The sequence below is a fragment of the Thermopirellula anaerolimosa genome (genome assembly GCF_054657335.1).
Map to the genome: position 1 here is coordinate 807,401 of NZ_BAAHYX010000006.1, position 230,686 is coordinate 1,038,086.

The following is a 230,686-nucleotide window of genomic DNA, read 5'->3' on the forward strand; positions in this document are numbered from 1 at the left end:
TGTCTGATCCCGTACAACTGCAAGTGTATTCCGGTGACGGCAGCATCTTCGAGATTCGCCCGCTTTGCATCGTCCGTCCACGGTCGATCGCCGACGTGACGGCCTGCGTGCAGTACTGCCGGGAGCATCAATTGCCGATTCACCCGCGCGGCGCGGGCTCCGGAAAGGCCGGCGAATCGCTTGGGCCGGGCGTGGTCATCGACTGCTCCACGCACCTCCGACGCGTGCTGGGGGTGGAGCAGGGCGGTCAATACGTCCGCGTTCAACCGGGGATCGTCCTCGAGCGTTTGAATGTGATGTTGGCCCGGCAAGGGCGGTTCCTCGATTGCGATCCCGCTTCCGCCCTGGTCTCCACCGTAGGCGGCCTGATCGGTCGCAACCCGATCGTGGCACGCGGCGTACGCCGGACCCGATTCGGCCGTCATGTGCGCGAAATTACCCTGGTACTCGACGACGGCACTCGTGTGCGTTTGGGGCGAGAGGATGTCGCCAAGCATCAGGCGACCGCCGCAAACTCGCGCAAGAGTCGATTGGTCGCGGAGGCGGCAGCCCTTCTCCGTCGCCATCAAGACACCTTGAACCGCGAACGGTCGCGGGCTCCCTTCTTAGGCGGCTACGGTGCGTGGGATGCCCTTCAAGACGAACGGCTGGACCTTGCGCAACTTGCTGCGGGCGCTGAAGGCACCTTGGGAGTGATCGTCGAAACCGTTCTGGAAACCGACTCGCTTCCAAGGAATGCCGCCGCTGCCCTGCTGCTTTTCGATTCCTTGGAGCGGGCGGCCATAACCGGAGAAGAGATTCTCCGCTACCATCCCGCCCTGTGCGAACTTCTGGATCGGCGGCACCTCAGCCTGGCTCGCCAATCCGATTCACGATTGGAGAGTTTGATTCCGGATCAGGTGGAAGCCGCGGTCGTCGTCGAAATCGTCGGCGAATCGGAACGCGTGGTCCGAAGCGAGCTTCAGGAGCTGGTGGAGGACGTTCGCGAAAGGAAAAAGCTCGCTATCGGTTCGCGATTGGCGTTCGACGAACCGGAAACGGCGTTATTACGGAGGCTTTGCAATCCTCACCAGTCGGCGTTCGTCAGGGGCGGTTCCACGCGGCCGATTCCGGTGCTGGATGATTTCGCTGTTCCGCCGGAGAATTTGCCGGCCTTCTTGGCATCCGTTCAAACGGAATTGCGTCGCCGCGGCGTCACGGCGGCCTTGCGTTGCCGATTAGGCTCCGGAATCGTGCTCTTGCATCCGTTCCTAGATATTCCCGATCGCCGGTCGCTCGAATCTCTGAAAGATTTGGCCGATTTCATGGCGTCCGCCGCGGTTCGATTGGGCGGCGGATTCGGGAGTTCCGAAGGGCTGGGAATTCCCCGGACCCGCCTCTTGCGGAGGCAGTTTCCAAAACTGCATCTGCTTTTCGCGGAGATCAAGCGCACCTTCGATGCGGGGTCGTTGTTCAATCCCGGCAAGGTCGTGGATGTGGATTCCACCTACGATTGGTGGCCTCATGTCCGTTCGCCGATCGTCGAGACGGCGACTCGAGAGCATGACGAGAATGCGGCAGGGGCCTGTGTTCGGCGACCGAACGGGAATCCGGATCCTGTCGGTCGTGATCCGATTCGCAATTCTGCGGACGGGGACTCCGTCGCGAAGGGTTCCCCGCCGGCGGTTGCAGCGGACGCAGCGACGCACGCCTTTCCCACGTCCGAGCAGAAGGAACACGCTCCCGGCGAAGAGTTGCCCTCGTTGCTGGTGACGCAGTTGGATTGGGAACCCCGGCGACTGATTGCGGATGTTCAAAAGTGCAATTTCTGCGGCCTGTGTCGCACGCAGTCGTCGCTGGAACGCATGTGCCCCATCTTTCGAGTCCTGCCTACCGAAGAAGCTTCTCCTCGCGCCAAGGTGCGAATGCTCCACGGCGTATTGTCGCACGACTTGCCGCTCGAAACCTTGACGGAAGAAACGGCCAAGGCGATTGCGGATTTGTGCGTCCATTGCCACATGTGCCGATCGGAGTGCCCCGCCGAGGTGGATGTTGCGCGTCTGATGTCGGAGGTCAAAGCGGCGTACGTCGCAGCGCACGGCATATCTACGTCCACGTGGCTGATGAATCGGATCGACCGGTGGGCGGCGTGGGCATCCGCGGTTTACCCGGTCGTCAATTGGGCGTTGGGCAACCGTCAAGCCCGCTGGCTCTTGGAAAGGTTTTGCGGGGTCGCCCACGGTCGCAAACTTCCTCGCGTCTATTCGCCGAGTTTCCTCCGCCGCGCGGCCCGTCGGCGATTGAATCAGGCGACCCGTCGCAACGGTCCTAAAGTGGTCTACTTCGTCGATACCTATGCCAACTGGTTCGACCCGGAATTGGCGGAAATGGCGGTTGCCGTCTTGGAGCACAACGGGGTGGCGGTGTACGTGCCGACCGACCAAGGATCGGCGGGGACGGCGGCTATCGCCTCCGGGGAACTGGACCTCGCGCGGCGACTGGCCCGCAACAACGCCGTGATCTTGGCGGAGGCGGTGCGACAAGGCTACCACGTGGTTACGACGGAACCCGCCGCCGCGGTGACCTTGACCCGAGAATACCCGCAACTGTTGGAGGATGAAGATAGCCGCCTGATTGCCAAGAATACCAGCGATTTGGGCGACTACCTGTGGCGTCTGCATCTGTCGGGCAGGCTACAGCTTGATTTCAAACCCATCACCCACGCCCTGGGGTACCATCAACCGTGCCGGTTGCGGGCGTTGGGCAAAGGATCACCGGGCGCCAAACTGATCCAACTGATCCCCGGACTGACCGTCGTTCGTACTCACGAGGCATGTTCGGGAATGGCGGGCACCTACGGGCTCATGCGCGACAACTTTCGAACCAGCCTGCGGGCGGGTTGGGGGTTGATCAACATGCTCAGGGATTCGGCCCTGGAAGGCGGAGCCACCGAGTGCAGCACCTGCAAGATCCAGATGGAGCAGGGCACGACGAAACCCACGCTGCACCCCGTCAAATTGCTGGCCGCGGCCTACGGACTATTCCCCGGCGGAACCTCTCGCCTGTTTCGCCCCAGCAAGGAATTGACTCTGACCTGACCGGCGACCCGGGGGCCCGACATACAATTCCGCGATGTCTTTTTTCCGGCGCGCGGAGCGACAGGGCAGTCGGCGGGATTACAGCAAACGTTCGCGCAGCAATCGCAGCGTCATCAACAGCAGCGTGAAGAGCACGACGCAGACGGCGGCGACGAGTATTAAGAGAGGGCCTAGGGCGAAGACCGGCAGCGTCCACGTCCACAGCGGCGACCAAAAGACCACGGTCGCCGAGGCAGCCAGGCAAAGGAACGGTCCGAACGGAATCTCGGTCCGACCGTGCAGCAGCAAGATCAGCAGCCCGACTCCGAGCGCGGCAAAAGGCGACAAAAAGAAGAGGATGATGCCGGGTTGCCATCCGAGGAAGGCCCCGAGCATCGCCATGAGCGTGACGTCTCCGAACCCCATCGCCTCGCGATCCAAGACCATGGATCCGACGATGCGGATGAGCCAGACCAAAGACGCGCTGGCCGCCATACCCACCAGGGAGGAAAGCAGCGATCGCCATGCAGCGCCGCCGAAGACCCAAACGAACAAGATCAGCGCCGATCCCGCGATTCCCATGACCAAAAGACCGCCGGTGACCCGGGAGCGGAATAACCTCGCCCAAAAATAGACGAATGCCTTGCGCCAGCCCTTGCGACCGTACCAGCGGCGCGGCAAGAGTGCGAATATCCAGAGCCACCAGCAGAACAATCCCACCAGCGCACCCCGTCCATGCGGTTGACCTTCCAGCGACTTGGGGAAGACGAACGGCGAACTCAACGTCAGAAATTCGCGCGCGTGTGTCGCATCCTTCCCTGCTTGTAAAGGGACGCTCCCGGCAAAGGTCGCCTCGAAGGGAGGCGGCGGTCCCGTCAAAGTTCGATTTTCGTCGACGATCAGCGAATGGGACGATAAGGCCGGACCCACGGGCAAGTGAGAAGTCGGCAGGATTGCCGCGAGCGTCAGTCCGATCAAGGTGCCGGGAATCGTCACCGAGTCCGGGATAATCTGCTCATCTACGTCGATTAAGGACGCCGTGAGCATGAACGCCATGAGAATGGCGTGTTTGAAGAAAACGTAGTGAAGCGTCATTGCGTCCGGGAGAGCAAGGTCTTCGCCCAGCAGTCCGCGCGACTCGACTTCCCACCAGTAGAGGAGAGGCAGGCCGGCCGCGCTCACAATCTCCACGAGCATCGGCCGAAGCCAGAAACCGCGCCCCAGCGTGGACTCTTTTCTGCGCAGAAACCACCAACCGAAGATCGGCAGAAAATCTCGTCGCAGCCTCGCGGATCGACCGTCTCCGATGCACCACGGGCTGAAGGGACGCGGGGTCCAAGCCAGTGCGTAGACGGCCCAGTTGACGACCGCTCCCAAGGCCGCTCCCAAGACGAAAAGCAGCCCCGCTCGGACGGGAAAAGGCAGATCCATGAGCCGATCCACGAGGTCTCAATTCCTTTCTTGGCCCAGTTCGATGCGGCTGAGAATCTCTTCCGCCAAACTTTCCGGCGACCGGTTTTCCGTGTCGATGATCAGATCCGCGGTTTGCCGGTAGATCGGCTCGCGTTGCGCCAGCAAACGAATGATTTCGTCCAATCCGCCCGTCGCAGTGAGGGCCGGCCGTCGGGCAGCGGTCGTGGCGTCCCCCTGCATCCTCGCGTGAATGGTCTGCGGGTTGGCTGTCAGCCAGATGACGACGCCCGACGCCTTCATGGCTCGACGGTTGTCCTCCCGCAGCGGAGCACCCCCGCCCGTGGCGATGACGACGAAGTCGCGTCCGCACCATTCCCGCACCGTTTTCGATTCGAGATCGCGGAAGGCCGGTTCGCCGTCTTCGGCGAAGATTCGAGCAATCGGCTTCCCCGCTTCCCGTTCGATCTCCTCGTCCAAATCGACCCAGGACCACCCCAGCCTTGCAGACAAAAGGCGTGCCAGCGTGGTCTTTCCCGTAGCCCGATATCCGATCAGGATCAGGTTCATGTCCGCTCCGCACGTTGTTGGGTCAAACGATCGAGCCTTCCGTGTATCAAATCATGGGAGCAAGGGGTGCGCGGCGAAGCCCGTCTTGCAACGGTTCGTTGCTCCATTTGCGGCACGCCGTTCACGGGACTCGCCGACTGCACACGCTACCATTTGGCCGCGGAAGTGGCGCGTTTCAACACTTCTCGCATGAGTTCGGCCGGTCCGTCTCTGCCGGTGAACAATTTGAACTGCATGCACGCCTGACGCACGAACATTTCCACACCGGTAACCACCTTGCAGTTGCGCGCCCGGGCGTCCTTGATTAGTAACGTATTCTCGGGGTTGTAAACGGCGTCGAAAACCAGCATGGAACCGCGCAGATACTGGGCTTCGAAGGGAGTTTCGTCGACATTGGGGTGCATCCCCACGGGCGTGCAGTTGGCGAGGACGTCCGGTTGGACGGAATGGCGATCGTCCCAGGGCACGTGCGAGCAGCTCAGTTTTTCCGCCAAAGAGCGGGCCTTTTCCTCGTCCCCGTCGCTCAATACCACTTCGCCGCCCGCCCGAAGGATGCCGAAGGCCACGGCCTTCCCCGCGCCGCCGGCGCCCAAGACCAAGGCCTTTTTGCCTTTGAGCGGGCTGACCCCGCCGACCGGACCACCCAAGGCGGCCTCGATGGCCTCCATCGCGGCGCGACAATCCGTGTTGTATCCCAGCCTTTCCTTATCTTGGAACACGATGGTGTTGGCGGCCCCGACCCCGCGCACCACCGAATCGGCCTTGGTCAACTTGGTAAGGACGGCCTCTTTATGCGGGATGGTGACGCTCAAACCCTTGATGTCCCAAACCGGGGCGTCTTCCAAAAAGGCGTATAGCTCTTCGCGCGGGACGCGGATGGGAATGTACACCTTTTTCATGCCGAAATGGCGGAATGCGGTGTTATGAATCAGAGGGCTGAGGCTGTGTCCCACCGGGTCGGCAATGACGCCATAGACCTCAGTCGCCCGTTCGATGTCGTCGTAGCTGTACACGTTCTTCATCTGCTCGAAACTTAGTTGTCCGGGCGCCAGGGCACGGTCCACATGGAACGTGGCGTAGGTGAATGGGGCACCGTATTTCCCAGCCAAAATCCGGGATGGAATTCCCATGTCTCCCATGCAGAAAGCCACGGTCGGAACGTTCACTTTCGAGAGCAATCGGAACATGCGGGTATTGTCTTGGGGACGGTTGGCCATGGTGCAAATCTTGACCACGTCCGCATCCAATTGCGCCAACCGTGCATGCAGCGACTCCAGATCGTTGGGAGTTTGTCGAAAGTCGTGATAGCTGATGATCCTCTTGGTAGCCCCATAGCGCGGTATCGAGGCCGCGACGTCCTCCTCGAGATCGACGTAATCGGCTCCCTCGGCGATGGCGGTGCGAAGCAGCAACTGCCGTTCCGCTTCCGTTCCGGCGAACCGCCCGCCGTCGCGCTCCCGGCGGCACGTCATGACGACGGGGCAGGGCCGGTCTTGAAGCAGACGCTTAATGTTGACCGACCCGCGAATGTAATCCAGACGAATTTCGACCAAGGAAGCGCCTTGTTCGGCCAGATGCCGATGCTCGGCGATGACGTGGCGATGACGACCGCGGGCGATACTGACGCAGATCATGAAGATGCCGTCCTCGAAGTTGTGGATGATCCGATAGGCGGAAGTGAAATGACCGACTTGAAGTGCCGCGGCACGGGGTCATGCCGCCGGTCGAGGCCTACCGTTTTCGATTATTCCTATCCTTTACACACGTTTGAAGTGTTTGTCGAGTTCTTCGCGACTGAAGATCAAGGCGGTCGGACGTCCGTGCGGGCAATGGTGGGCGTCTAGTACGTCCCGACTTTGCTCCAGGAGCGCGGTGATTTCCTCTTCGCTCAGCCGATCTCCCGCCTTGATCGCCGCCTTGCAAGCCATCGAATGCAAGATTCTGTCGATCAATTCGGCACGCCCCGGGGCGCGGTCCTTCGCCATCATGGGTTCCAACGCCATACGTAGCAATTCGCTCGGCGGAAGGCGACTCAGCATGGCGGGGCGACTCAGAACCAAGACGGTGCTGCCCCCGAACGGTTCGACGCGCATTCCCAGTTCCGCCAGCACTTCGGCCGACTCGAGTGCCGCGGTCGCCTCGGCGGGACTGAGGTCCACCGGTTCCGGCACCAGGAGCTGCTGAGACTCCAGGGGGCCTTCCTCCGCGCGGCGGCGGAGTTGCTCGTAGAGAATCCGCTCGTGCAGGGCATGTTGATCGATGACCACCACCCCCTCGTCGCTCTCGGCGATGAGATAGCGATTGTGGACCTGAATGGCCTTCGGTTGCCGGGGCGAACGGTCATGGACGCCGTCCAGGAAACTGGAAACCTCTCCGATCGCCGCATCCGCCGGGGCATCCGGCGACATATCTTCGGCGAAGCCGCCCGAATTCGTATCGCGCCCGGTTGTGAGTGGATCGTGCGCCGTCCTTGCCGCATCGTCCGAATTCGCCCCTTCAATCCAGACGCCAACGACGTCGGTTTCCGCCGGTCTGCCGAGGGATGTTCCCGCTTGTGCCGACGATTCGCCCGCGGCAAGCCAGGGCGCCGCGCCTTTCGCCCAATCGACAACCCGACGCCGCATTTCGAGAATCTTTTCGCGGTCGTGGGCTTCGTGAGGGTCGGCGATCTCCGGCATGGGGACTCGGGTGTTCAAATCACTCGTCAGGAACCGCGTCCTCAACGTGCCCAGCAATTGCCCGTAGAGCCTGCCGCCGTCCAAAAATCGCACTTCTTGCTTGGTGGGGTGAACGTTCACGTCGACCATGTCGGTCGGCATTTCCAAGTAAAGAAAGGCCACCGGTTGTCGTCCCACCGTCAAGAGTCCGCGATAGGCCTCGGACAACGCGTGCTGAAGGCTGCGATCGCGAATCGGTCGCCCATTGATGAACAAGAATTGTTGACGCGTGTTCGAGCGAGAAAGCTGGGGATGGCCCACGAAGCCATGAATCTTGACAGGCCCGTCCTCGCTTGCCACTTCGATCAAATAGTCCGCCAGTTCCCGGCCGAACATCGATGCGATGCGATCGACGGTCCGCTCCACGGGCGGCAATGCCCAGACCGATTTCTCGCCATGCCGCAGGGTGAAATGGATGTGCGGGTGCGCGAGCGCAATCTTGGCAACCGTTTCCGCCACGTGTGCCGCCTCGGTCGCCGTGGAACGAAGAAAACGACGTCGCACCGGCGTGTTGAAGAAAAGGTCGGCCACTTCGACGGTCGTTCCGACGGGGGCGCTACATGGGATGATCGTTCCGCGGACGCCGCCCTGCACGGTCATCTCGTGGCCCGCTTCTTCTTCGGCAGGGCGACTGCGGATCAACAAGCGACTCACTTCGGCGATGGAAGCCAATGCCTCGCCTCGAAACCCCAAGGTCTGCACGTGGAACAGATCATCGGCGTCGGCGATCTTGCTGGTGGCATGGCTGGTGACGGCAGCCTCGAGATCGTCCTCGGCGATGCCGCAACCGTTGTCGATGACGCGAATCACATCGATGCCGCCGCGTTCGATGACGACGTCGATCCGCGATGCTCCGGCGTCGATGGCGTTCTCGACCAATTCCTTGACGGCGCTGGCCGGGCGCTCGATCACCTCGCCCGCGGCGATCTTGTTCACGACGCTTTGAGGTAGACGATGAATTCGGCCCATGCTCGAAAGGAATCCGACTAGTGCAACATCACCCGATCCGACGAGCCTCCACCCAACATTCTAGACGAATCCGCACGATCGAAGGGCGGTTGGATGGTTCGCCGACCGATCCTCTCGGCACATCCCCGAAAACGTTTCGGCAAGTGCCGCGGACGGGCAGGTCTTAAAGCTGGTACTCCTTGATCTTGCGGTACAACGTTCGCTCGCCGATTCCGAGCAGACGAGCGGCCTCCTCGCGATTGCCGCCGGTGGCACGGAGGGTTTCGGCGATGAACATCCGCTCCAATTCCTCGAGCGGTCTGCCGACGAGGTTAGCCAGCGAAACCTGGTGATTCGCCGCGACGGGGGCCGAGCGATCGGCCAGTTCCTCCGGCAGATCGTCTACGTCCAAGATGCCGTCGAAATCCACTACGGCCATGCTCTCGATGACGTTGCGAAGTTGTCTTACGTTGCCCGGCCAGCGGTAGGTTTGCAAGATCCTCCGCGCCGCGGGGGAAACTCCGCGAATCTGTTTTCCGTGCTTTTTTGCGAACATCCGCACAAAGTGATCGGTCAAGACGGGAATGTCTTCGGGGCGCTCCGCCAGGCTGGGCAAGCGTATCGTCACCACCTTCAAGCGGTGGTAGAGGTCGGCTCGGAATCGCCCCGCCTGAACGGCCTCTTCGAGATTCTGGTTCGTGGCGGAAAGGACTCGCACATTGACCTTGATCGGCTCGTTGGAACCGACGCGCGTGATTTCTCCGTTTTCCAGCACGCGAAGCAGTTTGATCTGCGTCGCGATGGGCATGTCGCCCACTTCGTCGAGAAAGAGTGTGCCGCCGTGGGCGTACTCGAATTTGCCCACCCGGTCGCTGCACGCGTCGGTGAAGGCCCCTTTGACGTGTCCGAACAACTCGCTCTCGAGGATGTTCTCACTGAGGGCGGCGCAATTGAGGGCGACGAAGGGTTTGTTTTTCCGCGGGCTGTTTTGATGGATGGCCTGAGCGACCAGTTCCTTTCCCGTACCGGTTTCGCCCAGAATCAGAACCGTGGCGTTGGTCGGGGCGATCCGCTTGAGTTTTTCGATCACTTCGCGCATCTGCGGACTGTCGCCGACGACGCCCTCGAATCCGAATTTCTCATCCAATCGCCGATGCAGTTCCAGGTTGGCCCGGCGAAGCGCGACGTTTTCGGCGGCCTTTTCCGTAACCGCCCGAAGTTGCGCGAGATCCAGCGGCTTCAGAAGGTAATTGAACGCCCCCTCGCGCATGGCGGTGACGGCGGACTGGATCGTTCCATGTCCGGTGATCAAGATCACTTCCGATTCGGGTTGCTCTTGCTTGGCGAGGCTGAGAATCCCCAGACCGTCGATGTCGTTCATCACCAGGTCCGTAATGATGACGTCGAATTCTTTTTCGCGGATGAGCCGCGCACCCTCCGGTCCGGAAGTGGCGGTGGCACACGCGAATCCCGCCCGTTCCAAGACTTCCGCAACGGTCTCGGCATGAGCGCGATCATTGTCGATGATGAGAACTCGGGTCGGCGGCGGTCGATCGTTGCCGCGTCCCTTTTCGCCCGCGATCATGGCGTTCCTCCTCTAGGCGGCAGTCGACTCGTCCCGTTGGCGGCCCAAGTCGGCCGACAAACGCGGCGGCGTCGGGAGCGTGATGCTGACCTGCGTCCCCTTGCCCAACTCGCTTTGAATTCGCAGGCTGCCGCCGTGGGCCTCGATGATCTTACGCGCCGTCGGCAACCCCAGGCCGGTGCCGCCCTGTTTGGTGGTGAAGAAGGCCTCAAAAGCCCGCTCCACGGTTTCGGGCGACATGCCGCGACCGGAGTCGATCAGGTCCACCGTCACTCCGTCGGGACTGGGGAACGTTCGCACGACGAGTTGTCCGCCGTCGGGCATCGCTTGCTGGGCATTGATCAGCAGGTTGAGCAAAGCCGACTGAAACGCGTCAGGGTCTAACAGCACGCTGGGGATGTCGCCCGTCAAATACTCGATGATTTCCACGCCGGCCTCCTTCGCCCTAGGCGCGAAGAATTGCAAGGCTCGGCGAACCGCCTCGTTGAGGGCGGCGGGACGCAAGTTGAGCCGATCCGCCCGGGCAAACCGAAGAAAATCGTCCAGGATCATCTGGAGACGATCGCATTCTTGCTGAACCATTTTGACCTTGTTCAGCGTTCGGCGCTCCTTCGGCGTTTGGGGTTCCGCGAAATCCTCGGCCAAAAGCTCCATGTTGAGACGGATCGTGGAGAGAGGATTCTTGATTTCATGGGCCAAAGCCCCCGCCAATCGGGCAATTTCTTGATAGCGGTCGAGAAGTTCCCGTTGGGATGGCCGGTCCGACATGTCGCGACGTCCCTCCTGCCGGTTTCGATCTCCCCACACGAAGGTCGGGCATGCGGCGAAACCACAATCCGTTAGTGTATCGCTTTTTCGCGCCGGTGTCAGAATCCGGAGTCTCGAGTTGCGACAACATGCGCCGCATTTCCGAATCGCGGATCGATCGACGCAAGTTATAAAAAAATCGCCGCGCCAAAAGTGCGGCGATGCGGGCCGAGCGACCCCAATAACAACCGGCGGGACGAGGCCCCAAATCCGGTGCGGGCCGGAATATCCCCTATCTCCGGCGATTCGGTCCTGTAACGGCAAGCTTAGCGCCGACGGTGCCCCGGGCCTTGACGCCGATGCTGGTGCGAGGGAGGCGGCGGTGGAGCGGGGGCTTCGCCCTGTTCCCCGCCTCCTTCCTTTTGATTCAACTCTCGGAGCGCGATCTTGCGGCTCAGTTTTACGCGATCCTGATCGTCGATCGCGATGACCTTGACCGGCATGGCGTCGCCCACCTTGCAGATATCGGAAACGCTCGCCACGTATTCATCGGCCAATTCACTGATATGGCACAAACCGTCGCGACCGGGGAGGATTTCGACGAAGGCCCCGAAATCCTTGATGCTGGTGACACGACCGTCGTAGATCTTGCCGATCTCGATCGAAGCCGTCAAAGCCTCCACTTGCCGCATGGCGGCCTGAGCGTCTTCCGCCGACGCCGCCGAGATGGTCACGGTGCCGTCGTCTTCCACTTCGATGACCGACCGGGTCTTCTCTTGCAACGCACGGATGGTCTTTCCACCCGGCCCGATCAAGGCACCGATCTTGTCGACGTCGATCTTGGTTCGCAGCAATCGGGGAGCCCAGGGAGAAATGTCGTTGCGCGGACGCGGAATCACGGCCAGCATCTTGCGCAAGATTTCGATTCTGGCCTCTCGGGCCTGTTTCAGTGTAGCCCTGATGATGGCCTCATTGATGCTCTTGGCCTTCAAATCGAGCTGGATTCCCGTAATTCCATTCGGCGTACCCGCCACCTTGAAATCCATGTCGCCGAAATGGTCCTCGTCGCCGATGATATCGGTCAGCAGGGACCATTGATCTTCCGACTCCTTGACCAGGCCGATCGAGATGCCCGCCACGGGATTCACGATCGGCACGCCGGCGGCCATCAACCCCAGGGTCGCCCCGCAGACGGTCGCCATGCTGCTCGAACCGTTGGACTCCAAGATGTCGGAAATAATGCGGATGGTGTAGGGGAATTCGTCGGGGCTGGGCAGTACCGATTCCACGCTCCGCTCGGCCAGGGCGCCGTGGCCGATTTCGCGACGTCCCGGACCGCGGATCGGTCGGCACTCACCCACGCTGAACGGCGGGAAGTAGTAATCGAGCATAAACTTCTTACTGTATTCATCGATGATGCCGTCGACTCGCTGCTCGTCGCGAGGAGTTCCCAACGTCACGGTGATCATGGCCTGCGTTTCGCCGCGCTGGAAGAGAGCCGACCCGTGAACCCGCGGCAGGACGTCCACCTTGCAGGTGATGGGACGAATCTCGTGCAAGGCTCGACCGTCGGGACGGACGCCGTTCAAAAGGAGATCTCGCATGACGCGGCGTTCCAACTCGTGCCAAGCGGAGTCGAATTGCTCGACCGTGAAATCGGCCTCTTGCCCCTCGGCCGGCATCATCTCAGCCAAAGCCTGCTCTTTCAGCGCCGAGACCGCCGCCGCTCGCTCCATTTTTCCCGGCGTCGTCTTGGCCGTCCGGAAGGCGTCGTAATATCGCGACTTCAAGGCTTCGTAAAGCGGGCCGGGCTTGACCGGTTCGAATTCGATCTTCTTCGGCTGAATTTGTTCGACCAGCCTCTTTTGCAGCCCGATGACCTGCTTGATGAACTCGAAGGCCGCCGCAATGGCGTCGGCGACGACGTCCTCGGGCACTTCGCGGCCGAAACCTTCAATCATCAAAACGCCGGCCTCCGACCCCGACACGATCAGATCGAGATCGGCGCGGTCACACATTTCCTCGGTGGGGAACGGAACCACCAGACCGTCGATCAAGGCCACCCGAACGGAAGCCAGCGGCCCTTCGAAAGGTATCGGCGAGATCATCAGCGCCGTAGCGGAACCGATCATGGCGAGGACGTCGGGATCGTTCTGCCGATCCGCGGCCATGGTCATGGCCTGGACCTGCACCTCGTCACGATAGCCTTCCGGAAAGAGCGGCCGGATCGGCCGATCGATGAGTCGCGAGATCAGCACTTCACGCGTGCTGGGGCGGCCCTCGCGTTTGAGAAATCCGCCGGGAAACTTACCTGCTGCGGCGTACCTTTCGCGATAGTCGCAACTTAAGGGAAAGAAGTCGATTCCCGGCCGAGGCGGTCCGGCGGTGACGGCACACAACACCACCGTGTCGCCGTACCCGACTAAACAACAACCTGCCGCTTGTTTCCCCAGTTCTCCCGTTTCAATCCACAGAGACTGGCCGCCGATCTTTTCTTCTACCCGTGTCTTCAACTTTTCTTACCTTTGCAATCCGCGATGCGACGGCGATTGCAAGGGCACTTCCGGGTTTTCGTTGCAAAGGAACCGAATCGAGAAGGGTCAGCTTATTCCAGGTACCCAACCACGGAATTCGCGAACCATCGATCGACCGACGCTATTTCCGCAGTTCCAGTTTTTGTACGATTTCGACGTACCGCTCGGGCGCCGTGCGTTTCAGGTAGTCCAGCAAACGGCGTCGTTGCCCGACCAGCATCAGCATGCCTCTTCGCCCGGCGAAGTCCTTGCGGTGCACCTTCAGATGCTCGGTCAAAGACTTGATTCGCGAGGTCAATACGGCGATCTGTACCTCCGGCGAACCGACGTCGTTCGCTGACCGTCGATACTGCTCAATCAACTCCCGCTTTCGTTCCCTGGTGATCGTCATCTGAAACCCGCAAGTGCTGTCGACCGAAAAAATCGTTCCTTTGCAACGGTGTCCCGTGTGCCGATGCCGGATTCACCGTACCGCACCAACTCACTTCACCATAGCCTGACAAACGCGTCCAACCATCTTAATGTACTAGGAATCCCCCCATCTGAAAAGGGCGTCTGATGCTTCCGTCAAACCGAGGGAGCCTATTGCTAAACATTGGGGGGGTAGGTCAGCCCAACAGAGCCTTCGCCCTGGCTGTTTCCCGGCTATAACGACCGAATTTGTAAAGGAAGGTCTTGCGTTTTGTTGCGCTTTTGGCGACCTTTGCAAGTCGAGCGTACTTTTGTGCAAGGGCTTGCTTCACCTTTGCCAATCGTTCCAATTCCCGTTCTCTCGCGTTCATGGTCTTCTCCACATCGTCGTTCGCGGCTTCGATCTACTGAAATATTCAGGGCTGATGGACAAACATCTATCCTTTCAGGATTACTCTTCCGCGTCAAGGACGACGGGCACGTCGATCCGTTTTCCCGCTCGGATTACCGTGAAAACCGCCTTGTCGCCGGGTTGTTTCGCATCGAGGATGGTTAAGAGATCATCCACGGATCGAATCGGCGATCCATCGACGGCAACGATCAGGTCGGCAGCGGAGCGGTCGATCTGAGTGGACTCGAAGACCAGCGGTCCTTGCCGTCTGCGGGTGCGAACGACGCGAAATCCTTGAAGACCGGCGCGTTCTGCCGCTCCGCCGGGTCGCAGAACGGCGATCAGCAGGCCTTGTTCGGTCTGCAAGACCTGCACGATTCCAGCGTCCGCCCGCACGACGCGACCGTTGCGGATCAGTTGCTGCACGACGCGCCGGACGTTGTTGGCGGGGATGGCGAATCCGACCCCGGCGCTTTCTCCGGTCTTGCTGGCAATGGCCGTGTTCATGCCGATCATCATGCCGCGGCTATCGATCAAGGGACCGCCCGAGTTTCCCGGATTGATGGCGGCGTCGATCTGGATCATCTGTTTCAACGATCGACCGCTTCGCGGATTGGGCAGCGTCCGATTCAAACTGGAAATGATTCCGGTAGTGAGCGTGCGTTCCAGGCCGAACGGATTGCCGATAGCGAACACGCGCTGCCCGACCTTGAGGTCGGTGGAATCACCCAGGGCCACCGGGATCAGCTTGTCGGCGGGGGCATCGATTTGCAGGACGGCGACATCCGACGGCGGATCGACGCCGACCAGACGGGCATCATAGGACGTTCCGTCGAACAGCGTCACCGAAATCGCATTGGCGTCCTCGACGACGTGGTGATTGGTGACGATATGCCCTTGTCGATCGATGACCGCGCCGCTGCCTTCGCCTTCCGTGATGACGTCCAACAACGGAAAACCGCCCTCGCGAACTCCCCGCGTGCGGATGTTCACCACGGCCCGATTGGTCTTTTCGTAGACCGCGATATTGACCAATTCATCCGGCGTATAGCGACCCGGCGGCGGAAGGACGGCATCCCACGGGGAGGCTTCCGCGACGAAAAGCGGAGGGTCTTGAGCTTGAGCGCGGGCGGATGGCGAGGGCGGAGTCACCGGCACCAAGGGTACGCCGCCTGATTCGGCGAACAAGAAGAGGCAGGCTCCCACCGCCGCAAGCATGAAACTCCACGCGAAAACGGCCCAGATCCTATGTCGCCGCGACATTATTTTCGCTCCTATCCGCCGATGCCCAAGGGCAATATTCGCCCGCCTTTTCGACGCTCGTCTTCCCATCGAACTCTCTTGTTGTACGTTCCAAGCCGGCATTTGAAAAGTCTGCATTCCACCGCGAGAAGCGGGGCTTGAGCCGAGAGAAGAGGGATTTCGGCAGGAGGCGACCGGCGAGCGGCGGATACCCGACGAAATCCGGTCGCATCGGCTCGGAGTTGCCGCGCGGTGGGTCGACGCCGACGGACTACCAATAAGGTTTTTACTCTACGCATGTTCATTAGCTGTCACTGCCGGCACCACAACTTCTTGGGTTCGTCTCAAAAAAAGATCAAGATATTGTTTGTCGGCTTGACCTTTATCGCGACTACCGTAAACTGCGTTTTATGCTTCGTTCGGACTTCCGAACAAGACGGCCCAGGATCACGGATTGACTAGGACTTCTTCCTGAAGGAGCGGGGGATTCTCTCAATCGGCCGTTTCCGCCGGTACATGGATGGCTCCCCGGCTCTTCCCGCATCAAGGTTTGTCGATCCGCTTGACGCTTAGGCGTACGACCGGCGCTGGGGCGACTTGTCGGTATGTTTCAAGCGGGATTGCTTGGACCGGGGACCAGGGATGGACGAACCTACTTCTTGCAAGACGGCTCGGCGCCGCTTTCTCGTCCTCGCCGCCCTTCCGGGCTGCATCCCGTTCCGGACCGCTTGGAGCGGTTCGGAGTCTGTTTCAACCCATCTTCTTTTTTCTTTTGCGAGCGGTCGCAGGATGCGGCCGACAGGAGGACAAGATTATGGCCGTCAAGACGCAGGATCTGAATCGGGACTTCGCGGCGAGGGAGAGCGACAGGACCGGTAAGCCGCTGATCGGGCTGAACATGGATTATTGTGCGGCCACCCGACAGCGTCCCGCCATCGGATATCTAACAGCCGGCTATTTCGACTGTATCATGAAGGCGGGGGCGATTCCCGTCGTGATTCCTCCGCTCTATCAACGAGCCGACGTGGAGCGCGTTCTGGATCAACTGGACGGCTTTGTTTTGATCGGCGGCGCCGACTTGGATCCGCGCCGAGATCGGTGCCAACTCCACTCCACCACGCACCTCATGGATCCCCGCCGCGAGGATTTCGATCGCATGCTGGGCCGGGCGATCTGCGAACACCGCAAACCGGTCCTCGGCATCGGGGCGGGCATGCAACTTCTCAACGTGGTAATGAACGGCACCCTTTCGCTCCACATTCCGGACGATTTCGAGAATGCCATGCCGCATTTCGATCGCAACGACCCGGAGCACCGCCACACACTGACGGTCAAGCCGTCCTCGTTGATCGATCGCGTTTACGGCGAAGGCGAAATTCGCGTGGCCAGTCGCCATCACATGGCGATTCTCGAGCTGGCGGAACCCTTCCAGGCGACGGCCTGGGCGCCGGACGGCATCATCGAAGCCTTCGAGAGCGCGGATCCCGATTGGTTCGCGGTCGGCGTTCAATTCCATCCTGAGTGCGAAGCTGCATCCGCGCTGGACTTCGGGATCTTCGACGAATTCGTCACCGGCGTGCGCAACGGTTCGCGGCAACTGATGCGACTCGTCGCCTGAGAGTCCGTGCAGGCGGAGTTTCTTGATCTTCGGCGTTATTCGGTCAAGCCGATCATGCCGAGTAGCGGCCCACAGTCTCGCTGTAGCCCCGAGAAAAGGGAGGCTTCAGCGGCGGAAGCGCGCGGTTTCCGTTGTGGGCCGCGGCGTCCTTTGCGTGGCAACACCGCGGGCGGCGGTAATAGCCTCTCGCGAGATTACTAGCGCATGGGCCGGAAAACGATGCAGACCGGTGCCCCGACTTGCACGGAGACGCCGGTTGGCTGCAATCGACCGGTGGCCTGGTCGACGGCAAAGACGACCACGTTGTCGGTGTCCTGATTGGCCGCCAGCATAAATCGGCCCCCGGGTGCGAGGGCGAAATTGCGCGGTACCTTTCCGCCGCTCGGGAATCGGTCGATCTCGCTCAACTTGCCGGTCGCCGAGTCGACGGCAAAGGCCGCGATGCTGTCGTGACCGCGGTTGGAAGCATAGGCAAACCGGCCTGAGGGGTGAACCTCGATTTCAGCGGTGGTATTTTGCCCGTCGAATTCGGGAGGCAGCGTCGAGATTGTCTGTAGCAACCGGACGGGAGCCTCGTCCGCGCATGCAAACACCGAAACCGTCGAGGCCAATTCGTTGACGACGTAGAGAAACTTGCCGGTGGGGTGATACGCGCAGTGGCGCGGTCCCGAACCGGGCGGCACGGCGACGCCCGGCGGATTCCACGCCGAGAGCGTGCCCGTCGTCTCGTCCAGTCGATAGAGCAGGACTTGATCGATTCCCAGGTCGGGGACCAATAGGATTCCGCCGCCGGGCGAGAAGATGGTTTGATGAGCGTGCGGACCTTTTTGCCGAGATGCGTTCGGTCCGGAACCTTCGTGTTGAATCACGCAAGAGCGGGGAAGCAAGCGACCGTCGCCATCGAGGGGCAAGACGCTGGTGCTTCCGCTGCCGTAATTCGCCGTGACCAGGCAGCGTCCCCCGGGCGAGACCGCCAGATGGCACGGTCCGGCGCCTCCTACGGCCTCTTGATTCAATTCGCGTAGTTCGCCCGAGGCGTCGTCAATCGCGAACGCGGTGACGGCGCCCCGTTCCGGTCCCTCCGTCTGCCACAACTCGCTGACCGCGTAAAGGCGCGGCAACGTGGGGTGAAACGCTAGGAAAGATGGGTTGCGAACCTCGGCGACCAGCTTAGGGGCGGACAGCGTTCCCTGGACCGTATCCATGTCGCAGGTGTAAATGCCCCGGCTTTCTCCTCGAGTGTAAGTTCCGAAATAGATGCGATACACGGCGTTCCCTTCCGCTCGGCATGGTTGGATCGAAGGCACGGCAAGAGATAGGGCCGAACCCATCAGCAGAATTCGGAACACCGCCTGAAATCCTTGAAAACCATTCAGTTTCATGTTGCAGACTCCCGTTGTTCGGTGCTTGCGAAAACTTGGAAACACTGTGACCGATCACGCCAGCGTGAAATCGGGCAGGGGAACGATTCGACCGCCCTCCATGGCCGATTGGTGGGCACAGATTCCGACGCACGTCCAATTCGCGGACTGAACCGCGTTAGGCCACGGATCGCGATCTTCCACCAGCGCCGAAACGAATTCGTGAACCAAATGGGGATGGGAACCCCCGTGACCCGCCCCCTGGATGAAGGAACGGTGCTGCGGATCCTGAATCGCTTGGGTGAACGGTCGGATCGGTTCCGGCAAGAGGTGCGCGTAGTCGGGCACTTGAATCCTGCTTGGAATCTCCGGTTCCGGCTTCTTGGCCGTGTGCAGGATGTGCGGTTCCCCCTCGACCAAAGTCCACTCGAAACTCTGTTTGCTGCCGTATACGTCGAAACTTTCGCGATATTGCCGGGCCGTATCGTACAGAAAACGCCAGATATGGGCGGCGACGTCGGAGTCCTTGATTTTGATATGACACGATTCCACGGCGAAGGGATTTCCCGACTTCTCACGAATCGTGTCGCGAACCTTCCCCGATCCGAAGCAGGAGACGTATTCGGCGCGACTGTTCATCAAACCCAAACAAGGCCCCACGACATGGGTGGCGTAATGCATGGGGATCATGCGTTCCCAGTATTCGGGCCAACCGTCCATATCTTGGGTGTGGGATGCCTGAAGGTACTGAATTTCGCCCAATTCACCTTTTTCATACATTTCTTTGATGAATAGGAACTCCCGGGAATAGACGACCGTCTCGGCCATCATGTACTTCAGACCGGTTTCTTGTACCAAATCCACGATCCGCCGACAATCTTCGATCGTGGTGGCCATCGGCACGGTACACATGACGTGTTTACCCGCCTTGAGGGCCTCGACCGACATCCAGGCATGATCGGGAATCGGGGAGTTGATGTGGACGAAATCCACGTTCGGATCCGCGAGGACGTCCTCGAAGCGGTGGTATCGCACGGGCACGCCGAAAGTATCGCCGATCTGTTGCAGTCGTTCGGTGTTCCGTTGGCAGATCGCATACATTTCAGCTTGCGGGTGCTTTTGGTAGATGGGAATGAATTCCGCTCCAAAGCCCAGGCCGATGATTGCCACGCGGACGTTGTTCTTGGCCATCTGAGTTTCTCCCATTTCATGGATTCTCGCCTGCCGTCGCCGGAAATCCCCGTATTCCGCTGCCGCCGGCAAGAGACTCATCTTGCGGTCTTTGCCTCTTGCGCCCGGCTCGTCCCGCTCACGGCATTGCGTTCGCTTTCGCGAATTTATGGTCGCGCGATCGATGCCCGAGCCTTTTCTGCTTGCTTCTTCCATTGGGCGGCGGTGCCTAATAGATTAAAGGTTGAATCAACCCGCCGCAACTTTGAGCACGTCGCTAAGGGGGAGAGGTGCGGCGTCGCGTCGTCGTGATCGGTCGGACGTCGCTTCGGCGGTGGGCGGGTGCGCTCATCAACACGAGGAAAAGAACATCTGTCGGCATTCTAGGGAAGGCCAAGAGTTATGACGGGACGCATGCGAGGACGGCACGAGGCCGACCGCTCAACCGCGGCGGCGACGGTTTTTTCGGGCGTTTTGGGGATCGTTTTGGTGCTAGCGGCGACGGGTTCCCCGGCCTTGGGACAAAACTTTCGGCGGGGGGGGCAGGAATTCCTCTATCTTCGACCGATCGCATTGCCCGCGGACGCATCCGCCCCGATTGTCGTGGTCGAGTTCTATCATCACGGCGCCATTTCCAGCGACGGGAAGAACGTGATCGTGGCGACCGGCAACGAGTTGCCGCCTATGCGAGTGCTGCAACTGGGTCCGGGAGATTTCTGCCGTCTTGCGTTTCAGACCATATCTACTCGGGCGCCCTATGAGATTCTTTACGGAGGACCGGCGTTTCCTGACGACAGACGCCCGGCCTGGACCGCCGAGGACGGGCTGTTGCTGGAGACGCGGGAATATCGGGACTGCAACTTGAACAGTCTGGATTCGGTCCGTCAAGCCTTCGCAGCAGCCAAGCCCTTCGGAGCGGACTACGTGACCGGCATCCAACACGCGGGGAATCCGTTCACGCTGAGTCCTGCGCCCTATTTCAGCAGATACTCGGGCGTCTTGAACATCGCTCGCGGCGGCGTTTACGGTTTCTTCACATCCAGTCAGGATTGCAGTTTCTTGTTGATCGACGGCAAAGTAGTGGCCGAGGCCCCCGGACGCCATCCGCCGACCCGCTGGGCCACTCCGGACACGCGGCGTGATATTCGACTCGAGGCCGGGCGGCACCGTTTCGAGTACTACCACGCCTCCACGACTGAGGCCGGGATGGCGGTAGCCGCTTGGGAGGTCGATCCCAAGGCTCCTAAACCGGCGGCCCCGACGGCCATTCCGCCGGAAGTCTTTCGCGCCGACGTCATCGTTCGTCCGCAGGTCGGCCCGCCTTCCGCGCCGGATCAGCGATTTCTGCCGGACTTTAACTTCCGGATCGTCAGCGACGTGCCTTTGCCCGACAACGACGTCCCCATGATCGCCGTCGAGTTCGCGGAGGCGGGACCGAGTGCCCTGGCGGGATCGCCGCGCATTGTTTGGGACTTCGGGGATGGACAAACGGCGGAGGGCGCCAAGGTGGGCCACGTGTTCCTGCGACCGGGAATCTACTCGGTCCGATTGTCCTTGATTCGGGCGGGCCGCCCCTTCCAAATAACGAATCGCATCCAAGTCGACCGGCCGAGATTGAAGCCGCAAGACAAAGCCCTGACTTTGGACGACGTGACGGCCGTCCTGGAGGGTTATCAACCGGCGAAGTTGGACGCGCCCTCGCTGCTGCAATTGGTTTCCGCCTATTTAGCCAAAGCCGATCAGTATTTGCCGCCCCCGCCCCCCAACACGATTTTCGTTGATGAGGATCAGGCCGCGACGTCGAAGCCGCAAGACCTGAAGACCCTCGCGCAGCAGCGAATCAAGTACCAACAAGCCGCACTCGATGCCGTCAAGACGGTTTTTTCGGGACCGGCGGAGGGTACCGGCGAAGAGTCGGTTTGGCTGCAATTGGCGGCGCTGGGAGAGTCGTTGGCGAGGGAGGTTTTCGGGGATGCCGCAGCGGCGGTTGCAATTCGGCAGGGGTGCTTGGCACGAGTCCGTTCCCCCGGCGCCAAAGCCGAGTGCCTCGTGGCGGTAGCCGACATCATGATCAACGATTTGGCTGATCCCAATGCCGCCAAGCCGCAATTGGATGAAGCGGAAAGGCTCTTGTCCGGCAATGTGGGCAATTCCGCCGCGAACCGGGCTTATCAGCGAGTCCTCGGTGATTACTACGCCGCGGTGGGAAACTCCGAATCAGCCGTGGCCGCCTATCGCCGGGCCGAAGAATTGGCAAGCGGTCGACGGAACGATATTGAGCGGACCGCCTGGCGCGGCGCGCATAGTCGCTCCACCGAAGAGTTTTTACAGAATGCCGAATGGGAACGAGCCATCCATGAGATTCGGCTTTGGCAAGATGAATTTCCCGCCGATATGATCGAGGGCTATCTGCCCCTTTTGACGGCGAAGTATTGGGCCGGTCGCAAGCGTCACGACCTCGTGACGGCGCTGGCGGATCGCCTGCTTGCGGTCAATCCTTATTCGCCCTACATCGAAGAATTGTTGGTGCTGTCGGCGCAGAGCGACGTTGCGAGGGGGCAAGTCGATCGCGCCGTCGCAACGTTGGAGTCCCTGCTGAAAGACTACCCCGGCAGTCCTTTGGTAGGCGAAGCGCGGCAAATGTTGGAGAAACTGCGTCAATCACCCAGTCGGCTGCAATGAGCTTGCGGCGGAATTGTCGCGGCATTGGCGGAGAAACGAGACATGATCCCATCGACGGAACAAGTTCGAAATATGAGCCGCCGCTCACGGCATTACCGGCTTTTGGTGTTCGCGTTATTCCTGTGCGCATGCGTGCCGTTGTGGATTGAGGTCCCGGCCCGGGCCGCCGATCTCACGCTGCGAGTCGGCGGTGACTTGGCGATTCGCGCCGTGGGCGCCGTGCGACGCTGGGATCAGGACGGGAATCCCACCCGTGAGGTGGACCCCAAGGCGAAGATCGATGCCCCGGTGTTCGACGCGACGGGTGAAAAGTCGGGAAATGTCTGGGTGCTGCGGAACCTCAAGCCGGGCCGATACGATCTGATTCTGTTGGGCGAGGGGCGAGTGCGGATCGACGGGTTCGATTTCGCTCCCGTTCTAGAGTTCGACCCCTTCTTCAAGGGCGACAGCCAAGTGGACGAGGATGCGCGGGCATGGGTGGAGGAGGATATTCGGGCGTCGCGGCATTATGAGAATAAGGTCGAACCGCTCTATTTCGGCGGCGACGAAAAGACGATCCGCGTCCTGGTCATGCTGATTCGGGATTTGCCGACCAGTTACGAGGGGGATTTCCCCGGCGCGGCGACGATTCGCCACGAGATTTGGCAGTATTCCTGGGCCTACGGCGGTTGGAAGAAGGAAAAGCGGACGCGGGTGCTGGATCGCTGCATTCTCCACCGAGATGAATTACGGCAATGGACTTGGTTGTGGGACCCAGGTTTGGGCGGAATCGAAATCGGAAAGGAATCCGTCGAAATCGAGTATCGATTGCCGGACCTGCGGACTAAGTCTTTGAAGGGGCTGTACCCTTACTGATCGGGGCTTCCATTGTCTTCGATGGCCGTGGGCGACGATCCGCCCGCGGAGGGGTTCGGGTTTGTGTCCGCCGCGAAAAAATCGTCAAAAGCTTGCGTTTGCAGGTTATAATCTGAGGTAAATGCTTTGTCGCGATCGGCCGCGGCACGCCGCTTGGAGCGTCCTCCTTTCCCAGCGGTGATTCGGCCCCGGATTTGGCTCGAGATTGCATGGCGATTCACGGGGAAACCAGCTTCGAGATGTGTGCCTTGGCCAGTAGGCTGGTCACTCAAGCCCATCTGGATGAGGCCAAGGTTGCTCTGGGGGCGGGCCCCGGTTTCGCGGCGGGTTCGGCCGTTTACGAAGAGCGATTGGCCCAGAAGTTGGTCGAGTTGGGACACCTGAACGCCTGGCAGGCCAAACAACTCCTGGAAGGCCGCACCAAGTTCAATCTTGGCCCGTACCGAATCATCGATTCGATCGGGCGGGGCGGGATGGGCCAGGTCTTCAAGGGAGAGCATACGGTTCTGCATCGCGTCGTGGCGGTCAAGGTTTTGCCGCGGCACAAGTCCAACCCCGAGGCGGTCCAGAACTTCTTGCGCGAGATTCGCGCCCAGGCCATGCTGGACCATCCCAATTTGGTCCGTGCTCTGGATGCCGGGATGGACGGCAACGTGGTTTATCTGGTCACCGAATACGTGCCGGGCAATGATTTGCGGAAGTTGATTCGGCAGTTCGGTCCCTTGCGAATGCACGCCGCGGCGTCGATCATCTCTCAGGTTGCCGCCGGGTTGCACCATGCCCACCAAAAAGGCCTCGTCCACCGCGACGTCAAGCCGGGAAACATTCTGGTGACGGGGCAAGGCTTTGCGAAGCTTTCCGATCTCGGACTTGCCGGTCCCGCGGGACGCGACGCAGTCCACGATCCTCGGCACGGCAGGATCGTGGGGACCGTCGATTATCTTTCGCCGGACCACATCCGCCATCCGCACAATCCCACGCCCGCCTGGGACATCTACTCGCTCGGTTGCACGTTGTACTACGCGGTGACCGGGAAGGTGCCTTTTCCGGGAGGCGGTACGGCCGACAAGGTGCGAGCCCATTGCGAGTTGAAACCGCTCGACCCGCGACGACTCAATCCCGAACTGGACGCGGCCTTCGTGGACGTAATGGCGGATATGATGGCCAAGGATCCGAACGATCGGATCGGATCGGCGTCGGAGGTCATCGCGAGGCTGTCCCCGTGGGCGGATATCCCGTATCCTCTGGACGAATCGGCGTGGTTACGGTCGGCGGCCGACCGCCCTCGAAGAAGACGACTGCGCGTCGCCGTGCCTCTTTCTTGGGACAAGCTCCACCTGGCCGAGACCAAGCCGAACCTGCCGGCCATCAGCGGCGTCGTTCCTCTGGAAACGGAGACGAACGCCGATCCGAACACGACCGGCACTCTCATCGAACCGTCGGCACTCCCGATCGGACTATCCCGTACGCTGAAACCGGCGGGGGCAAAGGGGGTAGTCGGTCCGATGATATTCTTCGTTGTGTTGCCGGCACTGCTCATGACGGCGGTCTTCGTGTTCTGGAAGTTCTTTCTGCATCAACTCTGAATTGCCGTCGCTGAGCCTGATTTATTTCGCATCGCTCACCGAACCCCGGCTTCGGAACACAGCGCGATCGTTGTGAACCGACCCCCTAGAGGACTCTGCGCGGCAATTCAGTGCCGCGTGCCGTGGACAGGAGGGGAGCGACATCATAAGATGGCGTTTCGCCTCCATTCCGAAGTGAGGGGCGATCCGGAGAGAAACGCGGGGCTTCGTCGCGCGATTAAAAGTGGGTGCGTCCTGCTCGCATGGACCGTCACTTACCGCAAGGCCGGAGCGGGGCGTGTTCGAATGCCGCTTGTGATCGCACGGTTTGGGACGCTATGCTGCCGAGGGTTCTCGAGACGGCGAGAAGGGACCGCCGGGCTGATGCGTGAGTTCGCGAAAGACTTCCAGCGTCATCTGATCGGCATACTCGGCTTGGCTCTGATCGGATGCGCGGTCTACTATCTGATGGTTCCGCCTTCCAGCGAATTTCACCTCATGTCCGAGGCGGCGTGCCGTCGCATGGGCATATTGTGCATCTTGCTTTGGCTTGCCTACCCCGAGGTCAAAAGGCTTCCCGCCTGGTTGGCCCTTTCCGTCCCGTTTGTGACGGCGATCGTGGTGTTTCGCCCACGCTATGCGCTAGTGCTGGGGCCTCTGGTACTGTTGATCTTGTTTCTTCGGCCAAGAAAGAGCGGCAAGACGCCGCCCAAGGAAAAGGCGCGGCGGAAGACCGCCGATGACGGGTCGTAAAGTTCGTCGAAGCGGGTTTCAGTTCGGCGTGTCCAGATAAGGATCTTGCCCCATCTGCCGCTGCATCTTCTTTCGCTCGCGTTCGAAGTGCATAAGGGCCTGGCGATCCCGAAAATGGCGGCGCTCGATTTTGCGTTGGGCCTTTCGAAACAGGGACGCCAATTCGGGAAACAATCGTTGGGCGCGTCGCCCCAGCGCAGCGTATCGCTCAGCACGCTTCGGTCCGAGTCCTTTTTCCAAGAGTTCGTCTTCCAAAGACAGGAATTGGCGGAAAGAACCCGGGTCGCCTTGTCGTCCGCAACGCCCTCGCAACTGCCAATCGATGCGGGCGGCGTCGTGCATCTCGGTACAAATCACGTGAAGCCCGCCGAGTTCCGCCACACCGGGACCCAAACGGATATCCGTTCCGCGACCGGCCATGTTGGTGGAAACCGTCACACGGCGCATCTTGCCGGCCTCGGCGACGATGGCCGCTTCCTTTTCGACGTGATGCGCGTTCAATACTTCATGCTCGATCCCTCGCTGCTTCAGCAAACTGGAAAGGAATTCCGACTTCTCGATCGACCGCGTCCCAATCAGTACGGGACGTCCCAAGGCGTGCATTTCGCACGTCTCATCGACCACCGCCTTCCACTTTTCCTCTTCGGTGCCGAAGATCAAATCGGGCAGACGCTTGCGGATGCTGGGGCGATTGGTGGGAATGATGATGACCGGGCACTTGTAGATGCGGCGCAATTCTCGACTGGAGTCGCGACCGGTTCCCGTCATACCGGCCAGGTGGCGATAGCGAAGGAAGAAGTCCTGCACGGTCACGCGGGCGGCCTGTCCCGTGGCGACTGTGACCTCCACCCCTTCTTTGGCCTCCACCGCCTGATGGATGCCGTCTCGCCACTTTCTTCCTTCGGCCAAGCGGCCCGTGAACTCGTCCACGATCACGATCTCTCCGTCGCGTACTACATACTCGCGGTCGCGAATGAAGTCGCGCGCCACCTTAATCGCCCGCTCAAGGTATTCATAAACGTGGAACATACCGACCGCCGCCATGGCGTCGGGCTTGGGCAGTTGCCGCGCTTTGCGTCGCCCCGCCCGAGTCAGTTCCACCGACTTCTTCTCGTGATCGTACTCGTAGTCTTCATCTTCCAGGAACTGCTCGGCCACGCTCGCCGCCCATTTGTAACACTCCACCGCGATCTTTTCCTCTTCCGTCGGCAGGGCGCTGATGATGAGTGGCGTTCGGGCTTCGTCGATGAGGATGCTGTCCGCTTCGTCCACCAACGCGAAGAACGGTTCCCGTTGGACGGGTTGCTCTCCGCGCTCTCCGCTCTGATCGGCGAGCATGCCGCCGATGAGATCGCTTTGTCCCTCGCGGATCTTGCGCAGGAGCAAGCGGTCGCGCAAGAAGTCGAAACCGAACTCTTTGGCCGTTCCGTAGGTGACGTCGGCGGCGTACGCTTTTCTCCGCGCCTGTTGCGCCATATCGGTCTGGATTACCCCAACGGTGAGACCCAGGGCCTCGTAGATGGGGCCCATCCACTCGGCGTCGCGTTTGGCGAGGTAGTCGTTGACCGTGGCCAAATGGCAGCCCTGCCCGGCCAACGCGTACAGGTACATGGGCAGCGTGGCGGTGAGCGTCTTACCTTCACCCGTCTGCATTTCCACAATTGCGTGATGAAACAGGGCGATTCCGCCCAGGATTTGGACGTCGAAATGCCGCATGTTCAATCGGCGGCGCCCCGCCTCGCGGACCAAGGCGTAGGCTTCGGGGAGCAGACGACCGAGCGGTTCGCCGCTCCGAGCGCGGTAGCGCAGGGCCAGGCTCTGCTTGCGCAGGTCGGAGTCCGACAGGGATTGACATTGTGGTTCCAGTCCCTTGATTCGAGACACCAAGGGCTTCCAGTGCGATATCCACGCATGAGAGGGGATCGGAAGAACGGCGGCGAGATTCAGTCCGGCTGACGGCATGACAATTCTTTTCGTACCTGACGGATTCCTCGATGGTGGGGGGCCGCTTAGTGGCTTCATCGTGGATTATAGGGAGTCTCGCGGGAAACCGGGATGCGACTCGGTCGGCGACCGACGACGCCGGGGGCACGCGGTCCGATTCGCGACCGCCGCCGGTTTTCCCGATTGTCACGGCGATTCCTGAGCTACATTTCATTACCCAACCATACCTTTTTTCCCACCCTCGCGGAGGCTTTCCCGGCGTTCGGCCGACTGCCGCCGCTTTCGATCGCGATGGTGACACGACTATGGACAATTCTCGACAATTACGGCAGCGACTCTTTGTCGATCCGGAGGTGCAGGCGGCACTGATTCTCCGGGTCGTGACCTATTGGATGCTATGCCTGGCCGCCGTAGCCTTGATGTTGGTATGTTGGCAGATCATCGCGGGCCCACCGCGACCGATCTTCGCTCATTTGGAAGACTTGTGGTTTCGCTTTGGGCCGCCGTTTTTCGCTTCTCTCGTAGTATTGCCGTTGATCTTGATGGACATCATCCGACTGAGCAACCGGTTTTCGGGGCCTCTGATTCGCGTGCGGCGCTCCATGCGGGCTCTGGCACGGGGCGAAACGGTTCCGCTTTTGCGATTCCGGCAGGGCGACTTCTGGAAAGATTTCGCCGACGAGTTCAACGCAGTCGCGCAGCGCGTTGAGGAGTTGGAACGGATTCTCCAAGCGGGCGGTATGGTCCGCCGGGATTCCGAACGCAGCGACTCTCCCGCAGTCGCGGAGAAGCAGGCACGGTTGCCTCGAGAAGAATCCGGTTCGATCCGGCCCATGGTGTTATCAACGGGTGGAGCGGATTATCTGCCGCCCAGTTTGGTGGACCAAGGGTGATCGGGGCAGTCTCGGCCTGCATGGTCGGTGCACGTGCCAGGGAGCAACCAACGCCGGTCGTGCCGCCGGATCGCGCATGAACCCACCGAGTTTCCATGATTGCCGCCGCTTCTCAGCGGCGCTATACTCAAAGCAGTGAACAGTGGCGCGGCAACCCGGCGCTTACTCCCGCGATGTGCGGATGGCGATCGTTTGCCGATCACGGCGCAATGTCCGTTAAGGCCGTCTCGGCCCCGGTGGCGATCGCGAGTGCATCCGGTCTCGGATTCCGACGCTACCTGCGTAGTCCCGTCGCTTCATTCCAACTATTTGAGGGAGACTGCATCATGTTGAGTCGTCGAAGCTTCGTTGGTACGTCCGCCGCCGTGATCGGAACTCTGGCGGCGCCGCGTTGGCTGGTCGGCATCGCGTCGGCCCAGGATGCCAAGTTGGCCCAGGGTGCTCCGCACGCCGAAAAGCTGGGATGGCGGTTGGGCTGTCAGGCCTATAGCTTCAATCGTTTCAGCTTTTTTGAAGCCATCAAGAAGAACGCCCAGGTGGGTTTGCGCTATATCGAGGCGTATCCGGGCCAACGTTTGGCGCCGGAAGGCGACGCCAAGTTCGATGAATCCCTCTCCGCGGAGGGACGACGCGAGGTCAAGGCGCGACTCGCCGACGCGGGAATCAAGTTGGTGAATTACGGCGTGCGAGGACTGGGAGGCAACGCCGACGATAATCGCCGGGTCTTTGATTTCGCGAAGGATATGGGCATCGAGACGATCGTTTCCGAACCGCCCTTCGACGCGTTCGACGCCATTGAACCTTTGTGCAAAGAATACGAAATCAACGTCGCGCTCCACAACCATCCGAAGCCTTCCATCTACTGGAACCCGGATACCGTCCTGAAGGTCTGCGAAGGCCGGAGCAAACGCATCGGCGCCTGCGCCGATACCGGTCACTGGATGCGATCGGAAATCGTCCCCTTGGAAGCGGTCAAGAAGATGGAAGGACGCATCATCTGCTTCCATTTCAAGGACTTGAATCAATTCGGCGGCGGAGCGCACGACGTGCCGTGGGGAACCGGCAAGGCGGATGTGCCGGCACTGTTGCGGGAGATTCACCGCCAGGGTCTCAAGGCGGTGTTCTCCATCGAATACGAATACAACTGGGAAAACTCGCTCCCCGAAATCGCCGAGTGCGTCAAGTTCTTCGATCGCGTCGCCAAAGAAATTCTCGAAAGCTGAGCCTTGGCCGCGGCGTGGGCGTAAACGATCGGATCGCCGCTCGGCGATCCGTGGCGTGCCGCGATTCTTAGGGTGTCCCGATCCCGCTGCGACGCTTTCATGCGGCGCGGCGGGATCTTTTTGGGGGAGGGTTGCACGCCGACCTTGTACTACGGGGCCGGAATAAGCTCGACCTCGGCGATGGACGCGAACGGCTGGTTGCGGATTTCCCGGAGTGCAACGATTCGGAGGAATCGCGCCTTTTGCGGATCGGCGAAGATGATTTCCCTCTCCACCGCTCGGTTATCCCAGGACGGCTTTGCCACCGTAGTCCAAGTGGTGCCGTCATCGCTCACTTGGATTTCGCATTCCGCCAATTGTCCGTTAGGGTTCCCGTCTTGACGAGGCAAGAGGCGAAGACCTCGGAGCGAAACCGCTTGCCGCAATTCCAGCGTCCAATGATGGGGAAGCGGCGCGGGACTGGGATTCCAGGCGGTGTGCCACATGGTCTCGGTATTGCCGTCCACGGCACGCTCCGGTTCGAATCCCGGTTCGCTACTATCGGCGGTTGCCCGTGCTTCGAGTTGTTCCAACAGGCCCGGGGTACGCCATAATCCATCCCACGCGGTTCGTTCCAGCGAGACCGTTGGTGCGAATTCCGACGAGGCGACGTAGCGGAGTAGACAGGATAGCAATTGCCTCGCCGCAGGCCGTTCGTCCAGGTTCTTCGATAGATCGATACTGCACGCCAGCAAACGTCCTTTGCCCACGCGCGCTTCCCAAATCAATCCCAGTTTTCGAGCGTCGCACCAGTCATCAATCGGTTGGATGATGGGGCGCAATTCACGCGGCAGACCGTCCAGGACCATCGGCTTACAGAAGTCCAGCAACTCTTGCCACTGCCAATCGGCGTGGAAGGCCGTCGGGAAATCCTTCAGGGCCGGGTGCTCCGGACGGCAGACGATGCCCACCATATGAACCGTTTGCGTAGGAAACGTGATCCGATTCCAAAAGATGGGCTGGAACGTGCCTCGCGTTCGACCGGCGACACGCCCGGCGGGCACCATCAGGATCACCCGGTTGCCTTCGTTTGCCGATTGCCAAGCCGTCTCGGGGTCGTCGCTGAGCGTTACGCCGCTGGGAATCTCGATCGGCGGAGCCTTGGGATAGATCCAAATCTTCCAATCGTTTTCGATCGGTGTGCCTTCCAGTGTCGCGGTCAACGTCAATTCGGCGGGGGCTGGCAGATCGGCAGCCAAGACGCTCGATTCGCCGATCTTGCTAACGCGCCCCGTCGGGATGTCCGAGGCCGTCAACTCGCCCTCCACGAACACGCGTTCCTTATCGTGGAGTCGCCAGTTCACGACGACTTGGTCGAGCGGGCGAGGTCCGTAGTGGGCTGCGTCCAACTGAAACAGGATCGTTTCGTCCGCTGTGAATACCCGTTTTTTCATTCTGACCAGCAGCACCGTGGAGTAGCAGAACCGACGGTATTCCTCCGGCGAACAGTACCCTTTGGATTCCCAGAAGGCGTCCAGTACGCCCACGGGAGCGGTTCCCTGTCCGGGGAAATCATGAAGATCGAGCAGTTGGAAACCCGCCATGCCGGGCGTCCTCAAGGCCGTTTCGATCTCCTGTTTGTAAAGCGCCACTTGGAATCGTCCGGATGCCGCGAGGAATTCTTCGGCTTGCTCCCACAGACCCTTCCGCTGGAGAATTTCGCGAAAGACCTCGACGTTGGAACCACGGAAGAAGCCCGTATATTTTTCCGGTTCCGACACGACGTTGGGATAGGCGCACCACTGGCCGATCTCGTGACTGACGACGGGAATCCCTTGCTTTTCGATGTGCTCGCGGTAATCGTCCCAAGTTTGCGGCGCTTTATCCAACTGGAGCGGTCCCCAGGCCTGCAAACGGGGAGCGTGTTGCACGTGATACTGATTAGCCGGAATCGTGGGCCAACCGGATCCGGCGGTATAGGCGTGTCTCCCATCGCTCCGCCGTTGAGTTTCGACCCAACGGGTCAAGAACGCGTCGCGGTTGCGTCCTCCCGGTTCATTCGACGCGGCCATCAAGAGGAGGGAGGGGTGATTCCCGTAGTATTTCCGGATGCGGGCGGCCTCGCTGTACACGAAGGCGTCGACGGGCGTGCCGTCCCCGAACGCCGCCCAGCATGAGCATTCCACTTGGTAGTACATGCCCATCTCGTCGGCAGCTTGAAAAGCCGCCTCGGGCGGACACCACGAGTGGAACCGCAAGTGATTCAGGCCGTAGGACTTGGCCGTCGCCAAAATCCGACGCCACGACTCCACATCCATCGGCGGGTGTCCCGTGCGGGGGAATATGCAGCACTCCAAAGTTCCCCGCAGAAAGATCGGGCGCCCGTTGACGGTGAATTGCGTCCCCTGGATGGCGAGGTCGCGAAATCCGAACGCGGCGGAGACGGCGTCGGCGATTTCCGCGTCGGAGTTCGCATCCGCGGTAAGTCGCGCGGAAAGCTGATACAACGCGGGGTCGAATTCGTCCCATGGTTTGGCCGTTTCATCGAGACGATAGTCGAGCGTGACCTGCCCGCCGTCTTCATCCCACTGAACCGGGTATTCCCGAGCAGGATAAGTCTGTGCGCCGGCGTCGTTCGCGCCATTCCTGGAGACGGCTTGCAAGGTGATCGTCCCCCGACCTCGCGATCCGGTTCGGTTTCCCAGCGTGATTTTCGCCTCCACCGACTTCCTCGCATAACTGGGGAATATCTGGAGTTCCTCGATCCAGACGGGCGAACTACTCCGCAGTTCCAACCGCCCCACGATGCCGTTCCAATTCCCCTGCGTCTCGTCCGAAATACTATGGGCGCTGGTGCCCACGGGAATCAGGTAACTGTTATCGACGCGAATCGTGATCCGGTGCCGACCCGGCGTGAGTTCATTCGACAGGTCGTAGACGTGCGGCGCGGCTAAGGAGTCGGCGAAACCGATCGCGCGGTCATCGACCCAAACGTCGGTCCGCCAGTGAGCACGCTCGAGAAAGAGAGTCACTCGGCGACCCGCCCATGTTTGCGGAATCTCGACCTCTCGCTGATACCACGCCGGTCCCACGTAGTGCCTTGGCGGCGTGAGGAAGAATGGGCAGAGGAAGTTCTCGTCCGAAAAGAATTCCGCGAAGCGGGGATCGTTTTGCAATTTCAACCCTATGCCCGCCAACCATTTGCTTTCCCGAGTGGGCGGAAAACCGTAACCTTGGGCTTGGAGCATGCCGGGTAGCTCGATTCGATCAGGCAGGGTCTCGGAATACCACCCTCCTTGCACGCCTTCATCTTGGGGATCCAGGCGGAATCGCCATGTTCCCTGCAAAGGGAGCACATCCTCCGCGGCCACGCACATTCCTTCGAAAAACGAGAGACCGACGCACGCGATCGTCGCCAAGACGCAACACCATCCGCGATGCAACATGGCTATACTCCCCAAAGTTCCCCAAAATCCCTGCGGAATAGACGGCAAAAAACCGGACTAGTCGCGAGGCCCGGTTGGTGTTTCGGTTCGAAGGAACCGGCGTTCAATTTCTTCCAGAGTCCTTCCCTTGGTCTCGGGCAGAAAACGCAGGATGCCGATGAAGCCCGCCGCGCAGATCGCCCCGTAGAGCCAGAATACCCCGTCCGGCCCTAAGGCTCCCAAAAGCAAGGGGAAGGTCAACGTCAAGGCCGTGCAACCCAGCCACAAGGAGAAAACGGCGATGGAGACGCCGACTCCGCGAACCCGGTTTGGGAAGATCTCGGAGATGATGACCCAGGTTACCGGGGCCAAGGACATGGCATAACAGGCGATAGCCGAAACGACCAGCACCAGCATGTGAATGCCCGTGCTGTGGAAATGATAACCCAAGCCGAGGATGAGGTAGATTCCCGCCAATCCGCCCGCCCCCATCAGCATCAGGCTGCGGCGTCCCCAGCGATCTACGGTGTAGATGGCGACAAACGTGAAGATGAGGTTGATGATGCCGGTGATGACGATGTTCAACATGACGGCGCTGACGCCGTAGCCTGCCGCTTGGAATACCTCCTGCGCATAGTTGAAGATCACGTTGATCCCGCACCACTGCTGAAAGACGGCGAGAAACACCCCCAGCGCGACGATGTGTAGGATTCCCGGTTCGAAGAGTTCGCCGATACGGACGCGACTTCCCGCTAGCGACGACAGGGACTCGCGAATGTCGCGGAGGGCGTTTTCGGCGTACTGCGAACCTCCAACGCGAGCGAGAATCCGTTCCGCGGCATTATCGCGACCCGCCTTGACGAGCCAACGCGGGCTTTCCGGTACGAAAAACATGAGCAGAAAGAACAGGGCGGCGGGGACGGTTTCGGCCCCGAACATCCAGCGCCAACCAAACTGTCCGTTCCATGTACCGCGGATGAAGTCGGCCAATTGACCCTCCGCGATTCCGGATGGGACGGGTTGAGCGATGGCCCAGTTCGTAATCTGCGCGGCGAGAATGCCGATCACGATGGTGAGTTGGTTGATGGAGACAAAGACGCCGCGAACCTCGGCGGGGGAAACCTCGGCGATGTACATGGGCGAAAGGTTCGAAGCCAATCCGATGCCGATGCCGCCGAGGATTCTGGCGGCATTGAACGAGAGGTAGCTTTCGGCCAGCGCGGTCCAGACGGCGGACGCCGTAAACAGCAGGCCCGCCGCGATGAGAAGGCGGCGGCGTCCCCAACGGTCGGTAAGCATTCCGGACAGCACCGCCCCCACCAGGCACCCCGCCAAGGCGCTGCTTTGGGCCAATCCCTGCCAAAAGCTCTTCGGCGCGATATGGAAGTAAGGTTCGTAGAACGGCTTGGCGCCGCCGATGACCACCCAATCGTAGCCGAAAAGCAACCCGCCCATGGCCGCCACAAGACAAACGGACCAAAGAAAGGTCATGTCGTAGGTGGGGGATCGAGTGCCGGAAAGTTGCGAGCGATTCATGGTGCTCTCGACGGTTCTCCGCCGGATTTGCGTTTCGGTTGGGGCGAAATCGGTCGCGCTGTCGCAATGCCGCTCACAGCGGCGTGCCGACGTCGCCCACGGCGTCGGCGGCCTGACGCAGTCGCCGAACGATCTGCTGATGAACGGCGCCGGCATCCACGGAGACGGCGACTTCGAGATTATTGTGGCGCCACGCGGGAGCGGCACGACGATCGAACACTGTGGCTCCCATGGTCAATTCGCCGGCGGTCTCCACGTCGCCCGACATCTCGACGAAGCGGAACAGTTCGGGGCAGGCGACGGCCATCAGTGCCAGCGTGTCGTGCAAGTGGATGGTTTCGCGGCCCAATTCCAGGCGGTAATTGCGGAACTTCGCCGAGAGCAATTTGCGAAACAAGGCCCCGACTTTGTTGGTTTCCTCGGGAAGCTCGTTGAGGAATCCCAAGCCTAGGGCCAGCTTGTTGCTGGCATCGAGCGGAATCAGGGTCTTGGGGGCGGCGGAGGAGAATACCACGCGAGCGGCCACGGGGTCGCAGTAGATGTTGAATTCCGCGGCAGGCGTGATGTTTCCGCCCACCTGCACGGCCCCGCCCGCGATTACGATCCGGCCCACCAAGGCCGAAAATTCCGGGTCGCGTTGAATGGCCCGCGCGATATTGGTCAACGGTCCCAGCGCGACGACCGTGACGGCGTGGGGCGAACTGCGAACCTCGTCCGCGATGACCTTCTCTGAAGGGTGAGGGGTCCGCAACTCGGCGACCGGCAGGGCGGCCACCCTCAAATCGTCGGCCGATTCGGCGAAGCGCCCCTTCACCGGCAGCCCTTGATCCGGGTCCGAGGCGGCGCCGATGCGGGGGGTCCTTTCCGGGTCGAAATACGCGAGCAAGGCCTGGGTGTTGCGGGTCGCAACGGTCGGTGATACATTGCCCCCCACCGCCGTTACCGCAAGTATTTCCCAGGTGGGTTCGAAAAGGCTGAGGCACAAGGCGAGCGCGTCGTCGATACCGGGGTCGATGTCTAAAATAATCTTTCTCGCCATGCCGCACCTGGTTTCGTGGGGAGTCCTTCCATTCCCAGTGACATTGTTCACGATTGTAAGAATGCCGGGCCTACATCGCAATGCCTTGCAGTTTCCCGGCAGTAACGCGATCGAGCGAGACGCGGACGCCCAGGCTCAAACGCTTTTGGTTGGACCGCCCATGTGACGGCGGATTCGCGGTCGCAATGGAATCAGTGCGGGGGCTCGGGTGGTGGGGCGGCTTTTGATAAGGTGAATACCATGCTCCATGATGCTTTGAGTCGACTCGAACGGGGAGTGGACCTCTCGTTCGAACAGGCCGCGTCCGTGATCGAGGCCATGATTTCCGGAGCGTGCGAAGCGGAAATTGCGCGGCGGATCCTGGCGGCCATGCACTCTAAGGGCGAGGCGGTGGATGAAGTGGCGGGCGCGGCTCACGCCATGCGGAAGCACATGGTACGAATCCGCGCGGAATCGCCGATCGTTGTGGATATCGTGGGCACGGGCGGAGACGGCGCCGGCACGTTCAACATCAGTACCGCCGCGGCCATCGTCACCGCCGCAGCCGGGGTGCCCGTGGCCAAGCACGGAAACCGGCGGATCACCAGTCGCAGCGGCGCTGCCGACGTGCTGGCCTTGCTGGGCGTAGCCGTGGATGCCGACCCCGGTTTCGCCGAGGAGTGTCTCAACGAACTGGGTATCTGCTTTTGTTTCGCGCCCCGATTTCATCCCGCCATGCGGAACGTGGCCGAGATCCGCGCGAAACTGGGGCACCCCACGATCTTCAATCTTCTGGGACCTTTGACCAATCCCGCCGGGGCAAACGTTCAGCTCTTGGGCGTGGGACGCGAACACCTCCATCGCATGATGTCGGAGGCCCTATGTTTACTGGGGACCGGGCGTTCCGCGGTAGTCTTCGGCGGCAGCGGGATGGATGAGATCGATCTCAGCGGATTGACTCGAGTCATCTTGGTGGAAGACGCCCGCACGCGGAGTTTCGGCTGGACCTGGGAGGACTTCGGGCTCAGCCCTGTGAAGCCCGATCAACTGCAAGTCACCGGGCCCGAGGAAAGCGCGTCACTGATTGCTGAGGTATTGGGCGGGCAGCCTTCACCCGCCGCCGACGTCGTCGTCGCCAATGCGGGCGCGGCCTTGTGGTTGGCGCAAAAAAGCGAGAACCTGGACGACTGCGTGGAGTTGGCGCAGCAGGCCGTGCAAAGCGGTGCCGCCTCGGACCTTCTCAACCGTTGGATCGCAAAGAGTCAGTGCGTGCGGTGAGCGCTCGGTTGTTGCCACGGCGAGGGCGGCCCCGTTTATTTTCACGCAGCGGCATTCGTACCTTTTTCGCCGGGATCCCCCCTGATGGCTAGCGTTCGCGGCTTGATTCGCATCGATTAGGATCGTCTCCGTGGATCGAAAGACCTTTCGACTGGTTCTCTTGGTGTCTTGTTGTCATGCATTGGTTCATGTATACGAACAATCGTTCTCGAGCGTTGAGCAATTGATCGCCGATGCCTTCGGCGTCAGTCAAGCGACGACGGGCCTCTTGGGGACGTCCTTTCGTTTGCCGTTCGGGCTTTGTGCCCTGGCCGCCGGATGGCTGGCCGATCGCTGGGGCCAGAAGGCGATGTTGGTCGTCTATTTGGTCGGGTGCGGCCTGACCAGCTTGTTTCTGTTCTCGGTGGGAAAGACTGCCGCTGTAACGCATAACATCTCCGTTCTGTTCATCGCGCTGCCGATTTTGGGGCTTTTCGCCTCGATCTATCATCCCGCCGGATTGGCCTTGATCGCCCAACGTACCACCCCGGAGAACCGTCCGCTGTCCCTCGGGTATCATGGCATTCTGGGATCGCTAGGCATCGCGACGGGGCCGCTTTTGGCGTCGTGGGTTTTGTATTCGGGTGGAAGTTGGGAATCGTTCTACCTGGCGCTATCCGTGCCGGGAATCCTGCTGGCCGCCGTCGTCTTTTTCGCCCTTCGCGACGACCGAGCGCAGCCGGCCCCGGTCACCCAATCTTCGGCGGATGAGCAGGCACGCTTGCCCGGGCTGTCCGTCCGCGGCGGATTACCGCCGCAAAACGAACCGCAGGATGGTGATCGTGCGCAAGCGGCGGTGGGGCCGATCATCGCGGATTCTCCCGCCGCACCGCTGTCGGAAAACGCCGGTCCCTCCGTCTCGGCGTCGGCCGAAGAAAAGCCCGCCTGGAGTCGTTACTTCCTGCTCATCGCGGCCACGACCTTGGCGGGATTTGTGTATTCCGCGGTCATGACCTTCCTGCCCCGCTATTTGGACGACTCCGGCCTATTTCCTCAGTTGCCGCGGGAAACGGTGCGGAACATCTTGAGCGGAGCCGTCCTCTTACTGGGAATGATCGGCCAATACACGGCGGGGCGTTGGGCAACCCCGCGGACCTTGGAGCGCATGTTGGCCGGAGTGTTTTGGGCGAGTCTGCCGCTTTTGATCGCGATGGGCGCGGTCTCGGGGGCATGGCGGGTATTGGCCGCCGCCGTCTTTATGCCCGTCTTCTTCATGCACCAGCCCTTGTATAACAGCCTGGTGGCCAAATACGTCCCGCGACGCCGTCGCAGTATGGCTTACGGATTGAGTTTCACCCTGAGTTTCGGCGGAGGCAGTATCGGCCCCGCTGTCATCGGTTTCATCCAAGCCGGGTCGGGAGATTACGGCAACTTGGTGAGTTACGTCGTATTGGCACTGACGATCGGTGCGGCGGCGGCCATGGTGCGATTGTTGGCGCAAAAGGCCTCCGCAACCCCGGGCCGCGGGCATTGAGCTTTTTCCAACGATGACCTTCGCGCCGATCGAGTGGCGAAGTGGTATGACGTATTCCAAAGGATGGGCCGTCGCCGGGGATACGTTTAGGCGGTGACGGAATCGTAGGGCAGGTTGAGCAGGTCGGCGACCTTGCGGAATACCTCGGCGTTGCGGCCCACGCTCAACGCCCCGTGATGCGTCGGGGCCAAGGCGAACCAGGCGTCCATCATCGACGCGGGCGGGAGCGGGAATCGCACATGCGACATGGTATTGCCGATACGGAGGATCGGGGCTTCGATCGTTTCTCCCTCATTGGCGATCATGCGCAGACGTCCACGATCATCTTGCGTTACGTTGAGCATGGTGACCGGCCCCTTGCGTACGGAAGCCTCTACGCTGACCCCCGCCCCCCATTTGCCGTGATATAACCCCATGCCGCGCAAAATCGGTCGCCCGTCGGCTATGCCGATATGGAACGGGCCGTCGTGGCCCAAGATGATGGTCCCGCGATCGTAGTCGGCGGCGACGATTTCGCTGTAACTGCCGCCCACACCGAGAATGTCGCTGATCTTCATAGCCACGGCGGTCTTCATGTCTCCCTCGCCGCTGCAAGGGATGCCCTGGGCGGTCAACAGGGAGTAGCCGAGGATCGCGGCCTCTTGCAGGTGCTCGTATTCGTTGCCGGACGCCCCGCGGTAATAGTACGTCAGCGCATCCAGATCGAACTCCGCGACCAGTTTTTCTTCGGCGACCGCCAGGCGACAAGCGGCCTCCAATTGCTCGGGACGGGGCTTCTTGGCCAAAGGATCGGACGGCGAGTCCTCGCTGATTTCGAACATCCCCTCGATTTCCGCGAGTTTGCGGCGCTTTTCCGCGTCCGTCACCGTCTCGGCCAATCGCGCCAAGTCGCACATTTCCAGCACTTCCACGTGCATCCCCGTCTGTGCGATGATTAGGGTGAAATCGCTGTACATGTCCAACATGCCGGGATAGGTGTGGCCCAGGAATCCCATTCTTCCGTCCCGCAGCGTCCGCACGACGCCCGCCGAACGAATCCAGTCGGCGATCTCGCGCCAGGCGGCGATCGCCTCCGGGCGGGCGACCGTGTTCTCATCCGCCACGGAGATTGCCGGCGCGGCCTCGAGTCCCAACAGACCGCTTACCACGCGGAATGGAATGCCGCAGCGACGAAAGGCGTTCGCGATCTCCGGCACGCAGCAGCTTACGCATTGAGCCAGCCATTCGCCGGTGCCGGTCTTGTCGTAGTTCATCGCGGCGGCGGGTTGCAAATTGAGCACGACCACGGATCGACCGCAGTCCTGCGCGATGGTGATGTGAGACGCACTCATGCCGTACGTCGCCGCATGGCAGAAAACGATGTCCACATCCTGACGCCGGAATTCGTCGGCCACGCGCCGGGCCTTGGCCTCGTGGTCCACCATGCCCGCATAGTACACGTCGCCCCAAGCCTTCATGCGCGACGCGATGAACTCGCCGTATCCGAGCAATCGCTCCAAAAGCCCCGGAAATTGTTCCCAGTAGCGTTCGTGTCCGATCGAGTAGAGCCCCACCCGGGCGCGCTTGCCTTCGCGTAGTCGCGGCAGCGGTCCGCCGCTCTCAAGGCTCATAAGAGATCCCCAAGTCGCCGCGCCGAGTCCGGCCCCCGCCGTCCCAAGAAATCCGCGCCGCGTCATGTCGCTCATTTTTCATCTCCCAAGACTGCTGTTCGCGATCTTCCCATGGCGGCCGAAACGCAGTCCTCGACCGCGATTGCCTTCATTGTGTTTGCGAGCCGACCTCGTCGCAAGAAAGCGGTGTCGGAACGGCCGCCCGCGAGGAAAGCGCAAACAAAAACGAGGAACCGGAAAGTTTTTCCGACTCCTCGTTCCGTTTGCGTTGTGATTGGACGGTCGTGGAAACGGACGTGCAAATCCTCGCCTTACGGCGATGATTGTCCGTCATCCAAGACCTCAGAAGGGCTGTTCCACCAAGGGATCGCAATCACCGATGGCCCATTGATTCTGCGTCAAGTCGCCGTCTTGCAGACGTCCTTGGTCCATGCCGGCGGCGTCGGTGTAGGACGAGTCGGAAGCCCCGTCCACCAGGCAATCGGGAACCTGAACGTCCCAAGGATGCGCGATGTAGTACGACTGATCCAAGGAGATCACGGCCTCCACGACGTCGCCCAATTCCGTGATGACGGCATCACGGACCGCGCTGAGTCCGCCGACGACCCCAATCACCAGGACGGTGATGAGGAGAATCCACTCGAACGTCAAAACGCCCTCATCCGATTTCCATAGATCTTTCAACACAACCCGCACGATCGGACCCTCCACAAAGAGAAACGAGACGAACCGGGAAACGCGACGGCACATTCCCTGCATATGCCATGCCAAAAGCGGACCGAAGCGGGGGCGTCTTTCGCTCTGTGATCATATCTTGCGACTGGACGTTGGTTTGCGTCGCAGCCGGATTCCTATTCGCACACAAACGCCGCTGCCGCAGATGTTTTGCGGTTTTAACAAGAGGCGATCGCAATCGAGTGTTTGTTGCCTCTCAAAAACATTCGCCGCCTCGCGTCCCGGGGGCGCACTGCGATCGGTCTCCCGTTTTCGGCCCTTGCCGGGACATCGTTCGGGTGTGGAATGCCCGGGGGTGCCGACGCGCTCTTCGTCGACAACGTATCCGCGTGCGGTACCCCGTCGTGGGACGAAAGCAATCGTTCGGCTTTTCGCCGGGCCGATCGCTGCACGCGTCGGATTCTGAGCTAAGTTTGCTTAACCAAGGACGATGAACGCGCGAGTTCGGTGACGACTCCGGGTTCGTACCAATTGTGTTTGGCACACCGGTCGGCGCGCAGCGAGCCCTTCGTTCGCCCGGACGATTGCGAAATCCCCCCAGACCTTGCCCGCGGTTGGACGCAATACCAGGAACCACGTCGAGAGCCAAAGCTATGAGCCACCTTTCCCAACTGCTTTTGGAAAAAGAGATTCTCCTGGAGAGCGGGACCAACGAGTTGGAAGTTCTCGTTTTCAACGTTGCGGACTATACCTTCGGCATCAACGTCGCCAAGGTCCGGGAGGTGCTTCCCGCGCCTGCGATCACGCAACTTCCCAAGGCGCATCCGTCCATTCGAGGCGTATTCAAATTGCGCAATCAAGTGATTCCCTGCGTCTCCCTCATGGATCACTTGGGGATTTACTCGACCGGAGAGCATTGCGAATCCACGGCCATATTGACGGACCTCAACCAACAGCAAACAGCCTTTTTGGTGGACCGCGTGGAGCGAATCTATCGGCTCAGTTGGGAAAACGTCTTGGCGGTCCCCGGGCTAACGGCGTTGTCTCGCATGCCGGTCACGGCGTTGACCCGGTGCGGCGACCGTCTGATCTTGATGCTCGACTTTGAAATGATTCTCGACGAGGTAACGAATCAGTATTTCCGAACGCATTGCGTGGAAAATGTCGATCAGGTGCCGCGCGATCAGGCGCTCATCGTCTTCGTGGAGGATTCTCCCACGGTTCGCGAAGCTGTGGTCAGCACGCTCCGCGAGAGCGGGTATCAGCAAGTCATTTCCTTCGAGAACGGCAAGGAGGCCTGGTCTTGGCTGGAAGCGGCGGCGCAAAAAGACGAGCCGATCTGCGACTTGGTGATCGCCGACGTGGAGATGCCGCAAGTGGACGGGCACCATCTCACCAAACGGATCAAGTCGGATCCGCGACTCCGGCATATTCCCGTTCTGCTGTATTCTTCGATCATCACCCCGGAGAATCGCAAGAAAGGCGAGTCCGTGGGCGCCGATGAGCAAATCGCCAAGCCCGACCTATGCCGGGTCGTCCAATTGGCGGACGATCTGATCAGGAAGGCCGGGCACGGGAGCGGTAACTCTCCCGACGGCGCCGCAAACGCACGGGAAAACACGCAACTCGAGGAAGAACCGGGCGATCAGGTCTTCGCGTCCAATACCCAGGCATCGTCTGGGGAAAAGCCTGCCTCAGACCGGTCCCAATCGAAGGCGGAACGCGACCGCGGGGAGTCCGCCGCGGTGCCCTCGCCCGGGACGCCCAGCGCGGAGGCTTCCGCAAGCGGGGAATCCCCGGCGAATGCAACGGCAAGCTGCGACCAATCGGCGGTCGCGGAGAGCGAGGGCGATGAATACCCCGTACCGCCGGGTAAGAACCGCCGCCTTTGGCAAACTTTCATCCAGGAGTTGGACGGTCGGCGTCGCGCCTTGAGCGACCTGATTCGTCCGCTGGACGTAGAGTCGCCGGATTTCGATGCCTTGGTCGATATGGCCAGGATCTTGCATACCGTCAAGTCGGCCTCGATGGTGGTTCCGGTGGATGAGGTCACGCGCTGCACGCACCTTGTCGAGGAACTGGTGGTCCGGTTACAGCAGGCTGCCGGTAGTGTTTCAAAACAGTGCCTGGAACGCTATGTCGCATGGCTCGATATGCTGGTCAGTCCTCCCGACGGCGACGTCACGGCGGCGCTTCGCTCCGGCACCCCCCTGGCCGAGGATTTGGAGAGGATGCTGGCGGGCGCCAACAACCGAGAGGCGATGGCAACGGCTTAGCGTCTGCCTTTCCTAACCGATTACCGTCCCTGCCTCTCGCCGCGGCGGGCGGGATTGCCATCTTGCGGGGACACTCACCTGATAGACGCTTTTGGGTTGGCCGGGTAGACTGGAGTCTTTATTCCCAACCCGCCGGCTTGAGCAATCGTCTCTGGGAGCTTTGTGAATTCTCCGCCGGGCGCCGCGGGTTCGGCTCAGACGTCCGGCGTAACCGTCGCACGAGGGAGTGTCTTCCAACGGAGTTGGCTTGCCATGAACATGGACGCAATCGTATCGCTCTGCCGCCGCCGTGGATTCATGTTTCAGTCGAGCGAGATCTACGGCGGTCTGAACGGATTTTGGGATTACGGCCCGTTGGGAGTGGAGTTGAAGCGAAATATCCGCGAGGCCTGGTGGCGCGATATGGTGACCTCGCACAATGAGTTGGTCGCTCCGCCCGGTGCACCGTCGCCCTTCGCGATGGTCGGATTGGATTGCACGATCATCATGCACCCGCAGGTCTGGAAGTGCTCCGGACACTACGACCTGTTTCACGATTACATGGTCGATTGTCGCGAGTCCAAGCGACGCTACCGGCACGATCAAGTGCAGGGCCGTTGGGTCCTAAAGGACGACCAGCGCGTTTTCGTCGCGACGGAACTGGTGGGTGCCGAGGCGGAAGAGGACGTCCTTCATAAGGCCCTGAAGTTCTTCGGCCTTCGCGCGAAGGATGCCGAGTCGCTGCGTTGGGAAAGTCCGCTGATCTCGTTGACCGCCGTCGAAGATTTCAGTCGCGTCTTGGCGCCGGACGCCAAGACGCTGGGGACCCTCACCCCGCCCCGCGAATTCAATTTGATGTTCAAGACCTACGTCGGCGCCCTGAGCGGCGAAGAGAACACGGCCTTTCTGCGACCGGAGACCGCCCAGGGCATTTTCGTCAATTTCAAGAACGTTCTGGATAGCACTCGGGTCAAGATTCCCTTCGGCATTGCACAGATCGGCAAGAGTTTCCGCAACGAGATTACGCCTCGCAATTTCACCTTCCGTTCCCGGGAATTCGAGCAGATGGAGATCGAGTTCTTCTGCCGCCCGGAAAGCTCTCGAGCGTGGTACGAATATTGGCGCAACCGTCGGTACCAGTGGTATGTCGACTTGGGGTTGAGTCGGGAAAGGCTGCGCCTCCGCGATCACGAAGCGAGCGAATTGAGCCACTATTCGTGCGGTACGGCGGATGTGGAATACGCCTTTCCTTTCTTGGCCCCGGGCGACTTCGGAGAATTGGAAGGCGTGGCTCATCGCGGCGATTTCGATCTCCGCAGTCACATGGAGGGCAAACTCGTTCGTCAAGGCAATGATCTGGTGGTGGAGTTGGGTCCGGACGGGCAACCCAAGCACCGGGGCAGCGGTCGCGATTTGGCCTATTTCGACGACGAGACGCGGGAAAAATTCATCCCGCACGTGATCGAACCTTCTGCGGGGGCGGATCGCGCGGCTTTGGCCTTCCTCTGCGAGGCTTATCAAGAGGATGAGGCTCCCGACGAGCATGGCAAGCCCGTCAAACGGGTGGTCTTGCGATTGCACCCACGCTTGGCCCCGATCAAAGCGGCGGTGTTCCCCTTGGTCAAGAAAGACGGCATGCCGGAGATCGCGCAGGCAATCTACGCCGCGCTGAAACCCCTGTGCAACGTCTTCTATGACGAAAAGGGGGCGGTCGGGCGGCGGTATCGGCGGCAGGACGAGATCGGCACGCCGTTCTGCATCACCGTGGACAGCCAAACCTTGGCCGACGGCACGGTAACGATACGCGATCGCGACACGCTCAAACAGTGGCGGGTGCGTACGGACGATTGTCCCGCCGCAATCCTCGGTCTGATCTCGGGAACCGCGCGAGTCCCGGAGTGATCGCGTCCGGCTTCATCGGAAGGTCGCACGTTCGCTGCCGCGCGGACTGATCTTACGCTTGCTTCCGCCGTTTCCCCTCCGCGCCCCAGGCACGCCGTCTGCGGCTTGGGTGGCGGTTTCTCTCCTCGATCCGCATCGAAGCTCTCTCATCTCTGCGGATGATTGCAACCTCAAAAACGTTTCTTATTGATCGGACTTGGTCGCCTCAAACGGCGGTATGGAGGCAAGACCGCGAGCGCCGATTCGTGGTCGGTCAAATTCCGCGAGAATTGCTTGACGAGGTTCCGGCTTAGCGCTACACTGACGGGCGAATTGAAACGGACACCCGCCGGTGCGTTGCCCGCCTTCTTCGCTCGAAAACGAACCATCTCTCGAAAAGGTTTTGCCTATGCGACCCTTTGGCAGACAGCGATTGTCGTTGAGCGACACTCCGTCCGGTCGAATGAAAGGAAGCTTGACGTCGGGCATGCGTGTCGCTGCGTTTTTGATGGTGGGGGCGGCGTTTTGGATGGGTGGTACCGGCGCTTCCGCAGGGGCCGACCAGGAACAGCCTGCGCTACGAGTCGCGACGTTTCGGTGCGATGTTACTCCGCCGATCGGAGGGCAGCCTTTGATCTGGCTCGACACACCCGAGACCATCGAAGACCCGCTCTGGGCGAAAGGGATCGTGCTGGAAGCGGGCGGCAAGAGGTATGCCGTTTGTGCGCTGGATTGGTGCGGGCTGTGCCATTCGAGCTACGACCTTATACGCGATGCCCTGGCGGCGGCATTGGAGACTTCTGCTGAAAACGTCTTCGTTCACACGGTGCACCAACACACGGCGCCTTACGTGGATGGCAACGCCCAGCAACATATGGCGGCGTATCCCGAGTTGCCCCTGTATGTGGATTCTGCCTTTCTTCATCGATGCGCGGAGGGTATCGCGTCCGCCGCCAAGGAAAGCTTGAAGCGTTTGCAGCCTTGCGACCGAGTGGGAGTCGGCAAGGCCGTCGTGGAACGAGTGGCATCCAGCAGGCGGATTCGCGACGAAAACGGCAATTTGGTGGTGCGCTACAGCAGCGGCGGCAGGGACCCGAAAATGCGGGAATTGCCCGAGGGGAGAATTGATCCGTATCTTCGCACCATCACCTTGGCGAAGGGAGATCGCCCCATCGTCCGTTTGCATTTCTATGCGACGCATCCGCAGAGTTTCTACGGAGACCGTCGAGTCTCGGCGGATGTTCCGGGGATGGCCAGGGAAAAGCTGGAAAAAGAGGAGAATGTGTTCGAAGTTTATCTGACGGGTTGCGCGGGAGACGTGACGTTCGGCAAGTACAACGACGGCACGCGCGAAGCACGCGACGCCCTCGCCTTGCGACTGTACGAGGGCATGAAGAGGGCGGTGGAGTCCACGCAATACGTGCCCGTCGATCGTTTCGCTTGGATCTCGCATCCCGTGGTCTTTTCGCCGCGAAGCGAACCGGGACAGACGGCGGAGGATCATCAGCGCGTGCTGGCGGACGCGAAGCAGAGTCCTCTGAATCGGACCTTGGCCGCCGTCCGCCTCAGCTTCTTCGATCGCCAAGACAAACCGTTTGCCGTCCAGGGATTACGCATCGGGCCTGCGGTCGCCCTGTTTCTTCCCGGCGAGTCGTTGCTCGAGTTTCAGGAGTACGCGATTTCGCTTGCGGATGACAAGAGTTTTCCCGCCGTAGCGGCTTACGGTGATTTGGGTACCGGCTACATCTGCTACGATGCCGCCTTTCAAGAGGGCGGGTACGAACCGACAGCCAGTCGCGTGGCGCCCGGGTCGGAGGGCGTTTTGAAGGAGGCCATTCGCTCGGTCATGGACGCACTGCGATAGAGAGAGGAAGTTACGGCCTGCGAACCTGGTACATGAGACGCTGACGGGTTCCAAGGATGAACGGTGGTGCGAGGCCGAAAACGTTGCCTTTCCGGCGAGTCGTTGGGCCTTTGCTTTGGGCCGGGTCGGTGTGGAAGACCATTGATCAGCGGACCGGAAACTATTCGAGAATCAAAAACCGGGAGAAGCATGATGAATCGTCGCACGTTTTTGGCGGCAAGCGGTAGTTTGGCGCTGATGAGTTCCGCGGCCCGGCGTTCTCGCGCCGCTGTGGTCGATAAACCGGCGCTGCTGGGAGGCAAACCGGTGCGCACCGAGCCTTTCCCCGGTTGGCCGCCGACCTCGGCCCCGATGGAGCAAGCCGTGGCCCAGGTCGTTCGGTCCGGGAATTGGTACCGCAACGGCAACGTGGAAACCTTCGAGAGCCGTTATGCCGAGTTGAATTCGGCGAAATACTGCGTGGCGACTTCCAGCGGAACGACAGCCCTGTTCACTTCGTTGGGGGCCTTGGGCGTCGGACCGGGCGACGAAGTCATCGTGCCGCCCTTCACTTTCATGGCCACGGTATCGGTCGTATTGCTGCACCACGCCTTGCCGGTGTTCGTGGATTCCGATCCGGAAACCTTCCTCATGGATCCGGGCAAGCTGGAAGCCGTGATGACGGATCGCACGAAGGCCGTCGTTCCCGTTCACATCGGCGGCAACGTGGCGGACCTCGATCGCATCGGCGTTGCGGCTCAAAATCGCAAGATCCCGATTGTGGGCGACGCTTGCCAGGCCCATTTGGCCGAGTGGAAGGGAAAGTCGGCGGGGAGTTGGGGGACCACCGGTTGCTACAGTTTTCAGCTCAGCAAAAACCTATGCTCGGGCGAAGGCGGCGCCATCATCACCAACGACGAAGCCGCCGCCGACGCCTGTTTTGCGTTCCACAATTGTGTGCGACGGCGGAGCGGCGCGCGAGGCGAACTGCAATACCGCGGCGGTCGCAACGGCAACTTCCGCATGACGGAGTTTCAGGCCGCGGTCTTGCTCAGCCAACTTCCCGAGATCGAGGCCCGTGCCGCGACCCGATCGGAAAACGGTGCCTACCTGACATCGCTCCTGCAAGAGATTCCGGGCATCCGTCCCGCCCGCATGTACGATGGCTGCACGCGGAACGCCTATCATCTCTACATGTTCCGCTATTCGCCGGAGGCTTTCGCGGGGCTTTCCCGCAACGGTTTCGTCAAAGCGCTCCGAGCGGAGGGCATCCCGTGCAGTCCGGGCTACGATCCCTTGAACAAGGCGGAATTCATTCGCGACGCGCTATCCTCGCCCGCCTATCGCCGCGTTTACGGCGACGCGGAACTGGCGCGCTGGGCACAGCGCTGCGAGTGCCCGGAAAACGACAAGCTCTGCGCCGAGAGCGTGTGGTTGTATCAAACGACCCTTCTTGCAGAGCGGTCGGCCATGGATCAAATTGCGGAGGCCGTTCGCAAGATTCACGCCCACGCCGCCGCCTTAGCGTCGGCATGAGAGGACGGCACGAGGAATCGGGGCGGTGAATCGCTCGAACCGGTCCCCGATCCGTGAATCCGGACGGATTGACGAACATCGTGCAGCACGCACAAATCACTTGACAAAACTCTGAGAGTTAGGGAGTGCCATGTCCAAGTCGCATAACGTATCGAGGCGTAAGTTCTTGGCCTCAGCGTCGGGCGCAACCGCCGGTGTGATGTTGGCTCCGAGCGCCGGCCTTCGAGCCGCGGCGATCGGAAACGCGGCGGAAAAACTGGCGCTGGAGGGCGGGCCGAAGGCCGTAACGCTCGTTCCTCAAAGCCGGCCGCGCTGGGGTGAACCGGAGTTGCGACAACTGGAAGAGATGCTCCGCCAAAGTTCGCTGTTCTATTGGGGAGGCCCTCAGACGCAACTGTTGACCGAGCGGTTCCAAAAGATTTGTCCGGTCAAATACGTTCAGACCTGTTCCTCCGGAACGGCGGCCCTGCACATTGCCGTTTCCGCCGCGGGTATCGGGCCGGGCGATGAGGTCATCACCACGCCCATCACGGATATCGGTTCGGTCATCGGCGTCATCTACCAGCAGGCCGTCCCGGTATTCGCGGACCTGGGTCCCTCTACGTATAACCTCGATCCCGCGGACGTGGAACGACGGATTACCCCTAAGACCAAGGCGATCATCGCGGTCCACTTGGCCGGCAATCCCTGCGACTTGGACGCCCTGAAGGCCATCGCCGATCGGCACAAACTGATTCTGATCGAGGATTGCTGCCAGGCCTGGGGGGCCAAGTATAAGGGGCGTCCTATCGGAACGGTCGGGCATTTCGCCTGTTTCTCGCTCCAGAACTCCAAGCACGTCACGTGCGGCGACGGCGGCGTGGTCGGCACGAACGACGAACGATTCGGCCCTCTGTTGCAAAAATTCGGAGACAAAGGCGGTGATCGCCGCAAATGGGGAGGATTCGACGCCTTTGCGACGAATTATCGCATGAGCGAACCCCAGGCGGCAGTGGCCGCTGCGCAGCTCACCCGATTGGAGTCAATCGTCTCCGTGCGGTCGAAGCTGGGAAACCTTCTTACGGAGTTGATCGCGGATGCCCCGGGCGTCGCGCCGCACGGCGTGCGTTCCGATGACCGCGCGGTTTACTGGTTCTATATGTTTCGGCTCAAGGACGACGCGCTTCGCTGCAACCGCTCTCAATTCATTAAGGCCGCCGCCGCGGAAGGGGCCAATCTCATCGGCGGGTACATCGCCAAGCCGCTGTATCAAGAACCGGTGTTCCTGAACCACGGCTTCTTCGCGGGGCGTTGGCCCGTCAAAGAATTCGGCCTCACCGACATGGATTTTGCGAAGCATTCCTGCCCCGAAGCGGAGGCAATCTTGCAATCTTGCGTCCGCGTGCTGATCACCGAGAATATGACCGAGGAGTATATCCGGCAACTGGCGGCGGCGATTCAAAAAGTCGCGCGCTACTACGCGGCATAGAGTTTTGTCGCACGCGGCGTCCGAACGGTAGTCTCCAAACGAAATTCTTTTCCAGTGTCTTTGAGAAGCGGGGGTTTGAACATGGACAGCCACACTTCCAATCGTCGAGAGTTCTTGGAAACCATCGGAGCGGCCGGCGCTGCCTCGCTCTTAAGCGCCGCGACTTGGACATCCCGGTCGGCGGTTGCCGCGGAAGCGGAAAAGCTCGCCATCGACGGCGGGACGCCGGTCCGATCGGAGACGTTGTCCGCCTCGCCCTACGGACCCCAGTTCTACGACGAGATGGAGGAGAGCGAACTGATCGATGTGATCAAGTCTCGCTCACCCTTCCGTTGGTGGCACGGAGATTCCAAAGTCCTGGAATTCGAGGAGGCCTACGCCAAGCACATCGGCGTCAAGTTCGCCCTGGGCGTGACCTCCGGAACCACCGCGTTGTTTACGGCCATGGCGGCGATGGAGATCGGACCGGGCGACGAGGTCATTTTGCCCGCCTGGACCTGGTTCGCCGACTACGACGCCATCGTTTTGGCGGGGGCCTTGCCGATCTTTGCCGAAATCGACGAGTCGTTCAACATCGATCCGAACGATATCGAGGCCAAGATCACGCCGCGCACCAAGGCCATCATCGCCTGCCACCTCCAGGGGACGCCGGCCGATCTCGATCCGATTATGGAAATCGCAAATCGCCACAAGCTCTACGTTCTGGAAGATTGTGCCCAGTGTTGCGGCGGCAAATACAAGGGCAAATATGTCGGCTCGATCGGTCACATCGGAATCAATAGTTTTCAGCTCAGCAAGACCATCACCGCCGGCGAGGGCGGAGCCGTGTTGACCAACGATCCGGTTTTATTCGAGCGGGCCGTTCGCTTCCACGATGTGGGTTCCATCCGCTCGCCCTACAGCGAGTCGCTCAAAGGGGGCCTGCTGGCGGCCTTTGCCTCCTGCAATTTCCGCATGAACGAGTTCACGGGAGCGGTGCTGAAAGCACAATTGACCAAGTTGGAGACCATTTGCGAGCGCGTGCGCAAAAACAACCGCATCGTACGGGAAGGGATCGCCGACTTGCCCGGCATCAAGTTCCGCAAATGGCCGGATAAGGAGGGCGACATCGGCGTCGGAGTGTTCCTCGATCTCGGCGATCGGGAAAAGCGGGATCAATTCCTGCGTGCGCTGCGGGCGGAGGGCATTGCGGCAGGCGGTCCCGCCGGTTCGGCCATCCTGCCGACTATCGACCGCATCGAAAACAAAGTCACCGTGCATCCCGCCTGGCCCTCATTCAATTCACCGGAAGGCAAGGCCGTGGAGTACGGCGCCAAGTGCTGTCCCCGCACGATCGACATTATCGGTCGCTTCGGCGGCGTCATCATCGACCCGAATTTCGATGAAGACGACTTGCGGGATATCATCAAGGCCGTGCGAAAGGTGTATCCCCGGGTCGCCAAGGCCTGACCGTACGGCGGCCTTCGATTCGGCGGAAGCCCCTTTGGATGAAGAGTGTGCTCACGCGTTGCGGGATCGTGAGCGAGCGTCGTCCTTGACCTCGCTGGGGGGCCGAGGTGCGCCGATTTAACAAGTGAGGTCCTCAAGATATCTGGAGAATCGTTTCATGCGTCGCGATCAATTCTCGGAAAAGGGAGCGATGAATCGACGGGGTGCGCTGCAACGCATCGCCGGTACCGCCGCGGCGGTCAGTTTGACCGCCTTGAGTTCGTGCAAGAGATCGTCGGACAAGGAATCCAAAGTTCCCGTCCCCGATGTCGTCCCCGGCGCGGCGAAGGGGGCAAACGAACGAATCGGAGTGGGGATCATCGGTTGCGGTCGTAGGAACGGCCAATTGGCGATCGGAAAAGGCGGTCAAGGAAAGCCGCCGGAATACGCGAAGATCGTAGCCGTCGCGGATTTCAACCTCAAGCGTGCGGGTCAATGGGCCGAGAAGTACAAGGCCAAGCCTTTTCAAGAGTATCGCAAATTGCTGGAACTGAAGGAGGTCGAGGTCGTCGTTTACGCGACGCCCGAGCATTGGCACTATTTGCCCTGCATTCATGCCTGTCAGGCGGGCAAGGATATCTACGGCGAGCAACCGCTCAGCCATACCATCCGCGAGGGCCAAGTCATGGTCCAGGCGGTGCGGAAATACAATCGCGTTTTTCAGACGGGCGAACAGCAACGATCCCATCCGAAAACGCGCAAGGCCGTGGAGATGATCCTCAACGGTTTCATCGGCAAGGTGCACACCGTCATCGGTTATAACTATCCCAGCCCGTGGGATTACCGATTCGCAGAGGAAACCGTGCCCGGCGATTTGAATTGGGATGCCTGGTGCGGTCAAAACGAGGTCGTTCCGTTCAATATCAATTCCTACGTACCGCGGGTGCCGTACAATCGCGAGAATTACCCGGCGGAACCGGCGGAAAAGGAGGCGGTCGGTCCCGGTTGGATGTCCTTGCGCCCCTACTCCGGCGGCGAGTTGCTGAATTGGGGTTGTCACGGGTTGAGCATGGTCATGTGGGGATTGGGTATGGATGACAGCGGTCCCGTGGAAGTCTGGGTGGAACCGGAGGAAAAGCTCGCATCTCTTACCTACGAACAACCGGAGAACCGCGAGCGAGGCGATCAGCTCATGAGTTCGCCGATCGTCCATTACCGTTTCGCCAACGATGTGATCCTCAAGCTGGAAAGCACCGAGTCTCGCTTGGGCGGCGGCGGCACTTTCATCGGCGACAAGGGAAAGATCACCGTCTTTCGAGACGGTTACGAATGCGATCCCCCCGAACTGGACCAACAACCCCTGCCTTCGGACGCGATCCGAGTCTATGAGAGCGACAATCACATGCACAATTTCTACGAGTGCGTGAAGTCGCGAAAGGATCCGATCATGAAGGTGGAAAACGGTCATCGTGTCGCGACGCTGTGCCACCTGGGAAATATCGCGCGATGGCTGGGACGTCGATTGAAATGGGACCCTGAGAAAGAGGTCTTTCCCGACGACGACGAGGCCAATGCGCTGCTGGATTGCCCCAAACGCAAGGGTTACGAACTGCCTGAATCCGTTTGACGCGGTCCGTCGAAGGACTGCGAGCGCAAAAGGCGGTTTATGGCGCTGAAACCCGACTGCAAAACGCAAGGAAAGGCAATCCGGAATGAAGAAAGCAGCGATTGGGATACTGGTGGTCGGCTTGACTTTACCTTTTCTCGCAGGTTGTCCTCGCTCGGTGGAGGAAGGCCGTGGAACGAAGCAGGCTTCTGCGGGGACGACTGCTAGCAAACAGGCCGGCGGAGAGAAAGGATCGACACAGACCGTCAAGAGGGAATGGGAACCCGGGATACATCGGATGGGGCAAGGTACGATTCCCGGCGCCTCGTCGGTCGTCGTGGTCCACCAAAGGCCGCTGCTCTTCACGCGGCAATTGTCGCTGCAAGCAGACGGCGGCGGTTCGGTCGAGGGGCTGGTCTCGAAGCTCGCGACCATCCTGGAGGCGGGCGGGTCGGACCTCAGCCGTTTGGTGCGGTTGAACGTTTACATCTCTGCCGCGGAGGATGGGGAGAAGTTTCCGGCGGAGTTGCTCAAGGCCTTGCCGACGGGGTGTGCGCCGGTCGTGACCGTCATTCAGACGCCCCTGCCGGATGCCGCCGAGAAGGCCGCGATCGACGCCGTTGCGGCGGTGGAGGGCGATGTGGAGGCGGTCGCGGTGAAATCCCTGACACCGGAAGCCGACACACCCCGCCCGGCGGACTATTCCGCAACGCCGCAAGACAGGTTGGTTTTCTTGTCGGGTCGCCCGGAAAAGGGAGATACGGCGGAAGCCGCGAAGGCGTCCATTCAGGGACAACTCGCGCTGGCCGACGAGTTGGGGTGTCGACCGGCGGACATAGTTCAGGTTCGCGTCTTTTTGACGAAAATGGATGATGCGCCGCTGGTGCTCGACGCCGTCAGGGCGGCCTTTGCCGATAATCCGGTGCCGCCGGTCAGTTTTGTGACTTGGATCGCTTCAGCGCCCGTCGAAATCGAAATGATCGCTTGGCGAGCCAAAACGGGAAATGACGGCGCCGACGACGTGGGGCCGATCCGTTTCTACAACCCGCCGGATGTGAAGCCATCCCCGAACTTCAGTCGTGCGACCGTGGTCCACAGTCCGACCCTGATCTTCACGGATGGATATCTTGCCCGGCAGGATGCCGATGGGATGGGGCAGACGCGAGACGTCTTCTCTCAGTTGACGGAGTCGCTAGGGTCGGTCGGCAGCGATCTTCGCCACGGGGCCAAGGTCCATTATTTCGTGTCCGATGATGACGCGTCGAAGGCCGTGGACGTGCTCCGCAAGGAGTACCTCGATCCCGCCCGACCGCCCGCCGCATCGAAGGCGAAAGTACCGGGCCTGGGGCGATCCAAACGAGGCGTCTGCATCGATTGTATTGCGGTGCCGGGCGAATCCTGAGGCCGCGGCTTTCCCTGTACTCGTTTGATGACATACCCGCCGCCGGGTCTACCTTGGGCCTGGCGGCGTGTTGTCATTTGTGAACATTCTCCTTGCGACGTTGTCCCGTCGAAACGTCTTCCCGCGGGTTTCGCGTAACGGTCTTACCGTTTGAAACGATTGCGCCCCGATAAGGCAGGCCTTCGTCTCCCCGGTCGGGGTTTGTTTTCGGCTTTGGAACGTCATGTGCAGCGATCGACCCAGTCGCGTGAAGGCGGTGCCGGTCGCCGCCCGATCGACAGCTAGTCACTTCGACCGGAGATAAGAGTCGGAATCGCGGTCGTGGAGATGGCGAAACGCCCAAGGACACATGAGGGCGACGCAGTTTTACGAGACTTACAGGTTCCGGCACGAGACACGGCCCAGGATATCGCGGAGAATGCGTGCTATGCAGTCGATTCGTTCTCGGAAGTCCCGGCGACACTGCCGGCGAGGGATGTTGAGCTTCGAGTGGATCCTATTGATTTCGATCTTGGTGATCGGCATCATCGGCGGATTGGCGGCGGTGCGAAACGCCCTGCTGAGCGAACTCAATGATTTGGCGCAGGCCGTGGAGGCCATCAATGTTTGCGGCACGTGCGACCCGTCGGCCTGTCCGCCCGGCGACCCTAATTGCTGTGACGGGTGGTGGACTCCGCCCGGACCGTGAGCCTGGCGCATGCCGTCGACGCACCGCCGCGGGCGAAGGGATGGCGTCCGTTTTTCCGGTCATGGGGAATTGACGGCTGATGATGAGCGACATTCACCGGCACGAATCGAAACCTTCGGTCGAAGAGGGGCCGATTAAGCTCCAGCCTGACTCGGAAGCGACCAATGTTCGCCCACGTCGGTTCCTTCTATTCGCCGTTCTGATGGCGGCGGCCCTGTTAATTGCCGCATTGACGCACGGATACTGGCTGCCGTTGGCGTCCTCTCCGCTCCTCGCGCGCCCGATTCCGCAGGGCTTTGCCCCCACCGTGATTTGGATTCACAGTGGGGACGGTCACTCCCTGCCCGGCCAAGACACGCTCAACGTCTTGGCGGAACTTCAGCACCGCCACTCGGCGGACATCGTGGTCACCGTGGGACGCCGCAGTCGCGTGGTGGAGATCGGCGCGTTGCCGCCCATGGATGAGCTGATCCGTCAGGCGGCGGCACGCCGCGGCATTCCGGCCGACCGGGTGGTTGGAGCACCGTATCGCGTTGGGCAACTCTGGGGCGCGGCCGAGTGGATCAGGGACTATTTGAAAGAGAATCCGCAGGCTCGAGTCCTTTACCTTTGCGAGGTATTCGCCGGCGCGGCGACGGAACACGTCTTCGATTGCGCGTTCGATGACGATTGTCGCGGACGCGTCGCGGTCCTGGAAATTCCCGACCGTCGATTCGACGCAAGGCAGTGGTGGCGGACTCGGGCGGGCGTCAAGGCTTTGATGAACGGTTACTTGTTCGGGATGCACGGTCTGGCGGTACCGCATCCCCCCGAACCTCCCGAGTTTGCCGTAAAGCAGCTTATGGATCGCTTCCCGCCGCCGAAGGGAGGTGCGCCGTGATCCGTTCCAGGAGGATCGGTTGCGCAATCGCCTCGGTGCTTGCGGTGGCTGCGGTGTTCCTGTTCACGCGACCGCCGTTCCTGCGGGCAGCAGCCCATTTCTTGGATGTGGGAAGTCCGCCGCAGCGCGCCGATTACGCCATGGTTCTGGGCGGCGGAATCGAGACGCGCCCCTTCGCGGCGGCGGCTTTGATGCGTCATGGCTGGGTCCGCGGTATCCTGATCTCCGAGTTGCCGCTTTTGGAGGATGCCGACGACGCGATTCTCCCCGCCGAACACGATCTGACGCGGAGGATTCTGACGATCCTCGGCGTGCCGGAAAAGGCCGTCGTCGTGCTCCAAGGCAACCATGCCTCGACATTCGATGAGATATTGTCACTGCGGGACTTTCTTGAGGCTCACCCCCGGGTTACGGTGCTGGTGGTGACCGACGCGCTGCATACCCGGCGAACGGCGTGGAGTGTGCATCGCGCCTTGGGGGCGGACGCCGAGCGCGTGCGATTCGTCTCGGCCGTCGGGGGCGGATTCGATCCCGACCAGTGGTGGGTGTATCCGGAAGGGTTCTACTTCGTGCTGAGCGAGTACCTCAAGCTGGCGTTCTACCTCGTTCGCTACACGGATCGCGGGACGTTGGTCGTCTTGAGCGTGTCGGCCCTGGTCGTGGCGGCATTGCTGCTCATCTGGATGGCTCGGCGACTTCGCCGTCCTGCACCGGGCAAAACTCCCTCCTAACGCCGTTCTCGCTCGGCAAGACCTCGCTCTGGCAACTCCACGGTGTCGTGGGGCAAAAAATTACGCCCTTTTGCCTCAATAACCTATCTGCCAAAGTGCATCTCCGGCCTGTTCACGGGGGATTCCTGACATGTTAGAATACGGGTGGTGACCGTTTATTAGTATGGAGGGGTTGCGGTCTGGTAGTAGGTAGCCACCCTAAACAGGGGTGATATTCGGGCAACATAGGGAGAAATGGCCATGTCCACGGAATTTGCTTCGCCGCAATCGGGACGAAGGATCCGAGTCTTGTTGGCGGACGACCATGCGATGGTCCGAATCGGCCTCAATGCGATGTTGGTGGGGACCGAGATCGACATCGTCGCCGAGGTCGAAAGCGGTGAGGAGGCGATCCGTTACGCCTTGGAAAACGATGTGGACGTGGTTTTGCTGGACGTTCGCATGCCCAACGGTGACGGATTGTACGCGTTGGGACGCATCAAATTGGAAAGACAAAATCTCCCGATTCTCATGCTTTCCACCTTCGATAACCCGACCTATGTGGCTCGTTCGGTCGCGTTGGGCGCCAACGGTTACCTGCTCAAGAGTTGTTCGCGCGACGAATTGGTGAACGCGATTCGCACCGCGGCCAACGGAGAAAACGTATGGACGCGAGAAGAACTCCGCCGGGTCACGGGGGCCTTAGCGACGCCGCGATTGGGCACGGAAGTGGACGTTCCGCTGACTCACCGCGAAAGCGAGGTGCTCAAGCAACTCGCCCTTGGGCTGACGAATAAGGAAATCGCGAACCAACTCGGTATCAGCTACGAGACCGTGAAGGAACATGTCCAGCACATCTTGCGAAAAATCGGCGTGGCGGATCGCACGCAAGCGGCGGTTTGGGCGGTTCGAAACAAATTAGTCTGACCCAACCGTTCCGATTTTTCGTCACATCCGTAATTTTCAACTCTTCCGCGTAATCCGCACTGTTTCGTGTCGGACGTCTGCCGAGGAGCAGGCTGCGCACCGAGGAGTGATCTGCCGCGCGGCTCACTCCCGTTCCCGATATGCCATACTTGAGAAACGCCACGATGGCGAGCGGATCTCATCCGCGTCGCTTTTGCCAAAGTATGCGGAACGGGGAAAGCTCCGCGCGGTGTTTTTCCGGCGGCGAAGCGATCACCACAAACCGAGGCGGGTCTCGCGGTGAATAACTCCTACGAATTCTCGAACGGTGCGATCTTGCAAGACACGTCAGGCTACCCTTCCGGGCAGTGCGCGGTTGAATTGCCGCCGAAAATTAGCGCGACGCAATCCGCAGTGACTCCGCGGGATGCGACGGACGCCCCTGAAACAGGGGTGAAACGCGAGTCGACCGGAGAGAATTCGGCGGTATCGCCCGTACCCATCGTCGAGGTTTTCGGGCTGCCCATTGCACGGTGGACCTTCGACGAAACGGTCGCCGCCGTGGAACGTTTGATTGAGTCGGGCAAGCCGAGTTATTTCATCACCGCGAATTTGCACTACGCGAGGTTGTGTCACCGAAATCAGGCATTGGCGGACGTCAACCGCCGCGCGGCTTTTTTGGTGGCGGACGGGATGCCGCTGATTTGGTGGTCGCGATGGCAAGGTACGCCTTTGCCCGAGCGAGTGACCGGCGCAGACTTGGTTTGGGCGTTGGCGGAGGCGGCGTCGCGGCGTCAATACCGCGTCTTTCTGCTCGGGGGTCGGCCCGGCGTTGCGGATCGGGCCGCCTCGGTGCTGCAAGAGCGCTTTCCCGGTCTGGTGATTTGCGGGACGGCGGCACCGCAAATCGATCGCCTGACTCGCGACGAAGAGCAGGCATTACTGGACACGATCGCCGAGAGCGAGGCGCAGCTTGTTTTTGCGGCTTTAGGCCAACCGAAGGGAGAGTTGTGGTTAGCGCGGAACCTCGGTCGATGGGGGACCGCCACGGCCGTCCAAATCGGTGCTTCGTTGGACTTCATCGCGGGCACCCTACGCCGCGCGCCGCGGATATGGCAACGGATGGGGTTGGAGTGGGCGTACCGCCTCATCACGGAACCGAGGCGGTTGCTGCCTCGTTACAGCGCCGACGCTTGGTTCCTGCTCAGGGCCGTGTTGAAGGGATCACTCCGCAAGCGGCGCTGAATCCGGTTGCTTGTGAGGCGAGCCTCCGCCCGCGCGGCGGCGATGCGCGCAGGCCGTCGCCGATCGTTCCGCGGTCAGCGTATCAAGGGACGGATGTACCGCCGGAAAGCTTCACCTTATCGGCGCCGTCGGGGGCGATTTCCACGGGAAGCAGCCATCGAGCGGTACCCATCCGACACAGTCCGCTGCCGCCCGTCTCGCAATAGAAGTACGTGCATCGCACGTCGATGGAGGTCGCGTTTCGCAAGTCGTCCGCGGTCAAAGTTGCGCGGAGGGGCAACTCCGGCGAGTCCACGCGAAACGTCCGCGTGATGGTCGCATTTCCGTCATTTGCGTCGCTTCGGTGCTGAATCGTCGCCCGAATCTCCGGCGGAAAGCCTGCATTCAGTTTCATGCCTGCCGGTAATTGAGGCGTCATCTCCAAGGCGACATCGCCGCCGTGCAAGCGACGAAGTTGTTCCCGCTGAGGCGCCGCACCGTCCCAAGCCTCGTTGTCGCCGGACTTTTCAAGCTCCGGGGGAGCCAAGCCCTGGATCGTTAACGTCTTGAGTACCGGCCTCGCGCCCAATTCAATCACTCGGATGGCATGATTGTTCGTGTCGGCGACGAAGAGACGCCCTTTCGCTGCGGCGATCCCGCCCGGTTCGTTAAATCTCGGCGGTTGATCGGAGTTGCCGGAAACGCCGTCCCCGAGCAAAGTCAGCGTTTCACCGCTCTTCGGATCGATGCGTTTGATCTTGTTGTTGTAGGTGTCGGCGACGTAGAGGTAGCCGTCGAGATAAGCCACGCCCAAGGGATGTTGCAAGAGCACTTGATCGCGAGGTCCGTCGCGATCTCCGAAAGTGAAAAGCCTGGCGTAAGAGAGAGCGGCGGTTCCGACGATGGTAACCACCTCATCGTTGTTCTTTAAGGGAACGGCGCGGATGGAACTGCCCTCGCTGTCGGCGACGAACAAGCGAATCCCGTCCGAGGCCAATCCGCTGGGTTGGGCGAAGGATGCGTATCCCATGCGGTAGGCGGCGGGCGGTAGACGTCTTCCGTCCACGATGTCCTCGACGGCGTTGCCGGCATAAACGCCGATTCGTCCGTCCTTGAGATTCATTCTCCAAATTTGGTGGCAACCCGCCATGGCCACGTAGAGAAAATCGCCGTCCAGGTACAAATCCCAGGGACTGCTGAGATCAGCATTCTTAGCGGGTTTCGAATCGATAATGGGTGCCTGCCGCAATTGCCGCCCCGTCCCGGCGATCGTCGTTACGGTCCGCGCGGCGAGATCGATGCGTCGGATGGCATGGTTTTCCGTGTCGGCCACGTAAAGCTCGTCACCGCGGGCAGCCATTCCCTGCGGTTGGGAAAACTGCGCCTCGTCGAAACCTCCGTCTTTCAGGCCCGCCCTGCCGTTGCCGATGACGGCTTGAAGCCTACCGTCCATCCCAGCAACGACGATTCGGTTGTGACTGCTGTCGGCAATGAACAGTCGCCCGGACGACTCATCCACCGCGACTTTGCCCGGGAATCGGAGCGGAGTTCGGGGCGAGCGTCGTGCCGCGGTGTCGAATCGGACCGGCGTGCGGTCCAGGAGGTCCTGTTTTTCATAGAAAGGCAACCCATGGGAAATCAATTCGTCTAGGGCTTCAAAGGTGGTTTCGCCGCTTGCCGCCCATACCGCGTAGCCCTGCGGATCGATCAGCACCAAGGTGGGCCAAGCGTTGACGCCGAACGTCCTCCAGATCCGCATGTCGCGGTCGTTGATCACCGGGTGCTCGATACCGTATCGCAACACGGCCTCGGTGATGTTATCCGCGTCTCGCTCGGTTTCGAATTTCGCCGAATGGATGCCGATCACGACCAGTTCGCGCGGATACTTCTGCTCAAGCTTTTTCAGTTCCGGCAAGATGTGCATGCAGTTGATGCAGCAATAGGTCCAGAAATCGAGGAGCACGAATTTTCCGCGAAGTTGTTGCCACGAGATCGGCCCTCCGCTGTTGAGCCAGACCGCATCATCGGGCAGGGGAGGAACGGGCTTGCGTATCGGAAAGGGGGGACGCATGGGAGCACTCTCCGCCATCGTATTCGCGCTGAGGCAACCGAGCAGCAACACCGGCACTAGCGCCCAAAGGCACCGTCGGAGGTCGAACCGTTGTATCATCGGGAACTCCCCTACAATCGCTTACGTCGCACAATATCGTTTCGAAAAACCGGGGCGCTGAACCGCGCGGCAATGACCGCCCCTCAACACAAGCAATCCGACGACCTCACGCAATCGGGGCGTGCCGTCACTTGGTCGATACTGCGGCGAGGCGTTGCAATTGCATGGTACGGGCCGCCCAAATGATTAGGCAAGGGCTTCGCGGATGATAGATCGGCGAGAACGACCGATGCGTCCGCGAGAGGTCGAAGGATCGCGATGCATGGCCCTCCGCCTGCATGCGCCGCGGCGGACTCTTTGGCGATCGGATGGCATCGACACATCACACGGACAGGGTGCAAGCACCGGAATGCCGCATCGCAGCCCGCGCCGTACAGCCATAGCAAGCGACCTGTAGCCGCGAAGTCTCGCCCGTCGCTACTCAGCCGCGGGCGCGGGGACGTTCGATCCACGCGGCACCGCGTTGGGGTTGTATCGCGGATTCGGCAGCGGCAAGTTGGGGTTGTATCGCGGATTCGGCAGCGGCAAGACCGCTTGCGTATCGATAAGGAAATCCGTGATCAGGCCGTCCAATTCCTTCACCAAATCCGGGTGCTCGGCGGCGACGTTGCGACTCTCGCCGATATCGTCCTTCAGGTTATACAGTTCGTAAGAGTGCTCGCCGCGCTCTCCACCGAAAAAGATTCGTATCAGTTTCCAGTCGCCGTGGTGAACAACTGCGGTCGGCGGAAGCGTGTCGGGGACTTTGGGACTGTGCGGAAAGTAGGTGAAAATCGGGCCGCGATCGTACGCTTGGCCGCGGAGTGCCGGCGTAATGTCCTTCCCGTCGACGGCCTGGTCCGGGGTCGGCGGCAGGCCCAACAGGCTCAGGACGGTGGGGTACAAATCCGTGCTTTGGATGACGGCATCGGATCGCGTATCGGGAGTCGTCACGCCCGGCCAAACGACCACGGCGGGAACGCGAATGCCGCCTTCGTACACCGTCGCCTTCCCGCCGCGGAGCGGCGCATTGCTGGTGGGGGTCGTGCCGTCCACTTCGTTGTACATATTGCCGCCGTTGTCTGAGAAGAAGATGATCGCCGTATTCTCGGACAATCCAAGGCGATCGACGGCGTCCAAGATCTTGCCGACGTTCTCATCCAGGCTCTGCACCATGGCGGCGTAGGTGGGGCAACGTTGCGGACTAGCGGGATCGATCAGCGGGCGGTATTTGTCGATCAACTCTTTCTTGGCGTCGAAAGGAGCATGAACGCTGAACTGCCAATAATTGAGGAAGAACGATTGGTCCTTGTGAGATTCCAGCCACGCGACCGCCTCGTCGCCCATCCGATCCTCGATATGCTCGCCGGGCGACCTCTCGTGAAATGCCGGAAACTTCCAAGGAGCCACGTAGCTTCCCGCGGGACCGGGACCGGGCCAATGGGGAATGTCCACGTCGAACCCTTGCTCCAAGGGCGAATATGGTTCCGGGCCGAGATGCCACTTTCCGAAGTGCGCCGTGGCGTAGCCCGCCGCTTTCAGACGCTCCGCCAAGGTGACATATCGGGTGTCGAGTCGCGTGACGCTATTGACGACGGTGGCCTTTTCGGAGGGCGCGGCGGTAGGGCGAGCCGCCGGTCGAAGCACGACTTGCGGGAGGTGGCAATTCGGCGCCGTGATCCCCACGCGCGCGGGATGCATTCCCGTCAAGATGCTCGCCCGAGTGGGAGAACACAGCGGGCTTGCGGAATAAGCGTGCGTGAAAAGAACTCCGCGGCGAGCCAGACGCTCGATATTCGGCGTTTGATAGAGCTTGGTCGTTCCAAACAACGTGGTGTCACTCCAGCCGAGATCGTCGGCCAGAATCAAGATGAGGTTGACCTTGGCGGGAGGTTCGGCGGCGAGACGGCGTTGCGAAACGGAGATAGCGATGCCGAAACAGAGCAAGAAGGGGACCCACGGCCAAATCCAAGGCCGACGCACGAGCGGTGCCATGATATGCCTCCCCGAAATCGAGTTGCGGAAACAACACGCGGTGGGCGGGTGATGGACCGCGGAAAATGCCGGCTTAGCGGCCGCGTTTCGTGATCGGTTGCGGCGCTACGATCGATCGCGTCCTCGCCCGGACCCTCCGCGACGGCGGCGGTTTTCCATGTTCTTTTGAATGACGTGCGCCACCGTCTCGGCCCAAGTGGGAACGGCCTTATGGGCCGACTTGCCTTCGCCTTCGACCGCCGCATCGCGATCTTCCGCCGATTCGTCTTCGGAATCGGCAGGAACGGAGGTATCGCGGGGACGACGCTGCCGCCCCCGGTCGCGTCTTCCTCCCGCCGATTTCTCAGGCTCGACCGTTTCCACGGCGACCATCTCGGGAACCTCAACCGCCGAGTCGAGTTCATCGTCGTCGTCACCGTCCGCCGCGGCTTCCGCGACAATCGAAGGCAGTTCGGCTTCGAAAGGTTCCGAAGCGACGGCGATCGGCGTCTTGCGTCGTCGGCGTCGGCGTTTGCGTTTCGGCCGACCCTCTTGCAATACGGTTGCCGTGGTAATGGTGTCGGCGGCCACGGCGGACGACTCGTCCGCGAACTCGCCGACCGCCGCTTCCAGCGGGGCCAATTGCGACTCCACGTCTTGCGGAATCTCGGGCGGCGCCACCACGGCACGCTCCAGTTCCAAGCCCGTCACCGAAGTCGGTTCCACGGCGACGACCTTCTCATCCACGTTGGTGGCGTCCGCGTCCGGGAGCGTCATCGCCACCATCTCCGCCTCGGGGAGGGCCGGCGGTTCCACGGTTCGGCAAACCGGATCGAACACGACGGCATCGGTCTGGGGCCGTTTCAAAGGCCGTCCGGCGTGCGTACGCCGAAGTTCGGTTTCCTCGCGTTCAGTCTCCTCCTCGCGGACGCGGCTCGCTTCCTGAACCGCCGGCGGAGTGGCAGGCTGAGGCGGGACCAGACCCAATTCGGCCGTGACAACTTCCCAATTACCGGCCTTGCGATCCCGCTTCCAATCCGCGCGAATGGGAATCCCGATACTGCGGACGGCATCGCCGGATGCCTCGACCGCGGGCGGCGTGGTCAAGGGCGAATCGGACTTCTCGACCGGAGATTCCGAAGTTACCTCAAGTGGCGGGGGTTCGTGGCCCGCGTTCTCCAACGATGGGCCGGAAGTTCCGGAAGCCGGTTGCCCTTCCGCCGGCGGAGCGATGCCTAAGAGTGACGCCAACTCCTGCCAGCGGTCGCGTTGCGGTTGATCGTTCGCCATGACGTCGTCCTCGAAATCATCTATTCGCGTCGCCGTCATTAGCTATGTACCATGACGGCGCGGGTTACCACGGGCGATTGGAAAGGAGGGCTATAGCCGTCGGGATGACGCTCAGCACGCCGAAGGACGGGCCTCACCCATCCCACTAATATACGGTGGATTGCCATCCAAGCGAAGTGCCCTGAACGTCAGATGGTCCGATGGAGCTAGGGCGAAGCGGGGCTATTGGTGAATCCAATCGAGCCAAGCCGCCGCGAAAGGGACGAAAATGAAGAGCGGTCCCCAGGCGGCCAAAGCGGGACTGATCGTCTCATTGGCTCCCAAGTACTCCCATGCCAGCACCACGGTCGTGAAAACGATGACGATCGCCAAGCCCAACCCCAGGGCGAGAAACACGTTGCGCTGCTCCCGGCGCAAAAGGAGCGGAAGCCCCAGAAACAGAAGCGTCAAGTCGCGGATCGGTTGGACCAAGCGACTGTGAATGCGAACGCGAACGTCGGCGCCCAGGTCCAAGCTGGGATTGTGCAAGCCCCGAATCAACGTGGCCGTCGAGGAGTACTCCAACCAAACGCGGTCGCCGGCGAGTTGATCGTAATCGATGTCGGTGACCACGAAACACTGATCCTTCCGCAACCAGGGGGCGTCTTTCGGCGTGATGATGACCGGCTTCCCTTTCAGTTCCAGCGATGGTTGCGAGGCCAAGTCCGTAGGGCGAATCACCTTGTCCAACAGGAAACCGCCGGGGCGATCGGGTTGCGGGGGCGAGTAGTAGGCGTTCTCGGCCTGCAATTGTCCGCCGTAGGTGTCGAGTTCCGGCGGCAGCAGCAAGCTGGGCTGCGAAATCCTGCGATCCTTGCGAAAGCCCGCCTTCCCGCGAAAGAGAATCTCCGTCTGATTATCGTAGCGGGGCTGAATGGGCTTGCCGTTTTCGCCGAACGGGTCTTTGCTGGTCCTCGCCAAGGCGTCTCGAAGTTGCGGCAGGACGATTTCTCGGAGGACGACCCCGAGCAAGATCGCCAGGACGGCCCCCAGCAGGATCGGGCTGATCACGCGGAGGCGGGAAATGCCCGCCGCTAGAAGGGCCGTCATCTCGTTATGCCGTTGGAGCCAAGCCACCGTAAACAGAGCGGAACTGAGAACCAGCAACCCCAAGACGCGTTCCAGAAACGCCAGGGAGTGCGGTCCGTAAAACGTAATTGCCAACCGCAACAATCCCCCGGCCTGCGACGCCCCACGCGAGAACTCGTCCATGTTCGTGAAAAAGTCGAAGACGACGAAAACGAACGTGAGGCTGAAATAGGCTAAGAGGAACGATTGCAGAAAGTGAAAGAAAATGTATCGATCGATGATCTTCATAAAGGCCAAGCTCTTCCGCCGAAGCGCCGAACCTTCCGATGCGGACCGAGCGGCGACTTCGGCTTTCTAGCTTTTCCCTGGGGATTCCGATGCCGTTTCCCGTATTCGCTGGGCGGCGCGTCCCATGGCGGCGATGCCGCGTCTCAACCCATCGGGCGACGGCATGGAGTAACTGATGCGGATGCAGTTCTTGGGGACGCCGTTTCCCTCGTCGGGAAAACAGCTTTCTCCGGGCAAAAAGAGCACTCCTTCCTGAACGCAGGCTTGAAAGAAATCTCCCTCGATCCCGGTATCAAAACCGGGCGGCAATCGGACCCAGACGTACAGGCCGCCGGAAGGTTTGACGTAATCGATAGGGACGACGGAGCGGAGCGATTGCTCCAGGGCCGCCGCCGTCAGTTCAATTTTCGCGCGATAACGGCGGCGAAGTCCTTCCACGTGAGAGTCGAAACCGCCGTTTTCGAGGGCGGTGAATACCACCATCTGATTGAATTGGGGCGACCCGAAATCGAGATTGCCCTTGAGTGCCAACACGGGCGGGAGCAAATCGGCGGGCAAAAGGCCCCAGCCTACACGTATTCCCGGGGAGAACGACTTGGAGAACGTACCCAATAGCACCACGCAATCGCCGTCGTCGTACGAACGCAGGGAGGGCGGTCGCGCATCAACGCACTGCAAGTCTCGATAGGCAGCATCCTCCAAGACGCGAATCTTGTTTGTGCGCGACCACCGCCGAGCCAGATCCACGATTTGGGGGCGTCGAGATTCCGCAAGCGTGATACCGGTAGGATTGTCGCAATAGGAAGCAATGTAGATGGCCTTCACGCGATCCAGTTCGCCCCGTCGCGCTAACCAGGCGAGACGCTCTTCCAAGGCCTCCGGGATCATGCCTTCCGCGTCGGTTTCCACGCCCACCGCTCGACCGCGGAGGTTTTGGACGATTCCCAAGAAGACGAAATAGGTGGGCGATCCGCATAAGACGATATCGCCTGGGTCGAGCAGGGCATCCAAAATCAGATGGAGCAACTGATTGCTGCCCGCCGTGACGACCACCCGCTCCATCGAAGCTCCCAATTTTGATTGCGATCGACCTTCGGCGGCCGCCAGTCGATCTACAATGGCTTGACGCAGAGGGGGAAAGCCGATGGTGGAACCGTATTGCAGGGAGGCGAGTGCAACGTCGCGCCGGGACAGGATGGCCTGAACCGCTTGGGCCACCTCCTCGACGGGCAGAGAGTCGTGCTCCACGAAACCGGCGGCCAGCGAAATGATATCGGGATTTGCCAGAGCCTGCGCCATCAGGATGTTGGCGACGGGGGCCCCTCCCGCGGCGGCAGCGCGTCGGCTTATGGTTGCGGCGGGAACGTCGCTCTTGCCGGCGGGGCATGGAGAACCTTGGGAAATAGGCATGAGCGGATCGGATGGTTCCATCATGTTTGCAAACACAAAAACGTGCGGCGGGTTCGCCTTCTGCAAATCAGTTGGTGAATACGATTGGTTTCGGGGCGTGCGGTCTTTCCGTCGACGCGCATTCCGCTTGCCCGGGTGGTGCCTCAGCACGCGGCCGACCGTTTCCAGCTACTTGTGCGTGCGACTCAATCGTAAACTGTTTCGCGATTCTCCCGCAATGGAGTTTCCTCCGCGGCGAGGGAAACGGTCACCATGTGAAGTAATTTCCCAAAGGAATCGGTCGAGATGGGGATCGCGCACAATCAGTACGGGAGGGCATCGGGCGAAAGAGACTCAAGGGTGGCAAGATCGATCCGATCGACCTCAACCAGCATTTCCGCTGGCGCCGGCACCCTCCAGCGAGATAAGCTGCAATCCGCCGGCCATGTGGGCCAGGGTTGTCTTGGCAAGGTAGTGATGTACTTGGTTGTGAACGGAGTGCAGCAGGTCGCCCAACATGCAATCTCCGCCGCGGCACAGAGGCTCCCCCAAGAGGCAATCGGGAGTCGGCAAGGGGCCTTCCACCGCCTCGTAGATTTCGGCCAGCGAAATCGTCTCCGGCGCCCGAAGCAATTCGAAACCGCCGTGGGGCCCTCGCACGGAACGAATAACCCCGGCCTTGACCAGTCGCTGCATCACCTTGGCCAGGTGATGGGCCGAGGCCCTCAACCGCCGTGCCAGCTCTTCATTCGACCAACGTCGCTGCGTCTGGGCCATCAACCCCATGGCGTGCAGGGCGAGCGACGCCGCTTCCGAGATACGCAACATACCGGCCATCATCCCCTCCCGGACGGACCAACCCATTTCCTGTCGCAAAAAAGTATTTGCGAGTCCATTTTACCGAATTATAGATTCCAGGGGACAAAAAGAAAGACGGGACGCCTAATGGGGCCCGCGTACGGTGGAAGTGCGATTGGAAAGAGGTAGTTAAGCGTCCTCTGCGGATTTTTTCACTTCCTCGATCGCGCGCAGTTTGTAGATCAGCGTCCTTCGACTGATGCCGAGTTTTCGAGCGGCGAGCGTGCGATTCCCGCCGCACTCTTCGAGGGTTGCCAGAATGGCCGCCCTTTCCACAAGGTCCAATCGACCGGATTCGGAGCCTTCGTGCCGTTCCACGGTACGGCTGATTTGCGGGGGCAAGTGCTCGGGCAGGACGACGTCGCCGCGGGCCAGGAGACACGCCCGCTGCACCGCGTTGCGCAGTTCGCGGACGTTGCCCGGCCAGGGGTGGGCCAACAAAGCGCTAGCGGCCTGCGGCGAAAACCGAACGGAGCGGCCCGCGAATTGCTCCGCGAAACGACGTGCCAGCGGCAGGATGTCTTCCCGCCTTTCGCTTAGCGGCGGCACCCGCAACTCGAAGACGTTGAGCCGATAGAATAGGTCTTCGCGAAATCGCCCTTCCGCGACGGCCTCCATCAAGTCGCGATGGGTGGCCGCGATCAGGCGGAAATCCACCCGCACCGGCTGGTCGCTGCCTACCGGGGTAATTTCGCCGTTTTCCAGCACGCGCAATAGTTTCGCCTGAAGGTGCAGCGGCAACTCTCCGATCTCATCCAGAAAAAGCGTCCCGCCGTGGGCGGCGCGAAAATATCCCTTTCGATCCGCTTGGGCTCCCGTGAACGCTCCCTTGACGTGACCGAAAAGCTCGCTTTCGATAAGCGTCTCAGGCAATCCGGCACAGTTTGCCGTGATGAACGGACCTTGCGATCTTCGGCTCCAGCGGCAGATCAAACGCGCGATGACGTCTTTTCCCGAACCGCTAGGGCCGAGTATCAGTACCGGGGCTTCGGTGGGCGCCACCAAGGCCGCGGTTTCCAAAACGCGACGAAAGGCGGGATCGGCGAAAACGATGTCCGAGGGCAACGGCGGCAGTTCGGCCGTTTTCCCGCGATCGTGACTTTCACCCAAATGATCCAGAATCGCGGTTTTCAACTCCTCCAAGTCGACGGGCTTGGCCAAGTAGTCGCAGGCGCCGCTTTTCAGGGCGGCGACGGCGTCCCGCACGTCGGCGTAGGCCGTGATTAAGAGAACGGGCAAGTCGGGCCTTTCCTCGCGAATCCGCCGCATCGCGTCCAAGCCTGACATACCGGGCAGACGGACGTCGAGCAAAACAAGGTCCGGTGATCGACGGGCGACCAGTTCGACGGCTTCCTCGCCCGAACCCGACTCGATAACCGTCAACCCCAATTGTCGGACCGACTCCGCAAATAGCCGCCGTTGCGAGGGTTCATCGTCCACTACCAAGACGGTGCCGGCGCGTCTTGTCGATTTGGCGGAGGTCTCCATCGCGGGTCTCGCGTGACTTTCGGAACCTTGTCTCATGTCGCCGTTTCGTCGGGATCGGCGTCGCCCTTCGGTTGCGGTTTGATTTTCGAATCGGAAATGACCAAACGAAAGACTGCCCCGCCGCCCTGTCGCGGGCGATATTCCACACTCCAGCCATGCAGGTCGGCGATTCTTCGCACGATGGCCAGTCCCAATCCCGTGCCGTCCGACGTCGTGTAATAAGGCGTGAAAAGCCGCGGGCGCGATGGCTCGGGAACCCCGGGCCCGCGATCTCTCACCTCGATCACCTTTTTGTGAGGCGATTCCGAAAACGCCTTCAATTCGATGGTGCCGCCCTGGGGCGAATACCGCAAGGCATTGTGAAGCAGGTTGAACAGCGCCTGCCGCAACAAGTTCGGATCGGCCGTGATCCGGGGAATCTCCGCTTGGGCATCCAGTCGCAAATCCCGTGAGGCCGCGTCGGCATCTAGGAGCGTCTTCAATTCCTTAAACAATGCCTCCAAATCGACGGCTTCCAGGTGCAAGTCGTACGGTCGGGCGAAGCTGAGGAATTGATTGATCCGCGCGGTGATGCGGTCGCATTCCTCCATGATGATGCGTGCCTGCGACGCCACGGAAGAAGAGGGCGTCTCCGTTTCCGCAATGCGTTGCGCCCAACCGCGGATCGATCCCAGGGGATTTCGGGTCTCGTGGGCCAAGCCCGCCGCGGCATGACTCAATTCCTCCCAATGACGGCTTTGCAGTTCGGCCAATCGTTTTCGATGACTCAGGGCCAATACCCGCAGGCCAAGAATCCATCCGCCCCAAAGCAGGACGCAGGCACCGACTCCCGCCGCGATCAATCCCCAACGCAATCGCACCAGGCGGGCCGCTTGGGCATCAAAGGCCGTTCGATCCAAGAGAATGACGCATTCGAAGCGTCCGCCGTTCATAAAGACGCTTTCCTCAGGAGCGGCGAACGCCCCCCATCGTCCGCGACCGAAACCGCGACCGGGGCCGAAGGGCCCCCCGCCTGTCGGCGACAATGGGGGGATGTCGATTTCTCGTCGAGAGACAAATCCCCGCTCGGACCAGGCATCACGTCGGTTGGCGATCGTGGGAATCATTTCGCCGGCGTGAATGATTTCCCTGCCCGATGCATCGACGATGGAGACGCCCAAGACGTCTTGCGACGCGACCAACTCTTCGAGAAACGTCGCGATTTGTTGGTCGAAATAGGCGCCCAAGCGGCGATGAGAGCGGAGGTTTCCCGAGATTGCGCGGTGAATGGACTCGGCTTGTCGGCCGAGCGCGGACTCGGCTGCGCGACGGTCTTTCCATAACTCGCCATATTGCCACACCACGATTCCGACGGCCAAGGTCGCGCAAACCAAGGCAGCCCCGGCGTGCAGCGAAATGAGGAGCGGTCGGCTTGCCCTGGCGCCAATCAGACTCATACGGCGTCTCGCTTGCCAAGATTCGGCATATCAGCTTCGATCTTGATTGTCTCACAAGAGGTGGAAAATGCCAAACCGCCGGGCGAACCGGTTGCGTAGTAAAAAAGGGCCGTGGCGTCTGACCGTCACGACCCCTTCCTCTCCCGCTATCGCGCGCTAGTTTCACGTGGCCTGTCCGGCCTGCTATCGGTCAAGCCGGCAAATCATGCGTTGCGTCTCGCCCAACTTGTCGGCGAGTGGGCCGAGCCTTGGCATCGGCCGACGGTCACCACGGTTACCACGGTTACCACCGTCGTCCCGGTCCAGGGCCGAAACCCGGGCCGAAATTCCGAGGCGGACCGTAGCCGCCTGCCGCCGGTCCGTACCCCATGGCGGGACCGCGCCCGCGTCCGTAACCTGGGCCGTAGCCCGGTCCCATCGGGCAGGGGCCCATCGGTCCGCGACCGAAGCCCGGTCCCATACCCATGCGGGGCCCCCCATACGGGCACAGTCCGGGTTGCCATGCCGGCGCCGTTCCCGGAGTCGGACGCAGGGACTGCAACTTCGTCTGAAGCTCAGCCAACCGAGCGGGGTCTGCGTTAGGCTTGGCTCGTTCGGCTAACCACTCCGACATGACGGCGTGCCACTCGGCGCGCTGCGCCAACCAATCGCTTGCGACGGCGGGGGGCGGGGATGCCTGCGGCGCCGTAGGGGAATCTTGCCCCACCGCGACATGCCCTAGGCCAAATGCCGTCACCAACACTGCACCCCAACACAAACCAACGTATCGACACCTCATCGCAACTTCTCCTTTTTTGGGTAGGATCGCTCGAACTCTCCGGGACGGCCGTCCCTTTTGCAACGCCCTCGTCGACGACGGTAGGGTAAGTTGCAATCGCCGTGCCAAAGGGTGCACGATCGCGGCTAGCGCACCCAAAGAATGGCCGTGCGCAAGCGGTAGCGATTACATCCCGGCGGTCAGGCGTTGAGAATGGCGAAAAAACCGCAGCGGAAGCGAAGAATCCCCGATTCGGTGAGTTCGGGTGCCCCCCGACGATTAAAAGAAAACGATCGCGTTTCATTCCGCGGGTAGCGACCGCGCGCAATAATTGCACAGCGATTCGCCTCCGGCGTGAAAGAATGTGCCGTGCGACGGCCGTCGCTCTCAGTCGCCGTTCTGTGGCGGATGAAAGCGGTACAACATTTTCTCGGTAAGTACCGCATCCACCGGCGTATCGCGCGGCGTTCGCGGCAGGTCTTCTACCATCTGGCACTCGAAGGCCAAGCCAAGCTTGAAGGCGGTTGGACGCAAGCTCAGCAAGAAGCGATCGTAATAGCCCTTGCCCTGCCCAAGGCGGTTGCCTCGGCGATCGAAAGCCAGCCCCGGGATGAGCACCAGGTCGATTTCTTCAGCGCGGGCCTGCCGTTGCGGGTTCTCGCGCAACTCCGGCGGCGGTTCCGGAATGCCCAACGTGCCCGGGACCAACTCTTCCAAGGTGCGCAGCCGAAACAGTCGCAAATCGATTCCCTGGCAGTAGGGTACGATGATCGCTTTCTCTAAAGAAATCAATTGAGAGATGAGGTCTCGCGTGGCGACCTCGGTGCCCACGCTTACGTACGTCATGACGGTTCGTGCCCGGATCAGTTCCGGCAATCGCAACAGGCGAATATGGATGAGCGACGAGGCTGCATGGCGCAGGGCAAACGCCCGTCTGCGCTCCCTCATCCTATGTCGAAGTTCCTGTTTGCGAATGCGAACGGCGTCATGGTCGTCATGAGGCATCGACGCGCACCTGAATGGGATCGATGGAGAAGGGGCGTATTCGACGGTAACCGGGACTGCGACAATCGGCCTTGCGCGCGACCTCGCACCGCAGCACCACGATTCACAAGACTTTCCTCGCGGTCAAGATAACCATAGGCGTTCCCGCCGCCTAGAGTGAGATGCCGTCGGCTTCGCGGTTTATAAGTAATTCAGAAGGCTCAGTTGGTAGATCTGAGCCGATGCCTTCAGCGCTGCCTGGAGCGCCGCTTGCCTGCCGGTGAATTCGGAGACCACTTCCACCAGGTCCACCTCGTAATCATTGGAGAGCACCTGACGGAGTTGCGTATCTTCGTCGTCGAGGCGGGTCTTCAAAATCTCGAGCGCCTGTTGTTTCGTGCCGAATTCGGCGCGGACGAAGTTCGTGGCGACGTCGGCCTGATCCAGCATCTCCACAGCGCGCTGAACCTCGGGAACGTCGTTGCGGTCCAACGCCGCCGCCAGACGAATCAACGCGGTGAACAAACCCTCGGTTTCCAGAGGGTTGACGTCGCGACCGGTCAAGTACGACGGCGCACCGCCGGTCAATGTGGGCGGATTCCCGGGATCAGTCAAATCCACAGGACCGGTGCCGTCATTTCCGTCGGTGGGATCCAGGACGACCTCGAAGGTTTGGCTCGCCGTGGCATGCCCTTGAAAGAGTTCGATGATGCGATTGGCGGTGGTGATTCCCGGTTGAATCTTGAATCGAAGGATTCGATTCGCCGCGTCGTAGGAAAAACTCTCGGGATCGGCCCCAGCGTCCTCGAAAACGACTTGGAATCCGTTACCCTCCGAGGTGGGTCGCCGCGTGCGGAAGATCAGGTCGCTGTTCGGGCTTGCGGAGGCGGCCTCGGCTACGGCGATGGACCCGGGACTGGAGACCGTTGCGGACTCCGCTCCCTCCGGTATCAAACCGAGGTCAATAGCCGCGCGGCTCATTTGGGTACGGGTCACCGTCAAAGTGCCGGAGCCGATGCTGTCGTCAACCAGTTCGATGCCGTTGCCGAACCGCGACAGTCTCGCGATCAACCACGGGTCGCCGCCGGGAGAGCGCGGCGGATTGTCGGGATGATGATTGATTCGATCGAGTACATCTTGGATCGTCGCCGCCCCCTGCACGTCGATCTCCAGCGTGACGCCGTCCGCCCGCTGAATCAGGAAATCGATACCGCCCGAACTGCCTCCGGAAGTCGCCGTTTCACCCAGTTGCACCAAACCGGTGCCGTCGTTGGGAACATCGTTTTCGTTGTAGAGTTCGAGCGAAAAATGGTCGCGTGCGCCGGGGGAGGCGGCAAAAAGGTCGACCACCCTTTGGGCCGTCGTGTACCCGGGGGCGATCCCCACGGCGATTTCTTTGTTTGTTTCGTCGAAGGTGAGTATCTCGGAACCGGGAGGCAAGCCGGAATCGTAGAATCGAAGTTTGTAATCATTCCAGTCCGGTCCGGACTCACGGGCCTTGAGTTGGAGGGCATTGTTCAGGCCCGACGAATCCCACACCGCAGTAGCGTATTGACCCTCGCTTTGATAATCTTGCACTCCTCGCCCATGGTTCAGGTCGCGCAAAAAGACACCCTCGTGAAACGAGCGTATCCCCAACTGTGCGGCGGTGTTACCACCGTTCTCTCCGATCGCGAAGTCGTCCCCACTGATCCGGGAGCGGACGTTGATGCCGGTGCCGTCGGACGCTATTTCGGCCAACAAGCCCGCCCCCGACGTGTTGAGGCGATTGAGCAGGTCCTCCACGGTCACGGCGTCGGCCAAGGAAATGGTGTAGGTTTGGCCGCCGTTGACGACCTGGATGCCGGAACGGAGGTCCAGGTCTTCTCCGCTTCCGTCTTGAGTGGTCCCCGCCCACTGGCCGGGGTCGGTGGGCGACACCAATCCCTGACCCGGATAGGCGTCACGGTCGGTGGGATCGAGCGAAGCGCGGAAGGGAAGGACGCCGGCGTCATTGGCTCGGTTCAGGGCATCGACCACGTGGCCCGCCTGGGTATGACCTTCGTCGATGCGGACCACGATTTCCTTGGCGACGGAGTCGTAGGTTACGACCTCCTCGCCCCAATGGACGGTCGGATCGTCTTCGAGCCGAATACGCACATCGTTGAATTCCTCGCCGTGATGGACGGCTTGGATCGTGAAGTCATTGTCCGTCCCGGGAAAGCGAATCACGGCGCGGGCAAAGGTCCCCAGCGTGTCCGCCAACCGCGTGCCCGGCACGAGTCGCGGATTCAAGTCTTCGCCGATGATCGGTCCCGTCCCCACGCCGATAGGCGTGAGGATTCCGAGTTGGCTGGCTGTTACCCCTTGACCCACCTCCCGTACCGACAAATCGCCCGCGGCGGAGGCCAGGCTTAGAATTAAGCCTCGCTGGCCGACCTCGACGTTCAGCGGCATGCCGCCCGCCTGCCGTTTGATCATCAAGGCCGCGTCGCCGATCGTGTGCGCCCCGCTAAGATCGATAATCGCGGTTTGGCTTCCGTCCGAGACCGCGATACTGCCCAGCGAGACGCCGTCGCCGTTGTGAAGCTGGGACAAAGGGGTATCGAACGTGAGCGCCGGATTGAGGTCCGCTCTACCGGTGATCTCCGCGGAAAGCGATCCGAACACGCGACTGCCGGGGATGTTCGTGTCGAACAGCAGGTCGACGTCGGAATAGCTCTGAAGGACCGTTTCGTTTCCGTCGTAGCGAATCAGACCGTTGCCAACGGTGGAGAAGGGACGCACCTGAGTCTGGCTGCCGGCGAAAAGATAGCGTCCTCGAAAGTTCTGATTGCCGGCGTCCACCAATTGTTGGAGGGCATGGCGAATTTGCTGCGCGGCGGCCGCGCGTTGTTCCTGGGTGCTGGTTGTGCCCAAGACCCCAAGGGCCGTGCCCCGTGCCTCGGCGACGATCTGCGATACGCGACTCAAGGCCGCATCGGAAGCATCCAAGAAGGATTGGCTCGTGGCCAAGTTGGTTTTGACCTGAGCCTTTTGCTCCAGCAGGCGTTGGAGAGAAATCACGCGGAGCGACGCAATCGGCGCTTCGCTGGGAAACTCGTATTGGTAGCCCGTGCTCATCTGCACCTGCAACCGATACAGTTCCCGCTGGGTGTACTGCACCTGCGCCATCAACCGCTGGCGGATGAATTGGTCGGTCACGCGCGTGGTGGGAACGCCGCTAATGGCACCCATACCGGTCCCTGCAAGCCGCTGATGTCAACTTACGTTTATTCCAAATGGATTGAGAGCGAAATAAGCACCCCGCTTCCGCCCATGCCGACGCCGCACGGGTGCGGATGGATTGGGTCTACGATCTTTGGTTGCAACTCGCGAATGGTCAAATATTCACTAAAATGTCCAGCAAATCGGTTAAAGTCTTGATGTATCGCGCCGAGGCTTGGAATTGACGTTGAAACATGATCATGCGGATGGCCTCTTCATCCAGATTGACGCCGCTGATCGCCAATTTTTGCCCTCGCAAGGTACTTTCGAAGGTCCGTGCGGACTCGGCCTCCGCCGTGGTGACCGCGGCGCCTTGCGTGACCTCCGCGATCATGGAATCGTACATGGCCGAGATACTCACGCCGCCGAAGCTCGCCAGGGGTTGATCGATGAAAGCGGCCAAAGTGACGGCGTTTTGCGTGTCGGCGCCGATTCCGCCGCTGCTCGCCGCGAAGGTCTTCGGTGCGGCGGCGACCACCGTATTGACGGCGATGTCTCGCGCATTTCGACCGACAAAAAACGTGTTCAGTCCTAAGGCCGCCAAGATTCCGCTGGTATCGTTGGCGAAGGCGAATTCGGTGTCCGGAGCGGTCGCGCGGATACGAAGCTTGCCCGTGGAAAGGATCGTCGCCTCCAATCCGTCAATGGCATTGATCTGGTCGGCCAAATCTTCCAAGGTCGTGTCGTCGTCTTGGATTCCCGTAAGATTGACCCGAATGGCATGAGATTGCGTAACACCGCTGTTGGTATTTCGCAGAAGCAGGTCGAAACCGCCGTTGACGGGCGTAAAAGGCAATCCCGCCGCATCCAAGGGAACGTCGCGTTCCGTGACCGCGGTGGAACTCGTCAGGTCCTGATAGCCCGACAATCCCTGGCCGCTGGAGTAGATCTTGTTGAATTCGAAGATGAGCGCGGAAGCCAATTCATTCAGACGATCGACGAAGCCTCCGAGCACCTCGTCCCGGGATTGGATCAGGCCGTGCAGTTCCCCGCCGGCGGTCTCCAAATTCGAGTCGGTTTCCGCCAGGTGCACCTCCGAGATGGCGATCCCGCGGTCGGTGGAATGCGAGACTTCGACCTCGCGTCGCGTGCCCTCGTAAACCAAGAATAGTCCCCCGGAGTAGACCGCCACGCCGCTACTCGGTTGTTCCTCAACCCGGATGTCGATCAGGCCCGCGAGTTCCTCCAGGGCTTGGTTGCGGCGGTCGCGGAGACCGACGGCGTCGCTCTTGGATACGCTGCCGCCTTCCATTTCGGAGATGCGGATGTTGAGTTGCTGAATCTCGGAAGTAAGGCGATTGATGCGATCGGCGACCGTTTCCACCCGCTTGTCGAAGTCCTGCCGAATGGTGTTCACGCGTTCGTACAGGCGTTTTATGTTTTGGGCCAGCGTCCGTCCTTGAAGCACGACTTGGTTGCGATTGGCGGCGCTTTCCGGTTGATTGAGAACCTCGGAAATGGCCGAGAAGAATCGTGTGAAGTCGCTGCTCAAGTCCGTATCATTCAGTTCCCGGATCAGTCCCTCCAATTGCTGGTAGGCCTGCTCCTGAACCTCGGCGGAGGATCGGTCGCTGACGGACCCGCGGAGACGTTCCTCGAGGAAGTGATCGATCTTTTGAACGATGGCCTCGACTTCGACGCCAAGCCCGAGCGTGAACCCTCCGAACTTGTACGAGGCCGCGGGCTGAAGAATGACCTCTTCGCGGACGTAGCCCGGCGTTTCCGCATTGGCGATATTCTGCCCCACCACCTGGAGAGCGATTTGATCCGCTCGCAAGGTGTTGTTGGCCATGCGGATGGAACTGAATAGGGACATAACCCAACCCAAAGGTAGCCGGTCGCCGCTTTGCTAGCGGGCCGCGTTCATTTTCCTAAACCTCCTGGTCCACCAGGGCGCCGCAGCTTTCCACGCGTTGGCGTGTTTCGTCCTTATCATATGTCGGCTTGGGCCGACCGCCGGTTGCGATAATCTCTAGCAATTGCGAAAGATGTATGATGGCTCTCTGCGTGAGCATCCAGTTTGTCAACGCTTGTACTTGAAGCAGTCTCGCCCGACCGCTCGCCTCCAGCAATTGCCTTCGCTGCGCCACGCCGCCCCCGGCGGCGGTCGCCAATTCGCGGATGCCGCGGCAAGGCAAACCTTCACGGTTGGCCTGTTCCAGTAACGCCTCTCGTCTTGCCACGAAGGATTGGAGACGTTCAACGATTCGGCCTTCTTCCTCCGTGGCTTGGGCAAGGCCTTCCATGTCCGCGGTCGCAAGTGCTCGCCGCTTGCGCTCCAGGACATCCAAGGAATGCCGTTGCAGGTCGGAGAGTTCGTTCAGCAGTGAGGCCAATTGCGTGTCCCAATTACTCGACATGCATCTCGTCCTTGCGATGCGGCCCGATTGAGTTGGGCTCCGAATGCTTGCGGTCCCGCGCCGGTCGATCCGGTGATCGACGACCGGGTTCAGCGTCCGTGAGTGCGAAGCTGAAACAATTCGTACATGGGGTTCGCGAGTTTCTCGCCGGCGGTGTCGGCAAGTTTTTCCGATAGCACGGAATCCAATTGTTGCTGGAAGACTTCCTCCGCCATTCCGCCGTGGAAATAGGGCGTCTTGTGCACGGATTTCCGCAATTCCTTGAGCATCAATCCAAAGAACGTTTGTCCGACGAAGGATTGGAATGCCTTGCGGACATCGCCGTCATCCTCGGCGCTGGATGTCTCGACGACTGAGTTGCCGTGCGGCGGGGCGGTGATTTCAGCCTTCCGCAGGGCCGCCGCTTGGTTCGAGAGTGCCGTTTCGAATCCGCCGTCGATCCCTGGCCGGGCACGCGATCCGGCAGCGACTCGGACCGGTAAGGCGGCGCTGGCGTTGGGAAGTGGGCGGATGGAAGTCATGGAATCCAACCTCGCAATCAACGAAGAACTCGGGAACCTCGACGATCGCGTTACTGAAGAATGAGCTGCGCGCGGAGTTTGCCGTTCCGTTCCAGGCCTTTGATGATCGTAATGATGTCTTGCGGCGGCGTATTCAAGGCGTTCAGGGCATCCACCAGCGATTTCAAAGTGGGATTCTGAGGTTGTTGGGAGTCCACGGCCACGAATTGCGCGAGCGCTCCGCCGCCGGCCTGAATGACCATGTTTTTGTGCGTCACCACGACGGGGCCGATTTCCACGTCGCCGCCGATCAGAATGGTGCCCGATCGCTCGTTGATGACGACGCGCGGCCCGAGCGGAACGTCCATCAATGGAAGTTCCAGCAATTGGGACACGAATAGCACCGGGTCGTCGGCGTATTGACGGGGAATGAGCACCTCGATGTTGACCTGATTGACGGCCTTGGCGACGGGTACGCCGCCGGTTTGCACGCTCATTTGGCTGTTGATAAGTTCCGCCGTCTCTTGCGCGACTTGAAAATCCGCGTAGGCCGGTTCGAGCACCAGGGTGACGCGTCCGTCCTTGACAAAGGGGTTGAAGAAGTCGGCCTCGAATCGGCAACCGCCGTGAATCCGACCGGTGGTGCTCATATCCGCGGAATCCAGGGTGATCGGGCCTTCCGCGAGGGCGTACACGCGTTCGTCTTGCGGATTGGGACCGACCAGCGGCGTGAGGAAGAGCATGCCCCCGGCCAAGCTCTTGGCTGAACCCACGGAGTGCACCGTGCAATCGACTTTGTCGCCCTGCCGGACTCCCGCGGCGGGCACCACCGCCGTCACCATCACCAAGGCGACGTTCTTCGCGTCCTTCAATTCTCCCAAGCCGTTCTTGCCGAGGGGGTTCCCCATCATCTCAAGGGCGACGCCCATGCTCCGCACGGTCGGGAGAAAACTGCCGCCGTCGCCGGTTCCCTTCAATCCCACGACCAACCCCAGACCGTGCAAGGTGTTTTCTTCCTGGCCTTTTACGCGGCAAATCGTCTTGAGGGGTACCGCGCCGAAAGTCTCTTGCCAGGTACCCAGCACGCCGAAAAGAACGACCGCCGTCATCAACACCGTACTCCCGGAGAGGCGACGAGCGAATTCACGGCGTACCGGACGGCGGATCGTCGCAATGGGAGACGGGAGTCTGCGTTGCTTGCGGCTCATCGCTCAGGTCTTTCGTGTCGATTCGTCAGGACCGCAATAGAGTTCCAGTAGCAATCGGGGCCGGTCAAAACGGTTGATGTTCGTCCATCCATTTCAAGAGCCAACCGCGACGGTATCCGTCCCGCACGTGTCCGCCCTCACGCTTGACCACGCGGAGATTGGCGACGTTTTCGCTGAGAACGGTGTTGTCGGGAAGGATCGTTTGCGGATCGATGGTGCCGGTGACGTAGATCTCCCAACTCTCGTTGTTGACCAAAATGGCCCGGCGGCCTTCAATCACCAGCGTGCCGTTCGGTCGAATGTCCACCACCTCGCAGGCCACGCGCAGTTTCATCGCTTCCCGAGTGGATAGCTCGGATTGGGCGCGATACTTGTTCTCCATTTGGGCCGCGATGGTCGGATCGCCGTTCGACTGCGGATCGGGTACGAGGCTCCAGCCCTTCAGAAGAATCCAGTCGGAGAGCACGAATTTCCCGTCCGCCTTTTTGCGGCGATCCATGTTTCCTTCGGCGATGACTTGAGTCTTCTCATCGACCAGGACGGTGATCAGGTCGTGCAAGCGGAGCGTTCTGGGTTGCTGCGGCGGTTGGTAGGTCCACGAAAAACGACTCAAGGTCGGGGCAGGTGCGCCCTCGACCGACATCAAGCTGCTCGATTGGGCGACCGCAACCTTGGTCGCCAAAGGCAGGCACGCCGCCGCAATCAAGACCGCGACGGCACGCCGCCGTATCGAACGGAAGTCGCGGTTTTCATTTCGTCGCTGATGTATCCACAACCAAGGCATATCCGGTTCTCGCTAATCAATAGTTCGCAACGCCGCGACTCGTTTGGACACTCGAGTTGATTTGCGACTTGAGACCTCCCCGGCACATCGGGCGAGCATTCACTGCTCGCGCGTCCGGATGCTTCCGGCGAGGACCTCCACTTCGCGAAATCCGATGACCCGAGCCATGATCGGTTTTCCGCGAACCTCCAAGGTTTCCACGGGAATCCACTGTCCGCGCGCGGCGTCGTCCTTGGCTCGGGCATTGGTGCGAATCACGATGCCGGGCGCCCGGGTGTACACCGTAACGACGTCGTTCCGTCGCACTAGAATCGGTTCCCGAAGCACGCTTCCATCCAGTACGCGGCCGGCGGAAACGCTAAGGGTCAGTTGCTTGCCGATCGCCTCTTCCAGCGAATGCAAGGGATTGCTTTCGGGACCTCCCGCAGCTTCGTAGCTCAAACCGACGTCGGCGGGGGTCAGAATCGAGTCCCGCGCCAAAGGCCGGGAAGCCACAACCACCGGTTGCACGGCGAGCACTTGGGCCTCGATCGAAAATCGCGTCCTTTCTCCGGTCGCGGTGACGCACACCAAAAACCTTCTGCGATCCACTCCCAAGGCGGAATCCGACTCCACCTCGACGCGAGCATCGGGCGAGCCAAGCCAGCGTGCTTGACGATCGTCGAGTTCCACTTGCACTTGCCAGACCGGCCCCGCCGATTGTGTGCGATTCAGGTATTCACGCAGGGCGGCGGCGGCCTTTTCCTCGGCCCGCCGTCGAACGGCGTCGCCGACCGTCTCGTCATTTCGGACCAAGCGAGTCGGCGCGGAGGTGAGGGCGATCATCGCGGAACCTGTCCAGGTATGGGGACGTAGATCGATGCCCCGCAGTGCCAGGATGTCTTGAATCTCTTGACGCGAGACGAATCGCCGTTCTCCGAACGGCGGGGCGGGAAATAGCGGAATCACCGCCAACGCCGCGTCGGCGGTCGGGTCCGATCCGCGAATCTCGAACAGGTCGCCGAGAGTCACGACGGGTCCGCCGCAAGTCACGGCGGTGCGCAGAGACAATTCGGCGGTTCGCGCGGCGGGTGCCGCTGCGACCATCCAGGCGAAGAGCAACGCCGCACAAGCGGCTTGCCGCACAAGGCCGCCCCTCCGCAAGAATCGTTCCGTCCCGTTTCTCCTTTCGGCCGTCATCAGTACCTCCTCATGTTGGCGACCAATTGCATCATTTGGTCGCCGACCTGAACGGCTTGGGAATTCATCTCGAAGGCCCGCTGCGTGGTGATCAAGTCGATCAGTTCCCGCACCGGTTCGACGTTGGACGCTTCGAGTGCGTTCTGCCGCAGCAGTCCGCGTCCCTCTTGCCCCGGCGTACCCGCCGTGGGTGCTCCCGAGGCGTCGGTCTGGGCGAAGAGGTTCTCACCCAACTTGAGCAATCCCTCGGGATTGATGAAGGTTACGAGTTCGATGTCGCCGACGGGCGTCAGTTGCGGGTTCTCCGGTTGCTGCACAAAAACCCGACCCTCGGGAGTGATGGAAACGGCGGTCGCGTCCTCCGGAATAACGATGGGCGGTTCGAGCAAGCGTCCGGTGTGTGCGGAGCCTAGTACGAGGTTGCCGTTGGCATTGATGGAAAAGTTCCCTGCTCGGCTGTAGTAAATTTGTCCCGAGGGATCCAACACCTGGAAAAAGCCGGGGCCTTCGATGGCGACGTCGAGTTGATTGGAGGTCTGCTGGAAGGCCCCCTGCCGGAAGTCGGTTTGGATGCTGGAGAGCCGAGAGCCTAAGCCGATCGAAATGCCCGTCGGGGTGAATTGACCTGAGCTGTCCTCGGCCCCCGGAAAGACCTCGTGGCGATAAAACAGGTCCTCGAAATTGGCCCGCCCGCGTTTGAAACCGGTGGTCTCGATGTTCGCCAAGTTATTGGCGATGACATCGAGCTTTTTTTCCATCGCCGTCATGCCGGTGGCGGCCGAATATAGGGTTTGAACGCTCATCGTCCCTCACACCTCTCTTGCTCAGCGAATCCAACCCGCTCGAACGATAGCAGTTTTGCCTGTTGTTTAGTGCGGCATAGGGAATTAAGCGGTCTTCAGCACTCGGTTGAACAGGCCGGCCAGCATTTGATCTTGGGTCTGAAGCATATTGATGTTGGCTTCCAGGAGACGCGAGGTCTCGAGCAGAGCGACCATTTCGTTGGTCGGCTGAACCGCGGACATCTCCAAGTAGCCCTGAGCGACATGACGCTCGGGTAATGGAACCGCCTCGGCCTCGTTGCGGACGCGAAACAGATTCTCGCCGACGGGAACCACATCGTCGGGCGACTGCGGTCGAACCACGGCGAGGTTCTGCGCCACGCCGGCTTGTCGCACGACGCCCTGCGGCGATACTTCCCACGGTCCCAAGTCGCGAGGATTCAGCAGAATCTTTTGGCCGGTATCGCTCAGCACGTAGTAGCGCTCGCCGCCGAATTCCGTGACCAATTCGCCTTGTTCGGTTAGCCGAAAGCTCCCGGATCGCGTGAGGAAGGTCTCCTCACCTTTTTGGACAAGGAAGAACCCTTCTCCCCGCATCGCGAAGTCCGTAGGGGTGCCCGTCTCTTTCAACGGACCGGGGACCAACTCCGTTTTCGTCATGGGTACGATGACGCCGCCGGGCAAGTCGTCCGGACCGCCGCTTCCCGGCAGTTCGTAGCCTCGTGCGACGGATTCGGTGTAACGAGCCTGACAGACCGCCAATTGGCGCTTGAAGCCGGTCGTGTCCACGTTCGCCAAGTTATTGGCGATGACTTCCATGCGGCGGTTTTGGGCATGGGCGCCTTCGGCGGAAATGTACAATCCGAACGGCATGGCGTGGACGACTCCGAAAAAGCGTTGACGGCGGTAAGAGTTGCCGATCGTGGAAACTATTCCGTCGCGTTTCGCGACCGTTGCATCAGCAAGTGCCGTTCCGCAGATTCATTCCTCGCTGCGATCCTCGCGTTGCGTTTCCGTAAACATCTATAGAGAAATGCTTTATGGAATGACGTGAGAGTCGTGATGTGGGGTTCGCGAACGCTCGCCTCCCGGCTGGTTGCGGTCCGGATCGGCGAAAATAGCCGTCTTTGCCGTGGGATCGGCGAGAATCGCCGATGACGGATCGGGCCGTCCGGTCGCAGTCGAGGCTCGACATCCCGTGCAGCAGGTTTTGTTAGGGGGGCCTCGAGGCGATTTGGGCAGGGCTTCGCTACGCGAGGCTTCTGGTGGTAGGTTAGGGCGAGGTGAGCGAACCGCCTAAGAGCCGGAGTCGCTCGGCGATTGCGAGGATCGGGCGGCGGCAAGGATTTGGTCGGCGCCTTGGGTGAGGCAAATCGCGGCCGCTCGGCGACCCAACTCCTCCGGGAAGTCCCATCGGCCGATAACCGAGGCTTCCAGTTTTCGAGTGCCGTCCACGGAAAGCACCCGGCCCGTTAAAAGCAACGTACCGCCTGCCCTCCGCGCCCAAACAGCCACTGGGGCGAGACAACCGCCGCCCAATTCGGCCAAGAAAGCCCGTTCCGCGGTGATGGCTGCGAAGGTTTCCGGATCGTTGAGCGGAGCCAGCAAGGCCCGAGCCTCGAGATCGTCGCTGCGGGCCTCGATCCCCAACGCCCCTTGTCCAGCGGCGGGCAAGAGGTACTGGGGAAGCAGAGGAGATCGGGAAAGATCGTTCAATCCCAGTCTCACAAGCCCCGCCTCTGCAAGAATCAGCGCATCCAGTTCCCCGCTCTGCAACTTCCCCAATCGAGTTTGGACGTTGCCGCGAATGGGACGAATGCGAAGATCGGGGCGAACGTGCAGCAACTGAGAGATTCGGCGGCGACTCCCCGTACCCACGACGGCACGCTCGGGCAACTGTTCCAAAGATCGGCCTTCACGGGAAATCAATACGTCGCCCGCCGGACCCCGAACGGGAACCGCCGCAAGTACAAGCCCGGGAGCGTTCTCAGTCGGCAGGTCCTTCAGGCTGTGGACGGCAATGTCGACCTCGGTCGCTAGCAAAGCGTCTTGGATCGCCTTGGTGAACACGCCCACCGTGCCCAGTGCGTCCACCGACTGCCGGTTCCACTGATCCCCGTGCGTGACAATCGGGATCACTTCGACGTAGGCGCCGGTCTGTCGTAGAAGATCGGCCACATAATCCGCTTGCCAACGGGCCAAGGCACTCCCTCGGGTTCCGATTCGAAATGTCCTCACGCAGCTTCCTTTCTCTGGTTTCGAATCGCAACGATAATTTTGGGAAACTCGCCGGGGAGCCTCGCAATCCGAAAAGTCACGCGGTCCGCGGAACTTCCGGCGGTCGCTCGACGGGGTGGGCCAGTTGCTGCGGGGGCGCCACCACGCCGCAACTCACGATGAACTGGATGGCCTGGTCGATGGAGATATCCAGATCGATCGTGTCCTTCTTCGGCACGTTGACGGTGAACCCGGTCATGGGAGCGGGCGACGTCGGAATGAAAACGGCCAGGATCGGTTCGTTGGCGGCAGTGCGGATCTCATTCAGGCTCTCTCCGGTTACCAGCCCCATCGACCAGATGCCTCGGCGAGGATATTCGACGGCAACCACCCGGCTGAATTCCATTTGCCGTTGCGCCAATAGGAAATCGCTGACCTGTTTTACCGATCCGTAAATGCTTTTCACCAGAGGAAATGAGAAAAACGCCGACTCTACGGTTGCCCAGGCCATCCGTCCCACTCTCGCCGCGACGAACTTACCCAATAGATACAACACTAGAATCAGGACGGCGAGCAGGAAGGGAAAAATGATGTGCGGCTTGAGATACCGAAGTTGAATGTAGGTCCGATAACATTCCCGCGCGTCGGAGGGAATTTCTTCCTCGCCGAGTTCGGCGGCCAAATACTCGATAATGGGTTTGGGGATATACTTCCCCCCTCGAAGACGGGTATAACTTTTCCCGTCGAGGACGACCTCCGGTTTGCCCCGCGACTCGACTGGAATCGCCGCAGCGGGCTTGATGTCGGCGATGTAAAGGAAGATCAAATCGCGCGTGCCGTCGCGGAGCGGACGAAAGATGTAGAGATTGATCGTGGTCACGATCCAGATCAGGATCACAAACGTGAGCAGCGGGGGAAGAACGGTCGCCAAGCCGCGCCAGACCGCAATTCTAAAAGGGTCCAGCGGGCTAGGACGACGCACCTTTTTCCCGCTCGACCGAGCAGAGGCGGGCTGGGACCCGCCTTCCGACGGGGGCATGGAAACCGGGTATTGATTTGGGCCTTCCACAGGCGGCGAGCCTTCGGACATGTCGCTGTTACCTCCTTCCCCTTCCGTTCCTCTACCGCTGATGACACGGCGTTTGAAGCGTGCGGCACGCTAGGGTGGGATCCGCGAGGGGGTTCATCTAAGTTTAGATTATGGCGGGCATATGGGGTAGCTTGGCCCGGTTCTGATGTCGTTCCCACCTGCCCCGTTTGATTGGTTCGCTGCGAAGCGACACGCCGCCCCCCACCGTCGAAGCCTCTCCGGTACCGTCGGCGGTCAATCAAGCAATCTTGCCGGAGTCGCCTTGAGCCCGTGCCAAAACGGTCACGGCGACCTCCACGGCGCCCGATTTGCGCAGGATTCGGGCGGCCTCGTGGCAGGTCGCGCCGGTCGTCAGTACGTCGTCCACCAGCAAGACCCGGCGCCCGGCCAAGATTTCCCTTGGCTTGCTAACGGGCGTCGGCGCTGTGCCGCTGATGAGTCGAATCGGCAGTGATAGCATCTCGGCCAGTCGCCTCGTGAAGCCTACGCGGATGCCGAAGGCCCCGCGGACGTTCCGCAAGCGAGCCTTGCGATTGAGGCCGCGCTGCCGACGCGTCTTGCGTATCCGGCGCAACAATCCCGACTCGCAAGGGACGTTGATAAAGGCCGCAACCTCTTGTGCGATCCATTCCGGTCCGCACATTCCCCGCACGCGGACTTGCGATCGGTGGAGCGGGATGGGAATCACGAGATCACAGTTCAACGCGCGAAGTTCTTCGCCGCGGATGTCGCAAAGCAGTCGCGCCAGGGCTGAGCATAGCGCGTCGCCGTCGGACGATTTCGTCTTCAAGACGGCCTCCGCCATAGCCTCCTCATAAGGCCCTAGGGCAACGACGCGACTGAAGGCGAATGTCTCTGAGCGACACCAATTGCAATCCGTTTCCGTAGGAGAAGGATCCGCAAAGCCTCCGCAGCGGGGACACGTCCGAAAATCCCCGTCCGTGAGGCTTGCGATGCACCCTGCGCACAGCATGATGGACCGAAGGGGCTTTGTCGGTTTCGTCGCTGCGGAGTTCCGGGCCGACCCATCTCCCTCACCCCGCCTGACTGTCCGTAGATCGGTCCGGCACAATTCACAGACCGGCGGAAAGACGAGGTCGAGGACCGCGTCGATTGAACGGCGTCCGAACAACACCGCCGCGTGCAGATTCACGACTGTGACCTTCGACTTACCACATGCCAATGGAACGCTGACGAAACGGCAACGGCCCAATCAATGCGAGTCGTGAGCGGAACCTTGAGAATAACGTCGCAGTCGCAAAACGCGACACAAAATCCAGTCGAACGCGCTGTCGGGCAACAGTCGCCGAGCTACCGTGAACGCTTTGGCGCTGCCGGGAGTTGCGTAACGCCGCCGCGGGCGTTTCGATTGCACGGCGCGCAAGACGGTTCGAGCCACGATTTCAGGACCGGGTGCGGTGCGGTAAGCCTCCACAACGGCCTCTCGAAATCCCCTCCTCGCCGGATGGTAATCCGATGGATCCTGGGCGGCGTCCAAAAGAGCTAAGGCTGTGGCGTCAAAGTCGGTTTTGATGGCGCCGGGTTCAATCACCACTACCCGAATTCCAAGAGGAGCGGTTTCCAGACGCAATGCGTCGGAGATCGCTTCCACCGCATGCTTGGTCGCGGAATACCAACCGGCAAACGGAAGCGCCAGTTTTCCGACCACCGAGGAAACGTTGACGACGGTCGGAAGTTCGCCGCGCCGCAGTAAAGGAAGCGCCGCCCGAGTAACACGCCCTAGGCCGAACACGTTGACTTCGAATTGCCGTCGGACGTCTTCGTCGGAGGCTCCCTCAATGGTACCGTACAACCCGAAACCGGCGTTGTTGACGAGAACATCGAGTTTTCCGGCGGCATCCGCGATTTGTCGGGCGGCATCCGCCACCGCACGGGCATCGCCGACGTCCAAAGGCAGCGGCACGATATCGTTGGAACGAAGTTTCTCGAGCTTTTCGCCGCGGCGGGCCGAGGCGAAAACGCGGTAGCCGGCCTGGGACAAGTGCAGCGCGATTGCTCGTCCGATGCCGCTCGAGGCGCCCGTTACCCATGCAATGCGTGCCATGGCAGGATTTCCCTTCGAAAGCAATGCGGAGAAAGACAGGCTCACACGTTGAGCGGTCTACCGGAAAACACCGCGCTTGTCGATTGACCACGATCACTGCGTCGTTCGCGCAACATCCGCCGCAATCATTTCGGTTTCGTCCGGGCCGGAGGTGCTGCGATTGATTCGCGATTGGAATACCCGTTTATGGTACGACGCAGGGGACGTGGAGAGTAGCCTTCACGATGTTACCGCTTCGCCTGCGGAAAGGCTGAGTTTGGCGCGAATGAACCTTAGAAAGTGTGTCAAAACCCACAGGTGTATTTCAATTTCCCGTCACCCTCGGCCCCCTGCCACGGCAGAACGAGGGAAGAAGGTGCGTTTTAATACACTTTTAGGCCGTGCTTGCCGCTTGCCCGCTTGCCTGTCCACTAACCCAAGAGCGCGCTGCTTTTGGTCGAAAAAGCAATCTTTACCGCGCGGCTTGTTATTGCGAGCATCGAGCGATTGTGCCGGACGTCCTAGACTCGCCGCCTGCTGCCTGCAACAATTGGTTTTGGAAAGCGGCGGAGGCGGTCCTCCGCCACCGTGGTTTGCCGGCAAGATGTCGCATGCTATGCAACGATGCGCGGGCCATGGAGCGATTGTGAAGGAAGTTCGGCACAGGAGGAGGACACTATGATCCGATATTGCGCGGCTCTGGTCGGCTTGGCGGCACTCGGTTTGTTCAGTCTGGGTTGTGGCAAGCAAGTGGAAAAGCAACCGACCGTCGATGGCGCTCCGCCGCAAGCTCAATCTCCGGAACAAACCACCTCGCCCAATGCACCGCCTCCGCCCGCCGGCAGAAGCGGCGATGCGGATTCCGGTATGAACGTATCACCGACCGCGCCGGCGGAGAATCCGAGCGAATCGACTCCGGCGGCGGACTCTCAAACGGCAAGTAGCGACGAAGCGGACGGAGAGGTCCGACCGGGACGCGTGGCGGGAGCGCTCTTCCGTGCCATTCGCTCTTCGGTGCCGATCCCAGGTAATTTAGGCGGGACGGGCAATGCGGCTCCACAAAACGCTGAGGAGGCGCCGCGATTCCAACCGTGACGATGCTTCAGTTGCAGACTCGCAAATCAATTTGCGAGTCGCGTCGGCCTCTCTGACGCGTTTGGCGCCGAAGCGGATAACCGGCTTTGACGGGGCAACCCTTTCCGTACGCGGTTCATTCAATTGAGGGCGGCTTCGATCGTCAAGAACCGGAACCGCAGCGAATTTCGTCGATGGCGAATTCAACGCCCGATTGCGTGGAAGGGTCCAATCGGAGCGAAGTGATCAGCCCACGCCAGCGCCGAGATTCTCTTACCTTCAACACGTAATCGTGAAACCTGCCGTCTCCAACTATCTTGAACCGCACGCTATTGGCTTCGCTCTGCGGCGAATTGGCGGTCGCCCAGAACAATTGGCCCACGTCGTCGCGGCTTGATTTCATGCGGATGACGATCTCTCCGACGATTTCGGCCTCGATTTGCACTGCGGGGCTGTAAATGATGGGATCGCCGCCGGTCGTCTTTCCGATTAAGACCCCGCCTTCGACCCTGGCTTGAAGCAACGAGTTGGGCAGCCAGCCCCCCAAGTCGCCGTCGGTGTCGAATTGCCAGGCCGTCTTTAGGGAAGGCGGCGGCAAGTCGTACGGTCCGCGACCGATGTCCGCCGGTACCAGAGCAGGCGGCCACGGACCGGGCGGACAGAATGCCCGCCGCAACTCCTCCAAGTCGCGGAAGCCGCGCTCTGCGCAGGGTTCGATGTAGCTCCCTTCGCCCCATTCGTTCCACGGTCCGATGGCGATGATGCGCTTTCCGGTTTGATCGGCATACCGCCGTGCTTCTACGCACAATTGGCCGAATGCCTCGGGCGTACGATCTGTTATCACCAGCGAGCGCGTGCCGTGCCAGGGTTGCGAATCCCAACCGGTATCTACGATCGGCATGTACAACAGGCCGGAGGCCCGAGCATCGGCTTGCCGCCAGACCTCGGGCGACGTTGCGACAACGTCGGCGAAGGGAAAGCGTTTGGAACCGGCGTTTTGCGCCGCGATTTGGAATCCGTGATACGAGGTGAAAGCCTCATAGCCCTCCGCCTTGAGTTGGCGGCAAGCGGCTTCGCTGTCGTGGGAACTCATGGCGACGAAATAGATGCCCGGCAGACCCGCCTTGCGCGCCATTTCCTGCGACATGGCATAGAGCTTCGCCGCCTCTTCGCTTCCGCCCACGTCATTGCGGATGTTGGCCGGCGCCCAAATGAATACGGCGGGCCGGCCGTCGATGCGGTAGTATTCATCCATGCCGAAATAATTGTCGATCCAGTACTGCGTCACTTGACGCCAATCCTCCGCGGAGTGCGTATTGGGCGGATTGTGGTTGGCCCACATAACCGCCCATTTGAGATACGGACGAAAGCGCGACTTCATGTAGGCATTGTGGAGCCAGTGTTCTAAGTGCCGATTCCCTTGGGACCAATACCAATCAACCATGAAAAACTTGATGCCGTGCTCGACGGCCCACTTGATCTGCCAGTCGGCGCACTCGGGATTGGCCTCGTCGTACCAGCCGAGAACCGGTTTTCGCATCGGGTAACCCAGAATGGGTTGCCAACGCGACATTGAATCCCAACCGGGGAAATAGAATGCGCCGATGTCGTACGGACATGCGACCGGTTGCGGGGCGGGAATATAATCCTGCTTCGTCACCGGCGGCGATTCGGTAAACGGTATTTTCGCCGATGCGACCACCGTAGGGTGATTGGCCGAACGAAGCTCCACCGCGGCATCGACGGTCGTCGCCCTCCCGCATTCCACGGTCCAAGAAATGGTCCGAGGGAGCAGGTTACCAAGCCGATCGACTCGCTGCTCGTTGCTGCCGATGATTCGACAATCGCTCGGCAATTTCAAACTCGCGACCAAGTCGCGGACCGCCTCGCCGCCGAGATTGTGCACAAGGAGCGACACCTCGATGGGGCGACCGACCCGATTCACGCCGTTCGTTGAGCCGAAGAACGCGACCTCAATTTCCGCCGGACCGCGGGGCCCGTCGGCGATCTCGACGGATTCCAAAGTCACCGAGGCATCCGCTGCGTCCGTCGGTTGCACTCCCAAAAGGATCACGCGTCCCGACCAACCGTTCATCTGATCGACTTCGATGTGATACGAGTGCATCTTCCCATCGGGCCGAATGGGAAACGGGAGCGATTCCATCCCAAAACGATCGCCGGAGACGGCCAAAATGCTCCCGGCGTTTCCCTTGTTGACAGCCATTCGAATGGTAACGTACGCGTTTTGATCTGCGGGGATGGACAATAGTTTGCTCAGGACCGTGGGCGACTTGCCCTGGGATCGAAGCAGCAGCCCTTCGGCGGTCACGTCGGCGATGACAACGTCGCGCCAGGCGATCCAATCTTGGGCGTCGGCGGGAAAACGCCAACTCGACTTTTCGGAGGTGTCGGGGGACGGGTGCTCGGCTACGCGAATCCATTCGATGGCGAACCTTCCGGCGGCGGGCGGGTCGAGTCGCAGACGGATGATCTTCTTCGCCGCATGCCAAAAGGGATAGACTCGGTACACGTGGAATTCGCCGTCGGAGAAGGCGTCGAAGCGGCAGACTTTCTCTTCACTGAAGCCGCCGAAACGCCCCTCCAGCGTCTCGGTCCAGAAAAGCTGCCCGGCCCCTCCTCTCGCCGTTTTCATTCGGAATTCGACGTATTGCAAAGGCCCGGCCGAGATTTCGAAGATCGGACTGAGTAAGATCGGATCGTCGCCGACGGTTTCTCCTTGCAAGAGGCCGTCGCGGACTTGGACATTGCGCACATGCCCTCCGCCGCTCCAGCCCTGAAGCTCGCCGGGTCGACTGAATCGCCATTCGATCAGGTTCTGATCCGCGTTGGCCGTCCATCCCTGCGACAAGAGAACGGACGCCGTGAAGCCGACCACAACCAGGCCGATGATCTTCCGGTTCAAGTTGAAGCGACGTGCCGACATCGTGCTCGTTCCTCTCGTCAGGTGGGTGATACGCCGGTGCGTTTCGCTGTTCCGGGATCGTTCGTCGCGTCCTCGACCGAACGCGATCGCATTCGCTAACGATCGGTTTACTTCGCGGGGCCGAAGGATGCAAGTGTGCTGGGAGGAATGCGGGAAAGGACGCGTACCGTTTGGCGCGGGATTCGTATACGGCTTCGTTCGCCGCACAGGTTTGAGTCGGCGTCGTTCAGCGGATTGAAGGGTGATGACGGAGGTCTTATAGTGAGTGGCGGACCGAATAAGGCCGCTACCAAGATCCGGCAAATTGAATCCGGTCGCAAACCACACAACCTCGACGGCGGGAGTCAATCGGTGGCAATGCTTCGCGGATTTGCGCGATGGATTACTTCGGCTTTTGCCCCAAGGCGTTGGAGTCAAGCGATTCGCGTTGCCGTTCGTTGGGCGATGTTGGGGGCAGCATGGGGCGCAAGTTGGTCCTGCACGATATTCGGCGAGTCGCCGACGCGCGGGTCGGCGGGGTCGCCTCCAGTGGTTCCGGCCAAGGCCGCATCAGGTTTGACGGTCTATCGCCTGAGGACGACGCGTCTGGCCGTCCAGGACCTCATCGAAACGTACGGCGAGGCGTACCCTAACGGTCGGGATTATCTGACACAACTGGATGCCCTCGAGAAAGACGTCGTCGACGAATCGGTTGCTTCGCAACGGTTGGAGAGGCTGCGGCGCGAGGCCTTGGTCTCCAATCCATTGTTGCGAAATCTGCACATTTTGGCGGTGCGGCGTCGGAGTCTCGACCTATCGGCCCCCAGACCCGCCCGCGATGCTCGCTATTCCGCCAACCCCGGCTTGGAGTACGGATTTCCTTCGAATCACGAATGCAACAGTTCGCTTCCCAAGCTCGGCTACGACAATGCGATAGTGACATTTTCGGCCGATCGGGATTCCAAAGTGGAAATCGTCTATGCCCCGGACGACGGCGGCTATGTGGGAGAAATTGATCTGGGCTTCGATGGGCGGCATCTGCTCTTCACAAAGTCCGACGCCGTCAACTGGAAAATCTACGAGATGGCGGCGGACGGTTCGGACTTGCGCCAGGTCTCCCGCATGCCGGACGACGTGGACTGCATGGATCCCTGCTACTTGCCCGACGGTCGCATCGTGTTCGGTTCCACGGCGGGCTTCCAATCCGTGCCCTGTTGGCACGGGCGGAAGCTGGTCACCAATCTCTTTGTCATGTCGCCCGACGGTCGAGAGGTGCGGCGTCTGTGCTACGATCAGGACCATGACTTTCATCCGGTCGTGCTTCCCAACGGCCAGGTGCTGTACCATCGTTGGGACTACACGGGAATCAACCATATCTTCATGCGGCAGTTGATGGTGATGAACCCCGACGGGACGGGGCAACGGGCGGTGTACGGCAGCAACTCTTGGTTTCCCAACGCCTTATACTTTCCCCGCCCGCTCCCCGGACGGTCCCATCAAGTCGTGGCGATTCTTTCAGGCTATCACGGGCCGCACAGGATGGGGCAATTGGTGGTCCTCGACTTCACGCGCGGTTGGTACGAGGAAAAGGGCATCGTGAGGCGGATCAGCGGGCGTGGAGATTCGATCCGTCCGATCGTGCGAGACAACCTCGTCAAGGACGATTGGCCGAAGTTTCTGCACCCGTATCCATTATCCGACAAGTATTTTCTCGTCTCGTGTCGGCCCGACGCCAAGTCGTCGTGGGGCATCTATCTGGCGGATGTTTTCGATAACCTCATTCCTTTGCTCATCGATCCGGAATACGGCTTATTCGAACCGACGCCGCTGCGTCCCCGCGAAAAGCCGCCGACCCTGCCTGATCGCTTGGATCCCTCGCAAAACGAAGCGGTCGTCTATGTGCATGACGTATACTCCGGGCCCGGCTTGGCGGGAGTGCCGCGCGGTACCGTCAAGCGTCTTCGCATCGTGGCCTACGATTTCGGTTATCCGGGCTTGGCCGGACCGGACAAAATCGGCTGGGGCGGACCGTGGGAGGTTATGCGTATCGTCGGCACCGTTCCCGTGGAGGAGGACGGATCGGCGATCTTCCGCGTACCGGCGAATACCCCTCTGGCCATACAGCCATTGGACGAAGAAGGCAAGGCCGTCCAATGGATGCGAAGCTGGTTCACGGCCATGCCGGGCGAAAAGGTCTCCTGCGTGGGCTGCCACGAGCCTCCCGCTGAAACCGGCAACGTCCGAATCGCGGAGGCCGCCTTGCGTGAACCGCGGGCGATCGATTTCTGGTACGGACCGCCGCGCGGCTTGGATTTCGCCCGAGAAGTGCAGCCGGTGCTCGATCGCTATTGCGTAAGCTGTCACGACGGGACGCAAGCGGCGCCAGACCTCCGCCGCGAGGAATTACGCCCGGATTATCGGGGGCGGCGAATCTCGGAATTGGGCGTCCAAAGGCTGCATCCTCGCATGGCCGAGGTCACCGGCGGGGTACTCAAGTACTCGCCCGCTTACGAAGCATTGTTGCCGTATGTCCGCAGAGTCGGTATTGAGGATGACGTCCGTTTGCTGACCCCCGGCGAATACCACGCCGACACCAGCCCCATCTTTCAACTGCTGAAAAAAGGGCACGGCGGTGTTTCGCTCGATGCCGAGGCGTGGGATCGTCTGATTACATGGATCGATCTGAACGCCCCATGTCATGGAACCTGGAGTGATGTGTTTCCCATCCCCGACGGTGTGCATGAGCGGCGTCTGGCGATGCGCGTGGCGACCGGAGGTCCTGCCGAAGATTACGAGAACGTTCCGATGGTGCCGCGGCAGGACACGACGCCCGTCCTTCCGCAAGTATCCCCGCCTCCTGAAACTCCCGAACTCGACGGTTGGCCGTTTTCCCCCGGCGAAGCCGTACGTCGTCAGGCGGCCCATCCGAATGCGCGTGTTTTGATGCCCTTGACCGAAGACGTCGGCATCGAAATGGTGTACATCCCCCCGGGCGAGTTCGTCATGGGAGATGCGGACGGCCTGCCTGATGAGCGACCGCTCAGCGTGGTCCGCATCGAAAAGAGCTTTTGGATCGGTTCCCGGGAAATCACCAATCGGCAGTTCCGCGCGTTGTTTCCTTCGCACGACTGCGGCTATTACCAGAAGCGACATGCCGCGGCGGATGACGTGGGCCTTTACGTCAATGGTGATTCTCAGCCCGTGGTTCGAGTTTCCTGGGTCGAGGCCCGAGAATTCTGTCGCCGCCTTTCGCAACAGTGGCAAGTACGCGTCGACTTGCCGACGGAGGCGCAGTGGGAATACGCGGCCCGCGCGGGCAGCGACACCGCCATGTGGTTCGGTGGCGTCAATGACGATTTTTCGCCGTTTGCCAATGTTGGTGATTACGCCTTCGCCTACGGTTGCGATCCCCAAGTGACGGGCGGGGTTGAGCACCTGATTCCGGAGGGAGCGTTGATTGCCGACACGCGGTTCGACGATCGCGTGATTGTGACGGCACCGGTAGGGTCCTATCGCCCTAATCCCTGGGGCCTATGGGATATCCACGGCAATGCGGCGGAATGGACTCGCTCGGATTACGCACCTTATCCTTATCGTGAATACGACGGACGCAATGACGGCACTCCCGCGGGACGCAAGGTGGTTCGCGGCGGTTCGTTCTTCGATCCGCCGAAACGGTGTCGTAGCGCCTTCCGTTCGGCTTTTCCCGTTTGGCAGCGAGTTTTCAATGTGGGCTTCCGCATTGTTCTAGAGACGGATGCCGTGCCGATCGACGCGACGCGCGGCAATTCAACGCGGTGATTGGATGGCTTGAGAGCAAGCGCTGGCTCATTCGTTGGAGTAACCCCGGAGGAGGCCCCATGAAAGGCTCGCCAATGTCGCTGGTCGTAACACTGCTTTTGATTGTTGGGGGGGCACACCTTGGGAAGGCCTCAGCGGCTCCGCCGACGTCGTCGCTCCCCGCCGGCGCCGGTTTGGCTGCGCAATATCCCGGCGATCACGGTATCGGCCGCGATCCGCGGGTGCTGCTGGCGGAGGACTTCGAAGGCGTCTCGATAGAGACTCTTTCGCGCCGCTGGGAAGACGTCTCGAACAAAGGCGGTCGCGTTCTCGCGATGGTGCCAGACTCTCCGGCGGGAAGCGGCGGTGAGACGTCGCTGGAAATGACGGCCTTGTTGGGGGAAAACACGGGCGGACACCTCTACCGTCGTTTTCGCCCGGTGGACAAAATGTTCGCGAGATTCTACGTCAAGTTCGCGGAAGATTGCCCCTACATTCACCATTTCGTGCATGTGGGCGGATACAACCCGCCTACCTCATTTCCTCAAGGAGGTGCCGGTGAACGTCCGCGCGGCGATGAACGCATCACGGTGGGCATCGAGCCTTATGGCGACTACGGCCGATATGCGCCGCCCGGCCTGTGGAACTTCTATTGCTATTGGTCCGAAATGAAGATCTCCGCCGACGGTCGGTATTGGGGGAACGGATTGAAGCCTGCTCGCCCGTCGTTGGTTCTTCGAGGGCGTTGGCAGTGCGTTGAATTGATGGTTCAGCTCAATTCGGATCCCCAAAAGCGGGACGGCGAACTGGCCCTTTGGCTCGACGGTCAACCGGTCGCCCATTTCCGCGAGGGCGCTCCTCGCAGCGAGTGGACCGGAATGGGCTTCACCTTGAAAGAGAACGGCGACCCCTTCGAGGGCTTTCGATGGCGGACGGACGCCGAATTGAAGCTCAATTTCTTCTGGCTTCTCTTGTACGTGACGGAAAACGCTGCGAGGCAAAACAAGGTGGAGAATCCGAACCCCGTCACGCAAGTTCGCTTCGACAACATCGTCGTCGCCGAAGACTACATCGGTCCGGTGGCCAAGGCGCCGGATTGAGACCGCGACCGGCTCGCAATGTTAGGATCGCGGTTCGCCGCCGCGCCGTTGCTGGAACGCGGATTCCTGCCCGGTTGAATCGCATGCCACCGCAAGCCGAGAGACCAACTCGGCGTACGTTTCCTCGGGGGTTGTGTCCGGCGAGATGGGGATTGGTACGGCCTTGCAGCCGGCCCGTCGATAACAGGCTAACAGGGGTTCCGTCTCACGGCGATACCAATCGAGCTTTTTTCTCACCGCGTCAGGGGCGTCGTCGGTGCGATCTCCGCGATCCCCCCCTCGATTGGTCCGTAGTCGCTCCAGAATCGTGTCCGCGTCCGCCGTCAGTTCCACGATTAGGCAAGGTTCAAACCACCATTCCACCAACTCGGCCTGTCGGATGTTGCGAGGCAATCCGTTGAGAACGACCCCAACTTTGGTTTCACCCGAGGACGATCGCCCTCCGTGGGTAAAAGCTTTCAGGATACGTTCCGCGATCCAAAGCTCGTCATCGCGCAGAAGGCGGTGGTCTTGCAGGATGCGGCTTAGCGTTGAACGCTCGTCCGTTGTGAACAAAGCAGGCGAATCCAAGCCGCGAGCGGCCTGCCGTAGTTCTTCGCCGAAGTCCAAATGCCGCCAATGCCGCCCCTGGAGACCCCGGCATTCCAGGATTCGTCCCAGCGGAGTCTTTCCCGTGCCGGTAGGTCCGAACAGTATCGTGGCCGGCGTTTTGTCCGCCCGGGAAGTCGCCGTTGATGAGGTGTGTTCAGGCATCGAGTCAGCAGTGTCGGCCGATCTCGTGATCACATACGGAAGGAACCGCTATTGTCGGCCGAATACGGAGAGGGTACCGACGAAGCCTGCGATCCGTATGCAGCGCCGGTCGTCGTCGATCCGGCAGCGGGCTGCGTTGTCGAATTCCGCGGCACGTAAGATTTCGTACTGCCGGGCCGATACTCACCGGCGGGGAAGTTGGACGTGGGAGCGGGGACGAAGTTGCCGCCGGTAGTTTCCGCGGGGGCGGCGGGATAGCTTCCGGTTTGCGGATAGGGCGCGTTGTAGGCCGGTGCTCCTGCCGGTAGATAGCCGGTGTTTCCCGGTTGATATTGGGAACTGCCCGCCGGAGTCTCGCTAACACCGGGCTGATAGCCGGTTTGCCCCGGGACGTATCCCGTGACGCCGGGTTGGTATCCGGTCTGACCGACCGTACCGGACGTACCCGCATTGCTATAAAGATGGGCGTATCGATCACCAACGAGCGCCGCGGGGTCATTTCCGGACATTCCGGTGCCAATGCCGGGGGAGGACTGGGTCGGCGTCCTCTTCATGCCGTCCGAAGAGGAATCCATCGAGGCCACGCCCGGACCGTCGGCGGAAGTGCCTGCTCCGCTCAAGCCGTAACGTCCGGCGCTAACGTCGTAGCGTGCTGCGGGAACCGGATTCGTCGCCGCGCTGGGAGCGGAGGCGGACGTATTTGTAACGGGATAACGGCCCGTGTCGGCGGCGGAGGTGCTCGGATAGGAAGTGCTTGGATAGGATGGTGACGGGTATCCCGCGTCCCCTGGGGCCCGAGTACTCCGAGCGGTGCCGGAAGTGGAAGGGTAGCTATTGGCGTCGTAACCGGCTTGCATACCCGGATAGGTGGTCCCTGTGCTGGGATAGGCACCGCTCGTGCTGGGATATGCCGGCGCCTTTTCGCCGCTCGTTGAGGCGTAGGCCGTGGCTGGAGATCGGGTGGCGGGCAACTCACTCGGCGTCGCGAATGCCGACGGCTTTTGCGGATAGGGCTTGGCCTCGGCGTCCGCTTTGTTCCATTTGAACGGATTGACTTGCGACAAGGAAAAGCCGCCCGGTTTGGTGGAGGAGCAACCCAGCGTCGCGACCAGGTAACCGACGGCCAACAGTCCTCCGATCCAACGAGGTTTCATGTCCTAGCATCCTTGCGCGAGAGTAACGGCCGAGGCTCCGCCATACGGCCAGCACCATTGCCACCTTCATCGGCTCGCAATCGCACGTCCGTGAAGTCCCGGCCTTTTTCTCTACCGGATTCACAGAAGGGCGTCAAGTCCAAAGCGTCGCGTACTCGAGATCACAAAAAACCAAAAGCGACCGCCCCTTCGAGTCACCGGGAACGGGTTTGCGATTCAACGCAGCGCGACTTCTCGCTCGCGGGAAGAGTGCTGTTCCGAATCAATGATGAGATATTTGCACCCGGCCGGGCCCGGCTTTCAAGCCCCACTCTCCGTCCCCGGAAAAAAGAGCCGAAACTTCCACCAAAATCGACTGGCAGAATTCAGCATCACCGATTCTAGAAATACTGAGCAGCAAGTGAACCTGCGGAGTTCGGCGCTCAAAGCACGCGGCGAGTTCCACATCTTGCCGCCGAACCCCGGCCTGCACGAATCGCCTCAGTTGATGGGGCGATCATCTCGGCGGAGCGAACCCTCCCCTTCGAAGTTACCGCTTGCAGGGAATCGCGGCAGGGAGTTGTTGACTTGCAACACAAAACTCCCGCGAAATCGAAGCTTACGCGTGAAATCACGGAGCTTCACACCGAAACTGTGGAAGCACGCCCGGAGGGATTCGAACCCCCAACCGGCGGATTAGAAATCCGCTGCTCTATCCCTTGAGCTACGGGCGCAGATCGGCAAGTCTGCTAGGTCGGGTCGTACCGCCTACACCGGTTTCTACCTCAGATTCGGATGGCCCCTCGACGAAGCTACATGGAGTCCAAGTCCGCCTGAGGCGGAACCTTGGCGAAGAGGAATCCGTCCGCCCCTGAGAAATCACGTACTAAGCGAAAGTCTACAGGCGGGCTTTGGGGTGGTCAATCCGGACGCTTCTCTCGCCTAGCTGCCGGGGGCGGGGGGCAGTCTCACTCGAAGAGATTGCCACAGACCCTTGGGCTTTGTCGCTTCCTCGCGGAAGAAACCAAGCACGTCCGGAATGATAGTGATGTCATTTACCGGTCGAAACCCGCATCGAACTCCGTTGGTTTCGGCGGGCTTATTCTGCGGGGCGTCGAATCTGCCTACTCGCTATCGTGATCAAAGAGCAGACCGAAGCGGGCCGGGTGTCGCTTGGCATGGCACTCCACTATTCGACATCCGGCCAGTCGAGTTTTTCTTCGGCGGCCAATTTCCGCAGCTTTGTCAAAGCTCGGGATTCCAGTTGTCTTACCCGTTCCTTGGTGACCCCCAATTCGGCGCCGACCTTCTTCAGAGTAAGAGGTTCGTCCGAGTTGTCCAAGCCGAATCGCCGCACGATGATCTGACGTTCGCGCTCGTCCAGACGCTGCAAGATGTTGCGGACTTGCGTCTCGCGCTGCATTTGGGCCGACTCGAGTTCGACTTGATCGCTACGCTCGTCTTCAGTGACGTTGAATAGCTCGTTTTGGGCGGTCCGGAAGCGGTCACGGTAACGATGTTCGTCCGGAATCGTGCGGGCGAAATTCTTCATGATGGCCCAACTGGCATACGTGCTGAACTTGTTGCCGCGCGAATAATCGAACTTTTCCACGGCGCGGATTAACGACATGTTGCCGTCGCTCACCAATTCGAAAAAGTTCTCGGCGGGGCCTACGTGCCGCTTGGCAATCGACACCACGAGGCGCAAATTGGCCGAAATGATCTCGTTCTTCGTCTTGACGGCTTCCTCGTACAGACGCTCGATTTCGGCCATCAGACCGCGGTCCGGTCGCTTGCGCGACTTCAGCCCCTGCTCCAATTTCTCGCGGAGTTTGGCAGCCTTGAACTTCAGGTAATTCATCTTTCGGAAAAGGTGAACCTCCTGAGCCTGCGTCAGCAATGGGACCTCGTACAGGCTCGCAAGGTAGGGCGGCAAACCGGCTGGCAGTCGCCCGACGCGCGGGGCGTGATCCGAAGGCGGCGGCGGGCCGAGAATCTCGCGTTCTCGGGTCGGAGTCACCCGTTCGAACTCCGCGCTGGGTATGTAATCGAGCGGCAGTTCCCGGATCCGCCGGGCAGCCATCTCGTCGATCACGCTGATCGCGCGCGACCGCGTAATGCAATACCGCTTAGCGATCACGTTCAACGACTCGCCTGCGCGGTGATCGCGATAGATTCGCCGCTTCAAGTCCTCCGAGAGCGGACTTTGCGCTTCCGGAAAGATCGCGGCGCGCGGGTTCTTCTGGTCGAATTGTCGCAGGATGTATCGGATGGTTTCCATGCTTCTCCCCGTTCTCGCGGCCAATCTCCGCGTCACTTCCGGTCGGCAGGCCCCCGCCTCGGCAAGACGCCTTGCACGGTCGACGATCTCCTCCTTCTCCTCGGGCGTGAGTTGGCTGAATTGAGTGGCCTTTTCCACTCGCTTGGCCTCCTTCTCCCGAAAACGGCGCACCGTGCTTTCCAGAAAGCCCACCCGGTGCCGACCGTCAATCACGAATCGCCTGCTGACCAACCCCGCGCGACGCCACCGCGCCACGGTCTTCGTTGCCACGTTGAACTCCTTGGCCAGTTCGTCGACCGTGTAGATTCGCTCTGGAATCTCCTCCGGAGAGAGCGGAACCGTCTCGGCTAGGTCCTCGATCAATTGGATGAGGTCATGTCTCAGGTCCGCGCCGGAAAAACGTACATCCTCACTCGAGTCAGGGCGAAAACGCGTGATTTTGTAGCAGACCTGCCTGTAGGTGTACCAACGGGAGGGATCGACCTCAGTCAGCAATTCCTCGGCCCGGGCGATTTGCTTGATCTGCTTGTCGCGAGGGGCGAAACGCGTCAATTGGCGGCAAAGTTCCGCCATGACGGGTATGCGATATTTAGCCGACCGAATGGCGTTGGGCATGGTCGCACCTTCCCCGGTAAGAAAACCTCTCACTCACGATTCAGTTGCTTTAGTACTCAGACGTTTCAATTGCTGTAAGGGTTCGAGTTTTTCGCAATTCTGCCAGCGACATTTGTCTTTTCGGACCATGATACCACTTGGCCGCATTTTCTGCAACTATCGCTTCGGAAAATTCGACAAAAAAAGGAGTCGCCTCGTCGAGCCCCCGACCTGGCTCGTGAATCAGTCCCCCCTTCTACCCATAGGGTCCGATTCTATCCTGGATTGCCGCCCACCGACCTGGCCGTCCCGGTTGTTCGCCCTTTGCTAGTTGCCGGAGTGCTGGAAATGGTTACACAAATCAGCGCTCTTTGCGGTATTTACCCTGCCTAGACTTCCCACTCTACCCACATTTGCATAAAGAATCCGAACTCCCCCTCCGAGCAGGCGAATTCGCGTCGCCGACGTAACGGACGGTATCGTCTCATGCAGCGCCTGTTCCATCGGCTTTTCGCTCGCCCAAATCTCGCCGATTCGGCCTGTAAATTACCCAAACCTCCTGCAACTCCTCCTATATTTTCCTTTTACTGCCCTCTTGATGAGAACGGCTACCAAAGTTGGCTCCTGGAAACCCGGAGCGAACGAGGATGTGTTGAATTCCACTGCACCGCGCGCTTTTTCTTGGCCTGTCAAACGGAAATTGATCGGCCGATCACGGAGTTTATTCGCTGCCGGGACGATCGGATTGCTCCGAAGGTCTGGGAATCGCACTTGCCGCAATGGCCGCACAAAAGGGGCACAATCTCTCTCCCCAAAACAGTGTAGGGTTAGCCTGGCTTCGTCCTCCCGTTTTAGATAGACTCCGCGGGCGTTTTCGAACGAAATTTCGGGTTTCCGGACAATTCGCCGTCTGTTGAACGGCCTCGAGGGCACACCGGTTGACGCATTACCCCCTCGATCTCTTACGCAGAACTTCCATCAAAAGACTGAAAGATCGGCATACCATGACCGGCGCTCGCTCAGCAAATACCGCTTGGGCCCTTCGGGCGGCGGTCGCGATTGCTCTACCTCTTTTAACCCCGATCCCAGGGTGTCGGAGTTGGGAAAAGCCGCATTGGAACAACCCGGGGCCCGCGGACGTTCAGCGGCAGGCGGCCGAGCGGTACGACCCGTATCCGGAAACAAACGTAGGACAGGAAATCGTGGGCAGTCGTCCCCCCGGTTACGAACACCCTCTGAGTGAACCGGAGCGGGTCCGTCGCAAGCCTTGGCTGCCGCAATTGTGGTGATAATCGCCTCCCAATAACCCCCACGGTTCACGCCGTCGGCCGTCTTGCCCGGCCAGAGCTTACCTCGTCCACCGGCGATCGTCGACGCGGTCGGTCCGTCAACTTGCTGGGAATCGTGAACGCATTATACTGTCGGCGGTTGCCGGTCGCGCCGACGGTGCTTCCCGATTTGCGTGGCCATCCTTTTGCGAAGCGATCGAGCTTCAGTTGCATAACTTGGCGGGCTACCGGAGGCAACTGCGGAATCGGGATTCGGGCGAGGCCGCCAACAGGTGGGATGCGGGCAATCGGGTGGCCAGTATCGAGCGGTTCGAGCGAAAAATCGTCCGCGGAAAGTGGAAGATCACGTACCGTGGCACCGACCTCCGCGCGCACGGCAGCGAAGCCGTAGTGGCGACGGACGTTCGCCGGTAGGCTTATACCCGTCCGAAGCGCGGCCGCCGGTACGACTCGAAGCCGCTGTTATCGGGCCTATCCCGCCGCCGACAGTGTTTCTTAGCCGGGCCGAGTTGGGAAAGGTTGGCCGCGGCGCACAGGCCGTCGAGGTGCTGGACGCCGCGGCTTGCTTCGGTCTGCGTCGAAGGGAATAAGGGAATATGTGTTCGGATGCGGTTGAAACCGGAGGTGCATTATGTTTCTCGAGAGACCCGTCACGAGGCGGCGTATGCTCGGGGCTTCGGCGATCGGCGTTTGCGGCGCGATGGCAACCGTGGCCATGCGGCACTACGCCGCTGCGGAACCTTCCATCGGCATCGGAACGACGGCGGACCCACGCATCCAAGGTCCTTTCTTGATCCTTTCCACGCCTTTCACCGCATCCGGTGCCGTCGATTACGATGCCCTTGCCCGAGAGGCACGCTATGTCGACCGGTGCGGGTGCCCGGGAATGATTTGGCCGCAGTCGGGCGACAGTATTGACCTATTGACGACGGAAGAAAAACTCCGGGGCATGGAGGTGCTGGCCGAAGTCGTGCGCGATCTGCGGACCACGGCGCTCTGCCTTGGCGTGCAGGGCAGGGATACCGACGAGATGCTGGTTTTCGCCGAACATGCCGAAAAGTTGGCGCCCGCGGCGATGATCTCGCGTCCGCCCGACTCCGGAAAGACGCAAGAAGATATGCGGCAATACTGGCGTGCCCTGGCCGCGGTCACCAAACGACCCATCATCATCCAAACCACCGGCGGCGTGGCCTACCGCGGGCCGGTCCCTTCCGTTGAATTACTGATCGAGTTGGCCGAGGAGTTCGCCAACTTCGGTTACGTCAAGGAGGAGGCGGGGGCGGTGATCGATCGCATGCGTGCTCTGCTCGCAGCACGCCCGCCCATTCGACGCGTGTTCGGCGCCCGCGGCGGATTCGGTTGGCTTTACGAGTTGCGTCTCGGTGCGGAGGGGCTAATCACTGAACGTGCTGTCTATGCCGACGTTCTTACCCGTATTTGGCGGCTTCACCAAACCGGTTCCGATCCTGATGCCTTGCGGGATGCCTACAGCAAGTTCCTATTGATGATCAATCTTGCTAGGACCCATCCCGGCGATTTGCGCGGCTACCAATTGTACCTGTGGAAGAAGTTGGGAGTGTTTCAGACGATGGTCTCGCGCAACTACGGCCCCGGAGGCAGCATTCCATCTTCCCCAATCTGCTCGGAACAAAAGCTGACGGAAGAGGAAATCGCTGAGATCGAATTTCGCTTCGAGGCACTCAAGCCCTACCGCTATGCGGGGAGCATGGACCTATCCGGGTAATGCCGATCGACAAGCCACGCTCCTGCCTGAGTGGGCCGGTCGCGCAGTATCCCCGGCACGACCGCTCAGCGTAACTGCCCCATTACGAGTCGTCATCTCCAAAGAGAGGAATCGGCCGATAAGGCCCAAGATTCCGAAAAGCGAGGTCGCGATCACTTGAGACGCGGAAACGAGCCTGAATTATCCCCCGGGAGTGCCCGGCCGACGAGAATTTCCTGACGGTAACGTTGGCCCAGGGTGTGCTGACAAGCCGGGGTGGGGGCGCCTCGGCGGACACGCGGGGCGCAGAAGATTACGCGTTTGCTCCGGAAGGAAGGCTAACAGGCCACCGCCCATCTAGGCGACGCCGGAGCTTGTGAGAGGGAGCGACCGTTCCTTGCTCTTGCCTCTCGAAGTAGCGGCGGAGGGATTCGAACCCCCGACACGCGGATTATGATTCCGCTGCTCTAACCAGCTGAGCTACACCGCCACGCTTAGCAGCCGTCTCGTCACCCGGTTGATCGTCCCATGTTAGGAGCGACGGACGACAGGCCCTTCCACCCAACCCGCGACAAAGGAGACAACGTAACTTCGTCCTTCATCCGAGTCTATCATCCGAATGCTCGGAACTCCTGAATCCTAATTGTAGCCTACAAACGTTTTTGCTCAGCGGCAAGAGGGTTCCCGAAGCGAACATCGCAGCGTGGCGATGCAGTCTCGCGGCCCAGGTTCCCTCCACCGCAAGAGGACCGCTTTCCCGGGAGACTCGTTTCTTTATGCGTGCGTTTTGCGGGCTGGACGACAGGCTTGTACAATCGTGCGGCTGGATCATCCCCGCAAGAGGCCGGAGTGCCAGGGGACGCATGATGATGACGCTCAACGCCTTCACTGAGTGCGTGCCAGCCTTTTCCAACCCAAGCCGGCAACTGGTTTTCGCAGGTCACTCACAAACTGTTTCACGAGCGGTAAGACAGGGATTCTATTCCTTGCAAGTATGATTGAAGCGATCATCCAGCAAGAGATCAGGATGCCTTGGAGAAATCGACACGCACGGCAGTCGAAAACTATCCCAAAAGAAAGCTCCCGATCCCAACTCAGCACTCCTTGCGGAATGGCTACCGGCTCACATCAACACCGCGTACCACGTCGGTCTTCGCCTTAGTATGGCTGACTGTGACTTCCCGGACAACGTCACTACGTATCTGTGGGGACCATTTGATGGAGTCCAGGCGGTGAGGTGATGGCGACGAAGGGAGGAACGTGAGCCGCGGTTTGCCGTACGGCAATGGCCGAGTGTGACCGACGCCGCCACGTTATCCCGGTCGGTGCTCCCGCACCGTCCCTCGTTCCCACGCCAACGTGACGCGTTCCACACGGCTGCCCCCGGTTGTCTTTGTGAGGCAGTAATGTGTGCCTACACCACGATTACCGCCTGGCTGATATACGACCCGGTCGCCTTGAGCACCGGCGGGTAGAAGCCGCCGTCGTTAATCTTGAAGACCGTTCGCCCATCTTACTTACCTAGCTGGACCTGCCCTTTTTGGCTTGGAGTAGCGGGGCCAACCCAGTCTTAACCCGGAACCTGGGCACGCGGAGAGACAACCGAGAGTTAGGTATTCTCGGCGCCAAATTCGCCGCTGGGGTCGCCCGACGGGATGGCTCTAATTCCGGAATCGAAACCGGTGGGCGACGCAGTCGGCCGATCGTAACCCATTGCTTGCAACGGCTTTGAAACGAAAAAAGCCGAGGCGTTGAGCCTCGGCTTTGTGCGTTCACCCCTGGGTCGGCGGGAAGTTTGCTTTCCAGGATTCAAGTTGCGGGGACAGGATTCGAACCTGTGACCTCGAGGTTATGAGCCTCGCGAGCTACCTGCTGCTCCACCCCGCGATAATGGCAAACACTCACGCACTTGGCGGACTGCCGACTGCGTGAGGATTCATGCACTTCTCTCAATATACATGATTCCGTGGGCGGGTCAATGCACCCCGCGGCGCAGCTCAACCTTTGCAAAGCCATTTCCTCTCAAGGAGCCTGGCGCAGTAAGAGCGATGAGATCGGTGAAGGAAAAACCGGTCTCAGAGCGTGCCTTCAGATCGGGCTGCATAAGTATCCTCCCCTGTGCGAGAGGGTTAGGGTGAAGAGAGCGTGGTCAAGAAACCGCCGATTCTTCTCGCATTCACGACGGTCACCCTCACCCGGCGACCCAGCCGCCCCCCTCTCCAGAAGGTAGAAGAGGCCATTTGAAGACCCGCTCTCAGAGCAAAGGGCGGCGCTGGACGATGCGGATGACCATCCGAAGTGGGGACCGCGACGCTACGCGGGCGTTTGGCTGTACGAAACATCTTCGACTGGGACTCGGCCCGTCAAGTTTCGGCACGCCTCCCAACTTTGCGAAATCCCTTGCAGCAACCTTTACACGGTGCATCTATTTTTCAGATTTGCCGCTTTCTTGGCTCACCCTGCTCCGTAATGCTCTTCCCTAACGATCGACAGCGCTATCGGCGCTGCCTCCCTGCCAGCCGATCCCCGGAATCCGCAAAGAATTGGAGACGGCGCAGAGGTCACCGCCGTTCCCCTGAAGATTGCGAAACCGGTGCGGACCGGCTACAGTTGAAGCATGGTTTTGCGGCAACTTTCCGGGAGCCGACGGCTTGCGTCGTGAGCAGCGCGCAGTTGTTGGGGAGAAGTTGCCCGATACGATGTCTTTTTGTCTTTTTTTCGATGCGAGGTGCTCAGCATGAACCGATACTACGATTCGCCGAATCGACGGGGGTTCACCCTCGTCGAACTGTTGGTGGTGATCGCCATCATCGGCATTTTGATCGCCCTTCTGCTGCCCGCCGTTCAGGCCGCGCGAGAGGCCGCCCGGCGGTCGCAGTGCATCAACAACCTCCGTCAGCTTGGCATTGGCTTCCAAAATTATCATGACGTGTGGGGACAATTCCCCCTGCCCGGTATGATCGCCAACCAATTGGGCTGGACGGCGTCCATCCTAGCCGTCATCGAACAAAAGCCCATTTACGATCAAATGGACTGGACGGCGGGCGCCTACACGATGTCGGGCAAGATTAAACATGCGGCCAACCGCATTCCGCCATACATTTGCCCCTCGGCCATCCAAGTGCGAACCGAATACGCTTCCGAAATATGGCCGAATCCGGGCGGCGAGAAGGTGTACACCGTTCACTACTACGGGATTCTCGGTCCCTACGGCACGAATCCGATTACCAATCAGACCTACCGTTGCCGTAATACGACCGAGGCTTTCGGCGGCGAATGCGATCAGGGGATCCTTTGGCAATACGCCAGTCGCATGGCCGATGTCACGGACGGAACATCGAATACGCTCTTGTTGGGTGAGATTTCCTGGTCGCAGATGACGAAGTACCGCGCATGGACGCGGGGAAAATACAACGACAGCCGAGGAACCCTGTACCTTCTTTCCAAGTATCTTCGGTTCCCCATCAATTCTAAGAACGAATCCATTTGGAACGGAATCGCATTCGGCAGTCTGCATCCCGGCGGTTGTCAATTTGTGAGGGCTGATGGCTCGGCAAGCTTTCTTTCGGAGACGATGGATTACGGAATCTATCTCGCTTTGGGTAGCAAAGACGGCGGCGAATCCGTCCAAACGCCGTAGTCGCATAGATTATGTGTCCATTCTGAAAGGCGCCCAATCCGAGCCGACGGGAGAAATTGTCGCGATGACGCCACGATATGCCGGAATCCGCCCGATCTTTGTTGCCTTGAGTTGCCTGGTCGTCACGTGCCAAGGTTGCGGAAAAGGCGACGTCCGCCGAAATCCGATATCCGGCACCATCACGTACCGGGGCGAACCGGTCCCGGCAGGCTCCATCACGTTCATTCCGGACGCCTCACAGGGGAATTCCGGACCGGCGGTCACCATTGCATTTGAAAACGGTCGCTATGATTCCCGTGATGCAGGTATCGGCCATATCGGCGGACCGCACAAAATTCGCATCACTGGCTTGACGGGCAAGGATTCCGGTGACGAGTTTTTCCCCCAAGGAACACTCTTGTTTCCCGATTATGAGACTTCGGCCGACCTGCCCCGCGGTCCCAGCGAGCGCAACTTCACGATCCCGGATGACTGGGTGTTGCCTGCGATCGCGCCCCAACCCTATGAGGGGCCATAGCAACCGTTGCAATCCGACGCGATTCGTGATAGAACGATCCTCCGGAAATCCCGGCGGAACGGCAATTTGTATTCATCGCGGGAAGCGTCGATGAATAGCGTCTAGCGCGACTAAGCTTCGATAGCGGCGCTAAGGCGACGAAGCCCCACCTGCCGGTATCCGCAAGCGATTTCGGCACTACATGGTTTGTTCTTCACTGGCTAGGAAAGGGTTCGACATGCAAGACACGTCCCTTCAAGGTAATCGTCGGCAATTCTTGGCCGGCACCAGCGCCCTGGCGCTGGGCGCAGCGGCATTGGCCCGTGGCATTCCCGCCGTCCATGCGGCGGAAGACAATACCATCCGGTTGGCCTTGATCGGTTGCGGTGGGCGAGGTTCCGGAGCGGTGGCCGATGCCCTGAGCACCCGCGAGATGGGCCCGATCAAGCTCTATGCCATGGCCGACATCGACGAAGCCCGTATGAACGGAGCGCACGACGCCTTGCGGGAAAAGTTCGGCGAAGACATCGACGTGCCGCAGGATCGTCGCTTTTCGGGTTTCGACGCCTATAAGAAGGCGATCGACATTTTACATCCCGGCGACGTAGCCATGTGCACGACACGGGCGTACATTCGTCCCATCCATGTGGAGTACGCGGTATCCAAGGGGATCAACGTCTTCATGGAAAAGCCGTTCGCCCCGGACCCGGTGGGCTTGCGTCGGCTATTGAAGGCCGGCGAAGAGGCGGAGAAGAAGGGAGTCAAGATCGCCGCCGGTTTGCAGTGCCGACACTCCCCCGCGCGGGCCGCGCTGATCGAAAAGATCAAGAGCGGGGCGCTGGGAGACTTGATTTGCATTCGCGCCAATCGGTTGGAGGGACGCTCTTGGTTGGGACGCGTGGGTGACAAAGCAAATGACTTTTTGGAACAACTGAAGTTCGGGCGAATCCACCTGTTCTGGGTCGGTTCCGGCCATTTCGTCGATTATCTGATCCATCAGATCGATGAATGCTGCTGGCTGATGGACTCGTGGCCCGTTTCCTGCCACGGCATGGGCGGGCGCGAAGTCGGCAGCGACGACCACGGCCAGAACATGGACGTGTACTCGCTGGAATACACGTTCGCCGACGGACGCAAGGCTTTTTGCGGCTTTCGTCGCGCCATGAACGGCCACTCCGAGTTCGCCACGTTCGTGCATTGCTCGAAGAAGGCGGGCCAGTTCTCCGGTAACGTGCATGCGGCGACGGTCCACATGTTCAAAGATCAGCGGATCGCGAACGACAACATCGAATGGTCGCCGGAACCGGATCAATACAGTCCCTGGGTTTACGAATGGCGAGATTTCATCACCAGCATTCGGACGGATCGTCCCCACAACGAGTGCAAGCGGGCCGTTTACTCGGACTTCGCCACGCTGATGGGTCGAGCGGCGGCCCACTACAACCGTATCGTGACCTGGGACGAGGTCTTCAATTCCCAGTTCCAGTTCTGCAACTATCTGGATCAATTGAATTACGATTCGCCGGCCCCCGTCACCGCGGACGAAAACGGCTACTTCCCCGCTCCGGCAGCGGGCCAATGGACCGAACTGTAATCGCTCGGTCTTGATCGCGTTGTTGGTGATCGTTCATAACGGCATTCGCGCGGAACGCCGCGCGCTGCCACGGCAGTCGGCGGGCCGCGCTTTTGTTTGCTGGAAAGGCGACCATGTCAAAAATAGTGACGACGTATCCGTTGCTCATCACCGTCATCGTCATCGCTTATGGTCGGGAATCGGTGCGAGCCGAACCAAACCCCGCGGGGCGACCGCCCGCCGTCCCGCTGGTGGTGCATGATCCGTACTTCAGCATTTGGTCGTTCGGCGATCGTTTGACCGACGATTGGCCGCGGCATTGGACGGGAAAAGTGCAAGCCTTGTGTAGCATGGTCCGGGTCGATGGAACGACGTTCAGCGTGATGGGCCGCCCCTCGCCCGACATTCCGCCCATGAAGCAGATCAGCCTGCGAGTCTTACCAACGCGCACGATCTACCAGTTCGAGGGCGGCGGCGTGCGCGTAGGTTTGACGTTCTTCTCGCCCATTTTGCCCCATGATCCGGACGTCCTTTCGCGACCTCTCACCTATATCGTCTGGGAGGTGCAATCCATCGACGGATTGAGTCACGCGGTTCAGGTCTATTTCGACAACACAGCCGAGGCGGTCGTTAACGAACCGCAACAGCGCGTCCTCTGGACTCGCGGTTCGGCGCGCGGCGTGGTCTGGATGCGGATGGGGACCGAGGAACAGCCCATACTGGCTGCCTCCGGCGACGATCGTCGCATCGACTGGGGCTATCTCTACACGGCGGTACCTCGGGGAATACCTTTTCGCACGGTGCTGCACGAGGCGGGCAAGACGCGGGAGACGTTTCGAACCGAGGGCGACATTCCCCGAGCGGATGACAGGGATCAGCCGCGCCGGGCGGACAATCGTTGGCCCGCCGCCGTATGTTGCTTCGATCTGGGAGAGGTCGCGGACGCCGCCAAGACATGCCGGATCATGTTGGCGTACGACGATCTCTTCTCCATTCAGTACTTCGGCGAGAACCTGCGACCTTACTGGCGACGGAGCGGATGGGAGGCGGAGGACTTGCTGCGTGCGGCCGACGACGAGTACGAAACGCTCCTCGAGCGTGCCGTCGCCTTTGACGAGCAACTGATGGCGGCGGCGGAAAGCGTGGGCGGTCTAGGATACGCCAACCTCGTGGCGCTGTCGTATCGGCACGCCGTCGGCGCGCACAAGCTGACGGTCGGTCCCGATGGAAAGCCCATGCTTTTCAGCAAGGAATGCTTCAGCAACGGCTGCATCGGCACGGTCGACGTACTGTATCCGGCCTCGCCGATCTTCATGCTCTTGGATAACGAGTTGCTGAAGGCCACGGTTACGCCGGTTTTCGAATATGCCGCCATGCCGCGCTGGCGATTCCCATTCGCCCCGCACGATTTGGGCCAATATCCTCTGGCCAACGGTCAAGTCTACGGCGGGCGCGAGGAAAGCGAGGAGAACCAGATGCCGGTGGAAGAATCGGGCAACATGATCATCGTCGCCTACGTCGTTGCCCGGAATGACGGCAACACCGCGTACCTGGCCCCTTACCGGCCCTTGCTCCAAACCTGGGCCGAATACCTGAAGGCCAAGGGCTTGGACCCCGAGAACCAGTTGTGTACGGACGATTTCACGGGCCATTTGGCGCACAACGCGAATCTGTCGGTAAAGGCGATCGTCGCCCTGGCGTGCTACGGCAAGTTGTGCGAGATGTGGGGAGCGACCGCTCAAGCGGACGAGTACTTGGGCTTGGCGCGATCGTACGCGGAACAGTGGGTGAAACTAGCCGACGACGGGGAGCATTTCCGACTGGCCTTCGACAAGCCCGGAACTTGGAGCCAGAAATACAATCTGGTGTGGGACCGACTCCTCGGACTGGACCTGTTCGGGCCGGAAGTGCGGGCCAAGGAGATCGCGTTCTACAAGGGCCAACTTCAACCCTACGGCCTACCGCTTGACAACCGTTCGCTTTTCACGAAGACGGATTGGGAAGTATGGACGGCGACGCTGGCGGATGACCGGAGCGATTTCGATGCCCTCATGAACCCGGTTTACCGTTTCGTGGACGAGACTCCCGACCGCGTCCCGCTGACCGACTGGTATTGGACCGACTCGGCCAAGGTGCGAGGCTTTCGGGCCAGACCCGTGATCGGCGGCGTCTTCATCAAGATGCTGGAGTCGCCTGAAATTCGCGACCGCTTTGGGGCCTGGAAGTAGCGCGCCCGAACTCATGGCCGATCCGGAGCAAGTTCTCCTCAGCGCGAGCGGGCAAGCTTTCGCAGCAGGTCCAGGTTGATTGCGTCCCAATCTCGACCTTCCGGGTCCGTGCCCTTCGGCGTTTCCAAATACATGGGGACGGTGACCAAACGGTCGTCACGTACCAGACGGCGGAAGGCGTCTAAACCGATCTTGCCTTGTCCGATGTGGGCGTGTCGATCCACGCGACTGCCGAAGTCTGCGCGGCTATCGTTGATGTGGACCGCTCGGATTTTGGACAAACCGACAACGGCATCGAACTCGCGGAGAACGGCGTTCCATCCTCGCGGTCGGTGGAGCGGATACCCTGCCGCGAAGACATGGCAGGTGTCGAAGCAAACGCCGATGCGCCGCGGATAACGCACGGTCTCTATGACGGTCGCGAGGTGTTCGAATCGCCAGCCAAGGTGGGTACCTTGACCGGCGGTGGTCTCGAGAAGTAGCTGCGTTTGGAGCTTCGGCAGGCGCTCGTGGATGCGATCGATCGCCCGAGCGATACGATTCAGTCCCGCCGCTTCGCCGCCCTCGATGTACGCGCCCGGATGAGCCACCACATAATCCAACCCCAGCAGGTCCGCCCGCTGAAGTTCGGCGGCCAAGGCATCGATCGAACGGTTCCAAAGCGATTCGTCCGGGCTGGCGAGATTGATCAGGTACGAGTCGTGCGACACCGCCGCGCTCATGCCGCTATTCCGCATTGCTTCGCGGAAGGCACGCGCCTGTTCCTCCGTAACCTCCGGATCGCGCCACTGGTTGGAATTCTTGGTGAAAAGTTGGAGGCATTGGCAACCGACCGCCGTCGCTCGCTCCACGGCGCGGCGGTAGCCTCCCGCGATCGACATATGCGCGCCGAGAAGCGGAAGATCACGTCGTGCCACCGGCGTTTCTCATTCCGGACGAATTATGGAGACGAAGTCGAACCGAACGCGAGGAGCGGCAAGGTAAGCTTCAAGGCAAGCGAACGGGTTGCCCCAGCTTCTTGGCCCAACCCATCGTGGACATGAACTTGGGAGACTGCGCCGGATCGTCGTCGAAGTATTCGAGTATCCCCCAACTCCCCCACTTCGACCAAGAGCCGACAGAGCTGAAGTAGCAGAACAAATCGCCGCCGCTTTCCTCCCATGCTTGGTAATATCGCTCGTAGATGCGTCCCATACGCGGGTGGCGATTGGCCTGATGAAACAGGTCCGTCATCTTTTCGAAGTTTTCGCCGCCCGCCACGCCCACCAGGTGCTGGCCCCCTTCGTAGGCGATCAGACGCAAGCCGTATTTATCCGCAACCTCCTTTTGCCCGCGAATCCAAGAGATCGCCTGAGGCAGCGACTGCCCTTCCACGTGATTTAACAGTTGCTCAAGAGACCAGCCTTCCACCGTTGCGGCATTGATTCCTTCGCCCTCGGCGGGAACATTGAAGGAGATATACGGTGCCACGGCCAAGGCGTCGGCATGGCGATAGGCATCCTGGAACTCGCAGATGCGCTCCGAGACGTACGGATTGGCGCCTTGGGTAGGGAGTACCCGCACAAGCCGTTCTCGACCGCCGAAAACCTGTTCCCAAATGGCAAAGATTTGCACGGAGCGATAGGCCGTGTAACGCCAAGCCGCTTCCCAAGGCTTGTCCGCGAAACCCAACCGCATGCCTTCTTGACCGGCCCAGCGACTCTGCTCGAACATCCCATTCCAGACTTCGTTGGAATACTCGACGTAAACCTTGAGCTTGGGATCAAGGCGATCCTTGACCATTTGGGCGAAGTTGCGAACGTACTCGTCATCCGCCAAATGCGGCATGCAAAACCAGGCGTCGGTTTGCTGCCGATTGCACAGGTCGATCATCCACTCCAGGGGAATCCCCTTTTCAACAAAGGTGGCCATCTGCGGCGTGGGACGCTCGCTCCAGTGCCGAATCTTGGAGTTGTTGGTTTCCATCCAGTCCATGAATCGCAAGCAAGCCACTCCCTGCCACCGCTGAAGAAAGACCGGATGAAAGGGGGATTTCTCGTAAGACTCCTCGAAACCGGGCATGATTACCCGAATGTTGCGGACGTAATCGGAAGGGTCGGTCTTTCGCAATTGAAGAAACAACGTTCCCTTGCCGGCATCGACGTCGGCCAGGATTCGGCCAGGCTCTTGCGAGGCGATCTTGCCGGCCCCCGAAACTCCCAACTCGCCTTTCCCTTCGTAGAGGATGACGTATCGGCCCGACGGATAGTGCCCGCCTTCGATCGTGCACATCAGGGTCTCGGCGTAACAACCGGGCTGAAGGCTCTTGACCCAACCGTACTCATCCAGCTCCAGTTCCGGACCTTTGCCCCAGGGCCGCCCCTCTTGTTGACTGACCCAAGGCCGGGACAGGCGAAACACATCGACGAACGGCAATTCCGTATTCCAATCAGCCGGGCCGTTCAGATTCATCCCCAGTCGAGGTTCGGGTTTGGGCGAGGATGCACCACCCTCCTCCGCGATAACCGCGGACAGACCGAGCCCAAAGCCGATGCTCGCCGCCGCCGACATCACTGCGAGCGAGCAGAACACGCAGAACAACAAATTCTGCTTGGGCAGACGTGGAAATATCACCCGGCACGTTCGGTTCGACATCATGACGCGACTCTCTGAAAAAGAGAAAATTGCTTCGCACCCCCAAATGTGTTGCACAACCCATCGCCGACGTCGCTAATCGCGCACGGGCAACGGCAGCTTTTCATTATTACAAGAATCGAAGTCGCGGCAACGCGCGGTTAGGCGGTTATCGTCGTCCGAAAAGACGACGACGCGGAACGGTCGGGGCGTGCCGCACCGCCGCGGAACCGCTCGCACAAGCGGCATCTCCGGGCCGACCGAAATCCGGAATCCAAAGCCGCTCACCGCCGCGGAGCGCGGATTGATGAGCTACGATGCCCGGTGCCGTATAGGCCACGGCCTCATACACATCCACGGCAGGCCTTCGCTCATGCACCAGGGCGTCGATGAATTCGTGGGTAATGAAGGTGTGCGAGCCTTCGTGGCCCGAATCGTGCCGCAACGGTTCGGGCAGCATGTCCGTCTTCCACCACTGAGGAATATCGTACTTCTCCACCTTGGCCGCCGCCCGCTGAAAACCGCCGGTGTCCAATTCCTTCAATTCGCTCGCGTGAACGATGGTGGCGGGTTGGCCGTAACCGTTGGCGCAAAGAAAGCTCATCCGATCGCCGTACCATTCCGCCCGCTCGCCGCCGACGTGCGAACCCGCCCACCAGACCTCGACTCGAAACGAGTGATCCTTCTCGGTGAGAAACTCCGCCGTTTCGTTCCAAAAAGGATTCGCGTAGGCGTTGTCCTTGAGGACGGGGGAATCGTCTCCCCATCCGATGCAACTCACAGCCTTCAACCGCTCTCCCGTGACGCCAACCATATGCACGGTGCAGTGCGTGGGATAATGCATGGGTGGAAAACCGTACCGCCACGTCCGTTTTCCGTTTTCGAAAAACAGGTCTTCCAACCCGGCATGTCGGTACATCGAAACCGCGGCGTACAGCTTGCCGAACCGGCCTTCTTGGAAGAATTGTCGGGCCGAGATGGTATGCTGCTGCCAATAGCCCGTCTCGGCCATCATGTACGTCAAACCGGTTCGTCGAACCGTATCGACGAGTAGGGCGCACTCCTCCAGCGTCATGGCGGCGGGAACGGCGGAGATGACATGTTTCCCTGCCCGCATGGCCGCCACCGCGTGCGGAACGTGATTCGGGGCTTCCGTAAAGATGCCGACGGCCTCGATGTCCTTGCCCTCCCGAAGCATAACCTCCAAGGACTCATAGGCACGTTCGCAACCATAGACCTTTTGCAAATTCTCCCTTCGCTCGGGACGGAGATCACTCACTCCGGCAACGATGCACTGCGGGTGTTCGTGCCATTGGAAGGAGGCTCCGAACCGACCGCCCACGATGCCGATCCGCACCTTGCGTTCGGCAGGCTCCGCCGCATGCACGCTCCGCGCCAAGAAAGCGGAAGACAAAGCGGAGACACCGATCGCCTGTACGGCACGGCGGCGGGTCCACGAAACGCATCCGGAATTGTTGTCCGCCTTCGAAATGTCGCGATCCACCTTCTTTGGGTTGCGCATAGAAAAACCTCCGACGGAGCGTCAGCCAAGGAGGACCCGCGGCGATACAAGCGATGGCTTGTTCCAATGCTATTTGCGAATAGCTCGCCGGATTTCCCTACATTGTGATCGCCGAAAGCGGGAATTCAAGCAATCCAGGCGACGGGGGACGCCGGGCAGAGTCGCGTACCATCAGGCGTGCCATGCCCAGCATAGACACACGAGAACTAACGACACGCCCTTTAACCGCCGGACCGCCGCGCATCACTCGCAAAAACACGCGAGCCGACTCGGGGGTTGAATTGAGAGGATCACCTGCTCGCCAAAGAATCAGGCCAAGCCCCGGGCCTTCTCATAGGCGGTTATCTTGTCTTCGTGTGCCAGTGTTAGGCCGATGTCGTCCAAGCCCCGCAGCAGACACTCGCGCCGGAATGCGTCGATCTCGAACGGCACTCGGAATCCCCGGTCGTCCGTTACCAGGAGTTGCTCCAAGTCCACCGTGAGGCGATACCCTTCCGTGCCCTGGGCGCGGCGGAAAAGCTCATCCACGGCATCCTCGGGCAAACGAACGGGTAGAAGTCCGTTCTTAAGGCTGTTGTTGTAGAAGATGTCGGCGAAGCTGGGCGCGATGATGGCGCGGAATCCGTAGTCCGCCAGCGCCCAGGGGGCGTGTTCGCGACTCGATCCGCATCCGAAATTACGGCGAGCCAAAAGCACCGTCGCGCCGCGGTACCTGGGGTGATTGAGAATGAATTCAGGATTGGGACTACCGTCTTCAAGATAACGCCAATCAAAAAACAGAAACTGCCCGAAACCGGTCCTCTCGATCCGCTTGAGGAATTGTTTGGGGATGATTTGATCGGTATCGACGTCGGAACGGTCGAGCGGAACCACCAATCCCGTATGCTTGACAAACGGTTGCATGTCGGAATTCCTTGAGCCAGAAAAGCGGTAAGTCGGTTAGCCGGCACCGGGGCGGAAAAATCGGACCGGTGCGATCACGGCACGGTGTGTCAACGACCGTCCCAAGCGCGGATGTCCACGAATTTTCCGGCGATAGCCGCCGCGGCGGCCATGGCGGGCGAAACCAGATGAGTTCGGCCGCCGCGTCCCTGCCGTCCCTCGAAATTGCGGTTGCTAGTCGCGGCGCAGCGTTCTCCCGGTTCCAGCCGATCGGGATTCATGGCCAGGCACATACTGCAACCCGGTTCGCGCCATTCGAAGCCTGCATCGCGAAAGATGCGATCCAAGCCCTCTTTCTCCGCCATGCGTTTCACGAGGCCGCTGCCGGGAACGACCATCGCGTGGACGTGCCGGGCGACCCGGCGCCCCTTGGCGATGGCCGCCGCCGCTCGCAAATCCTCGATTCGACCGTTCGTACAGGACCCGATGAACACTTTGTCCAACCGAATCTCCCGAATCGGCATGCCCGGTTCCAGGTCCATGTACCGGAGGGCATCCTCGGCCGCCTTGCGATCTACCGGATCGTCGAATTGCGAAGGCGACGGCACGGCGTCGTTCACGCCCACGACTTGCGCGGGGTTGGTCCCCCAAGTGACCTGCGGTTGGATTTCCCCCGCATCGAAGACCAGGGAACGATCGTAAACGGCCCCGGGATCGCTCGGCAAATGCCGCCAGCATTCCACGGCCCGATCGAAGTCCTCGCCTTGCGGCGCGAAGGGGCGTCCGCGGAGATAACGGAAGGTCGTCTCGTCCGGGGCGATCAGTCCCGCCCTGGCCCCGGCCTCGATCGACATGTTGCAGACGGTCATTCTCTCTTCCATGGAAAGGGCGCGAATCGCCTCGCCCGTGTATTCCAAACCGTATCCCACGCCGCCCCGCGTCGTTAAACGGCCGATAAGGTACAGTATCAAGTCTTTCGCCGTCACGCCCGGTCCCAATCGACCGTTGACGCGGATTTCCATTGTCTTGGGCTTGTACTGCAACAACGTTTGGGTAGCCAGTACGTGCTCGACCTCGCTGGTACCGATACCGAAGGCCAAGGCTCCAAACGCCCCGTGAGTAGCCGTGTGACTGTCCCCGCAAACGATCGTCATGCCGGGCTGGGTGAAGCCAAGCTCGGGACCGATCACGTGCACGATCCCTTGGTTTTCGTGGTTCAGGTCGTACAACCGAATTCCAAACTCCTCGCAATTGCGCCGCAGTGTGTCGATCTGCTGTTTGGAGATGGGATCGACGATGGGCAACGAGCGATCCGTCGTCGGCACATTGTGATCGACCGTCGCCACGGTCCGTTCCGGTCGCCGAACTTTACGCCCGGCCAACCGCAATCCCTCGAAGGCCTGTGGACTGGTGACCTCGTGCACCAAATGCAGGTCGATGTACAGGATGGCCTGCTTGCCTTCCTCGGCGTAAACGACATGCTCGTCCCAAATCTTCTCGAGTGTTGTCCGAGGTCGTGCGGGAGAATTCATGGTCCGAAACACTTATCCTTCGACGAAAAACCCAGATATCGGCTGATCTCTATTCCACAGAAACCGGCGGCCGACGAAAGAGGACCGACGAGTCATAGGCTCAGGTCCTCGGCAGGCCGGGTTCATCTGCCGGGCTACGCCGGCCGAACTTTGGCGGGACCTCCCAACAGATCCCGGCAAACTTTTGATTGTACCTTCGATCGGACCCACGGGGCAGGATACCGTGTCGCACTCACCACATACCGGGTTGAGCGATCCATGCGATCAACGGGCGGCCAAGTCGAAGGCCGAGGCGTGCCGTTCCGAGGGATCGAAAGTCTCGGCGTCGCGAGGACGATCGAGTCGCCTTTCTTTCCACCATGCGGCGGCCCGTTCGCGACTCCACAGTCCGGCGGCCTTGCATCCGGCCAAGGCTTGACCCAACTCTTCCGCCGTCTGGAAACGATCGCCGGGATTCTTTTCCAGACAGCGGAGCACGATTCGCGTCAAATCCTCGGGCAAATCGGGACGCAATTGCCGCGGCGAGACAACCTCGGCCTGCACGTGGGAAAGAATGACGCGGATCGGCTTGTCGGACTCGAATGGTGGACGGCCCGTCAGCATGAAATACGCGACCGCTCCCAACGAGTAAATGTCGCTACGGGCGTCGAGATCGGTGTTCCCCATCGCCTGCTCCGGCGACATGTAAAGGGGTGAACCGGTGACGGAACCCTCCGCGGTGAGACTCAAGTCCTTCATATCCGCGATCGGTTTGACCAATCCGAAATCCAAGACCTTGACCACGTCGAAAATCCCGCCCCGTTGCGCCACGAAGATATTCGACGGTTTGAGGTCGCGGTGAATGAATCCCAATTGATGGGCTTCGCGAATCGAATCGCACGCCTGAATCAACAAGAAGATCATCCGCTCGGGCGGAAGCGGTCCGAACTCGCGAACCATCGCTCCCAAGTCCAAGCCGGGTAGATACTCCATCACGTAGTAAAACACGCCGTCGCCGGTCAGCCCGTAGTCGAAAATCTCGACCGTATTCCAGTGGGAAAGCCGCGCCGTGGTGCGAACCTCGCGTTCGAATCGGGCCAACGTTCGAGGATCCCCCAACCGCTCCGGGCGAATCAACTTGACCACGCACGGGCGCTTCAAAAGCACGTGCTCCGCCAGGTAGACCTCCCCCATTCCGCCGCCGCCCAAGCGCTCTCGCAGTCGGTATTGGCCGAATTGGTGGGCCTCGAACGACTCCCGCCGCAAGGACTGAATGGAATCGACGCCCAACACCGCCATGATGCCGGAGACCAAGAACATCAACGGAATCACCGTCATGTGTTCCGTCCGCATGGCGTGGGCAATGTCAGGGTGGAATAACCGACCCGCTACCAAAATCAAGATCGGCACCGCTACCAGGATCCCGATCACCAGTGCCGCCCGCCGCACCGTGTTTGGAATGAACAGGGCGTAGGCGAAGATCAACAGCATCCAGCTTCCGCTGTTGAACTCGAAAAAGCCTCGCTCCTGACAGGAATGCGCCATGCCGAACCACGAGCCGAAGGCCAAGAACAAAGCCGGAACCGCGAACGCCGCCAATTCCAGCGAACGAATGACCCCGTAATCGCCCTGACACCTTCCCCAGGTGAGCCAGGCCCCCGCCCCCGTCAGAAAGACCGTGCACAAGACATGGAAAACCAGGTTGTATCGTTCCCACCCGACCTGCGGTTCAAAAAGCAGAAATTGCCAGGGCAGGAACACGGCGAAACCGGCAGCCATGATCCACACGGCCAGACGCAAGCGGCGATGCAGCGCCTCATGCAGTGCGCACGTCCAGTCTTCCGACGATCCCGATACCAGGCGAACCGCGGGACACCGAGGCTCCGCGGATTTGGCAGGCCCTTGCGACGCGGAATCTCCCCCGCTCGCCGTGCTATCGCGCGGCGCTAGGTCGAGCGTGGGCTCATCGCCCGCGGGTATCGAATTCGGCGAGTCGGAGACCATCAAATACCAACCGTTCCACCTACGTTCCAACAAATCGTTTTTGGTTACTTACGTTGGTCGCCCCGACTACGTTTTCCGAGGCCGCATTCGCAACACACCGCCGATCCCCAAATATTCGTCCGCCTTCGCACGTTCTTGAACGCTCGGTCCGGCGAATGATCCCGGAAGACGTGAGCCTCTCCACGGTTTGCAAAGGATCTTGCGGCTTTAACGCCGCGCTGTATCGCCAACCCTCAACTATGGGGATCAAGGACCACCTTCATGCCGAGGGCCTCGATCATCCGGTAATCTTCCTCCGGGGGTTGGCCCTTCGTCGTCAGATAATCGCCCACGAATATCGAGTTGGCGGGAAATAATCCCAACGGTTGGAGGGGACCTAAGTGCAGTTCGCGACCCGCGGCAATCCGCAAGTTCGAAGGCGGGCTGGCAAAACGCAGCAGCGATAACACTTTCAAACAATAGAGAGGCGACAGGTCGCCTTGGTTCTCTAAAGGCGTACCCGGAATGGGTATCAAAAAGTTGATCGGCAGCGATTCAGGCCGCAACTCCCCCAACTCCAGGGCAAAATCGACCACATCCTCGAGGGATTCACCCATCCCAATGATACCGCCGCAACACAATTCCAACCCCGCCTCTCTCGCCGCTCGCAGCGTGGCCAACCGGTCCTCATAGGAGTGCGTAGAACAGATTCGATCGTAGAACCGGCGACTCGTATTGAGATTGTGGTTGATACGGTCCACGCCTGCCGCCTTGAAGCGATCAGCCTGCTCACGATCCAAAAGTCCGGGGGACACACAGATTTTGATATTCCAGCGGGATTTGATTTCGCAGACGACGCCGCAAATGGCGTCCAATTCCCTCGGCTTGGGGGATCGGCCCGCGATGACTATGCAGTACATCGTGGCCTGGCGTTCCACCGCCGCCTGAGCGCCCCGCAAAAGCTCTTCTCGATTCACCAGCGGATACTTGTTGATTTCGGCCGAGGATATCCGCGATTGCGAGCAATAGGCGCAGTCCTCGGCGCATATCCCGCTCTTGGCGTTGATGAGCAAATTGAGTCGAACCAAATTGCCGTGAAATCGCTGCCGCACGCGGTAGGCCGCCGCCAACACGTCCAATATCTGTTCATCGGGAGAATTCAGAACGGCCAACCCCTCTTCTCGGGTTAATCGTCCTCCCTTTATCGCCTTCTCGGCGATTTCGCGCCACGGCGAGGAAGCATCGTTCCGATCTGTAGTCAAAAGTACGTCAGTGGTTGTCATGGGGCAAAGTCCGAAGGCTCATCGACCGATTAAGCATCTCCGTATTGTACGCTGCCGTGCCTCAACGACCAACGGCGGCAAGACGCACAACGAGGGAACGGCCCGCGGTTAGTCGCAATCCGACCGGTCGCCCACCGATCCCTCGCCCGGGCATTTTTCGCCCCACCAGGCTCGGGAAGAAGGTCGCCGCAGAGAACGCCCCGGCAAGCCGACACTCGCGAGGCAACCGAGACCCATTGACTGCCAAGATCGGTTTCTGGTATTTACCCCTTCGCGATTCGACCGGAGATGCGTCGCGGTATTCCGTTCCCTCAAGGATTCGGAATCTGCGCCGCTTTCCGTCGCCGTTTTCCTCCTCGGCTGAGCGGACTGATTCACACGATCGACCGCGGCGCCGTTAGTCCCCCGTCTGCTGGAACGCAATGCCCCATGACGACAAAACCGGCCACCGATCCCACCCCCAAGCACATTGGAAAGTCGATCCTCGGCTCACCCCTAATCTGGGGCACGGCAGTCTACTTGTTGTTTCAATGGCTCTTGACCACGCATCTGCCGGGAATCGAGTTCCTCCGCCGCTACACGGCAAGCCATCCCATCGAGCACGTTGAGACCTATCTATTTTTCTTTGGACTGACGTGGCTGGGTCTCCGCTTTTCCAATATTGCGAGCCAACGCCAGCGACTTGCGCGTCTGCGACTGCCCCGCCGCGCTCCGCTCGACGACGTCGAGCAGGAAGCTCGGTCCGTTTTGGAATACCTCGATAGACTTCCGGCGGTTTTTCAGACCGACTACGTAGTGGAGCGATGGAAGCAGGTGCTCCAGACGATGCTTCGCGGCGACGACTCGCCCGAGGAACATTTGGTCATTCTGAACGAGCAAGAGGCCCAGCGACGGTACCGCGACTACGGCCTCCTGCGGTTGATCGTTTGGGCCGTACCGATCCTGGGCTTTCTGGGAACCGTGGTCGGCATTGCGCTGGCCCTGGGCAATCTCTCGCCCAGCGAGTTGGAAGAAACGCTGCCGCTAGTCATGTCCGGGCTGACGGTGGCCTTCGATACAACGGCGTTGGCGTTGGCGCTGTCCATGATTTTGATGCTGGCTCAATTCCTCGTGCAACGCTGGGAGGACGGCCTGCTCGACCGCATCACACGCCGTACCGAGGACGAAATCCTGCAACCCTTCGCCGTCCGGAAAGCGGGCGGCTCGGACAACGAGGCCGTACGGAACGCCTTGTCCCGCTGGAACGATGCCGCCGCGGAATGGGCCAGTCATTCCGTCCAGGTTTGGGAACAAAGTCTACAGCGCGTGGAGTCGGATTGGCGACAGAGCGTCCGTAATGCCGGCGAGTCTTTCCGGAACGAACTAGTCGCCGCCTTGGAGGCCGGTCTACGAGGTTTCGCGCAAGACTTGGCTCAGGTCCAAGAGGCCAACGCGACCCAGTGGCAAGAGGAAATCCGCCGCCGAGAGTCCTTGATCTCCGCCCAACTGGCTCAGTTAGAGAAACTGACGATTCGCGTGCAAGAGCAAACGGAGGCTTGGATCTCGCTTTCCCGAAGCGGATCGGAGTTGCGAAAACTCGAGGAGGCCCTGCAACGGAACTTGACGGCCATCGCCTCGGCCAAGCACTTTGAGCAGGCGTTGGCCACCCTGGCTGCCGCCGCCAGCCTCTTGAGCGCCCACTTGCAGCGGGAGTCCGCCGAAGACGCCTTTCGTTCCGATGTCATACGTCCCACAAGCGAGGCCGCATGACGCGACGCCCCTTCGTCCATTCGATTCAAGGACGGGAGGGCAATCCGGTTTCGCTCTTCCCGTTCCTGGCCGTGCTCATTTGCACGATGGGCACGCTGATTCTGCTTTTGGTGGTCTTGGTCCGTCAGGTCCGGTTGCAAGTCGAGCATCGTCGGATCGCTCAAGAACCGACCGCCGAACTGCCTTCGCCCGAGGAATTGGGCCGTCTTCGCGAAGATCTGGCATGGCAACAGGAACAAATTCAGGCGGCACGCCGGGCAACCCAGGAGCAACTGAACGTCGCCCGGGCTTTGCTCGGACATAGCGAGGAATCGATTCGCCGACTCCGCGAAGAGTTGTCAACCCTCCAAGAACGACTTCGGTCTCTGGAGAATACCGGCGCCGACGTCGACACAGAAGCGTTGCGGGAACAACTACGCGCCGCACAGCGCGAGATCGACGCCTTGGAACGGCAACTCGCGGAGCGCAACGAACCGGCCCCGCGCCCCGTCTCCTACGCCGTGGTTCCGTACCTGGGAAAACACGGCACGGCGCGCCGTCCGATCTATCTCGAATGCCGGGATGATGCGATCATCTTGCAGCCCGAGGGAATCCGGTTCGTGCTTTCCGATTTCCTCGGTCCGCTCGGACCGGGGAATCCGCTCGATGCCGCCCTCCGCGCGGCTCGCGAGTATCTCGTGCGATCCGGCCGAGTCGATCCTACGCAGGAGGGCGACGTCTACCCCTTGCTCTTGGTCCGACCGGACGGAATCGAAGCCTTTTATGCCGCGCGGGCCGCGCTGACCTCGTGGGGCACCGAATTCGGATACGAATTGATCGAGGCTGATTGGACGATCGCCTATCCTCCGCCTGAGCCGCAACTGGCGGTCGCAGTCGGCGAAGCCGTCCAGACCGCCCGCGAACGCAAGGACCTGCTGGTCAAAGCCGCTCCCGGGCGTTACGGAAAGGGCGCGCCGAAGTACCGCCTATCCCCATACCTCGGGGGTGTCGTGCGTGAAAGCGATGGAGGCGATGATGGTCCCCAATACGGTCCGACCGGCGATTCCGCAGGGTTCCCCGCCCTGATGGAACCGGATGGCGGCAAGACCGCGGGCGAAACCCCGCTCTCCCCCACGGATACAGGGCCGACCGCGGCGACTCCGCATCCGCTCGTCGGCAGCGACCTGGGGGAGCTAGCCGGCGGTGCGACAAAAGCCGGGCGCCGCGGCGGGGGGGCGGAGGAGGTGGCCGGCGGCCAAGATCTCGCGTCCGGAAATCCCCCCGTGTTTTATCCTCAGCCGCGACCACCGGGCCGCGGTACCGGTACCCGACCACAAAACGGCAATCCACTTTCCGAAAAGTCTGGAACATCGTCGGAAGGGCGAACCCCAGGTTCGACCGCTGTCGGCGGCTACCCCGATGTCAAACCTTTGGCGGCCAGTCGCGGTGCCGGTTGGGCCGCTGTCGGCCACGAGCCTGGTGCGATCCCGGTTACTCGCCCCATCCGGATCGAGTGCTACGCCGACCGCATCGTATTGGTACCGGAAAAGGGACTGGATCGTCCTCGGGTCTTCACCTTCGCAGAGGGTTTGGAATCGGCCGTCGATCGCCTCATCGCGAGCGTGAACGAGTATATGAAGTCGTGGGGAATCGCCGGAAACGGGATGTACTGGCGGCCCATCCTGACCGTTCGAACGGCCCCCGACGCCGCGCCGGTCTTCCGTCGATTGCAAATTCTGCTACAAGACAGCGGCCTGGAAATCGAGTCAGCCGCGGGTCGTTAGCCGCCGTCCGCAAGGAGTACCCGCGGCACGAGCGTCACGCGTCGAGCGTAACAACCAAGGAACGCACGGATGCAGGCTCCGGAACAAGAGCATGAGCTTACCGCCGGTTACGATTCCTTCTTGGACATCGTAACGAACATCGTCGGCATCCTAATCATCTTGGTGATGGTGGTGGGAGTTCGCGCGTCCAAGCTCCCGCCGCAGGATTCGTCGCCCAAGGAACTACCGGAACCGTATGCCAGAGAATTGGAAGAGCTTCATCGCCAAAGAAATATCGTGGAATCGTTGCGGACGGACGTGCTGCGTATCCACGAGACGATTCGGCAGGTGGAACTCGATCGCGCGGCACGGGAGTTCGAGCGGCGAAATCTCGCCGGTTTGGTCGCTCAACTCGGCAAGGCCGTTCAGGAACGCGCGGCGCAGGCTTCCGACCGGGATCGGGAACGGATGGAACTGCAAACCCAACTGATCGAGTCACGAAGTCGCGCCGACCAATTGCGCCGCGAATTGGAGGCGAGTGCGAGCATCCAGACGGACACCGTCGTGACCCTGGTCAACTATCCGACTCCGCTCAGCGTCCCCGCCGACGGGGAAGAATTGCACTTTCAAATCCGTAACGGTCGCGTGGCGTACATCCCCTTGGACCGCCTACTCAAGGAACTTGTGGTCGACGCCAGACAGAAGATCTATCGTTTGCTGGAGGTACCGGAAGTGTCCGGTACGGTCGGACCGCTGGGCGGTTACCGATTGCAATACGTTTTGGCACGCCGCAACGTGCAAATGGAGGACCGCGGCGGCGAATCCGTCCAAGGCGCTATGGTGCAACTCAAGCGTTGGGTCCTGCAACCCGTCGCCGACATTGGCGACCCGGCAGAGAATGTTCTCCAGGAAACGTCGGAATTCCGCCGTCGCTTGGCCGGCTATCGCCCGGAGAAGACCATCGTCACAATCTGGTGCTACCCGGACGGCTTCGCGGATTTTCGCAGACTCCGAGACTACCTCCATCAGCAGGGTTTCAGCGTAGCCGGTCGCCCCCTGCCGAACGGTTATCCCATCACCGGATCCCCAAGCGGTTCCAAGTCGGCGGCACAGTGACGGTCGGCCATCCGGGAACGGATCGTTGCGACCAATCCCTTTTGTTGTTGCGGCAAATTCTGTTTTCCCGATGGACTCGCGTGCGCCGGGGGCGTCAAACGCATTCTTGTATAAAGAGCGGCCGCACGCGGAATACGCTACCGCACGGTCTTCCGTCGCGCATTTTCGGTATCGCAAAATCCGCAATTACCACGCTGTGTGCCGCCGAACCTGCCTCCCGCCAACAGCATAGGGAGGGTTGCGATTCTTGTCGAAATCTGACTATTGAGAGGCATTTTTAAGTCCGTTCACCGCGAGTGGGACTCCGGCGGTCCGGGTTACGGCGAGTCCCGATTAGTACTTTCTTGGGGAGGGTACCATGAGACGGTTGGCTTGTTGGCTTGCAGCAATGACGCTGCTTTTCGCCCTGCCTTGCGCGGGCGCGGAGCAGGCTCGGCAAGGTCCGCCGCGCAACATCATCTTGATCGGATGGGACGGCGCGCAGCGCGCCCATGTGCAAGAGTGCTTGCAGAGAGGGGAGTTGCCGACGCTCAAGCAACTCGGCGAAGAAGGGGCGCTGGTGGATATCGACGTTATCACGGGAGCTACCGACACGAAGGCCGGTTGGACGCAAATTCTCACGGGCTACAACCCGGAGGTCACCGGGGTTTACAGCAACGCCCGATTTCGCGACGTTCCCAAGGGATTGAGCGTCTTCGAGCGTCTGAAGGCCCAATTCGGCCCCGATTTCGTTTGTGCGGCCGCGATCGGCAAAAGGGAGCATTGCGGCGAAATCCGGGAACCGTTCAAGCGCAAGCTGACGGACGAGGAGGCCGCCCGGTTGCAGGAGCAGCTTCAACAACAACAGGAGCGCCAACGGCAACAGCGCCAGGCCGCACCAAGCGGCGGGCCCAAACCGCAGGCGACCCAAGCACCTGCCGATCGCCCGAAGCAAGCGCATGCCGGTACCGGTCGCCGTGCCGCAGGACAACCCGCTCAACCCGGCGCCGGTAAGCAAGTCGTCGGCCGAATCGTTGAAGAAAACGGCGAGAAATATCTGGTATTCGAAGGCTCCCCGTACTACACCATGCACCAGGCGTGCGATGTTTGGGAGTACGGCCTGATGGAGGATGAGAAGGTCGGCACCTTGGCCTTGGAACTGCTGGAAAAGTACAAGGACAAGCCGTTCTTCTTCTTCATCCACTTTGCATCCGTGGATCACAACGGCCATCGCTTCGGCGAGAACTCCGCGGAATACAACAACGCGCTCATCTCGAACGATGAGTGGACCGGCAAGATCATCGCGAAGCTCAAGGAGTTGGGCCTGTACGATCAAACGCTGGTCTATGTCACGGCCGATCACGGCTTTGACGAAGGCAAGACCGGGCACAGTTACGCGCCGTACGTCTTCTTGGGCACGAATGATCCGTTGGTCCAACGTAACGGCATGCGGCAGGATATCGCTCCGACGATCCTGGCCCGCTTCGGCGTCGATCTCGGTAAGCTGACTCCGCCCCTGGACGGCGAACCGTTGACGCAGGCGGCGACCAAACCGGTACAAAAGGCCCCGGAGACGAAGCCTGCGGTGGGGCCGAAAACGCCGAAGAAGGCGGGACCCGCCGCATCCGGCGGCAAAGGCGCTAAACCGCAGGCGGGAGCCAAGAAGCCTCGCAAAGCCGGAGCGACCGCGCCGCTGCCCGCCGCCAAGTGACGCCCACGCCGCCGGGCGGCACGGATGAATCCCAAAGATGACCGGGCGGTCGCTAAAGTCCGAACGCGGACAAGCGACCGCCCTTGTTGCGTCAACATCGAGAGGCGGCTGCGGGATCGGGCGTGATGAAGTCGATCCAAGGGATCCTGCCGCAAAGCCTTTCCACTCGCCTTTTCAAAGAATGCGGTGCCGAAATGATGAGACGCTTGGCGCCCATTCTGCCCGGCTTCGGTTGAAGGCTGAAATACCAGTCGAGATAGCTGAGCGGACGGCGGTAGCAAGCCTCCCGGAGCGACTCCAGATCGCGCTCTAACGGCGGTTTTCTTCCTTCGTCGAGTTCCACCACGATCCACAACGTGCAGTGGGGATTGCGATCCAGAACAAAATCCACCCAGCGACGCATGGCCGCCCCGTGCCGCGAGAAATCGCGCGACAGGAACCGCAGAACGTGCGCGACGCCGACCGTATCGGGCGACAAGGCCGGCGGGGATGAATCCAGATCGATCACCCATTGCGTTCCGCGGCGGGACGGATCAACCTCGGTCGCACCATCGCAAGATTCCGGCGGAGGGACGTTGGGAATCGGGTCGAAGTCGGTGCCGAACAGCGACTCCGCCTCCCGCATCAAATCCGCGATCTCTTCGCCCGAGAGGGTGGGCGTCCGAAAAACGTGGTACGGTGGGTGAGGTTGAAACTCGAGTCCCAACTCGCGATGCCGACGCCGAAAATCCGTTCCCGGCAGCACCGCCAACCGGAACACTTGAATCTCGCTATACAGCCCCGATCGCGCCAGGTATTCCAAGCCGCGGCGGACGGAATCGGCAGTGTCCCCGGGCAAGCCGACGATCAAATCCACACGCGTGCGAATGCCCGCTTCCAACATCGCCCGCACGCCTCGCTCGAATGCCGGCAGGTTCACCGTTCGATGCATCAAGGCCTGGGCCGTGCGATCAACGGACTGTAGTCCCAATTCGACCTCCGCAAATCCGGCCTCGGCCATGAGGCGAGCGTGTTCCTCGCGAATGCCCTCCGCTCGCAATTCCGCGGAATACGTGAACGAACGATCGCCGTTTCCCTCTACCAGCAGCTTCAAGAATTCCGTGAAATCCCGTCGCTGGTTCAGCGTAGGATCGAGGAGAAAGACCTCGGAGACGCCGGACCGCCGGGCCTCCGCCAAATTGGCCGACACCAGTTCGGCGTCCATATACGCCAGGCGATCGAAACTTTTGGGATAGAAGCAGAAACCGCACTTGAAGACGCAACCGCGGATGGTCTCCAGGAATAGACTGTCGTAAACTCCGGCGTCGAGAACGCCGTCCAAGTAAACGCGACCGATGTCATTCAGATGGGCCAGTTGAGGTCGCGGCGGGGGAATCTCCTGCCTTCGTCGACTCCATAAGCCCGCGATCTCCGGTTCGGCGCCTTTTCCGTCGCCGGTTTCGGTCCAATATCGGAGCAAATCGGCAAAGGTCTGCTCACCCTCCCCCATCACCGCATAATCGACCGCCGGATGCGCCAGAACCCAAGCATTGTCCGCGGTAATCTCGGGTCCGCCGAGGACCACGCGGATATTCGGCAGCAAGCGCTTGACCTGTTCCGCCAGGTAGAGTGACCTTTCGATATTCCAGAGGTAGCACGAAAGCCCCAGAACGTCCGGACGCCGGTCCGCGACGGCACGCACAATGGCCGCGTCCCCCCAACCGTCGGTGCGCGGCGAGGAAAGGATCTCGACCTCCGCCGCGATGCCTTCCACCCGCCGGGCATAGAGCTTCAGGTAAGCCGCAGCCAAGGGGACATTGCCCCGCACGGCCTCGGGACCGAAGGGAGGAATCGGCAATTGCAGCAACAGAACCTTCACAATACCAACCGGTTCGCGTTCAAGGATATTGACTCAACCCGGAACAACCGCGGGATATTCGCGCGGCCGGGTATCCGGCGTCTTTCAACGCGGCGTGGCGTTCGCCTTGCAAGAAGCGAAGCCCGTCAGGGCGGTGCGTCCGCTCTTTTGGAAAGTATACTCGAGGCGACAAGCCCGGATGCCGTGGAGAGTGTCGGGACGTGCGTCCTGCAAGCCGGGCTATCTCGGCCCAGCACGCAAGGCACCGCCGTATGACGCCGGGCGTGTTTTCAGCAAAACTGCCGGGCGGCTTCCTTGGCCCAGTAAGTCAAGATGATGTCGGCCCCCGCTCGATGGATGGAGGTCAGTATCTCGCGAATCACCGCCGGTCCGTCAATCCAACCCGCCGCTGCCGCCGCCATGACCATGCTGTATTCGCCCGACACGTTGTACGCCGCCAAGGGTACGCCGGGAAAGCGGTCGCGGACCTGTCGAATGACGTCCAGGTAGGCCAAGGCCGGTTTGACCATCACCATGTCGGCCCCTTCCGCCAAATCCAGTTCGACTTCGCGGAGGGCTTGCCCCACGGACGACGCGGGATCCATTTGATAACTCCGCCGGTCGCCGAACTGCGGGGCGCTCTCGGCGGCATCTCGAAACGGCCCGTAGAAAGGTCCGGCATATTTGGCGGAATAACTCATGATCGGCACATGGATGAATCCGGCCGAGTCCAACGCCCTGCGAATCGCCGCCACCATCCCGTCCATCATGCCGCTAGGTGCAATCACATCGGCGCCCGCTTGGGCGTGGAGCACCGCCTGCCTCCCCAAAAGCTCCAACGTCGCGTCATTGTCTACCGTGACCTGCGTCCCGGCTTGCCCCAATCGCCCGCAATGCCCGTGGTCCGTGTATTCGCAAAAACACAAATCCGTGATCGTCAGCAAGTCCGGAGTCGCTTCCTTGATCTTGCGAACCGCTCGACAAATCAAGCCGCTTTCGTCGAGCGCATCGCAACCCGATTCGTCCTTGCGACTTGGAATGCCGAAGAGGATCACGCCGCCCAAACCCAATTGATAGGCTTCCTCGGCCTCTTCCGCGAGATGATCCAGCGACAATTGGAATTGGCCGGGCATGGAGGCGATCGGCCTCTTTTCTGCGTCTCTGTCGTGGACGAAGAGCGGCTGAATCCAGCGCGCGGGGTCCGGTCGAACCGCTTGCACCAACCGGCGAACCCCCGGATGGTAGCGGAGTCGCCGCATTCTCACCGTCGGGAATTGGCCCGGAGCAGGCCGTTCCGGCCGAACGCGCCCACCGTCATCGAGGAACATAGGCTCGCATCCTCATAAAGCATCTTCACAAACAACAGCGCGGATCTACGATTGATCGCCGCCCGGCGCCTGGTTTACGGGAACGTCATCCTGATTCTTCACGGATGACCGCCGCGACACTTCCCGTGCGAATGACGGAAGCCCTGCCGATGTATCCGGATTCGCTTAAATCCGAATCGTCATCAATCTCTGGGCCAAAGGCGCATTTTCGTAGGCCAAGTGCCGCGAAATTCGAACGGTCCCGGCGTTGAGCGTTCCGCATCGCGCGGCACCCCAAAATAATCCGACGTCACTGCTGCCGCGGAACCGTCGGCCGAATCGAACGGGGCCTTCGCGATTGCCGTGAGCCCCAGGCGTTCGCTGTTTACCGGCGGACAGGCGGCGTTTGCCACGGCGGGAGTATAGCGAAACTCCCAATAGATGCCGTCCTCTTCCACAGTAACATGGAAACCGGGATCGAAGGTGGCCTCCCGAATTGCCGAATACTCTTGCGGGTAAGGTGTCGCGCCACGCCAATAGACGTTGCCGTCCACCCGGTTGGGAAAGCCCGTAGCGGCATAATGCGCCAACCCATACTCGGGTGCGGGTTTTCCCTCGGAGGTATCCGGCGGCCCCGCGAAAATGTTGTTGAAAAAGCGATTGTCGCCGTTTTGAGTGAATGCCAGACCGACGATTTCCGTGGAGTGAGGCTTGAAGAACGGGGTATCACGCCTCGGCTCGGGTCGCACCGTCAGACGTCCCGCGAAAATGTTGTGCACGTACGCGCCGCCTTGCGACATATCGAGCAGGGCCGCGGGAGAGAGGAACAGGTTGTTGTCCACCAGGAACGGCCCATGATTGACTTCGACGAAAAGGTCCATCCGTACGTTGTTGAAGAAGAGGTTCTCGCTGACTCGCGTCCCTTGCGTCATCCAGTCCAACCACAGGCCTTTCTGTGAATCGTGGAGGCAGTTCCCGCGGATAACGGTATCGACGGCACCGTGAAACTTGATGGCCGCGATTTCCGCGCCGTCGAATTGGCGTTTGACCCAGATGTTGTAGATGTGATTGCCGCTGACCTCGCTAAAGGCGCAGCCCATGCTGCCGCAAATGCCCGCCTGTTCGCAATCGTGAATCACGTTATTCCGCACGATGTGCGAGCCGATGCGTTCCTTGCTCCAACCGTTTTGGATGGCGCGGACCACGACCTCGTTGTACACCACATGGCCGGGTTTGTCCGGCTCGGCCAACCACGCGTTATGCCCGCTAGCGCGATCCTTTCCCAACGTGATCGCCGTGCATTTAGAATGGCTAATGACGTTATCTTCGATGATCCAACCTTTGCTCCAAAAGGTGCCGATCAGGCCGATTTGCTCCGCGGTGGGCGCCGCCCATTGCGTGGCCGCTTGGCTCATGCGAAAGCCGCGAACCGTGATGTAGTCGATTCCCGTTTGCGTTGGATAAAAGCAAGCGGGACGAACGTTGATCTCGACGAGTTCTTGGTTGGGATCGAAGTCGTGGAATTGCGCGTAGATGACGGTTTCGTTCTCGCCGACTTCGGCATACCACTGATAGGTTGAGGCCTCGGCATCCACGGCGTCGCGCAGCGGTTCAGGCCGCCTCAGTGCTTCCAATGAAGGCACTTCGAAAAGCGACTTGCCGTTGAGATAGACCTCGCCCGTGTGATGAACTCGGCCGCGATCGGAAAACCAGTCGCCCACGATCTTGTCCGCGTAAGGGTTGTAGTCGCCGAAAAACGTATTGGGCAGAATCACCTTCCAAACACCGTCGCCCTCGGGCGTCCAATCCTTGACGACTTCGGAACCCTTGATCCATACCTCCTCATGGGGCGCGGCCTGATAAACGATCCGCATTTCCTCCGATGATCCGCCGCGCGGAGGACGCACCCATTCGCGGTACACTCCCGAGTGCACCGTAATCACGTCGCCGGGTTGGGCCTTTTCCGCCGCGGCCGAGATTGTCCGCAAGGGCTGCGCTACCGTGCCGGGGAGGGAATCGTCGCCGTTGACCGCGACGTGATATTCCCGGGCATCGAGTTTTGCCGGCACGGCCGAAACGGCACAACCGACCGCGATGATCAGAATGAACCGGAATGACTTCATGGTTGCTTGGCTCCTCTTGTTGTTTGCCGGCGAGATTTCAGCCGCATCTTACGATACCCAGGGGGCGGATTGCAGGACTTGTGCCTTTTCTTTCAACCGGAAAAACTCGCGGGCATTCTCGTGCATAACGGGCGGGATAAGTCCTAAAGCGTCCTCCTGAGATATCCAGCCCTCCTGCACGAGTTCCTCCAGCGCCAAGGCGATTCCGCGCCGGGCAATCGCGGCGTGACCGAGCACCGGTTCCACGACGAAGTAGTCCCCCCCAAACGTGAATATCTTATTGGCCGGCGCCGTCACCAGATACTTCTTCAAGAAATCCTTCGCCGCCACGGGATTGATGATCCACGACCAGCACATGTCCACATACGCATTCGTATAGTGCTTGGCGACGCTGATCAAGTCCTCGTAATACGGATAGCAAATGTGCATGAACACGAATCGCGTGGTCGGCGATGCGCGACACAAATCGCAAGCCGCTTCCGCGTTCCGCGCGACGCGGGACAAAGGCATGTAGTTGTCGCCTGCGTAGTAACCGGTGTGAAGCTTGACCGGCAGATTGTGCTCCGTCGCCTTGCCGACGGCGTACCAGAACAGATGGTCTTCGATCGTCTTGCGTTCTTCGAGCGAAAGCGGATCGCCTCGCAAATGTTTGGCGAAAGGTCCTTCCGCTTGTTCGGGCGGAGTGGGTTGATAGTCGATATTGCGACGATAGGCGTCCTGACTCTTCACCGCTACGGCATACCGCGCATACTTGTCGAACCACCAGTCGATGACGCGGTGCCAGTCGGCCAACGACCGGACCTCGATGCCGGGCGGACCTCCGAATGATTTCAGGTCCGGACCGGCGAACATACCCACGATGCTGAGGTCTTGGAAAAGAAACCGGGGTTGCTTCGATTCCCGGAAAGTGCCGGTATTTACTTGGCACGACTCGATGCCGGCCTTCTCCTGAAGGATTCGCCCGTAAAAACCCGGGGATCGTGTTTTTCGGTAGGCATCGGCCACCGCTTCCACCGTGCTCGCGGACAAATCGGATATCCCGTAGAGTTCTTCCATAGCGATCCGCACAGCGCGACCGTAACCGGTATTCTTCACGGCGAGCCAATACGGCGCCAGCACGTTCCACTTCGCCGCCGGATCCAAAGGTTCCTTGAAGAATCGGGCATACTCCTGTTGCGTCATTCCGGCCGCGCGGAGATCGGAATCGAGGTAATGGCGCAAGATGACGGTCCAATCTTCGCTCGGTCCGCCGCCGGGACCTTGCAAGCAATCCTGCTCGTCCGGCAGGTGTTCGTGAGTATCAATCAGAGGCGCGCCCATGACCGCATCCCGAATTGCGGTCCCTGACTTGGGATCGGCGATCTTGGTCGATTCGCCCGCCGTTGACCCAGTCGCAACCCCGCCGCAGAAAGCCGCGGTCCCCAAGACGCCCAACCCCTTCAGACCGTCGCGACGCGATATTTCTTCATTGGGTGACATCACGCATCCTCCCGTAGGTTTGGGCCGTGCAAACCGGCGTCGCCGACGGCGGAACGACGGTCCTGCCTGCTTCGCTAGGGGACGTTCAGCTCCGACAAGACATCTTCGCAGTTGACAATCTTTTCCAACAAATCACCGGGAACGTAGAAATAATGGTTGGAGGCCTCGAACCCCAGCCTGGAATCGGCCGAGGCCAGGACGAAAAGCCGTCTTGCCGCCGCCAATTCCTCTTCCACGACGGTCCGAAGCTTGCTCTGCAATTCACGTCGCGACGCCGAGTCGGACGCCGCCTCCAGCCACGCGTTCCGCAGCATGACGAACCGCACCTGGTTGCGGACGGAGGCGAAGTGAAGATATGCCGCCTCCGCCACTCGCAGGTCGCCTTCGAAATTCGCTCGCTTGTCAGGGTCCGTCAAATCGCCCGCTGCCCGAAATTCGTCCAACCCCTCACGCCAACCGTTTACCAGTTTTTCCCATTGAGATGCAAAGACCTCCTCGGGATACGGGCCGCGCCAGCCCTTCAAATCGTCATACGGCAATCCCGTCATGGTGGCTCGATAACCGCTCGGTCGCAGCCATAGCAAGTTCGCCGGCCCCATGTGTTGAGGACCGTTATAGACGACTTGGCCGCTGTACGGGTATTCGCGAAACGCCCGACTGAAGGACGCCCAAGCTCGGCGAATTTGCGGAGCCGCCTTGGAACCGTAACGCTCCGCGGACACGGCGTCCAAGACTTCGTCCGACGTCGCTTCCTTGTTTGCCGCGAATCGCGATGCCACGGCCAAATTGGGCGATGGATACCCCCCCAACGTCCACGTCAACATCATGCCGTCGATTTCCTGACGGTTCAAATTGGCACAATGCTCGGCCACCAGGTCCGCAACGGGCAAGAACGGCACGGTGGAAAGTTCCCAAGTCAAGTTGAATTGGACCTTGGCCGCCGTCTTCAAACCGAGTCGGCGAGCCAGTTCCCAGTGGCGAACGGCGCGCGGTCCCGGACCGGGCACAGAAATGCAATACTCGCCGACCGTGCCGCGAACTCCGCCTCGCTCGAAAGGTTGCGACCATTCGCTGACGGACATCAACCAGACCGACTTCGGCAACAGCGGGATCAGGGAGGATGCGTCCTGATGTCCGTGCCAACCCCAATCCCAAACGATCACGCGAGCCTCCGGATTTCCGGCGTGAACGCCTTGTTCGACGAGGCGATTGACCTCCGCAATGATCTCGTCGTCGGTTCGCGCTGCGCAGCGGGGGCACTCTTGTCGATGAAAATGCGAGGCGCAGTTCGTGAGGTTCTCGGAAGCGGTGATCGTAAACACGCCGGCCAGGTCCGGGACTCGGCGAAAGACGTGCGTCAGCGCATTGCGGAGCCAGGCTTGCACCTGCGGGTTCGATGTACACATCGCCGTGAACTCGCCCTCCTTCACGCCCGCCATGTCCGGACGGTCGGCGAAAAACGCATGCGGCATTGCCCGGGGTTCGTTGATATAGAGATAGATGCCGATGCCGTGGCGTTTCGCCCGCGCTGCCAGCATTTGCAGGTTGCGCAGCCGAGTTTCGCACCCCTCGCCGAACTCGGGAAAATCCTCGCCGCCACGCGCCAAATTCCGCAGCACAACGTGCATCCAAACGCCGTTGATGCCCAAATCCGACAAGCGTTGGAGCAAACCGTCCGGATAGGGATTCAACTCGGGGTGCATGAGCGGATCGCCGTACGGCGCAAAGTAGGAATAGATCAGTCGCAATCCTTGCCGAATTCTGTCCGGCGGCGCCACCGTGACGGGTCGTTCGGGCCGCGACAATTCGTCCACGAATGCGAATCTCGGTTCTTCCGCGACTCCGTCACTCTCGGCCCGATGCTTGGCCAGGATCGCGCGGATGCGGGTCTCGGCTTGTTGAACCGGGGGCGTCCGAGGCATCAGGCGAACCGTTTCGCACTTGGGCTTCAGATTGCCGAGCTTGACGAAGAGGAAGTCGTCCTCCCGCAGGACGTACGCCAATTCCTGCGGCGTCATATCGAGCAGTTGCAGGAGCTGGTCGTAAGGCAGAAGGTGCCAGTTCCGCCGAATCAGCGTGATGTAGCCGCGACGCCGGAAAAGGTCGGAGGAAACGTCGCGCGGAGGCAAACCCATGGCCGCGGCGACCTCGCGGACTTCATCGCCGGAGGTCCCTAAGACTTGGCCAAGATCATCCGCGGATACCAGTCCCCAATTCCGCCAAATCACGGCGTGAGCCGCGTCCGGAAAGTGGGGCAAGCTCAATGCGTCGGGATTCGGGCCGACCGGAAGGATGTTTTCGTCCGCGACTGCGCGCGAGTCCATGCCGACCAGGAGCCCCGCCGCGCACATCAGAAAAAGCCGAATCCATCGCATCCCCATCTCGCTTCTCCACGGCCCAACGACCGAAAAACATCTCCGCCGAAATCGCTCGCAGGCATGCCGAGGGTGTGAATTCGAGCCTCACCCGCCCGCGAGCATTCCGACCGCCATCCGGTGAAGAATGCCGGTTTTGGCCCCGACCGAACCGTGGCAACTTCAGCCCTCGCTCGGTACCTGCCGCCGATGATTATCGGGGCACGATCGCGACTACGCAACCGTGGAGCGCCGTTTGAAACGAGAAGCCCGTGCGGCGCTAAGACGACCGTCCGGGAACGGGGCGACCCATCAAGCGGAGCAGGAGCTTGATATCCTCCCACGCCTCCTTCTTCATATTGGGAGAACGCAATAAATAGGCGGGATGATAGGTGCACACGACTTTGGCCGAACCGTACTCCCAAACCTTGCCCCGCAGGCGTCCGATCGGTTGCTCCGTTTGCAGGAGGTATTTGGCGGCGGTCGCACCCAGGCAGCAAATGAACTGCGGTTGAATCACCGACAACGTGGCGTCCAGCCAAGGGCGGCAATGGGCGGCTTCCTCGGCGGTGGGTGTGCGATTGTCCGGCGGACGACAGCGCAGGATATTGCAGATGTACACGTCCTTGCGCTGCATGCCCATGCCGCGAGTGATCATGTCGGTCAGCAATTGCCCGGCGCGACCCACGAACGGTTCGCCCTGCCTGTCTTCGTCGGCCCCAGGCGCTTCGCCGATAAAAACCAACTCCGCATACGGGTTGCCCACGCCGAAGACGGTCTGCGTACGGTAATTTACGAGTTCAGGACACTTTCGGCAGGCTGCGACTTGCTGCGCCAATTCCTTCAACAAGTCCTCGCGCGTCCGCGCCTCTTGCGCCGCCTCGTGATCGGCCTTTGTTTTCGGCATGTCAACCGGGGACGACGCGCCCCCCTCCGCTGCTTGGTCCACTCGGTTTCCGCCCGGCGCTAGAGAAGCGGGAGCCTCCAACGTCTCCGTTGCGACCGATTTCTCAACAGACGTAGCGGCACGGTCGCACCCTTGAGAACACACCGAATCCGCAATCGTCGGCCGCGGCCAAATTCGCACACCGGCGGCGTACAAAGACTCCATCCTTCGCAGCAACACGCGTTTCGCATCTTCCGCCGACATGAGGAACCTCGTGCCGAATCCGGTCGTTCCCGTTTGAGTCGCCCCTGATCGGCAACATCAGCCATTGCCGCCCAATCTCTGATTTGGCCGATCGTTGACGTCACCGTCACGGGGCGAAATCGAATTCCACAGCCTCCAAGCGGCCTCGCCAATACGGATGTTCGCCGTCGGGCAGCACCCAAGCCACTTCGCCCGCCGTGGGGACCGTGATGCCGTGGTGTTCCCGATAGTCCCAAAATCGCCCCTTCCAGGGCGAGCCTTCCACACGACCCGATACCAACCGATCCCGCGATTCCGCTCGTACCTCGGACACAAGATCGTCCGCGTTGAATGCGAACGTCATGCGAACCGTATGTTTGCCGTGCGTCAGGGAGGCTTCGGCGGCATGATCGTCGATCTCTCGCCACTCGACGCCGCCGCCGGGAAGCAGCACCGTGGGATACCACGGCGACTCGGCCAAGAACCGCAGCAGCTCCCCGCATGCCACCTTATCATCGTCGTTCACATGAACGACCCGAAACACGCCGAAGACCGCGGCCGAGAGCATTCCTTCTCCGCCGAAGTAAGCGTCGTGAACTCGCACGGGAACCCAAGGCGCCGCCTGAATGCAGGCGTTCCAGTCGAAGGCAGGCCCCGCCACGATCACCCATTGATCGGCGGAAAACGGACGCCACTTTTCACCGGATTCGCTCATATTGAAGGTGCCCGTCTGCCGCATCCGCAATCGGAGAATCATGCGGTCCTGCTTTCCAAGCACGCGATTCAGGTATCGCTGCACCGGCGGCGGCAATCGGTTTCGGGTTATGTCGCTCGGAAACGCGGGCGTCGTTCCCACATCGTACGCCGTCATCCTCGCGTGAATGCGATCGGTGAAAGCCTTCCAGCGATACAGCCCGATAAGGTGAACGCCTCCGATGACGGCGGCGAACAGAACCAGTACCGCAGCGCCCACGGCAAGATAGAACATCGACCGCCCTTTCCGTTGCCCGCTATTACCGGGGCCGAAACGATCCGGGAACGACAGATGCCGGGACCGTGACGGGATCACGACGTCTTCCGCCGCCGATGTCGGTTCCATGCCGCATCTTCGTATTTCGACTTCACCCCGTCGATCGCGGCTACTTCGTCGCGCGACCAATCAATCGGCTCCCATCGGCAACCGAGGCCTTCCTCCAGCAGCGGCACCCATTGCCCCGGAAAGTCCCGCTCCCAATGGACGAGCAATTCCGCCGCCGGCGCGCCCTGCGGAGTTCCCGCCCCGGGATTCGCTTTCATGCCCGCCGGCGTCCCATCCCGTCCGTTGACACACAATTCGCGCAAACCCGGCAATTCCGGAGTGAAGGGCGATTGAGCGAACAAGATGCTCCCGTGTTGCAGCACGGCACCGCGTTCCCGGCGCTGTGCGCTGCCCACGATCTTGGTCTCGAAAGCACCGTCCGCTGATTTTACCAGGATATCGCCGGGAGAACGCCGCAGGAAGCACAAGAAGGGGCACTTGCCGCGCGTCCGCCCGACGCCCCGATCGCCCGACGACGCCGGGGCCGTTCCCCGGCCATCCGGCCTTTCCCTCGGTTCTTCGGCAAGGCTGCCGCAAGCCGCCCCTTCCGATTGGGAATCTTGGGATTGGAAGATGCGGGCGGAGAGTCCCAGGTTCGTCAGCAACTTCACCAACGTCCGGTGAACGCCCCCGTACAGCGCCAACCGATCCTGTGCAAGCGGATGCTCGATCGGGAGCGTCAAGGCGTAGGTCCACTCATGATGATGCACAATCGCTCCGCCGCCGCTCAACCGTCGCACAACCGGCAGAGCTTTGCCGAGCGGGTGCGCCGACAATTCCTCGGCGGACTGGAAATATCCCAGCGACAGCGTCGCAGGTTCCCAGCGATAGAGACGCAGGCAGCCTCCGCCCGTCTCCGACGTCGCGTGCAGCAACCACTCGTCGGCGGCCATGTTCCACGGACCCTCGCGCGGCGGGTCGACTATCAGGCGGAGTCGGTATTGGGCGTCCATTTGAGAATCGGGTTTCGGGCCGCTCGGACCTCGTCGGGACGACTGATGGGAGTCGTGTGCGGCGCTTCATGGAGCAACTCTTCCGGTTCCTCCGTGATACGAAACAGGGCTTCCGCGAAAGCGTCCAACGTTTCCCTGGTTTCCGTCTCCGTAGGTTCCACCATCAGGGCGTCGCGGACGATCAAGGGGAAATACACGGTGGGAGCGTGGAACCCGTAATCCAACAGTCTTTTCGCCAGATCCATGGCCGAAATGTTGCGAGTCGCCTTGAGCTTCATGGCCGAGGCCACGAACTCGTGCATGCATCGGGCACCGTGCGGCACCGGCAAGATGTGTCGCACCCGTTGCAGCAAATAATTGGCGTTGAGAACCGCTCGTTCGCTGACGCGCCGCAACCCTTCCGCTCCCTGCGTTCGAATGTAGGCGTATGCCCGCAGCAGTACGCCGATGTTTCCGTAGAAACTGCGGACTCTGCCGATGGATTTGGGACAGTCGTAGTTCAGACGGAATCCTCCCTGCCGGGACAAGATTCGCGGTACGGGCAGGAAATCGGCCAAATGCTTCTTCACCGCCACGGGTCCGGCGCCGGGACCTCCCCCGCCGTGCGGCCCGCTAAAGGTCTTGTGCGGATTGAAGTGCATCATATCGGCGCCGCAATCGCCCGGACGCACGATGCCCAGCACCGCGTTCATGTTGGCGCCGTCCAAATACACCAGTCCCCCTGCCGCATGGACCATATCCGCCACGCGGGCTATGTTCACATCGAACAGTCCCAGGGTATTGGGATTGGTGATCATGAAAACCGCCGTACGGGCGTCCAACTTGGAGGCCAAGTCCTCTAAATCGACCATGCCGCGACCGTCGCTGCGGACTTCGACGGCGTGGAATCCGGCCATGGCCGCGCTGGCCGGATTCGTTCCGTGCGCGGCATCCGGGATCAGTACGTTGGTGCGGTGTTCGCCGCGGTCGCGAAAGTAGGCCGCCGCCATCAACAGGGCCGTCAGTTCCCCCTGGGCTCCCGCCGCGGGCTGCAACGTGACGGCGTCCATGCCCGCGATTTCCGCCAACATTCCTTCCAGGGTGTGCAGGCACTCCAGCAGTCCCTGCACCGCGCCCTCGGGTTGATATGGATGCAGATTCACGAAGCCCGGCAACCCGGCGACGCGATCGTTCCGCTTGGGATTGTACTTCATGGTGCACGAGCCCAGCGGATAGAAATGCGTATCGACCGACATATTCCGCTGGGACAAGTTCACGAAGTGCCGTATCACTTCCGGTTCGGCAAGCTCCGGCAGCGGCGGCGGTTCCGCGGCCAGAAGTTCGGCGGGAAGCAACGATTCAAGCGACTCCGACGGGACGTCGCACTCAGGAAAAATCTCCTCCGCCGTTCCCGGCTTGGACATTTCGAACAGCAATTGCGTCGCTTGACGATTCTTCATTTCCGCTCGATTTCCTTTTATTCAACTCGCCGCCACGGCGAGATTTGGGCCATCGTCGCGTCACCGGACTGCATGCTGGAGCGCGGCGGATCGTTGCCGACCGCAAGCGAAACAGTGAGCCAGCGTGTCGATCTGCTCGCGTGTCCGCTGTTCCGTCACCGCAAAGAGGATGGCGTCTTGCAGGTCGGGATACCAAGACCCCAACGCTACGCCGGCGAAGAATCCCGCCTCCAAGGCGCGTTCCTGCAAGCGCGCCGCCTCCGTCGCGTTTTCGGCTCGCAGTACGAATTCCTTGAAAAACGGCGCGTCGAAGGCCATCCTTAGACTGGTTCCCTCCGTCCACGCCTTGGCCGCATAGTGCGCTTTATTGAGGCACAGATGCGCCGCTTTTCGGAGGCCGTGCGGACCGATCAGGGCCAGATAAACCGCGGCCCGAACGGCCATCAAATGCTGATTGGTGCAGATATTGCTCGTGGCCTTTTCCCGACGGATGTGCTGCTCGCGCGTCTGAAGCGTCAGGACCCAACATCGTTTCCCGTTGCGGTCCTCTGTTTGGCCGGCGATTCGGCCCGGCATTCGCCGCAGGAATCTTTCTCGGCAGGCCAGGATGCCCAGAAACGGCCCGCCCCACTGTTGCGGAATCCCTAGCGATTGTCCTTCCGCGGCTACCAAGTCGGCGCCAAGGTCGCCGGGTCGCTTGAGTATGCCCATGCTGATGGGATCCGCGACCACCACCGCCAGCGCACCCGCTTCATGAGCAGCCCGAATCAGGCGATCGAGCGGTTCCACGCATCCGAAGAAATTGGGCTGCTGGATGACGACGCAAGCCGTCTTGGCGTCGAGGTGTTTCGCGAGGGATTCAGGCTCCATCCGTCCGCGCGGCGTCGGCAGAAGGGACAAGGCGACGTCCACGTTGGCCGCGTAGGTTTGCAGAACCTGCCTGTACTCGGGATGCAAGCTCTCCGGAATTAAGACCTTGCGCCGGCCGGACTGGGCGGCGATCGCCATTAGCACGGCCTCAGCGGTCGCCGTCGCCCCGTCGTACAGGCCGGCATTCGAAGCATCCATGCCGAAAAGCTGAGTCACCAAGGTCTGATACTCGAACAGAGACTGAAGATTTCCCTGACTCACCTCCGGTTGATACGGCGTGTACGACGTATAGAACTCGCTTCGCGAGGCCACAAAGTCCACAACTGCGGGGACGAAATGGTCGTAGCAACCGCCGCCCAAAAACGAGACGGCACGGTCGCTGCCCGTATTGCGGGCCGCCAAGTTTTCCGTGTGCTGCTGGAGAGCGGCCTCACTTAAGGCGGGCGGCAGATTCAGCCGGCCCTTAAACCGAATCTCCGGCGGGATGTGGGCAAACAAATCATCGACCGAAGCAATGCCCACGGCCTCCAGCATTCGCTTGATATCGTCTTCACTCTGCGGCAAATATGCCATTTCGCGTCACCCTAAAAAAGCTGCGCCGGAATCGAAGCCGCGACCGTCATAAACCGGCCCTTGATCTCATGGCCGAACGGAAGGAGGCAACACCGGGCGACCGCCGAACTGAAAAGACACCGAGGGACAGGCCGCATCGGATTCCATCGACCGTCGCCCTGAGACAAACGGGTGGGCATTGAACAGTTCATGAAACAAACGGCTTTCGCCAAAGTGTGCAAAAGCCCGCGGACGTTGAGGATCGCTCGGCATGCACGCCGAATTCTCGCCCGGCGAACCCGGCGTCCCTCAATGACCGGCCTCGGCCTCGTCGGCACACAATTTCTCGTAAGCCGCCTGATCCAGCAATTTTTCCAATTCCTGCGGTTGACTCAACCGAACACGTATCATCCACCCGGCCTGATAGGGGTCGTCCGGCAGGGCCTCCAAGCGTTCGGCAAGCGCTGTGTTGGCCTCGATGACGGTCCCGGAGACGGGCGTGTACAGGTCGCTGACCGCCTTGACGGATTCGATTTGACCGAACGGTTCTCCCGCCTTGAGTTCCTTTCCGACGGGCGGCAATTCGATGAAAACCAAATCCGCGAGCGCCTGCACGGCATGATCCGTGATGCCTACGGTGGCGATCGACTCGCCTTGATCTCCCGGCGCGACCTTCACCCACTCGTGCGTTGAGGTAAACTTGTAACCCGATAACTGCACGTCGCTCACCCCCAACTCGAAAACCAGGAAAAAGACGGATCCGATAGTATCCGTCGGAAACGATCGCGACCTACCGCCAACACGACACCGCCGGCACGTGCGTCGCAAACTTGGTTTGTCCCCGCCGCCCGGCGGTAATTCGTCGCATCGTCCGCCGGCACCGCCGAGAGAGTTTATTTTATCGGTGCCTGCCGCGCGGGAACAGCTAGACTCCAATCAAAGATTGGCTCGAAACCTACCATAATCCTTGCTTGCCGGGAACGTGCGACATCGCAAAAATACATCCGGCCAGCGGCGCCTCGATTACAGTCCGTCAAGGGAAATGCTCGTCGCTCGGACCCATTCGCGAACTGAGAAGAGATCTCGGCAATCGGTCATTCCACCCCTTCGACATCCCCATCAAGGAAAAACGATGGAAGAGTTGCTCGCGCTGATCGGATTGGAAAGCGAACTGCACACCGCAACCTCCGCATTACGGCGAACCGTGGAACGTGACCGTCCCGCGGTAGTCGGGGCACTCCACGTCACGTGCTCGGACGAGGCCGAATGGGAAACGGCGGCGGCCTTTCAGCGGGATTTCGTGGAACGCCTGCTCCCTTCCCTGAAAACAGGTCAGAAGGCGGCATTCCGCTCCGTTAATCTCGGATCACGCTACGAGGCGGGCGCTTGCGGCGTGATGGTAGATCACTTTGCGGCAGCAGAAGCGGAGCACTCGGCCCCGGACGGACTCCAGACCTACGTCGTGAAGGTTAACGCGCACGTAGGATTGCTGGAAACAGCAGACGGTCCGGTGTTCGGGCAATTCTTGCGGTTCGGCCGGCCCTCGTCCTGCTGCGGGGCGTTGACGGCGGCAGTCGGCGGCAATCACTCCATGCCGGCCTTCGCGGAGATCGCGAATTCCTTGTCGACCATCCCCGACGACGCCGCGGCTTACGTCCAAGAAAACGTCCCGCAATCGCTGCGCATGTTGTATTTCGCAGTCCTCCACGCGCAGCGGCAAGCGTATTCGGCTTCCTTGGAATTGGCCCGTGCCGTTTCCGAATTGCGGGAAAAACGCGTGCGATGCTACGTCGCGGCGGGAGTTGCGGTCAATCGCTCCGGTCCCGACACCGAGGTCGTCGTCGGCGTTACCCGCTTCGACAAAGCACCGGGCGCAACGCCCTCCGAACCTGAGTCTCACGGGCTCGGCACCGATCCGCGGCGCTATCGAGTGGGGTTCGATCTTTCCCGATTTCGCATCACCCGTCAATAATCACTGGTGGAATCCCCGATTCATAACCCGGAACTCCCGTAGAATCAGCGTAGCTTCACGTGGTCGGGGCGCGTGGCCGAGAAGTGTCCAAGGAGTGCGACCGGTCTTCGCGACCGCGCACGCTCAAATCAGCCTCAGATCAGCCAAGGAACAAAACATGCCGCGACTCATCGATCTATCGCTGCCGTTGCGGGACGGCGGCCCCAGCTACCCGAACGATCCCCCGCTGCGAATCCAACCTTATCGCACGCTTGCAGCGGGCGCGTGCAATGTCTCGGTGATTTCCATCGGCACCCACCAGGGCACGCATTTGGATGCCCCGTGGCACTTTATCGAGGGAGGCCGACCGCTCGACCAAATCCCCCTGCATGCGTTCTACGGACCTGCCGTCTTGGTGGATCTCGCGCCGGGAGCGGAGCTTCCCGCCAAGGCGACGATCTCGCCCGAGATGTTGTCTCGACACGAATCGGCCTTCACACCCGGCGGGCGGGTGATACTGCGGACGGGGTGGTATTCCCACTTCGGCCGACCCGAGTATTTCACGGACCTCCCCTCACTGACGGCGGACGCCGCACAATGGATCGCCGCCAGGCGTATCGCCCTTTTGGGCATGGACATGCCCACCCCTAGCAAGATCGCCGGAAGGGAGTGCCACCATACGCTGCTGGGTCCGGGCGCCGAGATCGTGATCGTCGAGGCCTTGACCAATCTCCACGAATTGCCGCGCGAGTTCATCTTCATCGGCTTTCCGCTCAATTTCATCGGCTTGGACGGTTCGCCGATTCGCGCCGTGGGTGTGGTGCCGGATTGAAGAAGACGGCTTTCGCCCCGTATCGGCGCATCGCTTCCGCGCCCGACCGGCCTCCGCTTCCGTTCATCGGACCCTTGGCCGGTTCACGCCCCGCGCTAGAATGAAAACGAACGATTCGGCGTCGGAGTTCACGCGGCCGACCTCGCTCGGCGTGTCGATCCGGGGCGGTGATTCATGAGCAAATACGGAGCGGCCTTATGCCCCTAGCGGCGGTCAAACCGCGAACCCTCAAGGAACTGCGAGAAAGCGGTTGGAAATCGAAAAGCGTCAAACAGGAATTGCGGGACAATTTCGTCCGGGCGCTGGCCGAAGGCGACGACCTGTTTCCCGGCATCGTGGGTTACGACGACACCGTCATCCCCGAAATCAGCCTGGCCATCCTGGCCGGCCACGACATGCTGTTCTTAGGAGAGAAGGGTCAGGCCAAGAGTCGTTTGATGCGCCTTTTGGCTCGCTTTTTGGACGAAGAAATCCCCTACCTGGACATCCCGGACGTCCCCGTCCACGAGGACCCGTATCGCCCGATCACGGTCAAGGGGAAGCAATTTCTCGCCGAAACGCCGGACGACAAAGTACCGATCGCATGGTGGCCCCGAGATCAACGCTACGCCGAACGATTGGCCCCCGGCACCAAGTTCGCGGACATCATCGGTGAAATCGACCCGGCGCGTTTGGCGGGTGGCGTGAGCCTTTCCGCGGAGGAAGCCCTATTCTTCGGCCTGATTCCGCGAATGCACCGCGGCATCTTCGCCATGAACGAACTCCCGGAACTGGATGAATTGGTCCAGGTGGGTCTGTTCAACATCCTCGAAGAACGCGACGTGCAAATCCGCGGCTATCCCGTACGATTCGACTTGGATCTCCTCATTCTTTTCTCGGCCAACCCCGCCACCTACAACCGCAGCGGAAAGGTCATCCCGCAGCTCAAGGATCGCATCGGTTCGGTGATCCACACGCACTACCCGCTGGATCGCCACTCCGCGGTCATGATTACGGAACAAGAGGCCGACATCCCCCTGGACGGCGAGTATCCGGTGGTCGTCCCCTATTTCATGAAGGAAATCATCGAGCAAATCAGCATGGCGGCGCGACGCTCGAAGTACGTCGACCACCAGTCGGGCGTGAGCGCGCGGTTGAGCATTGCCAACTACCGCACGATGATAGCCTCCGCGCGACGGCGCGGCGTGGTGTTGGGAGAAAAGCCCGCCGTCCCGCGAATCAGCGACCTGGCACATCTTTCCTCCTCCGCGTTGGGCAAACTGGAGTTGGACTTGATGGCCGGACACCAGATGACGGAAAAGCAAGTCCTCGACGCCATCATCGCCGAAGCGATCCGCGACGTGTTTCAAGAGTACGTGGATGAGCACGGATTGGCGGAGATCGCCGAGGTATTCGGCCGCGGTACGAAGATCGAGGTCGGCGACATGCTGCCGTCATCGGCCTATGCGGAACGTTTGAAGCGCGTGCCGCCGGCCTGGGAAAAGGCCTTCGAGATCAACGTGTCCACCGATCCGGCGGTCCGCGCCTCGTGCGTGGAGTTCGTATTGGCCGGCCTGTACGTGACGGACCGAATCTCCCGCGCCGAGTACCGGGGAAAAGTGACTTATGAGATCTCCTGAGCGTCGGCCCGGCGGGGTCGTTCACGTCTATCAAAAGTACAACCCCGTCCGCTTTCCCAGTCCGACCCAACCGATGCCGGACTTGGTGTCCCCGGTTATGGAGCACATGCTGGCTTTCGGCAGCCTGCGGGACCTGAGCGAGGAGGAACTCGCTCGCGCCGTCAAGCTCGACCCTTCGATGATCGCGGGACTCGGTCCGTCCCTCGACTCCATCATCGAAATGCTGAAACAGAAAAAGGCCAAAATCCTGGCCACGTACGAAACCGACGGCGTGCGGGCGGAGGCGGCGCAGGCCTATCGCAAGCTGGGAGAAAGCCTCCAACCTCCCGAGGGGCTCCGCAAGCGGTTTGAGCGGGCATTCCGCGAGGAACAGCTCATCGATTTGGAGCGTCTTTGGTACCTGTGCGACGACGAAAAGAGCAACTTCGCACGGCAAATACTCCGCTTGTCGCAACGACTGGGCGACAAATATCTGATCGACGAATTGGCCGCCAAATACACGTTCACGGGCAGGCAGCGGATGACCGTTCCCCAAGCCCTGGAAATCAAGGAGATATTGGAATCGATCGATCGTCTGCTCGCGCAACTGGAGGAGGCCCGCAAGAATGCCCGGATCGGGGTCATCGACATGGAGGCCCTCGAGCGTTTCGTGGGCGAAGAAGACGTGGGCAAACTGCGCGGATTCATGCGGCAAATCCAGGATCTGATTCGGGAACTGGCCGAACGTCAGGGGCTGGAACGCGGCAAGGGCGGTTATCAACTGACCCCCAAAGCTCAACGGTTGTTTCAAGGCCGACTCCTGGAACGGATTTTCAGTTGCTTACAGGCGGCCCGATCGGGGCGACACCAAGGCCCGATTCAGGGGGAGGGCAATGTCGAGTTGCCGCAAACCCGCCCCTACGAGTTCGGCGATTCTCCCGCCCACATGGATATCGCCGGTACCTTCGTGAACGCCTTGATTCGCGGCGGCCCGCGCATCCCCGTCGATCTGCGGCAGGACGATATCCTGATCCACCGTACGCGAAACAACCCCAAGTGCGCCACGACCGTTCTGATGGACATGAGCGGTTCGATGCGTTACGGCGGTCTGTACGTCGATGTGAAGAGGATGGCCTTGGCGCTGGAAGGATTGATTCGCAAGGAATACCCGGGCGACTACCTCGACTTCATCGAAATCTACAGTTTCGCCCGCCGGGTCCATCCCTCCGAAATCACGCAATTGATGCCCAAATCGGTGACGTTGTACGATCCCGTAATTCGGCTCCGCGCCGATATGAGCGACCCGCGAATCACCGAAATGGATGTCCCCTGGCACTTCACCAACATTCAGCGCGGGCTGCAACTGGCCCGGCAATTGTTGGAAGTTCAAGACACGCCGAATCGCCAGGTGATCCTGATTACGGACGGTCTGCCGACGGCCCATTTCGAAGGGCGATACTTGTATCTGCTTTACCCGCCCCACGAACGCACGGAGGAAGCAACGCTTCGAGAGGCGCTGCTCTGCCGCCGCGCCGGCATCACCATCAACATCTTTCTGCTGGCGGGTTGGAGCCAAACGCGGGAAGACGTGCAATTCGCCTACCGTCTGGCGGAGTCCGCCCGGGGCCGTGTCTTCTTCACGGCGGGCAAGGACCTCGACCGTTACGTCGTCTGGGATTATCTTCAAAGAAGGCGTGATATTGTCGCATAACCCTGTCCCCGCATCCCCGAAAACGGCAACTAGGAAAGAAGGACACGAGTGAGAGAAGGTATGCGCTGGATGATCTACGGGGCGAACGGCTTTACCGGTCGCCGCATTGCCGAGGAAGCCGTTGCCCAGGGACATCGCCCCATTGTGGCCGGACGCAACCGTGAGGCGGTCGTCGCGTTGGCCGAGTCGCTGAACTGTCCTTACCGCGTTTTCTCGCTGGATTCTCCGGACGATTTGGCCGCCGCCTTGGCGGGATTGCGTCTGGTTCTGAATTGCGCCGGCCCGTTCTCTCGGACCGCGCTCCCCATGATGGAGGCCTGCCTCAAGGCCCATACGCACTATTTGGACATCACGGGAGAGATCGACGTCTTCGAGCTTGCGGCCTCCCTGGACGTCGAAGCGAGAGAGCGAGGAGTGACCTTGCTGCCGGGGGTCGGCTTCGACGTCGTCCCAAGCGACTGCCTCGCCGCCAAGCTCGCCGGCCGAATCGAGCGGCCCACGCACTTGGCCTTGGCCTTGACGGGAATCGGGACGGTCAGCATCGGTACGGCCCGCACCGTTTGGGAAATCTTGCCCAAGGGCGGGAGGATCCGTCGCGACGGCCAATTGAAACGCGTGCCGCTCGCCTACCGAATCCGCGAGATCCCCTTTCCCTTGGGATCGCATAAGGCGGTCACCATACCTTGGGGCGATGTCGCCACCGCTTGGTACACGACCGGAATCCCCAACATCGAGGTTTACTTGGCCATGCCGCCCAAGACCTTGAAGGTGATGCGCTGGGCGGCGCCCCTGCTCTCACTTGGAAAAGTGATGCCCTCCAACCCGATGGTCGAAACCGCCATCCGCAATCTCCTGAGCCGGACGCCGCCGGGTACGAACTCTGAACCACCATCCGGCACGGACCGTGATTCGTTGAACGGCTACAGGAGTGAGTTTTGGGGAGAAGTGCGAAACGAGGCAGGCGACACCGCCACCGCCTCGATCATCACGCCGGATGGTTACACCCTCACGGTATCGACGGCGCTGGCTTCCGTGGATCGTATTCTAGCGGAACCGCTGCCGCCCGGCTTCACGACGCCGGCACGCGCCTTCGGGTCGGATTTCATCGACTCCATGCCCGGTGTCGAAGTTTTCGACGGCGTGGTGGTGCCCGTTTGAAGCGACCCCAAATAGAGCAGCCCGACACGCCTGTTCGCGAGCCGGGCTGCTTCCCCCCTGGGCACGTTAGGTGTCGTCGTCAAGGCTATAATGATTTCGCGACCGTGTTCGGCCGTCACTCCTCAATGCCATTTAGCGAAACGCTTGTCGGCTATAGTATCGTCCTACGGAGTGTCCAATCTTGACACATCTTGACGGAACAAGACCGACATCGCTTCCCGCCGGCGATGCATCCGCTTTCATTCTTCGCACCACGGCATACGATGCCGCCTAATCGCGACGCGAAGATCTCAATCCAAGCGGGTAGGCGCCGACGCAACGCACGCTAGGCGACGGACGATGCAACCTGTTGTCATTGCCTGCGATGGAGGTCGCGGACTTCTCTCGCATGGATGCGATTTCTAGAATGGAACCAGTCCGGGAAAGACGCGACGCCGCTGCGGTGTCGCGGGTAATGGAGAGGATCGGAGATTGCCGCTCAAGCGCAACCGATCGTTCAGAAAGACTTTTCGCGAACGCAACTTTTGAATAGGAGTTTCCCGATGGTTCGTACCGCCAGCACCATGCTTCCTTTAGGCACCAAGGCACCGGATTTCGCGTTGCCGGATACCAACGGCAAGATCGTTCGGCTCGCCGACTTCGACGGTGCGAAAGCCTTGCTCGTGATCTTTCTCTGCAACCACTGTCCCTACGTCAAGCACATCGCCGACAACTTGGCTCGTATCACCAAGGAGTACATCGCCAAAGGCGTTGCCGTGGTGGGAATCAATTCGAACGACGCCACGGCCTACCCCGAGGATTCACCGGAAAAAATGAAGGAAGAAGTCGCCGCACGTGGCTACGCATTCCCGTACCTGTACGACGAAACTCAGGAGACGGCCAAGGCGTACCGGGCGGCCTGCACGCCGGACTTCTTTCTCTTCGACGCCGATCGCAAGCTGGTTTATCGAGGACAACTGGACGACAGTCGCCCCAGCAACGGATTGCCCGTCACCGGCAAAGATTTGACCGCGGCGGTCGAGGCCGTGCTTGCGGGCAAACCGGTCCCAGCGGAGCAAAAACCCAGCCTGGGCTGCAACATCAAGTGGAAGCCCGGCCACGAACCGGAGTACTTTGCCGGTTGACCCCCCGGCTCTTCGTCCCGACTAATCCAAGGTCAACGCGTGGCGGAAGTCTCGCCCGCGTTCGCCTTTTCCATGGAAGCCTGCATCGCTTCGAGTTCTTCCTTCTTGGGTCGATCCACGATAAACCCGCCGGAAGAACCGCGACGGCTCACGGCGTTATTCTGCGCCCGGCAACCGTATTGGTCCGTGCCGCCGTAGTCGACGACGAAACTGAAGTTTCCACCGCAGGTGGGAAAGGGGTGATAGCTAATGCTGCCGGAGGCGTAGCCTTGGCTGGTCCCCTTGTAAACATCCTCACCCGCGAAGTCGTACAGAACGCCAAGTGACGCTTGGGCTCCTTGACCTTGCACGCCCCCGACGGTCGCCAGGTATTGATCGTTCCCATCGAGTTCGATGAGAAATCCGGCCGACAAATCCCACCCGAACCCCGTGCCCATGATGGTTCCGTCGTAGCTGTCGTCGCCGGCATCGTCGATGAGAAATCCGACCGCATAATGGCAGGCCCAACCGTTGCCGAATCGCTGAAAGCGCTGTTGGGTTCGTGCCGAACCGTTGTAGGCATTACGGGTAGCCCCCAGTCGCTTATCGTTTCCGGCGAAGTCGCGGGCAAAGCCCATGCCCAGCCAATAGCCGCCTCCTTGGGCAAAATAGTCGAATTCGTACTCGTCGTCGCCCGCGCCTTCCAGAATCACGCCGATTCCGCCGTTGGCGACGCCGCGAATTCCCGCCCCGACGCCTTGCCCCCAGCCGTCATAGCCGGGCGTTTCCGGATAGGAATCGTAGAAGTTTCCGCCAATGTAATAGTGGTCGTCTCCCGCCGCATCCTCCAAAGCCGCAAAACCCCACGGTCCGGCCATTCCCTGCCCCCACATGGCCGCTCGATAGTCGTCCTTTCCTTCGCGGTCGATGAGCAATCCCACTCCGCCCAAGGCCTGCCCTTGTACGCGGCGGAAACCGACGTATCGATCGTTTCCCGCCAAATCCACAAGCATCCCCACACCCACCAGGGCGCTGCCTTGCGCGATATCCCGCGCGGAATAGACATCGTTGCCGGCGACATCGACCAAGATGCTGCCTCCGACTACGGCCCCCCCTTGGATACCGGGTTGCGTGCCCTGGTATCGATCGTCACCGCCCAGGTCGATCACAATCAAAATCGGCCGCGCGACGTTGACGGACCCCTCCACGTACACATCGTTGCCGCCCAAGTCGATTACCACGGCTACCTTTTTCATCTCATCGAGGCGGTAGACGTTGCCTCCCTTTCCACCCACGACGATGGTCCCGGCCTCGGTTTCCACGACGGACACCACCGGTCCCTCCGCGCCCGGTACGGTACCAGGCGAGTTCCCGTCGCCCGAGTAACTCGAAAGAGCGGCATGCAAGGCGGGATCGGCGGCTTGAGCCAACGTCTCGGCCAAATCGAATAGCGCTGCCCGATCCATCTTGCCGATCAGCCTGCACAACCGCACGCCGCTGCCGCGACTGTTGATCGTATGCCCCACGGAAGTGCCGGTCGTGAGAATGGAATATGAATTCCGGGAAAGCTCGCTCAACTCGGCCTGTTCCAGCGGTTTGACCGCTCGAGCCATCGCCGCGTTCGCCCGAAGAAGAATCTCTTTGACCATCTCAAGGGCATCTTGCCCGTTGGATGGCGCGGCCCAATCCTCTACCGCGGGTGTCGCCGAAACATCCATCTTCGGACGAGCCGTTTGCAAACCGTCACGCATGCCGTCCGCAGTTCCCAGTCTGAATCCTGCATGAAGCTTTCGCGTAAACTCCTCGGCCTCCACGGGACCTCGCAGCGGGTCCCTGAGCAACTGATCGAACCACGAAAGCCGAGCCAGCCCGTTGATCTCGGAACCTCCGTAGGGCCCCGCAGTTGCGTTCAATCGCGAGGCCGCATAACTCCGCCACTGTTCGAATTGGCGATTGACGCCGCGGGAAGCGAGTTGTTGCTCTACCTCGGGGCGAAGCAGTCGCGCTATCCCCGCCGCCAATGAATTTCCAATCGCATCGGAATCGGCGGAATCCTCTTCAGATTCTTCCGTGTGCCCCGGTTGCGACATTCCGCTCTTTTCGGCTCCCTCTTCCGCCGCAGCGGCGGGCGGTTGGTTTCCCTCCTCCGCTTCTGAATGCTCTTCCATTTCACCGGGATCCGGCAACTCCAACTCGGATTCCTCTTTAGAATCCACCTTTTTCCCAGCGGAACCGGCATCCCCTTCCGATTCTTCGTCGGAGGACGTAACCGCAGCGCCCTCCGTTACCGCCGTGGTGCGAACTTCCGCGAGACGTTCCACGACAGAGGAATGATTACCGTTGCCGGAGACCTGAGATCCCCAATTCAAACCGCCGTCGAGAAGCGTGGACTGCGGAACGCGGTCCGCCTGAAAGGCGTCGGGGATGAATTCGGTGCGGGTGCTGGGATAAAGCCGCGGTATCCCATCAATTCGCAGCCGAGTCGTCCCAAAATCCCCCCCCATCGAGAAGCGGGGCGCCCCGGATGCAATCGCCGCAACCACAATCGCCAATCCGCAAGATGCCGAAACCAACGCACGACGCCACGTATTCATGCGGAAATACTCCTAAGTGCCATCAGCGACGGATGTCCATACCCGTGAGGGGGCCGAATACGAATCGCCCGATTAACCGGGTTGTTCCAGCGGCAACGCCCCGCGCGCACCGCGGGAACGGCACGGAGGACGGGTTGTGCGAGATCGTCCCCGGAAGGCGGTCCTGATTTACTTCGGAAAGCAATTGAGCGGCGGTCTACTATTGTGGCGATACTTCGGCTTCATCTGTTTGGAAGGATTATGCCGGGGCACGACGCGGCGACCGAACATCTCTTCGCAAACCACCGTCCCGAATCGCAGCAATGCACAATTCTTGACGATTATGCCACAATTGCCTCGCACGCACGGGATTGTATCCCCACGATCGCACCCGCGCCAAGCACTCGGGAAGTCGATCCGCAAGCGCCCAATCGACCAACTTGAGCGTCAATAGTAGCCCCTTGATCTTCAGTTGTCCATGTTTGACGAGCGATTCCACCGCCCTCAGGGTGTAATTCGGGGCCACGTTCAGGTCGGCGGCCAACCAGCGAACCTTGCGAAATTCCTTTCGCGACGCCTGATTGGTCCGCTGCCGCAGATGCGTGAAGTTGGGATGCGCCAACACGTCAGGGTGCATCTCGGCGGGATCCACTCCCAGGACGTGGAAGCCCCGCTCCAGCAAGGCCTGTGCCGCTCCGCCCGGCGCGCTCCCCAATTCGGCCCAAACCGTTCCCGCCGGACACGGCGGTTGCGACCATCGCAAGGCTTCCTCCATTTTGAGCCACGCCCGGGAAACCGCGTGCGGCGGCAAACACAACGGCGGTCGTCCGCCCGGAAAGCCCTCGTGAAACGCTTCCGCGCGATGGTAACCGACCCACCACAACTGCGGTTCGACCAAGATGCAATCCGCCACCCATTCGCCGACGTTCGCGACGTCCGTTTCTGCCAGCGACGCCTTCGCGCCGGTCTTGTCCCCGACGCACGCGAAGGCAGCCAGCAAGTCCTTGCGGAGAACGGCTACCTCATCCGGCCAAGGGAGATCGCAGTCTTCCGTACCCGGCAACACCCCGGCCCGCGGCCACACATGTAAACGCGTCACCGGTATCGATTCGAGCAACTCCCAAACCGCTCGGCATGCCGTCTCGCGACCCAGCGCGGCGGCATCCACTTTTCCCACAGTGGCTCCCCAAGCTCGGGCAAAGGTGGAACGTAGTCGAAATCCCGGTCCGGCCGAGGCGTCGCCCACGAACTTGAACGTGACGAAACCCGGCCTCGCGAAGGCCGAACGAAGCTCGGGGTGCTGTACGGCAATCTCGGATTTGAGCGCGTTCTCGGCCCCGATTTGACAGGTTGCGAAAAGGAATTGCGGCGTAGCGGTCATAGCTTCAGGATATGCTTCCGACCCGCCTGTGCCCAGGCACGCCGCGGGTTGATCGCCGGCGTCGAACGGTTGGACCGCCGGTACATCCGGTTCAGTGATTCCGCCTTCCCGCGATCGACGCGCAGATGACGCCCAGGTCTGCGGCGCCGCTCATGCTCTGCGCAGCAGGCGCCGTCTTGCAGAGTGCCTTCGCGTCACGATGATCCGCTATTTGCCGACGGCGACCGTCGATTGCGTTCGCTGTCCGCGGCGCGAAACGACCGGCGGAGGGACGGCTTGAGGCCCGCGATCGGTGATCTTCCAAAGCCGGCCCCAAAGCACTAGGAAGGAGGGCACCAAGATGGTGCGGATGACGAAGGTATCCAATAGCACGCCCAGCGCCAGCGCGAATCCCAATTGATGCATGGTGCGGAGCGATCCGCTAATCATCGCGATGAAGGTACCGGCCATGATCAAACCGCAACTCGTGATGATACCGCCGGTCTTCCTCAGGGCCGACTTCAAGCCCTCCATGAATCCCAGCTTTTTCTGCTCTTCCAGCACCCGGGTGACCAGATAGATGTTGTAGTCTTCTCCGACCGCCACCAAGATCACGAAAAGGAAGGTAGGCAGTTTCCAATCCAACCCGTGGTAGGTGCCTTGGTACAACCACGCGAACAACAGATGCGTGATCCCCAGTGTGACGAAATACCCCCACACCACCGAGACGACCAGGAAGATGCTGATCAGCGGGCGTCGAAGAATGGTAATCAAAACGAACAACACCGAGATCGGTACGAGTTGTTGGATCAAGTTCTGGTCGCTCAGGGTCACGGCGCGGAGGTCGCGTATCCCCGGCGGCGTGCCCGTGAAGTAAAACTCCGCCTGATACCACGGCGAATCGGGGTCTTTAGCCATGTCTGCGAGGTATTGCTCCATGTGGTCGAGCAACCGAATGCTCTCGACGGAAAACGGATCGTACGGAAAGACCACATCCAAGCGAGCGACCTTGCCCCGATATTCCCCTTCCTGCGACACATAGATGGCCTTGGCGCGACTGCTAATCACGCCTCGCCGCAAGCCGCCGAAAATACCCGATCGCCCGCTTCTATCCCCCAAGGGGTCCACCAGGCTGCGGACGCTTTGAATGGGCCGGATCGTCTCTCCCTTCTCGTCGGTATACTCCATGTCGTACAGGGCCTTGACCAGTCGCGGCAGGCGGTCGTAGCGATCCGGTCCCTCATTGAAATCAGCGTTCGGCTGATAGACCAAGATGGTCACCGGCCCTGTTTCACCCGCCGGAAAATACTCGCGCAGCAAGGCCGTCCCCTGAACGCAAAGTCGATCCGGTCCCAATTCGCTCAACAGGTCGTAGGTCAGCGGGACGTTTTGGGCGAACCAAACGAAGGGTGCCATCACGAGTACGGCGGCAACAAAAATCAGACCCGGCCGCGTCGTCACCGCGCGGCCGACGCCGTTCCAAAAGCCCTGAAACCGCCCGCCGGTCGTGCCGCGTCCCAAACGGATGTCGTCGCTCTCCTCGTCGCCGCTCAAGTCGATCTTGAACGGCCAAAAGACCTTGCGACCCAATAGCGCCAGAATGGCCGGGGCGAGCGTCAGGCAGGCGAGCAAAGCCACCACCAGGGCCACCGCGATCGCCGGACCGCCGTTGCGGAACTTCCCGAAGTCGGAGAAGACCATCATCCCCAAACCCAAAATGGTGGTCAAAGCCGAAGCCAGCAGGGCGTTACTGACCTGAAACAAGGCCTTCCCCGCGGCAACGGTGGTTTGCAACCCCTTGCTCAATTCCTCCTTATAGCGCGCGATCAGGAACAAGCAGTAGTCGGTTCCGCTGCCGAACAGTACGACGACCACGAAAATCTTGGTGGTCTTGAACACCGCGAACTCGAAGGCGTTGGTGGAATAGCTGATGCCGGCCAAAATCGCCAAGGCGTCGAAGGCCGTAAAGACGGCCACCGCGATGGCTATCAAAGGCACCGCCGCCAGCAGCGGCGCGCGATACACCAGCAGCAAGATCAAAATGATCAAGCCGATCGTGGCGTACTCCGTGTTGCGAATGCTCTCCTCCGCCGCGAACAGCATTTCGGTCCCAACGGCACCGGAACCGGTCAGTCCCAACTCCAATCCCGCGGGTCGGTCCGGCGCATTCTTCAAAGCGGCGAATTTCTCGTAGATATCCGCCAAAGGCTTCATGTTTTCGACGGCCATGATCTCGCCCTTCATCTGAGCGATGATCAAAAGGGCTTGGCCGTGCTCGCTCGCCGGACTAAGCAGCTTCTTGCCGATCACTTCCGTACGATGACTGACGATATTGACGATTGGAGAATCGCCGCCCTCCGCGGGCTGATACGTCGCCACCACGCGGTCGGCAAACGCGAAATCCTCTTTAGTCAGAGGCCCGTCGCGTCGCGCCAACACGAACACCACTTCACTCTTGGAATTCACCTCGCCGAAAGCGGCGGTCCGCAGTTTTTCGCCCTGCACGCTCGCCGCGGAATCGGGCAGGTACGCAAAATCGCCGTCTCGAGCGACGTCGTCCCAATTCGGGGCCGACAGGCGCAGGATCGCGAAAAGAATCGCCCACGCGAGGAAGACCAGGTACCATCGCCGTGTTACGAACTGACTGAAGCGATCTAACACGTTGTCACCCGATCCATGTTCAAGCAAGTTTTTCGGAGTGCGTCGCCGCGCCCGGCGTCCGCGATCGCACCGCAACCGGACCTCTCCACTTATGGTATCAAATCTCTAAGGTTCGCCAAGACAAAGAAATGCGACAACGACAAAGGTCACGCAGTTGATTTTCTTTGCTTATACTACCCCGCCTGCAACGCAGCGTTTTCCCGTCGCATGATTCAGCAACTACATCGCGACGAAAAAACGGGCCTCGATCCGAGATCGAGACCCGTTCGTTGGTGATTTCGCCTTGCGGCCGGGCAACGATGCTCGGCGACTTTTAATAGTTGGCGTTGGCCCCGCCGCCGTCCACGTTACCCACCATGTGCAGGTGATCGTGATCGATGTACACGACTTCCACGGCGTCTTCGTTGCGAATCATATGCGGGATGGGCCAACTCACCCAAATCTGCTCGGTGAAGTAAACGGTGCACTTCCAGTGAACGTGATGCAATTGGGCGGGTCCGACCAGAGGATACACCCGCGGCGGATCGACCGAATCGGTCATCAATTCCTTCACGATTCGAACGTTATTGCGCTGAACCTCATGCAGGAAGGGCAAACCTCCTTCGGACGGTCGCGCCTTTTCCAACGCGCGCATGATCTCATCGTCGGACGGTTCATCAAGCGCCGTGTGTGGAACGCCCTCCACCAGCGGCGGAAGAATCGGCATTTTCTGATACCGTTCCTCTTCCCAGGCCCGATCTTCCAATTGGTCCGAAAAATAGGGCGAAACCGGAATGGGGTAATTCAAGACGCCCCATTCCATAGGACTGACGGCGGTACCACAACCGGCGGACCCGAGCAAGAGCAGCCCGGAAACCAAGCCGAAACCTAAACACAGACCGGTTTTGCGTGCCATGTATCGCTCCTCGATGGTCACCCCGAATGGCTGCCTGTTGTTGTCGGCGACTCGTGCTCCAGTCGGCCGAGTCGTTACCAAGCTCGCGCCCGAACGGTGAATCCTCGCCCGCTGTTTTCCGTAGAGAGTCAAGCTACTTTTCTTATCGTGACAAACTGCTCCGAACTTGCGGGTTTTTCCGAACGACGGGGTGATTTCGGCAATGACGCGGGTAACGTTCGCAACACAGGAGGACATGTCGCCCCACCACCCCGCAGAAGCCCGAACGCAATCACCCTACCTTGCCTATTCTTCTCTATCAGATACCATGGCTGCGTCCGGGCGGGAACCCAGCAACAGGAGGATGCCCTGAAACCTCATAAGAAACGAGCGGCACGTGAAAGACTGGCCGGCGGCGGAATGCTTGGCTGCGGACTGGACGATGATCGCTGCCATCCCTGATAGAGCAGGACCCCCCCCCACCTAGGCGGGCATTTGTGATCGTGAGAATCAGGGGACATTTCTAATTGGGGCTAACAGCCCTCACCGAACTCGTTTGAGTCGTTGCGCAAGGCCGCCATCTCGAATCCTCACCCCCGTTCGTCTATTCCTCTTGATCGGTCATAATGATTGGGATCATGGAAGGCCGAGAGACGCGATCTTGCCGGAGCGGCGACTTCGACGATCGGGAATCTCGGCGTCATGAAGTGAAAGCGATATCACTCGGCGAAATTTCCTGCTCGCCGGTGCGGTTCAGAGATTCGGAATCAAGTGTCTCGATGAGCGTACGGCCTTCTTTCAATGAGTTTCTGCAAAAGGGCGTGGTGGTTTTCGACGGTCCCATGGGGACGGAAATCTATCGGCACCACGTCTTCACGAATCGCTGTTTCGACGAGCTTTCTCTCTCGGAACCAAAGCTGATCCGGCAAATACACCAGGATTACTGCGATGCCGGAGCGGAGGTCTTGACCACGAACACGTTCGGCGCCAATCGAACGCGACTGGAGAAGTACGGACTGGGAGAGCGTTTCGAGGCCGTGATCCGCGCGGGCGTACGGTTGGCCCGGGAGACCGCCGACCAGGCCGATCGGCTCGTTTATGTAGCCGGTTCGATCGGACCGTTGGGCGCTTCGGCACGCGACGAAGACGCCAACCGACGATTGATTTTAGAACAAGTGGACGTCATGACGGAGGCGGGAGTCGATTTCATCCTCTTCGAAACGCAGCCCAATCGCGAAGCTTTGGAGCTTTGCGCGCGGGCCATGCAGGAGCGACCGAGCGTGCCCTTCGTCCTGTCGGCGGCAGTGTACGAAGACGGCGAATCGGCGTCGGGCGAGACAGTGGAGCGTCTCTTGGCCCCTCTTCCCGACGGACTGCCGCAACCGATTGCGTGGGGTTTGAACTGCGGTTCCGGGCCGCACGGCATGCTGACCGCGGTCGATCAAGCCGTGAAGATCGCCCGTCGTCCGCTGATCGTACAACCTAACGCGGGGACGCCGAAGGAGGTGGAAAACCGCCTGATCTACTATTGCTCGCCCGAGTATTTCGCGGAATACGGCAAGCGTTACGTGCAGTTGGGGGCGGCGGCGGTCGGCGGTTGCTGCGGAACGACGCCGGAACACATCCGCGCATTGTGCGAAACGATCAAGCCGCTAGCCCGAGCGCGGACCAAGCCGATCGCGGCGGTGCCCACGGAGCAGGCCGAATTAAAGCCGCCCGTCCCGGCGGCGGATCGTTCTCGATTCGCGTCTCGCCTGTCGCATGGTCGCTGGGTGACCTCGGTGGAGTTAGTTCCGCCGCGTGGGTACAACCTGGACGAGATCGTGGCCAAGAGCCGCCTCCTGCATCGTCGCGGCGTCGATGCGGTGAACATCCCCGACGGGCCGCGGGCAAGTTCCCGGATTTCGCCTCTGATTACCGCCGATCGAATCCAGCGCGACGCCATGATCGAGGTGATATTGCACTTCTGCTGCCGGGATCGCAACTTGATCGGCATGCAAGCCGACCTCTTGGCGTGCGCCGCGTGCGGGATTCGCAACATCCTCTTCGTGACGGGAGACCCCCCGAAGCTGGGGAATTACCCGCACGCCACGGGTGTGTTCGATACCGACTCCATCGGAATGGTACAGGTGCAAAAGCGACTGAACCAAGGCGTGGATTTGGGCGGCCAGTCGATCGACCCGGCTACGGCAGCCTTCATTGGCGTGGGCTTGGACCCTACGGCCTTGGATCAATCCCGCGAACTCGATCGCTTTCGGCAAAAGGTCGAGGCCGGAGCGGAGTTCGCCATCACGCAACCGGTCTTCGACCCCGACGCGTTGCTGCGGTTTCTCGACCGGGTGGGGCACGACATCCCGATCATCGCCGGGATATGGCCGTTGGCCAGTCTCAGGAATGCGACCTTCATGAAAAATGAAGTGCCGGGCGTGGTCATTCCGGATTGGGTGATGGATAAGATGGCGTCGGTATCCAGTCGGGACGATCAGCTCAAGATGGGGGTGGAGATCGCCCGGCAAGCGGTGGAACGGGTTCGGGACCGCGTGGCGGGCATTCAAGTCAGCGCCCCCTTCGGTAAGGCCGAAATCGCCTTGGCCGTCATCGAGGGCACGGAGCCTTGAGACGGGCGACTGCGAACGTCGGTTACGGAATGGGACGAACCGTGTTGCATCCCGCGCACCGAGCGAATCGGGACAAACTATTTCGCCGGGAGGTTTTTCGCCGTGGAGGACGACTCGCCCGCTCGGCACGATCGCGACGCGAAGCGACGTCCGCTGGTGCTGCATGTCCGTACCGTGACGGGAACGGGCGGCGGTCCCGAAAAGACGATTCTGCGATCGCCGCCCTATTTGCGAGCGGCTGGCTGGGATGCACAGTGCCTCTATCTCCATCCGCCGCAGGATCCCGGCTTTGAAGTCTTGCGTCGCCGTGCCGACGCCTGGGGAACGCCCTTGCTCGACTTGCCGGATCATGGCCCGTGCGATTTGCGTTTGGTCCGCGAACTGGTCGGCGTGTGCGATCGATTGAGGCCCGACATCTGGCACGGACACGATTACAAGAGCGATCCGCTGGGGTTGGTGATGCGGCGGGCGCGAAAAGAGATCTTCCTGGTCAGTACGGTCCACGGTTGGGGCGTGCCGGGTCGCCGGGTCCGATTGTATCGCTGGATTCATCAATTGAGCCTGCGCGGCTTCGATCGGGTGATTTGCGTCTCGGAGGATTTGAAGCGGCAGTGCATTCGGGCGGGAATCCCGGCCCGATTTTGTCGGGTGATCGAAAACGGCGTCGATACCGATCTTTACGCTCGGCGTGAGCCTAATGAGGCGGCTAAGGCCCGACTCGGTTTGACAGGCGACGCTTTTTTGGTGGGCGCGGTGGGCCGCCTATCCCCGGAGAAGGATTATCCCACGCTGCTGCGAGCGGCGCGGCGTCTTACCGAGGTCGGTTCGCCCATCCGCGTGATGATCGTCGGCGAGGGCCCCGAACACGAACGTTTGGCCGCCTTGATCCAACGGGATCGCTTGCAAGGGACGGTAACGCTGGAAGGGTTTCAGTCCGACACGCTGACCTACTATCAAGGCTTCGACGCCTTTGTCATCACCAGTCTCGACGAGGGCTTGCCGAACGTGCTGCTGGAGGCCTTAGCCTGCGAGGTTCCGGTCGTTTCCACGCCGGTGGGCGGAATCGGCCGAGTGATTGAGGACGGCGTCAACGGTCTGACGATCCGACCGGGAGACGACATCGGTTTGGCCGAGGCTCTGCGGCAACTCCGGGACTCCGATTTGCGGCAAAGATTGGGCCGGGCCGGTCGGGCCATCGTTCAGGAACGTTACTCGTTCGAGCGAAGAATGCGACGCGTGATGGCGGTATATCGGGAGTTGCTCGAGACGAGAACTCGTTAATCGGGCCCATCCGCCGTCGTCTCTTCGACGGATTCGGATTGGGATTCGAGGCTCTTTTTCCGTCGCCGAGCCTTCCGTAGCCTGCTCGCCTCCCGCAAACGCACCTGCTCCTCCGGCGGGCAGACGTGAAAGCGGACGCGGAATGCGCGGTAACCGTCGGCTTCCGCCGTGGGGTAGAGTTGCGCGATCTCGGCGCGCAAATCTGCGGCAGTTGCAAAACCGTCGGGGCGAGCATCGTCATCGGTCAGATCTTCGAGTCGGACTTCCGCGACCTCGTCGATCACGATATAACCCGCCCCCGGAATGTAACTCTTTTGCCCCTCCTTCATCCGTCGCCATTTCCAGAGTCGAATCGTCTGGGTCTTCGTCCCGTTACGAATGGCGTCCATGAACTTCTTTTTGAACAGAAGCATCGTCGAGCTTTCTTCCCGGGCGACTTCCCTGAATTGAAATCGATCTCGATAAATCCGATGCCGCCGTGAGGCGGGCCGGCTGATCGCGGCCGATCAAGCGGAGGCAGGCTCGGCGACCGCCTTTGCAACCGATGCTTTTGTTGGCGAATCCTCGGCGGGTTTTTGTCCCACGAAGATATAGTAGGGAGCCTTGGCAAAGGGGAGATAAGGGACTTTGGCGCGGTGTTCTTCCAAGAGGACGGTATCGAAATGCCGCTGGAGATACGGAATGTGGTCGGGCGACGGGAAGACGTTGTCGTAATTGAACCAGAACGTCCAGAACAGTCGCGAAAACGTGCCGTGACGCCGCAGTCCCTCGGCCGGAAATTTTCTCGAAACGTAAAAATCCACGACGCCGATCCTGCCGCCCGGCTTCAGCATGGCGAATGCGTTTTCCAAGGCCGCAAACCAGTCGGGGATCATCGTCAGCGAGTAGGAGAACGTAACCACGTCGGCGGGTTCTTCAGGACGGAATCTCGTGGCGTCCGCGACATGGGTGACCACGTTGCTCCAGCCTCGGTCGGCAATTCGTCGCTTGGCGACCTCCAAGAGCGACGGTGATAAATCGACCAGGTGTATTCTTCGTAGATTTTCGATTCCGGGGCCGAAATTCTCGGCGTTGGCTCCGGTCCCGGCACCCAAATCGACCCAAACGCCGTCCTGAGGAATCCCCAACGCCCGCCACAACTCTTCGCGCCCCTGAAGCAAGCGTTTTCGGAATGAGTCGTAATTGTCGGCTTGCGCGGCGTAGAAGGATTCCAATCGCTCGGCGTGATCGGCGCCGCGACCGGGATGAAAGACCATGCGATACAGAATCTTGATATCCGCAAGCACGCCCATGATGGGAATAATGACTCCTTAGGGGCCGCAAACCTTGTGCACGCAGTTACCGCGGCAACCGCCGAGGGCGACCCGCCGCAATGCGCAACATAAAGCACATCTACACGTTGAGATCCGCGATGTAAAAACTGCCGTAGGTGTGAACGCGGCACTTGGCGTGCAGTTCTCGCGCCCAGTCGTGATGGTAGGTAAGCTGTTCGCCCAGCATCGTCGGGCGACCTTGGAACTCGATTTTCACGCGATCGACGAAGTCGGTACGCAAGCCCCCGCTCCGCCAGATGGCCCGCGCCCCTGGCGCCGCGCGATCGAAGATGGCTTGCCACTCCCGTTCCAGGATCGGGAAATATCTTCCCGACAACCAGTCCATGTGATCGAGCAGGACGAATCGCGAAACGGGGGTGTCGTGCGAGGCCAAAAAGCCCTCGACCGTGTCCGTGTGGATTTCGATGCGATCCACCAAGCCTGATTTGAGGCGGTTGAAATTCTCCTCCTTCAAGTATTCCGGGCAGCACGATCGCGTGTAGCTACCCATGATGTAAACCCGCCAGAAATAGTTGTCGGCCAGGGGTAGCTTGGCGAAGACCGCCTCGACGGCGTCTTGCACATACTGCGCGATACCGCCGGCATACTGCGATTCGATTTGTTGGCGCTGCGCGCGGGGAACGCCGACCAGCGATAGCATGGTGTCGCGACTGACGAGAAACCGTAAAACCGGCGTCCAGACCTGCTCCCGTAGATGCTTCTCGTAGATTTCCCGTTGCTCGTCGAGCGATTGGGCGTTCAGTATCCGCTCCACCCACGGGCGGACTTTGGCGACTCGGGTGAGATAGGTGTTCATCACGCGGGCGAAAGCCCCGGCGGTACCGCGGAAATAGAAGGAACGCTTCTTTCCGAAAAAGCGGTGAACGTACTTATCCCAAAAGCGACGGGCAAAGGGCGTCAACTCGCGGCGCAGGACGTCGTGATACAGTTCGTCCATGTGCCGAAAGCGCCCCTCCCCGAAGATCAGAAAAAACGTTTCGAAATCCAGCTTTCGGATTCCGGCGATCTTCAATTCCAAGAGCGCGTTTTGCCGCGGATTCATGTCCACCGCATAAACCCGCCGAGGATTGCAGAGAACGTAGTCCAACGCATTGCAACCGGCGGAGGTGATGACCAAAATCGTGTCGTCGGGGCCGATGTTCAGCGCTTGCCGATCGAGGCGAGGGTCCTCCCAGCAGGTGTTGTACACCAGGTTATGTCGATGCACGAGGTTGAAAACCCGGCCGCTTACCCATTCCCCTACGGACATTTCGTGAGCCCTTTTTTTGTGCGATGGAAAAGCCCCGCCGCGGAGACCCCGCATTGACGGGGTCTCGACGCATCTCAACGTAAAAACTCAATATACGGGAATCCTTGCGGTTAACAAGAACGGCGAGGATTTTCTTCGCGCCCTCGGTGATCGCCGCTTCGGGGCCGCTTGGGATTGCCCGGCGCGGCGGGGAATCGAGGTCTTGGCTCCCCGGCGACTGCGGCGGGAAAGAACCGCCCGTTGTCCAAAGCGATCTCGAACCTGTTATAATGCCGGGCGAACGGCGCCGGTGTTGCCGCGCCGTGCCCACCCACGTTCGTCGGTCCCTGCCCTTTGCGAGGAGAGGTCTTCGCCCATGAGAAAGCGTTCGAAGTCGATCCCACCCTGCGGTATTTCGTCCCTTCGCGCCGGTTTCTTGGCGGCAGCGGTCTGTTTGACCGTCTCACCGGCGGCATTAGCTCAGGCGGGCGAGGGGATTCCGGCGGAATGGAAGGCGGCGTGGGAGAATCCGCCCCTGGAATGCCGTCCCATGCAGATCGTTCACGGTGTGGCCCCGCGGTTTGCCAGGGCCGACGGCATGGAACAGATCTTGGGCGAAAAGCGAGACTCGGCGGTCTCGGACGAGGGCATGGAGTATTTTCTGCGCCGCGGTCGCGGCGGCATTGTGTGCAACGTTGCCTTCGATCAATATCTGGAATCCGAGCAGCATTGGCAAACGTTGATCCAGGCGGTAGACACATGCTCGAAACTCGGCATGCAGGTTTGGATCTACGACGAAAAGGGATATCCCAGCGCATCGGCGGGGGGACTGGTGCTCCGCGGGCATCCGGAATTCGAGGCCCTGGTGCTGGCCTTCTCCGGCACCGATCTCTCCGATCCCGCCGCATTCTTCCTCAGACGCGCCTATGAGCATACCCATGCGGCCAACAATTATCACGCCAAGCGCCGCTACCCGAACCTTCTCGACGATCGCGCGACGCAGCGATTCATCGAGGTGACGCACGAGGCGTACTTCCGGCGTTTGCAACCGCACTTTGGAACCACGATTCGGGCGTTTTTTACGGATGAGCCGTCGTTGATGGCCGTGGACCTGGGACCGATCCCGGAACCCGCCGGCAGCAAGGTGCCCGTCGAAGATCCCGTCGACCCCAATGTGCCGAAACTCCCCACCGTACCTTGGGTCTACGACTTGGCCGACCGTTATGCGGAACGATATCACCAAAACCTGGAGGAGTGCCGCAAGTCGCTGTTCGCGGGCGACACCGAAGAAGATCGGGAGGTGCGACGGCGCTACTGGAGCTTGGTAGGGGATCTGACGGCGGAACGCTATTTCGGCCGGATTCAACACTGGACCCAGGCTCATCGGACCGCATCGTCCGGGCACAATCTGCATGAGGAGTCGATCATTCACCACGTTCCCCTCTACGGGAACGGTTTGAAGGCGATCTCGATGATGGACATACCGGGGTTGGATATGCTGTCGTCCGATCCGCAGGCGGTCATGCACTCGGGATGGCAAACCGCCGCCATGCCCCTTTCCGGTGCGCTGCTGCGAGGGAATCGGCGCGTCATGACGGAAGTCAGCGACTTCGCGCAAAAGATGTCGGGGGCCGGTCCCGCTCCCTTGGACGCCATGCTGGCAACCGCGGCCTGGCAGGCCGCCTGGGGCGTCACGGAATTCACGCTTTATTACAGTCCCGAGGATCGCTCTCGCGAGGAGAACTTGCAATACGGGCTATTCGTGGGACGGTTGAATACCGTGCTTCGCGACGCCATGCCTGTTCGGCAGGTGGGGCTGTATTACCCGATCCGCGATCTTTGGACCGAGTATCGACCGGTGGCGGGACCTCTACGTTTGGACTCGCAAAGCGAGCGGGCGCAACGGTTGGTAAGCTCGTACTATCGTTTGGGGCAAAGCCTGCAACGGCGGCAGATTCCCTTCGTTTTGACCGATCACGACTTTTTGGCTGCGGGAAAAGTCACCCCGGAAGGCAGGTTGCATCTCGGCGGCGTGGAATTGTCGGCCTTGCTCGTGCCTATGGATGCCGAGTTGCCCCCGGAGGCGGCAAAGGTCGTGGCCGAGTGGGAGGCGGCGGGCGGCAAAGTCATTCGAGATAATGCGGAGCGACCGATCGGCGTCAATAACGTCCGCAGTGAGGTCGTGCCGGACGTGGTAGTGGAACCCGCCGACGACGCCTTGACGCTGGGGCGGTTCTCCCGCAACGGACGCGATATCCTGCTGCTGGTGAACGTCGGTCGTTCCGAATGGTCGGGGCGCGTTCGCTCGTCGAAATCGGGCGCTTGGCTGGTATTGAATCCGCATTCGGCCGAGTCCGAGAGTCGGGGAGCGGACGCGGAAGGCGTGTCCATAACACTGCCCCCGCGAGAGACGCGAATCTTGGTGCAATGACGCGTTTTCAAAGATGTGCCGGATGTGGGCTTTCCGCCGATTCCGATGCGTGGGCGGGCGCCGCGAATCTTTCCTAGCTGGGAGGTTTTTCATGTTGCTTCGATATTCTGGTGGATTATGGCGGAGAGCAAGGCTCCTCGCGCTGTTTTTTGGGGCGTGCGTGATTCTGCAATTCGCCGTGAATCGACCCGCTACGGCAGTCGGGGTTGCGGAACATGTCATCTTCGTAGCGCCCGACGGCGACGATTCCGCAAACGGTACGGCCCAGGCTCCGGTGGCATCGTTACCCCGGGCAGTCGAATTGGTGCGGCAAAAGCGGCGGGAAACGGGAGGCGATCCGGATATCCGAGTCGTCCTCAAGCCCGGTCTGTATCGCCTGCGGGACCCTATCGTGATCGGCCCCGAGGAATCTCCGGGACCGGGGGCACTGGTAATCTCCGCAGATGATTCGGGGTCGGTCGTGATCAGCGGCGGTCGCTCCATCGTTGGTTGGCGCGAATCCGGAGGCCGCTGGATAGCGCAGGCCGGCGCCGCCACGGGGGAACGCACGGTCTTTCGCGAGTTGTTTGTGAACGGTCGCCGTGCCGTGCGGGCTCGAACGCCGAACGAGGGATTTCGCCGCGTCGATCGCTCGGGACAGGATCGCCGTACCAGCCTCTTCATTTACGCCGAGGATGCCCCGCTGTTTGCCGGCAACCTGGATCAAGCGGAGTTCGTGTACTTTCACGATTGGTCCACGTCGCGGGTCAAGATCGCCGGATTCGAGCCACGGACGTTGGAGGTCCGTTTCTCGCAAGTGGTCGGCTGTTCCGCTCCGCACTACGCCATCTGCAATTGGCCGCACCCTCGCTACTACTTGGAAAACGGCCCGGATATGCTCGACGCGCCCGGCGAGTGGCTCCTGGACGAAAAGAGCGGGGAAGTCCGTTACATTCCGATGCCGGGGGAGAGACTGGAGGAGATCGAAGCGACGGTCCCCGAGGCGACATCCTTGCTGACGGTCAGCGGCGACCCGGCGACCGGAAGGCCGGTCGGCAACCTGCGAGTGGAGGGCATCACGTTTGCCCATTGTCGCTGGGACTTGCCCGAGGCGGGCTACGCCTCCGGTCAGGCCTCAGTGTACGAACCGCGCGTGCCCGATCGTCCGGGACGCGAGTTGTTGCCCGCCGCGGTCACCGTGGATTATGCCGCGAATTGCGTCTTCCGCAACTGCCGATTCACGCAACTGGGCGCTTCGGGGTTGTGGTTGCGGCGGCAAGTTCACCATTGCAGCGTGGAAGGTTGCGAATTCGAGGACATATCGGGTAACGGCATCAATATCGGAGAAACCGTGACCCGACCGACGGCGGAAGCAGGGCCGGCGTGGTCTTCACCTTATGGCAACGCTTGCAGTTTTGGCAACCGTGTCTCGGATTGCCGTGTGATGGGGTGCGGCAAGCAGTTCTACGAGGCGGTGGGAATTTGGGTGGGGCTGTCCGCGGGCAACGTCATCGAACGCAACGAGGTGGCCTATTTGCCCTATACGGGCATTTCGGTCGGATGGAGTTGGAACGATTCCCCGACCGGATGCCGCGACAACCGCGTCGTCGCCAACCACATCCACCATTGCATGCTGGTATTGCACGACGGAGGCGGTATTTACACGCTGGGACGACAACCCGGGTCCGTCTTGGAAGGCAACGTCATTCACGATATCCCGGCCAACGAAGACGGGGCCGAGAGCAACGGCATCTTCATGGACGAAGGCAGCAGCGATATTCTGGTGACGCGGCAAACCATCTACGCGACGGGCCGAAGCCCTATCCGTTTCCATCGTGCCTTGGAAGTGACTTTGCGCGGCAACCGTTTGGTGTGTTTGCCCGGCGTCCCGCCGTTTCGATACAACAGGACCGACCCGGCCACATTGGTGTTTGAAGAAAACGAGGTGATCGAGGCCGCGTCGTGGGAACCGCCGCCTGAGATTTCCGCGTCCGCGGGGCCGCGCGCCAATCCCTGAGCAAACCGCCGTGGCAGCGTCGGGCGGACATCATGCGGCGAAGACAAGTATCCCGCCCGATTCGAAGTAACGGTAAGCGTTGAATTGATTGCGGCCTGGTTGCACGCGGTCTAAGATGGACAGAGATAATGAAGCCTGGGATCGGTCCTCGCGGGTGCCGATCGGCCCCGTGTTAGTTCGCCGTTTTGCGTGTCCCGCCTGCGTTGACCAGCCTCGCGTGTACGAACATGTGCGAATTCATTGGGCTGCCGTTTTTGTCGGGTCTCCGGCTGCGATGAACGTCACCTGCGGCCTCGCAAAGGGTTCATGCTTGCATGCGAGATCCATCCGCCTGGTGTGACCGGCGAGCAACGCGGCGGTTTTTCGCAACCGTGATGCCCCGGGGCGGCGTGGTGAGATTTCCCGATACGACGGCACTCGGTCTGACTCCAAAATGAATGCGTGCTCGCGAATCGTCATTCGCGTGATGTTGTTTCGTTCGTGGTTCCCTGCAACAGAAGGAGAGTTCTACCGTGAAGAAACTGAGCATCTTGGCTGCGGCTTTGTTGACTGCCGGCATGATGGCGGCGACGGTCCGGGCGGAGGAGGGCTGGATATCCATTCCCGTCAAGCCCGGCTTGGATGGCTGGAAGTACAAAGGCGATGCCGAAAAGAGTAAGTGGAAGGCGGGAACGGCCTCGCTCGATCCCGCAAATCCCGCGGCCTTGGCCTACAAAGAGGGCGGGGCGGAACTGGTCAACGTGGAAGGACACGGCGTGGATATCTATACCGAGCAGACGTTCGGCGACGCCGTGATCGAACTGGAAGTGATGGTCCCGAAGGGGTCCAATTCGGGCATCTACGTCATGGGCGAGTATGAGATTCAGGTCCTGGACAGTTACGGCAAGACCCAGTTGGGAATGGGCGACATGGGTGCCGTGTACAGCATGGCCGTACCCAAGGTCAACGCTAGCAAGCAACCCGGCGAATGGCAGAAGTACCACATCGAATACCGCGCGCCGAAGTTCGACGCGACGGGTAAGAAAGTTGCCAACGGCATGTTGGTCAAGGTGATTTTGAACGGCCAAGTCCTCCACGAGAACTTGGAATTGACGAGCCAAACGCCGGGCGGTGTGACCGGGAAGGAAGCACCGCGCGGACCGCTCATGTTCCAGGGCGATCACGGTCCGGTTGCGTACCGCAACATTCGGGTCAAACCGCTGGACTGAGCGAATCTCGCCGTTCGCCGATCGTGAGAGGCGCAGAACCACGCCAGAGTCGTTAGGTGCGCCAAATCGCGCTCGGAAGCGAAAAATCTCAATCCAACACAAAGGGCGAATCCGCTATGTCCTCATGGCGGATTTCGTCCACTTTTTCTTTCTTGCCCCAGCCGGCATAGAGGCGATTCGGGGCGTTGAACACCAGGCCCGGCACGTCGCTGATGTTCTTGTAGGCGTGAACCACCCCAGGCGGAATCACGGCGAGGGTGGGTTTCGACGTTCCGACGACGATCGCTAGGCGGCAACCGTACGTAGGACTATCAGGTCGGGCGTCCCAAAGATAGAGCTTGAAATCTCCAGGTCCGAAAAATGCGAAAACATCGGTTTGGTCTGCATGTTCGTGCGGACCTCTGGCAACGCCGGGGAGCGTTTCGCTGACGTAGGCCATGACGGGGTGAACCTGCGGATCAAGCTCGTCGTGGCGAAACAACTCGATCAGCCATCCCCTGGCATCGCTGAATCGGCGGAGGGGACGCAATACGACGTCGTGAATGGCGGCATCTCGATACTTCATGGAAATCCGCAATCGGTTGAGGACGGTCGGCCTACCGGTTCGTCGGTGCGGGACGTGCCGCGGGCGGAATCTCCGGCAGGGACGCATCGGCAATCGGAATGAAAAGGCCTTAGTATAGCCTACCCGCCGACCGCCGCCGAGTTCTCCGGTTCATCGGTTTTTGCCGGTTCGGCATGCGACGGCATGGGCCGTTTTTCGTAGCCCAAGTTGCGGAGTACTTCCAGAATCTCGCTACAGGTGGGAAACATGCGTCCACTGCTGCGCTTGTAGGCCTCCAAAGCTCGCATGAACTCGATTTCGTCGGCCGAATAGTCCCGTTCGCAGGTGGTGGGGTCGATCTGCCGTCGTCGGGGCACCTTCGCCCGGCGTTCGAGTTTTCGGCGCTCCACGGCGACGGGGATCTGCTTTTGCCTGCGATCTTGGCCCGATCGCCTGTCACCCACGCGTCGATCAACGGTGACGATCGCATCGCCGGCACGGGCAAGAGATTCATCGGCGACGGCAGCGGTCGCGGATTTCGCTCGGGCGGGTTTGCTCGGGGACTTTGTCCGCCCGGCGCGAACGAATACCGGAGCGCCCGGTCGCGATCGGCTTTTTTCGCGGGACGGTTGGTCTTCGGCAGCCTGCTTTTTCTGATTCGACTTCGATGCGGTCTTCTTGTCGCGAGCCACGTCCTGAATCTCCTTCCCTTGCGAATCTGCGTCGGACGTCTTTCCCGTACGGGCAGTCCCCCCACGCCTTACTCGAGACCGCGACGTTCGACGCCCGGGAACTCCCAAGAGTCGCTTCCCTCTTGGCTGAAAGCGTCCCAAGTCGGGTACGAGGTGACCATGCTGCCGCACCATTTACGGACCATTTGGCCGGGAATGCCCCCCTGATTTATGGGGCCAGGTCCACAATGCGGAAACGGCAGGGACTGCGACGGTGGTCGCCCGTGGTGGGAAACTGGTGTGATAATTGGTTCCGATTGGTCAATCTAGGAAAAATGATTGGCCAGGAAAGTATATCACACGATTAGAGCGACGCGGCGAGAAACCGGAAAAGTTTTCCCAAACCAAACACTTTTCCGTCAGCGCAAGAAGGAAAGAACAGTTCCAGTTGGGGTGTCGGATTCGCATCAACCAAGCGGAGTGGCAGATTCCTCCCGAATCCGGACAGGCGAATCTGGCGCGGAATACTCTCCGCTGGAGATAAGAGGCTAACGCTATTCGCCCTCTCGGCGAATGCCCATGGAATCGGTTACTTGGTGAAAGATTTCCCGCAACTCGCTGGGAGAAACGTCTTGCAGTTGTTTTCCACGCTTTTCCAGAGACTCGTTCACTTTGATGGCGGTCTCTTGCATCATGGCGTGCGTGTCTTGGCTTCCGCCCCAAAGGACGAAATTCTTACCACGCGTGATTCGGGTCTGGCCGTCGTCTCCATCCAAACCTACACCCACAATGCCCGCTATTTTCGACTTGCGTTTTCGGGGCTGACGGTCCGACGACTCCTCGCGCTTTTTTGCCAAGTTGCACCTCGCTGGATGTCGGGTCAGGTCCTTCGGAAAAGGTTTTTCAGGACGTTGGCTGCGGCAGAATCGGAGCTGGCGGGTTGCGGTTTCTTAAACTTGCCGGATTCCTTTTTCTGGGCCTCCGTCGTCGATGACGTCGTATCGTCCTCGTCGCTGAAGATGCTGGCCAGGGCCTTGCGAGTTTCGGGATCGACCGGCTTTTCGGGGGTATCGTGAGGCGGATTGGTGTCCGTCATCGATGACGGACGCGCACTGGGCGGAGGCACCTCGATCGTCTTCGTTTCGGCATGAGCCTCCGCTTCTTTAGAATCGTTTTCCAACCACGAATCGACGTCGAAATCGGTGGACGCCGCCTGTGCCGCGGTCCGCGTGACGGCCTCCATGACGGATTCGACCTTCGGCTTGGACGGTTTCGCCGGCGCGGCGGCGGTTCGCACCGTGAACTCCAACACGCCCACCGTGAGCGTGTCGCCGTCCTTCAGCATGATTTCCCCGCGGACTCGCTGACCGTTGACGTAGGTGCCGTTCTTAGATCCGAAATCGCGAACGGCGACGTAATCGCCCTCCACGATAATCACACAGTGATGTCGACTGACCAACTCGCTGGCAGGACGAAGCTGGCAGTCCTCGGCCCGACCGATGAAAAACTTCGGACCGGCCACCGGAATGGCCTTACCGGCAAATTTCCCGTTCGCGACGACAAGTTTCACATCCATCGCCTAACACCTTTATTCGTTCTAAGGGCAATGCGGAATCTTCCGCATGGAACCGACAGTCGACCCGGGATCGTTCACCAAAGAACGACCCCCCGGCCAAGCCGAACATCCAATGATGCCGGTTACCTGCCCCAAACGATCGGGAAAATACGCCTTCCGCCGTTCCGGTTTGCCCGTCTTGTCAGGCAATCAACTCATGGATGCGACTCGAGGTCGGCATCCGATGGGATCGGGAAGCTCGCAAAATCGGCTTCCACTGAAAAATCGACAAAGATATCACTACCCCTGTGCATCGTACCAAAGAGGGAGCCGACAGTCAAAGCATGATCCGATGTCGTAAGACTCTTTTTTCTCTTTTGCCTAAAATGCAAAACGGACAACCTAACTGGGTGGAGCTATTTAACTCTCTAGCATGGATTATCTGCCCGCGTCTGTGCGTCTTGTCGAGCGGTCCGCGGCTCTTGGTGTCTCGAGTTGCCGTGGCTGTCAATCAGGGATGACGGCGAATGGGATGCGGATTGCATTCCATGGCCGCCGCAGCGTACGTGGCCCGCTGTTGACTCCCTCATTCTTACGGGTCGTGAAGCGGGAGCGTTCGCCGTCACTCCGACGGGTTTTCCAAATAGGTGTAACCTTCCAAGCCCGACTCGTAGAACCGAAGCAACCGTCCCGCCTGCCGATCGTCGATCCACCCCCTGCGGATGGCCTCTTCCAAGCTGCTTCGCAAGCGGACGACCAGGGTGTTGGGGTCGAATTCCACGTAGGACAGGACCTCGCGGACCGAGTCGCCGTTGATCACGGTTTCCACCACGACGTCGCCATCCTCGTCCAAATCGACGTGAACGGCGTTGGTGTCTCCGAAGAGGTTGTGCAAGTCACCTAGGATTTCCTGGTAGGCACCCACCAGAAAAACACCCAGGAAATACGGTTCCCCGCGGAATTCGTGCAGCGTCAGCGTGCGTTTGACGTCGTGGCGATCGATGAAGCGATCGATCTTGCCGTCCGAATCGCAGGTGATGTCCGCCAGGATGGCTTGGTGCGTAGGCTGTTCCGTCAATCGGTGGATGGGCATGATGGGAAAGAGTTGTTTGATGGCCCAACTGTCGGGTAGCGACTGGAACAGCGAGAAATTGCAGTAGTACGTTTCGCTCAAAAGGGAATCGAGTATCTCCAGTTCCTCGGGAACGTACTCCAGTTGATGCATCATGCGGTGGATTTTGCGGCAGATCGCCCAATAGAGGTTTTCGGCGAAGGCCCGCTGCTCCAGCGACATATAGCCGTTGTTGAACAGCGTAATGCTGTTTTCCATGGCCTCTTGCGCGTCGTGGAAACTTTCCAGCAGATTGCGGACGTTCAGCGAATCGTAGGTCTGTCGCAAATCGTGAAGGGGTTGTTCGGCGTCCTCGGCAATCGCCTCGGGAAGGCCGTTTTCGCCGCGGTCCGCCACGCCTAAGACGTTGAAGATCAAAACGCTGTTATAGGAAACGACGGCGCGACCGCTTTCCGAGAAGATCGTGGGGTGCGGTACTTCCGTATCGTCGCAAACGGTCTGAATGTGGTACACCACGTCGTTAGCATACTCTTGCAGCGTGTAATTGACGCTGGATTCAAACGTCGTCTGCGAACCGTCGTAATCGACGCCCAATCCGCCGCCCACGTCGAGATACTCCAGGCCGGCCCCTTGGCGATACAGGTCGGCATAGACCCGGGCGCCTTCGGTGAGGGCGGCCTTGATGTGGCGGATGTTGGTGATCTGACTTCCCAAGTGGAAATGCAAGAGCTTGAAGCAGTCGGCCATGTCCTGCTCTTTGAGAAGCTGAAGGGCACGCAGGATCTCGCTGACGGTCAGACCGAACTTGGAACGGTAGCCCCCGGAGGACTGCCACCTACCGGAACCGGTGGCAGCCAGTTTGACCCGCACCCCGATGTTGGGCCGAACTCCGACCTCCTTGGCAAAGTGCAAGATGAGTTCCAAGTCCGTGAATTTTTCCACGACCAAGAAAATATTGCGCCCCATCTTTTGAGCGAGCATCGCCGTCTCGATGAAGCGTGCATCCTTGAATCCGTTACAAACGATGGGGGTCTCGTTATCGGCCAGGGCAATGACCGCCAACAGTTCGGGCTTGCTTCCGGCCTCCAGACCGAAGTGGTAACTGGATCCGTAGCGAAGAATTTCCTCCACCACCTGGCGCTGCTGATTGACCTTGATGGGATAGACTAGGTGGTACCCGCCCCGGTAGTCGTGTTCGGCGATGGCTTGACTGAATGCCTCCTTCAGGTCGCGAAGTCGATGCTTCAAAATGCCACCAAATCGCAAGAGCACGGGGGTTTGGAGGCCGCGGACGATCAAGCGATCCAGTAGGTGTTTCAAATCGATGGCGCGTTTCGGGTCTTTTTCCGGGTGAACGCAAACGTGTCCCGCCTGGTTGACCGAGAAGTAGCCCTTCCCCCAACTTGCGACCTCGTACAGTTCCTCGGCGTCAGCAACGGACCAACGTCGCGCCTGCAACTCGATTTGGAGCATCGATCTTCACCCCCGTTTCGTGTTTGATGGTGCAGCTAAGCCGAGGAGAAACGCCTTGAATTATCGCGACCCTTGCCGGAGGTTGGGCGGCGTCCCGATTCCGAACGAATTGCCGTGCTTTTTCGCCGGTTGTTTCCCACGGTGGAAAGAAGGTGAATTCTTTCACGGGACCGCGACGCAGTTATTATCGTATGGTATTCCTTTTCCGCCGGCTGAAAAGGGGGCAAAAGACGTGAAACCGCCGGGACTCTGTGCCGTGAGATTTCCGGAGCGGTCCACGCCGGCAAGCCGCCTTAGGTGCGTTGCGAAGTCTCGTCAGACTCGAACGTCCTTCCAACCCCCGTGGCGAACTCGCCAGACCATCAAGACCGCTCGCACGTACAAATCCGTTACCATGGCGTACCACGCCCCGACGACCCCCAAGCCCAATCCCGTAATTTGAGCCCCCAGTAGCGGCACATGGAGGGCGTCGAGGGCCAACCAGTGTGCGGCGGGCACGCGAATCCCCAGCAGGCCGATGAGGCTGAAAGCCAGCGGCCAACGGGTGTCGCCCGCCCCGCGGAGCGCGCCGCTCAGCACAATGACGAGCGTCAGCGGAGGCATGGCCACCGCGATCGTGCGGAGGAGCGGGGCCGCCGCCAAGGCGATTTCTCTTTGATGTTCTCCCAGCAGCAGCGACGCCAACGTCACCGGATAGAGGTAAAACAGCAGGCCGGCCAAACACATGAAGATTCCGCCGACCAGGCACGCCATCCAAACCGAGCGTTCGGCCTTGGCCTTGAGTCCGGCGCCCAGGTATTGGCCCGCCATGGTCGCGGCAGCCACCTGAAAGGCGGCGGCGGGGATGAACGCCAGCGACTCCACGCGAATGGCAATGCCGTGGGCCGCCGCCGCGCGATCTCCCAAGCTATTGATCACGCTAAGGAACCAGAGTTGGCTGCCGACCACGGACAGGGTATCCAAGCCGCCGGGGATGCCGATGCGGAGAACCCGCCACATCAGCCGCACATGCGGACGAAAGCCGCGGACGTTCAATCGCAAACCGTGAACCCCTCGCCACAGCATCGCGGCGACCGCGAGTCCGCCGACCGTATAACCGCAAGCCGTGCCGAAGGCGATGCCGTCCCAACCCCAACGCGGGAGCGGGCCCAGTCCGAGACAGAGGGCCCAACTCACGCTGATGTTTACGAAATTGACCACCGTCATGACCAGAAGCCCTTGCACCATGGCCCCGGCGCCTCGCAGGCAGGAAATTCCCACTGCGTTAATCATCACCATGGGCATGACGGGCATAATGTAGTGCAGGTATCGTACGGCGCATTCCGCGGACGGTCCTTTGAGTTGCAAGACCCCCACCAACCATTCGGCGAAGAGCAAGCCGAATGCGGCACCGGCGACCGCCAACAGCATGCCGATGACAAATGACTGCTGAACGGCCCGCTGCGCCACGGCGGGTTTTCGGGCGCCGACGAAACGGGCAACGAGCGCGGCCGCCCCGGTCGCCACCACGCTGAATATCGCGTAGAAGAGCCAAAGGAGGTAAGCCATCAAGTTGATGGCCGCCAAATGACGCTCCTCCAAGAAGTAACCCGTCAACGCCGTATCGGATAGTCCGACCAGCATCGCAAGCAGTTGCTCGGCAAGGACCGGCCAAGCCAGCCGAAGCAGCGGCCGAACCACGCCCGGCTCATCGATCCAATCGTTTCCCAAGTTGGACATGGATATCTCGAGTGCCGCGGCTTACGGCCGACGGGCGATTCTGACGATCTGCGAAAAAGGTCGGCCCACGGGGGAATCATCACAGAGAACGGCACGTAAGGGTTCCGCCACGGACGCTTGGGGTTGCGTCGCACCGTCTTGCGGGCTTTTGTCTCCGTCATGCCGAGCGATTGCCGGATTCACCGCCCGGGCTTGCCGATCCCTCTGTTCCGAAAGTTCCCAAAGTCGCAAGTATAACGCAAAACAAGCGCGGTGAGTTCGCCCAAAGCCGACTTCCGAACCGCGTCGTACGGAAATGTTTTCCGGCAAGGTCGAGCCGACCGGGGACGTGATGTGCCGTCAGGCGTTTTGGGTGAGGCTTCGGCCGTAGTCCGCCAGGGCCGTCTCGAAAGCATGGTAGGCCGATTCGCCGAAAAGGACGAATCGTACCAATTTCGGTCCGCCGTGCTCTCGAAGGAACTCCCCCACCGTCTTCACGGCGATCGCCGCGGCCTGAGGCAGGGGGTAGCCGTACGCACCGGCGCTCAAAGCGGGAAAGGCCACGCTGCGGCAGTTGTGTTCCATTGCCAATTCCAGAGACCGCCGATAGGCCGAAGCCAAGAGTTCGGCTTCCTGCGATTTTCCGCCCGAATACACGGGACCCACGGCGTGGATGACGTATCGGGCCGAAAGATTCCCCGCCGACGATATGACGGCGGAACCGGTAGGGCAACCGTCGGGGTAGAGTCGTCGCGTCTCTTCCATGATTTGAGGACCGCCGCGGCGATGAATGGCACCGTCCACACCGCCTCCGCCCGCCAGGCGACTGTTGGCCGCATTGACTACGGCGTCCGTCGCCTGGTCGGTGATGTCTCCTTGTACAAGTTCGACGACGCAATCGCCGATCGTCATCTTCATGACGGGCCGCTCCTTCTGTACGGATGCGGATGGATTGAAGTACGAACCCTGACCGGAGACTCAAGAAGAAGCGGGACGAATCGAGCGCCCGCCGACGTCCTCTTGCCCGTTATTGGTCGGGATGCCGGTGCGGTTCACCGGCGGGCACCCCGGCCAGTACCCATTCGCCGCGATGGACGCCCTTCAATCCCTTGAGCCGCGCGACCAGTTCGCGTATGCGGGAGGCAGGTCCTCGCAGCACGACGACTTCGAGGCATAAGTCATGCGTCAAATGCACGTGCATGGTCGAGACGACGACGTCGTGATGCTCGTGCTGCAACTCCGCCAATTGGTCGCGGAGTTGCTCGCGATGGTGGTCGTACAGCAAGGTCAGCGTCCCCGCGACGTCGTGAGCGTCTTCCAGCCAGGCGCGGCGGGTCAGCATTTCCCGCATCAGTTGGCGGACCGCCTCGCTCCGGGTCGCGAAGTGCTCTTCTCGGCAGAAATGATCGAACCGTTCGAACAGATCGCCTTCCACCGACACCGAGAAGCGAACGATTTCCGACACGGTCGGACCTCCCCTTACGCAGCTTGAAGGGCGGCAATCCGGGGCCCAAGCAACGGAAGTCGGGGCTGCCGTAAAAGCGTGGGCCGGTTCGTGCTTTTACGACGCGGACAACTCGGCCATGACTTCCTCGGGAATGTTGAAATTAGAGGACACGTTTTGCACGTCGTCGTGCTCGTCCAATTCCTCCATCAACTTGAGGACCTTTCTGGCGGTGTCGGCATCGAGATCCACGTAATCCTTGGCGATGCGGGTAATCTCGGCCGACTCGCAGGGGATTTCCGCGTTTGCCAACGCGTCGTTGACGGCAGCGAACACGCTCGGATCGCAGGTCAGCACGAATCGGTCCCCCTCGCGCTTGACGTCTTCCGCGCCCGCCTCCAGGGCCGTTTCCATGAGCTTTTCCTCGGAGACCTTGTCCGCCGCGATGACGAACAACCCCTTGGTATCGAACATCCAAGCGACGCAACCGGCGGATCCGAGTTTGCCGCCGTGAAGATCGAAACACTTGCGGATTTCAGCCGTCGTGCGGTTGCGGTTGTCCGTCAGAACGTCGCAGAGGATGGCCACGCCGTTGGGACCGTAGCCCTCATAAACGACTTCCTCCAAGGCGGCCCCTTCGATCTCACCCGTACCGCGTTTGACCGCGCGGGTGATGTTGTCCTTGGGCATACCGGCTGCCTTAGCGGCGTCAATAGCAACGCGGAGTCGGGCATTGAAGTTGGGGTCGCCGCCCCCCGTCCGCGCCGCGACGATGATCGCCTTGGAAAGTTTGCTCCAAATCTTTCCCCGCTTCGCGTCCACCGCCGCCTTTTTGTGCTTAATGCCGGCCCAGTGCGAATGACCCGCCATATCTGCGAATCCTTGCTCGTAACGGAAGTTTCTAGTGGATTGGTCCGAAACCGAAGATCGCGATCCGCCCGCGAGCGGTCGCGCGGAAGGGCCTTGGATGCCTACCCTGCGAGTCTGCGGCTGTTCGAGGATCGTCGAAATCGCCGCCGACGCAAACCCAATCATTAATATAGCAAAGTTCGGGCCGGGCGCTGATGACCGGCGCCGAGAATAGCGAAGGAAGGCTCCGTCGGCGGAACGGCGACAATGAAGAGGGGGCCGTTTCGGTCGATCCGCGGTCAGGTCCGGTAATCGGCGTTCAGACGCACGTATTCCGGGGTCAAGTCCGTCGTCCAAAAGCGACCCATCGCGGTTCCCTCTGAGAAGACAAGCTTGATATGGGTATCCTTTTCCGCCCGGATGGCCGCGGAAACCTCAGCGTCGTCGAAGTCCACGGGTGAACCGTCGCGATAGAGGAGGTGCCCATTGATGTACAATTCCACCTTCATGGGGTCGAAGTTCACGCCGGCGTAGCCCGCCGCGGAGATGATGCGTCCCCAATTGGGGTCGGCACCGTGAACCGCCGCCTTGACGAGGGGACTATTGGCGATGGATCGCGCGATGCGCAGTGCGTCGTCGCGAGTGCGGCAGCCTTCGACCTCGATGATGACGAGGTGGGTCGCTCCTTCGCCGTCGGCAGGGATCATCCGCGCCAATTCTCCGCACAGTTCGTGCAATTCGCGGGTGAATTCCTCCAGAAGATCGCCGCTCAAGGGCGGACCGCCGGAGGCCCCGTTTGCCAGCAACAGCACCGTATCGTTGGTGCTCATGTGGCCGTCCACGTTGATACAGTTGAACGTATCGTCCACGACCTCACGGAGGATCCGTTGGGCCGTTTGGGGATCGATTGCGGCATCGGTAAAGACGACGCCGAGCATGGTGGCCAAGTTCGGTCCCATCATGGCGGCGCCCTTCACCATCCCGGTGAGTTGGACCTCGCGCCGCGCCAGGGAAATGGTGCGTCCGGCCAATTTATAGACGGTGTCGGTGGTCATCATGCCCCGGGCCGCCAGAATCAACGCCTCCTCGTCGTTTCCCAACCGGGCGGCGGCCAATTCGATGCCGTGGGCGATCTTGTCCATGGGCAAATAGACGCCGATCACGCCCGTGGACATCACCAGCACTTGATCCTCCTCGACGCCGACGGCGCGGGCGGCCAGACGTGCCATGTGCCGGGCGTCTTCCAGTCCCCGATCGCCGGTGCATGCGTTGGCGTTGCCGGAGTTGACCACGACGACGCGGATGCGATCGCTCGGAGTCCGTTCGCGGTCCAACCGGACGGGAGCGGCGCAGACCAGATTCTGCGTGTAGACCCCCGCCGCGGAGGCGTTGGATTCCGACACGATCAGCGTCAAATCCGGCTTACGGAGATCCCGTTTCAGACCGCAATGCACGCCGGAAACGAGATATCCTTTAGGTACGCGAACCGACATGGTCATTCTCTCCTCGACATACCGCGGTCGGCGCCGTGGGAAATCAGTTCCAGGACGGAAAACGGGGCTTAAAGGGCCGTCGTTTCCGAATATCCGAACATCAGATTAAAATTTTGGACGGCGGCCCCCGCCGCGCCTTTGATCAGGTTGTCGATACAACTGATGGTAACGACCCGCCCCCGCACAATGCGCGCCGTAATATGGCACGCGTTGGTGCCCAGCGTGTCCTTCGTGCCCGGCAAACGATCGACGACTTGCACGAACGGTTCGTCCTTGTAGAACTCGCGCAGACAGTCCAAAACCGCTTCTTCCGAAACGTCGCCCTGCGGACGCGAGTAAGTCGTACTAAGGATTCCGCGATCCATGGGAATCAAATGGGGCGTGAAAATGATCGACGTGGTTCGCCCGCCGAATTCGGAGAGGATACGGTCGATCTCCGGCACGTGACGGTGCCGACCGACGCCGTAGGCCGAAACGCTTTCATTGCACTCGGGGAAATGCGTCGTCAGTTTCGGCGACCGCCCCGCTCCCGACACTCCGCTCTTGGAGTCGACCACGATATCCTCGGCGGAGATCAACCCCGCCTTGAGGAGCGGGCTGAGAGCCAGAATCACCGAGGTGGGGTAGCAACCGGGGTTGGCCACCAACTCCGCGTCCCGGATCCGGTCGCGAAAAAGCTCCGGCAAACCGTAGGGCACAACGCCCAATCGTTCGGGATCGGGGTGCTTGTGCCCGTACCACTCTTGATACACGTCCGCCGATGCCAAGCGATAGTCGGCGGAAAAATCGACGACTCGGGCGCCGCCGCGTAATAGCTCGGGAATCACCTCCGCCGAGGCCCCGTGCGGCAGGCAACCGAAAACGCATTCCGCGCGGGCCGAAATTTCGGCCGGGCTGAGATTTTGAAGCGGCAAGTCCAGCTTTCCGGTCAAGGAAGGGTGAATCGACGAAATGGGCGCCGTCTCTTGGCGACTGGTAACCGCCACGATCTCCACGTGCGGATGCCGCAAGAGGATTTTAATCAATTCGAGGGCTGTGTAGCCCGTGGCCCCCATGATTGCGACGCGTGTTGCCATTTCTCGATTCTCGATTTTCTCAATAATCCGGAGGGCCGGAAAACTATTGACGTCAAACGGCGGATGCCGCGTTCTCCCCCGAACGCCCGTTCATTTTGGTGCGTGAATCGCGCGGCTCATACGATGCCAAATTCACTGGGGCAATCAGGCCGCGACCCCATGATTTCGCCGTTTCACCGCGACTACCCCCCCTTGCAAGGGACGCCTATCCGCCTCTCCCGCTTGAGACTTCATGAGGTTGCGACAATTTCCGAGCGAAATAAGGAAAGCGACCCGCCACGCCCCCTTGGTTTGCCGTGCCGCTTGGGTCAACCTTGAAATATACGACGGCATTCCCGTTCACCACAAGGGGCGATCGATTCACCCGGTCGGCCTCGCTGGTCGCATTGTTTGTACGGACCGGGGATTTTGTTGTCCGGTCCATCCAACCGCAAACGTTTTGCCCTCCGACAACGCCATGCTGGACGACCAAGAGAAGGCTCTGTTGCGGACTTGGGATCGCACCACCTATTGGCACGCCTTTACGCAAATGGCGGAGTACGATCCGTTGATCATCGAGCGGGCCGAAGGGTGCCGCCTCTGGGACATCGACGGGCGTGAGTACATCGACGGCGTTGCCAGTCTATGGTGCAACGTTCACGGGCATCACCACCCCGTTTTGGATGCAGCGCTGCGGGAACAGCTCGAAAAAGTGGCACACGTTACCTCTCTAGGATGCTCTAATCCCACCACAATCAGGTTGGCGAAGCGATTGGTCGATTTGACGCCGGACGGGCTGAATCACGTCTTCTTTTCGGACAGCGGAGCGACTGCCGTCGAGGTGGCGATCAAGATCGCCTTTCAGTTCTGGCGGCAATGCCCCGATCCGCGACCGCGCAAGACCTTGTACGCGGCTTTGGGCGATGCCTACCACGGCGATACGCTCGGGGCGGTCAGCGTGGGGGGCGTGGATCGGTTCAACGCCGTCTTCCAGCCTTTGCTGTTCGAGGTTCGCCGCCTGCCTTGCCCCGACACCTATCGCCCGCCGGAGTGTGCTTCGCGAGACCTGACCGATTTCTATCTATCGCAGGCCGAGGAGTTGTTCCGCCGCGAGGGCGACCGTATCGCGGCCTTCATCGTGGAGCCTTTGATGCAGTGCGCGGCGGGGATGGTGGCTCATCCGCCGGGTTATCTGCGAGGAATCCGGGAATTGACGCGGAGGTATGAGATTCTTCTGATTGCCGACGAAGTGGCGGTCGGTTTCGGGCGGACCGGCACCATGTTCGCCTGCGAGCAAGAGGACGTATCTCCGGATTTTCTTTGCCTCGGCAAAGGCATCACGGGCGGATATTTGCCCGTCGCCGCGACACTCACGACCGACGCCGTCTACGATGCCTTTCTGGGGGATTACGCGTCGCTCCGCACGTTCTTCCACGGACACACCTACGGGGGAAATCCGCTCGGTTGTGCCGTCGCTTTGGCGAATCTGGACGTATTCGAGCGGGAGAAGACGCTGGAAAAGTTGCCCGCGAAAATGCAGCGACTGCAAGCCCACCTGCGGCGAATCGCGGAGCGACCTCATGTCGGTAGCGTGCGACAGGTGGGCTTGATGGCGGGCGTGGAATTGGTCCGCGACCGCGCGGCAAAGGAGCCTTACCCGTGGACGGAACGCCGCGGTTGGAAGGTCTGCCAAGTGGCACGGGAATTGGGTGTGTTTCTGCGCCCTTTAGGAGATGTCGTGGTCATCTTCCCCCCGCTGGCAATCTCCCTCGAAGAGCTGGATCGCATCGGCGAGGCGGTGGAAGTTGGCATCCGTCGCGTTACGGAGGAGGGCGGGTGACGGTGCCACGTTCGGGATGGCTTCCGACGCGACGATCGCCGCGCTGATGCCGGCAAGTTTCGAACCCGGACCAAATCGACTCAGGCCGCGCGGTTTTCCGGACAACCGACGTCGTGCCCCGTCGCCGCCGATTCCCGGGCGGTCTTCGGTTGGGTCTTCCAGCGGCGATGGATCCACCAGTATTGCTCGGGCGCCGAGCGGACGATCGCTTCCAACTCGGATGTATACCAGCGAGTGATGTGCTCCACGGCAGCGCGGGGAGGGAGGCCGGCCAACTCTCTAGGGTCCAGCAGGGCTTGCATGCCCATTTCGAACTTCAGGGGTTGGCCCAGACGCTTGACGTAAACGACGGCGAGCGGGGCGTCGTATTCCAAAGACAACAAGGCCAGAGCCTTGTAGGTCGAAGCGGGACGCCCGAAAAAGGGTACGAAGCAGCCCTTTCGACCGGCGTCCTGATCAGCCAGCAGAGTGAGCGTTCCACCGCGCTCGAGGGTTTCCTCGATTTGGCGGTGCCCACCGTTCTTGGGAATAATAAACTGGCCGGTCGCGCCTCGAAAGCGGTTGACAAAGCGGTCCAGGAATCGGTTGTCGAGGGTCCGCGCGACGGTGTGCGTCGGAAATCCGAGCATCCCCAACAAATAGCCGCCCAGTTCGAAATTGCCGAAATGTCCCGTCACGAGGATCACGGGGCGGTCCTCCAGCAATAACTTCACCAAGGGGCGGACCTCATTCAAGTGGATGAATCTCCGCCAGTTCGTTTCGTGAATGACTCGCGAGGAATGCGCGATTTCGAACACCATCAAGAAAAGGTGTTCCCACATGCGGCGAATGGTGTCGGCGATTACCCGGGGCGATGATCCCGGGAAAGCGGTCGCGAGGTTTTCCTCGGCAACCCGGCGGCGGATGTGCAGTACGTCGGCAAAGAGCCATGCCAACCCTTTGGCGAGCGACGCGAGGATGGACAGCGGAATCGCCTGGACGATGAGGATCAACGTCCGAACGACAAGATAAACGAGATAATCGATGACCGTCCGCGAGAGGCGCACGGCAGAACCTCCGTGAATGCCAATCCGTTAGCGATTCCGTGCGATGGGACGCAGCGCGACCTCACCACCCTCCACAGCATAACCAACGCCGGGAGTAGCGAACAAGGGCGGTTTCGCGGCCGCGTTCCGGTCGTGGGACCGGTGGACGATCACACGTCGCAGATGTGGATCGCCCTTTCGAGCGATTCCAGCGGGTTAGGATTCTTGGGAACGAACTCTTGCCCGACAAAACCCTTGTATCCCGTCTCGACGATCGCCCGCATTACGGCAGGATAGTAGATTTCCTGCGTTTGGTCGATTTCGTTCCGTCCCGGGTTTCCGCCGGTGTGGAAGTGGGCAATGTACTGGATGTTCTCGCGGATGGTCCGAATGAGATCGCCTTCCATGATTTGCATGTGATAAATGTCGTAGAGAAGCTTTAGATTCTCGGAGCCGACCGCCTTGCACAACCGGGCACCCCAGGCCGTGTGATCGCACATGTAGTTGGGGTGATTGACCTTGCTATTCAGCAATTCCATGACCAACACCACCTTGTGCTTTTCGGCCAGGGGCAGAATGCGCTTCAGTCCGACGACGCAGTTTTGCAGGCCTTGTTCGTCGTCTAGGCCCGGTTCCCTGTTTCCGGAGAAGCAAATCAGATTGGTTAATCCGGCTTCTGCGACCAAGGGGATCATCTTTTCGTATTGGGCCGCCAACTCGTCGTGGTTTTCGAGCTTGTTGAAGCCCTTTTCGATCCGTGTGCCGGACGAACACATGGCGCAGGTCAAGCCGTGATCCAGGACGGTCTTCCAATCGTTCGGGCCGAGCAACTCGATGGATTGGATACCGATTTTCTTGCTGAATTCGCACAGTTCATCGAGCGGAATCTTACCGTAGCACCAGCGACTCACCGAATGCCGGATGTTGCCCTTGAGTCCTCCCTGGGTTTGTTCGGCCACGACATGAGGACCCCGCAGTCCCGCCGTTGCCGCCACACCTGCCGCCATAGCTCCCAACGCCGTTCGCCGTGACACGGAATCTCGCATCTGTCGTGCTCCTCTGGTAGGTCTTTTTCGGGATCGCAACGCTCCGGGGAGACGCTGGGCACCCCACCCGAAACTGGCTCGCCCTTTCCCAAGGCTTCGATGGACTCGCCTTGAAAGCGATTAAAAGCCGTGCCTCATTTTAACGCACTCATGTCCGCAAAGCGAGAAACCCGCGCGAAATCAGACGAGCCTGAGTCTCGGCCTTGGGAACCGCACGTCGTCGGCCCGGCCATTTGCGCCGCGGTGTTTCGGCATGAAAATCCTCCGGTAGGAGAACACGAAAGCGAGGTTTGGGTAAAGTTTTCCGATTAGATCAACGATAACAACAGAGCGCAGTATCAGTATGCCCTGACTTCTCACCCGCACGAAGGGCGTTCGAGATCGTGATGAGGTCGCTTCTTCCCGACGATTTTCCCGGCATTGTTCAGAGCATTCGCGAGGGCGCGGCCGAGATTGCCGGTGCATTCCTTCGCGGAATCGATGTCGCGGTACGGATTCAAGATTCCGCCGTGAAGATATTGGAAACGGTCGAACTGCCCCGCGTCGCCGGTCCGGGATTGCAGATATTTCTCGGCACGGGCGCCGAGGGAGAGGGTGCGATTCTTTGGACGCCGCTTCCCCCGGAGACCCAACCAAGCTGGCTGGAATCCCCCGATGCAACCGGCGAGTCGCGTCTGGCCACGCTAGCCCAGGAGCTAAGTGTGCTTCTATTGCCCGCGGATTGTTCGGGCGAGAAACTGGAAACGCGGTTCCAGGCCGATCTGGCCGGAACCGCTTCCCGTTGGGCTACAGGGGAAGCCACGCGAATCCTAGAGATTCCGTGCGAAATCACTTCGGGCGAGCAATCTTTCGCCGTCTGTTGGTATTTCGTCGGACCGGTCCAATCTTCCGTCGCCGAAACTGCCGGGCAACCCTCAGGGGAGGACACCGGGGCGGCGTCCGGCACCGCCGCGGTCGCCGGTACTAAGGCAGCGACTCCCGCACGCTCCGCGCCCGCGGCCTCCCCGGTCGAGGGACGAAGCGCGCATCCTGCATCTCAGCACGATCGGGGCCCCGCAGCCCAAAAAGCGGAGCCGCGCTCGGTCCGCGATCTGCCCCTCATTACCCGAAGCCTGCTGCGGATCCGGGTGCCCGTTCAGGTGACCCTGGCCGAGACGCGACGCCCGCTGAGCGAAGTCCTCCAATTCGCGCCCGGGGTGATTATCCAGTTCAACAAATCGTGCGACGAACCCTTGGAACTGCAAATCAACGGCCGGACGGTCGCCGTGGGAGAGGCGGTCAAAGTGGGCGACAAATTTGGGTTGCGTATCACCAAGATGACCCCGCCGCCCGAGCGATATATTCGGCTAGCCCCTCCGGCAAAAAAACAACCGTTGCCGTCGCACTCTTCTTAAGACCAATCTTCCTCCTTTGGGACTTCGGAAACCCGAACCGATCGGCCCGTTGCTTCCGATTCGTTCAGCTAGTCGATTTCCATTTCGGCTTCCTCGCCTGCCAGGGTGTCTGATCGTCCGGCGCACCGCAGGGTTCCCCGTTTCTTCGCAGGAAGCGGCGACCGCGGCCCGCCGGCCCTCACGAGCCATGGAACTACCCTGATCGGGTTGGACGGAGTAGGATAACGGAAATCTAGGGGAAATCGCGGCTTATTGCATGGCGGTTGCCCAGCTTGTGAGCGGTCGTCGACGGAGTTGCCGAGCAGTTCCGTCTCGATGCCCTCGTTGCCGGCTGGCCGCATCGGCCTGGAATCAATTTGGACGGAAAGATATGGCTGAAAAGAAACAACTCGGTGCTTTCGGCGCTCGCGCGGAAATCGACACAAGTTTGGGCAAAATGGGTATTTATCGGCTGCGGCGATTGGAAGAGCTGGGGCTGACCCGATTGGACCGGCTGCCGTTTTCCATTCGGGTGCTATTGGAATCGGTGTTGCGCCATTGCGACGGTTTTGCGGTCACGGAAGATGACGTTCGGTGCCTCGCGGGCTGGGCGGATTCTCGCGGGCAAGACGGAAAAGATATTCCCTTCAAACCCGCCCGGGTCTTGCTGCAAGACTTCACCGGCGTTCCCGCCATCGTGGATTTGGCGGCCATGCGTTCCGCCGTCGCTCGATTGGGCGGCGATCCGAAGCGGATCAATCCGCTCATTCCCGCGGACCTGGTGATCGACCATTCGGTGCAGGTCGATTTCTTCGGCGACGCCGACGCCCTCCGGCGTAATGTGGAACTGGAGTTTCAACGCAATCGCGAACGCTACGAATTCCTCCGTTGGGGGCAAGAAAGCTTCGATAACCTTCGGGTCGTGCCGCCGTCGGTGGGCATCATCCACCAGGTGAATTTGGAATACTTGGCTCAGTGCGTTTTCGTGGGGAAGGATGCGGGCGGAGACGTCGCCTATCCCGATACGCTCGTCGGCACCGATAGCCACACTACCATGATCAACGCGTTGGGAGTGCTGGGCTGGGGAGTCGGCGGCATCGAGGCCGAGGCGGCGATGCTGGGGCAACCGCTTTCCATGCCCGCCCCGGAAGTCATCGCCCTGGAATTGACCGGTATACTGCGACCGGGAGTGACCGCCACGGATCTGGTGCTCAGCGTCACCGAATTGTTGCGGCGCGAAGGCGTGGTGGGCAAGTTCGTGGAGTATTGCGGCGACGGAGTCGAACGGATGCCGGTGGCGGACCGCGCCGTGCTGGCCAACATGGCTCCGGAGTACGGGGCCACGATGGGGTTCTTTCCCATCGACGCTCGCACGCTGGAATACCTCGCACAAACAGGGCGGAGCGAGTCGCACGTGGCGATGGTCGAACAATATTGCAAAGAGCAAGGCCTGTTCCGCGAAGCGAACGCTCCCTTGCCGGACTACACCAAGGTGTTGCGACTGGATTTGGCCGCCGTGGAACCGTGTTTGGCCGGGCCGAAGCGTCCGCAGGATCGCGTCCCCTTGAGCGAGGTTTCGATCCGGTTTCGCAATACCCTGACGCAACCCACCCAAAGCCGAGGTTTCGGCTTGGCGGCGACGGACGTGGATCGCAAGGCCGCCGTGGCGGTGAACGGTTCCCAGTACGAACTGCGACACGGTGCCGTGGTTTTGGCCGCGATCACCAGTTGCACCAACACCAGCAATCCTACCCTCATGGTGATGGCGGGGATTTTGGCGAAAAAGGCCTTGGCACGCGGACTGCGGGTGCCGCCTTTCGTGAAGACCAGCCTGGCCCCGGGTTCGCGCGTCGTGAATCGTTACTTGGCCGCTGCGGGCTTGGAAGACGCGCTTGCGGCCTTGGGTTTCGCCACGGTCGGCTACGGTTGCACGACCTGCATCGGAAACAGCGGTCCGCTTCCCGAACCCGTCGCGAAGGCCGTTCGTGAAGGCGAACTGATTGCGGCCGCCGTTTTGAGCGGCAACCGCAACTTCGAAGGCCGCATCAATCCTTTGGTCAAAGCCAATTACTTGGCCTCGCCGCCGCTGGTCGTGGCCTTTGCCTTGGCGGGCACGGTGGGAATCGACCTCACACGGGAACCGTTGGGCAAGGATGCCTCGGGGCGCGACGTTTTTCTGCGAGATATTTGGCCGAGCGAAGAAGAGACTGCCGCCGTGCTTCGCGACGCCATGTCGCCCGAGGTCTTCCGCCGCTGCTACGCGGAAGTCTTTTCCGGCAACCCCATGTGGAACTCGCTGCCGTTGAAAAAGAGCGAGCTGTTCGATTGGTCGGAGGAAAGCACGTACATCCACGAACCGCCGTTTTTCAAGGACCTGACTTTGGATCCGCTGCCGCCGCAGGCGATCCGCGATGCCCGAGTATTGCTGGCGCTGGGCGATTCCGTCACGACGGACCACATTTCGCCCGCCGGAAACATCGCCAAGGACAGTCCGGCGGGCCGATACCTCATAAGCCGCGGGGTGCCGCCCGAGGAATTCAATAGTTACGGTGCGCGGAGGGGTAACGACCAGGTCATGGTCCGGGGAACGTTCGCCAACATCCGATTGCGTAATCTCTTGCTTCCCGGAACGGAGGGCGGCGTTACCAAGTATTTCCCGACGGGCGAAACGCTCTCGGTGTACGACGCGGCCATGCGCTACCAGGAGCAGGGAATCCCCACCGTCGTTTTGGCGGGAGCCGAATACGGCACCGGCAGCAGTCGGGATTGGGCGGCCAAAGGGACCGCCATGCTGGGTATTCGGGCGGTCTTGGCGCAAAGCTACGAGCGCATCCACCGCAGCAATCTCGTCGGCATGGGGGTCTTGCCGCTGCAATTCACCGACGGCGCCACGTGGCAATCGTTGGGACTGCAAGGGGACGAGACATTCCACATTCCACTGTCGCCGGAGGATATTCGCCCTCGCTGCGAGATCACGGTCGAGGCCGTCTCTCCGGAAAAAGGAACGATAAGATTCCCGGTGCGGGTGCGAATCGACACGCCGGCCGAGGTGGAATACTATCGGAACGGCGGCATTCTGCCGATGGTCGTTCGCAAACTCGTGCGGTGACGGCCTGTGCGGCGAGTTACGACCGGGCGTCCTCGGACGCGGTTCGCCTCGCATTCAGCGACCGAGAAACGGCAAGCCCGCTCCGCGAAAAGTGTGGCGCACGCCGTGGCGGCTCGCCGCGGTCGAATCGCAAACCGGGCGTCAATTGCCGCGTGCCGGACTCCGTGACCGTAACCACGAAATCGTTGGACTCCGTCAATCGGGCCAGGAGGCGGGCGGCATCTTCCGTCCGCAAGGCTTCCGGTCGCAATTCGTAAACGAGTGCGCCCAAGAGCGATTCCCCCACCATTTCCGAGATGCACAGCAGGCCCATGCGATCCGGACGCCATTCCGGCGGCCAATCATCTTGCTTCAGCCACGAACAGGCGAAATCGCGACAGAGGGAGGGGCGCGAGGGATAAACCGAACACCCGCGCGCTCCCAACAAGGGGCAGGGTTCGCACTCTCTTTTAGGAAGGTTGCCAACGACTCCGGCAGGGATTGCCAAGCGAACGCAGCAAGCGTTGCAGTCGCCGCACGCTCGGGGCGCGTCGTCGCAGACTTCGCCGCCTGCCGGGGGTTGCCTGGTTCGATCCGTCTTGAAGGCTTGCTCGTCGTCCATGGCAAGATCGTTCGTCGGGCGTACGGGGGCGACCGGCACAACCCGCGTAGGTCGTACAATCGGAGCAATCCGTTCCAGGTTCGCAGCATCCATCCCCGGTCGCCGAATCGGTACCGCCCGGCGAACCGGGCAGCGGCATGCGCCCGGCTATCATCCTCATCGTATTTCGGGAAGCCGGAACTTAGGCGCAAGCGGGAATCCCAGTGGATTCCGTCGCCGCCCCGCGAAAAAATTCCGATTACGAACAATTTGCCAACCGCGAAACATAAGCTAGCTTTCATATTGAGCAAACAGCTTTTCGCGTCTGTCTCGTCCTGGTCGGTTCGCCTGTCTCGTCTGCTTGAGGGAGCTTGGTATGTCAAGTCGCACCCACATGCTTGCGTCGCTCCGGTTGAGCGGCAAAAGGGACAAGGGGCGTCGCGGCGCGATCCTTGTTCTGACGGCCCTGTTCATGGTCTTCTTGATCGGGCTGCTCGCTTTCAGCGTGGACCTGGGCTACATGATGACGGTTCGCGCGGAGTTGAAGCGGGCAACGGACGCAGCGGCTTTGGCGGGCGCCGGCGCCCTTGTCGACGGTCCCCAGGCGGCGGAACTGCGTGCCTTCGAGTTCCTGGCACGCAACCCCGTGGCGAGTCGCACTCTGCTGGACGGAAGCGATTGGAAGGAGCGCCTGGCCGAATTGCGGGCACAGAACCAGGACAACTTCGAGGTCCAATTCGGCCAATGGGATTCGGAAAGCCGTACCTTCGCTACGTCGGCTTTCAGTCCCTCGGCCATTCGCGTCGTGGCCAAGCACAACAACGCGCCTTTCTTCTTCGGTCGCGTTTTCGGCCACGATACCTTCAATCTGGAAGCGGAGTCGATCGCCAAGTACCAACCACGGGATATCGCCCTGGTGCTCGACTTCTCCGCCTCTATGAACGACGACAGCGAATTGCGACGGATCACCGAATTCGGCAAAGGCACGCGGAGCATCGTGGAGGCCAATCTGCTGCAAATCTACCAGGAACTCGGCTCACCGCAGTACGGTTCCCTCCAGTTCACGCCGCAGTACTATGTGCAGACCGGCAAGGCGCCCACAACGGGTTGCCAACCTCAGATCGTCGTAACGTTCCGCGAAAGCGACGTCTTCGTCGTCTCGACGAAGGACTTGTCGAACGTGGTTTTGCAGTTCTCGGACGGCACCAAGCAGAAGTTCGACGGACTGACAGGCAAGACCGGTACGTTCAAAGGGACGGGCGGTAATGCCAATAAACGCATCGATCGTTGCTGGGTCAAGTCGGGCTGCAACGACAGCGGCGAAGGTCCCGGCTACGGTGAACGTTTCGAGGACACCGCCGCGAATATCAAGGCCTATTTCGGTCTTACCAACGTGCCGTATCCTTATCCCTCCGGGAGTTGGGACAATTACATTTCCTACGTCAAAAGCAGCAGCTACGTGAAGAATGCGGGATATCGAAAGAAGTACGGTTTCGTGACGCTGATCAACTATTGGCTGGAGCAAAAGCCGCGATATCAAGAGACCCCCAGTCTGTGGATGGTCAGCGAGCAACCCGTGAAACAGCTCAAAGAAGCCACGCGGATGTTCTTCGATTACATCCAGGAGGTGCCCACGAACGACCGGGTTGCGCTGATCATTTACAATTCGTCCAATCAGACGGCCCTCGTCGAACATCACCTGACGGACAACTTCTCGACCGTGCTCGATACCGTCCAACAGCGGCAGGCCGGACATTACGACCACTACACCAACATCGGGGCGGGATTGCAACACGGTATCGACGAACTGCTTGCCAACGGGCGCGAGGGCGCGTTCAAGATGATCGTGCTGATGACGGACGGCGTGGCCAATCGGCCGGGCGGCACGTCGCAGGCCCGAGCCTTTGCGATGCAGCAGGCCGAGCGCGCGGCCGCAAACCGCCTGCCTATCTTCACCCTTGGCGTAGGCATGGAGGCGGATACCAATCTGCTGGTCCAGATGGCAGAGATGACCAAGGGGAAATACTTCATCGTCAGCGGCGGAGAGTATATCGTGGACTACCAGCCCGACCTTGTCCAAAAGTTCCGCGAGATCGCGGATCATCGGCCCTTGGTTCTCGTGAAATAGTTCGCAAACGACGGCAAGACAAGCCTCCTTCTCAGCGACGCTTCCGGGGCGGAGGTTGCAAAGCCCGGAGGCGGGTTCGGGTGCCTTGGCGACAGGCGCGGACCTCCGTTGAATCCGGCTGCGGTGGCCGGTGTTCAGCGGAGGTTTTCCGCTTTCTTGATCGGCCCCCCCGATTCTTGCGAACCGCCGGAGACGCATCGACCGAAGGCCGGCGGCACGGCCTCGGGCTTACGACGACCCCCAAATTCGGTTCAAGGTCGAAACGTTTCCCTTGGCCGGCGTCCGATGCGATGCCGCGCGGAGGTGGCGTGCGACTTCGGCGGCCCCTTATAATCGGAGGCGTTGCGCAGACTCCGGAAATCGGCCGCAAGGGATTCACTCATACTCGAACCGGGAAAAAGCTACCATGAGAACGACGACACGGTTGGCGGGGATTGGTTCACTTCGAACGCGGATGATTGGCATCTTTTCGAGGGCGATCGGCTTGCTGCTACCTTTCGTTCCTTCCGCCGCGACTTTGGCCGCGGAGTCGCCGCAAGATGCGATCACGCTCCGCGCACCGGGAAGGATCCCATTCTCGATGAGGCTGACCGAAACGGGGCTGTCCGGGGCGTTCGAGGTCAACTCCATCGAGGACGGCGGCGCCTGGGGTATCGGTGAAGTGCTTCCCGGTCCGGACGACGAGGGAATGCCCCTGGCGTCCGGTCGTCTCGTCGTGCTACCGCAAGACGGTCTCGGCGAAACGCCTTCCCCCGCGAGTGATTCCGATTCCAAGGAATCGAACGTCGCCGAAGAACCGCCGATGCTTCGCCTTGGCAAACCCCTTGCCTCCGCCGAGGCCGCGATATTCCGGTGGAAGGAGACTTCGGATACCACGCTGGAGCTGTCCGAGGCGTCGCGTCCCGTTTTGGCGTATAACTTCGGAGTGATTACCCGCGAAGACGTGCCCGAGAGCGATCCCCGGCGGAGTCGGTCCTGCTACGTGCATCCATTGCGGGGACTGGACGGCGAAGTGCTGACCGACGATTTCCCGAAGGATCACTATCACCATCACGGCGTCTTTTGGACCTGGCCGCACGTGGTCATCGATGGGCAAGAGTACAGCCTTTGGGAGGACAAAGGTCCCCTCCGCCAGCGATTCGTTCGGTGGTTGTGCCGCCGGGAAGGCGCGACCGCGGCGGTTTTGGGCGTGGAGAACGGATGGTTCTTAGGTGACACGCAGGTTCTCACCGAACGGGTGTGGTTAACCGTCTATCGCGCCGGCGAAGCGCGACACATCGATGTGGATTTGTTCTTTACGCCGCTCGATCGGGAGGTGACGCTCTGGGGGGCCGAGGGCAAGAGTTACGGCGGGTTGACCGTGCGTTTTCGTCCGCGACCGGGCGAAAAGCCGAAGATCACGGTTGCCGACGGTTTGACCGCCGACGACCTTTATGAGACGCCGCTGACCTGGGCGGATTTTTGCTCTCGGTTCGGAGAGGGGGAGTCTTGGAGCGGTGCCGCGATTTTCGTCTCGCCGAAGCATCCCGACTATCCGCCCACCTGGTTGACCCGGCACTACGGTCCCCTGTGCGTGGGCTGGCCGGGGATTCATTCCCAAACGCTTGCCGCCGGCAAGTCCGTCCACCTGCCGTACCGCCTATGGATTCACCGAGATTGCGTCTCGGCGGCGGATATCGAGACGGTTTATCAAGCTTTTTGCCGCGCCTCCGAGGCCGGACCGCGCGCGGAGGATGCCCGATGAAGCCCGCCGTAGCGTCTTCGCTGAATATCAGCTTCGTGACAAGGACTGCGTGCGCAAGCGGTTGTCTCGCGCGGGTCTCAAGAGCGGCCTTCGCGGCAGTCTGCGTGATAGTTGCGGTTACGATCGGTATTCCGTCAGCCTCCGCCGAAACGGGCCTCCGCCCGCTTCCCTATAACCACGCCGGCCTAGTCGTGGATTTGGGGGTGGGGCTTTGGGCGTGGCCCATTCCTTACGACGTCAATCGAGACGGTAAGCCGGACTTGATCGTCTCCTGTCCCGACAAGCCCTCCAATGGGTTGTGGTATTTCGAAAACACGGGCACCTTGGCGGACGGCGCGTTGCCGATCTTCCGCAAGGCCGAATACCGCGGTCCGACGCAGCACTACGTTATGCCGAGCTACGTAAACGGTGAACTCCGTGTGCTGACGCCCGGCAAGGTCCATCCGGATTTCTTGAATAGCGGCCTGGCGTCACCGGCGGCGTTGCCGATAGACGCCGGATTCTATCGAGCGGTGGGGACCCAGCCCAAAGGGCCGAAGGTGCGGCACAACCAATGGCGACTGGTCGATTTCGACGGTGACGGAGATCAAGACGTAGCGGTCGCGATCGAGGACTGGAGCGATTACGGTTGGGACGACGCGTGGGATTCCCAAGGGCGTTGGAAAAACGGCCCGCTCCACGGCTTCGTCTTTATCTTTCGCAACTTGGGGAGCGACTCGCAACCGCGGTTCGGTGATGCCGAGCCATTACGGGTCGAAGATAAGCCCCTCGACGTGTTCGGGTGCCCTTCTCCCAATTTTGCGGACTTCGACGGCGACGGCGACCTGGATCTGCTGTGCGGGGAGTTCCTGGACGGATTGACTTACTTCGAAAATACGGGAACGAGAGAAGAGCCGAATTACGCGACGGGGCGGCGGTTGACGTTCCCGGACGGCAGTCCGCTTCACCTCGATTTGGAAATGATCGTCCCGATTGCGTTCGATTGGGACGGCGACGGCGACTGGGACCTGGTTGTCGGCGAGGAGGACGGACGCGTCTGCCTGCTGGAGAATCTGGGCGGCTTGGACGAAAGACGGACGCCGCGATTCGCGTTTCCACGCTATTTTGCCCAGGAGGCGGACTCCGTGAAATGCGGCGCGTTGGCGACGCCGGCGGTGTTCGACTGGGACGGCGACGGGGACGAGGACATTCTGTCCGGGAATACGGCGGGTTACATCGAGTTCTTCGAGAATCTGAGCGGTCCCGGCATAGAAACGCCGAAATGGGCCAAGCCGGTGCGTTTGCAGGCGGGCGGCCAAGTCTTTCGCGTCATGGCCGGTCCCAACGGATCGGTGCAAGGCCCCGCCGAGGCCAAATGGGGTTACACCGTTCTCACAGTGGCCGATTGGGACGGTGACGGCTTGCCGGACTTGGTGGTCAATTCCATTTGGGGCAAGGTGGTGTGGTTGAAAAACGTGGGCACGCGGACTCGCCCGGAATTGGCACCGCCGCAACCGGTGGAAGTGGCTTGGGAGGGATCGCCGCCGAAACCCGCATGGGTGTGGTGGCAACCGCAACCCGGCGAATTGCTCTCGCAGTGGCGAACCACGCCCGCGGCGGTCGATTGGACCGGCGACGGCTTGGTCGATTTGGTGATGTTGGACGCGGAGGGCTATCTCGCCCTGTTCGAGCGGGTGAAGCGCGACGGTAAGGCGGTGCTCCTGCCACCGCGGCGGGCCTTTTTCGGTACCAATCTCCAGGCGACGGACTCGCAACATCGCGTTTTGGATTCGAAGCCGGGGCCGTTGCGTTTGAACGCCGCAAGCGCGGGCGGTTCCGGCAGACGCAAGATCTGGATCGCCGATTGGGACGGCGACGGCAAGCTCGATCTGCTCGTCAATTCGACCAGCGCCAATTGGCTCCGCCAAGTTCGCAACGATGCGGAAGGATGGTACTTCGAGGATATGGGCCCGCTGGTCCGCGAGAACGTGAAAGGGCATACCACCAGTCCGGCCACTGCCGACTTCAACCACGACGGTATCCCGGATCTGTTGGTGGGGGCGGAAGACGGACGGTTCTACTATTACCGGAATCCGAGATCGTCCGGTGGGCCGCGGTGAGCGGGATGATCTCCGGCGATGGCACTCCCGCTCGCGGACGCTTTGGGATACGCGTGAATCATCGTTCCTGAAGCCACCGGGGAACGCGCCATCGCGGTGCCGCTCCCGCACAATTGCGCGGGCTTCGTCCGGACAAATCCGAGCAAGGCGACATGAACGCCCATTTCTACTTTTTGGACTGGGTCGTGTTGGCGGCCTATTTCGCGGCGATGACGGCCCTGGGGTTCGCGCTGCGAGGCAAGGCCCGTTCGAGCGAGGGCTTCACTGCCGGGGATCGTTCGATGTCCGGCCTGCTGTGCGGATTGTCGATCTTCGCCACCTACTTGAGCAGCATCAGCTATCTGGCGCTTCCCGGCAAATCCTTTGCCGCCGACTGGAATCCCTTCGTGTTTTCGCTGGCCGTGCCGATCACGACGTGGATCGCGGTTCGGTGGTTTCTACCTTACTACCGAAAATACGGCGAGGTCTCGGCCTACGCGCTTTTGGAAAAACGCTTTGGAACATGGGCCCGGGTGTATGCCGGCGCTTTTTATCTGCTGTTCCAACTCGCCAGGATCGGGATCGTTCTGTATCTCATGGCCCTGCCGATGGCCGTCATCTTTGGTTGGGACATTCGGGCCGTCATCCTGGTTACGGGAGCGTGCGTGGTGGGATACAGCCTGATGGGCGGGATTCGTGCCGTGATCTGGGCGGACGCCATTCAGGCCGTGGTCCTCCTGGTCGGGGCCGTTTTCGCCTTGGCCGTGATTTGGTCGCGACTGCCGCATGGGCCGACCGAAATGCTATCCCAAGCCGCCCGAGACGGCAAGCTGTCTTTGGGAAGCATGAATCCGCTGGTCGTATCCCAAGCCACTTTTTGGGTCGTGCTGGCCTACGGGATCGTGGAGAATCTGAAAAACTTCGGCATCGACCAGAGCTATATCCAGCGGTATATCGCCGCCCGGAACGAAAAAGAAGCCAAGGCCGGATTGTGGCTAGGGGGATTGCTCTATCTTCCCGTGAGCGCCCTTTTTTTCATGATTGGAACTTCGTTGTTCTACTTGTATCAGTCGCGTCCCGGCGAAATCCCGGAGGTCAAGCAGATCGTCGCCCGACAGCGTTTGCTTCAGCAGGGCATCCGCCCGCCGACCGACGAGGCAAACTCCTCGCCGCAGGCTCGGCGCTTTGACGAACGCGTGCGGCAAGTCGCGGAGGGCTTGGAGTCACGCGACATCGGAGATCGGGTCTTTCCGCACTTCATCGCCAAGCACCTGCCGCCGGGAGTGACGGGACTGTTGATCGCCGCGGTTTTCGCCGCCGCGATGAGTACGGTATCGACCTCGCTCAACTCGTCGGCAACGCTGGTCATGACCGATTTCTATCGCCGCTTTCTCGATCCAAACGCCCAAGATCCGCGTTTGGTCTTCGTCCTTCGGGCGGCGACCACGGCATGGGGGATCCTCGGCATCGCAACGGCGCTGGCGCTGGTTCGCTTGACCGAAAGCGTGCTGGATGTCTGGTGGACGCTTTCCAGCGTCTTGAGCGGCGGCATCGTGGGGCTGTTCTTGCTGGGTCGAATCAGCCGCAAGGCCGACAACCGCAGCGGGGCTATCGCGGTTGCCGTGGGCTTGGCGGCGATCGCCTGGATGGTCCTGTCTTCGAGCGATTGGTGGCCTGCGGCGTGGAGTCGATTTCGCAGCCCGTTTCATGCCTTCTTGGTCACGGTTCTGGGTACCGCCGTGATCTTGGGCGTGGGGATGCTCGTCTCGTTTCTGTTGTCGAAACGCCATCCGAACGACTCTTCCACGGGTATCAACGAAATGCAGACGAGTGCGTGACACACTCTGGTTTTCGGATCGAGTCGGGATGCCGCCGCGAGCGTGTTCGATCGACGATCTATTTGAACTTCTTTCGCAAGGCGAAGTTGATGAGATGCCAACCGGTGCCGTCGTCGATCAGCAAGACACCCTGAGGGGCGAAGTACTTCGCCAAGACGTCGAACGGCGGTAGCTCGTGCTTTTCCAAAGCTTCCAGAAAGGCCTTGGCCGGCGGGTTAAACTCCGCGGCCTGACGCAAGGCTTGTCGTCCTTCCTCGCTCCGGGCGCTCTCGTACAAGGCGCGGATTCCCTCCTCGGGGCGACCGTAAGCCATCATCGCAACCTCACTTGATCCGGCGAGCTGCCGCACCTTGCCCAGCGTCAACTTGAATTCCAGCGTGTCCCGAAGCGATTGGTCGGGGTTGTCGAGCATGGCGAACATTTCGCCCAGTAAAGTAGCGCTGTCGGTCACCACGACCGTGTCTTCCAAAATCGCCACGCAGGGGTTCGTAAACCGCACTTGCGGGGGAAGGTTCTCCGGGCGGCGACGGGTAATCTCGTAGTATTCCCTGGTACCAAGACTCTTCCGCTCCATGCGGTCGCCCAGTTTTTCGGCCACTTTTTCCACCAAGATCGACGCGGCGGCGGGGTCCGAAACGTGCAAGATCAGGGCCGATGCCCGACTGTTGATGCGGACCGGTTGCTCGAACCATGTAACCAAGCTGACGCGACCGCTGGTGATGGGCAGCACTTCTTCCGTGAGGTTCAAACCCAAATTGCGTTCGATCCGCTGAACCACAGCGCGACGGAGGGCTCCCTCACCGCGAAAGCCGTCGAAAAGCTTTTCTACGCGGGAAAGGGTGGTCGGCAGGTCGATGTAAAGCGTCGCATAGCGGATCACGGAACCGGGTACAAACGCTTCGGGAATCGCCTCCCCCTTCTTGAGGGCGGGGACGTCCAGCACGCCCGTACGCGGATTGTCCATGAAGACGTGGATTTCGGAGATCGAGTCCCATGCCGCCACATCCGCGCTCATCGCCATCCCCAGGGAGTTCAGGCCGTCCAACCCCAGCACAGGCAGAACCGCGAGGGCGAATCCCGCGGAAGGCTGCGCGACGGCGATACCCTCCATCAATTGGATGGGGTCGGCGAAGACCACCAGATGCAAAGTCCCTTGGGAGGCCTGTCGGCATTCCTGCAAGAGTCGCTGGAATTTTGGATTGTCGGCCAAGACTTCGTCCGAGGATTCGCCCCCGATCCGCTCGGCCAAGGCCCTCACAACCGCAGGATCGTTTCCCGCGAAAAGCGTGGATTCGGAGAGGAAGAAAGAGATACCGTTGTCGGTACTGTCTTCCGGCGTGTCGGGATCTTTAAACTGGGTAATGTCTATTCCCGCCGCAGTGGATCGGGATACTGCCGCTCCATTCTCTGTGGCGGCTTGCTGCGCGCGGTTCACGAGCTTGCGCAAATCCTCTATTTTCTCACCGGCATCCAGCATGAAGAGGAAGGATGGGGACTTCGTGGAGTTGGCCACAATAGCGAAAGATAGTTCGCCTTGAGGGATCGCCAGCATGGCGGGAATGGAAAGTCCTACTTCGTTTTCAAATTCCGCTCCCGCTTGAAGCAGGCCTCCCCAGAAGTCGCTCAGAAAGGGAGCCAATTGCGGGTCTTGCAACATGCGACCTGCCGAGGATTCGAGGAACGCCTTCTTCAATGCGGGGACGCTGGGAATAGAGACGAACACCACGCTGTCCTTGGGGAAAACCTTGGCCGCCCGAGGAAATGGGGCCTGCGACGTTTCCGCCGCGCCCCCCCGTGCCGCCGCGAGTGCGACCGAAGTCAGCGCGAAGACGAGCAATCCGGCGGTAACTCGACGGTGATTCATGGTTTTCCTCCCGTTGACGTTTTTCCGCAGTAGTCGGCCGCGCGGACGATCGCGAATCGGCCGACAGCTATTCGATGCGGCAAGCCGCTTCTTGTCGGAGTGAATACTTCTTTGTCCTCGCTGAGGCCGGAAATATCTTTTTCGGTTTCCGAACACCTTTTCGCCTGTCCGGGATCGGAAGTGCGTGCCTTCCGCCTTGTGTTAGCATACACCTTTTGCCCGGTCAGGGTTACTGCGCCGGTACCGGATCCGCCAACCGACCGTGGCACTTGCGTATCGTCGCCCTTGCGGTCGGAGTGAGAGCATGCCCTGAACCAAATCCCCGCCCGATCGAAATGTTTCAAAACCGCAACATCGGCTTCGACAAAGTACCACGGGGCCCGGTCGTTCGGGCGTCGGTGTCCGGTCATGGCCGAAGCGTGCTTCTGCCGGGGTTGCAAGCGAAGTTTTGGAAGGGCCGTACCTGGTGACGGCCCATAGTGGTTACCGCTGAAATCCGGGACTGCCCACGGTGTGTCCTACAATCAGATAGGTCGCAAGCGTCCGCCGGCGTAGTTAGGCCGAGGCGTCGCTGCAACCGGACTTCCGGAATGAGATTTGCTAAGAAACTCTTTGCGCCCCAATCGCGTCCAAAGTCAAGCACCATTGTTCGGCCGTCAACTTCACGAAAACGTCGTGCCAATGCATCCTATTCCGCGGACGAACCGATCTACCCCGGTTTCCGGTCGAGTCAGGCTCAAGGGATCGCGCCGGCGGCGATTTCGGCGGGCAATCCTCGAGGCCCTGGAACCGCGACTCCTGCTGAGCGGTAATCAGCCCCCGACGCTGGCGGCGATCCCCGATGTCGTGGTCTATGACGGTGCACCGCTCCACGTGGCGCTCGATGGCTTCGATCCCGACGGCGACGCCTTGACCTACGAAGTCAGCGTGTCGAATGCCGGAGTGGTGACGCCGGTGGTTTCTCAAGCCAATCGCAGCCTTCGCTTGAGCGTCGCGAATTACGGCGACATGGTATTCCAACTCTTCGAGGACTTGGTTCCCAACACTACTTCCCGAATCATTGAGTTGGCGCAGCAGGGATTTTACGACGGACTCCTGTTTCACCGCGTCATCAACGACTTCGTCATCCAGACCGGCGACCCCACGGCGACCGGGAGCGGCGGCAGCGGTACGACCTTCGACGACGAGTTTTCTCCCCTGTTGCAGCACACCGGCGGCGGCATCTTGGCCATGGCCAAGAGCATCGACGACTCGAACGATTCGCAGTTCTATATCACGGCGGGACCGACGCGACATCTGGACTTCAATCACACCGTGTTCGGATTCCTGACCGAGGGCGAGGCGGTCCGCCACGCAATCGAACAGGTGCCCGTCGACGCATCGAGCAAGCCGACGACGCCCGTTGAAATCACTCAAGCGACCGTCTTTCAAGATCAAGAAAACGCCGTCTTGCGACTGATCGCCCCGGAGGGCATGACCGGCCAAACGCAAGTGACGGTGACGGTGCGCGACGGCAACGGCGGTGAGTTTTCGCGAACTTTCACGGTGACCGTTCTGCCGGACACGGTGGACAACTATCCCTATCTCCTGCCGATCGACCCGATTGTGGTATCCTCGGGAGGATCGGCCACGTTTCAGATCCCCGCTCAAGACGTGGACGGGGGTGCCATTTACTACGCCGCCTCCGCCGCGGGCGATTCCTCGCCGCTTACGGTGAACGTCGACTCCGCGACGGGAACCGTCACAATCACGGCGGCGGCAGGATCTTACGGCGTCGCCGGAATCTATGTCGATGTGCGAGCCCAAAATCCCAGCGGATATTTCTCGGGCCGAGACGTGTGGGACTCGCAGATCGTGCCGGTGTACATCACGCCGCCCGCCCCGCAAACGGTTTTCTTGTCTTCCGGGACGGATACCGGCCTCAGCAGCAGCGACGGCATTACCAATCGCGATAACAGTCCCGGCGCCGCCCTCCGCTTCAACGTCTTGGGCGTGGTTCCGGGGGCGGACGTCACGCTGCTGATCGATGGGCAAGAGGTCGTGCAGGCAGCGGCGGCATTCTCGGATATCACGCTCGAGGTGCCGGAGTCTTTCGGCGCTCTGAGCGAGGGCACGCACACTGTCACGGTTCGGCAAACCCTTACCGACATCCCTGTGAACGTCGGTAATTTCCACTCGACGACGACGCTCAACGGGCCTGCCGGATCGGCCTACAACTTCACTATCGACAAAACTCCCCCCGTCGTGACCTCGTCCCCGCCCGCGGCTGTGGCCGTAGGACAAAATCTGAGCTACGACGTGCAAACCGCGGAAGAGGCGAGCGGCGGAGTGCGATACGCGGTCGTCTCGGCCCCGGCGGGTTTGACCGTCCACTCGCAGACGGGCGTCGTGAATTGGTCGCCCACGACGGGGCAGGCCGGTATGCAGACGATCACCATCCGCGCCACGGACGCGGCGGGAAATACCGCCGATCATACGTTCACGGCCCAGGTGCGAACGCCGCCACAAGTTACGGGAATTCCCGGGCTGAGCATCCCGATCAACGAGGGGGAGACCGTGGCCTTCACCCTCGGCACCAACGGCGATCCGACCTACGGGCCGTACCGCTTTTACTTGGTCTCCGGGCCGACGGGCATGACGGTCGACGAGAGCACGGGAGCGCTCACCTGGACTACGAACGAGGCCTCGGGACCGGGCACATATACCGTGACGGTGGAGGTTCGCGATTCCCAGGGGGCGGCGGGACGCAGCAGTTTCCAGGTCGTCGTTTCGGAAGTGAACACGCCGCCCGTCTTGGATCCCGTGGCCGACCAAACGATTCAGGAAGGGGAATCGCTCGACTTGGTGCTGAGCGCCCACGATTCCGACTTGCCCTCCAATTCCCTTCGTTACCGTTTGTTGGGAGATGTGCCCGAGGGCATGAGCATCGATCCCGTCACCGGGGCGTTGCATTGGCTACCGGGTGAAACCTTCGGCGGCAGTACGGTGGAAGTGGAGGTCGAGGTTGGGGATCGAGAATCATGGTCCGACCCGGCCTTGCTGACGGATCGAATCACGCTTCGCATTCACGTGGACGAGGTCGATTTGCCCCCGGTTTGGCAATCCGTGCCGACTTTGACCGTGTTTCCCGGCGATACGCTACGACTTCAATTGTCAGCCCAAGACCCCGACATTCCGACCGCTGCGATTCGTTACTCCGCCGAGTCGCCCTTGCCGGACGGTGCCTTGCTCGACGCCGAGACGGGGCTTTTGGAATGGCAGATTCCCGAAGTCTTCTCGGAGGATTTCCCCTCGGTTCTGCGTTTCCGCGCCACGGAGGAGAGCGCGAACGGGCTATCCGCGGTGGTGGAAGTCCGCCTGATCTTCATCGATCCGCGCGCCGCGGTAGCGCCGGGTAGCGCCTACCGGGAAGCCGATTTCGCCGGGTTGCCTGATCCGGCGGGCAATGTCTCCGGCAATCCGGCCAATCCGGCGGGCGGGACGGCGTCACGGTCGTTTCAACCGCTCATTGGGTCCGGCGGGGGCGGCGGCCTGACGCCGACGAGGTACATGTTATTCACCGGACCGGGCAGCGGTGGGACCGTGCCGCAGCAATCGGAAAGCGTTCCCGCCGGTTCAAGTGAGCAGGGCAAAGACCCCGGCGAACGACCGACTCCGCCGGAGCGATCCGCCGCGCCGAATGCTCCGACGACTCCCAGGCGGGAGGGACGTAACCGTCAGGCCGATTCCGGCCTTGAAAGAAACGCAGTGAGCGACGAAATCTTGGTTTCTATCGCCGTGGACGAATTGCTTGCCCGATCGTCGGCGGACGAGGAGGACTGGAGCCTTTGGGTAGCTGTTTCATCGCCGGCGGAGGGGACGGACGGAACGACCGAGTCGCCGGTCGCCGGGGATGCGACGGGTTCAAGCGATGCGGCGGAGCAATGAACGGCGGACGGTGCGAATGACCGGCGGCGACAGACCGAGCAGAAGCGTCAGGCCGACCCACAGCGTGTTGAAAACTGGCCCCCAATCGCTGTAAACGGCGTGCAGCGGTGACCCGGCGACTTCCGCGACCAGCGGCCCGGGGGCGCGCCGCGGACCCTGTTGCAAGATTCGTCCGGCGGGATCGATCACCGCCGAGAATCCCGTGTTGGCCGCGATGAGAAACGGTTTTCGGTGCTCCAGGCCGCGGAAGACTCCGCAAACCAAATGCATGTCCAACTCGCTGGATCCCCAAAACCAACCGTCATTGGTGAGATTGACCAAGACGTCCGGTTCCAGACCGCGGGCCCTCAATTGCCGCACTTGGTTTCCGACGGCCTGAGGCACGGCGCTTTCGAAACAGATATTCGGGCAGAACCGCAGACCCCGGACGGCAAACACGGCGGCCTCCCGCCCCGGCGTGGTGCCGCGACTCAACGGCGTGATTCCCTGTATCCAGGGCAGGCGGTCGGCGAACGGCACGTATTCGCCGAACATCACCAGATGCATCTTGTCGAATCGTCCGGCGTAACGATAACGGAATTCGCCGCTTATCACGCCGGTCGAACCGTCGGTTTCGTCGTGGCGGGCCGTATCATCGGCGCCATGCCGCGCCGGTTCCTTGGCGATGAAGGCTGCCGAGTTGTAGAATTCCCGACCGGTCTTGCCGAAGAACTGCGTCTCCACGCCCAGGATCAACCCGGTCCGCAGGTTGGCCGCCAATCGTTCCATGGCGTTGCGGCTTTCTCGGACCGCCGATGCCAGCGCGGCGCGGAAGTCGGCTTCGCTCATGCCGCCTAATTCATCGGAAGGGGGCAACGCCGCGTCAGGCTCGCTCTCGTACAAAAAACCGCCGTACACCGTCTCGGGCCAAATCATCACGTCGATATCGCGATGGGATCGCGCAACGTCTTGCGACAGGCTCAGATAGTGCCGATGAATGCGTCCCATCTTTTCCGGCCCGTCGTTCAGGCGGATGTCCTCCGAACCTTGGATCAAGGCGACTTTGACGGCACCGTCGGTCGGCCATGGCCCGAGCGCATCGAGGCGCCGGCGTCCGTACATCAAGACCGCCGCGAGAATAACGACCCCGCATCCCAGGCCGAACAGACGGCGTTGCCAACACTTTCCTAAGGGACCGACCGATTCCGCGTTCGGCATCGAAATCGAGTCGAAAATCGGTCGGCCAAGCCATGGGGCGATGCGGTTCCACGGAACGACCCCGTAAAAGCAAGCGGACACGGCGACGATCAAACCCCCCACGCCGTAATCGCCGAAGAGGTCCGCACTTTGAATCAAGGGAATCCACCGGTATTGCGTGTGCGCGAGGTTTGCCATGCCGAAACCGGTCAGAAGATTCCCGCGGCAGACTTCAAGGCCCATCCAAATGAGGGCGGCCGCTACCGGCAAAGGCAAACGCCAACTGCGAATCGCCGTTCGCGTGAATCCGACGAAAAGCGGGATGTAAACGGCCAAATAGGCCGAAAGCGCGACCCATCCAAAGGCGGTGGCCCAATAGGGGAGTCGAAGCCAATGCAGAGCGGCCAACCAAAAAAGCAGTCCTCCTCCGTAGAGCACGGCATAGTCGCGCCGATTGAAGGACCGCCTTGCTTCAATGAGAGCAAACCAGGGCCACAGGGCGATCCACGCGATGGGGGACCATTGCAGGGGAGGATGAGCGGCCCACATTAAGCCGGCGCCCAGCACGGCCAAAACGACCGTGGTTCGTCCCGCCCGCCGGACGTCCGCCTCACCCACGCCGCACCCTCGGTCGTTGTCGTGCGACGCCGAGTCGGCTTTTGCCGTCGGTGGTCGATCGAGTGGCGGTCCTTTGGGGCTCGCTGCGCACATAGGAAATGCCTTGAATCGGCATTGTGGTTGAAATGGGGGGAGCGTTTCCGGACCTCCTTGCCGGCCCACGGTTTGCGACGCAGGGTCAGCCAACCTCAAGAAATTGCCGCAGCATTTCGGTGCCGCACTCCGTAAGGAAACTCTCCGGGTGGAACTGTAGCCCGAAGATCGGCCACTTGCGATGTCGAATCGCCATGATCTCGCGACCGCCGTCGGGCAGATTCGACCAAGCCGATACGATGAACTCGTCGCTCAGCGTTTCGGGAGCGATGATCAGGCTGTGATACCGCGTCGCCGTGAAGGGGTTTTCCAATCCCACGAACGGCGTGCGACCGTCGTGATGGATTTGATCGGTCTTTCCGTGCATCAGACGGGGGGCGCGGACGATCTCGGCCCCGAAGGCTTGCCCGATGGACTGATGCCCCAGGCAAACGCCCAAGATGGGAATGCGCCCGCTGAACCGCCGAATGCACTCCACGGATATTCCCGCTTCGTTGGGAGTGCACGGCCCGGGCGACACGATCAAACGATCCGGGCGTGCCGCTTCGACCTCGTCCACGCTGACGGCGTCGTTTCGGTACACGGTCATGGGTAGCGAGGCGTCGATCTCGCCCAGACGCTGGACCAGGTTGTACGTGAAGGAGTCGTAATTGTCGATGATTACAATCATGTCGCGATGGTGGGATCCGGACACGGTCGCCGGACTTGAACAGGAAAAAAAGGTGCCGAATATCAGTTTCGCGAGGAAATCGCTGCTGACTTGATGATACGCGAAGACGCGGGACTCTACGAGAGGTTGGCGAATGCCCCCGCCAGGCCCGCTTGCTCCCAAATCTTCGGCAAGGGCGCCGTCACTTGGATTGGTTCGTAAGTCATGGGTTGCAAGTACGAGAGCGATCGGGCGTGCAGGGCGATCGGGCGGAGTCGCGGGTCCGAATTGGCGTCGTCCAGGTTCGTGGTGCCGCCGTAGGACAAGTCTCCCAAGATGGGATGCCCGCGAGAGGCCAGTTGCAAACGAATCTGGTGCATGCGTCCCGTCTCGAGTTCGATCTCCAGGGCGTCCCCCCATGCCGTCCGGCCGATCACGCGGTAGTTCAGGATCGCCGCTCGCGCCTCGGGATGGTCCGGCGGCACGATTTCCGCACGCGGTTCGTCGGGCACCTTGCGAACGAAATCTCGCAGAACGCCGTGACCGGGTTTCAGACGACCTTCCACACATGCCCAATAGATCTTGCGAACCATGCGCCCCTGGAATTGTTCCGTCAAACGGCGGGTCGCTCGCGCATGACGTGTGAAAACAATGGCTCCCGTCACGGGACGGTCGAGGCGATGGGGAACGCCAAGGTAAACCGTCCCGACGTCTTGTTTGCTCGCGGCAAGGTAGGCGCGAACCGCCTTATCCAAAGCCGGAATGTGCGGCGGACCTTGGGTGAGGATGCCGGCGGGCTTGTTGACCGCCAGGCAAGCCTCGCATTCATGAAGAATCTCGAACGACGGCGGCGCCATAACTTTCCAAAACGGAATATGAAGCCGAGCCTCGGCTCGATGACGATTCACTCGGCGATCGACTCCCGGGCCGGAGCCAGACGCGGGTCGTCGAGGTCCAGGCGATAGAGAATCTGATTGTAATCGTACCGCGGAGTGGCGGAGGCATGGTCGGCGAATTGCCGCGTGTAAGTGGCTTCGAAGAACAAGGATGGCGACCCCTCCGGCGTGAATTCCGGATGAATTGCCGGGTTGTAGAACGTGTAATTGTCGTGAGTGACGATCTTGACGGCCTTGCCCCACGGACCGGTTGGGCGGCTCGCTTCGGCATACCACAATTCGCCGAAAGCGGATGGCTTGCCGAACTGCTGCGTGAACACCGCGACCCAACGTCCCCGCCAAGGATGCCACGCGATCGCGCCGCGATGCGGCACCACTTTGTTACGGTGCTCCGCGTCCCAAAGGAACTGCGGCGATTCCAGGGTCTCCCATTGGCTTGGATCCTGCCACGCCTCGAACGTCGCGGGACACCGCAACGAGGGAAAGGGATCCCCGAACAGCACCCATTTGCTGTTCGCTTCATCCTCCCAGAAAACGGCGTGACCTTGCGGTAGCGGCGGCGGTTGCGGTGATTTCTCTTCGGCCTTCTCCCAAAGGATTCGTACCGACTCGAACTTCTGCCGCGCGTCGTTCCAGAGGGCCAACCCCCAGCGGTAGGCCTCCAAGGGTGGGCGAATCTTGGCGTAGGCGCAGCCCAAGTGCTCCTGCCCCTCGCGATCGCGGAGGCACACCACGCCGCTGATCCAGGTCGGCCCCTCGCCCGGCATCGGGGCCACGCCCCGGGGACGCCCGGCGGTATCGCGAAATACCTCGTACGACACCGATATTGGAGGTGCGTCCACTTTCCCGGGCATGATGTCCGTTGTGGCGCCGGTGGTCTGGAAAATGCCCAAGGGGTAATGGGCTAAGTTGGTGTCTCCCCAGAACCAGAAGAGCTTGCCCCGATAAACTGCGTTCTGCACGCTGTCGCATCCCAGGATGCCGGTCTCCGGGTCATCCACGACGAGCCCCAAGCGACGGCTTTCCGCCAATCGCCCGGCTCCCGTCAATCTTCCCAGGCGTCTGGCGGGCAACGTCCGGCGTACGGTGACCCGCAACGAAGTGCTAGGCTGCGGCGTCAGTCGCACCCCACGGTTTCCGAACCCGTCCGCGGGGACTTCGTAGCCGTGGCCGATCACGTCGAACCAGACTTCGCGGTTCATCAACTCGGGCAGGTCGAACGCGATGATTCCCGCGTTATCCGTCACGAAGCGAACTTGATGCACGGTTCGCAATTCCACGAGCGGGACCGGCCAACCTTCTTCATCAATTACTTCGATCCGGCAAAGCTCCTCGCCGCGCGCCACGCCGAAGGCGAGCAGAACGAGGAAACCGGCAAAAATTCGCACGAACGGCGGAGACATTGGCGTCGGACGCATCATGGAGGCGAGGCTTTCGGTCCAAAGGGAGGGAGGTTTTCCACTTTCCGCGAACGCCGACGTCTTGCGACGTCGTCCCGACCGCAGGCATTCCAGGGGGACGTTGGGAATTGCAGTTGTGCGACGCCCATCCATTTCGCCGGACGATGCGCGATCGTCGCTAAGATCACTATTTCGACGCGCCGGCAGTCGGACGAGTCCAAACCGGGGTCTCGTCGATGGCAGTTTCGATTCGCTCCAGCATTTGCGAGAATTGCCGACCCGTCAAGCCGCCGAAGTCGGCTTGCAAATCTCTCGCGGTAATGCCCTCGGGAAAGGTCGCAAGTTGGGGCACAAGCTCGGCAACCGTGAAATCGCGTTCCAAGGTCTCAAGCGAAATGATGTTACGCTTCAAGGCGTCGGCCAGTCGTACGCCCGAGTAGTCTGCCGCCAAATCGGCGAAGCTGAATCCGGATTGCCCTTGGCTGTCGCGCCATTCCTTCATCAAGCCCAGACTTTTCGCCGGCCCTGCTCCCGTCAATTCCACCAGGGCCATCGACACGGCGAAGTGCTGCGCCCAGTCTTCGCGTCCTTGAATCGTCACGCGTCCCAAAAGTTCGATGCGGCGTGCACGCTCGGCACGGGATTCCACGCTGCGCCACACGACGCCCACGACGGGCTGATCGAGCAGCAAATCCGTGGAATCCGCCAGCACGCCCACGGCGATCAAGAATCCCGCGACGGCGTGCGGCCGCTTGCTCTCCGGTAGTCGTTGGGCGCCGCGCGCCGCCTGCCGTATCGTCCACTCGAAACGGGCGTCCGAATCGGTCACACCGGCAATTCGCGCCGGTGCCGCCCTCGGGGCGTTCCCTGCTTCGGACTGAGATGCCAAGTCGGCCACGATTCCGCGGATGATGAAGCGGGCGGCCTCGACAGTCGGCGACAGAGTCTGCGAGCCACGGGTTCCGTCGAGGTCCTCCGACTCTGATGAATCCGTACCCGGCAAGTGCCTGCCCCTCGAAGGTGAATCGGACCGGTCGTTCGCTTGCGACACCAGAGCTAAGGCCTGCCGTGCCGTGGCGTCCGCTTGGGGAAGCGATGCCGCAATACGGTACGCTCCTTGCAAGGCTTGCATCGTTTCCAGCGAAAACTCGGCGGCGCTGCGTCTTCCTTGCAACAATTCCTCCGCCGTGCAGTTGAGGATCAGCGTGTTGAGCGGATCAAAGCCCACCTGAAAGCGCTTGCCTCGCACCAAGTCGGGGCGTGTCTTGGGAAACATGACGGTTTGGTTGCCGGCAACGTGGACGGCGCCGAGGTAGTGACCTAGCTCGTGAATCAGGACGTCGAGATGATCCGCCTCGCCCATCCTGACGCCCGTGTCGGCGATCAAGATATGTTTGGCCAAAATCCCGCGCGATACCCCCAGGTGTCCGCCGATCGGTTCGGCACCGAACTGACTGCTGTATCCAATCGCCAAATACGCTTCGCGCGGTTCAATTTTGGCCGCGAAATCGTCCAAACCGTCCTCAAGCTTCTTGAGAGAATTCTCACTCAACCAAGTCCCGGTCTCTTGAATGCGGAACTCGATTCCACAGGTTTTCCGAAAGACTTCGTTCGCCGCTTCGATTCGTCTTCGCAGTCGGGTGACCCAAAGTTGCTGTGAGGCCGTCTGCTCTTCGTCGACGTAAACGGCCACGGGAATCGTCTGGACGACGGAACGTCGTGTCGTCCAATCCGTCACTCCCCAAGCCGAGAAACCGGGAAACGCGGTGAATCCCGCGCCGTCCAAAAGGGCATTACTTTCCTCTTCGGTCGGGGTGTGATCGCGATTTGTCCACGCGGCGAGGCTTGCCGGCGGTTCCTCCAAAGAAGAGTTCGAAACCCAAATCAAATCGGACCCGATAAGTCGGCGGTCGATGGATTCGGATTGTGCGGCGGTCCTAAGTTGGACGTGCGGTCCTTGTCGGCGCCCATCCGGTGTCGGAAACCGCAAGACCATCGTGCGATTCGGTTCCAGCGCGACCGTCAATTCATTTTCCACATCCTCCCCGGTCGCGCCGGACGAAGTGATTAGGAACGTTTGCATTTCCGGCGTCAAATTGGCCAGGACGACACGAGAGTGAGGGTCGTCCGGCCTCGGTCCGGTTTCTGCAAAGACCGGCGTCGCAGCGGCGCAGCAAAGGACGAATTCAGAACAAAAAACGCCGAGCATCCAATGAGCGATTGCTTTGCCGTTGTGCAATTCCGACCTGACGCGAAGGGACCTCATACGGGCGCCCTGGAAACAGGATGATTACAAAAACCAAGGAGACACGGAACGTCACGTGAGGGAGCGTACCCTGCTCTGCGGGGCATCGCGGCCTGCCGTTCAAAATCAGTTTAGCGAAGAACGAGGCCTCCGTCTCCAGAGAATACCGCCGCGTTGCCGGTACGCCTCGCTAAAACGCCGAGCGCGTAAAAAATTCCGCGCGAAGGGAAGCAACGGATGCGCACAAAAGAACACAACTCTCCGCTTGCAAGAGAGAAGCGGGAAGATAAAGCGCACTGCTTTTAGATTGTAAGGCCGGGCGGTCCGGGAGGTTCCGGACGCAGTGCGGTTAACGAGTCATCATGAGACGGGCGCGTCTTGCTCGCCGTTCCGCACGCAGACGGGCACGACGACGGATTTCACTCGGCTTTTCGTAGTATTCACGACGCCGCATTTCTCGCTTGATTCCCGCCCGTTCGACCAACTTTCGAAACCGCCGCACTGCTTCCTGAATCGACTCACTCTCACGCAAAATCAACTTGACCACCCGGCATGCTCCTTTGCAAAAAAGGACTCTCTTGAAGAATCTTCCTCGACCGCGAGACTTCCCGACCTGTTGGTTGGCAGCCTGACAGGTCCCATGAAGCCCACGGGCGACCCGACAACTCATCAATTTCGTTTTATCGTACCCCCTCGGCGGACAACTGTCTAGCGGTTCGAAGAGAGGGATTCGGAGAACGGGAATTGTTAACCACGAGTAGAAATGCCCCCCCGATTCTAGGGATTATGGGCCACCCATCTACGGTGTGGTATGTGAGGCAGAGGCAAACGACGCCTTCCCGAACTTGCGGTGCTTATCCGCGACTCCGCCGCGAAGCATTCCACCGCCGGCGTTGGACCCTAGTCTCCCCGCTTCTCCAGGCTGAGCGTCAACGCCTTCTCCTTCAGCGCCGGGTCCACTTGGCGATTGGACGCGCGACCTCGCAACCGGTGCCCCAATCCCGCCGCACATGAGACGCGATAGCGCTCACGTGCGCTTAGCCTGGCGGTGGCTCACCCCCAGGATTTTCCTCGCAAGTACCGGGGCAAGGCTTCTGCCGCTTTGACCCAACCGAAGACCTCCAGTCCCGCCCGCTCTTTCGCACTCATGGGTGATGTCAGCAAGGCCCCACTTTTCGGGAAAGGTCGAAGCGGAGGGGTGTTTCCAATCTCGCCGCCAAGGGGCTTTTTCTATTCGGGTATGACACAAGTTCGGAGAAGACTATTCGCCGGGCGACGGTTGGCAAGACCGATCGGTTCATGCGAAAAGGCGGATTCAGAGTGACTTCAGGGTGACGCGTGGGCGTTGCCGGCCGTCTCCGTCCAATCCCCGATCGTCACGGTCTTCAGCTTGCCTTGCCGGTCCACCAACAGCGTGAAAGGGAACGCCGTTCGTTCAATGATTTCCTCGAAGCGGTCCGGTTCGCTCAGCGGTTCGCCGTTGACGGCGAAAATGTAATCCCCGGCCTGAATCCCCGCCTGTTCCGCCGGAGACCCGAACAGCACGTGCGTCACAAGAATCCCGCGAGGTTCGGCATCGTCCGGTTGCCATTGCATGCCTAATCGCAACGGCGATCCCTCGAGGGTCAATTCCCGCGTCTCTTTCGTACCGTCGGGTCGGGCAAGCGTCATCCGCACGGCGGATCGCCGCGTCAATAAAAGATGGGCGGTCAATCGCTCCGAGGACGTGACCGGCACATCGTCTACGGATTCCACGAACCAGCCCGGTTCCAATCCCGCTCGCGCTGCGGGCGATTGCGGGCGAACCTCCGATATGCGAACGGCCAGGCCTCCCGACTCCGGCGGGACATCCCCGGTGACCATGCCCGCGCGATCTCGCCACGGCTTCGGTTCCTTCAAGAGTGCGTCCCAATCCTTGGCGGACTCATTCCCTGCGGCGTCTCGAAACGTAATTGATTCGTCACGGTCGGCCAGCGTGTAGGCCAGTTCAAAGACCAAGCGGGCAACGGTTTCCATGCCATCCACGTTGATCTTTTCCGTATCGTCCGTGGCGGCGTGGTAGTCTTCATGCATGCCCGTATGAAACAAAAGGTAAGGCACTCTCTTACGAAAGAATGGGGCGTGATCGGTGTCCCCGCGATTCCACCAGGAATACGCCAGCACCAAATCGGTGTCCCGATTCAAGCCGCTCAGCATCTCGCGGAGACCGAAGCCGCTCCGAACCCCGTACACCTCCACGCGATGATCCCGCAGTCGCCCGATCATATCCATATTGACAAGGAATCGAACCTTATCGAGCGGGCGCGTCGGGTTTTGCACCCAATGCTTCGAACCGAGAAGCCCCTTTTCCTCGGCATCCCAAAAGGCGAAGAGGACCTTCCGCCGCGTCGGTCGTGAGAGCAGCGTAAACGCCTCGGCGATTTCCAGCACCGCCGCCGTGCCGCTGGCGTTGTCGTCGGCGCCGTTGTGAACGGCCCCCGGTTCGTCGCGCACGTTTCTTTTCGATCCGTAGCCCACGTGATCGTAGTGCGCCCCTACGATGATGATTTCCGCGTCGTCGGCCGCATCGGTCGGCCATTCGGCCAATACGTTGCGATAACCGTCGCCGAAGGGCTGGAAAAATCCGTCGCTACCGGCGGGGCGGAGTCCCAGCTTTTCGAGTTCGCCGCGAAGGTACTCCGCCGCGGCTTGGCCCCCCGGTTTGCCCGCCTCGCGTCCCTCGCGTGCGTCGTCGGCAAGAAAGGCGACGGAGTCGTGCAGCTCTCCGCCCGTGATCGACATGACGGCCGCGCTATCAACCGCATCGCCCGCCCGCGCCCCCGGCATGAGCGCCGCGCCGCCGATATGGACCGCAATGGCTATGGCCGCGCCAAAAGCGATCGAGGCCGCCGCTCCGCGACACCGATGCAGCGTTTTCGAACGACCGCCAACGCTGCCCGGGTGATTCTTTTGCCGAACCAACAAAACCCTTCGTAAGTTTGCAAACAACCTCAGAATCCTCCTGGTCCGTTAAAGGCAACGCCGGCGAACGCTCGCTCGCCCGTCATTCGGTCTCCGAAAAGTCGAAGTCCGGCCCATGAATCGCGGTCACAACGCCGCCGTCCGTCACGACCCGTGATTGTTCGACGGCGGGGCCTTTTACAACGAAGCCGTTCTCGGGCAACACCCAGTGCCGCCCGTCCGCGGCCAGTTCGTAAGGCTCCGGGCCGAAATTGACCACCGCCCAGGTTCCGTCGGAAAAGGTCGTCTTTTGCACGCGACGATCCTCGGTTAGGAACTCATGATCCAGCATTTCGGTCCCGGCAATAGCCTCGTGCAAGATGCAGGTGTTGCGATAGGTTCGCAAAAAGACGTCGCGATGATTGCGCCAGGAACCACGCCGCGCATCCGCCCAAAGGAGCGGAATCGTGCCATACAGGATATTGTACGCATCCTTTTTGGGTGTGATTTCCGGAGCCGCCTGCAAAAGGAAATCGCTGGAATCGCCCCAATACCACGTGGTAACGACGCAATCATGAAAGACCAATTCCCACAGGGGCACGCGATACCGGTGCCCAATGCCCCACTTTTCGTATTCCTGCCACGGCGGCAACTCCTGTCCCCACGGGCTGTGGAATCGCTCGTCCTTGGTCTTGGGCGCGATGAGGTGCCCCGCCGGCCATGAGTAATTCCCGCCGCTCATCATGCCTTCGAAGTAGTCCGTGTACGGTACCGCCCACCAAATCCCGTGCTCCCCGCCGACTACGAGTTTCTGCGAACGGACATAGGCCAGCAGTTCCTCGCCGCACCGGCGCTTGTCCGCGCGCGTCAACGGATGCTCCGGATCGTAACACTCGTACAAGTCCTCGGCGGTGGTCACATCGATGAATCGCCCCAGGAAGGGATACTCGCCCAATATCTTGGGGATATCCCTCCGCGCAGTCCGCAACCAGAGCGCAGGGCACCGCTTCATGAACTGTGTCTTTTTGTCGAACGTCAACCAGGCCGTCATGCGCTCGCCGTCGGCTCTCAAGACGACGCTCTGCGGAATGAAGTCGTGCGAACGATCAATTTTGTCTTCGCTATCGACCGCCGTGATATCGGTGTAGTTGTCGTACTCGCTGGTGATGTAGCCCAACTCGTTGACCTGCCGCATCGAATCCGGCGGCATGCGTCCCTGCACCAGCAGACGCCGCACGCCGGCGTCTTTGGCAGCCTGAGCGAACTCGAGTGCGGCGTATCCCCACACGTCGGGCGCACCGAACAGGCGGCGGATTTCCGGGTTCGCCTTCACTTTTTCAGCAAACGGTACGATCAACCCTAATTGGCTCGCGTATTGCCGATATCGCTTGGCCAGGGCGACATATCCCCCCTCCGCCGCAAACGCATACGTGAGTCGCCGAGGATAGGAGAACGCTCCCTTGGAATCTTGCCAGATAGCTTGCGGCAGGAAGAGCGAGCGGCCGGCCACGTCGCGTTTTACCAATTCGACGGCCCCGTCATCGCTCGTCTCGAATAACACCAGAACCGCCGGCCCTCTCGTGCCCTCGCAAACGCCCACCCACGGCATGTCCAAACGCGATGTCGAGAACCAACGTCGCGGCAGCGATTCGGTATCGGCGGGATACAGGTGCCCATTGCAGTAGTCCGCCACCGCGATTCCCAAACCGTCCACGTCGGCCCCCAGCGGGTCCCAAAACCGACTCGCGCCGATCTTTCGGGTGCGGTCCTCCATGTCCGCCGTAATGTGCAAGTCAGCCGAATCGGCGGGCAAGCGGATCGTCACCTGCGTGTAAATGGGTTGATTCTCGGTCCAACTAAAGGCGGCCTCGAACTGCAAGGCGTCGCCCGACTCGGGAACCGCGGCGACCCGGCGAAACCGAGGCGACTCGGACTTGTATTCGGTGGCCGAAATCCATTGCCGTCGGCAGCGTTTGTCGAGAACGGACCACGCCCCCGTCCGTGGGTCGATCCGCACTTTGAGTGCTGCGTTTTCAAGGAACCACGTTCCGTCGTCGTTTTGGCCGACATGCGTCGCCGGAAGAGAGTCTTCATCCACACCGGCGCCAAGGGCCGGCGTCCCCCTTTCCGCCGAACCGAATACGGCAACGATGCACGCGACAACCCAGCACATAACTTGGCAAGACTTACGCCGCAATCGTTGGGACATAAAACACCTCAGGGCTTGGGCTGTGATAGCGCAAAGCGGTCGCAGACAGACACCGTCGCTAGGGTGCAAGCAATTATGGAGCGCGTGCCCGGCGCAACGCAACTCGCGCCAACCGATGTCGCCGTTGTCGGGCGAAATCTCGGTTCCGCCCGCCGACGCCGTTCACCGAAGCGGCGGGATGATCAACAAAGAGGAATTACAGATCGAAGATGATGCGGGATTCGTAGCCGCGTTCGGTTCGGGCAATATGAAGCTCGTGATAGGTTACCGCCTTGATTTCCATCCGCGGGCGATGCCTCTCGGGATCCAACCTCTCACCCCATGCCCGGCCGTGCAACCCGGTTGCGACAAACCGCACGCTGAACCGCCGAAAAACCATGCGTCGGCCGTCAAACACAACCAACAATTGGGCCAACCAGTCGTGCAAAAGGTCCTCCCACGCATCCGAAAGCCGCGTCGGCGCGGCACACGGCGTGCCCGACTCGCCTGGGTTGGGGCGCGTCGGCATGTCAAATCCCTCGTTCGCGGCAACGTCAAACGGGAATTCCGTCTCCTCGCGCACCGCCGTCAAATCTTCCACGAGCAGCGAGAACATGCCCTCCGCCGCTTCTTGGAACAGTCCTTCCAGCGTGGCAGCCTGGATACGCAATCCGATATCGGCGGTGTGGTCGATGATCTCGAACATGCCACAAATGTCACCCGGTTCACCCCGGCGTGAAAGACACGCGGGGCGTACTCGCGCCGCCTTGTTGGCCGCGTCGGCGTTTCCTTCGAGATTCCCGGCGTCGTACGCCGATCGCCCTTCCCTGTCGCCGCTGGGAGTGAGTGTCAGCAGGCTTGTTCCGTTCACAGCACGGACACGGGTATCGCGCGATCTCGCCCGCGACGGACCTTGCCGGAACCGAGGGATGCCGCGTCTTTGCCGCACTCTTTTTTTATGCTAGCCGGGCGACTATGCTAGTCAAAGCCGCTGGGCAATTTCGTCCCCACGGCCCGGATGACCGGACCGGCAGTAGATCGCGTTTTCGGATACCGTGTGTGTTTTCCAGAAAGGAACGTGCCATGAATCGACGTTGTTTTATTTGGGCGGGCGTGCTGAGCCTGATGTTCGCCGCCGGCGGTCTTGCGGCGGAATACAAGGCTTTGATCGTGACGGGCCAAAACGGCCATAACTGGCAGGGGACCACGCCGGTCCTCAAACAGTTGCTTGAGGAGACGGGCCTGTTTACGGTGGACGTCGCCCAGTCTCCGGCAAAGGGCGAGGACATGTCGGGATTCAAACCGTCATTCCAGGATTACAACCTGGTCGTGCTCAACTATCAAGGAGACGCCTGGCCGGAAGAGACCAAGGCGGCATTTGTGAACTATGTCAAGAACGGGGGCGGGGTGGTCGTGTACCACTTCGCCTGCGCCGCCTTCCCGGACTGGCCCGAATACAACGAGATCATCGGTCTCGGCGGTTGGGGCGGTCGCAACGAAAACTGGGGCCCTTACGTGCGTTGGCGTGACGGTCGCGCCGTCTTCGACAACTCCCCCGGTCGGGGCGGCGGGCACGGTCCCATGCAACCGTTCCAAATCGTCGTCCGCCACAACTTGCACCCCATTACCCAGGGCTTGCCCGAAAAATTTATGCACGTCCCCGACGAACTCTACGGTTGGCTCCGCGGTCCGGCCAAGAACCTCACGGTACTCGCCACGGCCTTCGCTCCTGCCGACAAGGGCGGTTCCGACGAGCACGAACCCCTGCTGTTCACGGTCCGGTACGGCAAAGGGCGCATTTTCTTTGAGGCGTTGGGACATACCGCCAAGGAACTGAAAAGCGTGGCATTCATCACGACCTATCAACGCGGCGCAGAATGGGCGGCCTCCGGCAAGGTCACGCAACCCGTCCCCAAGGATTTCCCAACCGCAGACCAGGCTAGCGTTCGAGAATAGAAAATCCTTCCGTCTCGGTAAACCTTGCATCCCAGGTTGCACGGGCCGATTCGAGAAGGCATGCCAATGATTGCCATCGCGCGGCAACGACGGTTCCCGTTGTTGCCGCTTTTTATTGCCCAGTGCCCGCCCGCTCCGGCGTCCAGGCCGGCCCCGTACAATCGCGATCGCGCTGTCCGCCGCGTCCCCCTGATATCCCGACATCAATCAACCAGACAAGAAGGGACGGCGTGCAAGTTTTCCGGCGTCTTTGCGCCCGGCAAAACGATGCTTCACTTCCGCGCGTGAGCGCGCACCGACCGTCGGCAGCTTGAAGGTTTCCGGCGTCTGCCAAAATGGCACTCACCCGAGTTGTGCTCCGCACCAACCGATTCGATCCGATTCGTAATCGTTCTCATAAGTATTTATTTAATATTATCTTATGTCTTTCTCCTGCCGTTCGGAATGGAGATTGCTTAAAGCGGAGCATTCCGATTGAGCGGCTGCCACGAAGACGGCGGACGATTCGCCGTGCCCTGCGCGACTGCACTGCGTGGCCCATAACGTCTCGGCAACCGAAACGGATTTTTGGCGCACACACACGCTTACCGGTGGCGGTCGGAACTTCGGTTGATCGCCTGTGGGGACGTTGCGACGGAGGGAACGGCTTACAGACAGGGCCTTTCTACAGGGCGATTTGCGGAAACAATTCCGGTCGACCTTCCTGAGTGGGGTTAACCTATCACAGATTTGAGGAGGAATCACTGTGGCGAAACAACTGCTATTCGAAGACGTCGCGAGGCAATCGCTGGCGGCGGGCGTGAACAAATTGGCGGCCGCGGTCAAAGCGACGTTGGGGCCTCGCGGCCGCAACGTGATGCTCGACAAGAGTTGGGGTTCCCCCAAAGTGACGAAGGACGGGGTCACCGTCGCCGAAGACGTCGATCTCGAGAATCCCTACGAGAATCTGGCGGCCAAGCTCGTTCGTGAAGCCGCCTCGAAAACGAACGACGTGGCGGGCGACGGCACCACCACCGCCACCGTCTTGGCGGAAGCGATCTTTCAGGAAGGCCTGAAGATGATCGCCGCGGGCGCCGACGCCATGGCCCTGAATCGCGGAATCCAAAAGGCCGTCGATGCCGCCGTCGAAGCCATCCGCAAGATGGCGGTAAGCGTGGACGAGAAGAACCGCAAAGAAATCGTCCAGGTAGCCACCATTGCCGGGAACAACGATCCCTCCATCGGCGCCGTCCTCGCCGAGGCCTTCGTCAAGGTGGGTAAGAACGGCGCGATCACGGTCGAGGAAGGCAAACAGGCCGAGACGACCGTCGAGTTCATCGAGGGCATGCAATTCGATCGCGGCTTCCTCTCGCCGCACTTCGTCACCAATCCGGAGACGCAAACCTGCGAACTGGAACGATGCCTGATCTTGGTGCACGAAGAAAAGATTTCCAACGCCCGGGCGCTGGTGCCCTTGTTGGAAGCGGTCAGCAAGGCCAATCGCCCGCTCCTGATCATCGCCGAAGACGTTGAGGGCGAGGCGTTGGCGACGTTGGTGGTCAACAAGCTCCGCGGTATTTTGAACGTTTGCGCGGTCAAGGCCCCGGCTTACGGTGAACGCCGCAAGGCCATGCTGGGCGACATCGCCATCCTGACCGGCGGCAAGGCCATCTTCAAGGACTTGGGCATCAATCTCGAATCCGTCAAGCTCAGCGACTTGGGTCAGGCCAAAAAGGTCATCATCTCGGCCGACGATACCACCATCGCCGGCGGCGCAGGCGCCAAGGAGGAAATCGAGGGGCGCTGCGAGATGATCCGGCGCGAGCTTCAGACCACGACCAGCGACTATGACCGCGAAAAACTGCAAGAGCGGTTGGCGAAATTGTCGGGCGGCGTCGCTCAGATCTACGTCGGGGCCGCGACCGAGACCGAATTGAAGGAACGCAAGTTCCTGATCGAAGACGCCAAGAATGCTACTCAGGCCGCACTGGAGGAAGGCGTCGTACCGGGCGGCGGCGTGGCGCTTCTGCGTGCCGCCAAAGCCGTGGAAAAATTGGAGTTGACCGGCGATGAGGCCTTGGGCGCCAAGATCATCGCCAATGTTCTGGAGATTCCCTTGCGAACGATCGCCGAAAACGCCGGTCAACAGGGCGCCGTGGTGGTCAACCGCGTTCGCAAGATGAAGAAGAATGAAGGCTACGACGCTGACCGCGATCAGTTCGTCGATATGATGGAAGCCGGCGTCATCGACCCGGCCAAGGTGGTTCGCGTGGCGCTTCAAAACGCAGCCAGCGTGGCCGGCCTGCTGTTGACGACTTCCTGCCTGGTGACGGAGATTCCCAAGAAGGAATCCGACAAAAAGCCCGCCGGGCACAACCACGACATGGACGATTACGACTATTGATGCACTCGGGCCGTCGTCACCCGCCAAACGGGCGGCGCCCGAAGGAAAGGCAACCAGGGAGAGAAAGGCAGCAACCGGAAAGCTCTCTCGACGGATACAGGTTGGTTCGAACTGGACAGGACTCAATAGAAAAGGGTGGTAGAGATGAAGGATATCAAGTTGCGCCCGTTGGATGACCGGATCGTCGTGGAGCCTTTGGAGGCCGAAGAGACGACCCCCGGCGGCATCGTGCTGCCGGATACCGCCAAAGAAAAGCCGCAGCGCGGAACCGTGCTCGCGGTCGGTCCCGGTCGCCTGCTGGACAACGGTAAGCGGACCGAGATTTCAGTAGCCGTCGGCGACGAGGTCATTTTCGGCAAGTACAGCGGCACGGACATCGAAATCGACGGTCGTGAGGTCAAGATCCTTCGCGAAAGCGATGTGTTGGCCAAGGTCGTAAAGTGAGGTCGGGCGTCCGGTAAAGACGCACGGAAACGCATCGCTCGGATACAGATCATAAGGAGCCGCAATCGTGGCGAAACAACTGCTATATCAAGATCAAGCCCGCGCCAAACTGCTACGGGGCGTGGAAAAAATGGCCGATGTGGTCGGCGCCACGCTCGGACCGGCGGGCCATAACGTGATCCTCTCCAAATCCTTCGGCGGACCGCAGGTGACCAAGGACGGCGTCACCGTCGCCAAGGAAGTGGACCTGGAGGACAAGTTCGAGAACATGGGAGCCAAGCTCGTTCGCGAGGTGGCCTCCAAGACGTCCGACACGGCGGGCGACGGCACCACCACGGCCACCGTGTTGGCTCATGCCATTTACCGCGAAGGACTGCGGAACGTGGTGGCCGGTAGCAATCCCACCGCCATCCGTCGCGGCATCGAACGCGCGGTGGAAGCCGCCGTCAACCATCTCCACTCCATCGCCAAGCGGGTCGAGAACAAGTCCGAGTTGGCCAGCGTGGGTACCATCAGCGCCAACAACGACGCTGCCATCGGCAATCTCTTGGCCGAGGCCATGGAAAAGGTAGGCAAGGACGGCGTCATCACCGTCGAGGAAGGCAAGTCCGCCGAGACGACCTACAAGATCGTCGAGGGCATGCAGTTCGATAAGGGCTACCTGTCGCCGTACTTCATCAACCGCATGCCGGAGATGGATTGCTACTTGGAGGACGCCTTCATCCTCATCCACGAGAAAAAGATCAGCAATTTGCGTGAGCTGATCCCCGTCTTGGAAAAGACGGCGCAAATGGGCAAGCCCTTGTTGATCATCGCCGAGGACGTGGAAGGGGAAGCGCTGACGGCTTTGGTGGTCAACAAACTCCGCGGCATTTTGAACGTGTGCGCGGTGAAGGCCCCAGGCTTCGGCGACCGACGCAAGGCCATGCTGGGCGATATCGCCATCTTGACCGGCGGGACGCTCATCAGCGAGGACCTGGGGATGAAACTCGAAAACGTCGAGTTGTCCCACCTCGGTCGAGCCAAGAAGATCACCGTCGATCGCGACAAGACGACCATCGTCGAAGGCGGCGGAAAACCTGCCGACATCAAGGCCCGCGCCGATCAACTTCGCCAGTTGATCGAAACTACCGACAGCGACTACGACCGCGAGAAATATCAAGAGCGATTGGCCAAGCTCTCCGGCGGAGTGGCGGTCGTGCAAGTCGGAGGTTTGACCGAGGCCGAGATGAAGCAGACCAAGGCCCGCGTGGAAGACGCCTTGCATGCGACGCGCGCAGCGGCGGAGGAAGGCATCGTGCCGGGCGGCGGAGTTGCCTTGCTGCGGTGCCGTGAAGCCGTGGAAAAGGCTCGCAGTGCCGCCCGCGGCGACGAGAAAATCGGCGTGGACATCGTATGGCGAGCCTTGACCAAACCCTTGGAAAAGATCGCAGCCAATGCCGGCGTGGACGGTGCCGTGGTCGTCCAAGACCTTTTGGAAAAGGAAGGCAACGTCGGTTTCGACGCCTTGACCTGCAAGTACGTGGACATGTTCAAAGCGGGCATCATCGACCCGACCAAGGTCGTTCGTTGTGCCCTCGAGAACGCGGCCAGCGTCGCCTCGCTGATGTTGACCACCGAGGTGCTCGTAACCGACGTTCCCAAGGAGGATGAAGAGGAAACGGTCGCGGAAGGCGTAATCCGCTGATCCGAGACGAGTTCGGCGCGGATCGTCGCGCCGGAAATAACGTTGCCGACACGTGAGAAAGCAAGCCAGGGCCGTCTCCCGGGAGGCGGCCCGAAGCTTGTCGCCCAGTTGCCGTGTCCGCAAAATTTGCGATTTCCCACACGATCGAAAGTTGACGATGCCTGTCAGAGGCCGGTTGCGACGGCGTTTCGCGAAACCACAAGGGGAGCTACACTTGAGAGGGTGAAGGTTCTTGGGATGCTTCCTCGATTGCAATCGATCCGCAAGGAATGAGCGATTCGATCCCATTCGCTCACCATCCCCGACCGGCTTTCGCCGACCCTCTCACTAGCGACCCGTTGTTATCCAATCTCCTTGAGCCTGACATGGCGACCATGTCCGAAAAAAAAGACTATTATCAGGTTCTTGGCGTTTCGCGCAACGCCTCGGACAAAGAGATCGCGGATGCCTATCGCAAGCTGGCCTTGAAATACCACCCTGATCGCAACCCGGGCGACGAGGAGGCGGTGGCTCGATTCAAGGAGGCTGCCGAGGCATTCGAGGTTCTTAGCAACCCGGAGAAGCGGGCGGCCTATGACCGATACGGTCATGCGGGACTGTCGGGGAACTATCAGGCCCATCAGTTCCGCGACATCAACGAAATCTTCTCGGCCTTCGGCGATATCTTCGGCGAAGGGATTTTCGGCGAGATTTTCGGGAGCATGGGCGGGCGCAATCGCCCGCGGCGAGGCGAGGACATCCTCTGCGAAATCTCGCTCGATCTGCACGAGGCGGCGGAGGGAGCCTCCAAGACCGTCCGCTTCCGCAGACACGAGATTTGTGAAACATGCCGCGGATCGGGCGCCAAGCCCGGCACGAAACCGGAGACCTGCCATTACTGCGGCGGTCGCGGACGCATCATGCAATCGGCGGGGCTATTTTCCTTGCAAACGACTTGCCCGGCCTGCGGCGGTCGTGGCACAACCATTCCCCACCCCTGCACCCAATGCAAGGGAAACGGGGCGGTGATCGAGACGGTCTCGCGAGAGGTCAACATCCCCCCGGGCGTCGATTCCAGCACGCGACTGCGACTCCAAGGCGAGGGCGAACTTAGCCCCAACGGCGGTCCCCGGGGCGATTGCTACGTGCTACTCCACGTCCGCGAGCACCCGTTGTTCAAGCGGGACGGGCAGAACCTGATCTGCCGCGTGCCGATCACGTACACGCAGGCCGCCCTCGGTGCCGACATCGAAGTCCCCACGCTGAACGGTCCCGAAAACCTCAATATCCCTCCCGGCACGCAGAGCGAAGAGGTCTTTGTGCTGCGAGGGAAAGGCATGCCGAATATGCGATCCCGCCGAAAAGGAGACCTTTTGGTGCAGGTGTTCATCGAGGTCCCCAAGACTCTCAGCCCCAAGCACGAGAAACTGCTGAGAGAGCTTGCGGAGATCGAGAATGCCGACGTCATGCCCAAACGAAAGGACTTTTTCGGCATGATCAAGGAGCTTTTTTCGAAGCGTGGATAAGATAGTCCCAAGACATGCCGCAGGATGTCGGTGCCGCGAGCTGAGACGAGCGGCTTGAGTGTGTGGACGAGAAGACGGTTCGCCTGAAGGTGTATCGTGACGAAATGGCAAGGGAGCGAGGACACGACGATGGCGAAACGATCTCAAGACCGGAAACCGCAAGAAAGCGCCCCTCGCGATGCCGGCCCTTCGCAGGGTGAAACTTCGCGAGAACCTTTGGTATCGCAAACGGAAAGCAAGATGGATTCAGTGGACTCTTCGGAACAAACCCCAATCCCCGACCGGACTCCATCGGACGACGCCGGCTCGGGCGAGGTTGACGGCCGAACTGAAATTGCACGACTTCAGTCGGAAGCCGAGGCCCTGCGGCGGGAGGCGGACGAGCACCGCAATCGCGCAATGCGATGGCAAGCGGAATTCGAGAACTATCAGAAACGGGTTCAGCGGCAAATGGCCGACGATCGCCGTTACGCCGCCGCGGATCTGATTCGCGACCTGCTGCCGGTCTTGGATAACCTCCAAAGGGCCATCGACTCGGCGGAAAAGAATCACGATCTTTCGGCGCTCTTGACGGGCTTGAACATGATCGTGAAGCAATGGCAGGACGTGTTGGAAAAACACGAATGCCGCCGGATCGAGGCCTTGAACCAACCGTTCGATCCGAATTTGCACCATGCGATTTCGCGTCAACCGACCGGCGACTCCCCGCCCAATACCGTCATTTACGTGACGCAAGAAGGCTACACCTTGCACGATCGAGTGGTGCGACCGAGCCAAGTCGTGGTTTCCATGTCGCCGGACGGCGAAGGCGAGCAGTCCGGTTAAATGCGAGCACAGATTGGCCGCCTGTAATGGAACCGCCTGATCCGGTCAGACGGGCGTTCCGCCGAAGATCCTCCGGTGCGGCGCGACCGGCTTTCGAACGGACGTTGCGTCGATTCCTAGATACAGAGGCTGCGAGAATCAGAACTTACCCCGACCGTCATACACTTTCATAACCCGGAGATGCAGCTATGCCGACCTATGAATATGTTTGCGATGCCTGTGAACATCAGTTCGAGACGTTTCAAAGCATCACCGCGGCCCCGCTGGTCAAGTGCCCCGAATGCGGCAAAAAGAAACTGCGCCGTTTGATAGGGACCGGCGCGGCCATCATATTCAAAGGTTCCGGGTTCTATTGCACGGATTATCGCAGCGACTCGTATCGGCAAGCCGCCTCGAAGGACAACGGTAAGTCGTCCTCGAACAACGGGTCCGGCAACGGCTCGAGCAATGGATCGGGCAAGGGCAAAACGTCCGCCAAGAAGACTTCCAGCGAGGCGAAAACCTGACCCTTCTTGTCGCACCATGCCGTTCCTCGGCGCGACACACCAGGCACGGCGAAAATCGCTTGGAATCTCGAATCGTTCGGGAAAACCGCGTGTCGAAGCCCCCGGGCTTACGCGAGGCCGCGCCGTCCGACGTCGTTGGTGCCGACAGCGTCATACGCACCGGGGCTTAGGGTGCAATCGGCGGCAACGGTTGCACTTCGGCCACCGGTTCGGCCAACACCGGCGGTAAAGGCGCCACGACGGAACCGGACTTCGGTGATTGGATGGTGACTTCCTTGCCGGTCTTCGGGCTCGGTTGTGAAGATGCGGGAACAAGCTTAGGCGGCGCACTCCGCGACATCTCGGTGCCGGCATCGAACTCTGAACGAGACCCCCTTCCTCCCGGCGGCGACCACGAAATGAGCGGCGGCGTTCCCGGGTCCGGCGTTCGGTCGGTGCTGGCGGTACCGTCATTTCCGAAGGCCGGAGCGGAGGTTCCCTTCGACTGCGGGGAAAAGAACGGCAGACGAAACGGACTCGCGCGGCGTCCGTCGTTGTTATCCGAGTCGGTTTGAGACGGCGCAGCGGCATCCTTCTCCGCCGACCCCGGTGCAGCCAATTGCTGGGTCAGCGAGACTCGCTGCTTCGCACGCCCCATTCGAGGTTCCTCAGAAATCAATGAATTGTCGTTTCGGGTGCGAAGCGTCTCCAACCACTGCCGGGCTTCCTCGAAATCGGGTTTGCGTTGCAGGGCAAGATTGAAGTACCGCGCCGCGGCGGTCGTATCGCCCCTTTTCTGGAGCAGATACCCCAAATTGTAATAGGCCTGGGCTTCATCCTGGACCGCTCGAAGCTGCTGTAAAGCTTCTTCCGTCCGTCCGGCTTCCACAAAGATCACGGCAAGATTCGTGCGATACAACTCGTGCCTGGGATCGAGGTTCACCGCCTTTTGCAAGGCGTCGGCGGCTTCGGAGAGCTTTCCTTGCCTCGCCAGGCATAGGCCGAGGTGGTTCCAGGCGGCGGCATTCTCGGGATGATACTTGACCGCTCGTTGATAAGTTTCCAATGCCTCCTTGTAATCCCCTTCGCGATCCTTGAGTCTTCCCAACCCCAGCAAGGCATCCAAGTATTTGGCATCCATTTGAAGGGCGCGGCGATACTGTTCTTCCGCCTTCTCGAATTGGTTGGATTTCTCATGCAGTTTTGCCATGGCGACGTAAAGTCGCGGGCTGGGCTTGGCTTCGGTGGAGAGCGAAGTTGGATCCGCCGTCTGCACCGGTTCCGAGTAGCTTGCCGCAACCGCTCCGCCGGACTGGGCAGGCTTGAAAGAGAAAAGGGACGTCCCACCGGAAGCGCCGCCGAAGGGCGATTGGACGGCATTTTGCGTCGGCGAGACGCTGCGAGAGGCGGTGCATCCCGCAGTCATCACCGGGATGAGAACGCCGACAACTATAAACCCCAGCTTGGCCTGTAATCGAAGCACGGCAGTACCCTCCGTGGCGTGAAGTGCAAGTGCGGCGGTAACCGTCGCCGGACCGAAAACGACGGTCTCCGAACCGCATGGTCGGGCCATTTCCCGGCTCGACGACTTCGTTGTCAAACCGCAGGACTTCCGGAAAATCGAGCGGTGGCCCGATTCCGCAATACCCGTTTTCTTGTCATCGGCAGATCTTTCCGAAAAATCGAGAGAAGTGCGCGACATGGGATAAATGCGATAAGTTTATCGACACATTCGTTTCCCAGAGTTACGCTGTTTCGCGGGCCGACGGGCCGGAAGATAGGAAAGATGCGTAGCCGCCGCAAATCCGTCGTAGATTCTCGCCCCGCGCTGCCGATACTCGAAACAAGGGCACCGGAGCGCAACCGGGCGACCCCTGCCGCGGCTTTTCGCCCCGTCCGCAGTCGCCCTCGCGGCAAAACTTTACGATGGAACGAGACACGCTCATCGACCTAAACGAGGATGGTCACTATGCAAAGGTCATGGATGATTCTTGCGGCTTTGGCAGGCATGATTGTCGCGATTCCCTCGCCGCAGGCTTCGGCGCAAGGACTCAAAGCGTTCTTTCACCGCATCGGGCAAGACACTTATCGCAACAACTCTTGGCCCGACTGTTTTGTCCCCAATGACCGTTTCGCGGCCAAGGCTCCGCTGGAACTGATGGTCCAAAAGGGGTGGATGGGCCAGAACCTGATTTCAGAGCAGCATTTTGATCAGGAGACCGGCAAGCTGAACCAGGCGGGAAAACTCAAAGTCGAGTGGATTCTGACCGAGGCGCCCAGCACGCATCGAACCATTTACGTGCGTCAATCTTATAAGGCCGAAGAGACGCAACAGCGTGTTGCGGCGGTGCAAGAATGGGCGAACGAGGTGAACGGTCCCGAGGGGGACATCGACATCCAGACGGTAAGGATGGCTCCGCCGGGTTGGCCTGCGGAAATGGTCGACTCGCTGGAGCGGAAATACATGGAGACCATGCCCGCCCCACGTTTACCGAAACTCGAAAACGGCGGCGGCGATTCGAGCAACTCTCCTTAAGCCGTTCTCCTTAAGCCGTGCCGGATCGTCACGCGATGCGGGAGGCGCGATTCAATTCCGCCATTTGATAGCGGAGCGATGGGCAGCGATCCAGCAGATTCGTGATGGTCCGCAGATCACAATCCGGACCCAAGGTTTCGAGAATGATCTGGTGATACTCCCAGTCGTCTTCACTACTTAACGTGAGGCGAAGATCATCTCGATCGATTTCCTCGGGCAGCGGAATCCATCGCACGCGGAACCGTTCCGGACGCTCGTAGATGTAGCGAGTGGGATGGGTCCGGTGTTTGGCGGACTGGACGTTCCGGGCGACATCCAACAGCGTCTTGGCGTTCACCCATTCGCCGAACACTCCGACCGGCGTGGCCATCGCGGGCGTGCCATTGTGACTGCGGTAGCCCAGGTAATCGACCGGGTCGGACACACGACGACTTTCCTTCACCAACCGGTCCAAGAGCACCGGATCGAAGAGCGGGCACGCGGTTTCGATCCGCACAAAGTGTGCGGCGGGATAGGCCTCCAGAGCGGACGCCAATGCCCCCAAAGGATCCGCCGCCTGAGCGACAAAGACCGGCACGTCGAGCGGCGTCAAATGCTTGACGAACTCGTTGTCCGGGTTCGCCGTGGTGACCACGATCACGCCGTCCAATTGCTGGCTGTCCGTGGCGCGGCGCGCAACCCACTCCAATACCGACTTGCCGTTGAGCTTACGAGAAGCCCTCGCCCTCTCCTTGGGAAGCGAGAAACACGCATCGACGATACCAAGGTTCTCTAACATCCGGCCCACCTCCTTTCGGCTCTCCGTCTCCAGTCGCTCACAGATGCCGGACCTGCGTTCGCCATTTAATATAGGGGTTGCAACGAACCTCCGTCAAGCAAAATCCCCCTGAAAATGGGACCGCCCGCAGTGT

159 protein-coding genes and 3 tRNA genes (1 of these 162 only partly in view) are annotated in these 230,686 nt (G+C 60.6%); 63 read left to right on the forward strand and 99 right to left on the reverse strand.

What is annotated here, in order from left to right:
* Positions 1–3,077, forward strand: the 3' portion of a protein-coding gene (locus ACYQ6J_RS09145; RefSeq protein ID WP_460183875.1) for an FAD-binding and (Fe-S)-binding domain-containing protein. Its footprint begins 76 nt before the window's first position; only the last 3,077 of its 3,153 coding nucleotides appear in the window; the start codon falls outside the window, past its left edge; it ends in the stop codon at positions 3,075–3,077.
* 78 nt (positions 3,078–3,155) lie between these two features.
* Here the strand turns inward: ACYQ6J_RS09145 and ACYQ6J_RS09150 are convergent, their stop codons facing one another.
* The 10 genes from ACYQ6J_RS09150 to ACYQ6J_RS09195 all read right to left on the reverse strand — a co-directional run bounded on the left by ACYQ6J_RS09150 (position 3,156) and on the right by ACYQ6J_RS09195 (position 15,632).
* Positions 3,156–4,499: a prepilin peptidase gene (locus tag ACYQ6J_RS09150; RefSeq protein WP_460183876.1), complete on the reverse strand. Its 1,344-nt coding sequence runs from the start codon at positions 4,497–4,499 to the stop codon at positions 3,156–3,158.
* A gap of 6 nt (positions 4,500–4,505) precedes the next feature.
* Positions 4,506–5,036 (reverse strand): shikimate kinase, encoded by a 531-nt coding sequence (locus tag ACYQ6J_RS09155; protein ID WP_460183877.1) that lies wholly within the window; start codon positions 5,034–5,036, stop codon positions 4,506–4,508.
* Positions 5,037–5,182: 146 nt separating this feature from the next.
* Positions 5,183–6,670: a shikimate dehydrogenase gene (gene aroE / locus ACYQ6J_RS09160; RefSeq protein WP_460183878.1), complete on the reverse strand. Its 1,488-nt coding sequence runs from the start codon at positions 6,668–6,670 to the stop codon at positions 5,183–5,185.
* Between the two features lie 123 nt (positions 6,671–6,793).
* Positions 6,794–8,722, reverse strand: a complete 1,929-nt coding sequence (mutL, locus tag ACYQ6J_RS09165; protein WP_460183879.1) for a DNA mismatch repair endonuclease MutL — start codon at positions 8,720–8,722, stop codon at positions 6,794–6,796.
* Between the two features lie 163 nt (positions 8,723–8,885).
* Entirely contained in the window at positions 8,886–10,286 is a 1,401-nt protein-coding gene (locus ACYQ6J_RS09170; RefSeq protein WP_460183880.1) for a sigma-54-dependent transcriptional regulator, read from the reverse strand.
* A gap of 12 nt (positions 10,287–10,298) precedes the next feature.
* The gene (locus ACYQ6J_RS09175) at positions 10,299–11,054 is read right to left on the reverse strand and encodes a sensor histidine kinase (RefSeq protein WP_460183881.1); all 756 of its coding nucleotides are present in this window, start codon (positions 11,052–11,054) and stop codon (positions 10,299–10,301) included.
* A 305-nt stretch (positions 11,055–11,359) separates the two neighbouring features.
* Positions 11,360–13,546 carry a polyribonucleotide nucleotidyltransferase gene (gene pnp, locus ACYQ6J_RS09180; protein WP_460183882.1) on the reverse strand — a complete coding sequence of 729 codons (2,187 nt, stop codon included), beginning with the start codon at positions 13,544–13,546 and terminating at the stop codon, positions 11,360–11,362.
* A gap of 142 nt (positions 13,547–13,688) precedes the next feature.
* Positions 13,689–13,958, reverse strand: a complete 270-nt coding sequence (gene rpsO / locus ACYQ6J_RS09185; RefSeq protein WP_460183883.1) for a 30S ribosomal protein S15 — start codon at positions 13,956–13,958, stop codon at positions 13,689–13,691.
* 217 nt (positions 13,959–14,175) lie between these two features.
* Positions 14,176–14,349, reverse strand: coding sequence for a hypothetical protein (locus ACYQ6J_RS09190; protein WP_460183884.1), 174 nt, complete (start codon positions 14,347–14,349; stop codon positions 14,176–14,178).
* Between the two features lie 80 nt (positions 14,350–14,429).
* Positions 14,430–15,632: a S1C family serine protease gene (locus ACYQ6J_RS09195; RefSeq protein ID WP_460183885.1), complete on the reverse strand. Its 1,203-nt coding sequence runs from the start codon at positions 15,630–15,632 to the stop codon at positions 14,430–14,432.
* A 793-nt stretch (positions 15,633–16,425) separates the two neighbouring features.
* Between ACYQ6J_RS09195 and ACYQ6J_RS09200 the strand changes: the two genes are divergently transcribed.
* Positions 16,426–17,229 (forward strand): gamma-glutamyl-gamma-aminobutyrate hydrolase family protein, encoded by an 804-nt coding sequence (locus ACYQ6J_RS09200; RefSeq protein ID WP_460183886.1) that lies wholly within the window; start codon positions 16,426–16,428, stop codon positions 17,227–17,229.
* Between the two features lie 197 nt (positions 17,230–17,426).
* Here ACYQ6J_RS09200 and ACYQ6J_RS09205 read toward each other — a convergent pair whose 3' ends face one another.
* On the reverse strand, positions 17,427–18,611 hold the full coding sequence (locus ACYQ6J_RS09205; protein WP_460183887.1) for a lactonase family protein: 1,185 nt from the start codon (positions 18,609–18,611) through the stop codon (positions 17,427–17,429).
* A gap of 54 nt (positions 18,612–18,665) precedes the next feature.
* Positions 18,666–19,781: a Gfo/Idh/MocA family protein gene (locus ACYQ6J_RS09210; RefSeq protein WP_460185537.1), complete on the reverse strand. Its 1,116-nt coding sequence runs from the start codon at positions 19,779–19,781 to the stop codon at positions 18,666–18,668.
* 381 nt (positions 19,782–20,162) lie between these two features.
* Between ACYQ6J_RS09210 and ACYQ6J_RS09215 the strand changes: the two genes are divergently transcribed.
* From ACYQ6J_RS09215 to ACYQ6J_RS09230, 4 genes are all read left to right on the forward strand, one after another.
* Positions 20,163–22,442: a PKD domain-containing protein gene (locus tag ACYQ6J_RS09215; RefSeq protein WP_460183888.1), complete on the forward strand. Its 2,280-nt coding sequence runs from the start codon at positions 20,163–20,165 to the stop codon at positions 22,440–22,442.
* 42 nt (positions 22,443–22,484) lie between these two features.
* A complete protein-coding gene (locus ACYQ6J_RS09220; protein ID WP_460183889.1) occupies positions 22,485–23,297 on the forward strand; it encodes a hypothetical protein in 813 nt (270 codons plus the stop codon).
* Positions 23,298–23,506: 209 nt separating this feature from the next.
* Positions 23,507–24,883, forward strand: coding sequence for a serine/threonine-protein kinase (locus ACYQ6J_RS09225; RefSeq protein ID WP_460183890.1), 1,377 nt, complete (start codon positions 23,507–23,509; stop codon positions 24,881–24,883).
* A 363-nt stretch (positions 24,884–25,246) separates the two neighbouring features.
* Entirely contained in the window at positions 25,247–25,615 is a 369-nt protein-coding gene (locus ACYQ6J_RS09230) for a hypothetical protein (RefSeq protein ID WP_460183891.1), read from the forward strand.
* Between the two features lie 18 nt (positions 25,616–25,633).
* Here ACYQ6J_RS09230 and ACYQ6J_RS09235 read toward each other — a convergent pair whose 3' ends face one another.
* Positions 25,634–27,577, reverse strand: coding sequence for a preprotein translocase subunit SecA (locus ACYQ6J_RS09235; protein WP_460183892.1), 1,944 nt, complete (start codon positions 27,575–27,577; stop codon positions 25,634–25,636).
* Positions 27,578–27,864: 287 nt separating this feature from the next.
* On the opposite strand from ACYQ6J_RS09235, the gene ACYQ6J_RS09240 reads away from it, so the two are divergent.
* Together ACYQ6J_RS09240 and ACYQ6J_RS09245 are read left to right on the forward strand one after the other, a co-directional pair.
* Positions 27,865–28,452: a hypothetical protein gene (locus ACYQ6J_RS09240; RefSeq protein ID WP_460183893.1), complete on the forward strand. Its 588-nt coding sequence runs from the start codon at positions 27,865–27,867 to the stop codon at positions 28,450–28,452.
* Between the two features lie 326 nt (positions 28,453–28,778).
* Entirely contained in the window at positions 28,779–29,675 is an 897-nt protein-coding gene (locus ACYQ6J_RS09245) for a sugar phosphate isomerase/epimerase family protein (RefSeq protein ID WP_460183894.1), read from the forward strand.
* A 149-nt stretch (positions 29,676–29,824) separates the two neighbouring features.
* Here the strand turns inward: ACYQ6J_RS09245 and ACYQ6J_RS09250 are convergent, their stop codons facing one another.
* The 3 genes from ACYQ6J_RS09250 to ACYQ6J_RS09260 form a co-directional block, all read right to left on the reverse strand.
* The gene (locus ACYQ6J_RS09250; protein ID WP_460183895.1) at positions 29,825–33,100 is read right to left on the reverse strand and encodes a discoidin domain-containing protein; all 3,276 of its coding nucleotides are present in this window, start codon (positions 33,098–33,100) and stop codon (positions 29,825–29,827) included.
* A 57-nt stretch (positions 33,101–33,157) separates the two neighbouring features.
* On the reverse strand, positions 33,158–34,615 hold the full coding sequence (locus tag ACYQ6J_RS09255) for a sugar porter family MFS transporter (protein ID WP_460183896.1): 1,458 nt from the start codon (positions 34,613–34,615) through the stop codon (positions 33,158–33,160).
* 73 nt (positions 34,616–34,688) lie between these two features.
* Positions 34,689–35,654 (reverse strand): nucleoside hydrolase, encoded by a 966-nt coding sequence (locus ACYQ6J_RS09260; RefSeq protein ID WP_460183897.1) that lies wholly within the window; start codon positions 35,652–35,654, stop codon positions 34,689–34,691.
* A 240-nt stretch (positions 35,655–35,894) separates the two neighbouring features.
* Here ACYQ6J_RS09260 and trpD point away from each other — a divergent pair, with 240 nt between their 5' ends.
* Complete coding sequence (trpD, locus tag ACYQ6J_RS09265) at positions 35,895–36,911, forward strand: anthranilate phosphoribosyltransferase (RefSeq protein WP_460183898.1); 1,017 nt, start codon at positions 35,895–35,897, stop codon at positions 36,909–36,911.
* 130 nt (positions 36,912–37,041) lie between these two features.
* Positions 37,042–38,424 (forward strand): MFS transporter, encoded by a 1,383-nt coding sequence (locus ACYQ6J_RS09270; RefSeq protein WP_460183899.1) that lies wholly within the window; start codon positions 37,042–37,044, stop codon positions 38,422–38,424.
* An 86-nt stretch (positions 38,425–38,510) separates the two neighbouring features.
* Here ACYQ6J_RS09270 and ACYQ6J_RS09275 read toward each other — a convergent pair whose 3' ends face one another.
* Together ACYQ6J_RS09275 and ACYQ6J_RS09280 are read right to left on the reverse strand one after the other, a co-directional pair.
* A complete protein-coding gene (locus tag ACYQ6J_RS09275) occupies positions 38,511–40,109 on the reverse strand; it encodes an L-arabinose isomerase family protein (protein ID WP_460183900.1) in 1,599 nt (532 codons plus the stop codon).
* A 267-nt stretch (positions 40,110–40,376) separates the two neighbouring features.
* The gene (locus tag ACYQ6J_RS09280; RefSeq protein WP_460183901.1) at positions 40,377–40,730 is read right to left on the reverse strand and encodes a hypothetical protein; all 354 of its coding nucleotides are present in this window, start codon (positions 40,728–40,730) and stop codon (positions 40,377–40,379) included.
* A gap of 632 nt (positions 40,731–41,362) precedes the next feature.
* On the opposite strand from ACYQ6J_RS09280, the gene ACYQ6J_RS09285 reads away from it, so the two are divergent.
* The 13 genes from ACYQ6J_RS09285 to ACYQ6J_RS09345 all read left to right on the forward strand — a co-directional run bounded on the left by ACYQ6J_RS09285 (position 41,363) and on the right by ACYQ6J_RS09345 (position 58,557).
* Complete coding sequence (locus ACYQ6J_RS09285) at positions 41,363–42,985, forward strand: chemotaxis protein (protein WP_460183902.1); 1,623 nt, start codon at positions 41,363–41,365, stop codon at positions 42,983–42,985.
* 258 nt (positions 42,986–43,243) lie between these two features.
* Entirely contained in the window at positions 43,244–44,866 is a 1,623-nt protein-coding gene (locus ACYQ6J_RS09290) for a glycine--tRNA ligase (protein WP_460185538.1), read from the forward strand.
* Positions 44,867–45,332: 466 nt separating this feature from the next.
* The gene (locus tag ACYQ6J_RS09295) at positions 45,333–46,709 is read left to right on the forward strand and encodes a hypothetical protein (RefSeq protein ID WP_460183903.1); all 1,377 of its coding nucleotides are present in this window, start codon (positions 45,333–45,335) and stop codon (positions 46,707–46,709) included.
* Positions 46,710–46,898: 189 nt separating this feature from the next.
* Positions 46,899–48,224, forward strand: coding sequence for a DegT/DnrJ/EryC1/StrS family aminotransferase (locus ACYQ6J_RS09300; RefSeq protein ID WP_460183904.1), 1,326 nt, complete (start codon positions 46,899–46,901; stop codon positions 48,222–48,224).
* Positions 48,225–48,354: 130 nt separating this feature from the next.
* Complete coding sequence (locus ACYQ6J_RS09305; RefSeq protein ID WP_460183905.1) at positions 48,355–49,692, forward strand: DegT/DnrJ/EryC1/StrS family aminotransferase; 1,338 nt, start codon at positions 48,355–48,357, stop codon at positions 49,690–49,692.
* Between the two features lie 81 nt (positions 49,693–49,773).
* On the forward strand, positions 49,774–51,141 hold the full coding sequence (locus ACYQ6J_RS09310) for a DegT/DnrJ/EryC1/StrS family aminotransferase (RefSeq protein WP_460183906.1): 1,368 nt from the start codon (positions 49,774–49,776) through the stop codon (positions 51,139–51,141).
* A 157-nt stretch (positions 51,142–51,298) separates the two neighbouring features.
* A complete protein-coding gene (locus ACYQ6J_RS09315) occupies positions 51,299–52,747 on the forward strand; it encodes a Gfo/Idh/MocA family protein (protein ID WP_460183907.1) in 1,449 nt (482 codons plus the stop codon).
* 277 nt (positions 52,748–53,024) lie between these two features.
* Positions 53,025–54,128 carry a hypothetical protein gene (locus ACYQ6J_RS09320; RefSeq protein ID WP_460183908.1) on the forward strand — a complete coding sequence of 368 codons (1,104 nt, stop codon included), beginning with the start codon at positions 53,025–53,027 and terminating at the stop codon, positions 54,126–54,128.
* A gap of 427 nt (positions 54,129–54,555) precedes the next feature.
* A complete protein-coding gene (locus ACYQ6J_RS09325; protein WP_460183909.1) occupies positions 54,556–54,816 on the forward strand; it encodes a hypothetical protein in 261 nt (86 codons plus the stop codon).
* A gap of 79 nt (positions 54,817–54,895) precedes the next feature.
* The gene (locus ACYQ6J_RS09330) at positions 54,896–55,696 is read left to right on the forward strand and encodes a hypothetical protein (RefSeq protein ID WP_460183910.1); all 801 of its coding nucleotides are present in this window, start codon (positions 54,896–54,898) and stop codon (positions 55,694–55,696) included.
* Complete coding sequence (locus tag ACYQ6J_RS09335) at positions 55,693–56,427, forward strand: YdcF family protein (protein WP_460183911.1); 735 nt, start codon at positions 55,693–55,695, stop codon at positions 56,425–56,427. The genes ACYQ6J_RS09330 and ACYQ6J_RS09335 overlap by 4 nt, the downstream gene beginning before the upstream one ends.
* Positions 56,428–56,667: 240 nt before the next feature.
* Positions 56,668–57,333, forward strand: a complete 666-nt coding sequence (locus ACYQ6J_RS09340; protein WP_460183912.1) for a response regulator — start codon at positions 56,668–56,670, stop codon at positions 57,331–57,333.
* A gap of 432 nt (positions 57,334–57,765) precedes the next feature.
* Positions 57,766–58,557 (forward strand): WecB/TagA/CpsF family glycosyltransferase, encoded by a 792-nt coding sequence (locus ACYQ6J_RS09345; RefSeq protein ID WP_460183913.1) that lies wholly within the window; start codon positions 57,766–57,768, stop codon positions 58,555–58,557.
* Between the two features lie 82 nt (positions 58,558–58,639).
* On the opposite strand, the gene ACYQ6J_RS09350 is transcribed toward ACYQ6J_RS09345, so the two are convergent.
* From ACYQ6J_RS09350 to ACYQ6J_RS09460, 23 genes are all read right to left on the reverse strand, one after another.
* Positions 58,640–60,607, reverse strand: coding sequence for a thioredoxin-like domain-containing protein (locus ACYQ6J_RS09350; RefSeq protein ID WP_460183914.1), 1,968 nt, complete (start codon positions 60,605–60,607; stop codon positions 58,640–58,642).
* Between the two features lie 516 nt (positions 60,608–61,123).
* Entirely contained in the window at positions 61,124–62,680 is a 1,557-nt protein-coding gene (locus ACYQ6J_RS09355; RefSeq protein WP_460183915.1) for a sulfatase, read from the reverse strand.
* A 105-nt stretch (positions 62,681–62,785) separates the two neighbouring features.
* Positions 62,786–63,949, reverse strand: coding sequence for a hypothetical protein (locus ACYQ6J_RS09360; RefSeq protein WP_460183916.1), 1,164 nt, complete (start codon positions 63,947–63,949; stop codon positions 62,786–62,788).
* A 222-nt stretch (positions 63,950–64,171) separates the two neighbouring features.
* On the reverse strand, positions 64,172–65,305 hold the full coding sequence (locus ACYQ6J_RS09365) for an LptF/LptG family permease (protein WP_460183917.1): 1,134 nt from the start codon (positions 65,303–65,305) through the stop codon (positions 64,172–64,174).
* 66 nt (positions 65,306–65,371) lie between these two features.
* Positions 65,372–66,715 carry an aminotransferase-like domain-containing protein gene (locus tag ACYQ6J_RS09370; RefSeq protein ID WP_460183918.1) on the reverse strand — a complete coding sequence of 448 codons (1,344 nt, stop codon included), beginning with the start codon at positions 66,713–66,715 and terminating at the stop codon, positions 65,372–65,374.
* Between the two features lie 363 nt (positions 66,716–67,078).
* Positions 67,079–67,522: an RrF2 family transcriptional regulator gene (locus tag ACYQ6J_RS09375; protein ID WP_460183919.1), complete on the reverse strand. Its 444-nt coding sequence runs from the start codon at positions 67,520–67,522 to the stop codon at positions 67,079–67,081.
* 159 nt (positions 67,523–67,681) lie between these two features.
* The gene (locus ACYQ6J_RS09380) at positions 67,682–69,076 is read right to left on the reverse strand and encodes a sigma-54-dependent transcriptional regulator (protein ID WP_460183920.1); all 1,395 of its coding nucleotides are present in this window, start codon (positions 69,074–69,076) and stop codon (positions 67,682–67,684) included.
* Positions 69,073–70,476, reverse strand: a complete 1,404-nt coding sequence (locus ACYQ6J_RS09385) for an ATP-binding protein (protein ID WP_460183921.1) — start codon at positions 70,474–70,476, stop codon at positions 69,073–69,075. The genes ACYQ6J_RS09380 and ACYQ6J_RS09385 overlap by 4 nt, the downstream gene beginning before the upstream one ends.
* A gap of 283 nt (positions 70,477–70,759) precedes the next feature.
* Positions 70,760–71,254: a hypothetical protein gene (locus ACYQ6J_RS09390; protein ID WP_460183922.1), complete on the reverse strand. Its 495-nt coding sequence runs from the start codon at positions 71,252–71,254 to the stop codon at positions 70,760–70,762.
* A gap of 366 nt (positions 71,255–71,620) precedes the next feature.
* The gene (locus tag ACYQ6J_RS09395) at positions 71,621–72,238 is read right to left on the reverse strand and encodes a 5-formyltetrahydrofolate cyclo-ligase (protein WP_460183923.1); all 618 of its coding nucleotides are present in this window, start codon (positions 72,236–72,238) and stop codon (positions 71,621–71,623) included.
* A gap of 180 nt (positions 72,239–72,418) precedes the next feature.
* Positions 72,419–75,433 (reverse strand): flagellin N-terminal helical domain-containing protein, encoded by a 3,015-nt coding sequence (locus ACYQ6J_RS09400; protein ID WP_460183924.1) that lies wholly within the window; start codon positions 75,431–75,433, stop codon positions 72,419–72,421.
* A 145-nt stretch (positions 75,434–75,578) separates the two neighbouring features.
* Complete coding sequence (flgK, locus tag ACYQ6J_RS09405; protein WP_460183925.1) at positions 75,579–77,279, reverse strand: flagellar hook-associated protein FlgK; 1,701 nt, start codon at positions 77,277–77,279, stop codon at positions 75,579–75,581.
* Between the two features lie 55 nt (positions 77,280–77,334).
* Positions 77,335–77,823: a flagellar export chaperone FlgN gene (gene flgN, locus ACYQ6J_RS09410; RefSeq protein WP_460183926.1), complete on the reverse strand. Its 489-nt coding sequence runs from the start codon at positions 77,821–77,823 to the stop codon at positions 77,335–77,337.
* Positions 77,824–77,912: 89 nt separating this feature from the next.
* Positions 77,913–78,344, reverse strand: coding sequence for a hypothetical protein (locus ACYQ6J_RS09415; protein ID WP_460183927.1), 432 nt, complete (start codon positions 78,342–78,344; stop codon positions 77,913–77,915).
* Between the two features lie 50 nt (positions 78,345–78,394).
* Entirely contained in the window at positions 78,395–79,432 is a 1,038-nt protein-coding gene (locus tag ACYQ6J_RS09420) for a flagellar basal body P-ring protein FlgI (RefSeq protein WP_460183928.1), read from the reverse strand.
* Positions 79,433–79,595: 163 nt separating this feature from the next.
* The gene (locus ACYQ6J_RS09425) at positions 79,596–80,315 is read right to left on the reverse strand and encodes a flagellar basal body L-ring protein FlgH (protein ID WP_460183929.1); all 720 of its coding nucleotides are present in this window, start codon (positions 80,313–80,315) and stop codon (positions 79,596–79,598) included.
* A gap of 99 nt (positions 80,316–80,414) precedes the next feature.
* A complete protein-coding gene (gene flgA / locus ACYQ6J_RS09430; protein WP_460183930.1) occupies positions 80,415–81,494 on the reverse strand; it encodes a flagellar basal body P-ring formation chaperone FlgA in 1,080 nt (359 codons plus the stop codon).
* Complete coding sequence (flgG, locus tag ACYQ6J_RS09435; protein WP_460183931.1) at positions 81,494–82,297, reverse strand: flagellar basal-body rod protein FlgG; 804 nt, start codon at positions 82,295–82,297, stop codon at positions 81,494–81,496. Before flgG ends, flgA begins: the two co-directional genes overlap by 1 nt.
* 84 nt (positions 82,298–82,381) lie before the next feature.
* Positions 82,382–83,149 carry a flagellar hook-basal body protein gene (locus ACYQ6J_RS09440; RefSeq protein ID WP_460183932.1) on the reverse strand — a complete coding sequence of 256 codons (768 nt, stop codon included), beginning with the start codon at positions 83,147–83,149 and terminating at the stop codon, positions 82,382–82,384.
* A gap of 423 nt (positions 83,150–83,572) precedes the next feature.
* The gene (gene hemC, locus ACYQ6J_RS09445; RefSeq protein WP_460183933.1) at positions 83,573–84,514 is read right to left on the reverse strand and encodes a hydroxymethylbilane synthase; all 942 of its coding nucleotides are present in this window, start codon (positions 84,512–84,514) and stop codon (positions 83,573–83,575) included.
* A 76-nt stretch (positions 84,515–84,590) separates the two neighbouring features.
* A complete protein-coding gene (locus tag ACYQ6J_RS09450; protein ID WP_460183934.1) occupies positions 84,591–85,583 on the reverse strand; it encodes a DUF502 domain-containing protein in 993 nt (330 codons plus the stop codon).
* Positions 85,584–85,821: 238 nt separating this feature from the next.
* On the reverse strand, positions 85,822–86,373 hold the full coding sequence (locus ACYQ6J_RS09455) for a ComF family protein (protein WP_460183935.1): 552 nt from the start codon (positions 86,371–86,373) through the stop codon (positions 85,822–85,824).
* 423 nt (positions 86,374–86,796) lie between these two features.
* The gene (locus ACYQ6J_RS09460) at positions 86,797–87,648 is read right to left on the reverse strand and encodes an SDR family NAD(P)-dependent oxidoreductase (RefSeq protein ID WP_460183936.1); all 852 of its coding nucleotides are present in this window, start codon (positions 87,646–87,648) and stop codon (positions 86,797–86,799) included.
* A gap of 657 nt (positions 87,649–88,305) precedes the next feature.
* Between ACYQ6J_RS09460 and ACYQ6J_RS09465 the strand changes: the two genes are divergently transcribed.
* Positions 88,306–88,722, forward strand: a complete 417-nt coding sequence (locus tag ACYQ6J_RS09465) for a hypothetical protein (protein WP_460183937.1) — start codon at positions 88,306–88,308, stop codon at positions 88,720–88,722.
* 142 nt (positions 88,723–88,864) lie between these two features.
* Here ACYQ6J_RS09465 and ACYQ6J_RS09470 read toward each other — a convergent pair whose 3' ends face one another.
* Positions 88,865–91,645 carry a glycoside hydrolase family 99-like domain-containing protein gene (locus tag ACYQ6J_RS09470; protein WP_460183938.1) on the reverse strand — a complete coding sequence of 927 codons (2,781 nt, stop codon included), beginning with the start codon at positions 91,643–91,645 and terminating at the stop codon, positions 88,865–88,867.
* Positions 91,646–92,002: 357 nt separating this feature from the next.
* On the opposite strand from ACYQ6J_RS09470, the gene ACYQ6J_RS09475 reads away from it, so the two are divergent.
* Entirely contained in the window at positions 92,003–95,425 is a 3,423-nt protein-coding gene (locus tag ACYQ6J_RS09475; protein ID WP_460185539.1) for an SUMF1/EgtB/PvdO family nonheme iron enzyme, read from the forward strand.
* 59 nt (positions 95,426–95,484) lie between these two features.
* Positions 95,485–96,504 (forward strand): hypothetical protein, encoded by a 1,020-nt coding sequence (locus tag ACYQ6J_RS09480; protein ID WP_460183939.1) that lies wholly within the window; start codon positions 95,485–95,487, stop codon positions 96,502–96,504.
* Between the two features lie 21 nt (positions 96,505–96,525).
* On the opposite strand, the gene ACYQ6J_RS09485 is transcribed toward ACYQ6J_RS09480, so the two are convergent.
* From ACYQ6J_RS09485 to ACYQ6J_RS09500, 4 genes are all read right to left on the reverse strand, one after another.
* Positions 96,526–97,257 carry an adenylate kinase family protein gene (locus tag ACYQ6J_RS09485; RefSeq protein WP_460183940.1) on the reverse strand — a complete coding sequence of 244 codons (732 nt, stop codon included), beginning with the start codon at positions 97,255–97,257 and terminating at the stop codon, positions 96,526–96,528.
* Positions 97,258–97,286: 29 nt separating this feature from the next.
* Complete coding sequence (locus ACYQ6J_RS09490; protein WP_460183941.1) at positions 97,287–98,411, reverse strand: hypothetical protein; 1,125 nt, start codon at positions 98,409–98,411, stop codon at positions 97,287–97,289.
* Positions 98,412–99,051: 640 nt separating this feature from the next.
* Positions 99,052–99,124, reverse strand: a tRNA-Arg gene (locus ACYQ6J_RS09495).
* 455 nt (positions 99,125–99,579) lie between these two features.
* Entirely contained in the window at positions 99,580–101,286 is a 1,707-nt protein-coding gene (locus ACYQ6J_RS09500) for a sigma-70 family RNA polymerase sigma factor (protein ID WP_460183942.1), read from the reverse strand.
* A 1,475-nt stretch (positions 101,287–102,761) separates the two neighbouring features.
* On the opposite strand from ACYQ6J_RS09500, the gene ACYQ6J_RS09505 reads away from it, so the two are divergent.
* Together ACYQ6J_RS09505 and ACYQ6J_RS09510 are read left to right on the forward strand one after the other, a co-directional pair.
* A complete protein-coding gene (locus tag ACYQ6J_RS09505; RefSeq protein ID WP_460183943.1) occupies positions 102,762–102,968 on the forward strand; it encodes a hypothetical protein in 207 nt (68 codons plus the stop codon).
* A gap of 250 nt (positions 102,969–103,218) precedes the next feature.
* On the forward strand, positions 103,219–104,298 hold the full coding sequence (locus ACYQ6J_RS09510; protein ID WP_460183944.1) for a dihydrodipicolinate synthase family protein: 1,080 nt from the start codon (positions 103,219–103,221) through the stop codon (positions 104,296–104,298).
* Between the two features lie 395 nt (positions 104,299–104,693).
* Here ACYQ6J_RS09510 and ACYQ6J_RS09515 read toward each other — a convergent pair.
* Positions 104,694–104,767 (reverse strand) — tRNA-Met (locus tag ACYQ6J_RS09515).
* A gap of 1,324 nt (positions 104,768–106,091) precedes the next feature.
* Positions 106,092–106,164: transfer RNA gene (locus ACYQ6J_RS09520), tRNA-Met, on the reverse strand.
* An 850-nt stretch (positions 106,165–107,014) separates the two neighbouring features.
* On the opposite strand from ACYQ6J_RS09520, the gene ACYQ6J_RS09525 reads away from it, so the two are divergent.
* From ACYQ6J_RS09525 to ACYQ6J_RS09540, 4 genes are all read left to right on the forward strand, one after another.
* Positions 107,015–107,917, forward strand: a complete 903-nt coding sequence (locus ACYQ6J_RS09525; RefSeq protein ID WP_460183945.1) for a DUF1559 domain-containing protein — start codon at positions 107,015–107,017, stop codon at positions 107,915–107,917.
* A gap of 64 nt (positions 107,918–107,981) precedes the next feature.
* Positions 107,982–108,434, forward strand: a complete 453-nt coding sequence (locus tag ACYQ6J_RS09530; protein ID WP_460183946.1) for a hypothetical protein — start codon at positions 107,982–107,984, stop codon at positions 108,432–108,434.
* A 217-nt stretch (positions 108,435–108,651) separates the two neighbouring features.
* Entirely contained in the window at positions 108,652–110,007 is a 1,356-nt protein-coding gene (locus ACYQ6J_RS09535; RefSeq protein ID WP_460183947.1) for a Gfo/Idh/MocA family protein, read from the forward strand.
* Between the two features lie 113 nt (positions 110,008–110,120).
* Positions 110,121–112,214, forward strand: coding sequence for a glutaminase family protein (locus ACYQ6J_RS09540; protein ID WP_460183948.1), 2,094 nt, complete (start codon positions 110,121–110,123; stop codon positions 112,212–112,214).
* A gap of 38 nt (positions 112,215–112,252) precedes the next feature.
* Here the strand turns inward: ACYQ6J_RS09540 and ACYQ6J_RS09545 are convergent, their stop codons facing one another.
* The 7 genes from ACYQ6J_RS09545 to bioB all read right to left on the reverse strand — a co-directional run bounded on the left by ACYQ6J_RS09545 (position 112,253) and on the right by bioB (position 122,008).
* On the reverse strand, positions 112,253–113,131 hold the full coding sequence (locus ACYQ6J_RS09545) for a deoxyribonuclease IV (RefSeq protein ID WP_460183949.1): 879 nt from the start codon (positions 113,129–113,131) through the stop codon (positions 112,253–112,255).
* 70 nt (positions 113,132–113,201) lie between these two features.
* A complete protein-coding gene (locus tag ACYQ6J_RS09550; RefSeq protein ID WP_460183950.1) occupies positions 113,202–114,851 on the reverse strand; it encodes a hypothetical protein in 1,650 nt (549 codons plus the stop codon).
* A 145-nt stretch (positions 114,852–114,996) separates the two neighbouring features.
* A complete protein-coding gene (locus ACYQ6J_RS09555; RefSeq protein WP_460183951.1) occupies positions 114,997–116,349 on the reverse strand; it encodes a Gfo/Idh/MocA family protein in 1,353 nt (450 codons plus the stop codon).
* A gap of 309 nt (positions 116,350–116,658) precedes the next feature.
* Entirely contained in the window at positions 116,659–117,252 is a 594-nt protein-coding gene (gene leuD, locus ACYQ6J_RS09560) for a 3-isopropylmalate dehydratase small subunit (RefSeq protein WP_460183952.1), read from the reverse strand.
* Positions 117,253–117,341: 89 nt separating this feature from the next.
* Positions 117,342–118,763 carry a 3-isopropylmalate dehydratase large subunit gene (gene leuC, locus ACYQ6J_RS09565; protein ID WP_460183953.1) on the reverse strand — a complete coding sequence of 474 codons (1,422 nt, stop codon included), beginning with the start codon at positions 118,761–118,763 and terminating at the stop codon, positions 117,342–117,344.
* A 264-nt stretch (positions 118,764–119,027) separates the two neighbouring features.
* Positions 119,028–120,779: a serine/threonine protein kinase gene (locus ACYQ6J_RS09570; RefSeq protein ID WP_460183954.1), complete on the reverse strand. Its 1,752-nt coding sequence runs from the start codon at positions 120,777–120,779 to the stop codon at positions 119,028–119,030.
* A gap of 200 nt (positions 120,780–120,979) precedes the next feature.
* Positions 120,980–122,008, reverse strand: a complete 1,029-nt coding sequence (gene bioB, locus ACYQ6J_RS09575; RefSeq protein WP_460183955.1) for a biotin synthase BioB — start codon at positions 122,006–122,008, stop codon at positions 120,980–120,982.
* 429 nt (positions 122,009–122,437) lie between these two features.
* Here bioB and ACYQ6J_RS09580 point away from each other — a divergent pair, with 429 nt between their 5' ends.
* The 4 genes from ACYQ6J_RS09580 (at position 122,438) to ACYQ6J_RS09595 (ending at position 128,305) form a co-directional block, all read left to right on the forward strand.
* Entirely contained in the window at positions 122,438–123,757 is a 1,320-nt protein-coding gene (locus ACYQ6J_RS09580) for a MotA/TolQ/ExbB proton channel family protein (protein ID WP_460183956.1), read from the forward strand.
* Complete coding sequence (locus tag ACYQ6J_RS09585) at positions 123,754–125,520, forward strand: hypothetical protein (protein ID WP_460183957.1); 1,767 nt, start codon at positions 123,754–123,756, stop codon at positions 125,518–125,520. The genes ACYQ6J_RS09580 and ACYQ6J_RS09585 overlap by 4 nt, the downstream gene beginning before the upstream one ends.
* 69 nt (positions 125,521–125,589) lie before the next feature.
* Positions 125,590–126,615, forward strand: coding sequence for a hypothetical protein (locus tag ACYQ6J_RS09590; RefSeq protein ID WP_460183958.1), 1,026 nt, complete (start codon positions 125,590–125,592; stop codon positions 126,613–126,615).
* Between the two features lie 358 nt (positions 126,616–126,973).
* Positions 126,974–128,305, forward strand: coding sequence for an alkaline phosphatase family protein (locus tag ACYQ6J_RS09595; protein WP_460183959.1), 1,332 nt, complete (start codon positions 126,974–126,976; stop codon positions 128,303–128,305).
* Positions 128,306–128,396: 91 nt separating this feature from the next.
* Here ACYQ6J_RS09595 and ACYQ6J_RS09600 read toward each other — a convergent pair whose 3' ends face one another.
* From ACYQ6J_RS09600 to gcvH, 11 genes are all read right to left on the reverse strand, one after another.
* Positions 128,397–130,163, reverse strand: a complete 1,767-nt coding sequence (locus ACYQ6J_RS09600) for a B12-binding domain-containing radical SAM protein (RefSeq protein WP_460183960.1) — start codon at positions 130,161–130,163, stop codon at positions 128,397–128,399.
* Between the two features lie 269 nt (positions 130,164–130,432).
* On the reverse strand, positions 130,433–131,470 hold the full coding sequence (hemB, locus tag ACYQ6J_RS09605) for a porphobilinogen synthase (protein WP_460183961.1): 1,038 nt from the start codon (positions 131,468–131,470) through the stop codon (positions 130,433–130,435).
* 182 nt (positions 131,471–131,652) lie between these two features.
* The gene (locus tag ACYQ6J_RS09610) at positions 131,653–133,572 is read right to left on the reverse strand and encodes a right-handed parallel beta-helix repeat-containing protein (protein ID WP_460183962.1); all 1,920 of its coding nucleotides are present in this window, start codon (positions 133,570–133,572) and stop codon (positions 131,653–131,655) included.
* Positions 133,573–133,620: 48 nt separating this feature from the next.
* The gene (locus tag ACYQ6J_RS09615) at positions 133,621–135,051 is read right to left on the reverse strand and encodes an amidohydrolase family protein (RefSeq protein WP_460183963.1); all 1,431 of its coding nucleotides are present in this window, start codon (positions 135,049–135,051) and stop codon (positions 133,621–133,623) included.
* Between the two features lie 74 nt (positions 135,052–135,125).
* Complete coding sequence (locus ACYQ6J_RS09620) at positions 135,126–137,432, reverse strand: hypothetical protein (RefSeq protein ID WP_460183964.1); 2,307 nt, start codon at positions 137,430–137,432, stop codon at positions 135,126–135,128.
* Positions 137,433–137,685: 253 nt separating this feature from the next.
* Complete coding sequence (locus tag ACYQ6J_RS09625) at positions 137,686–138,312, reverse strand: uracil-DNA glycosylase (RefSeq protein WP_460183965.1); 627 nt, start codon at positions 138,310–138,312, stop codon at positions 137,686–137,688.
* 349 nt (positions 138,313–138,661) lie between these two features.
* On the reverse strand, positions 138,662–139,633 hold the full coding sequence (locus ACYQ6J_RS09630; protein WP_460183966.1) for a DUF6920 family protein: 972 nt from the start codon (positions 139,631–139,633) through the stop codon (positions 138,662–138,664).
* A complete protein-coding gene (locus tag ACYQ6J_RS09635; protein WP_460183967.1) occupies positions 139,600–140,565 on the reverse strand; it encodes a lipoate--protein ligase family protein in 966 nt (321 codons plus the stop codon). Before ACYQ6J_RS09635 ends, ACYQ6J_RS09630 begins: the two co-directional genes overlap by 34 nt.
* Positions 140,538–142,004 (reverse strand): aminomethyl-transferring glycine dehydrogenase subunit GcvPB, encoded by a 1,467-nt coding sequence (gene gcvPB / locus ACYQ6J_RS09640; RefSeq protein WP_460183968.1) that lies wholly within the window; start codon positions 142,002–142,004, stop codon positions 140,538–140,540. The genes ACYQ6J_RS09635 and gcvPB overlap by 28 nt, the downstream gene beginning before the upstream one ends.
* Positions 142,005–142,064: 60 nt before the next feature.
* Complete coding sequence (gene gcvPA, locus ACYQ6J_RS09645) at positions 142,065–143,447, reverse strand: aminomethyl-transferring glycine dehydrogenase subunit GcvPA (RefSeq protein ID WP_460183969.1); 1,383 nt, start codon at positions 143,445–143,447, stop codon at positions 142,065–142,067.
* A gap of 288 nt (positions 143,448–143,735) precedes the next feature.
* A complete protein-coding gene (gene gcvH, locus ACYQ6J_RS09650) occupies positions 143,736–144,155 on the reverse strand; it encodes a glycine cleavage system protein GcvH (RefSeq protein ID WP_460183970.1) in 420 nt (139 codons plus the stop codon).
* Positions 144,156–144,558: 403 nt separating this feature from the next.
* On the opposite strand from gcvH, the gene ACYQ6J_RS09655 reads away from it, so the two are divergent.
* From ACYQ6J_RS09655 to ACYQ6J_RS09680, 6 genes are all read left to right on the forward strand, one after another.
* Positions 144,559–145,398: a hypothetical protein gene (locus ACYQ6J_RS09655; protein WP_460183971.1), complete on the forward strand. Its 840-nt coding sequence runs from the start codon at positions 144,559–144,561 to the stop codon at positions 145,396–145,398.
* 157 nt (positions 145,399–145,555) lie between these two features.
* The gene (locus ACYQ6J_RS09660) at positions 145,556–146,209 is read left to right on the forward strand and encodes a cyclase family protein (protein ID WP_460183972.1); all 654 of its coding nucleotides are present in this window, start codon (positions 145,556–145,558) and stop codon (positions 146,207–146,209) included.
* A gap of 197 nt (positions 146,210–146,406) precedes the next feature.
* The gene (locus ACYQ6J_RS09665; RefSeq protein WP_460183973.1) at positions 146,407–147,828 is read left to right on the forward strand and encodes a magnesium chelatase ATPase subunit I; all 1,422 of its coding nucleotides are present in this window, start codon (positions 146,407–146,409) and stop codon (positions 147,826–147,828) included.
* Positions 147,815–149,518: a vWA domain-containing protein gene (locus ACYQ6J_RS09670; RefSeq protein WP_460183974.1), complete on the forward strand. Its 1,704-nt coding sequence runs from the start codon at positions 147,815–147,817 to the stop codon at positions 149,516–149,518. The genes ACYQ6J_RS09665 and ACYQ6J_RS09670 overlap by 14 nt, the downstream gene beginning before the upstream one ends.
* A 48-nt stretch (positions 149,519–149,566) precedes the next feature.
* A complete protein-coding gene (locus ACYQ6J_RS09675) occupies positions 149,567–150,676 on the forward strand; it encodes a saccharopine dehydrogenase family protein (protein ID WP_460183975.1) in 1,110 nt (369 codons plus the stop codon).
* Positions 150,677–151,218: 542 nt separating this feature from the next.
* The gene (locus tag ACYQ6J_RS09680) at positions 151,219–151,800 is read left to right on the forward strand and encodes a thioredoxin family protein (protein WP_460183976.1); all 582 of its coding nucleotides are present in this window, start codon (positions 151,219–151,221) and stop codon (positions 151,798–151,800) included.
* Between the two features lie 32 nt (positions 151,801–151,832).
* On the opposite strand, the gene ACYQ6J_RS09685 is transcribed toward ACYQ6J_RS09680, so the two are convergent.
* From ACYQ6J_RS09685 to ACYQ6J_RS09700, 4 genes are all read right to left on the reverse strand, one after another.
* Positions 151,833–154,373, reverse strand: coding sequence for a hypothetical protein (locus tag ACYQ6J_RS09685; protein ID WP_460183977.1), 2,541 nt, complete (start codon positions 154,371–154,373; stop codon positions 151,833–151,835).
* Positions 154,374–154,611: 238 nt separating this feature from the next.
* Complete coding sequence (locus ACYQ6J_RS09690; RefSeq protein WP_460183978.1) at positions 154,612–155,733, reverse strand: SAM-dependent methyltransferase; 1,122 nt, start codon at positions 155,731–155,733, stop codon at positions 154,612–154,614.
* A 207-nt stretch (positions 155,734–155,940) separates the two neighbouring features.
* Positions 155,941–158,373: an MMPL family transporter gene (locus ACYQ6J_RS09695; protein ID WP_460183979.1), complete on the reverse strand. Its 2,433-nt coding sequence runs from the start codon at positions 158,371–158,373 to the stop codon at positions 155,941–155,943.
* Between the two features lie 313 nt (positions 158,374–158,686).
* On the reverse strand, positions 158,687–159,268 hold the full coding sequence (locus tag ACYQ6J_RS09700) for a hypothetical protein (protein ID WP_460183980.1): 582 nt from the start codon (positions 159,266–159,268) through the stop codon (positions 158,687–158,689).
* A gap of 758 nt (positions 159,269–160,026) precedes the next feature.
* Between ACYQ6J_RS09700 and ACYQ6J_RS09705 the strand changes: the two genes are divergently transcribed.
* Both ACYQ6J_RS09705 and ACYQ6J_RS09710 read left to right on the forward strand, forming a co-directional pair.
* The gene (locus tag ACYQ6J_RS09705) at positions 160,027–161,865 is read left to right on the forward strand and encodes a bifunctional homocysteine S-methyltransferase/methylenetetrahydrofolate reductase (protein ID WP_460183981.1); all 1,839 of its coding nucleotides are present in this window, start codon (positions 160,027–160,029) and stop codon (positions 161,863–161,865) included.
* A gap of 102 nt (positions 161,866–161,967) precedes the next feature.
* Positions 161,968–163,146: a glycosyltransferase gene (locus ACYQ6J_RS09710; protein WP_460183982.1), complete on the forward strand. Its 1,179-nt coding sequence runs from the start codon at positions 161,968–161,970 to the stop codon at positions 163,144–163,146.
* Here the strand turns inward: ACYQ6J_RS09710 and ACYQ6J_RS09715 are convergent.
* The 3 genes from ACYQ6J_RS09715 to ACYQ6J_RS09725 form a co-directional block, all read right to left on the reverse strand.
* Positions 163,143–163,559, reverse strand: a complete 417-nt coding sequence (locus ACYQ6J_RS09715) for an ASCH domain-containing protein (protein ID WP_460183983.1) — start codon at positions 163,557–163,559, stop codon at positions 163,143–163,145. The two genes, ACYQ6J_RS09710 and ACYQ6J_RS09715, sit on opposite strands and share 4 nt — an antisense overlap.
* Positions 163,560–163,652: 93 nt before the next feature.
* Positions 163,653–164,438, reverse strand: coding sequence for a class I SAM-dependent methyltransferase (locus tag ACYQ6J_RS09720; protein ID WP_460183984.1), 786 nt, complete (start codon positions 164,436–164,438; stop codon positions 163,653–163,655).
* A 100-nt stretch (positions 164,439–164,538) separates the two neighbouring features.
* Positions 164,539–165,687, reverse strand: coding sequence for a BtaA family protein (locus ACYQ6J_RS09725; protein ID WP_460183985.1), 1,149 nt, complete (start codon positions 165,685–165,687; stop codon positions 164,539–164,541).
* A gap of 397 nt (positions 165,688–166,084) precedes the next feature.
* Between ACYQ6J_RS09725 and ACYQ6J_RS09730 the strand changes: the two genes are divergently transcribed.
* From ACYQ6J_RS09730 to ACYQ6J_RS09740, 3 genes are all read left to right on the forward strand, one after another.
* Positions 166,085–168,139 (forward strand): hypothetical protein, encoded by a 2,055-nt coding sequence (locus ACYQ6J_RS09730; RefSeq protein ID WP_460183986.1) that lies wholly within the window; start codon positions 166,085–166,087, stop codon positions 168,137–168,139.
* A gap of 91 nt (positions 168,140–168,230) precedes the next feature.
* Positions 168,231–170,135, forward strand: a complete 1,905-nt coding sequence (locus tag ACYQ6J_RS09735; RefSeq protein WP_460183987.1) for a right-handed parallel beta-helix repeat-containing protein — start codon at positions 168,231–168,233, stop codon at positions 170,133–170,135.
* A 512-nt stretch (positions 170,136–170,647) separates the two neighbouring features.
* Positions 170,648–171,343, forward strand: coding sequence for a 3-keto-disaccharide hydrolase (locus ACYQ6J_RS09740; RefSeq protein ID WP_460183988.1), 696 nt, complete (start codon positions 170,648–170,650; stop codon positions 171,341–171,343).
* Between the two features lie 88 nt (positions 171,344–171,431).
* Here ACYQ6J_RS09740 and ACYQ6J_RS09745 read toward each other — a convergent pair whose 3' ends face one another.
* The 11 genes from ACYQ6J_RS09745 to argC form a co-directional block, all read right to left on the reverse strand.
* Complete coding sequence (locus tag ACYQ6J_RS09745; RefSeq protein WP_460183989.1) at positions 171,432–171,908, reverse strand: dTDP-4-dehydrorhamnose 3,5-epimerase family protein; 477 nt, start codon at positions 171,906–171,908, stop codon at positions 171,432–171,434.
* 119 nt (positions 171,909–172,027) lie between these two features.
* Positions 172,028–172,579 carry a hypothetical protein gene (locus ACYQ6J_RS09750; RefSeq protein WP_460183990.1) on the reverse strand — a complete coding sequence of 184 codons (552 nt, stop codon included), beginning with the start codon at positions 172,577–172,579 and terminating at the stop codon, positions 172,028–172,030.
* A gap of 533 nt (positions 172,580–173,112) precedes the next feature.
* Complete coding sequence (locus ACYQ6J_RS09755) at positions 173,113–173,415, reverse strand: hypothetical protein (protein ID WP_460183991.1); 303 nt, start codon at positions 173,413–173,415, stop codon at positions 173,113–173,115.
* 23 nt (positions 173,416–173,438) lie between these two features.
* Positions 173,439–174,134 carry an FHA domain-containing protein gene (locus ACYQ6J_RS09760; protein WP_460183992.1) on the reverse strand — a complete coding sequence of 232 codons (696 nt, stop codon included), beginning with the start codon at positions 174,132–174,134 and terminating at the stop codon, positions 173,439–173,441.
* A 601-nt stretch (positions 174,135–174,735) separates the two neighbouring features.
* Positions 174,736–176,658, reverse strand: a complete 1,923-nt coding sequence (gene speA / locus ACYQ6J_RS09765) for a biosynthetic arginine decarboxylase (RefSeq protein WP_460183993.1) — start codon at positions 176,656–176,658, stop codon at positions 174,736–174,738.
* A 315-nt stretch (positions 176,659–176,973) separates the two neighbouring features.
* On the reverse strand, positions 176,974–178,377 hold the full coding sequence (locus tag ACYQ6J_RS09770; RefSeq protein ID WP_460183994.1) for an MATE family efflux transporter: 1,404 nt from the start codon (positions 178,375–178,377) through the stop codon (positions 176,974–176,976).
* A 339-nt stretch (positions 178,378–178,716) separates the two neighbouring features.
* Positions 178,717–179,274 (reverse strand): O-acetyl-ADP-ribose deacetylase, encoded by a 558-nt coding sequence (locus ACYQ6J_RS09775; RefSeq protein WP_460183995.1) that lies wholly within the window; start codon positions 179,272–179,274, stop codon positions 178,717–178,719.
* A gap of 109 nt (positions 179,275–179,383) precedes the next feature.
* Positions 179,384–179,821, reverse strand: coding sequence for a nickel-responsive transcriptional regulator NikR (gene nikR / locus ACYQ6J_RS09780; protein ID WP_460183996.1), 438 nt, complete (start codon positions 179,819–179,821; stop codon positions 179,384–179,386).
* Positions 179,822–179,917: 96 nt separating this feature from the next.
* Positions 179,918–180,670 (reverse strand): YebC/PmpR family DNA-binding transcriptional regulator, encoded by a 753-nt coding sequence (locus tag ACYQ6J_RS09785; RefSeq protein ID WP_460183997.1) that lies wholly within the window; start codon positions 180,668–180,670, stop codon positions 179,918–179,920.
* 278 nt (positions 180,671–180,948) lie between these two features.
* The gene (gene argJ / locus ACYQ6J_RS09790) at positions 180,949–182,142 is read right to left on the reverse strand and encodes a bifunctional glutamate N-acetyltransferase/amino-acid acetyltransferase ArgJ (protein WP_460183998.1); all 1,194 of its coding nucleotides are present in this window, start codon (positions 182,140–182,142) and stop codon (positions 180,949–180,951) included.
* A 68-nt stretch (positions 182,143–182,210) separates the two neighbouring features.
* Positions 182,211–183,218 carry an N-acetyl-gamma-glutamyl-phosphate reductase gene (argC, locus tag ACYQ6J_RS09795; RefSeq protein WP_460183999.1) on the reverse strand — a complete coding sequence of 336 codons (1,008 nt, stop codon included), beginning with the start codon at positions 183,216–183,218 and terminating at the stop codon, positions 182,211–182,213.
* Positions 183,219–183,675: 457 nt separating this feature from the next.
* Here argC and bioA point away from each other — a divergent pair, with 457 nt between their 5' ends.
* The gene (gene bioA / locus ACYQ6J_RS09800) at positions 183,676–185,037 is read left to right on the forward strand and encodes an adenosylmethionine--8-amino-7-oxononanoate transaminase (RefSeq protein WP_460184000.1); all 1,362 of its coding nucleotides are present in this window, start codon (positions 183,676–183,678) and stop codon (positions 185,035–185,037) included.
* Positions 185,038–185,117: 80 nt separating this feature from the next.
* Here bioA and ACYQ6J_RS09805 read toward each other — a convergent pair whose 3' ends face one another.
* Positions 185,118–186,083, reverse strand: a complete 966-nt coding sequence (locus ACYQ6J_RS09805) for a lysophospholipid acyltransferase family protein (RefSeq protein ID WP_460184001.1) — start codon at positions 186,081–186,083, stop codon at positions 185,118–185,120.
* A 149-nt stretch (positions 186,084–186,232) separates the two neighbouring features.
* Entirely contained in the window at positions 186,233–187,108 is an 876-nt protein-coding gene (locus tag ACYQ6J_RS09810) for a hydroxypyruvate isomerase family protein (RefSeq protein WP_460184002.1), read from the reverse strand.
* A gap of 386 nt (positions 187,109–187,494) precedes the next feature.
* On the opposite strand from ACYQ6J_RS09810, the gene ACYQ6J_RS09815 reads away from it, so the two are divergent.
* Positions 187,495–188,502 (forward strand): FliM/FliN family flagellar motor switch protein, encoded by a 1,008-nt coding sequence (locus tag ACYQ6J_RS09815; RefSeq protein ID WP_460184003.1) that lies wholly within the window; start codon positions 187,495–187,497, stop codon positions 188,500–188,502.
* Between the two features lie 370 nt (positions 188,503–188,872).
* Positions 188,873–191,590 carry an aconitate hydratase AcnA gene (gene acnA, locus ACYQ6J_RS09820; protein ID WP_460184004.1) on the forward strand — a complete coding sequence of 906 codons (2,718 nt, stop codon included), beginning with the start codon at positions 188,873–188,875 and terminating at the stop codon, positions 191,588–191,590.
* A 16-nt stretch (positions 191,591–191,606) separates the two neighbouring features.
* Here the strand turns inward: acnA and ACYQ6J_RS09825 are convergent, their stop codons facing one another.
* Positions 191,607–192,191, reverse strand: coding sequence for a YkgJ family cysteine cluster protein (locus ACYQ6J_RS09825; protein WP_460184005.1), 585 nt, complete (start codon positions 192,189–192,191; stop codon positions 191,607–191,609).
* A 355-nt stretch (positions 192,192–192,546) separates the two neighbouring features.
* On the opposite strand from ACYQ6J_RS09825, the gene ACYQ6J_RS09830 reads away from it, so the two are divergent.
* The 4 genes from ACYQ6J_RS09830 (at position 192,547) to ACYQ6J_RS09845 (ending at position 199,958) form a co-directional block, all read left to right on the forward strand.
* Complete coding sequence (locus tag ACYQ6J_RS09830) at positions 192,547–194,298, forward strand: vWA domain-containing protein (protein WP_460184006.1); 1,752 nt, start codon at positions 192,547–192,549, stop codon at positions 194,296–194,298.
* Positions 194,299–194,704: 406 nt separating this feature from the next.
* The gene (locus tag ACYQ6J_RS09835) at positions 194,705–196,042 is read left to right on the forward strand and encodes a DUF6807 family protein (RefSeq protein ID WP_460184007.1); all 1,338 of its coding nucleotides are present in this window, start codon (positions 194,705–194,707) and stop codon (positions 196,040–196,042) included.
* 104 nt (positions 196,043–196,146) lie between these two features.
* A complete protein-coding gene (locus tag ACYQ6J_RS09840; protein WP_460184008.1) occupies positions 196,147–198,141 on the forward strand; it encodes an FG-GAP repeat domain-containing protein in 1,995 nt (664 codons plus the stop codon).
* A 152-nt stretch (positions 198,142–198,293) separates the two neighbouring features.
* Positions 198,294–199,958, forward strand: a complete 1,665-nt coding sequence (locus tag ACYQ6J_RS09845; protein WP_460184009.1) for a sodium:solute symporter family protein — start codon at positions 198,294–198,296, stop codon at positions 199,956–199,958.
* Between the two features lie 58 nt (positions 199,959–200,016).
* Here the strand turns inward: ACYQ6J_RS09845 and ACYQ6J_RS09850 are convergent, their stop codons facing one another.
* The gene (locus ACYQ6J_RS09850; protein ID WP_460184010.1) at positions 200,017–201,822 is read right to left on the reverse strand and encodes a hypothetical protein; all 1,806 of its coding nucleotides are present in this window, start codon (positions 201,820–201,822) and stop codon (positions 200,017–200,019) included.
* 681 nt (positions 201,823–202,503) lie between these two features.
* On the opposite strand from ACYQ6J_RS09850, the gene ACYQ6J_RS09855 reads away from it, so the two are divergent.
* The gene (locus ACYQ6J_RS09855; RefSeq protein ID WP_460185540.1) at positions 202,504–205,749 is read left to right on the forward strand and encodes a peptidylprolyl isomerase; all 3,246 of its coding nucleotides are present in this window, start codon (positions 202,504–202,506) and stop codon (positions 205,747–205,749) included.
* Here ACYQ6J_RS09855 and lnt read toward each other — a convergent pair.
* From lnt to ACYQ6J_RS09900, 9 genes are all read right to left on the reverse strand, one after another.
* Positions 205,726–207,543, reverse strand: a complete 1,818-nt coding sequence (gene lnt / locus ACYQ6J_RS09860) for an apolipoprotein N-acyltransferase (RefSeq protein WP_460184011.1) — start codon at positions 207,541–207,543, stop codon at positions 205,726–205,728. The two genes, ACYQ6J_RS09855 and lnt, sit on opposite strands and share 24 nt — an antisense overlap.
* 178 nt (positions 207,544–207,721) lie before the next feature.
* Entirely contained in the window at positions 207,722–208,306 is a 585-nt protein-coding gene (locus ACYQ6J_RS09865) for an anthranilate synthase component II (protein ID WP_460184012.1), read from the reverse strand.
* A 116-nt stretch (positions 208,307–208,422) separates the two neighbouring features.
* Complete coding sequence (locus tag ACYQ6J_RS09870) at positions 208,423–209,193, reverse strand: RluA family pseudouridine synthase (protein ID WP_460184013.1); 771 nt, start codon at positions 209,191–209,193, stop codon at positions 208,423–208,425.
* Entirely contained in the window at positions 209,190–210,602 is a 1,413-nt protein-coding gene (locus ACYQ6J_RS09875) for a hypothetical protein (protein ID WP_460184014.1), read from the reverse strand. The genes ACYQ6J_RS09870 and ACYQ6J_RS09875 overlap by 4 nt, the downstream gene beginning before the upstream one ends.
* 166 nt (positions 210,603–210,768) lie before the next feature.
* Positions 210,769–212,664 (reverse strand): hypothetical protein, encoded by a 1,896-nt coding sequence (locus ACYQ6J_RS09880; RefSeq protein ID WP_460184015.1) that lies wholly within the window; start codon positions 212,662–212,664, stop codon positions 210,769–210,771.
* Between the two features lie 511 nt (positions 212,665–213,175).
* Positions 213,176–213,373, reverse strand: a complete 198-nt coding sequence (rpsU, locus tag ACYQ6J_RS09885; protein WP_460184016.1) for a 30S ribosomal protein S21 — start codon at positions 213,371–213,373, stop codon at positions 213,176–213,178.
* A 779-nt stretch (positions 213,374–214,152) separates the two neighbouring features.
* On the reverse strand, positions 214,153–215,787 hold the full coding sequence (locus tag ACYQ6J_RS09890; RefSeq protein ID WP_460184017.1) for a M28 family peptidase: 1,635 nt from the start codon (positions 215,785–215,787) through the stop codon (positions 214,153–214,155).
* 82 nt (positions 215,788–215,869) lie between these two features.
* Entirely contained in the window at positions 215,870–217,975 is a 2,106-nt protein-coding gene (locus ACYQ6J_RS09895) for a glycoside hydrolase (protein ID WP_460184018.1), read from the reverse strand.
* Positions 217,976–218,171: 196 nt separating this feature from the next.
* Entirely contained in the window at positions 218,172–218,825 is a 654-nt protein-coding gene (locus tag ACYQ6J_RS09900) for an archease (RefSeq protein ID WP_460184019.1), read from the reverse strand.
* Positions 218,826–219,037: 212 nt separating this feature from the next.
* On the opposite strand from ACYQ6J_RS09900, the gene ACYQ6J_RS09905 reads away from it, so the two are divergent.
* From ACYQ6J_RS09905 to ACYQ6J_RS09935, 7 genes are all read left to right on the forward strand, one after another.
* Positions 219,038–219,910, forward strand: a complete 873-nt coding sequence (locus ACYQ6J_RS09905) for a ThuA domain-containing protein (RefSeq protein WP_460184020.1) — start codon at positions 219,038–219,040, stop codon at positions 219,908–219,910.
* A gap of 745 nt (positions 219,911–220,655) precedes the next feature.
* The gene (gene groL / locus ACYQ6J_RS09910; RefSeq protein WP_460184021.1) at positions 220,656–222,293 is read left to right on the forward strand and encodes a chaperonin GroEL; all 1,638 of its coding nucleotides are present in this window, start codon (positions 220,656–220,658) and stop codon (positions 222,291–222,293) included.
* A 144-nt stretch (positions 222,294–222,437) separates the two neighbouring features.
* The gene (groES, locus tag ACYQ6J_RS09915; protein WP_460184022.1) at positions 222,438–222,737 is read left to right on the forward strand and encodes a co-chaperone GroES; all 300 of its coding nucleotides are present in this window, start codon (positions 222,438–222,440) and stop codon (positions 222,735–222,737) included.
* A gap of 67 nt (positions 222,738–222,804) precedes the next feature.
* Entirely contained in the window at positions 222,805–224,424 is a 1,620-nt protein-coding gene (groL, locus tag ACYQ6J_RS09920; protein WP_460184023.1) for a chaperonin GroEL, read from the forward strand.
* Positions 224,425–224,798: 374 nt separating this feature from the next.
* A complete protein-coding gene (gene dnaJ, locus ACYQ6J_RS09925) occupies positions 224,799–225,929 on the forward strand; it encodes a molecular chaperone DnaJ (RefSeq protein WP_460184024.1) in 1,131 nt (376 codons plus the stop codon).
* Positions 225,930–226,169: 240 nt separating this feature from the next.
* The gene (gene grpE / locus ACYQ6J_RS09930) at positions 226,170–226,754 is read left to right on the forward strand and encodes a nucleotide exchange factor GrpE (protein WP_460184025.1); all 585 of its coding nucleotides are present in this window, start codon (positions 226,170–226,172) and stop codon (positions 226,752–226,754) included.
* Positions 226,755–226,942: 188 nt separating this feature from the next.
* Positions 226,943–227,260 (forward strand): FmdB family zinc ribbon protein, encoded by a 318-nt coding sequence (locus tag ACYQ6J_RS09935; RefSeq protein WP_460184026.1) that lies wholly within the window; start codon positions 226,943–226,945, stop codon positions 227,258–227,260.
* Between the two features lie 166 nt (positions 227,261–227,426).
* Here ACYQ6J_RS09935 and ACYQ6J_RS09940 read toward each other — a convergent pair whose 3' ends face one another.
* Positions 227,427–228,722: a tetratricopeptide repeat protein gene (locus tag ACYQ6J_RS09940; RefSeq protein WP_460184027.1), complete on the reverse strand. Its 1,296-nt coding sequence runs from the start codon at positions 228,720–228,722 to the stop codon at positions 227,427–227,429.
* 486 nt (positions 228,723–229,208) lie between these two features.
* Here ACYQ6J_RS09940 and ACYQ6J_RS09945 point away from each other — a divergent pair, with 486 nt between their 5' ends.
* Entirely contained in the window at positions 229,209–229,775 is a 567-nt protein-coding gene (locus tag ACYQ6J_RS09945; RefSeq protein WP_460184028.1) for a hypothetical protein, read from the forward strand.
* A gap of 28 nt (positions 229,776–229,803) precedes the next feature.
* On the opposite strand, the gene ACYQ6J_RS09950 is transcribed toward ACYQ6J_RS09945, so the two are convergent.
* Positions 229,804–230,553 carry an NTP transferase domain-containing protein gene (locus tag ACYQ6J_RS09950; RefSeq protein WP_460184029.1) on the reverse strand — a complete coding sequence of 250 codons (750 nt, stop codon included), beginning with the start codon at positions 230,551–230,553 and terminating at the stop codon, positions 229,804–229,806.
* Positions 230,554–230,686 lie beyond the last annotated feature (133 nt).

Bases quoted from the DNA above. Each gene is read 5' to 3' on its own strand.
- ACYQ6J_RS09155 (WP_460183877.1), bottom strand. From the start codon at position 5,036: ATGAACCTGATCCTGATCGGATATCGGGCTACGGGAAAGACCACGCTG.
- aroE (WP_460183878.1), bottom strand. From the start codon at position 6,670: ATGATCTGCGTCAGTATCGCCCGCGGTCGTCATCGCCACGTCATCGCC.
- mutL (WP_460183879.1), bottom strand. From the start codon at position 8,722: ATGGGCCGAATTCATCGTCTACCTCAAAGCGTCGTGAACAAGATCGCC.
- ACYQ6J_RS09170 (WP_460183880.1), bottom strand. From the start codon at position 10,286: ATGATCGCGGGCGAAAAGGGACGCGGCAACGATCGACCGCCGCCGACC.
- ACYQ6J_RS09175 (WP_460183881.1), bottom strand. From the start codon at position 11,054: ATGTCGGACCGGCCATCCCAACGGGAACTTCTCGACCGCTATCAAGAA.
- rpsO (WP_460183883.1), bottom strand. From the start codon at position 13,958: ATGACGATCACCAGGGAACGAAAGCGGGAGTTGATTGAGCAGTATCGA.
- ACYQ6J_RS09190 (WP_460183884.1), bottom strand. From the start codon at position 14,349: ATGAACGCGAGAGAACGGGAATTGGAACGATTGGCAAAGGTGAAGCAA.
- ACYQ6J_RS09195 (WP_460183885.1), bottom strand. From the start codon at position 15,632: ATGTCGCGGCGACATAGGATCTGGGCCGTTTTCGCGTGGAGTTTCATG.
- ACYQ6J_RS09200 (WP_460183886.1), top strand. From the start codon at position 16,426: ATGGCCGTCAAGACGCAGGATCTGAATCGGGACTTCGCGGCGAGGGAG.
- ACYQ6J_RS09205 (WP_460183887.1), bottom strand. From the start codon at position 18,611: ATGAAACTGAATGGTTTTCAAGGATTTCAGGCGGTGTTCCGAATTCTG.
- ACYQ6J_RS09210 (WP_460185537.1), bottom strand. From the start codon at position 19,781: ATGGCCAAGAACAACGTCCGCGTGGCAATCATCGGCCTGGGCTTTGGA.
- ACYQ6J_RS09215 (WP_460183888.1), top strand. From the start codon at position 20,163: ATGACGGGACGCATGCGAGGACGGCACGAGGCCGACCGCTCAACCGCG.
- ACYQ6J_RS09220 (WP_460183889.1), top strand. From the start codon at position 22,485: ATGATCCCATCGACGGAACAAGTTCGAAATATGAGCCGCCGCTCACGG.
- ACYQ6J_RS09225 (WP_460183890.1), top strand. From the start codon at position 23,507: ATGGCGATTCACGGGGAAACCAGCTTCGAGATGTGTGCCTTGGCCAGT.
- ACYQ6J_RS09230 (WP_460183891.1), top strand. From the start codon at position 25,247: ATGCGTGAGTTCGCGAAAGACTTCCAGCGTCATCTGATCGGCATACTC.
- ACYQ6J_RS09235 (WP_460183892.1), bottom strand. From the start codon at position 27,577: ATGCCGTCAGCCGGACTGAATCTCGCCGCCGTTCTTCCGATCCCCTCT.
- ACYQ6J_RS09240 (WP_460183893.1), top strand. From the start codon at position 27,865: ATGGACAATTCTCGACAATTACGGCAGCGACTCTTTGTCGATCCGGAG.
- ACYQ6J_RS09245 (WP_460183894.1), top strand. From the start codon at position 28,779: ATGTTGAGTCGTCGAAGCTTCGTTGGTACGTCCGCCGCCGTGATCGGA.
- ACYQ6J_RS09250 (WP_460183895.1), bottom strand. From the start codon at position 33,100: ATGTTGCATCGCGGATGGTGTTGCGTCTTGGCGACGATCGCGTGCGTC.
- ACYQ6J_RS09255 (WP_460183896.1), bottom strand. From the start codon at position 34,615: ATGAATCGCTCGCAACTTTCCGGCACTCGATCCCCCACCTACGACATG.
- ACYQ6J_RS09260 (WP_460183897.1), bottom strand. From the start codon at position 35,654: ATGGCGAGAAAGATTATTTTAGACATCGACCCCGGTATCGACGACGCG.
- trpD (WP_460183898.1), top strand. From the start codon at position 35,895: ATGCTCCATGATGCTTTGAGTCGACTCGAACGGGGAGTGGACCTCTCG.
- ACYQ6J_RS09275 (WP_460183900.1), bottom strand. From the start codon at position 40,109: ATGAGCGACATGACGCGGCGCGGATTTCTTGGGACGGCGGGGGCCGGA.
- ACYQ6J_RS09285 (WP_460183902.1), top strand. From the start codon at position 41,363: ATGAGCCACCTTTCCCAACTGCTTTTGGAAAAAGAGATTCTCCTGGAG.
- ACYQ6J_RS09290 (WP_460185538.1), top strand. From the start codon at position 43,244: ATGGACGCAATCGTATCGCTCTGCCGCCGCCGTGGATTCATGTTTCAG.
- ACYQ6J_RS09295 (WP_460183903.1), top strand. From the start codon at position 45,333: ATGCGTGTCGCTGCGTTTTTGATGGTGGGGGCGGCGTTTTGGATGGGT.
- ACYQ6J_RS09300 (WP_460183904.1), top strand. From the start codon at position 46,899: ATGATGAATCGTCGCACGTTTTTGGCGGCAAGCGGTAGTTTGGCGCTG.
- ACYQ6J_RS09305 (WP_460183905.1), top strand. From the start codon at position 48,355: ATGTCCAAGTCGCATAACGTATCGAGGCGTAAGTTCTTGGCCTCAGCG.
- ACYQ6J_RS09310 (WP_460183906.1), top strand. From the start codon at position 49,774: ATGGACAGCCACACTTCCAATCGTCGAGAGTTCTTGGAAACCATCGGA.
- ACYQ6J_RS09315 (WP_460183907.1), top strand. From the start codon at position 51,299: ATGCGTCGCGATCAATTCTCGGAAAAGGGAGCGATGAATCGACGGGGT.
- ACYQ6J_RS09320 (WP_460183908.1), top strand. From the start codon at position 53,025: ATGGGGCAAGGTACGATTCCCGGCGCCTCGTCGGTCGTCGTGGTCCAC.
- ACYQ6J_RS09325 (WP_460183909.1), top strand. From the start codon at position 54,556: ATGCAGTCGATTCGTTCTCGGAAGTCCCGGCGACACTGCCGGCGAGGG.
- ACYQ6J_RS09330 (WP_460183910.1), top strand. From the start codon at position 54,896: ATGATGAGCGACATTCACCGGCACGAATCGAAACCTTCGGTCGAAGAG.
- ACYQ6J_RS09340 (WP_460183912.1), top strand. From the start codon at position 56,668: ATGTCCACGGAATTTGCTTCGCCGCAATCGGGACGAAGGATCCGAGTC.
- ACYQ6J_RS09350 (WP_460183914.1), bottom strand. From the start codon at position 60,607: ATGCGTCCCCCCTTTCCGATACGCAAGCCCGTTCCTCCCCTGCCCGAT.
- ACYQ6J_RS09355 (WP_460183915.1), bottom strand. From the start codon at position 62,680: ATGGCACCGCTCGTGCGTCGGCCTTGGATTTGGCCGTGGGTCCCCTTC.
- ACYQ6J_RS09360 (WP_460183916.1), bottom strand. From the start codon at position 63,949: ATGGCGAACGATCAACCGCAACGCGACCGCTGGCAGGAGTTGGCGTCA.
- ACYQ6J_RS09365 (WP_460183917.1), bottom strand. From the start codon at position 65,305: ATGAAGATCATCGATCGATACATTTTCTTTCACTTTCTGCAATCGTTC.
- ACYQ6J_RS09370 (WP_460183918.1), bottom strand. From the start codon at position 66,715: ATGCCTATTTCCCAAGGTTCTCCATGCCCCGCCGGCAAGAGCGACGTT.
- ACYQ6J_RS09375 (WP_460183919.1), bottom strand. From the start codon at position 67,522: ATGTTGCGTATCTCGGAAGCGGCGTCGCTCGCCCTGCACGCCATGGGG.
- ACYQ6J_RS09380 (WP_460183920.1), bottom strand. From the start codon at position 69,076: ATGAGACAAGGTTCCGAAAGTCACGCGAGACCCGCGATGGAGACCTCC.
- ACYQ6J_RS09385 (WP_460183921.1), bottom strand. From the start codon at position 70,476: ATGAGTCTGATTGGCGCCAGGGCAAGCCGACCGCTCCTCATTTCGCTG.
- ACYQ6J_RS09390 (WP_460183922.1), bottom strand. From the start codon at position 71,254: ATGAGGTGTCGATACGTTGGTTTGTGTTGGGGTGCAGTGTTGGTGACG.
- ACYQ6J_RS09395 (WP_460183923.1), bottom strand. From the start codon at position 72,238: ATGCCTCATGACGACCATGACGCCGTTCGCATTCGCAAACAGGAACTT.
- ACYQ6J_RS09400 (WP_460183924.1), bottom strand. From the start codon at position 75,433: ATGGGTGCCATTAGCGGCGTTCCCACCACGCGCGTGACCGACCAATTC.
- flgK (WP_460183925.1), bottom strand. From the start codon at position 77,279: ATGTCCCTATTCAGTTCCATCCGCATGGCCAACAACACCTTGCGAGCG.
- flgN (WP_460183926.1), bottom strand. From the start codon at position 77,823: ATGTCGAGTAATTGGGACACGCAATTGGCCTCACTGCTGAACGAACTC.
- ACYQ6J_RS09415 (WP_460183927.1), bottom strand. From the start codon at position 78,344: ATGACTTCCATCCGCCCACTTCCCAACGCCAGCGCCGCCTTACCGGTC.
- ACYQ6J_RS09420 (WP_460183928.1), bottom strand. From the start codon at position 79,432: ATGACGGCGGTCGTTCTTTTCGGCGTGCTGGGTACCTGGCAAGAGACT.
- ACYQ6J_RS09425 (WP_460183929.1), bottom strand. From the start codon at position 80,315: ATGCCTTGGTTGTGGATACATCAGCGACGAAATGAAAACCGCGACTTC.
- flgA (WP_460183930.1), bottom strand. From the start codon at position 81,494: ATGACGGCCGAAAGGAGAAACGGGACGGAACGATTCTTGCGGAGGGGC.
- flgG (WP_460183931.1), bottom strand. From the start codon at position 82,297: ATGAGCGTTCAAACCCTATATTCGGCCGCCACCGGCATGACGGCGATG.
- ACYQ6J_RS09440 (WP_460183932.1), bottom strand. From the start codon at position 83,149: ATGCCGTTCGGATTGTACATTTCCGCCGAAGGCGCCCATGCCCAAAAC.
- ACYQ6J_RS09450 (WP_460183934.1), bottom strand. From the start codon at position 85,583: ATGTCCGAAGGCTCGCCGCCTGTGGAAGGCCCAAATCAATACCCGGTT.
- ACYQ6J_RS09460 (WP_460183936.1), bottom strand. From the start codon at position 87,648: ATGGCACGCATTGCATGGGTAACGGGCGCCTCGAGCGGCATCGGACGA.
- ACYQ6J_RS09465 (WP_460183937.1), top strand. From the start codon at position 88,306: ATGATCCGATATTGCGCGGCTCTGGTCGGCTTGGCGGCACTCGGTTTG.
- ACYQ6J_RS09470 (WP_460183938.1), bottom strand. From the start codon at position 91,645: ATGTCGGCACGTCGCTTCAACTTGAACCGGAAGATCATCGGCCTGGTT.
- ACYQ6J_RS09475 (WP_460185539.1), top strand. From the start codon at position 92,003: ATGCTTCGCGGATTTGCGCGATGGATTACTTCGGCTTTTGCCCCAAGG.
- ACYQ6J_RS09480 (WP_460183939.1), top strand. From the start codon at position 95,485: ATGAAAGGCTCGCCAATGTCGCTGGTCGTAACACTGCTTTTGATTGTT.
- ACYQ6J_RS09485 (WP_460183940.1), bottom strand. From the start codon at position 97,257: ATGCCTGAACACACCTCATCAACGGCGACTTCCCGGGCGGACAAAACG.
- ACYQ6J_RS09490 (WP_460183941.1), bottom strand. From the start codon at position 98,411: ATGAAACCTCGTTGGATCGGAGGACTGTTGGCCGTCGGTTACCTGGTC.
- ACYQ6J_RS09500 (WP_460183942.1), bottom strand. From the start codon at position 101,286: ATGCCCAACGCCATTCGGTCGGCTAAATATCGCATACCCGTCATGGCG.
- ACYQ6J_RS09510 (WP_460183944.1), top strand. From the start codon at position 103,219: ATGCTCGGGGCTTCGGCGATCGGCGTTTGCGGCGCGATGGCAACCGTG.
- ACYQ6J_RS09525 (WP_460183945.1), top strand. From the start codon at position 107,015: ATGAACCGATACTACGATTCGCCGAATCGACGGGGGTTCACCCTCGTC.
- ACYQ6J_RS09530 (WP_460183946.1), top strand. From the start codon at position 107,982: ATGACGCCACGATATGCCGGAATCCGCCCGATCTTTGTTGCCTTGAGT.
- ACYQ6J_RS09535 (WP_460183947.1), top strand. From the start codon at position 108,652: ATGCAAGACACGTCCCTTCAAGGTAATCGTCGGCAATTCTTGGCCGGC.
- ACYQ6J_RS09540 (WP_460183948.1), top strand. From the start codon at position 110,121: ATGTCAAAAATAGTGACGACGTATCCGTTGCTCATCACCGTCATCGTC.
- ACYQ6J_RS09550 (WP_460183950.1), bottom strand. From the start codon at position 114,851: ATGATGTCGAACCGAACGTGCCGGGTGATATTTCCACGTCTGCCCAAG.
- ACYQ6J_RS09555 (WP_460183951.1), bottom strand. From the start codon at position 116,349: ATGCGCAACCCAAAGAAGGTGGATCGCGACATTTCGAAGGCGGACAAC.
- leuD (WP_460183952.1), bottom strand. From the start codon at position 117,252: ATGCAACCGTTTGTCAAGCATACGGGATTGGTGGTTCCGCTCGACCGT.
- leuC (WP_460183953.1), bottom strand. From the start codon at position 118,763: ATGAATTCTCCCGCACGACCTCGGACAACACTCGAGAAGATTTGGGAC.
- bioB (WP_460183955.1), bottom strand. From the start codon at position 122,008: ATGACAACCACTGACGTACTTTTGACTACAGATCGGAACGATGCTTCC.
- ACYQ6J_RS09580 (WP_460183956.1), top strand. From the start codon at position 122,438: ATGACGACAAAACCGGCCACCGATCCCACCCCCAAGCACATTGGAAAG.
- ACYQ6J_RS09585 (WP_460183957.1), top strand. From the start codon at position 123,754: ATGACGCGACGCCCCTTCGTCCATTCGATTCAAGGACGGGAGGGCAAT.
- ACYQ6J_RS09590 (WP_460183958.1), top strand. From the start codon at position 125,590: ATGCAGGCTCCGGAACAAGAGCATGAGCTTACCGCCGGTTACGATTCC.
- ACYQ6J_RS09595 (WP_460183959.1), top strand. From the start codon at position 126,974: ATGAGACGGTTGGCTTGTTGGCTTGCAGCAATGACGCTGCTTTTCGCC.
- hemB (WP_460183961.1), bottom strand. From the start codon at position 131,470: ATGTTCCTCGATGACGGTGGGCGCGTTCGGCCGGAACGGCCTGCTCCG.
- ACYQ6J_RS09610 (WP_460183962.1), bottom strand. From the start codon at position 133,572: ATGAAGTCATTCCGGTTCATTCTGATCATCGCGGTCGGTTGTGCCGTT.
- ACYQ6J_RS09615 (WP_460183963.1), bottom strand. From the start codon at position 135,051: ATGTCACCCAATGAAGAAATATCGCGTCGCGACGGTCTGAAGGGGTTG.
- ACYQ6J_RS09620 (WP_460183964.1), bottom strand. From the start codon at position 137,432: ATGGGGATGCGATGGATTCGGCTTTTTCTGATGTGCGCGGCGGGGCTC.
- ACYQ6J_RS09625 (WP_460183965.1), bottom strand. From the start codon at position 138,312: ATGCCGAAAACAAAGGCCGATCACGAGGCGGCGCAAGAGGCGCGGACG.
- ACYQ6J_RS09630 (WP_460183966.1), bottom strand. From the start codon at position 139,633: ATGGAACCGACATCGGCGGCGGAAGACGTCGTGATCCCGTCACGGTCC.
- ACYQ6J_RS09635 (WP_460183967.1), bottom strand. From the start codon at position 140,565: ATGGACGCCCAATACCGACTCCGCCTGATAGTCGACCCGCCGCGCGAG.
- gcvPB (WP_460183968.1), bottom strand. From the start codon at position 142,004: ATGAAGAATCGTCAAGCGACGCAATTGCTGTTCGAAATGTCCAAGCCG.
- gcvPA (WP_460183969.1), bottom strand. From the start codon at position 143,447: ATGGCATATTTGCCGCAGAGTGAAGACGATATCAAGCGAATGCTGGAG.
- ACYQ6J_RS09655 (WP_460183971.1), top strand. From the start codon at position 144,559: ATGGAAGAGTTGCTCGCGCTGATCGGATTGGAAAGCGAACTGCACACC.
- ACYQ6J_RS09660 (WP_460183972.1), top strand. From the start codon at position 145,556: ATGCCGCGACTCATCGATCTATCGCTGCCGTTGCGGGACGGCGGCCCC.
- ACYQ6J_RS09665 (WP_460183973.1), top strand. From the start codon at position 146,407: ATGCCCCTAGCGGCGGTCAAACCGCGAACCCTCAAGGAACTGCGAGAA.
- ACYQ6J_RS09670 (WP_460183974.1), top strand. From the start codon at position 147,815: ATGAGATCTCCTGAGCGTCGGCCCGGCGGGGTCGTTCACGTCTATCAA.
- ACYQ6J_RS09680 (WP_460183976.1), top strand. From the start codon at position 151,219: ATGGTTCGTACCGCCAGCACCATGCTTCCTTTAGGCACCAAGGCACCG.
- ACYQ6J_RS09685 (WP_460183977.1), bottom strand. From the start codon at position 154,373: ATGAATACGTGGCGTCGTGCGTTGGTTTCGGCATCTTGCGGATTGGCG.
- ACYQ6J_RS09690 (WP_460183978.1), bottom strand. From the start codon at position 155,733: ATGACCGCTACGCCGCAATTCCTTTTCGCAACCTGTCAAATCGGGGCC.
- ACYQ6J_RS09700 (WP_460183980.1), bottom strand. From the start codon at position 159,268: ATGGCACGCAAAACCGGTCTGTGTTTAGGTTTCGGCTTGGTTTCCGGG.
- ACYQ6J_RS09705 (WP_460183981.1), top strand. From the start codon at position 160,027: ATGAGCGTACGGCCTTCTTTCAATGAGTTTCTGCAAAAGGGCGTGGTG.
- ACYQ6J_RS09715 (WP_460183983.1), bottom strand. From the start codon at position 163,559: ATGCTTCTGTTCAAAAAGAAGTTCATGGACGCCATTCGTAACGGGACG.
- ACYQ6J_RS09720 (WP_460183984.1), bottom strand. From the start codon at position 164,438: ATGGGCGTGCTTGCGGATATCAAGATTCTGTATCGCATGGTCTTTCAT.
- ACYQ6J_RS09730 (WP_460183986.1), top strand. From the start codon at position 166,085: ATGAGAAAGCGTTCGAAGTCGATCCCACCCTGCGGTATTTCGTCCCTT.
- ACYQ6J_RS09735 (WP_460183987.1), top strand. From the start codon at position 168,231: ATGTTGCTTCGATATTCTGGTGGATTATGGCGGAGAGCAAGGCTCCTC.
- ACYQ6J_RS09745 (WP_460183989.1), bottom strand. From the start codon at position 171,908: ATGAAGTATCGAGATGCCGCCATTCACGACGTCGTATTGCGTCCCCTC.
- ACYQ6J_RS09760 (WP_460183992.1), bottom strand. From the start codon at position 174,134: ATGGATGTGAAACTTGTCGTCGCGAACGGGAAATTTGCCGGTAAGGCC.
- speA (WP_460183993.1), bottom strand. From the start codon at position 176,658: ATGCTCCAAATCGAGTTGCAGGCGCGACGTTGGTCCGTTGCTGACGCC.
- ACYQ6J_RS09770 (WP_460183994.1), bottom strand. From the start codon at position 178,377: ATGTCCAACTTGGGAAACGATTGGATCGATGAGCCGGGCGTGGTTCGG.
- ACYQ6J_RS09775 (WP_460183995.1), bottom strand. From the start codon at position 179,274: ATGAAGATGACGATCGGCGATTGCGTCGTCGAACTTGTACAAGGAGAC.
- ACYQ6J_RS09785 (WP_460183997.1), bottom strand. From the start codon at position 180,670: ATGGCGGGTCATTCGCACTGGGCCGGCATTAAGCACAAAAAGGCGGCG.
- argJ (WP_460183998.1), bottom strand. From the start codon at position 182,142: ATGTCGGTTCGCGTACCTAAAGGATATCTCGTTTCCGGCGTGCATTGC.
- argC (WP_460183999.1), bottom strand. From the start codon at position 183,218: ATGGCAACACGCGTCGCAATCATGGGGGCCACGGGCTACACAGCCCTC.
- bioA (WP_460184000.1), top strand. From the start codon at position 183,676: ATGCTGGACGACCAAGAGAAGGCTCTGTTGCGGACTTGGGATCGCACC.
- ACYQ6J_RS09810 (WP_460184002.1), bottom strand. From the start codon at position 187,108: ATGCGAGATTCCGTGTCACGGCGAACGGCGTTGGGAGCTATGGCGGCA.
- ACYQ6J_RS09815 (WP_460184003.1), top strand. From the start codon at position 187,495: ATGAGGTCGCTTCTTCCCGACGATTTTCCCGGCATTGTTCAGAGCATT.
- acnA (WP_460184004.1), top strand. From the start codon at position 188,873: ATGGCTGAAAAGAAACAACTCGGTGCTTTCGGCGCTCGCGCGGAAATC.
- ACYQ6J_RS09825 (WP_460184005.1), bottom strand. From the start codon at position 192,191: ATGGACGACGAGCAAGCCTTCAAGACGGATCGAACCAGGCAACCCCCG.
- ACYQ6J_RS09830 (WP_460184006.1), top strand. From the start codon at position 192,547: ATGTCAAGTCGCACCCACATGCTTGCGTCGCTCCGGTTGAGCGGCAAA.
- ACYQ6J_RS09835 (WP_460184007.1), top strand. From the start codon at position 194,705: ATGAGAACGACGACACGGTTGGCGGGGATTGGTTCACTTCGAACGCGG.
- ACYQ6J_RS09845 (WP_460184009.1), top strand. From the start codon at position 198,294: ATGAACGCCCATTTCTACTTTTTGGACTGGGTCGTGTTGGCGGCCTAT.
- ACYQ6J_RS09850 (WP_460184010.1), bottom strand. From the start codon at position 201,822: ATGAATCACCGTCGAGTTACCGCCGGATTGCTCGTCTTCGCGCTGACT.
- ACYQ6J_RS09855 (WP_460185540.1), top strand. From the start codon at position 202,504: ATGCATCCTATTCCGCGGACGAACCGATCTACCCCGGTTTCCGGTCGA.
- ACYQ6J_RS09865 (WP_460184012.1), bottom strand. From the start codon at position 208,306: ATGATTGTAATCATCGACAATTACGACTCCTTCACGTACAACCTGGTC.
- ACYQ6J_RS09875 (WP_460184014.1), bottom strand. From the start codon at position 210,602: ATGATGCGTCCGACGCCAATGTCTCCGCCGTTCGTGCGAATTTTTGCC.
- ACYQ6J_RS09880 (WP_460184015.1), bottom strand. From the start codon at position 212,664: ATGCAAACGTTCCTAATCACTTCGTCCGGCGCGACCGGGGAGGATGTG.
- ACYQ6J_RS09895 (WP_460184018.1), bottom strand. From the start codon at position 217,975: ATGTCCCAACGATTGCGGCGTAAGTCTTGCCAAGTTATGTGCTGGGTT.
- ACYQ6J_RS09905 (WP_460184020.1), top strand. From the start codon at position 219,038: ATGAATCGACGTTGTTTTATTTGGGCGGGCGTGCTGAGCCTGATGTTC.
- groES (WP_460184022.1), top strand. From the start codon at position 222,438: ATGAAGGATATCAAGTTGCGCCCGTTGGATGACCGGATCGTCGTGGAG.
- dnaJ (WP_460184024.1), top strand. From the start codon at position 224,799: ATGTCCGAAAAAAAAGACTATTATCAGGTTCTTGGCGTTTCGCGCAAC.
- grpE (WP_460184025.1), top strand. From the start codon at position 226,170: ATGGATTCAGTGGACTCTTCGGAACAAACCCCAATCCCCGACCGGACT.
- ACYQ6J_RS09935 (WP_460184026.1), top strand. From the start codon at position 226,943: ATGCCGACCTATGAATATGTTTGCGATGCCTGTGAACATCAGTTCGAG.
- ACYQ6J_RS09945 (WP_460184028.1), top strand. From the start codon at position 229,209: ATGCAAAGGTCATGGATGATTCTTGCGGCTTTGGCAGGCATGATTGTC.
- ACYQ6J_RS09950 (WP_460184029.1), bottom strand. From the start codon at position 230,553: ATGTTAGAGAACCTTGGTATCGTCGATGCGTGTTTCTCGCTTCCCAAG.